This is a genomic window from Bacillus sp. FSL P4-0248 (genome assembly GCF_038593305.1).
GTDB lineage: Bacteria > Bacillota > Bacilli > Bacillales > Bacillaceae > Bacillus > Bacillus safensis.
This window is the reverse complement of the sequence record NZ_CP151983.1, coordinates 3221314-3451999: the sequence shown is the minus strand read 5'-3', so window position 1 is coordinate 3451999 and position 230686 is coordinate 3221314. Positions and strand designations below refer to the sequence as shown.

Annotated in this window: 240 protein-coding genes and 1 pseudogene (1 of these 241 cut by a window edge); 156 read left to right on the top strand and 85 right to left on the bottom strand. The window is 42.4% G+C overall.

What is annotated here, in order from left to right; genetic code table 11:
* Position 1 precedes the first annotated feature (1 nt).
* Positions 2 to 1087, bottom strand: a complete 1086-nt coding sequence (locus NST65_RS17805) for a Rap family tetratricopeptide repeat protein (protein WP_046312813.1) — start codon at positions 1085 to 1087, stop codon at positions 2 to 4.
* A gap of 519 nt (positions 1088 to 1606) precedes the next feature.
* Here NST65_RS17805 and NST65_RS17800 point away from each other — a divergent pair.
* The 3 genes from NST65_RS17800 to NST65_RS17790 all read left to right on the top strand — a co-directional run bounded on the left by NST65_RS17800 (position 1607) and on the right by NST65_RS17790 (position 3811).
* A complete protein-coding gene (locus NST65_RS17800; protein WP_342489192.1) occupies positions 1607 to 2371 on the top strand; it encodes a transporter substrate-binding domain-containing protein in 765 nt (254 codons plus the stop codon).
* A gap of 70 nt (positions 2372 to 2441) precedes the next feature.
* The gene (locus tag NST65_RS17795) at positions 2442 to 3086 is read left to right on the top strand and encodes an amino acid ABC transporter permease (RefSeq protein WP_024423856.1); all 645 of its coding nucleotides are present in this window, start codon (positions 2442 to 2444) and stop codon (positions 3084 to 3086) included.
* Positions 3083 to 3811, top strand: a complete 729-nt coding sequence (locus NST65_RS17790; protein ID WP_034281322.1) for an amino acid ABC transporter ATP-binding protein — start codon at positions 3083 to 3085, stop codon at positions 3809 to 3811. The genes NST65_RS17795 and NST65_RS17790 overlap by 4 nt, the downstream gene beginning before the upstream one ends.
* 85 nt (positions 3812 to 3896) lie before the next feature.
* On the opposite strand, the gene NST65_RS17785 is transcribed toward NST65_RS17790, so the two are convergent.
* Positions 3897 to 4280: a VOC family protein gene (locus tag NST65_RS17785; protein WP_024423854.1), complete on the bottom strand. Its 384-nt coding sequence runs from the start codon at positions 4278 to 4280 to the stop codon at positions 3897 to 3899.
* Between the two features lie 118 nt (positions 4281 to 4398).
* Between NST65_RS17785 and NST65_RS17780 the strand changes: the two genes are divergently transcribed.
* On the top strand, positions 4399 to 5580 hold the full coding sequence (locus NST65_RS17780) for a class I SAM-dependent rRNA methyltransferase (protein WP_342489191.1): 1182 nt from the start codon (positions 4399 to 4401) through the stop codon (positions 5578 to 5580).
* A gap of 35 nt (positions 5581 to 5615) precedes the next feature.
* Here NST65_RS17780 and NST65_RS17775 read toward each other — a convergent pair whose 3' ends face one another.
* A complete protein-coding gene (locus tag NST65_RS17775) occupies positions 5616 to 6296 on the bottom strand; it encodes a CidB/LrgB family autolysis modulator (RefSeq protein ID WP_024423852.1) in 681 nt (226 codons plus the stop codon).
* Entirely contained in the window at positions 6290 to 6673 is a 384-nt protein-coding gene (locus NST65_RS17770; RefSeq protein WP_080701177.1) for a CidA/LrgA family holin-like protein, read from the bottom strand. The genes NST65_RS17775 and NST65_RS17770 overlap by 7 nt, the downstream gene beginning before the upstream one ends.
* A gap of 165 nt (positions 6674 to 6838) precedes the next feature.
* Here NST65_RS17770 and NST65_RS17765 point away from each other — a divergent pair, with 165 nt between their 5' ends.
* From NST65_RS17765 to NST65_RS17750, 4 genes are all read left to right on the top strand, one after another.
* On the top strand, positions 6839 to 7726 hold the full coding sequence (locus NST65_RS17765; RefSeq protein WP_039182411.1) for a LysR family transcriptional regulator: 888 nt from the start codon (positions 6839 to 6841) through the stop codon (positions 7724 to 7726).
* A gap of 17 nt (positions 7727 to 7743) precedes the next feature.
* Positions 7744 to 8568: a hydroxyethylthiazole kinase gene (thiM, locus tag NST65_RS17760; protein ID WP_342489189.1), complete on the top strand. Its 825-nt coding sequence runs from the start codon at positions 7744 to 7746 to the stop codon at positions 8566 to 8568.
* Positions 8555 to 9223: a thiamine phosphate synthase gene (gene thiE, locus NST65_RS17755; protein ID WP_111926937.1), complete on the top strand. Its 669-nt coding sequence runs from the start codon at positions 8555 to 8557 to the stop codon at positions 9221 to 9223. Before thiM ends, thiE begins: the two co-directional genes overlap by 14 nt.
* Before the next feature lie 133 nt (positions 9224 to 9356).
* Positions 9357 to 9731 (top strand): nuclear transport factor 2 family protein, encoded by a 375-nt coding sequence (locus tag NST65_RS17750; RefSeq protein WP_111926935.1) that lies wholly within the window; start codon positions 9357 to 9359, stop codon positions 9729 to 9731.
* Positions 9732 to 9758: 27 nt separating this feature from the next.
* Here the strand turns inward: NST65_RS17750 and NST65_RS17745 are convergent, their stop codons facing one another.
* The 3 genes from NST65_RS17745 to NST65_RS17735 form a co-directional block, all read right to left on the bottom strand.
* A complete protein-coding gene (locus tag NST65_RS17745) occupies positions 9759 to 11300 on the bottom strand; it encodes a cation acetate symporter (RefSeq protein WP_041115397.1) in 1542 nt (513 codons plus the stop codon).
* Positions 11297 to 11611 (bottom strand): DUF485 domain-containing protein, encoded by a 315-nt coding sequence (locus NST65_RS17740; RefSeq protein WP_034281315.1) that lies wholly within the window; start codon positions 11609 to 11611, stop codon positions 11297 to 11299. The genes NST65_RS17745 and NST65_RS17740 overlap by 4 nt, the downstream gene beginning before the upstream one ends.
* A 945-nt stretch (positions 11612 to 12556) precedes the next feature.
* Positions 12557 to 13135, bottom strand: coding sequence for a hypothetical protein (locus NST65_RS17735; protein WP_131631247.1), 579 nt, complete (start codon positions 13133 to 13135; stop codon positions 12557 to 12559).
* 1102 nt (positions 13136 to 14237) lie between these two features.
* Here NST65_RS17735 and NST65_RS17730 point away from each other — a divergent pair.
* Together NST65_RS17730 and NST65_RS17725 are read left to right on the top strand one after the other, a co-directional pair.
* Positions 14238 to 15365 (top strand): Rap family tetratricopeptide repeat protein, encoded by a 1128-nt coding sequence (locus NST65_RS17730; protein ID WP_034281312.1) that lies wholly within the window; start codon positions 14238 to 14240, stop codon positions 15363 to 15365.
* A complete protein-coding gene (locus tag NST65_RS17725) occupies positions 15355 to 15639 on the top strand; it encodes a hypothetical protein (RefSeq protein WP_041115399.1) in 285 nt (94 codons plus the stop codon). Before NST65_RS17730 ends, NST65_RS17725 begins: the two co-directional genes overlap by 11 nt.
* A gap of 251 nt (positions 15640 to 15890) precedes the next feature.
* Here NST65_RS17725 and NST65_RS17720 read toward each other — a convergent pair whose 3' ends face one another.
* From NST65_RS17720 to NST65_RS17710, 3 genes are all read right to left on the bottom strand, one after another.
* Positions 15891 to 16559: a glycosyltransferase family protein gene (locus NST65_RS17720; protein WP_111926933.1), complete on the bottom strand. Its 669-nt coding sequence runs from the start codon at positions 16557 to 16559 to the stop codon at positions 15891 to 15893.
* Positions 16552 to 17241 carry a class I SAM-dependent methyltransferase gene (locus tag NST65_RS17715; protein WP_111926931.1) on the bottom strand — a complete coding sequence of 230 codons (690 nt, stop codon included), beginning with the start codon at positions 17239 to 17241 and terminating at the stop codon, positions 16552 to 16554. Before NST65_RS17715 ends, NST65_RS17720 begins: the two co-directional genes overlap by 8 nt.
* Positions 17242 to 17543: 302 nt before the next feature.
* The gene (locus NST65_RS17710) at positions 17544 to 17684 is read right to left on the bottom strand and encodes an anti-repressor SinI family protein (protein WP_008345506.1); all 141 of its coding nucleotides are present in this window, start codon (positions 17682 to 17684) and stop codon (positions 17544 to 17546) included.
* A gap of 455 nt (positions 17685 to 18139) precedes the next feature.
* Here NST65_RS17710 and NST65_RS17705 point away from each other — a divergent pair, with 455 nt between their 5' ends.
* Positions 18140 to 18523, top strand: a complete 384-nt coding sequence (locus NST65_RS17705) for a GtrA family protein (protein ID WP_012011676.1) — start codon at positions 18140 to 18142, stop codon at positions 18521 to 18523.
* Between the two features lie 26 nt (positions 18524 to 18549).
* Positions 18550 to 18807 carry a hypothetical protein gene (locus NST65_RS17700; protein ID WP_034281308.1) on the top strand — a complete coding sequence of 86 codons (258 nt, stop codon included), beginning with the start codon at positions 18550 to 18552 and terminating at the stop codon, positions 18805 to 18807.
* A 34-nt stretch (positions 18808 to 18841) separates the two neighbouring features.
* Here NST65_RS17700 and NST65_RS17695 read toward each other — a convergent pair whose 3' ends face one another.
* Positions 18842 to 19687, bottom strand: coding sequence for an AraC family transcriptional regulator (locus NST65_RS17695; RefSeq protein ID WP_024423841.1), 846 nt, complete (start codon positions 19685 to 19687; stop codon positions 18842 to 18844).
* A gap of 175 nt (positions 19688 to 19862) precedes the next feature.
* On the opposite strand from NST65_RS17695, the gene NST65_RS17690 reads away from it, so the two are divergent.
* The 8 genes from NST65_RS17690 (at position 19863) to qoxD (ending at position 29143) form a co-directional block, all read left to right on the top strand.
* Positions 19863 to 21050, top strand: a complete 1188-nt coding sequence (locus NST65_RS17690; RefSeq protein ID WP_098677119.1) for a galactokinase — start codon at positions 19863 to 19865, stop codon at positions 21048 to 21050.
* Positions 21050 to 22042 (top strand): UDP-glucose 4-epimerase GalE, encoded by a 993-nt coding sequence (gene galE, locus NST65_RS17685; protein ID WP_111926929.1) that lies wholly within the window; start codon positions 21050 to 21052, stop codon positions 22040 to 22042. The genes NST65_RS17690 and galE overlap by 1 nt, the downstream gene beginning before the upstream one ends.
* Positions 22043 to 22077: 35 nt before the next feature.
* Positions 22078 to 23589: a UDP-glucose--hexose-1-phosphate uridylyltransferase gene (galT, locus tag NST65_RS17680; RefSeq protein ID WP_111926927.1), complete on the top strand. Its 1512-nt coding sequence runs from the start codon at positions 22078 to 22080 to the stop codon at positions 23587 to 23589.
* A 12-nt stretch (positions 23590 to 23601) separates the two neighbouring features.
* On the top strand, positions 23602 to 24684 hold the full coding sequence (locus NST65_RS17675; RefSeq protein ID WP_111926926.1) for an aminopeptidase P family N-terminal domain-containing protein: 1083 nt from the start codon (positions 23602 to 23604) through the stop codon (positions 24682 to 24684).
* A gap of 517 nt (positions 24685 to 25201) precedes the next feature.
* On the top strand, positions 25202 to 26158 hold the full coding sequence (gene qoxA, locus NST65_RS17670) for a cytochrome aa3 quinol oxidase subunit II (RefSeq protein WP_111927023.1): 957 nt from the start codon (positions 25202 to 25204) through the stop codon (positions 26156 to 26158).
* Positions 26159 to 26185: 27 nt separating this feature from the next.
* Positions 26186 to 28144, top strand: a complete 1959-nt coding sequence (gene qoxB, locus NST65_RS17665) for a cytochrome aa3 quinol oxidase subunit I (protein WP_024423835.1) — start codon at positions 26186 to 26188, stop codon at positions 28142 to 28144.
* A complete protein-coding gene (qoxC, locus tag NST65_RS17660; protein ID WP_041115415.1) occupies positions 28144 to 28761 on the top strand; it encodes a cytochrome aa3 quinol oxidase subunit III in 618 nt (205 codons plus the stop codon). Before qoxB ends, qoxC begins: the two co-directional genes overlap by 1 nt.
* Position 28762: 1 nt before the next feature.
* A complete protein-coding gene (qoxD, locus tag NST65_RS17655) occupies positions 28763 to 29143 on the top strand; it encodes a cytochrome aa3 quinol oxidase subunit IV (RefSeq protein ID WP_007497818.1) in 381 nt (126 codons plus the stop codon).
* A 77-nt stretch (positions 29144 to 29220) separates the two neighbouring features.
* On the opposite strand, the gene NST65_RS17650 is transcribed toward qoxD, so the two are convergent.
* A complete protein-coding gene (locus tag NST65_RS17650; RefSeq protein WP_008345491.1) occupies positions 29221 to 29484 on the bottom strand; it encodes a spore morphogenesis/germination protein YwcE in 264 nt (87 codons plus the stop codon).
* 469 nt (positions 29485 to 29953) lie between these two features.
* On the opposite strand from NST65_RS17650, the gene NST65_RS17645 reads away from it, so the two are divergent.
* From NST65_RS17645 to NST65_RS17635, 3 genes are all read left to right on the top strand, one after another.
* A complete protein-coding gene (locus NST65_RS17645) occupies positions 29954 to 31165 on the top strand; it encodes an FtsW/RodA/SpoVE family cell cycle protein (RefSeq protein ID WP_065214921.1) in 1212 nt (403 codons plus the stop codon).
* Between the two features lie 110 nt (positions 31166 to 31275).
* A complete protein-coding gene (gene nfsA / locus NST65_RS17640) occupies positions 31276 to 32025 on the top strand; it encodes an oxygen-insensitive NADPH nitroreductase (protein ID WP_065214920.1) in 750 nt (249 codons plus the stop codon).
* A gap of 56 nt (positions 32026 to 32081) precedes the next feature.
* Positions 32082 to 33083, top strand: coding sequence for an LLM class flavin-dependent oxidoreductase (locus tag NST65_RS17635; RefSeq protein ID WP_081125023.1), 1002 nt, complete (start codon positions 32082 to 32084; stop codon positions 33081 to 33083).
* Between the two features lie 320 nt (positions 33084 to 33403).
* Here NST65_RS17635 and NST65_RS17630 read toward each other — a convergent pair whose 3' ends face one another.
* A complete protein-coding gene (locus NST65_RS17630; RefSeq protein WP_065214918.1) occupies positions 33404 to 35830 on the bottom strand; it encodes a S8 family serine peptidase in 2427 nt (808 codons plus the stop codon).
* Positions 35831 to 36330: 500 nt separating this feature from the next.
* Between NST65_RS17630 and NST65_RS17625 the strand changes: the two genes are divergently transcribed.
* The 6 genes from NST65_RS17625 to NST65_RS17600 all read left to right on the top strand — a co-directional run bounded on the left by NST65_RS17625 (position 36331) and on the right by NST65_RS17600 (position 42289).
* Entirely contained in the window at positions 36331 to 36609 is a 279-nt protein-coding gene (locus NST65_RS17625; protein ID WP_065214917.1) for a hypothetical protein, read from the top strand.
* A gap of 52 nt (positions 36610 to 36661) precedes the next feature.
* Positions 36662 to 37495 (top strand): PRD domain-containing protein, encoded by an 834-nt coding sequence (locus NST65_RS17620; protein WP_034281297.1) that lies wholly within the window; start codon positions 36662 to 36664, stop codon positions 37493 to 37495.
* 255 nt (positions 37496 to 37750) lie between these two features.
* Entirely contained in the window at positions 37751 to 39139 is a 1389-nt protein-coding gene (locus tag NST65_RS17615) for a sucrose-specific PTS transporter subunit IIBC (RefSeq protein WP_111926924.1), read from the top strand.
* A gap of 19 nt (positions 39140 to 39158) precedes the next feature.
* Positions 39159 to 40616, top strand: a complete 1458-nt coding sequence (locus NST65_RS17610; RefSeq protein ID WP_046312845.1) for a sucrose-6-phosphate hydrolase — start codon at positions 39159 to 39161, stop codon at positions 40614 to 40616.
* A gap of 189 nt (positions 40617 to 40805) precedes the next feature.
* Positions 40806 to 41060: a hypothetical protein gene (locus tag NST65_RS17605; protein ID WP_024423823.1), complete on the top strand. Its 255-nt coding sequence runs from the start codon at positions 40806 to 40808 to the stop codon at positions 41058 to 41060.
* Positions 41061 to 41215: 155 nt separating this feature from the next.
* Positions 41216 to 42289 carry a chitobiase/beta-hexosaminidase C-terminal domain-containing protein gene (locus tag NST65_RS17600; RefSeq protein WP_111926922.1) on the top strand — a complete coding sequence of 358 codons (1074 nt, stop codon included), beginning with the start codon at positions 41216 to 41218 and terminating at the stop codon, positions 42287 to 42289.
* A 47-nt stretch (positions 42290 to 42336) separates the two neighbouring features.
* Here NST65_RS17600 and NST65_RS17595 read toward each other — a convergent pair whose 3' ends face one another.
* Complete coding sequence (locus NST65_RS17595) at positions 42337 to 43146, bottom strand: bifunctional hydroxymethylpyrimidine kinase/phosphomethylpyrimidine kinase (RefSeq protein WP_111926920.1); 810 nt, start codon at positions 43144 to 43146, stop codon at positions 42337 to 42339.
* A gap of 125 nt (positions 43147 to 43271) precedes the next feature.
* Positions 43272 to 43586: a general stress protein gene (locus tag NST65_RS17590; RefSeq protein ID WP_046312851.1), complete on the bottom strand. Its 315-nt coding sequence runs from the start codon at positions 43584 to 43586 to the stop codon at positions 43272 to 43274.
* 128 nt (positions 43587 to 43714) lie between these two features.
* Between NST65_RS17590 and NST65_RS17585 the strand changes: the two genes are divergently transcribed.
* Positions 43715 to 44542 carry a glycosyltransferase family 2 protein gene (locus tag NST65_RS17585; protein ID WP_024423819.1) on the top strand — a complete coding sequence of 276 codons (828 nt, stop codon included), beginning with the start codon at positions 43715 to 43717 and terminating at the stop codon, positions 44540 to 44542.
* Entirely contained in the window at positions 44539 to 45219 is a 681-nt protein-coding gene (locus NST65_RS17580) for a uracil-DNA glycosylase (RefSeq protein ID WP_111926918.1), read from the top strand. The genes NST65_RS17585 and NST65_RS17580 overlap by 4 nt, the downstream gene beginning before the upstream one ends.
* 33 nt (positions 45220 to 45252) lie before the next feature.
* Here the strand turns inward: NST65_RS17580 and NST65_RS17575 are convergent, their stop codons facing one another.
* Positions 45253 to 46611 carry an aldehyde dehydrogenase gene (locus tag NST65_RS17575; RefSeq protein ID WP_111926916.1) on the bottom strand — a complete coding sequence of 453 codons (1359 nt, stop codon included), beginning with the start codon at positions 46609 to 46611 and terminating at the stop codon, positions 45253 to 45255.
* 170 nt (positions 46612 to 46781) lie between these two features.
* On the opposite strand from NST65_RS17575, the gene NST65_RS17570 reads away from it, so the two are divergent.
* The 3 genes from NST65_RS17570 (at position 46782) to NST65_RS17560 (ending at position 48897) form a co-directional block, all read left to right on the top strand.
* A complete protein-coding gene (locus NST65_RS17570; RefSeq protein ID WP_034281287.1) occupies positions 46782 to 47114 on the top strand; it encodes a YwdI family protein in 333 nt (110 codons plus the stop codon).
* Between the two features lie 33 nt (positions 47115 to 47147).
* Positions 47148 to 48455 carry a purine/pyrimidine permease gene (locus NST65_RS17565; RefSeq protein WP_041115438.1) on the top strand — a complete coding sequence of 436 codons (1308 nt, stop codon included), beginning with the start codon at positions 47148 to 47150 and terminating at the stop codon, positions 48453 to 48455.
* A gap of 70 nt (positions 48456 to 48525) precedes the next feature.
* Complete coding sequence (locus NST65_RS17560; protein WP_025093833.1) at positions 48526 to 48897, top strand: DUF423 domain-containing protein; 372 nt, start codon at positions 48526 to 48528, stop codon at positions 48895 to 48897.
* 40 nt (positions 48898 to 48937) lie between these two features.
* On the opposite strand, the gene NST65_RS17555 is transcribed toward NST65_RS17560, so the two are convergent.
* The 3 genes from NST65_RS17555 to NST65_RS17545 all read right to left on the bottom strand — a co-directional run bounded on the left by NST65_RS17555 (position 48938) and on the right by NST65_RS17545 (position 51075).
* Complete coding sequence (locus NST65_RS17555) at positions 48938 to 49555, bottom strand: cupin domain-containing protein (protein WP_034281285.1); 618 nt, start codon at positions 49553 to 49555, stop codon at positions 48938 to 48940.
* 130 nt (positions 49556 to 49685) lie between these two features.
* Complete coding sequence (gerQ, locus tag NST65_RS17550; protein ID WP_024426405.1) at positions 49686 to 50216, bottom strand: spore coat protein GerQ; 531 nt, start codon at positions 50214 to 50216, stop codon at positions 49686 to 49688.
* Between the two features lie 193 nt (positions 50217 to 50409).
* The gene (locus NST65_RS17545; protein ID WP_227001751.1) at positions 50410 to 51075 is read right to left on the bottom strand and encodes a hypothetical protein; all 666 of its coding nucleotides are present in this window, start codon (positions 51073 to 51075) and stop codon (positions 50410 to 50412) included.
* Positions 51076 to 51259: 184 nt separating this feature from the next.
* On the opposite strand from NST65_RS17545, the gene NST65_RS17540 reads away from it, so the two are divergent.
* From NST65_RS17540 to NST65_RS17485, 12 genes are all read left to right on the top strand, one after another.
* Complete coding sequence (locus NST65_RS17540; RefSeq protein ID WP_041115894.1) at positions 51260 to 52030, top strand: glycosyltransferase family 2 protein; 771 nt, start codon at positions 51260 to 51262, stop codon at positions 52028 to 52030.
* Between the two features lie 6 nt (positions 52031 to 52036).
* The gene (locus NST65_RS17535) at positions 52037 to 53449 is read left to right on the top strand and encodes a CDP-glycerol glycerophosphotransferase family protein (protein ID WP_111926914.1); all 1413 of its coding nucleotides are present in this window, start codon (positions 52037 to 52039) and stop codon (positions 53447 to 53449) included.
* A gap of 21 nt (positions 53450 to 53470) precedes the next feature.
* On the top strand, positions 53471 to 54649 hold the full coding sequence (locus tag NST65_RS17530; protein WP_041115442.1) for a DegT/DnrJ/EryC1/StrS family aminotransferase: 1179 nt from the start codon (positions 53471 to 53473) through the stop codon (positions 54647 to 54649).
* Positions 54646 to 55521 (top strand): GNAT family N-acetyltransferase, encoded by an 876-nt coding sequence (locus NST65_RS17525; RefSeq protein ID WP_111926912.1) that lies wholly within the window; start codon positions 54646 to 54648, stop codon positions 55519 to 55521. Before NST65_RS17530 ends, NST65_RS17525 begins: the two co-directional genes overlap by 4 nt.
* A gap of 1 nt (position 55522) precedes the next feature.
* Positions 55523 to 56647: an N-acetylneuraminate synthase family protein gene (locus NST65_RS17520; protein WP_111926910.1), complete on the top strand. Its 1125-nt coding sequence runs from the start codon at positions 55523 to 55525 to the stop codon at positions 56645 to 56647.
* Positions 56637 to 57377 carry a glycosyltransferase family protein gene (locus NST65_RS17515; protein ID WP_061110221.1) on the top strand — a complete coding sequence of 247 codons (741 nt, stop codon included), beginning with the start codon at positions 56637 to 56639 and terminating at the stop codon, positions 57375 to 57377. Before NST65_RS17520 ends, NST65_RS17515 begins: the two co-directional genes overlap by 11 nt.
* Positions 57374 to 58402, top strand: coding sequence for a glycosyltransferase (locus tag NST65_RS17510; protein ID WP_264316006.1), 1029 nt, complete (start codon positions 57374 to 57376; stop codon positions 58400 to 58402). Before NST65_RS17515 ends, NST65_RS17510 begins: the two co-directional genes overlap by 4 nt.
* Before the next feature lie 2 nt (positions 58403 to 58404).
* The gene (locus tag NST65_RS17505) at positions 58405 to 59145 is read left to right on the top strand and encodes a sugar phosphate nucleotidyltransferase (RefSeq protein ID WP_024423805.1); all 741 of its coding nucleotides are present in this window, start codon (positions 58405 to 58407) and stop codon (positions 59143 to 59145) included.
* Entirely contained in the window at positions 59142 to 60107 is a 966-nt protein-coding gene (rfbB, locus tag NST65_RS17500) for a dTDP-glucose 4,6-dehydratase (protein WP_254001478.1), read from the top strand. Before NST65_RS17505 ends, rfbB begins: the two co-directional genes overlap by 4 nt.
* A gap of 3 nt (positions 60108 to 60110) precedes the next feature.
* On the top strand, positions 60111 to 60965 hold the full coding sequence (rfbD, locus tag NST65_RS17495) for a dTDP-4-dehydrorhamnose reductase (protein WP_061110217.1): 855 nt from the start codon (positions 60111 to 60113) through the stop codon (positions 60963 to 60965).
* A complete protein-coding gene (locus NST65_RS17490; protein WP_065214906.1) occupies positions 60958 to 61413 on the top strand; it encodes a dTDP-4-dehydrorhamnose 3,5-epimerase family protein in 456 nt (151 codons plus the stop codon). The genes rfbD and NST65_RS17490 overlap by 8 nt, the downstream gene beginning before the upstream one ends.
* A 104-nt stretch (positions 61414 to 61517) precedes the next feature.
* Positions 61518 to 62309 carry an SDR family oxidoreductase gene (locus NST65_RS17485; RefSeq protein ID WP_269199619.1) on the top strand — a complete coding sequence of 264 codons (792 nt, stop codon included), beginning with the start codon at positions 61518 to 61520 and terminating at the stop codon, positions 62307 to 62309.
* A gap of 13 nt (positions 62310 to 62322) precedes the next feature.
* Here the strand turns inward: NST65_RS17485 and NST65_RS17480 are convergent, their stop codons facing one another.
* From NST65_RS17480 to NST65_RS17455, 6 genes are all read right to left on the bottom strand, one after another.
* Entirely contained in the window at positions 62323 to 63516 is a 1194-nt protein-coding gene (locus NST65_RS17480) for a pyridoxal phosphate-dependent aminotransferase (RefSeq protein WP_041115456.1), read from the bottom strand.
* Positions 63517 to 63532: 16 nt separating this feature from the next.
* Positions 63533 to 64954, bottom strand: coding sequence for an ATP-grasp domain-containing protein (locus NST65_RS17475; RefSeq protein ID WP_041115458.1), 1422 nt, complete (start codon positions 64952 to 64954; stop codon positions 63533 to 63535).
* Between the two features lie 15 nt (positions 64955 to 64969).
* Positions 64970 to 65731, bottom strand: a complete 762-nt coding sequence (locus NST65_RS17470; RefSeq protein WP_034281272.1) for a glucose 1-dehydrogenase — start codon at positions 65729 to 65731, stop codon at positions 64970 to 64972.
* The gene (locus NST65_RS17465) at positions 65728 to 66435 is read right to left on the bottom strand and encodes a cupin domain-containing protein (RefSeq protein WP_041115460.1); all 708 of its coding nucleotides are present in this window, start codon (positions 66433 to 66435) and stop codon (positions 65728 to 65730) included. The genes NST65_RS17470 and NST65_RS17465 overlap by 4 nt, the downstream gene beginning before the upstream one ends.
* Before the next feature lies 1 nt (position 66436).
* On the bottom strand, positions 66437 to 67039 hold the full coding sequence (locus NST65_RS17460; protein WP_024423797.1) for a bacilysin biosynthesis protein BacA: 603 nt from the start codon (positions 67037 to 67039) through the stop codon (positions 66437 to 66439).
* A 154-nt stretch (positions 67040 to 67193) separates the two neighbouring features.
* On the bottom strand, positions 67194 to 68426 hold the full coding sequence (locus NST65_RS17455) for an MFS transporter (RefSeq protein ID WP_041115461.1): 1233 nt from the start codon (positions 68424 to 68426) through the stop codon (positions 67194 to 67196).
* Between the two features lie 145 nt (positions 68427 to 68571).
* Here NST65_RS17455 and NST65_RS17450 point away from each other — a divergent pair, with 145 nt between their 5' ends.
* Both NST65_RS17450 and NST65_RS17445 read left to right on the top strand, forming a co-directional pair.
* Positions 68572 to 69051: an Lrp/AsnC family transcriptional regulator gene (locus NST65_RS17450; protein WP_041115465.1), complete on the top strand. Its 480-nt coding sequence runs from the start codon at positions 68572 to 68574 to the stop codon at positions 69049 to 69051.
* Positions 69052 to 69175: 124 nt separating this feature from the next.
* Positions 69176 to 70144, top strand: coding sequence for an alpha/beta hydrolase family protein (locus NST65_RS17445; protein WP_041115467.1), 969 nt, complete (start codon positions 69176 to 69178; stop codon positions 70142 to 70144).
* A gap of 140 nt (positions 70145 to 70284) precedes the next feature.
* Here the strand turns inward: NST65_RS17445 and hemQ are convergent, their stop codons facing one another.
* Positions 70285 to 71055, bottom strand: a complete 771-nt coding sequence (hemQ, locus tag NST65_RS17440; protein WP_034281267.1) for a hydrogen peroxide-dependent heme synthase — start codon at positions 71053 to 71055, stop codon at positions 70285 to 70287.
* A gap of 240 nt (positions 71056 to 71295) precedes the next feature.
* Between hemQ and pta the strand changes: the two genes are divergently transcribed.
* The 17 genes and pseudogenes from pta to NST65_RS17355 all read left to right on the top strand — a co-directional run bounded on the left by pta (position 71296) and on the right by NST65_RS17355 (position 84905).
* The gene (gene pta / locus NST65_RS17435; protein ID WP_024423792.1) at positions 71296 to 72267 is read left to right on the top strand and encodes a phosphate acetyltransferase; all 972 of its coding nucleotides are present in this window, start codon (positions 71296 to 71298) and stop codon (positions 72265 to 72267) included.
* A 130-nt stretch (positions 72268 to 72397) separates the two neighbouring features.
* The gene (locus tag NST65_RS17430; RefSeq protein ID WP_041115469.1) at positions 72398 to 73249 is read left to right on the top strand and encodes a MurR/RpiR family transcriptional regulator; all 852 of its coding nucleotides are present in this window, start codon (positions 72398 to 72400) and stop codon (positions 73247 to 73249) included.
* Between the two features lie 149 nt (positions 73250 to 73398).
* Positions 73399 to 74070, top strand: a complete 672-nt coding sequence (locus NST65_RS17425; RefSeq protein ID WP_111926900.1) for an RraA family protein — start codon at positions 73399 to 73401, stop codon at positions 74068 to 74070.
* Positions 74071 to 74081: 11 nt separating this feature from the next.
* Complete coding sequence (locus NST65_RS17420; RefSeq protein ID WP_111926898.1) at positions 74082 to 74960, top strand: prephenate dehydrogenase/arogenate dehydrogenase family protein; 879 nt, start codon at positions 74082 to 74084, stop codon at positions 74958 to 74960.
* A gap of 43 nt (positions 74961 to 75003) precedes the next feature.
* Positions 75004 to 76338 carry a TRAP transporter large permease subunit gene (locus tag NST65_RS17415; protein WP_041115475.1) on the top strand — a complete coding sequence of 445 codons (1335 nt, stop codon included), beginning with the start codon at positions 75004 to 75006 and terminating at the stop codon, positions 76336 to 76338.
* Between the two features lie 13 nt (positions 76339 to 76351).
* Entirely contained in the window at positions 76352 to 76618 is a 267-nt protein-coding gene (locus tag NST65_RS17410) for a hypothetical protein (RefSeq protein ID WP_041115477.1), read from the top strand.
* 175 nt (positions 76619 to 76793) lie between these two features.
* Complete coding sequence (locus tag NST65_RS17405) at positions 76794 to 77192, top strand: DUF5082 family protein (protein ID WP_034281454.1); 399 nt, start codon at positions 76794 to 76796, stop codon at positions 77190 to 77192.
* 3 nt (positions 77193 to 77195) lie between these two features.
* On the top strand, positions 77196 to 77474 hold the full coding sequence (locus NST65_RS17400) for a YwqI/YxiC family protein (RefSeq protein ID WP_046312888.1): 279 nt from the start codon (positions 77196 to 77198) through the stop codon (positions 77472 to 77474).
* 11 nt (positions 77475 to 77485) lie between these two features.
* Positions 77486 to 79180: a T7SS effector LXG polymorphic toxin gene (locus tag NST65_RS17395; RefSeq protein ID WP_111926896.1), complete on the top strand. Its 1695-nt coding sequence runs from the start codon at positions 77486 to 77488 to the stop codon at positions 79178 to 79180.
* 22 nt (positions 79181 to 79202) lie between these two features.
* On the top strand, positions 79203 to 79535 hold the full coding sequence (locus NST65_RS17390; RefSeq protein ID WP_111926894.1) for a hypothetical protein: 333 nt from the start codon (positions 79203 to 79205) through the stop codon (positions 79533 to 79535).
* Between the two features lie 221 nt (positions 79536 to 79756).
* Positions 79757 to 80029, top strand: a complete 273-nt coding sequence (locus tag NST65_RS17385) for a hypothetical protein (protein ID WP_034281259.1) — start codon at positions 79757 to 79759, stop codon at positions 80027 to 80029.
* A 69-nt stretch (positions 80030 to 80098) separates the two neighbouring features.
* Positions 80099 to 80368, top strand: a complete 270-nt coding sequence (locus NST65_RS17380; RefSeq protein ID WP_111927021.1) for a hypothetical protein — start codon at positions 80099 to 80101, stop codon at positions 80366 to 80368.
* Between the two features lies 1 nt (position 80369).
* Positions 80370 to 80783: an SMI1/KNR4 family protein gene (locus tag NST65_RS17375; RefSeq protein ID WP_258521769.1), complete on the top strand. Its 414-nt coding sequence runs from the start codon at positions 80370 to 80372 to the stop codon at positions 80781 to 80783.
* Between the two features lie 126 nt (positions 80784 to 80909).
* Complete coding sequence (locus NST65_RS17370) at positions 80910 to 81755, top strand: biotin/lipoate A/B protein ligase family protein (protein ID WP_111926892.1); 846 nt, start codon at positions 80910 to 80912, stop codon at positions 81753 to 81755.
* Between the two features lie 40 nt (positions 81756 to 81795).
* Positions 81796 to 82279: pseudogene (locus NST65_RS17365) on the top strand (tetratricopeptide repeat protein).
* Between the two features lie 119 nt (positions 82280 to 82398).
* The gene (locus tag NST65_RS17360; protein WP_111926890.1) at positions 82399 to 84675 is read left to right on the top strand and encodes a glycosyltransferase; all 2277 of its coding nucleotides are present in this window, start codon (positions 82399 to 82401) and stop codon (positions 84673 to 84675) included.
* Positions 84672 to 84905 (top strand): DUF5970 family protein, encoded by a 234-nt coding sequence (locus tag NST65_RS17355; RefSeq protein WP_024426379.1) that lies wholly within the window; start codon positions 84672 to 84674, stop codon positions 84903 to 84905. Before NST65_RS17360 ends, NST65_RS17355 begins: the two co-directional genes overlap by 4 nt.
* A gap of 33 nt (positions 84906 to 84938) precedes the next feature.
* Here NST65_RS17355 and NST65_RS17350 read toward each other — a convergent pair whose 3' ends face one another.
* Positions 84939 to 85748 carry an RsfA family transcriptional regulator gene (locus NST65_RS17350; RefSeq protein ID WP_081124994.1) on the bottom strand — a complete coding sequence of 270 codons (810 nt, stop codon included), beginning with the start codon at positions 85746 to 85748 and terminating at the stop codon, positions 84939 to 84941.
* A gap of 242 nt (positions 85749 to 85990) precedes the next feature.
* Here NST65_RS17350 and NST65_RS17345 point away from each other — a divergent pair, with 242 nt between their 5' ends.
* From NST65_RS17345 to NST65_RS17335, 3 genes are all read left to right on the top strand, one after another.
* Complete coding sequence (locus NST65_RS17345; protein WP_003215259.1) at positions 85991 to 86212, top strand: DUF1450 domain-containing protein; 222 nt, start codon at positions 85991 to 85993, stop codon at positions 86210 to 86212.
* A 170-nt stretch (positions 86213 to 86382) separates the two neighbouring features.
* Entirely contained in the window at positions 86383 to 87684 is a 1302-nt protein-coding gene (locus NST65_RS17340; protein WP_007497716.1) for an HD domain-containing protein, read from the top strand.
* A 30-nt stretch (positions 87685 to 87714) separates the two neighbouring features.
* A complete protein-coding gene (locus tag NST65_RS17335) occupies positions 87715 to 88215 on the top strand; it encodes a YwgA family protein (protein ID WP_024426378.1) in 501 nt (166 codons plus the stop codon).
* 92 nt (positions 88216 to 88307) lie between these two features.
* Here the strand turns inward: NST65_RS17335 and NST65_RS17330 are convergent, their stop codons facing one another.
* Genes NST65_RS17330 through ssuE form a run of 8 tightly spaced genes read right to left on the bottom strand, consistent with a single transcriptional unit; the run spans position 88308 to position 93814 of the window.
* Positions 88308 to 89051: an amino acid ABC transporter ATP-binding protein gene (locus NST65_RS17330; protein WP_111926888.1), complete on the bottom strand. Its 744-nt coding sequence runs from the start codon at positions 89049 to 89051 to the stop codon at positions 88308 to 88310.
* On the bottom strand, positions 89048 to 89758 hold the full coding sequence (locus NST65_RS17325; protein ID WP_041115492.1) for an ABC transporter permease subunit: 711 nt from the start codon (positions 89756 to 89758) through the stop codon (positions 89048 to 89050). Before NST65_RS17325 ends, NST65_RS17330 begins: the two co-directional genes overlap by 4 nt.
* A gap of 16 nt (positions 89759 to 89774) precedes the next feature.
* Positions 89775 to 90617 (bottom strand): transporter substrate-binding domain-containing protein, encoded by an 843-nt coding sequence (locus tag NST65_RS17320; protein WP_024426375.1) that lies wholly within the window; start codon positions 90615 to 90617, stop codon positions 89775 to 89777.
* Positions 90618 to 90634: 17 nt separating this feature from the next.
* Complete coding sequence (locus NST65_RS17315; protein WP_024426374.1) at positions 90635 to 91396, bottom strand: amino acid ABC transporter permease; 762 nt, start codon at positions 91394 to 91396, stop codon at positions 90635 to 90637.
* Positions 91397 to 91409: 13 nt separating this feature from the next.
* Positions 91410 to 91973 (bottom strand): GNAT family N-acetyltransferase, encoded by a 564-nt coding sequence (locus tag NST65_RS17310; protein WP_039182213.1) that lies wholly within the window; start codon positions 91971 to 91973, stop codon positions 91410 to 91412.
* 26 nt (positions 91974 to 91999) lie between these two features.
* Entirely contained in the window at positions 92000 to 92254 is a 255-nt protein-coding gene (locus NST65_RS17305; RefSeq protein ID WP_025093857.1) for a glutaredoxin family protein, read from the bottom strand.
* A complete protein-coding gene (locus NST65_RS17300; protein ID WP_111926886.1) occupies positions 92254 to 93279 on the bottom strand; it encodes an LLM class flavin-dependent oxidoreductase in 1026 nt (341 codons plus the stop codon). Before NST65_RS17300 ends, NST65_RS17305 begins: the two co-directional genes overlap by 1 nt.
* Positions 93263 to 93814, bottom strand: coding sequence for an NADPH-dependent FMN reductase (gene ssuE / locus NST65_RS17295; RefSeq protein ID WP_034621840.1), 552 nt, complete (start codon positions 93812 to 93814; stop codon positions 93263 to 93265). The genes NST65_RS17300 and ssuE overlap by 17 nt, the downstream gene beginning before the upstream one ends.
* A 149-nt stretch (positions 93815 to 93963) precedes the next feature.
* Here ssuE and NST65_RS17290 point away from each other — a divergent pair, with 149 nt between their 5' ends.
* Positions 93964 to 94869 carry a LysR family transcriptional regulator gene (locus NST65_RS17290; protein WP_111926884.1) on the top strand — a complete coding sequence of 302 codons (906 nt, stop codon included), beginning with the start codon at positions 93964 to 93966 and terminating at the stop codon, positions 94867 to 94869.
* Positions 94870 to 94895: 26 nt separating this feature from the next.
* Here NST65_RS17290 and NST65_RS17285 read toward each other — a convergent pair whose 3' ends face one another.
* Complete coding sequence (locus tag NST65_RS17285) at positions 94896 to 96224, bottom strand: LLM class flavin-dependent oxidoreductase (protein WP_111926882.1); 1329 nt, start codon at positions 96222 to 96224, stop codon at positions 94896 to 94898.
* A 372-nt stretch (positions 96225 to 96596) separates the two neighbouring features.
* Between NST65_RS17285 and NST65_RS17280 the strand changes: the two genes are divergently transcribed.
* The gene (locus tag NST65_RS17280; protein ID WP_024423771.1) at positions 96597 to 97409 is read left to right on the top strand and encodes a zinc-dependent metalloprotease; all 813 of its coding nucleotides are present in this window, start codon (positions 96597 to 96599) and stop codon (positions 97407 to 97409) included.
* 50 nt (positions 97410 to 97459) lie between these two features.
* Here NST65_RS17280 and NST65_RS17275 read toward each other — a convergent pair whose 3' ends face one another.
* On the bottom strand, positions 97460 to 97645 hold the full coding sequence (locus NST65_RS17275; protein WP_111926880.1) for a 2-hydroxymuconate tautomerase: 186 nt from the start codon (positions 97643 to 97645) through the stop codon (positions 97460 to 97462).
* Positions 97646 to 97758: 113 nt separating this feature from the next.
* On the opposite strand from NST65_RS17275, the gene NST65_RS17270 reads away from it, so the two are divergent.
* The gene (locus tag NST65_RS17270) at positions 97759 to 98415 is read left to right on the top strand and encodes a site-2 protease family protein (protein WP_258521768.1); all 657 of its coding nucleotides are present in this window, start codon (positions 97759 to 97761) and stop codon (positions 98413 to 98415) included.
* Positions 98416 to 98427: 12 nt separating this feature from the next.
* Positions 98428 to 98946, top strand: coding sequence for a YwhD family protein (locus tag NST65_RS17265; protein ID WP_024423769.1), 519 nt, complete (start codon positions 98428 to 98430; stop codon positions 98944 to 98946).
* Positions 98947 to 99070: 124 nt separating this feature from the next.
* Here NST65_RS17265 and NST65_RS17260 read toward each other — a convergent pair whose 3' ends face one another.
* Positions 99071 to 101140, bottom strand: a complete 2070-nt coding sequence (locus NST65_RS17260; RefSeq protein WP_111926876.1) for a transglycosylase domain-containing protein — start codon at positions 101138 to 101140, stop codon at positions 99071 to 99073.
* A 224-nt stretch (positions 101141 to 101364) separates the two neighbouring features.
* Between NST65_RS17260 and speE the strand changes: the two genes are divergently transcribed.
* From speE to argS, 5 genes are all read left to right on the top strand, one after another.
* On the top strand, positions 101365 to 102195 hold the full coding sequence (gene speE / locus NST65_RS17255) for a spermidine synthase (protein ID WP_025093862.1): 831 nt from the start codon (positions 101365 to 101367) through the stop codon (positions 102193 to 102195).
* A 69-nt stretch (positions 102196 to 102264) separates the two neighbouring features.
* Complete coding sequence (speB, locus tag NST65_RS17250) at positions 102265 to 103137, top strand: agmatinase (protein ID WP_075621567.1); 873 nt, start codon at positions 102265 to 102267, stop codon at positions 103135 to 103137.
* Between the two features lie 75 nt (positions 103138 to 103212).
* A complete protein-coding gene (locus tag NST65_RS17245; RefSeq protein WP_065214893.1) occupies positions 103213 to 103560 on the top strand; it encodes a hypothetical protein in 348 nt (115 codons plus the stop codon).
* A 124-nt stretch (positions 103561 to 103684) separates the two neighbouring features.
* Positions 103685 to 104107, top strand: coding sequence for a DUF1934 family protein (locus tag NST65_RS17240; RefSeq protein ID WP_003215400.1), 423 nt, complete (start codon positions 103685 to 103687; stop codon positions 104105 to 104107).
* The gene (gene argS, locus NST65_RS17235) at positions 104104 to 105777 is read left to right on the top strand and encodes an arginine--tRNA ligase (RefSeq protein WP_034281247.1); all 1674 of its coding nucleotides are present in this window, start codon (positions 104104 to 104106) and stop codon (positions 105775 to 105777) included. Before NST65_RS17240 ends, argS begins: the two co-directional genes overlap by 4 nt.
* A gap of 296 nt (positions 105778 to 106073) precedes the next feature.
* On the opposite strand, the gene NST65_RS17230 is transcribed toward argS, so the two are convergent.
* On the bottom strand, positions 106074 to 107045 hold the full coding sequence (locus NST65_RS17230; protein WP_111926874.1) for a S66 peptidase family protein: 972 nt from the start codon (positions 107043 to 107045) through the stop codon (positions 106074 to 106076).
* A 152-nt stretch (positions 107046 to 107197) separates the two neighbouring features.
* On the opposite strand from NST65_RS17230, the gene cls (NST65_RS17225) reads away from it, so the two are divergent.
* The 3 genes from cls (NST65_RS17225) to NST65_RS17215 all read left to right on the top strand — a co-directional run bounded on the left by cls (NST65_RS17225) (position 107198) and on the right by NST65_RS17215 (position 111592).
* The gene (cls, locus tag NST65_RS17225) at positions 107198 to 108700 is read left to right on the top strand and encodes a cardiolipin synthase (RefSeq protein ID WP_258521760.1); all 1503 of its coding nucleotides are present in this window, start codon (positions 107198 to 107200) and stop codon (positions 108698 to 108700) included.
* 105 nt (positions 108701 to 108805) lie between these two features.
* Positions 108806 to 110521, top strand: a complete 1716-nt coding sequence (locus tag NST65_RS17220; RefSeq protein ID WP_024426361.1) for an ABC transporter ATP-binding protein — start codon at positions 108806 to 108808, stop codon at positions 110519 to 110521.
* A gap of 72 nt (positions 110522 to 110593) precedes the next feature.
* Positions 110594 to 111592 (top strand): S66 peptidase family protein, encoded by a 999-nt coding sequence (locus NST65_RS17215; RefSeq protein ID WP_081124983.1) that lies wholly within the window; start codon positions 110594 to 110596, stop codon positions 111590 to 111592.
* A 230-nt stretch (positions 111593 to 111822) separates the two neighbouring features.
* On the opposite strand, the gene NST65_RS17210 is transcribed toward NST65_RS17215, so the two are convergent.
* The 3 genes from NST65_RS17210 to cls (NST65_RS17200) all read right to left on the bottom strand — a co-directional run bounded on the left by NST65_RS17210 (position 111823) and on the right by cls (NST65_RS17200) (position 114322).
* Positions 111823 to 112077, bottom strand: a complete 255-nt coding sequence (locus NST65_RS17210; protein WP_073207741.1) for a general stress protein — start codon at positions 112075 to 112077, stop codon at positions 111823 to 111825.
* Positions 112078 to 112150: 73 nt separating this feature from the next.
* Positions 112151 to 113113, bottom strand: coding sequence for a UV DNA damage repair endonuclease UvsE (uvsE, locus tag NST65_RS17205; RefSeq protein WP_041115505.1), 963 nt, complete (start codon positions 113111 to 113113; stop codon positions 112151 to 112153).
* 12 nt (positions 113114 to 113125) lie between these two features.
* Positions 113126 to 114322 carry a cardiolipin synthase gene (gene cls / locus NST65_RS17200; RefSeq protein ID WP_111926872.1) on the bottom strand — a complete coding sequence of 399 codons (1197 nt, stop codon included), beginning with the start codon at positions 114320 to 114322 and terminating at the stop codon, positions 113126 to 113128.
* A 143-nt stretch (positions 114323 to 114465) separates the two neighbouring features.
* Here cls (NST65_RS17200) and NST65_RS17195 point away from each other — a divergent pair, with 143 nt between their 5' ends.
* The 8 genes from NST65_RS17195 to pyrG all read left to right on the top strand — a co-directional run bounded on the left by NST65_RS17195 (position 114466) and on the right by pyrG (position 123964).
* Positions 114466 to 116577, top strand: a complete 2112-nt coding sequence (locus tag NST65_RS17195) for a heterodisulfide reductase-related iron-sulfur binding cluster (protein WP_111926870.1) — start codon at positions 114466 to 114468, stop codon at positions 116575 to 116577.
* 103 nt (positions 116578 to 116680) lie between these two features.
* Entirely contained in the window at positions 116681 to 117874 is a 1194-nt protein-coding gene (locus tag NST65_RS17190; protein ID WP_034281240.1) for an acetyl-CoA C-acetyltransferase, read from the top strand.
* Positions 117874 to 118737, top strand: a complete 864-nt coding sequence (locus NST65_RS17185; RefSeq protein WP_111926868.1) for a 3-hydroxybutyryl-CoA dehydrogenase — start codon at positions 117874 to 117876, stop codon at positions 118735 to 118737. The genes NST65_RS17190 and NST65_RS17185 overlap by 1 nt, the downstream gene beginning before the upstream one ends.
* An 11-nt stretch (positions 118738 to 118748) precedes the next feature.
* Positions 118749 to 119861, top strand: a complete 1113-nt coding sequence (locus NST65_RS17180) for an acyl-CoA dehydrogenase family protein (RefSeq protein ID WP_111926866.1) — start codon at positions 118749 to 118751, stop codon at positions 119859 to 119861.
* A gap of 16 nt (positions 119862 to 119877) precedes the next feature.
* The gene (locus tag NST65_RS17175; protein ID WP_046312936.1) at positions 119878 to 121020 is read left to right on the top strand and encodes an acyl-CoA dehydrogenase; all 1143 of its coding nucleotides are present in this window, start codon (positions 119878 to 119880) and stop codon (positions 121018 to 121020) included.
* Between the two features lie 143 nt (positions 121021 to 121163).
* Positions 121164 to 121361 (top strand): hypothetical protein, encoded by a 198-nt coding sequence (locus tag NST65_RS17170; RefSeq protein WP_034281233.1) that lies wholly within the window; start codon positions 121164 to 121166, stop codon positions 121359 to 121361.
* A 216-nt stretch (positions 121362 to 121577) separates the two neighbouring features.
* Positions 121578 to 122117 (top strand): DNA-directed RNA polymerase subunit delta, encoded by a 540-nt coding sequence (rpoE, locus tag NST65_RS17165; RefSeq protein ID WP_034281231.1) that lies wholly within the window; start codon positions 121578 to 121580, stop codon positions 122115 to 122117.
* Positions 122118 to 122356: 239 nt separating this feature from the next.
* Positions 122357 to 123964 carry a CTP synthase (glutamine hydrolyzing) gene (pyrG, locus tag NST65_RS17160; RefSeq protein WP_034281230.1) on the top strand — a complete coding sequence of 536 codons (1608 nt, stop codon included), beginning with the start codon at positions 122357 to 122359 and terminating at the stop codon, positions 123962 to 123964.
* Between the two features lie 40 nt (positions 123965 to 124004).
* Here pyrG and NST65_RS17155 read toward each other — a convergent pair whose 3' ends face one another.
* Positions 124005 to 124535, bottom strand: coding sequence for a DUF2529 domain-containing protein (locus NST65_RS17155; RefSeq protein WP_046312941.1), 531 nt, complete (start codon positions 124533 to 124535; stop codon positions 124005 to 124007).
* A 180-nt stretch (positions 124536 to 124715) separates the two neighbouring features.
* Here NST65_RS17155 and NST65_RS17150 point away from each other — a divergent pair, with 180 nt between their 5' ends.
* The 10 genes from NST65_RS17150 to NST65_RS17105 all read left to right on the top strand — a co-directional run bounded on the left by NST65_RS17150 (position 124716) and on the right by NST65_RS17105 (position 135108).
* On the top strand, positions 124716 to 125090 hold the full coding sequence (locus NST65_RS17150) for a response regulator (protein ID WP_003214681.1): 375 nt from the start codon (positions 124716 to 124718) through the stop codon (positions 125088 to 125090).
* A 178-nt stretch (positions 125091 to 125268) separates the two neighbouring features.
* Positions 125269 to 126126 (top strand): class II fructose-bisphosphate aldolase, encoded by an 858-nt coding sequence (locus tag NST65_RS17145; protein WP_024423748.1) that lies wholly within the window; start codon positions 125269 to 125271, stop codon positions 126124 to 126126.
* Positions 126127 to 126237: 111 nt separating this feature from the next.
* The gene (gene fsa / locus NST65_RS17140; protein ID WP_024426351.1) at positions 126238 to 126876 is read left to right on the top strand and encodes a fructose-6-phosphate aldolase; all 639 of its coding nucleotides are present in this window, start codon (positions 126238 to 126240) and stop codon (positions 126874 to 126876) included.
* A gap of 245 nt (positions 126877 to 127121) precedes the next feature.
* On the top strand, positions 127122 to 128411 hold the full coding sequence (locus NST65_RS17135) for a UDP-N-acetylglucosamine 1-carboxyvinyltransferase (RefSeq protein WP_024423746.1): 1290 nt from the start codon (positions 127122 to 127124) through the stop codon (positions 128409 to 128411).
* A 32-nt stretch (positions 128412 to 128443) separates the two neighbouring features.
* Positions 128444 to 129409 carry a class II fructose-bisphosphatase gene (gene glpX, locus NST65_RS17130; RefSeq protein WP_012011567.1) on the top strand — a complete coding sequence of 322 codons (966 nt, stop codon included), beginning with the start codon at positions 128444 to 128446 and terminating at the stop codon, positions 129407 to 129409.
* Positions 129410 to 129774: 365 nt separating this feature from the next.
* A complete protein-coding gene (gene rho / locus NST65_RS17125) occupies positions 129775 to 131058 on the top strand; it encodes a transcription termination factor Rho (RefSeq protein WP_008354975.1) in 1284 nt (427 codons plus the stop codon).
* Between the two features lie 132 nt (positions 131059 to 131190).
* Positions 131191 to 131391, top strand: coding sequence for a 50S ribosomal protein L31 (gene rpmE, locus NST65_RS17120; RefSeq protein WP_003215407.1), 201 nt, complete (start codon positions 131191 to 131193; stop codon positions 131389 to 131391).
* Positions 131392 to 131478: 87 nt separating this feature from the next.
* The gene (locus tag NST65_RS17115) at positions 131479 to 132081 is read left to right on the top strand and encodes a thymidine kinase (protein WP_024423745.1); all 603 of its coding nucleotides are present in this window, start codon (positions 131479 to 131481) and stop codon (positions 132079 to 132081) included.
* 278 nt (positions 132082 to 132359) lie between these two features.
* Positions 132360 to 134060 carry an oxaloacetate-decarboxylating malate dehydrogenase gene (malS, locus tag NST65_RS17110; protein ID WP_046312945.1) on the top strand — a complete coding sequence of 567 codons (1701 nt, stop codon included), beginning with the start codon at positions 132360 to 132362 and terminating at the stop codon, positions 134058 to 134060.
* 91 nt (positions 134061 to 134151) lie between these two features.
* Positions 134152 to 135108 (top strand): AEC family transporter, encoded by a 957-nt coding sequence (locus NST65_RS17105; protein WP_024423743.1) that lies wholly within the window; start codon positions 134152 to 134154, stop codon positions 135106 to 135108.
* 35 nt (positions 135109 to 135143) lie between these two features.
* Here NST65_RS17105 and racA read toward each other — a convergent pair whose 3' ends face one another.
* Positions 135144 to 135692, bottom strand: coding sequence for a chromosome-anchoring protein RacA (racA, locus tag NST65_RS17100; RefSeq protein ID WP_034281227.1), 549 nt, complete (start codon positions 135690 to 135692; stop codon positions 135144 to 135146).
* Positions 135693 to 135902: 210 nt separating this feature from the next.
* On the opposite strand from racA, the gene prfA reads away from it, so the two are divergent.
* The 21 genes from prfA to NST65_RS16995 all read left to right on the top strand — a co-directional run bounded on the left by prfA (position 135903) and on the right by NST65_RS16995 (position 152850).
* Positions 135903 to 136970 (top strand): peptide chain release factor 1, encoded by a 1068-nt coding sequence (gene prfA, locus NST65_RS17095; protein WP_034281226.1) that lies wholly within the window; start codon positions 135903 to 135905, stop codon positions 136968 to 136970.
* On the top strand, positions 136960 to 137844 hold the full coding sequence (gene prmC, locus NST65_RS17090) for a peptide chain release factor N(5)-glutamine methyltransferase (protein ID WP_111926864.1): 885 nt from the start codon (positions 136960 to 136962) through the stop codon (positions 137842 to 137844). Before prfA ends, prmC begins: the two co-directional genes overlap by 11 nt.
* Before the next feature lie 141 nt (positions 137845 to 137985).
* A complete protein-coding gene (locus NST65_RS17085) occupies positions 137986 to 138465 on the top strand; it encodes a hypothetical protein (protein ID WP_024423739.1) in 480 nt (159 codons plus the stop codon).
* Between the two features lie 119 nt (positions 138466 to 138584).
* Positions 138585 to 139241: a stage II sporulation protein R gene (spoIIR, locus tag NST65_RS17080; RefSeq protein WP_061110190.1), complete on the top strand. Its 657-nt coding sequence runs from the start codon at positions 138585 to 138587 to the stop codon at positions 139239 to 139241.
* A 63-nt stretch (positions 139242 to 139304) separates the two neighbouring features.
* Positions 139305 to 139748, top strand: coding sequence for a general stress acyl- n-acyltransferase (locus NST65_RS17075; RefSeq protein WP_034281223.1), 444 nt, complete (start codon positions 139305 to 139307; stop codon positions 139746 to 139748).
* A 162-nt stretch (positions 139749 to 139910) separates the two neighbouring features.
* Complete coding sequence (locus NST65_RS17070) at positions 139911 to 140963, top strand: L-threonylcarbamoyladenylate synthase (RefSeq protein WP_081279482.1); 1053 nt, start codon at positions 139911 to 139913, stop codon at positions 140961 to 140963.
* Positions 140964 to 141023: 60 nt separating this feature from the next.
* Complete coding sequence (locus NST65_RS17065; protein ID WP_024423735.1) at positions 141024 to 141578, top strand: manganese efflux pump; 555 nt, start codon at positions 141024 to 141026, stop codon at positions 141576 to 141578.
* Positions 141579 to 141641: 63 nt separating this feature from the next.
* Positions 141642 to 142100, top strand: coding sequence for a low molecular weight protein arginine phosphatase (locus NST65_RS17060; protein WP_024423734.1), 459 nt, complete (start codon positions 141642 to 141644; stop codon positions 142098 to 142100).
* A gap of 133 nt (positions 142101 to 142233) precedes the next feature.
* Positions 142234 to 142683 carry a ribose 5-phosphate isomerase B gene (gene rpiB / locus NST65_RS17055; RefSeq protein WP_003214714.1) on the top strand — a complete coding sequence of 150 codons (450 nt, stop codon included), beginning with the start codon at positions 142234 to 142236 and terminating at the stop codon, positions 142681 to 142683.
* 12 nt (positions 142684 to 142695) lie between these two features.
* Positions 142696 to 143235 (top strand): TIGR01440 family protein, encoded by a 540-nt coding sequence (locus NST65_RS17050; protein WP_034281221.1) that lies wholly within the window; start codon positions 142696 to 142698, stop codon positions 143233 to 143235.
* 177 nt (positions 143236 to 143412) lie between these two features.
* Positions 143413 to 144660 (top strand): serine hydroxymethyltransferase, encoded by a 1248-nt coding sequence (gene glyA / locus NST65_RS17045; RefSeq protein ID WP_034281450.1) that lies wholly within the window; start codon positions 143413 to 143415, stop codon positions 144658 to 144660.
* A 146-nt stretch (positions 144661 to 144806) separates the two neighbouring features.
* Positions 144807 to 145436, top strand: a complete 630-nt coding sequence (gene upp, locus NST65_RS17040) for a uracil phosphoribosyltransferase (protein WP_003214553.1) — start codon at positions 144807 to 144809, stop codon at positions 145434 to 145436.
* A gap of 497 nt (positions 145437 to 145933) precedes the next feature.
* Positions 145934 to 146317, top strand: a complete 384-nt coding sequence (locus NST65_RS17035; protein ID WP_024423731.1) for an ATP synthase subunit I — start codon at positions 145934 to 145936, stop codon at positions 146315 to 146317.
* A 7-nt stretch (positions 146318 to 146324) separates the two neighbouring features.
* Entirely contained in the window at positions 146325 to 147059 is a 735-nt protein-coding gene (atpB, locus tag NST65_RS17030) for a F0F1 ATP synthase subunit A (RefSeq protein ID WP_024423730.1), read from the top strand.
* A 48-nt stretch (positions 147060 to 147107) separates the two neighbouring features.
* Complete coding sequence (gene atpE, locus NST65_RS17025) at positions 147108 to 147320, top strand: F0F1 ATP synthase subunit C (protein WP_003214968.1); 213 nt, start codon at positions 147108 to 147110, stop codon at positions 147318 to 147320.
* A gap of 120 nt (positions 147321 to 147440) precedes the next feature.
* Positions 147441 to 147962, top strand: a complete 522-nt coding sequence (atpF, locus tag NST65_RS17020; RefSeq protein WP_111926862.1) for a F0F1 ATP synthase subunit B — start codon at positions 147441 to 147443, stop codon at positions 147960 to 147962.
* Complete coding sequence (locus NST65_RS17015; RefSeq protein WP_024426340.1) at positions 147959 to 148504, top strand: F0F1 ATP synthase subunit delta; 546 nt, start codon at positions 147959 to 147961, stop codon at positions 148502 to 148504. Before atpF ends, NST65_RS17015 begins: the two co-directional genes overlap by 4 nt.
* 16 nt (positions 148505 to 148520) lie before the next feature.
* Positions 148521 to 150029 (top strand): F0F1 ATP synthase subunit alpha, encoded by a 1509-nt coding sequence (gene atpA, locus NST65_RS17010; protein WP_034281219.1) that lies wholly within the window; start codon positions 148521 to 148523, stop codon positions 150027 to 150029.
* Positions 150030 to 150117: 88 nt separating this feature from the next.
* Entirely contained in the window at positions 150118 to 150984 is an 867-nt protein-coding gene (locus NST65_RS17005; protein ID WP_024423727.1) for a F0F1 ATP synthase subunit gamma, read from the top strand.
* A gap of 24 nt (positions 150985 to 151008) precedes the next feature.
* The gene (atpD, locus tag NST65_RS17000) at positions 151009 to 152430 is read left to right on the top strand and encodes a F0F1 ATP synthase subunit beta (RefSeq protein WP_024423726.1); all 1422 of its coding nucleotides are present in this window, start codon (positions 151009 to 151011) and stop codon (positions 152428 to 152430) included.
* 24 nt (positions 152431 to 152454) lie between these two features.
* Positions 152455 to 152850 carry a F0F1 ATP synthase subunit epsilon gene (locus NST65_RS16995; protein WP_003214592.1) on the top strand — a complete coding sequence of 132 codons (396 nt, stop codon included), beginning with the start codon at positions 152455 to 152457 and terminating at the stop codon, positions 152848 to 152850.
* Between the two features lie 42 nt (positions 152851 to 152892).
* On the opposite strand, the gene NST65_RS16990 is transcribed toward NST65_RS16995, so the two are convergent.
* Positions 152893 to 153369 (bottom strand): hypothetical protein, encoded by a 477-nt coding sequence (locus NST65_RS16990; RefSeq protein WP_024426339.1) that lies wholly within the window; start codon positions 153367 to 153369, stop codon positions 152893 to 152895.
* A 170-nt stretch (positions 153370 to 153539) separates the two neighbouring features.
* Between NST65_RS16990 and NST65_RS16985 the strand changes: the two genes are divergently transcribed.
* From NST65_RS16985 to NST65_RS16960, 6 genes are all read left to right on the top strand, one after another.
* Entirely contained in the window at positions 153540 to 153770 is a 231-nt protein-coding gene (locus tag NST65_RS16985; protein ID WP_024423724.1) for a DUF1146 family protein, read from the top strand.
* Positions 153771 to 153899: 129 nt separating this feature from the next.
* Positions 153900 to 154634, top strand: coding sequence for a YwmB family TATA-box binding protein (locus tag NST65_RS16980; RefSeq protein WP_024423723.1), 735 nt, complete (start codon positions 153900 to 153902; stop codon positions 154632 to 154634).
* Positions 154635 to 154666: 32 nt separating this feature from the next.
* Positions 154667 to 155974 (top strand): UDP-N-acetylglucosamine 1-carboxyvinyltransferase, encoded by a 1308-nt coding sequence (murA, locus tag NST65_RS16975; protein ID WP_024423722.1) that lies wholly within the window; start codon positions 154667 to 154669, stop codon positions 155972 to 155974.
* 257 nt (positions 155975 to 156231) lie between these two features.
* The gene (gene spoIID / locus NST65_RS16970) at positions 156232 to 157257 is read left to right on the top strand and encodes a stage II sporulation protein D (RefSeq protein WP_041115518.1); all 1026 of its coding nucleotides are present in this window, start codon (positions 156232 to 156234) and stop codon (positions 157255 to 157257) included.
* A gap of 322 nt (positions 157258 to 157579) precedes the next feature.
* Positions 157580 to 158278 (top strand): VWA domain-containing protein, encoded by a 699-nt coding sequence (locus tag NST65_RS16965; RefSeq protein ID WP_065214878.1) that lies wholly within the window; start codon positions 157580 to 157582, stop codon positions 158276 to 158278.
* An 83-nt stretch (positions 158279 to 158361) separates the two neighbouring features.
* Positions 158362 to 159039: a VWA domain-containing protein gene (locus NST65_RS16960; protein WP_098677172.1), complete on the top strand. Its 678-nt coding sequence runs from the start codon at positions 158362 to 158364 to the stop codon at positions 159037 to 159039.
* Positions 159040 to 159090: 51 nt separating this feature from the next.
* Here the strand turns inward: NST65_RS16960 and NST65_RS16955 are convergent, their stop codons facing one another.
* Positions 159091 to 161439, bottom strand: coding sequence for an FdhF/YdeP family oxidoreductase (locus tag NST65_RS16955; RefSeq protein ID WP_087976055.1), 2349 nt, complete (start codon positions 161437 to 161439; stop codon positions 159091 to 159093).
* Between the two features lie 82 nt (positions 161440 to 161521).
* Complete coding sequence (locus NST65_RS16950; protein ID WP_046312982.1) at positions 161522 to 162787, bottom strand: OFA family MFS transporter; 1266 nt, start codon at positions 162785 to 162787, stop codon at positions 161522 to 161524.
* A gap of 134 nt (positions 162788 to 162921) precedes the next feature.
* Between NST65_RS16950 and fdhD the strand changes: the two genes are divergently transcribed.
* Together fdhD and moaA are read left to right on the top strand one after the other, a co-directional pair.
* A complete protein-coding gene (fdhD, locus tag NST65_RS16945) occupies positions 162922 to 163710 on the top strand; it encodes a formate dehydrogenase accessory sulfurtransferase FdhD (RefSeq protein ID WP_034281213.1) in 789 nt (262 codons plus the stop codon).
* 10 nt (positions 163711 to 163720) lie between these two features.
* Entirely contained in the window at positions 163721 to 164728 is a 1008-nt protein-coding gene (gene moaA, locus NST65_RS16940) for a GTP 3',8-cyclase MoaA (protein ID WP_029707486.1), read from the top strand.
* Positions 164729 to 164982: 254 nt separating this feature from the next.
* On the opposite strand, the gene rpsN is transcribed toward moaA, so the two are convergent.
* From rpsN to NST65_RS16915, 5 genes are all read right to left on the bottom strand, one after another.
* Positions 164983 to 165252 carry a 30S ribosomal protein S14 gene (rpsN, locus tag NST65_RS16935; RefSeq protein ID WP_025093900.1) on the bottom strand — a complete coding sequence of 90 codons (270 nt, stop codon included), beginning with the start codon at positions 165250 to 165252 and terminating at the stop codon, positions 164983 to 164985.
* A gap of 16 nt (positions 165253 to 165268) precedes the next feature.
* The gene (locus NST65_RS16930; protein WP_065214874.1) at positions 165269 to 166465 is read right to left on the bottom strand and encodes a GTP-binding protein; all 1197 of its coding nucleotides are present in this window, start codon (positions 166463 to 166465) and stop codon (positions 165269 to 165271) included.
* Positions 166466 to 166547: 82 nt separating this feature from the next.
* Positions 166548 to 166697, bottom strand: a complete 150-nt coding sequence (gene rpmG / locus NST65_RS16925) for a 50S ribosomal protein L33 (RefSeq protein WP_024423713.1) — start codon at positions 166695 to 166697, stop codon at positions 166548 to 166550.
* A 144-nt stretch (positions 166698 to 166841) separates the two neighbouring features.
* On the bottom strand, positions 166842 to 167264 hold the full coding sequence (locus tag NST65_RS16920; protein ID WP_070326111.1) for a DUF5362 family protein: 423 nt from the start codon (positions 167262 to 167264) through the stop codon (positions 166842 to 166844).
* Between the two features lie 166 nt (positions 167265 to 167430).
* Positions 167431 to 167940 carry a GNAT family N-acetyltransferase gene (locus NST65_RS16915; protein ID WP_029706351.1) on the bottom strand — a complete coding sequence of 170 codons (510 nt, stop codon included), beginning with the start codon at positions 167938 to 167940 and terminating at the stop codon, positions 167431 to 167433.
* Positions 167941 to 168056: 116 nt separating this feature from the next.
* Between NST65_RS16915 and NST65_RS16910 the strand changes: the two genes are divergently transcribed.
* Entirely contained in the window at positions 168057 to 168953 is an 897-nt protein-coding gene (locus NST65_RS16910) for a peptidoglycan DD-metalloendopeptidase family protein (RefSeq protein ID WP_120207862.1), read from the top strand.
* A gap of 84 nt (positions 168954 to 169037) precedes the next feature.
* Here the strand turns inward: NST65_RS16910 and NST65_RS16905 are convergent, their stop codons facing one another.
* From NST65_RS16905 to NST65_RS16885, 5 genes are all read right to left on the bottom strand, one after another.
* Positions 169038 to 169385 carry a P-II family nitrogen regulator gene (locus tag NST65_RS16905; protein WP_034281209.1) on the bottom strand — a complete coding sequence of 116 codons (348 nt, stop codon included), beginning with the start codon at positions 169383 to 169385 and terminating at the stop codon, positions 169038 to 169040.
* An 18-nt stretch (positions 169386 to 169403) separates the two neighbouring features.
* The gene (locus NST65_RS16900; protein WP_034281208.1) at positions 169404 to 170612 is read right to left on the bottom strand and encodes an ammonium transporter; all 1209 of its coding nucleotides are present in this window, start codon (positions 170610 to 170612) and stop codon (positions 169404 to 169406) included.
* Between the two features lie 191 nt (positions 170613 to 170803).
* Positions 170804 to 171544 carry an amino acid ABC transporter ATP-binding protein gene (locus tag NST65_RS16895; RefSeq protein ID WP_046312994.1) on the bottom strand — a complete coding sequence of 247 codons (741 nt, stop codon included), beginning with the start codon at positions 171542 to 171544 and terminating at the stop codon, positions 170804 to 170806.
* 10 nt (positions 171545 to 171554) lie between these two features.
* Entirely contained in the window at positions 171555 to 172232 is a 678-nt protein-coding gene (locus NST65_RS16890) for an amino acid ABC transporter permease (RefSeq protein WP_080652918.1), read from the bottom strand.
* Positions 172233 to 172275: 43 nt separating this feature from the next.
* Positions 172276 to 173124 carry a transporter substrate-binding domain-containing protein gene (locus NST65_RS16885; protein ID WP_342489381.1) on the bottom strand — a complete coding sequence of 283 codons (849 nt, stop codon included), beginning with the start codon at positions 173122 to 173124 and terminating at the stop codon, positions 172276 to 172278.
* A gap of 196 nt (positions 173125 to 173320) precedes the next feature.
* Here NST65_RS16885 and NST65_RS16880 point away from each other — a divergent pair, with 196 nt between their 5' ends.
* Entirely contained in the window at positions 173321 to 174709 is a 1389-nt protein-coding gene (locus tag NST65_RS16880) for an MFS transporter (protein WP_034281204.1), read from the top strand.
* A 38-nt stretch (positions 174710 to 174747) separates the two neighbouring features.
* On the opposite strand, the gene NST65_RS16875 is transcribed toward NST65_RS16880, so the two are convergent.
* The 3 genes from NST65_RS16875 to NST65_RS16865 all read right to left on the bottom strand — a co-directional run bounded on the left by NST65_RS16875 (position 174748) and on the right by NST65_RS16865 (position 177078).
* Entirely contained in the window at positions 174748 to 175347 is a 600-nt protein-coding gene (locus NST65_RS16875) for an undecaprenyl-diphosphatase (protein ID WP_034281202.1), read from the bottom strand.
* A 114-nt stretch (positions 175348 to 175461) separates the two neighbouring features.
* Positions 175462 to 176649 (bottom strand): MFS transporter, encoded by a 1188-nt coding sequence (locus tag NST65_RS16870; RefSeq protein WP_034281200.1) that lies wholly within the window; start codon positions 176647 to 176649, stop codon positions 175462 to 175464.
* Between the two features lie 15 nt (positions 176650 to 176664).
* The gene (locus tag NST65_RS16865; RefSeq protein ID WP_024423697.1) at positions 176665 to 177078 is read right to left on the bottom strand and encodes a MarR family transcriptional regulator; all 414 of its coding nucleotides are present in this window, start codon (positions 177076 to 177078) and stop codon (positions 176665 to 176667) included.
* Between the two features lie 347 nt (positions 177079 to 177425).
* On the opposite strand from NST65_RS16865, the gene spoIIID reads away from it, so the two are divergent.
* The 4 genes from spoIIID to NST65_RS16845 all read left to right on the top strand — a co-directional run bounded on the left by spoIIID (position 177426) and on the right by NST65_RS16845 (position 180703).
* The gene (gene spoIIID / locus NST65_RS16860; protein ID WP_008343327.1) at positions 177426 to 177704 is read left to right on the top strand and encodes a sporulation transcriptional regulator SpoIIID; all 279 of its coding nucleotides are present in this window, start codon (positions 177426 to 177428) and stop codon (positions 177702 to 177704) included.
* 184 nt (positions 177705 to 177888) lie between these two features.
* Positions 177889 to 178890: a cell shape-determining protein Mbl gene (gene mbl / locus NST65_RS16855; protein WP_007497573.1), complete on the top strand. Its 1002-nt coding sequence runs from the start codon at positions 177889 to 177891 to the stop codon at positions 178888 to 178890.
* Positions 178891 to 179014: 124 nt separating this feature from the next.
* Positions 179015 to 179854 carry a flagellar hook-basal body protein gene (locus NST65_RS16850; protein ID WP_034281198.1) on the top strand — a complete coding sequence of 280 codons (840 nt, stop codon included), beginning with the start codon at positions 179015 to 179017 and terminating at the stop codon, positions 179852 to 179854.
* A gap of 30 nt (positions 179855 to 179884) precedes the next feature.
* On the top strand, positions 179885 to 180703 hold the full coding sequence (locus NST65_RS16845; protein ID WP_034281197.1) for a flagellar hook-basal body protein: 819 nt from the start codon (positions 179885 to 179887) through the stop codon (positions 180701 to 180703).
* 14 nt (positions 180704 to 180717) lie between these two features.
* Here NST65_RS16845 and NST65_RS16840 read toward each other — a convergent pair whose 3' ends face one another.
* Positions 180718 to 181773, bottom strand: a complete 1056-nt coding sequence (locus NST65_RS16840) for a tetratricopeptide repeat protein (RefSeq protein ID WP_034281195.1) — start codon at positions 181771 to 181773, stop codon at positions 180718 to 180720.
* Between the two features lie 219 nt (positions 181774 to 181992).
* Between NST65_RS16840 and fabZ the strand changes: the two genes are divergently transcribed.
* Together fabZ and mscL are read left to right on the top strand one after the other, a co-directional pair.
* Entirely contained in the window at positions 181993 to 182427 is a 435-nt protein-coding gene (gene fabZ / locus NST65_RS16835; RefSeq protein ID WP_012011512.1) for a 3-hydroxyacyl-ACP dehydratase FabZ, read from the top strand.
* A gap of 127 nt (positions 182428 to 182554) precedes the next feature.
* On the top strand, positions 182555 to 182950 hold the full coding sequence (gene mscL, locus NST65_RS16830) for a large conductance mechanosensitive channel protein MscL (RefSeq protein WP_111926852.1): 396 nt from the start codon (positions 182555 to 182557) through the stop codon (positions 182948 to 182950).
* Between the two features lie 27 nt (positions 182951 to 182977).
* Here mscL and NST65_RS16825 read toward each other — a convergent pair whose 3' ends face one another.
* Positions 182978 to 183388, bottom strand: coding sequence for a YwpF-like family protein (locus NST65_RS16825; RefSeq protein ID WP_024423692.1), 411 nt, complete (start codon positions 183386 to 183388; stop codon positions 182978 to 182980).
* 117 nt (positions 183389 to 183505) lie between these two features.
* On the opposite strand from NST65_RS16825, the gene NST65_RS16820 reads away from it, so the two are divergent.
* The 3 genes from NST65_RS16820 to NST65_RS16810 all read left to right on the top strand — a co-directional run bounded on the left by NST65_RS16820 (position 183506) and on the right by NST65_RS16810 (position 186071).
* Positions 183506 to 183862, top strand: coding sequence for a hypothetical protein (locus NST65_RS16820; protein ID WP_034281192.1), 357 nt, complete (start codon positions 183506 to 183508; stop codon positions 183860 to 183862).
* Positions 183863 to 184268: 406 nt separating this feature from the next.
* A complete protein-coding gene (locus NST65_RS16815; RefSeq protein ID WP_220092503.1) occupies positions 184269 to 185129 on the top strand; it encodes a Cof-type HAD-IIB family hydrolase in 861 nt (286 codons plus the stop codon).
* A gap of 153 nt (positions 185130 to 185282) precedes the next feature.
* The gene (locus tag NST65_RS16810) at positions 185283 to 186071 is read left to right on the top strand and encodes an STAS domain-containing protein (protein ID WP_034281190.1); all 789 of its coding nucleotides are present in this window, start codon (positions 185283 to 185285) and stop codon (positions 186069 to 186071) included.
* A gap of 68 nt (positions 186072 to 186139) precedes the next feature.
* On the opposite strand, the gene NST65_RS16805 is transcribed toward NST65_RS16810, so the two are convergent.
* On the bottom strand, positions 186140 to 188917 hold the full coding sequence (locus NST65_RS16805; RefSeq protein ID WP_111926848.1) for a DEAD/DEAH box helicase: 2778 nt from the start codon (positions 188915 to 188917) through the stop codon (positions 186140 to 186142).
* Entirely contained in the window at positions 188904 to 190511 is a 1608-nt protein-coding gene (locus NST65_RS16800; protein WP_070326105.1) for an SWIM zinc finger family protein, read from the bottom strand. The genes NST65_RS16805 and NST65_RS16800 overlap by 14 nt, the downstream gene beginning before the upstream one ends.
* A 186-nt stretch (positions 190512 to 190697) precedes the next feature.
* Between NST65_RS16800 and NST65_RS16795 the strand changes: the two genes are divergently transcribed.
* Together NST65_RS16795 and NST65_RS16790 are read left to right on the top strand one after the other, a co-directional pair.
* Positions 190698 to 190841 carry a hypothetical protein gene (locus tag NST65_RS16795; protein WP_003214884.1) on the top strand — a complete coding sequence of 48 codons (144 nt, stop codon included), beginning with the start codon at positions 190698 to 190700 and terminating at the stop codon, positions 190839 to 190841.
* A 116-nt stretch (positions 190842 to 190957) separates the two neighbouring features.
* Positions 190958 to 192277, top strand: coding sequence for a UDP-glucose/GDP-mannose dehydrogenase family protein (locus tag NST65_RS16790; protein WP_061110174.1), 1320 nt, complete (start codon positions 190958 to 190960; stop codon positions 192275 to 192277).
* A 33-nt stretch (positions 192278 to 192310) separates the two neighbouring features.
* Here NST65_RS16790 and NST65_RS16785 read toward each other — a convergent pair whose 3' ends face one another.
* The 5 genes from NST65_RS16785 to alsS all read right to left on the bottom strand — a co-directional run bounded on the left by NST65_RS16785 (position 192311) and on the right by alsS (position 196580).
* A complete protein-coding gene (locus NST65_RS16785; RefSeq protein WP_046313475.1) occupies positions 192311 to 192847 on the bottom strand; it encodes a chromate transporter in 537 nt (178 codons plus the stop codon).
* On the bottom strand, positions 192847 to 193428 hold the full coding sequence (locus tag NST65_RS16780; RefSeq protein WP_080943482.1) for a chromate transporter: 582 nt from the start codon (positions 193426 to 193428) through the stop codon (positions 192847 to 192849). The genes NST65_RS16785 and NST65_RS16780 overlap by 1 nt, the downstream gene beginning before the upstream one ends.
* Positions 193429 to 193444: 16 nt before the next feature.
* Complete coding sequence (locus tag NST65_RS16775) at positions 193445 to 193921, bottom strand: Lrp/AsnC family transcriptional regulator (protein WP_024426311.1); 477 nt, start codon at positions 193919 to 193921, stop codon at positions 193445 to 193447.
* Between the two features lie 152 nt (positions 193922 to 194073).
* Positions 194074 to 194844: an acetolactate decarboxylase gene (gene budA, locus NST65_RS16770; protein WP_046313017.1), complete on the bottom strand. Its 771-nt coding sequence runs from the start codon at positions 194842 to 194844 to the stop codon at positions 194074 to 194076.
* A 35-nt stretch (positions 194845 to 194879) separates the two neighbouring features.
* Positions 194880 to 196580 (bottom strand): acetolactate synthase AlsS, encoded by a 1701-nt coding sequence (alsS, locus tag NST65_RS16765; protein WP_034281184.1) that lies wholly within the window; start codon positions 196578 to 196580, stop codon positions 194880 to 194882.
* A gap of 150 nt (positions 196581 to 196730) precedes the next feature.
* Between alsS and alsR the strand changes: the two genes are divergently transcribed.
* Together alsR and NST65_RS16755 are read left to right on the top strand one after the other, a co-directional pair.
* Positions 196731 to 197618 (top strand): acetoin biosynthesis transcriptional regulator AlsR, encoded by an 888-nt coding sequence (alsR, locus tag NST65_RS16760; protein ID WP_034281183.1) that lies wholly within the window; start codon positions 196731 to 196733, stop codon positions 197616 to 197618.
* A 59-nt stretch (positions 197619 to 197677) separates the two neighbouring features.
* Positions 197678 to 198295: a flavin reductase family protein gene (locus tag NST65_RS16755; RefSeq protein WP_034281182.1), complete on the top strand. Its 618-nt coding sequence runs from the start codon at positions 197678 to 197680 to the stop codon at positions 198293 to 198295.
* Positions 198296 to 198333: 38 nt separating this feature from the next.
* Here NST65_RS16755 and rbsB read toward each other — a convergent pair whose 3' ends face one another.
* The 9 genes from rbsB to NST65_RS16710 form a co-directional block, all read right to left on the bottom strand.
* Positions 198334 to 199251, bottom strand: coding sequence for a ribose ABC transporter substrate-binding protein RbsB (gene rbsB / locus NST65_RS16750; protein ID WP_034281181.1), 918 nt, complete (start codon positions 199249 to 199251; stop codon positions 198334 to 198336).
* Positions 199252 to 199264: 13 nt separating this feature from the next.
* Entirely contained in the window at positions 199265 to 200218 is a 954-nt protein-coding gene (gene rbsC / locus NST65_RS16745) for a ribose ABC transporter permease RbsC (RefSeq protein ID WP_024423678.1), read from the bottom strand.
* 1 nt (position 200219) lies between these two features.
* Entirely contained in the window at positions 200220 to 201701 is a 1482-nt protein-coding gene (locus NST65_RS16740; RefSeq protein ID WP_034281180.1) for a sugar ABC transporter ATP-binding protein, read from the bottom strand.
* Between the two features lie 15 nt (positions 201702 to 201716).
* Positions 201717 to 202109 (bottom strand): D-ribose pyranase, encoded by a 393-nt coding sequence (gene rbsD / locus NST65_RS16735; RefSeq protein ID WP_034281179.1) that lies wholly within the window; start codon positions 202107 to 202109, stop codon positions 201717 to 201719.
* On the bottom strand, positions 202106 to 202984 hold the full coding sequence (gene rbsK, locus NST65_RS16730) for a ribokinase (protein WP_034281178.1): 879 nt from the start codon (positions 202982 to 202984) through the stop codon (positions 202106 to 202108). The genes rbsD and rbsK overlap by 4 nt, the downstream gene beginning before the upstream one ends.
* On the bottom strand, positions 202981 to 203967 hold the full coding sequence (locus NST65_RS16725) for a LacI family DNA-binding transcriptional regulator (protein WP_034281175.1): 987 nt from the start codon (positions 203965 to 203967) through the stop codon (positions 202981 to 202983). The genes rbsK and NST65_RS16725 overlap by 4 nt, the downstream gene beginning before the upstream one ends.
* A 116-nt stretch (positions 203968 to 204083) precedes the next feature.
* Positions 204084 to 205226 carry a Ger(x)C family spore germination protein gene (locus NST65_RS16720; protein WP_034281174.1) on the bottom strand — a complete coding sequence of 381 codons (1143 nt, stop codon included), beginning with the start codon at positions 205224 to 205226 and terminating at the stop codon, positions 204084 to 204086.
* On the bottom strand, positions 205216 to 206313 hold the full coding sequence (locus tag NST65_RS16715) for an endospore germination permease (RefSeq protein ID WP_034281171.1): 1098 nt from the start codon (positions 206311 to 206313) through the stop codon (positions 205216 to 205218). Before NST65_RS16715 ends, NST65_RS16720 begins: the two co-directional genes overlap by 11 nt.
* Positions 206303 to 207784 (bottom strand): spore germination protein, encoded by a 1482-nt coding sequence (locus NST65_RS16710; protein WP_034281169.1) that lies wholly within the window; start codon positions 207782 to 207784, stop codon positions 206303 to 206305. Before NST65_RS16710 ends, NST65_RS16715 begins: the two co-directional genes overlap by 11 nt.
* Positions 207785 to 208530: 746 nt before the next feature.
* On the opposite strand from NST65_RS16710, the gene pgsB reads away from it, so the two are divergent.
* The 5 genes from pgsB to NST65_RS16685 all read left to right on the top strand — a co-directional run bounded on the left by pgsB (position 208531) and on the right by NST65_RS16685 (position 212861).
* Complete coding sequence (pgsB, locus tag NST65_RS16705) at positions 208531 to 209712, top strand: poly-gamma-glutamate synthase PgsB (RefSeq protein ID WP_024423670.1); 1182 nt, start codon at positions 208531 to 208533, stop codon at positions 209710 to 209712.
* Positions 209713 to 209727: 15 nt separating this feature from the next.
* Entirely contained in the window at positions 209728 to 210177 is a 450-nt protein-coding gene (pgsC, locus tag NST65_RS16700; RefSeq protein WP_007497520.1) for a poly-gamma-glutamate biosynthesis protein PgsC, read from the top strand.
* 18 nt (positions 210178 to 210195) lie between these two features.
* Entirely contained in the window at positions 210196 to 211362 is a 1167-nt protein-coding gene (locus tag NST65_RS16695; protein WP_034281166.1) for a CapA family protein, read from the top strand.
* On the top strand, positions 211359 to 211529 hold the full coding sequence (locus tag NST65_RS16690) for a hypothetical protein (protein WP_087976066.1): 171 nt from the start codon (positions 211359 to 211361) through the stop codon (positions 211527 to 211529). Before NST65_RS16695 ends, NST65_RS16690 begins: the two co-directional genes overlap by 4 nt.
* Positions 211530 to 211637: 108 nt before the next feature.
* Entirely contained in the window at positions 211638 to 212861 is a 1224-nt protein-coding gene (locus NST65_RS16685) for a C40 family peptidase (protein ID WP_034281164.1), read from the top strand.
* A gap of 56 nt (positions 212862 to 212917) precedes the next feature.
* On the opposite strand, the gene NST65_RS16680 is transcribed toward NST65_RS16685, so the two are convergent.
* Together NST65_RS16680 and NST65_RS16675 are read right to left on the bottom strand one after the other, a co-directional pair.
* Positions 212918 to 213799, bottom strand: a complete 882-nt coding sequence (locus tag NST65_RS16680) for a Cof-type HAD-IIB family hydrolase (RefSeq protein WP_025093926.1) — start codon at positions 213797 to 213799, stop codon at positions 212918 to 212920.
* Positions 213800 to 213962: 163 nt separating this feature from the next.
* Positions 213963 to 214928 (bottom strand): LCP family protein, encoded by a 966-nt coding sequence (locus NST65_RS16675; protein ID WP_025093927.1) that lies wholly within the window; start codon positions 214926 to 214928, stop codon positions 213963 to 213965.
* A gap of 257 nt (positions 214929 to 215185) precedes the next feature.
* On the opposite strand from NST65_RS16675, the gene NST65_RS16670 reads away from it, so the two are divergent.
* Positions 215186 to 216550, top strand: a complete 1365-nt coding sequence (locus NST65_RS16670; protein WP_108909017.1) for a sugar porter family MFS transporter — start codon at positions 215186 to 215188, stop codon at positions 216548 to 216550.
* Positions 216551 to 216686: 136 nt separating this feature from the next.
* Positions 216687 to 218084 carry a bifunctional glycosyltransferase family 2 protein/class I SAM-dependent methyltransferase gene (locus tag NST65_RS16665; protein ID WP_034281159.1) on the top strand — a complete coding sequence of 466 codons (1398 nt, stop codon included), beginning with the start codon at positions 216687 to 216689 and terminating at the stop codon, positions 218082 to 218084.
* 13 nt (positions 218085 to 218097) lie between these two features.
* Here the strand turns inward: NST65_RS16665 and NST65_RS16660 are convergent, their stop codons facing one another.
* The 5 genes from NST65_RS16660 to kduI all read right to left on the bottom strand — a co-directional run bounded on the left by NST65_RS16660 (position 218098) and on the right by kduI (position 223519).
* Positions 218098 to 219243, bottom strand: a complete 1146-nt coding sequence (locus NST65_RS16660) for a Ger(x)C family spore germination protein (protein ID WP_034281158.1) — start codon at positions 219241 to 219243, stop codon at positions 218098 to 218100.
* The gene (locus NST65_RS16655) at positions 219240 to 220340 is read right to left on the bottom strand and encodes a GerAB/ArcD/ProY family transporter (RefSeq protein ID WP_034281157.1); all 1101 of its coding nucleotides are present in this window, start codon (positions 220338 to 220340) and stop codon (positions 219240 to 219242) included. The genes NST65_RS16660 and NST65_RS16655 overlap by 4 nt, the downstream gene beginning before the upstream one ends.
* Before the next feature lie 3 nt (positions 220341 to 220343).
* Positions 220344 to 221810: a spore germination protein gene (locus NST65_RS16650; protein WP_034281156.1), complete on the bottom strand. Its 1467-nt coding sequence runs from the start codon at positions 221808 to 221810 to the stop codon at positions 220344 to 220346.
* Positions 221811 to 221913: 103 nt separating this feature from the next.
* Positions 221914 to 222684: a 2-dehydro-3-deoxy-D-gluconate 5-dehydrogenase KduD gene (gene kduD / locus NST65_RS16645; RefSeq protein ID WP_034281154.1), complete on the bottom strand. Its 771-nt coding sequence runs from the start codon at positions 222682 to 222684 to the stop codon at positions 221914 to 221916.
* Between the two features lie 7 nt (positions 222685 to 222691).
* Positions 222692 to 223519 carry a 5-dehydro-4-deoxy-D-glucuronate isomerase gene (gene kduI / locus NST65_RS16640; protein WP_034281153.1) on the bottom strand — a complete coding sequence of 276 codons (828 nt, stop codon included), beginning with the start codon at positions 223517 to 223519 and terminating at the stop codon, positions 222692 to 222694.
* 259 nt (positions 223520 to 223778) lie between these two features.
* Between kduI and NST65_RS16635 the strand changes: the two genes are divergently transcribed.
* From NST65_RS16635 to NST65_RS16605, 7 genes are all read left to right on the top strand, one after another.
* Complete coding sequence (locus tag NST65_RS16635) at positions 223779 to 224789, top strand: LacI family DNA-binding transcriptional regulator (protein WP_111926846.1); 1011 nt, start codon at positions 223779 to 223781, stop codon at positions 224787 to 224789.
* A gap of 86 nt (positions 224790 to 224875) precedes the next feature.
* The gene (locus NST65_RS16630) at positions 224876 to 225892 is read left to right on the top strand and encodes a sugar kinase (RefSeq protein ID WP_111926844.1); all 1017 of its coding nucleotides are present in this window, start codon (positions 224876 to 224878) and stop codon (positions 225890 to 225892) included.
* Positions 225864 to 226463 carry a bifunctional 4-hydroxy-2-oxoglutarate aldolase/2-dehydro-3-deoxy-phosphogluconate aldolase gene (locus NST65_RS16625; protein WP_111926842.1) on the top strand — a complete coding sequence of 200 codons (600 nt, stop codon included), beginning with the start codon at positions 225864 to 225866 and terminating at the stop codon, positions 226461 to 226463. Before NST65_RS16630 ends, NST65_RS16625 begins: the two co-directional genes overlap by 29 nt.
* A 121-nt stretch (positions 226464 to 226584) precedes the next feature.
* Positions 226585 to 227040, top strand: a complete 456-nt coding sequence (locus tag NST65_RS16620; RefSeq protein ID WP_024423655.1) for a GNAT family N-acetyltransferase — start codon at positions 226585 to 226587, stop codon at positions 227038 to 227040.
* 69 nt (positions 227041 to 227109) lie between these two features.
* Positions 227110 to 228111, top strand: coding sequence for a sugar-binding protein (locus NST65_RS16615; RefSeq protein WP_111926840.1), 1002 nt, complete (start codon positions 227110 to 227112; stop codon positions 228109 to 228111).
* Positions 228108 to 229550 carry a sensor histidine kinase gene (locus NST65_RS16610; protein ID WP_111926838.1) on the top strand — a complete coding sequence of 481 codons (1443 nt, stop codon included), beginning with the start codon at positions 228108 to 228110 and terminating at the stop codon, positions 229548 to 229550. The genes NST65_RS16615 and NST65_RS16610 overlap by 4 nt, the downstream gene beginning before the upstream one ends.
* A protein-coding gene (locus tag NST65_RS16605; RefSeq protein WP_041115557.1) for a response regulator crosses the window boundary here: on the top strand, positions 229544 to 230686 show its 5' portion. It continues 276 nt past the right edge of the window; 1143 of the gene's 1419 nt are visible here — the first part of the coding sequence; the start codon lies at positions 229544 to 229546; its stop codon lies off the right edge, out of view. Before NST65_RS16610 ends, NST65_RS16605 begins: the two co-directional genes overlap by 7 nt.

Sequence of the window (230686 nt, the reverse complement as noted above, 5' to 3'; positions counted from 1 at the left end):
CTTAACAAGTTTTCAAGGACAACGCCTTGTTTCTAAAATAAGAGGATTCTTCATGAAGCCCAAGATCCGTTAAGTAAGCTGCTGCATCCTGACAAATAGCTTCAAGGTCAACAAGGAAATTCATTGTTTCTAATTGATCGCAATAAGCCTTGATTTGCTCAATCATGTTGTCTGGCTGAATCATAAGTGTTTCTAAAATGGATAATTTAAGTGAAATGTTTCGTTGTTTTAAATTTTCTGCTTTTTGAAGTGAAAGCTGTACATAATAGTGGAACAAACCTGGCTTTTTCAGCTTAAATAGTGCTTTTGTGTAGGCGTACATGGCAAGTAAATAGCCGCCTGGAGAAGAAGTTTCGAATGATTCTATCATTAAAGCCTTTTCTAGGAGCGGCACAGCTTCACTGTATTCATTTCTTAGACTTTTAATAAAGGCTGCATTGCAATAGGCATGTCCAAGTAAATCTGGATCTTCCATCTGTTCTAGTGAATGAATCACTTCTTCGAACAGCGATTCTGCCTCATCATATTTCGACTGATCCGCATAATTCAAAGCAAGCATCATTTGACAGCTGATTGATTTTTTCACATAACATGGATCTGCGTCGTAAATAGATGAAGCCATCTTTAAGTGGTGGATGGAGAGAAGCGTGGACCTAATATTATAGTAAAGACACCCAGTTTTATAGTGAAATTCGGCTTTTTCAATGTCATCGTGCACGAGATCTAATTTATCCTCGGCCAATTTTAAATGGTGAAATGCCGTATCCTGATTGCCTCTGCGCATTTCATACATCCCTTTAAAGAAATAGAAATAATAGCTGAGCATATCATCCGTACGGATGGCATTTTCATCAACAAAAAGACTATGATCTAATGAAGCTGTATCTTCTATTAGATCTTTAAAACGGTACTCTAGCAGTTGATAGTAAAGTAAGACGTCTTGATTTTCTTCCATTCGATCAAACGCTTGAAGAATGTCTTCTTTTAACTGGATGGCACCTTGTATCTCTCTTTTTTTCATCATGACATACCAATCATTGAGCATATTCGCTACATCAACGGACGACAAAACACCTGCTTCTGCCAATTCTTATCCTCCTTTCTTCATCTATCAATATCCGTTCTTCTGAATCAACTTCCCATATTCCAGTATCTTCTTATATTTTAAGCTCTCTCGTGCAGTTTGTAAAACATGTTTTTTGATGTAAATTCAACCAGTAGTGAAAGAAATAGGGAGACATCGCTCTTTTGTATACGCTTACATTTTTTTAGGTAAAAAGAGGGTTTTGGGAAAAATATATTACAATATCAATATAGAGAGGAAGTAAGTTGTTGAGTTTGCTTTCGTATGCAAGGAAGAAACATCATTTATCAAGGCGCCGCCTCGTTTTTTTGTGAGATTATCTCACATCATAATTGTGGATGACTCTTCTTTTAGAATAAAATGAGTTATTCGCAAAAAAGTAAAATTTAAAGAGACTATTGATCTAGAATTGTATGGATCTTTGGTATTGATAAAAAATATCACACACTATAGCTTTAGCGTGGTATAGTATTATTGTTATTGCGAATATTTAGACAAAACTGACAATGGGGGTCGTGTTTTATGAAGAAATCGATGTTATTGATCATGGGACTAATTGTTGTGCTTGTCATGGCAGCCTGTGGATCAAAATCGGACAGTGGTTCGGGAGAAGGCAAAGGCACATATAAAATCGGGATAGATACAACTTATCCGCCATTTGAATTTGAAAAGGGCGGTAAATATGAAGGGATAGACGTTGATTTAATTAATGCAATCGCGAAAGACCAAGGTTTCAAAGTGAAGCTTGAAGCCATGGACTTCTCAGGTATCATTCCAGCGATGCAGGCAGGACAGCTTGATGTTGGAATGGGCGGGATGAGTATTACAGATGAGCGTAAGAAGAAAGTAGATTTCTCAGATCCTTACTTCGACGCTGGACTGACAGTTGTTGTGAAAAAGGACAGCAGCATCAAATCTATTAATGATTTAAAGGGGAAAAAGCTAGCTGTTAAAAACGGGACGACTGGTGCAAAGTTCGCATCTGATAACGCAGATAAATATGGGTATGAAGTCGTTCAATTTAATGACAGCCCATCTATGTTCCAGGAAGTATCAAACGGAAATGCAGATGCCTTAATTGAGGATTATCCTGTCATTACGTATGCGATCGCACAACAAGATTTAAAATTGAAAACAGTTGGAGACCGCTTGAATGGAGCCCAGTATGGTATCTCTGTCATGAAGGGGAAAAACCAAGACCTATTGAAGAAGATCAATAAAGGCCTTGAGAACCTAAAGAAAAACGGTGAATATGACAAAATTATTGATAAATATTTGAAGTCATAACACAAGCGAGGCGCGCTCCGAGCGCGCTTTCTTTATGTGTCAGCCGTATGTGAATTAGGGAGGGAGAAACATGGATACTATTATTAATGCATTTCCGTATTTAATGGATGGTTTGCAAACCACTTTATATATCTTTGTTGTTGCCATCATTTTAGGGTTTATCATCGGTTTAATTGTGGCATTATTCCGTCTGTCACCATTTAAAATCTTAAATTTCATCGCACTCGTCTTTGTGAATGCCATTCGAGGCACACCATTTATCGTACAGCTATTCTTCATTTATTTTGGTTTGAATACACTTGAATTCATTTCGCTTGATCGAGTGCCCGCAGGGATTATTACAGTAGCGATTAATGCAGGGGCTTATTTCTCAGAAATTATTCGTGCAGGGATTCAGTCTATTGATAAAGGACAAACAGAAGCTGCGCGCTCTTTAGGCTTTACAGGGGGGCAAAACATGCGCTTTATCGTCCTACCGCAGGCATTCCGCCGCATGCTCCCAGCGATTACAAACCAGGCCATCATCAGCTTGAAGGATACATCTCTCTTATCTATTATCGGAATTGCCGATATTATGCAGCGAGGACAAGTTCAAGCATCGGCTACATTTGATCCTTTGAATGTCTGGCTCATTGTCGGTGTCATTTATTTCGTGATCATTTATTTACTTTCTCTACTGGCTAGCTACGCAGAAAGGAGATTTGATATCAAATGAGTATGATTACGGTGAAAAACTTAAAGAAATCCTTTGGCGATCACGAAGTGTTAAAGGATATTAATGCAGTCATCGAGGAAAAGGAAGTCGTGTGTGTCATAGGTCCTTCTGGATCAGGGAAAAGCACGTTTCTAAGATGCCTCAATAAATTAGAAGATATCACGGCTGGAGAAGTCGTTGTCCACGGGCACACGATTACAGACCCAAAGGTGAATATCAATAAAGTAAGGCAAGAAGTAGGCATGGTGTTTCAGCACTTTAATTTATTCCCTCATAAAACCGTTTTAGAAAATATTACGATTGCACCGATAAAAGTAAAAGGCATCGAGAAGAAGGCAGCAGTCGAAAAAGCGTTAGACTTGCTTGAAAAAGTCGGCTTAAAAGACAAAGCTCAAAGCTATCCTAACCAATTATCTGGTGGACAAAAGCAGCGTGTAGCCATTGCAAGAGCGTTGGCAATGGATCCGAAAGTACTATTATTCGATGAGCCGACATCAGCTCTTGATCCTGAGGTCGTAGGGGATGTATTAGCTGTAATGAAACAATTAGCTGTCGAAGGTATGACAATGATTGTGGTCACACATGAAATGGGCTTTGCAAGAGAGGTAGGAGACCGTGTCATCTTTATGGATGGCGGCTATATTGTCGAGGAAGACAAACCAGAAGCTCTTTTTGGGAACCCGCAGCATGAGCGTACAAAATCATTTCTTAGTAAAGTGTTATAAAAAAGAGTAAGGGCATGTATATGCCCTTACTCTTTTCTTTATGAATAAATGGGAGAGATTTAGCGGCCCCATTTCCTAGGAAATATTAGCGCTGGAAGAATTCGATCCATTCTTGGTCTGGTCCTCTGAAAAAGAAGTAGCAATATCCATTTGGTAATGTCGTAATTTCTTCATCAATTAATTCAATTTGCAGCTTTTGAATACGATTGAATTCAGCATGAATATTGTCTGTTGTGAAAGCGAGATGATGGACCTTCCCTTCAGATGGCAGGTCACTGCTGTAGCCTTGGATGAGCTCAATTTCCGTTTCGGTTTCATCTTTAAAACCGAGAAAGGCAAGCTCAATCACTCCATTTGTATGAGTGATGCGGTCCTTTAATTTCATGCCCACCACTTTTTCATAAAAATCAATCGACTGATCAATATTCGAAACCATAATACCTGTATGATCTAAGCGTAATGTCGTCAAACGAAGTGCCTCCTCTATGTCATGTTGATAATTTTCTCCTCATCTTATCATAATAGAAGTAACGTATACATTCATATGGTAGGATAGAGAGAGTCAATTTAGGATAAGGATGACACAAATGAAAAAAATCTCATTAAAACAAACATTTGCGGAACAAGTGAAAAAGGGATATCCGCTCATTTCCAAAGATGCAGTATCGCATGTGAACGGTGTACGGGAAGGCGAGCTCATTGAATGGGTGGATGAGCGGGGCACTTTTTTAGGAAAAGGGTATTATGGTGTACAAAATAAAGGTATCGGCTGGGTCCTAACCTTTGATGCGAACGAAAAAATAGATCAAGCTTTTTTTGTCTCTAGGCTTGAGCAGGCAGCGAAAAGCAGAACGCATTTATTTCGTGATGCACAGACGACTGCTTTCCGTGTGTTGAACGGAGAGGGTGATGGAATTGGCGGCGTCACGATTGATTATTATGACGGATTCTACCTCATCCAATGGTATAGCGAAGGAGTCTATACATTAAAGGAATATGTATTGGCTGCACTTGAGCACGTATATCCAGACTATAAAGGCATTTATGAAAAGAAACGATTTGATACATCTGGACAGTATATAGAAGATGATGATTTTGTGAAGGGAGAGAAAGGTGAATTTCCTCTCATCGTGAAAGAAAACGGCATGAACGTGGCGGTTTACTTAAATGATGGCGCGATGACGGGTATCTTCCTTGATCAGCGTCATGTGAGAAAAGCGATCCGAGATTGTTATGCAAAAGGAAAGACTGTGCTCAATACATTTTCTTACACAGGTGCTTTCTCAGTGGCAGCTGCGCTTGGTGGAGCGAGCCGTACGACAAGTGTGGATGTTGCAAACCGCAGCTTGAAAAAAACATCTGAGCAGTTTGAAGTCAATGGTATTGATGTGGACGGGCAGGATATCAAAGTCATGGATGTCTTTAAATATTTTCCGTTTGCAGCGAAAAAAGGCTGGACCTATGATCTCGTCATCTTAGACCCGCCTTCCTTTGCACGAACGAAAAAGCACACATTCAGTGCGGCGAAGGATTATAAGAAGCTATTAAAAGAAGCCATCCAAATTACAGCTGAGAACGGCGTCATTGTGGCATCAACGAATAGCAGTGCATTTGGCATGAAGAAATTTAAAGGGTTTATTGCGCAGGCTTTTAAAGAAGCAGGGCAAACCTATCGGATACTTGAAGAATATACCCTTCCTGAGGATTTCCGTACAACGAAGAATTATCCTGAAGGGAACTATTTAAAGGTTGTCTTCATACAAGCATAAGAAAAAGCCATTTCCCTTATTGGAAATGGCTTTTTTTATAAGGCAAACGACATAAGGATAGGCGCTGCACATAATGTAATAATGGCTGAAATAATCATCGATACACTTGAGATCGTTCCTGAGACGGAGCTCATTTCAAAAGCCTTCGATGTTCCTGCCCCGTGTGCACCCGTTCCAAGTAGGACGCCCATGGCAATGTCATTATCGATGCGGAAGTAACGGATCACCATTGGACCGATAATTGATCCAAACAGTGCGGTTAAAATGACAAACACGGCCGTAACGGACGGCATGCCGCCGATCATCTCTGACACACTCATCGCTACAGGTGTTGTGACCGATCTTGGGACAAGGCTCTCAATAAGGCCTGTGTCCAGATGAAACAACTTGGCGATAAAAGCCGTTGATAAGATCGCAATGACAGAGCCGCAAGCCACATTCAAAATAATTTCCACTGCATGCTTCTTCAGGATATGAAAATACTTATATAAAGGAATGGCAAAAGCAACAGTCGCAGGCTGCAGCATATTCGTGAGCCATTTCCCTCCTTGATTGTAAGCATCGTAAGGAATGTTGACGATTAACAGCAAGACGACAAGGACAAGCGGAGTGACAAGTAACGGTGAGACATAGACCTTCGGATGCCGTTTGTATACCGCTTTTGATCCGAGATATAAAAGAACTGTTAAAATCAGAAATAGTCCGCCAACTAACATAGCTTTTTCCGCTCCTTTCGTTTTGCAATCATTTGCGTCATGATACCAGTTGAGAGCATGACCACAAACGTACTAATTAAGACGACAAGGACAATACTTGTGCCAGATTGAGAAAGCAATTTTCCATAATCAATGACACCAACTGCTGATGGAATAAAGAAAAGCAGCAGTTCTCCGAGCAGCCATACGGCGCCAAGTTCTATCCATTTTAATTGAATGATCTTAAAATGAAGTAATAAGAAAATGACAAGAATGCCTAAGATCGTGCCCGGAATTCTCAAATGCAAAAAGGCCGCCAGCACATTCATGAATTTCGCAAAAATAAACAAGACCATAATCTGAAGGGCAGCAATCAGCGGCGTTTTGAGCAATTTCACTTTCTGTTCACTCCTTTTTCTATATAAATTGTTCAGTGTTTCACAAAAACATGACAACGTTCCAATTGATGAGCTTACTTTAAAGTGTACAGCACGTTCAGTTATAGGTAAAATACATATATCGAATAGTAATTATTCCTTTTGTCTATAGGAAGGATGAAGCATGTGGACATCAGACATTTAACATATTTCTTAGAAGTGGCAAGGTTAAAGAGCTTCACGAAAGCATCGCAGTCTCTTTACGTATCGCAGCCGACCATTTCTAAGATGGTCAAAAACCTGGAGGATGAGCTGGGGGTGCAGTTGTTTTACCGGAATGGCCGGCAGGTTGAAATGACAGATGCTGGCCAAACCATGTATACACAGGCGAGTGAAATTACACAGTCATTTCAGAATTTAACGAGCGAATTAAATGATTTAATGAATGTGAAAAAAGGGCATATTCGAATCGGACTGCCGCCGATGATTGGGTCAAGTTTCTTCCCGAATGTCATGGGGGAATTCCGCCAGCAATATCCAGATGTCACATTTCAATTAGTTGAGCACGGCTCCATTAAAGTAGAGGAAGGGGTCGAGGATGGGTCGCTTGATATTGGTGTCATTGTTCTGCCTGCAAATGATAAAATTTTTCATACGTACACCATTATTAAAGAGAACATGAAGCTCGTGACGCATCCATCCCATCCGATGGCTGGTCGTGAGGAAGTACATTTAGCTGATTTAAGGGAAGAGTCTTTTATTTTCTTTAGAGAAGATTTTGTTCTACACAGCCGGATTTTGAATGAATGTATGAATGCGGGATTTCGGCCAAATGTCATTTATGAAACGTCTCAGTGGGATTTCATTAGTGAAATGGTAGCTGAAAACTTAGGGATTGGACTTCTGCCAGAACGAATCTGCCGTGATCTTGATCCCGAAAAGGTAAAGGTCATTTCCCTAAACCCGTCGATCCCGTGGCATTTAGGTGTCATTTGGCGAAAGGACCGCTATTTGTCGTTTGCGGCAAGAGAATGGTTAAAGCATACGAAATCCTACGTGTGGGATGCAGAGTAAAAGGGAGGACGATACGGATGAAAACAAGCTGCGCGTCTCATTTATTGGAGAAGGTTCGAGAAAAAAATCCACTCGTTCATAATATCACCAATCAAGTTGTGACGAATTTTACAGCGAATGGACTGCTTGCTTTAGGTGCTTCGCCAGTCATGGCAAACGCCAAAGAAGAAGTGGCTGAAATGGCGCAATTAGCGGATGCACTAGTGCTGAATATTGGCACATTAACTAAGGAAACGGTGGAAGCCATGATTCTCGCTGGACAAGCCGCCAATGAAAAAGGTGTACCTGTTTTGTTAGATCCTGTCGGCGTCGGTGCGACAACGTTTCGAACGAATGCTGCTAAACAGCTGTTAGAGAAAGTGAAAATCACCGTTGTCAGAGGAAACGCTGCCGAAGTGGCTCATTTACTTGGAGTGGATGGCTGGGAGTCAAAAGGCGTTGATGCGAAAGCGGCGAATGGAGATGTATCGGCATTAGCCAAACAAGCGTCCATTGCACTTCAGACAATAGTGGTAATCACAGGAAAAGTTGATGTGGTGTCAGATGGAGATGAGGTGCTGTCCATTCATAATGGACATGAATGGCTCACGAAGGTGACGGGAACTGGCTGTTTGCTGACGTCTGTCATCGGAGCATTTTGTGCAGCGGGTGAACAGCCGCTTCATGCGTCGGCAGCCGCATTGCTGTTTTATGGTGTCGCCGCTGAAAGGGCAGCTCTGCACTCAATGGATAAAGGACCGGGAACCTTTCAAATGGAATTGTTAAACGCACTATCACACACAACCGGCGATGATGTGCTGACACTAGGGAAAATAGGGGGAGTTTCACATGACAAAGGCTGATCAACAGCAAATCAAACAGCAATTATCGGTTTATTTTATTTTGGGCACAGCGAATACAACGAGGCAGCCGCTTGATGTTGTGAAAGAGGCAATTCAAGGCGGAATCACCATGTTTCAATTTCGTGAAAAGGGTGAAAAAGCATTGCAGAGTGATGAGAAGAAACAATTGGCTCGTCAAATCCAAGCGCTTTGCCAAGAAGCAAATGTTCCCTTTATTGTGAATGATGATATACAGCTAGCGATTGATCTTGATGCAGATGGCGTTCATGTTGGACAGGAAGACACAAATGCAAAAGACGTCAGACAAAGGATCGGGAATAAAATATTAGGCGTGTCGACGCATAATCTAGATGAAGTGAAACAAGCCATGAAGGACGGAGCAGATTATGTCGGGATGGGCCCAGTCTATCCAACGGAAACGAAAAAGGATACACGCAGTGTCCAGGGTGTGTCTTTGATCACTGAAGTCCGCCGTCATGGCCTTCAAATTCCGATTGTAGGTATCGGAGGGATCACATACGACAACGCAGCACCAGTGATACAAGCTGGGGCAGACGGTATAAGCATCATTAGTGCTATTAGCGAGAGCGCCGATCCTAAAAAAGCAGCAGAAGAGCTGAAATCACTTGTTGCAGCAGAAAAAGCATCTCTTTAATCTGAAGGAGACATGGATTAAATCAATTCATGTCTTTTCTTATGCCGGGTAAATTAGACAGGAGAGAAACAATTGTGTACAATTATATAGTTCGATTATTTTCGAAATGACAGGTAATTAAAGGAGAATGAACATGGAAGTGCTAGATACGTATTTTCGTCGATACGATGAAGCGGGAAAAAGCCAGAAGCAAATGGATGATTTGCTAGCATTGTTTTCTGACGATGTCATGATTGTCTTAAATGGCGCCCAAAAGCCTGGAATCCAAGCGTTCACACAATTTTTGAATACATTTTTCCACGTACATGATGACATTAAGCATATGTGGGATGGGTGGAATAAAAGAGAAGATGGAAAGTATGAAACAAACTGGGCCGTTTGCGGAAAGCTTTCGGATGGCCGTGTCTATACAGCAGAAGGAATTGATATCGCAGAGCTGGACGACCAAGGGAAGATCGTTTATTTAGAAAACGTTCCGAAAAACCCAGAGTTATTCCAGCGCTATTAAAAAGCCGGCTGAGCAGCCGGCTTTTCCTTATGAATCAGTATCCATATGCATGCCTGTATGTGCCTTTACTTGAATTTCCGTAAAGGTGTCTTCATCTGCCTTTTCAGACGAGAATATCGTGCCTAAGTAAGCGGCAAGAAATCCGAGTGGAATCGAGATAATCCCTGGGTTCGACAGCGGGATGAGCGGATCTCCTGTGAAGATGGCTGCTCCCGATGGGTCCCAGACGCTTGGGCTGAGCGAGACGATGATCAGTGCGCTCAGAAGACCTGTTAAGCTTCCTGCGATGGCACCTGTAGAGTTAAATCGTTTCCAAAAAACAGTGAAGATAATCAAAGGTAAATTCGCACTTGCTGCCACTGCGAAGGCAAGAGACACAAGAAAAGCGACGTTTAAGGACTGGGCAAATAATGCGAGAATGATAGAGAGGATCGCCACGCCGATGGAAGCAAAGCGTGCCGCCTTCACCTGCTCCCGCTCACTCGCTTTTCCTTTGCGGATAATCTGACTATAAAAATCATGCGCAAAGGCAGACGCGGCGGATAGGACGAGACCCGTTACCACCGCCAAAATAGTCGCAAAGGCAATAGCGGAAACAAAGGCAAATAACAAATCTCCTCCAAGAGCTTGGGCGAGCAGTGGAGCGGCCATATTTCCTGCTGCATCTGCTGCTGTGATCGCTTCTGTTCCAACAAATGCAGCAGCGCCGAAGCCAAGGAAAACCGTCATTAAATAAAAAATCCCGATGATCCAAGTAGCTGAAAGAACCGATTTTCGCGCAGAAATCGCATCCTTTACTGTATAAAAACGGATCAAAATATGTGGCAAACCGGCTGTCCCAAGCACTAAGGCGAGGTTAAGAGACAAGGTTTCTAAAGGCACATCATATTTATTTCCCGGGTGAAGAAATGCCCCACCGAGCGGGGTCGCTGTTTTCATCTGTTCAAACATCTTCAGCAGACTAAAATCAAACTTTGCAAACACAAGCAGAGAAATAATGAGCGTCCCAAGCATGAGAAGCACAGCCTTTGTGATCTGTACCCAGCTGGTCGCAATCATGCCGCCAAACACGACATAAATGGTCATCAGGACACCCACGATCAGTACCGCAATCCAGTAATCAATGCCAAGAAGCAGTTTGATTAATGCACCTGCCCCAACAAGCTGTGCAATCATATAAAAAGTAGAGACTGTAATGGTATTAAAGGCGGCAACCCCTCGAATGGCAGGGCGTTTAAACCGTGCAGCGATCATATCGGCCATCGTATATTTCCCCAGATTTCTAAGCGGTTCAGCCACAACGTAAAGAACGACAAGGTACGCTACTAGAAAACCAATGCTATAGAAAAAGCCGTCAAACCCGTTTAACGCGATCATGCCAGCAATCCCTAAAAATGATGCAGCGGACATATAGTCTCCAGCAATGGCAAGGCCGTTTTGAAACCCAGTCAGACCTCCGCCTGCTGTGTAAAAATCACTCGCATTGCTTGTTTTTTTCGCAGCAAAATATGTGATGACCAATGTGAGTCCTACGATCGCTACGAACAAAATAAAAGCGGTCATGCTCATTCGTCATCACCTCTTGATTCATTTTTTAAAGCGCTTACATAATTGTCGAACTTAGCTGCTTTTTTCGCATAAAGTCCACATAAAACCCAGGTCATGACAAATTGTGTGAGGGCGAATAACCAAGCCCATGAGATCGCGCCAATTGCCGGCGTGTTCAAAAAGGTGAAGTAGGATGTAGCAACCGGAAGTGAAAAGTAAAAGAGAAAAAAGAAAATCGTCATCGGTACGATAAATCTGCGTTTTTCCTCAAGAAGTTTTCGGAAATCCTCTGAAGCGGCAACCTTCTTATAATGAACTTTTTTGTCTGCCATTGTTTCCTCCTTTGTACGAATTAGGGACAAGGTACTCCAATGCATATGAGACGATCTGGCTGTTTATGACAGTATATCATAAAAAAGGCACCCGAAAAGGGTGCTGAGCCTGATCAAAACATGACTTTATCTTGAGGTATTGTGTTAAGTCGAGAAGGGGCAAAAATTCTATTAGACGAAATAGCATCTTTGGAAGAGTGAAATCTAGAAAGGTGACTGACCGTCTTGTAGATGCAAGACGGCATTTTTTTGGTAATATATGATAAAATTGTTTAGGTAATTAATGGGTTGATCCTGTTGTTGTAGGGGGAAGGCAATGGTTAAGACAATCTCAAGAAATGACCCGTGTTTCTGTGGTAGCGGGAAGAAATATAAAAAGTGTCATAGTGACATTCATCCTGAATCAAGAGCTGCTCGGCTTATCCAGACATACAGAAAGTACGAACGAAAAATAGAAGATTATCAAAAATCAACAGGTAATATTCCTCCATGTCAAAAGGGGTGTTATAACTGCTGCTATGAGGATTTTTCTATAACTGAAATTGAGAAATTGAGTTTGAATTTATTATGCGTGAGTTGAAGACTTGAAGCAAAGATCGAGTAGAAAAAATATATGATACTGTTTTAGATCAGTGTGAAACAATTAAAAATGAACGACCTGACACCTGGAGAAAATTTAGAGGTATATGTCTCGAAAGACGTTGGCACAATACTTGTTGAACAATTGAAATAGCTTTATAAAAAGGGTTGTTTTACGAGGAGAAGAATGAGAGGGCTCACCGATCGTCTGCACGCTGCAACACTTTCTATACGCTTACCACTATTAATGCAGAACCAAAATATTTTCAGGAATTTCAAAAATTTTGTGTTGAAGTCTTATATTAAAAGTAAGCAGGCTCTTACTGGAGCCTGCTTTTTTTATTTATTGTTGCTTAACAGTAATTTTTAAGGTATTTTTACAGTATATGCTAAGTCGACAAACATAATATTTACGCCTACATCAACTTTCTTATATTTGTTTTTAACTGCCCATGCAACCGCACCAGAAGTTCCAGCAGTAATAGCCGCGGCGGCTCCGGCACCCCATGGTCCAGCAGCAGCAATTTTGCTTGTGTACCAACCGATATATCCGGCTGCAAATCCACCTGCTACTATGGCGTTCATGCTTCTAACTTTCGGTCCTAATTTGAGGTGTAGACCTACAAAACCATAAGCCTGCATGTCACCTTTTTTCTCATTCTCTTCAAAGCTAAATTCTTCTGATTTCATAGAAGTCATTAGTTGACTGTCGTGTTCTGAAATTCCCATTTCCATAAGGGTTTCTTTATCAGCTGTAAAATGAGTATTTCCATCCTTATCTAATTCGAAGTAATTAGATAGTTTCTCTGCTAATTCCAATTGTTTTTTATCTACACTGACTGGAGGGGTCTCATTATTACCTTGACTGGCATGACTAATCATTGGAGAAGAGAAACCAAATGTAATAGTAAGCACACATAACATTACTAGAAATTTTTTAAACATACGTACCACTCCTATTTGTTTTTTGGGGTAACGCATACATGATATTTCCTTCTATTGGGGTGGAATACTTAGAGGTTAAGGAGAGTAATAAAATGTATTTATTCTTATTCACTTTGATTTATTGTGTAATCACACACATTTTTAATTTGTCCTATGAGTTTTCTTTTGGGGTGTATTTTATAGGTCTAGGTTTGATCAAAGGACTTTCCAGCGGGGAAATTAAAGACATCTTTAATTTCAAAAAGACAAGGGACGTGTTCAAAGAAAACAGATTTATAGATTCTTTGATGGAATTGTTTTCTTTGATAATAGTGTTTATTAATGCATACATAATTGATTATGAACCATTCTCTCCCTTTGAGTTTGTTTATACTTTTTTCTTGATTGTAATTCTATACAGATTCCTATTTTGGGGAATCATAAGAGAGTCAAAAAAATGGTTGCATAATGAGGCATAGGAGTCATGGACTTATAAGAATCACTCACTTTCTTTGATATATTTTCATGCTACCATTTATTTCTTGATAATTGGTAATGTGATGGAAAGTTTCTTTTTGGGTTGCGGTGACCGCAATATAGGTTCTTTTATTTGGGAGGAGAATTTATGATGACTGTAATACCAGTATTGATGATGTTAATTGGTGCCTCTTATTTTGCTGTTTATATGATAAAACGTAAGAATAATAAAGAAAAAGAGATGGGTTAAAAAGTTGTTTTTGCCGTTGTTTTCTTTTTACTGAGTGTCCCATTCATCAATATGGTCATCACTGGATAATAAAGAACAGGCTAAAGAGCCTGTTTTTTTGTTTCTTAAAAAACATAGCGCCTATTTCAAACCACCAAGAGCGTTCATATTCGTTTCTAAGCACCTTTATTTATGCTCGGGTATTTCCATAGTGTGATGCTTCAAGAACGCTTATATGGGATTTAAATGCGTTAACTGCTGCGATAGCATTTAAAGATTGATATGTCTTGTGTCCTACTTGCTTACAAAGTGTTTGCGTCATGCCGAAAACTTTACATATGAATGGAAAAATAGGATTTTATTAGGAATTATTGTGCTAACATTTATTAAAAATTGGTTTTCTAGGGGGGATTGTAGATGGCGTCTATACCGTCTCCAGTTGTAGCGATCAAGATAAATGAATGGTATAAGCATATAAAAAGATTCAATGTTAAAGAGGCCCAGATGCTAAGGGAAGAGATTAGAAAAGATATAGATGTCATGGAAGAAGATGAACAGGCGGTTCTTTATTTTCAGCTGATGGAGTTCCGTCACCAATTGATGACAGACTATGTGCAGCCTTCTAAAGAACCACTTGAAAAATCTGATTACTTGAAAGCTGTAGAAGGACAAGGAAAGAAGATGTCAGCCATTCTTGAATACTATTTTAATTTTTTTCAAGGAATGTATGAATTCAAAAATGGTGAGTTTATTAGAGCTATTGTGTTCTATAAGCGCGCGGAAAAGCGCCTGGAGCAAGTAGGGGATGAGTTAGAAAGAGCGGAATTTTACTACAAATTATCAGAAGTGTTTTATCACATGAAACAGACACACGTGTCTATGTATTACGTTGGTCTTTCTTATGATACCTATAAGGCACATAAGAGCAATTCACTTTATATGATTCGAGAAATTAATTGTCTAACTGTTATGGCAGGTAATTTCATTGATTTTGAATGCAGAGAAAAGGCGCTTCCTCATTTATTGTCAGCTTTAGAAAGATCTAAGGCAATTTCTAATAAGCCAATGATTGTGAAGTCATTATTTAATATTGGTTGTTGTTATAAAGGATTAGGTGATTTTAATAGGGCACTAGCTTATTTTAATCAGGTTATTCTTGAAGGAGAGCCTATCCATGCTACAGAGTTGCTTTTGGTTTATTATGAATTATCGTTATTTCATTTGAGTCAAAAGGAATTTATTGAGGGAGAAAGATTTTTCAAAAGAGGCTTGGAAGAAGCGAAGAATAGAAAAAATGATCTGTTTTTATCGTTGCTGATGGTATTGGAAAATTTATTTTTAAAAACAGCAAACCTAAGTGAGGTCTTGAGCTCGTTGGAAAAATTAGAGAACGAGAGGGGTTATCCATACATAGAAGACCTAGCGCTCGAAGCGGCTCGGTACTATAATGAGAATGGGCGTATGGATGAATCTGTAAAAATGTACGAAAAAGTGATGTACGCCCGAAAACAAATCCAAAGGGGCGACTGTTCATATGAATTTTAAAACGGTTCTTACTGGTTTTTTGAGTGCTTCAGCATTGCTAGGTGTGATCTCATTATCATCTGTCGATTTTGATGTGAATTCAAGAAATGCTACTTCTCCAGAATCAACTGATCTGACAGTAAGAAATGCTACAGGCAGTAGCGTTACTACTCAAGATTTCCCTCTTATAACTTTATCTCAACATGATAACGATTTTGCTGTGAGGAATGGAACCCGTTCTAGTGTAAATCCGGATATTCGTTTTGGAACACGTGATTCTAGATTATCTACTTGATGAATCAAACAGATCTTTAGGGTCTGTCAGGCTGTCGAGAAAATCTCGACAGCTTTATTTTCTCGGAAAGGTTATCGGTTCTACAAATCAGATCCGAAAGCATGTGCTCCGTGTCCTTTTCTTGAAAGCTGCACAAGATCTTAAAAGCACCAAAAGACCCATTCTCACCTAACATCATGACGTGGAAAATAAAAAAGAATGTAGAAAAACATGAGTTTCTCTACATTCTGGGCACCCGAAAAGGGTGCTTTCTATCGATAATTTGCAAGAAATGTTTGTCTCGCTTTTTCATACGCTTCCGCATCAAAATGATCTCCGCATTTATGAATGCACCAAGGCTCTTCTTGCCTCACAATCCCAACCTCATAGCCCTTCTGAGTGAATTCAAAGGACTGCGAAACATCATAAAAATGAAAGCCATCAAAGAGATCCTCACGCCACTTCACATCATACTGCGTCGCCATGAAAAGACCATCAATGGCCGCAGCTTTGATATAATCTTGCGCTTCGGGCTGCTGACGGCCTCTTTCAAACGAAAGCAGCTGATAGGTGTCGTGACGATATTCAATGACTTTTCCCCTGCAATCAGAACTCTCCCACCAAATTCCATTGTCAGGCACGCTTTCTGCTCCAATCACTCCAACCATGCCAAGTGATGGGTTTTGTAAAAAAAGCGGGATGAGTTCAAGCAGCATATGCTGTTTGACAATCAAGGTATCCTGATGAAGATAAAATTTAAACTGAGCTGGATGAGTGATGGCTTCATTGTATGCAGAGGTCATACTTGATGCCTGTCTGATGGGTAAGACCTCCACATGGTATCCATGAGGGGCCGGAAGTGAAGCGAGCTGCCGGAAGCAAGCTTGAAACATCGATTCATCATTCACACATAAAACAAACAGAATCGTCGGATTACTCATGAAATGGAACCGCCTCGACCACATATTGATAGGCTGTAGCTGCCTCGTGGAAATCAGAACGAATGCCGTGTTTCATGAGTAATTCATGTAGATCATTCAACACGCTTGCATAGGAAGGATGCTGTACGCGAATGGCCTCGAATTCGCGAATGCGAAAACCCGCTGAATGAAAGAGTGCATGTATTTCGTGAAGGGTGAAGAAACGTAAATGTGTTTGATCCATTAACCCTGCATCTGTATAAGTAAATCTGCCGGCTAGTAATTCTAAAACCGTTGAAATGTGGCCGATATTTGGAATAGATGACAGGATGGCACCCTCTTTTTTAAGGAAGGGTTTCACCTTTTTTAAAACGGCCCAAGGGTCCAATAAATGCTCGAGGACGTCTCCGAAAATCATGCAGTCAAATTGTTCATGTTGATAAGGGAGAGCCAGCTGTTCAATATTTCCGCAGAGAACATGATCCAGCTCTTGTTCCGCCTCTTTTGCTGCATCTTCAAATGACTCAATGCCATAAATGGTCCGGCCCTTTTGTTTCAGGACTTTTCCAAGCTTGCCTGTGCCGCATCCGATATCCAACAAAGACGTCCATTCCGCGCGGATACGGCTGACGATGACCGGGTTTACCCCATGATAATACTGATCCTTTTTTTGGTGATAATACGAAAGGGAATCTGAACTCACGCTCTACCCACCTTTCTGCTTTCTCGTTGTTTTCATGCTTAATATATGGGTGGACAGCTTGGTTTTATAACGAGAGAAGGACAATTTTCATGAATAGCGGCTAAAAAGGAATCATATAAAGAACAGGAAACGGACTGTCCTCCTAATATAGAAAGACAGAACCCCATTGAGTGGAAGGGATTGGTATGGAGAGGTGTTCAATTATTGTAGCGTATCGTCATGAAAGGATTTTCAAAAGGTCAATTGACAGGTCAGAACTTATAGCCAAAGCAGTCTGAAAGACAAAGGATAACGGCGTTGATTTACGGTTTGTTTATCATCTTCTGATCACCGTTGGATGTTAAAAAAGCTTGTATTTCTTCGATGCCTAGTCCAATTTTTTTCGCTTCCTGAATCAAATAAACCCACTCTTCGTCAACTCTTCTTTTCACTTGCGTATCCATAATATCCTCCAGTTCAATAAGACATATTCACTGCAACCAATGACTTGAACAAACCGTCTAGTAACTGTACGTGTGGTTGAAAACAGCGCAAAATAAATTTTGTCGAAAAATGATGACATTTAACCTATTTTGTAAAATCTATCACCTACCACGTCCCTAAAAAAATGACTAAAAAACCCATAAATATTGAAATCTTACTTCTAATAATAAACAATTGTAAAGTCAGTTGAAAGATTATAAATTAAAATAATGATAAAGACCTAAAACATTTGACTCATATAAACCAATTGCGTTGACATTTGCCATCGAGTAGAACAAATTTCATCTTTTCAGGACATACATATTGTTCGTTTGGGAAGTTCTTCTCAAGATGGTATTCTAAAAGAAACAGAAACCACCAAGAAGGAATGAAGAAAGACATGTATAGCCTTTTTCAAAAGTATCAAGAAGTTGTCATGTATCTTGTGATGGGTGTGTGTACAACCATTGTCAATATCGTCAGCTTCTATTTATTCGTTGAGATGTTTTCCATGGATTACAAAACAGCTACGGTTGTTTCATGGGTATTTGCTGTTCTCTTTGCTTATATCACCAATAAGAAGTATGTCTTCAAGCAAAAGGCTCGTGACACAAAAAGCCTCATGCGTGAGCTTTCTTCATTTTTTAGTGTCCGTCTCATGTCTCTAGGTGTAGATCTGGGGCTGATGATTTTATTTGTGAGCCAAATGGCGCTCAATGAAACCGTCGCAAAAATTCTCGTCAACTTTGTGATTGTGGTGGTCAATTATGTCGCCAGTAAGTGGTTCGTCTTCAAGAAAACAAAAGAAGATGCGATTTAACACATAAAAAAGATAGGTGATGTGAAATGAGCAGCAGGCCAGACGACTTATATGATGCCATATATCAACAAACAGAAAAGCAGCATGAACAAGTGCTGAGGCTAGTCAAAGAAATGACCGCACATCCAGAAGCGTTTTCGGAACAAGAAAAGGAAAAGATCAACCGAATGGACATTGCGCTTCAAACGGCAACGGACATTTTAGAAAACTTAATGACCCCTGATACGCAAATGACGATTGTTTTAAAACAAGGAAGAATTCATGTTGATCTGTCAAAATCGTAAAAGAAGCAGCCAATGATGAAGCGGCTGCTTTTTATTATGCATCGCTTGTTTCCCGCAGTTGCTTTGGAGACATGCCGATTTTCTTTCGAAAGACTTTATTCAAGTAATTCGCATTTCGGTAGCCGCACTGTATGGCGATTTCTTCAATTGAGTATTTCGTTGTTTTTAATAATGTTTCCGCCTTCTCTAACCGGATATTGGTTAAGTAATGAATAGGTGTGAAGCCAGTGGCCTTTTTGAATTCCCTCGTAAAATGACTTTTGGATAAACGTGCCGCAGCTGCCATATCGTCTGGGCCAATTTCCTCGTGAAAATGATGGCTGGCAAACAAGGCCGCTTGGACGATGGGCTCAGGCCATTTTTCCATTTGTCCCTCAAGCTTTGGCAAATATGAATACAGTTCCATGACAAATTGATAAGCAAGGCTAGACCCCTCAAATGGATTGGTAATCCGTCTTTCACTGGCTTCATCATAAATTTTCTTCAGCAGGCGGATCGGTTTGGAATGAGGATGAAAACGCATGACCTGCTTTCCTTGATCTATAAATTGGTCAAAGCAAAGATCACAGGCTTCCCCATAAAGCGTCAAATAGAGAAATTCCCAATGCTCACTGTCCTCTGGAAAATAATATTGATAGGCACTTGGACTTTTCACAAGAAAGGCCTGCCCTGGCAAGACTTTGAACCGCTTCTGTCCGATTTCAATCATGCCGTGTCCAGACAGTGTGAGCTGAAAGATGCACTTGCCCTGATCCTTCCGCTCCACGCCATTCCAGCTGTATAACGAAGATGATTGAACCTCCCAGCCAACAGACCATATTTGTGCCGGCAATGTAACATCAGAATGGTGAAAACGAAATGCAAATGCTTCCTTCTTCAAATTGGAAAACCTCCTTCACAGCAAAAAACAACCTTTTTCTATTTTGAATCATGTTACACCTCATATCACATCGTACCATTCACAGCAAAAAAAGGGTATTTTTTAACGATTTTTTTACCATTGAACTTACGCAGTTCAGGCAACTAAAATAAGAGTATCAGATGAGAAAAGGGGAATGGATATGATCGATATGTTACGCACGGCATTTCACCAGCAATTTGGGGATAAAGAAGAAGAACTTCGCTATTTTTTTGCCCCGGGAAGAGTGAACTTGATTGGTGAACATACAGATTACAATGGAGGTCATGTATTCCCTTGTGCGCTCACTCTCGGTACATATGCAGCATGTGCAAAGCGGTCAGATGGCCGCGTGAGAATGTATTCCTTGAACTTTGATGGCGATGGTGTGAAAGAATTCGACCTTTTTGAAATCGCTTACTTAGAGTCGGATGGCTGGGCGAATTATCCAAAGGGCGTGTTCCATCAGTTTATTGAAGCAGGGATGAAGATAGAAGAAGGCTTTGACATTGTATACGGCGGCAATATTCCCAATGGCGCAGGCCTGTCTTCCTCTGCCTCGATTGAGCTTGTCACCGCCGTCTGCATCAATGAATGGCATTCATTCGGCGTTTCAAATGCCCGTCTTGCCCTCCTTTCGCAGCGTGCAGAAAATGAATTTATTGGCGTCAATTGCGGCATCATGGATCAGTTTTCAATTGCTCTTGGAAAAGAAGATCACGCCATTTTGCTTAATTGCGATACCCTTGATTTTCAATACAGTCCGTTTCGGCAAGAGGGACTGGCGCTTGTCATTGCCAATACAAACAAAAAGCGGACACTGGCAGACTCCAAATACAATGAACGCCGGTCAGAGTGTCAATCAGCTTTAAACGATTTACGAGAAGAAATCGACCTTGCCCACTTATGTGAGCTCACGGCAGATGAATTTGCCGAACATGCCCATTTGATTCAGGATGAAACATGCCGCAAACGTGCAAGACACGTGGTGACAGAAAACGAGCGGACCATAAAAGCAGTCAAATTTCTGAAAGATGATAAAATGGAAGAAATAGGTGCGCTTATGAAGGCTTCTCATCTCTCTTTAAAGAATGATTATGAAGTGACTGGATTTGAACTAGATACACTGGCAGAAGCCGCTTGGCTCCATCCTGGAACGATAGGCTCTCGTATGACGGGCGCGGGTTTTGGCGGCTGTACGATCAGTATTGTGAAAGAAAAGCAGCTGGCATCATTTATAAAAGAAACGGGTGCGATTTATCAAGAGAAGACAGGCATTCAAGCCTCTTTTTACACAGCTGGAATTGGAGGCGGCGCAAGAGAACTCACGAAGGAGGAAGTGTAATGACAATTTTAGTGTGCGGGGGAGCAGGGTACATTGGCAGCCATGCGGTAGCGGCTCTTTTAGCGAAAGGTGAACAAGTGGTGGTAGTGGATAATTTGCAGACAGGCCACAAAGAAGCCGTTTTGGAGGGAGCTGTTTTAGAAGAGGGAGATTTACGAGATCAAGATTTTTTAAGACAGGTTTTCAAAACGCATCAAATAGAAGCGGTGATGCACTTTGCCGCAGATTCACTTGTCGGCGAGAGTGTAACAGACCCGCTAAAGTACTATGACAACAACGTTGGAGGAGCGACAGCCTTACTTCAGGTGATGAATGAATTTGATGTGAAACACATCGTTTTCTCTTCAACCGCTGCCGCATATGGTGAACCAAAGCGAGTGCCGATCGTTGAAACGGATGAGACGAATCCAACCAATCCTTATGGAGAAACGAAACTAGCCATTGAAAAAATGCTGAAGTGGTCTGAGCAGGCATATGGAATGAAATACGTCGTGCTTCGCTACTTTAATGTAGCTGGCGCTCATACAGAAGGACTTGTCGGAGAGGATCATCAGCCTGAAACACATCTCATTCCGATCATTCTGCAAATGGCTTTAGGAAAACGAGATCAGATCATGATTTACGGTGATGATTATGAGACAGAGGATGGCACGTGTATTAGGGATTACATTCATGTCATGGATTTAGTAGACGCGCACATTTTAGCTGTTGATCGTCTGCGCGCTGGAAAAGGAAGTGCAACATACAACTTAGGGAATGGCACTGGTTTCTCCGTGAAGCAGGTAGTAGATGCTGTTAGAAACGTCACGGGGCATGCGATCCCAGCACAGGTCGCTGACAGACGTGCGGGGGATCCAGCAAAGCTGATTGCTTCTTCTGAAAAAGCGCTGCAAGAATTAGGGTGGACACCTCAATATGCTGACCTTCACACCATCATTCAAAGTGCGTGGGATTGGTTTCAGAAGCATCCAGACGGCTACCAAAGTAAATAACGCATAACAGGCAGGCAAGAGAGGGGACAGAGAGAATGGCGGTTGATATTTTTGAAAAACTGGAACAGCTGATTCAATACGGGATCAATCAAGAGCTGATCACACGACTAGATATCGAGTATACGAGAAATCGGCTGCTTGAGGTGCTTGGGCTGGATGAAGCTGAGCCAAGGACAGTCTCAGGGGAGGCGGAGCTTGAAGACATCTTAATGCCGATGCTGGATTGGGCAGTTGAGACTGGCCTTATCCCTGAGGGGACGGATACGTATCGCGATTTACTAGATGCGAAAATCATGGGATGCTTGGTGGCGCCTCCAAGTGTCATCTACGCAAAGTTTGAAGAGAAGCGCCAGCATGAAGGGCCAGAGCCTGCTACAAGCTGGTTCTATGAAATGCAGCAGCACGCACACTATATTCATACAGGCAGAATCGCCAAAAATGTGCAGTGGTTTACACCAACAGATGATGGCGTGCTGGAGATCACAATCAATCTATCAAAGCCGGAAAAGGACCCAAAAGCAATCGCTGAAGCCAAAAAGCTTAGTCAAAAACAATATCCTCTTTGTCTCCTTTGTAAAGAAAACGTTGGGTTTGGGGGGCGCATCAACCATCCAGCGAGACAGAATCACCGGATCATTCCTGTGACACTCACAGATGAATTTTGGTTTCTACAATTTTCACCTTATGTGTATTACAACGAGCACTGCATTGTGTTCAAAGGCGAACATGAGCCGATGAGCATCACCAAAAAGACCTTTGAACGATTGCTTTCTTTCATATATATATACCCGCACTATTTCATCGGATCGAACGCCGACCTTCCGATTGTCGGGGGTAGTATATTAAGTCATGACCATTTTCAGGGCGGTGCGCATGAATTTCCGATGGCGAAAGCGGAGGTGGAAGAGGTCTTTTCTCTGAATGCCTTTCCGAATGTGAGGGCTGGCATTGTGAAATGGCCGATGTCTGTCATCCGCCTTCGAAGCAGCGACCGGCAGAAGCTTGCAGACGCTGCAGACTTTATCTTAAACGAGTGGAAAATGTATTCAGATGAAGAAGTGGAGCTGCTAGCTCATACAGGAGAGACGCCGCATAATACCATTACACCAATTGCACGCCGCCATGGAGATGACTATGAATTAGATCTAGTGCTGCGCAATAATCGTACAAACAAGCGGCACCCGGATGGAATTTTCCACCCGCACGAAGAAGTCCATCATATTAAAAAAGAGAATATCGGATTAATTGAAGTGATGGGTCTTGCAGTTCTTCCTGGTAGATTAGCAGAGGAATTAAGTCAATTAAAAGAAGCGCTGTTATCCAAAAACCCCCTTGAAGAAATCAAAGCCCGCCCTGCTATCACGAAACACGAAACATGGGCAAAGCGTCTGCTTGAAGAGAATACCTTTACAGAGGACAATACAGAAGCTATTTTACAAAAAGAAGTCGGCATGATTTTTTCTCGTATTCTCTCACAGGCGGGTGTGTTTAAAAGAACCGAGCAAGGGAAAACAGCTTTTAAACGTTTCATTCATACACTCATATAGGCAGGTGATTAGATGATTGAACAAGTAAGAACATTAATGGAAGAAAAACAGCTCGACGGTGTCTTGATTCAAAAGCGTAATAACTTCTCCTGGCTGACAGGAGGGAGAAGAAATCACATCGTGTTAAATACACCAGAGGGCGTGTGCAAGCTGCTTGTGTTAAAAGACGACATCGTCCTCATAGTGAATCAAATGGAAGAAAAGCGGATCATTGAAGAAGAGATGGCGTATATCGATCACCCCTTTCAAGTGGTGACGATGGATTGGTTTGAGGAAGATACGGCACACATTCAAACACTCACAAAAGACAAACGGATCGGGTCAGACATTCAAATGGATGGATTCGAATGGATTGAGCCGGATTTGTCGCAAGTCCGATCCATTCTTTCCGCATCACAGCTCCGCCAATATGAAACGCTTTGTCATGAAACAGCGGTCATTGTAGAGAGTGTTTGTAAAGAAATCGTTCCAGAACAGACGGAGCACGAAATCGCTTCGCTTGCGGCTCAAAAAGCGATCGCGCAGGGAATGACGATTGAAGTGCTGCTTGTAGCAACAGATGACCGGATTCATCAATACCGTCATCCAATTCCGACAGACAAAAAACTTCAAAAGCATGCGCTTGTTGTTCTTTGCGCTGAACGGCATGGACTCGTGGCGAATGTCACAAGGTCTGTTTACTTCGGTCAGCTTCCAAAGGAGCTTGAAGAGAACAAAGATCGGCTTGCACGAATTGACACGGTCATGAATGCTGCCACGCGCCCTGGTAAGACATTGGGAGATGTATTGAAAGCAGGTATTGCTCAGTATGAAAAAGAGGGCTTCCCTGATAGCTGGAAAAAGCTTCATCAAGGGGGAAAGACGGGCTTTGTATCTAGAGAAATCATTGCAGTTCCCTCATCGAAGGAAGAAATTCAGCTGCATCAAGTCTTTACTTGGAATCCTTCATTGCCTGGATTGAAATCAGAGGATACGATGGTCGTAGAGAAAGAGGGGAACCGCTTTTTAACCTATACAGGCAAGTGGACATACATTGATGTTGAGCATGAAGGGGACATCTATAGACGCCCTGACATTTTAGTAAGAGATGAATAATTGCAGAATGCCGGCGCTGAGCCGGTTTTTTGCTGGAAGTCATTTAGCGGGATTCCACATATTCATCATAATTGCCAATTCTTAACGCGCATAGTCAGAGGATCGATACTTTCTTTTCTTGTCAACTTGCGTTAAAATAAGTAAGGTTTTTGTTAAATGTGGGGATACCTATTTTGAAATTGTTTACCTAGATAAAATTTCATTAAGTTAAATTGAAATTTGACCAAACTTTTTTATTGTGGTAAACCTAAATTTGACAAAGTTCTTGATTGTTTGTCCTTTGCCTTCAACTCTCAACTTTTCAAAATCCTAGAAATTTATTGTGTGTGCAATAATATAAATTTATGTCGAATTTATGACATTTTAAAAGAAATCTGTTGAAAAATAAATGAACTTTTGAAAAAAGGGAAGCTAACTCTAACAGATTTTGATAGCATTACAAAGGGAAGAAAAGTTTTCGAAGGCAGATGGCTTTTCACAATTATTCAGCAATTTATACATTATTTAAGGAAGGATGGTGATCTTCTTGTTCAGAGCCATTAAACCTATGCTTTTATTAGCGATGCTCGTGAGTGTTTTTGTATTAGGAGGTTGCAGCAATATCGCTGTTTTAGATCCTAAAGGACCAGTCGCAGCACAACAAAAAGACTTAATCCTTTTATCTATCGGATTCATGCTCTTTATCGTTGGTGCGGTATTTGTAATGTTTACCATCATTTTGGTTAAATACCGTGAGCGTAAGGACGTTGGAAACGCCTCTTATAACCCAGAAATACACGGGAATACGCTTCTAGAAGTTGTCTGGACAGTGATCCCAATATTAATCGTTGCTGCTCTTTCGATTCCAACTGTAAAAACAATTTACTCTTTGGAAGAGGCACCTCAAGCAACAAGCCATAAAGATCCACTTGTCGTTTATGCGACAGCTGTTGATTGGAAATGGATCTTTAGCTATCCAGAGGAAAATATTGAGACAGTGAACTACTTAAACATTCCAAAAGATCAGCCGGTTTTATTCAAAATCACTTCCGCTGATACAATGGCATCACTATGGATTCCTCAGCTAGGCGGGGAGAAGTATGCGATGGCTGGAATGGAAATGGAACAATATCTTCAAGCTGATGAAGTAGGCACATACCAAGGAAGAAACGCCAACTTCACAGGCGAGGGCTTTGCTCAGCAAAAATTCAAAGTCAATGCGATGACGCAGTCTGACTATGATAAATGGGTAAACAAAACGAAGAAAGAAGCACCAAAGTTAACGAAGAAAACGTATGACTACTTGATGCTTCCTGATGCTGCAGATGTGCAGACATTCTCATCAACACATTTATCCTTTGCAAAGCATGGAGAGGATTCTGAATATGCACTCCAAGCACGCAAACGTTTAGGTTATCAAGCAGTTTCTCCGCATTCCAAGACAGATCCTTTCGAGAATGTGAAGAACTATAAAAGAAAACTAGATAATGAATAAACTGACTAAGGAAAGGAGGAGGCCGTTATGCATTTAAAATGGGATGAGTTTTTTGTAACTGGAGACCCATTAATTCTTGGTGCGCAAATTTCTATCGCTCTTACCTCCATTGCCATCGTGTTTGTTTTAACCTACTTTAAAAAGTGGAAATGGCTCTGGAAAGAATGGCTGACATCAGTTGATCATAAAAAGCTTGGAATCATGTATATCCTTGCTGCTGTGATTATGTTCTTCCGCGGTGGGGTAGACGGACTGATGATGCGCGCGCAGCTGGCGCTTCCTAATAATACGTTTTTAGATTCAAACCACTATAATGAAATCTTTACAACGCATGGTACGATCATGATTCTATTCATGGCGATGCCATTTTTAATTGGTTTAATCAACGTCGTTGTTCCTCTTCAAATTGGTGCACGTGACGTTGCATTCCCTTATCTGAACAACCTTAGCTTCTGGACATTCATGGTCGGAGCAATGCTGTTCAACATTTCCTTCGTTATTGGAGGATCACCAAGTGCAGGCTGGACGAGTTACATGCCGCTCGCCGGAAATGATTTCTCACCAGGACCTGGACAGAACTACTACTTGCTCGGGCTCCAAATTGCAGGTATTGGTACACTTATGACAGGTATTAACTTCATGGTGACCATCTTAAAAATGCGTACAAAAGGTATGACACTAATGCGTATGCCAATGTTTACATGGACAACATTGATTACGTCTGTCATCATCGTGTTTGCATTCCCTGTACTAACAGTTGCTTTAGCACTTATGACATTTGATCGTTTATTCGGTTCTGCATTCTTTACACTCGAAGCAGGCGGTATGCCGATGCTTTGGGCGAACCTATTCTGGATTTGGGGACATCCTGAGGTATATATTGTTATCCTGCCGGCTTTCGGTATTTTCTCAGAAATCTTTGCGACGTTCTCAAGAAAGCAGTTGTTTGGTTACAAAGCGATGGTTGTCTCGATTGTGGCAATCTCTGTTCTTAGTTTCCTTGTGTGGGTTCACCACTTCTTTACAATGGGGAACAGTGCAGCGGTTAACTCATTCTTCTCGATTACAACAATGGCGATTTCTGTACCAACAGGTGTGAAAATCTTTAACTGGCTCTTTACGATGTATCGAGGCCGTATCAGCTTTACATCACCAATGCTTTGGGCACTTGGTTTCATCCCGAACTTCGTAATCGGTGGTGTAACTGGGGTTATGCTTGCGATGGCAGCTGCGGATTACCAGTACCATAACACGTACTTCCTTGTATCCCACTTCCACTATGTATTAATCGCAGGTACTGTATTTGCTTGTTTTGCTGGTCTTGTTTTCTGGTATCCAAAAATGTTTGGTTACAAGTTAAACGAAAGAATCGGCAAATGGTTCTTCTGGGTATTCATGATCGGATTTAACATCTGTTTCTTCCCGCAGTACTTCCTAGGACTGCAAGGAATGCCAAGACGTATTTATACGTATGGACCAGAAGATGGCTGGACTGCACTCAACTTTATTTCAACAATTGGTGCATTTATGATGGGTATCGGATTCATCATCCTTTGCTACAACATTTACTACAGCTGGAGACATTCAAAACGTGAAGTGTCTGGAGACAGCTGGGGAGAAGGACGTACACTTGACTGGGCGACATCTTCTGCAATTCCGCCGCATTATAACTTTGCAGCACTTCCAGAAGTGACAACACCAGATGCATTCCATCATTGGAAGCAAAACAATGTGGACGTTCATCCTGAAAAAGAATTCAAGAAAATTCACATGCCGCACAATTCAGGCAGACCGCTGATCATGTCTGCATTCTTTGGACTTGGTGCATTCGGTCTTGTATTTGAATGGTACTGGATTGGCGTTATTGGCTTAATCGGTGTATTCGCAACGATGATTTTACGTTCATTCGAATATGACGATGGCTACTATATTCCTGTTGAAGAAGTCATTGAAACAGAGAAAAAGAATAAGGAGGCGCAGAAGTAATGGGACATAATGATAGCAGCTATGCAAATGCACCGCTTGAATATCGCTCTGAAACCGGACGTTTAAACATCCTTGGTTTCTGGATATTCCTTGGCGCGGAAATCGTGTTATTCTCAACACTTTTTGCGACCTACTTTGTTCTACATGGCAGAACAGCTGGCGGCGTTTTACCAGCTGAGCTGTTTGATATGAAGCTTGTATTGATCATGACATTCCTGCTATTGGTTAGTTCATTTACATGTGGGATTGCTGTTCATGAAATGCGCCGTGGAAGTACAAAAGGGGTTGTCATATGGACGATTCTCACACTGCTTCTAGGTGCAGGCTTCGTTGGATTTGAGCTTTTCGAGTTCTTCCATTATGTACATGAAGGTGCGAGCATCCATACAAGTGCGTATTGGTCTGCATTCTTTGTACTTTTAGGAACTCACGGATTACACGTATCGATCGGTATCTTCTGGATTACCGGGATCTTGTTCCAAATTAAAAAGCGTGGATTAACTCCACAAACAGCAGCGAAGATTTTCATCTCAAGTCTATACTGGCATTTCCTTGATGTTGTATGGATTTTCATCTTCACAGCTGTTTACTTGATCGGATTAGGGGGGCTTTTGTGATATGGCTGGAAAAACACATTCCTCAGCAGAGCACGAACACTTCCCTTGGAAACACGTAGTTGGCTTCATCCTGTCCATTGTGCTGACAATCTTAGCATTCTGGATTGCGATTGGAGCTGAAATTGGCAGTTCCGCAAAACTATGGATTATCTTTGGTTTTGCGTTCATTCAAGCATTCTTGCAGCTGTTCATGTTTATGCACATGACAGAGAGTGAAAACGGAACTGTTCAAGTCGGAAATACTTTGTTTGGTCTGTTCTGTGCGATTATCTTCGTCATCGGATCTGTTTGGATCTTTGCGGCTCACTACAGCCACGGAGAGAACAGTAAAGACGGTTATTCACCGTCTGCGCCAAAGCAGTCTGAGCATTCAGAGAAATAATAAAAAAACCACTCATCTCTTGAAGGTGAGTGGTTTTTATCATGATGGTGATAACGCTTCCAATAGTTGGGCGATATCTATCTGCTGCTGAATCTTTTGCGAATGAATGGAAGTCCGTAGATGAGGAACGCTGCAATGTGAGCCAAAATCACGTTAATGGCAAAGAATGCGATCATGAAGGTATGTCCTGCTGGAGATAAACTGCTTGTCATGTAAAGACCAAAGAAAATCCACATAATCATAATGGGTGGAATAGATGCTAATGCAATCTTTCTGTTTTCCAGCCATAAAAACAGGGGTGTAGCCGTTGCTATACATAGGTACGCAAAGAACATATCCATCGTATCCAACTCCTTTGTAAGTTGATGTTCAAATCAAATGAGAGGTCAGGATGCATTTGTGTCTGTTTTTAGGAGATATTGTGAACATTTTGTCACAAGTATTATACCACAATTGACTTTGAAGTAAACGTAATAATTGGAAAATGGGCCTTATTCCATACAAAATGGTTTTATTCCTCAGTGCAGCTTATCTCATCTGATGTTTACTTGTCATATCGCCACATATGTCATTGAATTTTCCCCTTAAAATCTGTAAAATAAACTTTTTAAAGGACTTGAGATCGATTGAATGAAAAGTGTATAGAGGGATTTTTTCCTATTGTTAGGATGAAAAGTATTTCATTTTTTGAAAATTGAATGGAACCTTTCGGATGTATCTTCCGTCATATTTAAGGTGAGTTGATTTTGTGAAAATTTCAATCTAATATAAATAAGGGCTTTTATGTTTTGTAATAAGGGTGGTTAGTTCATGAACAAGCAGAATACATCTCCTTACTATCAAGGAGATTTGATTTTTATATTTTTAGCCTTCTTTGCCATCAGTGTCATTTCTATATATGCTGCTGGACAGTTTGAACAATATGGTAGTGGTGCATGGACAAGGCAAATTATTTATTATCTCATTGGAGCAATTTGCATTGTAGCCATTAATTATTTTGACCTTGAACAGCTTGAAAAATTAAGTATATACATCTTTCTAGGTGGGATACTTCTTCTAATTATTTTAAAATTGAGCCCTGCTCAGATTGGGGGTAAAGACTTTGCCCCTATAAAAAACGGAGCCAAAAGTTGGTTTATACTTCCGGGGATTGGAACACTTCAGCCTTCAGAGTTCATGAAAATTGGTCTGATTATGATGCTCGCGTCGGTCATTGGAAAGTCTACACCTAGGGGAAAAAGGACATTAGAAGATGATATTATTCTATTATTAAAAATTGCCGGGGTGGCAGCTGTACCAGTTGGACTGATCTTCTTGCAGGATGCAGGGACTGCGGCTGTTTGTATGTTTATTGTTGTGGTGATGGTGTTTTTATCAGGGATCAATTGGAAACTGATCTCTCTCATCGGTTCAGTGGTTGTGCTTTTAGTTGCTTCTGTTTTAGCTGTGATTATCTTATTCCCTGATTTTGCGAAAACAATAGGCATCCAGCAGTACCAGATCAACCGGATTACCGCTTGGCTGCCTGATAGTTCTTCAACAGCCAACCAAGCACAGACGCAGGATGCATCTGGATCTGATAAATATCAAGTAGAGCAGGCGATTATGGCCATTGGTGCAGGGCAGATTTTTGGGAATGGCATTAAAAACTTAAAGGTCTACGTTCCTGAAGCACAAACGGATATGATTTTCTCCATTATAGGTGAAGCCTTTGGCTTTATCGGCTGTGCGTTTGTTGTGATCATGTTCTTCTTCTTGATTTACCGGCTTGTCGTACTGATTGACCGTATCCATCCTTATAGCCGATTTGCGTCATTCTTCTGCGTAGGATATACAGCATTGATTGTAATTCATACGTTCCAGAACATTGGCATGAACATAGGCGTGATGCCTGTAACAGGGATTCCACTCTTATTTATCAGCTTTGGAGGAAGCTCTGTCTTGTCCGTTCTCATTGGATTCGGGATCGCCTATAACGCAAGCGTTCAATTAACGAAATATCAAAGTTATTTATTTAAATAAAACGGGTAAGGGCAGTCTAAGTATAGGCTGTCTTTTTTTATGCGAGTTTTCATTTTTGAAAAGCCCTATGTCTTTGCCTTATGATAGAAGAAGTGAAGGAGGTCTTCGAATTGAACAAAACGATAGAAACCATATTAAATCATCGATCCATCCGTTCGTTTACAGACGAACGTTTGTCAGAAGAAGAGGTGCTGACACTGATTAAAAGTGCACAGGCTGCTTCGACATCAAGCTATGTACAGGCGTATAGTATTATTGGGGTGACAGATCAGGAGAAGAAGGCCAAGCTTGCTGAACTGGCTGGGAATCAGCCTTACGTTGAGAAGAATGGGCATTTCTTTGTCTTCTGTGCAGACTTGAAACGCCATGATCATATTGCAAAAAGAGCAGGGAAGAATCATGAGGAGGCGCTTGAGAATACGGAAGCCTTTCTCATTAGCGTCATCGATGCGGCATTGGCTGCACAAAATGTCAGTGTTGCTGCAGAATCAATGGGACTTGGGATCTGCTATATTGGCGGACTGCGTAATCAGCTGAGAGAAGTCTCTGAAGTGCTTGAAACACCATCTTATGTGCTGCCGTTATTCGGTCTGGCTGTTGGTCATCCAGCTAACCAGTCGTCTCAAAAGGAACGGCTGCCAGTTGAACTCATCTATCATGAAAATTCATATCAGCAAGATGAAGCGCATGTGGATCGTTATTTAAAAGAATACGACGATCGTATTTCCGCATATTATGAAGAACGAACAAATGGCGATAGAAAAGATACTTGGTCTGAGCAGATGCTGAGAGGCTTTAGTCAGCCAAAGCGTGCCTTCCTTGGAGAATTTGTGAAAGAGAAGGGCTTTAATCGAAAATAAATAAGAAATCCCCCTTTCCATTAAGAGAGGGGGATTTCTGTAAGAGGTGCAGCATAATGAAATTAAGTATACTGGATCAATCTCCTTTGATAGGAGGCGCTACGCCTGCTGAAGCACTGAAGCAGACGGTTGAACTGGCGAAGCAGGCGGAGAAGTGGGGCTATCACCGTTTTTGGGTATCAGAGCATCATTTTTCAAACCGGCTTGCAGGATCGAGTCCAGAGGTGCTTCTCGGCCATTTATCAGCCGTTACGTCGCATATACGCATTGGCTCTGGCGGCGTTATGCTCCCCCACTACAGTGCCTATAAAGTAGCAGAGAACTTCAGGGTTCTCGAAGCGCTGGCTCCCGGCAGAATTGATCTTGGGATTGGACGTGCTCCTGGTGGTATGCCCATTTCCTCCATTGCCCTTCATCATGGTGAGCGAAAGCGTCTAGGCGACCAATATCCTGAGCAGGTAGAGGAATTGAAGGTGTATTTACATGATCTAGCGGATGAATTTTACCCGCTGCCTCATTTGACTGCTTCTCCGAAGGTAGAGACCGCGCCAGAAGTATGGATGCTCGGTTCCTCTGGCGGGAGTGCAAGGCTTGCGGCGAAAGCAGGTGCAGGCTACACGTTTGCGCTTTTTATTAATGGTGAAGGCGGAGAAGACTCTGTGGAGCAATATATCAACCGATTTGAACCTTCAGTATTCGGTGATCAGCCGCGTGTCAGTCTGGCAGTCTTTGTTTTATGTGCCGAAACAGAGGAGCAGGCAGAAAAACTGGCTGTCAGCTTAGATTTATCTTTACTTGCCAATGAACAAGGGCTGAATCTTGAAGGCTTTCCTTCATATGAAGAGGCACAGTCGTATTCCTACAGTCCATATGAACAAAAACGAGTGGCTGCTAATCGTCAAAGGATGGTCGTTGGAACGCCAGCATCTGTGAAAGAGCAGCTGACCGCACTCGCGAAGGCTTATCGGACAGATGAATTGATCGCTGTGACCATCACACATCACATGCAAGACCGGCTCACATCGTATCGTTTATTAAAAGAAGCCTTTGATGCATAACGTATGTATATTTATCGCCTGCGGAGCCAGTACAAGGGGAAAAGGAGCATCATGGTGAGGAAGAAGGCGGCTGACACGAGCAGGCTGAGCGGGTAGATACAGGAAGTATAAACAGACAGCTCGCATGCTTGATGAAAAGGACGAGGCTGCTTCGTATGTAAAAAGGTTAGAAAATAAACCAAGGTGATCGTCAGGAAAAAAGCAGTAAAAAAAGAAACGATCCATAGCAATATCAACATGAGTTTCTCTTTCCTCCATATATGATCGAAAAGCCTTGATGAGCTTATCCGCTCATACAAGGCTTTTCTTGTGATTCACATTTATTCAGGGTAAATTTCGAAAGCTTCCTTCGTTTGTACGGTATCTGATTTTCCTTTCAAGCTTGCATACGCAAGCATTGTATACTCACCAGCTTCAAGCTTCTGGCCTTGATTGATTGTGCCATTCCATTTTACGCGGTGTTCTCCTTTATCAACATGTTGATAAACACCAGCTTCACCTAAATACTCTCCATCGGTCGAGTAGACAAGGAATGCAAGGTTCTCAGCACCGCCAGGCAGGTAGCTGCTAATGACATAGCTTCCAGCACGATTGTCCGGCTCTACGGAAACAGAAGTGACGCGCGGATAATCAGGCTCTTTCACAATCAATAAAGTAGGGATTTCTGTGATCTTTCTGCCATTTTCGCGAAGGGTTATGCTGCCTTGGTACGTCCCTTTTTTGGTTTTTCCGTAATTCACCTGTACTGCGGAAGTAAAGGATCCAGTGGAATTCCCTTTGACGGTGATTTTTTTCGTTCCGTTTGTACTAATGCCGCTGCCATTGAATTTGTAATCAATGGTATACGTTTTCGGTGCTTTTGAAAGGTTTTCTACCTTAAATTTCTTCGTTTTGATTTGAACGCCTTTTTCCTTTAAGAAAGTGCCGTAAGAATAGCTCGCATCAGAAACGATAGAAGACGCCTGAAGTGATTCCATGATTCGAACGCTGCCTGTTCCTTGTGTGTTATGAGGGAATGGGCTGCCATTTGCGTCAAACAGTTTTTCTGCTGTATTCATCAGCAATGCTTTGATTTGTTCAGTTGAGTACGATGGTTTTGCTTGTTTAATGATCGCTGCAACTCCTGCCACATGCGGAGATGCCATACTTGTTCCTTGCTTAGATCCATATCCGTAAGGCTGAGAAGGATCATGCGTTGGGATCGTACTCACAATGCTGACGCCAGGTGCTGATAGATCAGGCTTAATCATCCACGTATCCACAACCGGTCCGCGGGATGAGAAGTCAGCGACTTGCTCACTAAGTTCCTTGACAAATTGAATGGAGAAAGCCGTTGTATCGTTTCCAGCCTCAATGGCTTTGATAAGCGCTGTTCCTTCAGCTTTTGACAGCTTAATTGTAGGAAGTGCGAGTCCTGGTACGTCGACTGGGATTTCTCCATCGGTATTGTTATACATCACAACGCCGATTGCACCAGCGGCTTTTGCATTGTCGACTTTATCCACAAAAGCAATGGCACCCCGTTCAATCACAGCCACCTTTCCTTTCACATCGATGTCTTCAAACGCCTTTTCGTCACCGATTCCTGCTTGGACGAGTGTGACTTGTTTTTGGTCAAGCGCTTTTAAATCACTCTCTTGGTAGTAGCCCATGACTTTTGCAGTAGAATAGTTCGGGAATTTCACATTGTAAAGACTGTACGGAAGCTGAGTTGCTCCGACAGAAATGGCCTCTCTTGACGTGCCGGGAGAACCGACTGTCCAGCTGTTCGGACCGCTGTTTCCATTCGAAGTAACAGCGACAACGCCTTCAGACATGGCCCAATCAAGTGCAATGCTCGTTGCATAATCAGGGTTATTGACACTGTTTCCAAGAGAGAGGTTCATGACATCTGCTCCGTCAGTAACAGCCCGGTCGATGCCTGCAAGAACGTTCTCAGTTGTTCCAGATCCACCTGGTCCAAGTACACGGTATGCAAGAAGCGTGGCATCCTTTGCGACCCCTTTAATTTGTCCATTTGCCGCAATCGTTCCTGCAACGTGTGTGCCGTGATCTGTGGATTCGCCTCTAGGATCTCCTTTAGGTGTCTCTTGCGGAGAATAATCATTATCAACAAAATCATAGCCTTTGTATAAACCGAAGTTTCCTTTTAAATCAGGGTGGGTATAGTCTACTCCAGTATCAATGACTGCGACTTTGACCCCTTTTCCAGAATAGCCGGCATCCCATGCTTTTGGTGCACCGATAAATGGAGCGCTTTTATCCATAAGCGGGGAGACATCTTCGTTTGGAAGCTGGATGCTTTCTTTTTTCACTTCATCGGTTTTATATGTAACATCCGGATAAACGGCTTTTACTCCATCCACTGCGAGCAGCTTCGGGATTTCGTTTGCAGGAAGTTTCATAGAGAAACCAGAGAAAACTTTTTCATATTCTTGACGAACACTCGCTTTATCTACCTCTTTGAGTGCTGCGTTCTTTACTTTTGTTCGAGATTTTTTGAGGGAGGCCTTTGTTTGTGATTCGCCTTCTTGCTTGGCTTCAACTAAGGATTTTTCCTTTAATTCAACAATGACAGTGGTTTGTTTTTTCGAGTTGACATTGATTTCACCGAAGATTTCTGCTTTTTCTAGTTCCATCTTTTTGTTAGATGGAGCAGCAGCAGCCTGTTGACCGGTAAAGAATGTGGATAAAATAAAAATAGTGGAGAACAATAGAACAGAAGAACGAGATATTACCTTTTTCATTTATTTTCCCCTTTCTAGCTGTGTTTTTAGGGAGATAGCCTTTCTTTTTGTGGATAAATAGGAAAGATTCACTGCCCGTTATTAAGTATTCAATACGTTGAAAACAATTCCTTTACTAAAATGGTCTTATTTTACATAGTTATAAAGAACTATTTTGTTTATAAAGTCGCACTTATTCACAAATGTCTGTTGATAACTCAATTATTCAGATGCATATATGGAAAATAAAAAATTTACATACACAAAATCTAGTAAGAGGGTGTTGATATGTGGATAAACCCTGTTGATAAGGTGTGCTTATCTTTGGGATAGCGTGTGCATAAAATTTTCATTGAAACATCCAGGCACATGATGATCTTCTGCACTTTTCAACAAAACTTCTGAAAACTAGTTGGTTTTTTCACCCAGATTGTGACAAACCTCTCTTTTTTCTCGGGATATGATAGGAGCAGTTGTTTTGCTAGAGCTGCTAGATTCTAAGAAAAGCGGAGGGATGTTCAGTGAAGAAATTAAAAAGCTGGTTGAGCGTATGGTTTGGTTTTATGATGAATGTGCTTGTGAACCCTGGTGTGATGATGAAACAGCAAGGGTTTCAGGCGGCCGCGGCGAATGCCGGATTCTTTGAAGTAGTGAAAGAGAGAGAGCTGGAGAAACTGGCAGAAGAACATAAGAAGAAACGCAGGATAGAGAAGCGGTTTACTCAAAGTCTGATGATGCTTGAAGAGAAGACGATGCGAGAGGCGCGTGCTGGTCCGCTCTTACCTTTACAGAAAAAGTGAAACAGGGTAAAATCCCACATAAGAAATGTTATCTGCTGGGAGAGGATACCCCTTGAAGATATATAAAATATTGAATAACAACGCAGTGATTGTGAAGGAGGGCGATCAGGAGAAAATTGTGATGGGACCCGGAATTGCTTTTCAGAAGGGGAAAAATGACGTCGTTCCTCTTCAAAAAATAGAGAAAATCTTTGTTGTGCGTGAAGAAAATGAGAAATTCAAACAAATTCTTGCCACATTGCCAGAAGCGCATATTGAGGTGGCAGAGCATATCATCAGTTATGCAGAGGGTAAACTCATGATGCCGCTCAGTGATCACATTCACATATCACTGACTGATCATTTGTCCTTCGCCATTGAACGCCTTCAAAAAGGCATTGTGTTATATAATAAATTGCTTGGTGAGATCAAAGTCTTATATAAGCAGGAATATGAGATTGGAAAGTATGCCATTCGTTATGTAAAGGAGCGGCTTGGGGTTGAACTGCCGGACGATGAGGCAGGATATGTGGCACTTCATATTCATACGGCCAAAATGAATACGGAGTCCATGAAAAAGACCGTGAAATATACAACGATGATCAAAGAAATGATCGAGCATATTGAAAGATATTTTCAGCATTCAATTGATGAGGATAGTATTTCCTATCAGCGGCTTGTGACACATTTGAGGTATGCATTAGGCAGGTTGGAATCAAATGAGGCATTTCAAATCATGGACGAAGACATGCTGATTTTTATCCAAACAAAGTATGATACAGCGTACCGGTGTGCACTTGGACTTGCTGATTTGTTAAAAGATGAATATGGGCTTCATCTCCCTGAATCGGAGATCGGCTACATCACGCTGCATGTCCAGCGTCTGCAGGAAGCCGAATTGGTTTAAAATGATGTGCCTGCATGCAGGCTTTTTTTTATGCACACTACTCTTATTAGTGTATATGGGTCATTGGATTTGAAAAAAGAGGTTGACGCATGTCACAGTCTTATACTATGATGAAAGCGTCATCAAAATTTGATACCGCGGGATTGTGACTGTCAGGCAGGCAAGACCTAAAATTTGCGTAACGAGGGGACGTGTATGTCCTTTACTCGTTGGTGAATTTTAGGTCTTTTTTGCTTTAAAAAAGGAGGAAACTTCATGGATTATCAAAAAACAGCCAAAGAATTAACAAAACTGTTAGGCGGCAAAGAAAATGTCATCAGTGCTACGCATTGTGCAACAAGACTCAGATTGGTGGTGAAAAATGAGGATTTGATTGACAAAGAGGCCATTGAAGAACTTGAAGGTGTAAAAGGGGCTTTCTCAAGTTCAGGACAATTTCAAGTCATTTTTGGAACGGGATCTGTCAACAAAGTATATGAACCATTTGCTCGTGAGACTGGTCTTGAGACTGGCGACGAGAAACAAAAGCCTGTCAGCCATGATGAAGCAGTGAAACAAAAAATGAATCCACTTGCGCGTTTTGCAAAGACGTTATCGAATATTTTTGTACCGATCATTCCAGCAATTGTGGCAAGCGGTTTGTTAATGGGTCTCTTAGGTATGATGAAAGCCTTCAAATGGGCTGATCCAAGCTCTGCGATCTTCCAAATGCTTGATATGTTCTCAAGTGCAGCCTTTATCATTTTGCCGATTTTAATTGGGGTCAGTGCAGCGAAAGAGTTTGGCGGAAATCCGTATTTAGGGGCTGTCATAGGGGGAATTATGATTCACCCGAATCTGCTTAATCCGTGGGGATTGACGGAAGCAAAACCTGAACATATGCATTTATTCAATATTGATATTGCTCTTCTTGGTTACCAAGGGACGGTTATTCCAGTGTTATTGACCGTATATATCATGTGCCTTGTTGAGAAGAATTTAAGAAAAGTCGTTCCGAACAGTATTGATTTACTTGTGACCCCATTTGTGACGGTGATTGTCACTGGATTTGTGACATTTATTGCAGTTGGACCGCTTGGAAGAATGCTTGGTACAGGCATTTCGAATGCACTGACATTTATTTATGACCATGCAGGGTTCTTAGCAGGACTCATTTTCGGCGGTGCTTACTCTTTAATTGTGCTCACAGGGGTTCACCATAGCTTCCATGCGATTGAGGCAGGATTGCTGAATGATATTGGGCGTAACTATTTGCTGCCAATCTGGGCAATGTCCAATGTCGCTCAAGGCGGGGCAGGATTGGCTGTTTTTTTCATAGCCAAGCGTGCAAAAACAAAAGAAATTGCCCTTCCTGCTGCCTTCTCTGCTTTTTTAGGAATTACTGAGCCTGTTATATTCGGTGTAAACCTCCGCTATCGTCAACCATTTATTGCGGCGATGATTGGAGGAGCATTGGGCGGGGCATTTGTAGTTTTCACGAAGGTAGCAGCCAATGCTTATGGTTTAACAGGCATTCCGATGATTGCGATTGCAGCACCATTCGGTGTTCAGAATGTGGTCAATTATGTGATTGGTATGTTAATCGCTGTTGCTGTTTCATTTATTCTCACTATCATTTTTAAAATAAAAGAAGTCGAAAAATAATCAAGGAGTGGTCACAGTCATGACAACTACTGACGCAGCACTTCGTCAAAAGATAGCAGACCGTATTCGAAACTATGAGCATTTGGTCAAAAAGGATGTGTACCGGCAGCATTTTCATTTGATGCCGCCAGTCGGTCTTTTAAATGATCCGAATGGGCTGATTCAGTGGAAAGGAATTTACCACGTCTTTTATCAGTGGCAGCCATTCAAAACGGGGCATGGTGCAAAATTCTGGGGGCATTACACATCGACAGATCTAGTCAATTGGCAGCACGAAGAAGCCGCTCTTGCCCCAAGTGATTGGTTTGATCAAAACGGCTGTTATTCTGGCAGTGCATTTATAGACGATGGACAGATGCATGTGATGTACACTGGAAACGTTCGGGATGAACAAGGGAACCGTGAGACGTATCAATGTTTAGCTGTTTCGGAAGATGGTATTCACTTTCAGAAAAAAGGTGTCGTGGCAACACTGCCGGAAGGGTTCACTGCTCATTTTCGAGATCCAAAGGTATGGAAGCGAAATGGCCAGTGGTACATGGTCCTTGGTGCACAAAGCTTAGACCTGAAGGGACACCTTGTCTTATTTACCTCTGATACGTTAGATAATTGGACGTTTCAAGGCACGATTGCAGGCAGCGGAAAGAATGGTTTAGACAATTTCGGCTATATGTGGGAATGTCCAGACCTGTTTGAATTAGACGGCCGGGATGTATTGATTGTGTCACCGCAAGGGCTAGAGCCGGATGGCTTAAAATATCACAACACACATCAATCAGGCTATTTTGTTGGCACATTGGATGATCATTCCTATCAATATACACACGGAGCGTTTGAGGAGCTGGACCGCGGCTTTGACTTCTATGCGCAGCAAACCTTTCTAGACGAATCAGGCAGACGACTTTTAATCGGGTGGATGGGGGTGCCTGATCAAGGAGAAGAACATCATCCGACCATTTCTTATCAATGGATACACTGCCTCACGATCCCGAGAGAGCTCCGTTTAGATGAGGATGGACATCTGATTCAAAAACCAGTAAGTGAACTTCAATCCATGCGGACCAATGAACAAGAGCATGTTTTTCATATTAAACGTTCTGTTCATTCCATCCCTGTAGAGGATATTACGAGCGCAGAGGTATTCATTGATCAAATTGACACACAAAAAGGGTTTGAATGCTGTATCCGTGCAGCAGCACGCATCATCTATGATAAAGAGGAAGGGAAGCTGACATTAGAGCGGGATCGATTTGAAGATCGATCAAAGGAAGTTCGTGAAGTAGTCATAGAGGAATTACACGACCTTCATATCTTTATCGACTCATCGTCAATTGAGATTTTTGTAAACGGAGGCCGAGAAGTTTTTACTGCACGTTACTTTCCTTCCCCGGGAAATAAATCGATCTCCATCAGTGGCAGAAATGAAACAAAGCTGAAACTGAAGACATGGCATTTACAAAGAGAAGCAGATCAATGATCTGCTTTTTCTAGTGAGATCAGCCTGTATCTTAGAGCCTATAGCGTGTATATACAAGGTTGGCCTAAAGCGGTTTGATGACGTTTTACATATATGATAACAGGTGGAATTATGGTATCATTTTAAAATATATACAGCTGAGGCTGACGTTTATCCAAATGCGGTAGGACAAAAAAAGGGGTTGTTTACTTGAATTCAAAACAGCAGCCGACGACTAGAAAACGCTTGGAGACAATGGCAGATCATGTTGAAGATAAACGTGAAGAATATAAAGAATTGCTCATTCAAGTTCAATCTATTCTCGGTGAACCTTCTTTAGAGCAGGAAGAAGTGAAAGAGAAGCTGTCAGATACGTATAAACAAATGAAAGAATATGCTTTATTTGTTGAATCCATTGAAGCCTTTATTCGAAAAATGGCGAAAGAGTCCGATCAGCAAAAATAGGCGTTCATGTATGGATAAAAGAGTGTACTCGGAAGCGGGTACGCTTTTTTTATTCAATAAGATGATTCAGAAATTTAAATGAAAGCGTTGACATTTGTGTTGTCATGATCAATAATAAATAAAAATTTCATCTGAGCATGTACAGGAGGAACGATATGAACTATACAACCAAGAAATGCCTGATCACCTTTATTATTGTCCTGTTTTCTATGAGTTTTCTTTTTCCTTCCGTTTCTTCTGCCCGAAATCATACGTCATCTGCTGCGTCAACTGCTTCAGTCCCGTCTGGTCAATATTATCGTTCACAAGAGGTAGCTCTGCATTCTCACGTTCAAAAAGCTTCTCTTTATTACACAACAGATGGCAGCCAGCCGACAACTCAAAGTCAGTTATACAAAAAGCCCATTCATATCGAAACTGATACGACTTTAAAAGTAAGCGTTTACAAAAATAGGCATCGACTTGCTACATCTACGTACAATTATCGTTTTGTCACACGAGAGGATATCGCATCATCTTTTTTATCTTTTGAATATCAAGGAATGCCTTATCGGTTGTACATTCCGAAAAATCATAAGAGGGGTAAAGCCTATCCTTTAGTCCTCTTCTTACATGGAGGCGGGGAGAGGGGAACAGACAATCAAAAGCAGTTACTTGCGAATGATGGTGCAGTTTTATGGGCTTCTCCTGAAGTTCAAAAGAAACATCCTTCGTATGTACTTGCACCTCAGGCGCGAAATGCTGTCGATGGAGGCTTTGCATTAACAAGAAATGTGCAAAATGAAATTGATCTGACGAATGTGTTTCAATTTTCACCAGATTTACACAAAGCTTATGGTGTCCTTCAGCATGTGTTAACTTCTTATCAGATTGACCAGAAAAGAATTTATGCGACGGGTTTATCACAAGGTGGATTTGGCACGTACCAGTTGAACATCACATATCCTCGTTTGTTTGCAGCAATGATTCCTATTGCGGGGGGAGCAGATCCACGCAAGGCGGGAATTTTAGCGAGCAAGCCAATATGGGCATTTCATGCAGAGGATGATTCCATTATCCCTATCAGCTATGCGAGAAATACAATTCAAGCTATTCAAAAAGCTGGCGGCCAGCCGCTTTATACGGAGTATGCAACCAAGTATGGATATGACCATGCATCATGGACGCCTGCTTATGAGACGCCAGGCTTAACAGATTGGCTGTTTGCACAGAGACGAAGCTTTCGATAAACAAAAACCGGTTCACCTCCTAACAAGGCGAATCGGTTTTTTCTGTTTTATTTGTCAAAACGATGAGCAGAATGCTTTGTTGGTCCGATGTATTCGTTTAGCTGGAAAGAGCCTTTAATGGCAGCCGTGATGAATTCTTTTGCTGCATAAATGGCTTCTTTCACGTCTGATCCATACGCTAGTTCAGCTGTGACTGCTGCTGAGAATGTGCAGCCTGCGCCGTGTGTGTATTCTGTGTCGATTTTAACTGTTTCAAGGCGTTCGAAGGTTTGTCCATCATAAAGCAAATCGATGGCTTTGTCTTCGCTGAGCTTACCGCCTCCAGTGATAACCACATACTTTGCACCAAGTTCGTGAATGCGTTTTGCTGCTTCTTCCATTTGTTCGATCGTTTTGATCTCGCCGATTCCGCTTAATTGACCTGCTTCGAAAAGATTAGGTGTGATAACGGTTGCCAGTGGCGTGAGCTTTTCACGCAATGCTTCCGCGTGCTCTGGGTAAAGGACTTCGTTCGCACCCTTACAAACCATGACAGGATCAATGACGACATTTTTTAGGTCATATGTTTTGATGGTGTCAGCTGCAAGCTCAATCACGTCGACGGTTGGAAGCATACCCGTTTTCAGCGCATCTACACCAATGCCTTCTACAATGGTAGAGAGCTGCGCGCGAATTGTCGCCGTATCAATTGGAAACACCTGATGATCCCAATGATTATGAGGGTCCATTGCAACGACAACGGTTAAAGCTGTCATCCCGTAGACGTTTTTTTCTTGAAACGTTTTTAAATCTGCTTGGATACCTGCACCGCCGCTTGAATCCGAACCTGCGATGGTGAGTGCTTTATTCATAGACATAGTTGCTGAACCTCCAATGTGATGTGTAACAGTTACTGTTCTATCCCTTATTATAATCAGCTTTTCCATTTATCACAATGAAACGGCATAAAAAAGCGTTCCTCTCATCGGAACGCCTCCCTTTCTTACCTTTTACAAATCACCAATTTCCCTTTTTTCAGTTCATCTAAAAGGGTTAAGGCTAACTCTTGATCGGCCCCAGCTGACATCATTTTGGCCATCAGTTCATCATCCCGGGTACGAATGACATTGGCGACTTGATCCAAAATCCCTTGATCGACCGCAGTCATGCTTTTGGCATCTGTATACTCCGTTACGGTATCAGAGCGTTCTGGGTCGTACGCAAAAACAAAAACAGCGTCTTTTGATGAATCCGATGAATGAATGTGGTCAATGGTCTGTTTTGCTTCTTTACTATTCTCCACCGTGATATATTCCATCATGATCACTCCTTTTCATCAAAAATTCCCATTTTCCCATCAAATCAAACCGCCTTTTATATCATGAGAAGAAAGTCAATTTATGTTTTAATGGAAAAAGACGAATCTATTAAAGGAGTAAGCTGCATATGAAGATTTCCTTATTAATTGTGACACATAACCGGCTCAGCGCACTGTGTGAGCTGCTTGAATCCATTACAAGACAAACCGTACAGCCTTTTGAAATTGTTGTCGTCAATGATGCAGGAGAGCGAGTCGACATCATTCAGGAACTTTACCCTGAGCTTCCGATCCGCTTGATTCATTTAGATGAGAATGTCCAGCATGTAAATGCCAGAAATGTGGGGGTGCGGGAGCTGACAGGAGACGTCATCATGCTGAGTGACGACGATGATTACTTCACACCTTGTCATATCGAACGCATGAGCAAGGCGCTGGAAGATGCCGATTTTGTCTTTTCTGATGCAGAAATTGTATCATTTGAAGAAAAAGGCGCGACCCGTTTCCCGCTGTCGAGGCGTTTGTTTGCTTATACAGCGGATATTGAGGATATGCGTGTCTTTTCTACATATGTTCCTTCGGGCAGTATGTACAAACGCTGTATACACGATGAGATTGGCTATTTTGATCCAGCGATGCATCATTATTGGGACTGGGACTTCTTTTTGCGTGTATCACAGCATGCCCGAGTCAAACGAGTGCCAGCGGCGAGCGTGATCTATGCGTTTTTTGACGGCGGTGGAAATCAGTCTAGTGATCTTGGTGAAACAAGGAAAAACTACTTAGATGATTTAAGTGAAAAGCATGAACTGGGCGATCTGCCGACAGCGAACTTTGCGATATTATTAGAAGAACCAGCGATGAAAAAAAGAGAATCAGAGAGTGAGATTGTGTGGGATGGAAAACCGATGATCTCCAGACTAGCGCAGCAAGTAGAAGGAGGAAAACCACAATGAAGCCATTTTTAAATGATAGCTGGTGGGCTGTGATGAAAAGTGAATTTGAACAGCCGTATTATCAGGAATTACGTGAATGGATGAAGGAAGAATATCGCACGCAGACCGTTTTTCCAAAACCAGATGACGTGTATCGTGCTCTTCATTTAACGTCATATGAAAAGGTCAAAGTGGTGATTTTAGGACAAGACCCTTATCATGGCCCAGGGCAGGCACATGGATTAAGCTTTTCTGTTCAGCCGGGCGTCAAACACCCGCCATCTTTAAGAAATATTTTTCAGGAGCTAAAGGATGATCTTGGCTGTCCTGTTCCAAACCACGGTTCACTTGTCAGCTGGGCAGAGCAGGGTGTGCTGCTCTTAAACACTGTGCTGACCGTGAGAAGGGGCGAGGCGAATTCTCATAAAGGCAAGGGCTGGGAACGAGTCACAGACCGCGTGATTGATGTGCTGAATCAGCGTGAGCAGCCCGTCGTTTTTGTGTTATGGGGAAGACATGCTCAAAACAAGAAAGAACGCATTGATCAAAACAAGCATTACATCATTGAGTCACCTCATCCAAGTCCTTTTTCTGCAAGAAACGGCTTTTTTGGCAGCCGGCCGTTTTCAAAGGTAAACGCGTATTTAAAGCAAATGGGGATTGAAGAAATCAATTGGTGTATCAAGGATATTGAATGAAAATAGGACGAGGGGAGAGCCCCTTCGTCCTGTTTATTTTAAAAATTTGCGGACCAAGTCGAGTCCATTTTTCGCATTTGGATAACGGAAGGAAAAATCGAAGCGATTGGTTTGCCGCAGGACGCTTTTTTCATGCGTAAAAGTAAAGAAGCTTTCCTTCCCGTGATATCGCCCCATGCCGCTTTCGCCGACGCCTCCGAATGGCAGGTAAGGGGTAGCGACATGCATAAGCGTGTCATTGATACATCCTCCGCCAAATGAGAGGTTGTCTAGAATATAGGATTCTGTTTCTTTATTTGTTGTAAATAAGTAAAGCGCAAGCGGCTTCGGCCTTGCTTTGATCATATGAACTGCCTCATGCAGAGAATCAAAGGTCATGACAGGCAGAATCGGTCCGAAAATTTCCTCCTGCATGACAGGATCTTCCCATGTGATGTGGTCTAAAATGGTCGGAGCGATTTTGAGCTCCTGTTCATTGCGCTGTCCACCTGTGACGATCGATCCATTTGAGAGAAATTGTGTAAGCCTGTCAAAGTGACGCTGGCTGACATTTTTTCCAAAGTGCGGATGCGTTTCGGGATGTTCACCATAAAAATCACGGATACAGGCTGTCATTTCTCGCAAAAGTTCCTCTTTGATGGATTCATGAACGAGCAAATAGTCTGGTGCAATGCAGGTTTGCCCTGCATTGGTGAATTTTCCAAAGGTGATCCGCTTCGCTGCTAGCCTGATGTCGGCATCAGGCATGACGATGCTGGGACTTTTTCCGCCAAGCTCAAGTGTGACAGGGGTCAAATGCTTTGCGGCGGCTTCCATGACGACTTTGCCAACTGCCACACTTCCAGTAAAGAAGATATAATCAAAGGGCAGTTTCAGCAGTTCTGTACTGACTTCAACACCGCCCTCTACGACAGCCGCATGGTCTTCTTGAAATACACGTTTGATGATAGTGCTGATCACTTGTGAGACTGCCGGCGTCAGCTCAGACGGCTTTAAAATCACGGCATTTCCCGCAGAAATCGCACCGACTAATGGAGAAAGGGCCAATTGGAAAGGATAGTTCCAAGGAGCAATGATGAGCACAGTTCCATAAGGTTCCTTGATGATCATGCTTTTTGATCCGATATGAGTCAGCGGTGTTTTCACGCGAGTTGGCTTCGCCCATTTGTGAAGGTGTTTGATGGTATGATTGATTTCTTCATACACCATCCCAATCTCTGTTGTATAGGCTTCCTGTTCGGATTTATGTAAATCATGGGCTAAGGCCTGTAATATATCCTTTTCATGCTGTTTGATTGCTGCTTTTAAATCTTGAAGAATGCGGATGCGTTCTTGAACCGCCGGCTTCTGAAAGACTTTTTGTTTCTGAAATAGAGCAGTAAGCTTGTCCATTATTCAATCCCTTCATAGACGATTTTGTTTCTTTTATTATGTGTGAATGAAGATGAGGGGTCAAATAAGAGAGTCGTGAGCGCACTGCTTTGAAAAAATGAACCCATTTGGTTTGTTCATTTGGTAAAATAATGTTGAAAAGAGATTTTTTTAGATTGGAGGGTCTACCCTTGAATATTCATATATCAAGCCTGCTTCAAAAAATGGAGGAAGCGGTTCAAAAAGCAAAACAAAGTGGAAATGATGAAGAGGTGAAACGTCAAGTAGCGGCCATTTCTTCACTATGTGATGTCATTCTCGACGCACCATCAAAGGTGCAAATGCCGCAGTCGCCGGCCATCTCACCACCTCCATCGATACATACACCATCAGCGCCATCTGTGACTACAGATCAAGCCATGCTTGAGAAACTCATGGGCACAAGTGGTGCGAAGAAATTTCAGCAAAATGATGAGGGTCAAAAAGAGAAGGACGGGAACGGCGACTCTATTTTTGATTTTTAATGGTCTTGTCACGACAAAGGGAAGGTGATCGGTTTGAAACTATTTTTGGGCGCCATTCAGTGGATGGCATTTTTTATCGCAGCTTCTATTGCCGTACCAATTGCGATTGCACAAGCATTTGAATTGAACCAAGTGCAATCGGCGGAGCTGATTCAAAGTACTTTCTTTTCACTTGGTCTTGTGGCGATGGTGCAGTGTTTATGCGGCCATATGCTGCCGATCAATGAAAGTCCAGCAGGGCTTTGGTGGGGTGTGTATACCCTTTATGCCGGCATGACAGGTACAATCTTTGCGACGTATCCTGAAACCCTGCAAGCATTACAAGGGGCTTTAATTTTTAGTGCTGTTTTCTTTTTTATTTTTAGTTTATTTAAAATCATCAATTGGCTCGCGTCTTTATTTACGCCAGTCGTCACAGGCATTTACCTGCTGCTGCTTGTTGTGCAGCTAAGTCAGCCAATCATGAAAGGGCTGATGGGCATCGGCTATCGGGGAAATCAGGTGGACGGGCTTGTCTTTTGCTTATCGATCTTGATTATTATCCTCACCTTCATGATCAGCCGCTCAAAATGGCATTACTTGAGGCAGTTTTCTGTGTTATTCGCACTTGCAGGCGGATGGCTGTTATTCGCTCTACTCGGATTGGCGAAGCCGGTTCGAATTCCAGAACAAATCATCGAGTTTCCGAAGCTGTTTCCATTCGGTATGCCGGTCTTTGACAGCGGATTGCTTGTCACGTCCTTTTTTATAACGATTTTACTCATTGTGAACATGCTGGCAAGTATTCGAATTGTGGAAAGCTCAGTGAAGGCATTTGGTGAACTGCGTGAGCGGAAAAGAGCACGCCCTGCTGGTTTTGTCGCAGCATTTGGTCATTTATTAAGCGGGCTGATCGGGGCGATTGCGCCTGTACCTATTTCGGGGGCAGCCGGATTTATCCAGACAACCAAAATTCCTTCGAGAAAGCCATTTTTCATAGGAAGTCTGCTCATTGTACTCATTAGTTTATTCCCGCTGCTCATGAGCTTTTTCTCTGCATTGCCATCACCTGTGGGGCTTGCTGTAAACTTTGTGGTCTTCTCTTCTATGATTGGGATTGCGATGTCGGAGTTTGATCAGTATGAGAAAGAAGAAGTCCCGCGGATTCGCTTTGTTCTTGGGATTGCTGTTTTAGCAGGCGTAGGGGCGATGTTTGTGCCTCAGGGGGCCTTGAAAGGGATGCATCCTGTGCTCATTTCATTATTAAGCAACGGTCTTGTTCTAGGCACCCTCATTGCGATCGTGGTCGACCAAGTCTTGTTGCGAAAGAAAAAGAAATCCGACAATCTCGTGTCAACGTAAAGGGAAAGTTGAATGTCGCCCTTCACCCGCGCTATGATAAACATAATTGACGAGATAAGGAGAATGACGAATGAAACTATTTTTCATTTTAGGTGCTATTAACGCCATGCTTGCTGTTGGACTTGGAGCCTTCGGTGCGCACGGTCTAGAAGGGAAAATCCCTGAAAAATATATAGAAATATGGAATAAAGGTGTTCAATATCAGATGTTCCATGCCATTGGCTTATTTGTTGTCGCTTTTCTTGCAGATAAGCTGTCAGGTGTCTCCTTGGTTCCTGCCGCTGGCTGGGTAATGCTTGCAGGCATCCTTTTCTTCTCAGGAAGCCTTTATGTGCTGGCATTGACGCAGGTGAAGATTTTAGGTGCCATTACTCCTATTGGCGGAGTAGCATTTATCGCCTCTTGGATCATGCTTGTCATTGCAGCAGCAAAAAATTTATAAGCCAATAAACCGATGCTCTCATAGGGGCATCGGTTTTTTCTTAACTCCAGTAAGGGGTATAGTTGGGCGGTGCTTGATAATATGGGACGTAGTGAGATGGAGGGACAGGATGCGTTTGAGACTCATCCTCCCGGTGGCAAAATGGTCCGATAAACACACTTGGTTTCACAGGCTTTATCGCCTGCTTCCACTGTGTTTCGTTCATGCAATAAGTATGGGCCATGATGTGAGAAGGGGTGAGGGTGAGAAGGTCTGAGCCTAGGATCACTTCAGGTGTAGATGCGTTAAAAATGGCTAACAAATGAGTTCTGTCTTGGAGAGCGACTTCATAGTGCCACCAGCCTTGAGGCACGTTTGCCACCTGTCCAGGTGTGATGGTGTAGGTGTGCAGTTTTTTTGTAAATGGATTCAGCATCGATACGGCAGCAGAACCGGCTATACAATAAACAAGCTCTGCGGCATTTTGATGATAATGAGGCTCTACGACTTTGCTTTTACTCAAATATATATCCAGCAGGGACACTTGATCCAACGAGTTTAATTGTTTTTTTCCTAACACATTAATCAGGTTATGCTGATCGAATTTCACAAGGGGGCTTTGATTCAGATCGTATGAAAATTTGACATTTGGTGATGTATAATCCAGCTCAACAGTCATTGATGTCACCTCTAGGCTTTTGATAAAAACTACTAGGCATCTTATGAGCAGCGCCCTAGAGGTGTGACAAAAACCTAGACAAAAGAAAAAAAGCAAGGGCACCTGAGCCTTGCTTTTGCCATGCTTGACGTTATCTCGGAGAATACGTAGACATGGAGTATGGATAGTCGTATTGAATTTCCCCATCAAACGTAATGTAATCAAGATAGATCGTTAATAGTAAGTATCGTGTTCCTGTCTTATTATCACTAATGATAATGTGGTCACGTCCTGCAGCTTCAATGACGCCTCTAAAAATCTTCGAATTCCATTCCTTGCTCGCCTCAAATGTCATATAAATCGTGGCTACCTTGCCGCGGTTCAATCGTAAAATATTTTCAATATAGGACTGCTCAATAGGCAGCTGCCCGGTGACATTCTGCTGATAAACCGGTCCAGAAGGAATTTGATATGGCTGACCGCCGCCCTGCGTTCCTTGGCCTCCTTGTGAAGTGCCGGTAGACGGCATTGGCGAAAACCCCTGCTGCATTTGACCCTGCGTTTGGGGAGGGACTGAATAACCCATCTGCTGCGCAGGATACGGATTTGCTCCATATTGTTGCTGGCGAAAATCTTGACCTTCGAAACCCGAACCTTGCCCAAATTGATTTTTCAATTTCATAACGTTCCTCCTCTTTCCTCATGGTGTTCTAAACAGAAGGCGCTAAAGCACCTGTTGTTTCCATATCATTCTTTCTCTCTTTCACACTATGAGACAGGAGGGGAGAATATGTACATTGAACGAAAAAAAGGAACTGCTATGCAATTCCTCAGCGTGTAGACAATCCCTCGTATTCTATCGGTACTCGTCTTTTTTACATGATCCAGTTTACAGCGTGCTGAATATCAAATAAAAGTGTCGTGATGAGAAAAAACGCGGCGAGCGGTGTGATCACAATGATGAAGGCTTGCCATAATTTGAGCTTCATCACAGCGACAATGCCTAAAATTGCCATTCCAAATATCCACGTCTTTGCATATACATCCGTAAGAGTTAAAAGATCGAGATAATACCATACTTCATAATGCTGATCTAAATATGGTGAGATTTTAACAAACGTATACGGACCGAGCATCCCAACAGTGAAAATCCAAGTAAGTGAAAATAAAGCAGAAGGGAAAAAGACCGTCAGTGTGCAGGCTTTGAGTATATCTCGATATGCCGTTTGACAGTCGAAAAAGAGACGGCCTAACCATTTAATCAGAAGGACACCGAAAAATAGAATCATATTGCCTGCCAAAATACCATATCCCGCTCCTTGTAACAGAATAAAAGGGAATGGAATATGATTGCCCATATACTCGCTAAAATACCCTTCGTAGATCCAGCCCGTACCGGCGATACTTGCAAGGAGCATCATCAGCCAAATGGGAATATTGGAATGTTGATATGAGCGAATAATCGTTTTTGTCGCGACGAAAATTTTAAAAAATCGAAAAAATCCTTTTACTTCCTCTTCTTGGGAGTGATCATTCTTCATAGCTTCCAATGTTCTTTACTCCTTTAATACACACAAATGATTACTTATATTACCAAAAAATTCGCATTTTTCAAAGATAGATCAATAAAAAAATACAATTTTATAAAAAATAGGTCACTCTACAGTCTCTTTAAGAGGAGACACATATGATAAACATAGTTTGAAAGAGACCGAGGTGAAAACTTTGACAAAAGTAACTGTCATTATGACGAGCTACAACAAGGCGGCTTACGTCGGCAGATCGATTGAAGCGGTCCTGCAGCAGACGCTGTCAGACTTTGAACTTTTTATCATGGATGATGGATCAAACGAAAAAACCCTTGCTGCGATTGAACCGTTTCGCAAAGATCCCCGCGTTCACTTTATCCAAAGCGGTGTCAAAACGCTGGAAGAGAGAACAGCGAAAACTCGCTACGCCGTGCTGATTAATCAAGCATTAGAACTGGCAAAGGGCGAGTATATTTCCTATGCCACAGATGACAATGTCTACGCCCCGGACCGTTTAGAGAAGCTCACTCATTATCTAGATGCCCATCCAGGTAAAGAGATTGTCTATTCTAGTTCTAAAGTGATCTATTTAAATAGCAAAAAAGAGCCAGTGAAGGAAACGATTCGGCCGGCGCAAACAGTGCAATGGAATGCCCCCTGTGCCATAGATCATTGCTCGGTCGTACATCGTGCATCCATTTTATCAAAAATTCATGCTGAATTTGGGTCTTACTGGGACGAGAGTCCGCATTTTTATCGGATAGGGGATGCCCGTTTCTTTTTTCGGTTAAATCATTTTTATCCGTTCTATCCCTTTGATGAAATATTAGATACAAATTACATCACAGAACAGTCCATTCATTATCAGCTGGCAGAAGAAGAGAAAAGTGCCTTTATTCAAGCACTTCCCGAGCAGTCTACCTGCTGGGAGCTTCGCAGTATATTAAAACAAAAACATGGGAGGTGACCTGAAGTGTCGCACTATATTCATCATTATTGGCAGGTGTACTTTGAGTATGTGAATCTGATGAAGGATTTGTCCTACAAGCAAATTCCTCTTGGGTTGATCAGTAATTTTTATCAATATATCAGTCCTGAAGTGAGGGAACGCATGGAAGATGAAGCATTCGGTCAAGAACTGACAACCGCTTGTCCATTACCGGAAGAGATTCAGCCATTTTTTGATCAGCATAAACAGCAGATCAAGCGTATCGCTTATCGTCCGGCGAATGGAAAGGTATTGCTTCACTTTGAACACCTGCGTTTTACGGAACAAAATTACACGCGGTTCCATCCAAACCAAACGGTGGTGCTCGCTCGCTGGAAGAAGGCGGATTATTATGGATTACCCGTGATCAGTAAGCCGGAATTAGCCGGAGAGGTTAATAAAGAAGCCCACGCTGAATATATTGAAAAAGCAAATGCTCTCCTTAAACCTTACGCTCACCACCCTGTCTTTGGCAATGTCTTTTTTAGAGAAAAGCTGCGGAAGGACATTGTGCAATTTATTGATGTCATTGACCAAATAGAAATGCTATTTCAAATGCAGCCGATTGCAGCTGTCATTGTTGGAACGACGGAGGATGCTTACAGCCGCGTACTCGCTTTGCAAACAGTGAAACGCCAGCTTACGAGTATCTGTCTTCAGCACGGTGCGCTTATGGGAGACGAAGCCTTTTTACCAATTTTCACGACTTGCCATGGGGTATTTGGAAAATATGAAAAGGACTGGTATGTAGATAAAGGCTGTCAGCCGGAACAGGTGGAAATCACAGGTCATCCGAGGTTTGATTTGGTGAAGGAGCGAACGCCGCTTCAACAGGATCTCATTTTTCGTAAATTGAACTTCAGTCCGGCTAAAAAGACCGTGCTTGTGGCAACGCAGCCGTTTTCTGAAGCCTTTTATGGCGATGTTCTTAAAACGATCGCCAAACGGAAAGACATTCAGCTGATCATGAAGCCGCATCCTTGGGAAATTGCTCGAAATCGATTAAATGACTATGTGTCTATTGAACGAGCGGGAAATCATGTGAAATTGATTAAAAAAGAAATTGACCTGTATGACCTGCTGCCATATGTGGATATCGTGATTACGCTCACATCAACAGTTGGTCTTGAAGCGATGCTTTTTGAAAAGAGTGTGCTGATCGGGAAAACGACAGAAGGCAGAAGATACCCATATTACGAGTCGCTTGGCAGCTATCATATGGAAAACCCTGTTGAACTAGCTGAGAAGGCCATTCGTATTTTGTCGGATGAACAAGAGATGAAACTGGCAAAGCAGCAAGGAGCTCAGTTCATTAAACAACATTATCCGCATGCGCGATCTATCGATGTTCTGCTTTCTCTGCTTAAAACAAAAACTGGTGTGGATTTTCAGAGATGAAGATAGGGGTGTGCAAGCGATATGGGAAAAAAGAGAGCACAATTTCTTCCTTATGCTCTGCCTTTCATTCAGCAGGAAGAAATTGATGAAGTCATTGGAACATTAAAGTCCGGCTGGCTGTCAACTGGACCAAAAGTAAGACAGTTTGAAGAAGAATTTCAGCAGCTGACAGGTGCAAAACATGCGATCGCTGTCAATTCATGTACGGCTGCTTTATTTTTAGCGTTAAAGGCAAGAGGGATTAGGGCTGGGGATGAGGTGATTACAACCCCTCTGACATTCTGCGCAACAGCCAATACGATTATCCATACGGGAGCAGCGCCTGTATTTGTCGATATTGATCCAGCGACACTCAACCTTGATGCAGAGAAACTAGAAGCGGCGATTACACCACACACAAAAGCAATTGTTCCTGTTCACTTTGCCGGTCAATCGTGCGATATGGACCGAATTTTAGCCATTGCCAAAAAGTATGATCTATTTGTACTTGAAGATGCTGCCCACGCTCTTTACACAACGTATCACGGTCAGCCCGTTGGATCCATTGGTGATGCGACCGCTTTTAGCTTTTATGCAACGAAAAACCTAGCGACTGGTGAAGGCGGCATGCTGACAACAAATGATGATGCGCTTGCGGCTCGGATTAGAAGACTAGCGCTCCATGGGATGAGCAAGGGAGCGTGGAATCGTTATGGAGAAAAAGGAACGTGGTATTACGAGGTCGAGGAACCAGGCTATAAAATGAACATGTTTGACGTGCAGGCATCGATAGGGCTTGTTCAACTAAGCCGACTAGATGACATGCAGGCGCGGAGAGAACAGATTGCAAAAGCATACAATCAGGCTTTTCAAAAAGAAGCGGGTCTGATCCTGCCGCCTGTGCATCAAGAAGGAAGACATGCATGGCATTTGTATGTACTGCAAGTGAATCCAAAAGAAGCATTTATCACGCGTGATGAACTGATTGATCAGCTGCAAAAGGAATATAAAATCGGCACGAGTGTTCACTTTATCCCTGTTCACTTGCATCCATACTATCAAGAAACATATCACTATTCACCGGAGGATTTTCCTGAGTCACTTGCATACTACAAGCAGACGCTCTCACTGCCGCTCTATCCAAGTATGACAGATGAAGATGTGCAGGATGTTATCACAGCGGTGTTGTCTATTTTAAAAGAACAGAAGGCATTATCATGAAGGTCGTTCATGCTGTAGATGATCAGGTGCTGGCTGCTTGGCTGGAGAAATACGGTCAACAAGCGGAACAAATGAACGGCTTCAAGCAGTTTGCTCTTGTTAATGGCGCACAGCTAAAGGCAGTCCTGTTATATGAATGGTCAAAATGGGAAAGCGGCATTTTTCATCAGCATATTTTTCATGTGAAGTTTGTCGAAGCGGAGTCAGAGTCTGCTTTTCAAGAATTGATGGAGCGTTTCATTAATTGGATGAGAACAGAAAAATGCGATTTTTTCTTTTTACGTCTTGAAGCGTCTGATCTTGAAAAAAACCGCATCGTCCAAAGGCTGTCACATGTGTACTATGTGGGCGGTCTCACTCGTCTTGAGGCGCCGCCTGTTCAAATGGAGATGCCATCTACAGGTGAAGATGTGGTCATCAGTCTGCCGGATGAAAAGGATTACGATGAGGCGGTGTCACTTGCTCATCAGGCTTTTGTGAAAAGCCGGTATGCACTTGATCCTTTTTTAGATCAGAATGCCGTCCAGCATTTTTTTCAGGAATGGATGAGAAACAATTTACTCGGACGTGCAGATATCAATCTCGCAGCAAAGGTGAACGATGAAGTCATTGGTTTGATTCAAGGGGTGACAAAGGGCGATGAACTGGTACTTGATTTATTGTCCATTAGAGCGGATGCACAAGGAAAAGGGATCGGAAAAAAGCTCGTGATGGCGATGATTAACGCCTCTCATGAGAGAGGGCATCGGTTTATGTCTGCCGGAACTCAGATGCATAACACAACCGCGATTCAGCTGTACGAAAAGCTGGGCTTTAGAACAAAAAATGCCTTCTTGTATTACCATGTGTGGCCGAAAAAAGGAGAGAGGTAAGATGGCGCATTTCTATATCGGAGATCGCAAAGTAGGGGGTGGCGCGCCTGTCTTTATCATTGCAGAGGCAGGCATTAACCATGATGGAAAGCTGGATCAGGCGCTTGCTTTAATTGATGTGGCAAAGGAAGCAGGTGCCGATGCGGTGAAGTTTCAAATGTTTCAAGCTGATCGGATGTATCAAAAGGAACCGGGTTTGTACGAAACAGCCAAAGGGGAAGAGGTGTCTATTTTTTCTTTAGTGGAACAAATGGAGCTGCCGCCAGAATGGCTCCCGGTGTTATTGTCACGTTGCGCGGAAAAAGGGCTGATATTTTTAAGCACAGTGTGTGACGAAGAATCTGCGGATCTATTGAATCAAACCGATCCGCCGGCTTTCAAGTTGGCATCCTATGAAATCAATCATTTGCCTCTTATGCGTCACACGGCATCTTTTCAAAAGCCCATCATATTCTCAACAGCCGGGGCAACCATTTCGGATGTCCATGAAGCATATGAGGCGATTACAAGCGAGCACAATCAGCAGGTCGCTATCATGCATTGCGTAGCAAAGTATCCAGCACCTAGAGCTTACACGAATCTCCGCGTGCTTCAAACCTTAGCTGCGGCATTTCCCGAGGCAGTCATTGGTTTTTCTGATCATAGTGAGCATCCAACTGAAGCGCCTGTGGCCGCTGTGAAGCTTGGGGCAGCAATCATTGAAAAGCACTTTACAGTCGATAAAACGTTACCTGGGGCTGATCATTCCTTTGCTCTTGATCCTGAAGAATTGAAGGAAATGGTTCAGCATATTCGAGCGGCAGAAAAGCAGCGGAATCTAACAGAAGCTGACACTCATTCAGTGCCAGAAGAGCTCCTTGGCAGTTCTTATAAAACGACAACAGCTATTGAAGGCAAGATTCGTGAATTTGCGTATCGAGGCATTTTTACGACAAAAGGCATTGCGAAAGGCGAGACATTGACCGCAGAAAATCTAGCCGTGTTACGTCCAGGACAAAAAAGCCAAGGTCTGCATCCGCGGTATATGGCGATTTTACTTGGCGCAAAGGCTGTCAGAGATATCCCAGCCCATACAGGGGTTTCGTGGAAAGATGTACTCATGCAGGAGACGCCAAATGATCAATGATGTCCTTTTTGTCATACAGGCGAGAATGGGCTCAACAAGGCTGCCAAAAAAGGTGATGAAACCGATCGGCGGTATGGCGCTGATCGACCTGATTGTTGAACGAGTAAAGCAATCAGATCATTACAATCACAAAACGCAGAACCTCATGATCGCCACAACAGTTGAGGCAGAAGATGATCTGCTGGCTCATTATTGTTTATCAAAGGGCTATAAAGTATTTCGTGGCAGTGAGGCGGATGTACTGCAGCGATTTGCGCAGATTGTCCGTCATTTTGAACCACAAACCATTGTGCGTTTAACAGGAGATAACCCATTTATAGATCCAGTCCTTTTGTCGAAAATGCTTGAAAAACATAGACAAGAGAAGGCTGATTACACGTATACGGCTGGAACGCCACTCGGTATTTCCGGGGAAATGATCGACGCACAGATTTTAAGTGAAATCGACAATTTTCCCCTTACGCAGCCAGAGCGTGAGCATGTCACGCTCTATATCAGAAAGCATCCTGAGCAATTTCACCTGCAATTATTCACACCGCCCAAAGAACTTGCATATCCTGCTTATCGATTCACGATTGATACAGAAGAAGATTATGTGTTTGCGACCCGTTTACTAGAGAAAGCTGGCGGCTCCATTGCTGTGCCTACGGCTGAACTCATCACCATTTGCGAACAAGACCCTGATATTGTTCGGCTGAATCAATTTGTGAAACAGAAGGATGCTGAATGAACAAGAAAATCATGATTGTTGTGTATGGTGGGTTTTTAAGAGGGATGGGTCATGTCGTCAGAATGAAACGGCTGGCAAATCAACTGCTTCAAGAAGGAAACGACATATCTTTCTATACAAATGAACAGATCTGTGTAGAAATGCTCTCAGGTCCAGATTGGCACGTTCATTTGGTGCAGGAGTCGAAGGCATTCCTTCAGATGGAGCAGGACATAAAAGAGCTGAATCCAGATCTTCTGCTGATTGATGTACTTGATTGTGACCTCCAATTTCTTCAATTAGTCAAAGCATCCTCCAGCTCTGCCAGGCTGGTCTTATTCGAAGAAAAAAGAGCAGAAGCTTGTCAGCTTGCCGATGCTGTCGTGAACGGCATTTATGGCGGTCTGGACGAAAAGTACATGCAAGTAGATGGGACAGAATATTTTTATGGAACACCTTATTTATTGTTAGATCAAGAGATAAGCCGATTAAAAGACACATATGAGGTTCGAAAAGAATGCAAAAAGGTGGTCATCAGTCTTGGAGGCAGTGACCCGCGTGGATTGTTATTAAAGACTGCATCAGCAATCCTCGAAGCGGACCACTTACACATTTTAGCGGTTACAGGAAAAGCCTCCCGCATTGAAGAACAAATAGAGGCTGAGCATATTCAATTCATTCGTCATACAGATCAATTACCTGCGCGTCTCTCGGAAGCTGATCTGGCAATAGTTGCTGGCGGGATGACATTATACGAGGCAGTTTGTATCGGAGTGCCCAGTATTGTCCTTTCACAAGTCGACCATCAAGCAGTGACAGCGGCTCGTTTTGCACAAAAGGGAGCGTGCCGCCATCTTGGCTTAGGTGAACTTGTGGATGAAAAAGATATACGGTGTGCTGTGGAAAGACTGTCCAGCAGCTACTTTCTCCGCAGGAGCATCCATCTTAATGGACGGACACTCATTGATGGAAAAGGAATTGAACGAGTGAAAAACATTCTTATACACCTCATGAATCATCACCAAAAAGACTATAAGGATGTGTAGATGTGAAGGGAGTTATTTTAGCAGGAGGAAAGGGATCACGACTGGCGCCTTTAACGAAGATTTTCAATAAACATTTATTGCCGGTTGGTCCATATCCAATGATTTATTGGTCATTGTTCAAATTGAAGGAAGCAGGGATTTTAGATGTGATGGTCATATCACAAGAAGAACAAATCCCGTTGTTTCAAAAGCTGCTTGAAAGCGATCAGGAATTGGGGATGAACATCGTATATCAGGTACAGCCTGAAGCGTCTGGGATATCAGACGGCTTATCCTATGCAAAGCCCTTTGTCAAAGGGGAGAAGTTTGTGCTGATGCTTGGTGATAATGTATTTGAGGATTCGCTAAACCCTTTTGTTGAAGCCTTTCAGCGGCAAGATAGAGGAGCCAAGGTTTTGTTGAAAGAAGTGGCAGATCCAAACCGGTTTGGCATTGCAGAAATTGATGCCACGCGCCAACGGATTTTATCAATAGAAGAAAAGCCGGAGTATCCGCGCTCATCTTACTGCGTCACGGGCATCTATTTTTATGATCAAGAAGTCTTTCAATATATTGAGAGAATCTCGCCGTCAGATCGAGGCGAATTAGAGATTACAGACGTGAACAATCTCTATATCTCAAATAGCCAGCTGACCTATGATATGTTAAAAGGGTGGTGGATTGATGCAGGAACACATGAATCTCTCCACGAAGCATCTGCGAAAATGTTTGAAACGATGAAGAAAAAAGAGGGATCCGAATGACGAAGTCTTATTTAATTACAGGTGGAGCGGGTTTTATCGGACTGAATTTTGTGAAGCTGCTGCTTCAGGATACAAATATCAGGCTCACCGTTTTTGATAAATTAACATATGCCAGTCATCCAGACGAGATGGATGAATTATTAAAGTTGTCTCATTTTCGGTTTATTCAGGGGGATATTACCCTTCAGCATGAGCTGGATCAAGCATTTGACGAAGTCTATGATGCAATCATTCATTTTGCGGCAGAATCGCATGTTGATCGCAGCATTGAATCGGCAGAGCCTTTTATTCAAACAAATGTCCTTGGAACGTATCGTATGCTTGAAGCTGTTTTAAATGGAAAGGCGAAAAAGCTCATTCATATTTCAACAGATGAAGTATATGGAGATTTGGAGCCAGATGATCCTGCTTTCACAGAACAAACACCACTCTCACCGAACAATCCTTATTCAGCAAGCAAGGCGAGTTCAGACCTGCTTGTAAAATCCTTTATCCACACTTACCAATTACCCGCGATGATTACACGATGCAGCAACAATTACGGACCGTATCAGCATGAGGAAAAATTAATACCGACCATTATTAGAAAAGCAGTCAATGGAGAGAAAATCCCGATTTATGGAGACGGCCAGCAAATTCGCGATTGGCTGTATGTAGAAGACCATGCGAGAGCTGTGAAGAAGGTGCTCGAAAACGGCACAGCCGGGCAGGTATACAATATTGGCGGCGGCAATGAGAAAACAAATCTTGATTTAACCAAAACGATTCTATCGCAGCTTGGAATCAGTCATGATCAAATTGCGTTTATTCAAGACCGAAAAGGACATGACAGACGGTATGCCATTGATGCAAGTAAGCTAAAAGGCGAGCTCGGCTGGACGCAGGAGACGTCATTTGAAGAAGGTATCGAAAAAACGATCAATTGGTATCGAACCAAATACGATCAGAGCGAAGAAGGGTGACGGATGAAAGTTTTAATCACCGGTGCAGGCGGCCAATTAGGGAAAGAATTGAGCAGACAGCTCAAAGAAAAAGACATGACCGTCATTGCCTTAACGAGGAACATGCTCAATATCACAGACCAGCAGGCAGTTAGACATGCGATGAGACACTATCAGCCTGATATTGTTGTCAGTGCAGCAGCCTATACATCTGTTGATCAATGTGAAACAGAAACCGAAAAGGCGTATCTTGTGAATGGCATTGGCGCCTACTATACAGCCCTGGAAGCAAAGCGCGCAGGCGCTGATGTGTTACATGTCAGTACAGATTATGTGTTTGACGGGCAGGCGCACACCCCTTACCAAATCGATGCACAAGCAGATCCTCAAACCATTTATGGAAAGAGTAAAAAGCTTGGTGAGGAATTGATTCAGCTTGTGTCAGATGAAGTGAAAATCATTCGTACCTCGTGGCTTTATGGACATGAGGGGCATAACTTTGTGAATACCATTCTTCGGCTCGCTGAAACGAAGGATCATTTGCGCATTGTGAACGATCAAATAGGGTCTCCTACTTATACAAAGGATGCAGCTGAGGCCTTGATTCATTTGTTTGATCAGAAGGCAGGCGTGTATCATGTCAGTAATCGAGAAAGCTGTTCCTGGTTTGATTTTGCGTCAGAAATTGTGATGAAAAGCGGACTGTCCGCCACAATTGAGCCGATTTCCACGGAAGAGTACGGCTTCCAAACGCCTCGCCCAGCCTATTCTGTCTTAGACCTTCAAGCGATTGAAGCCACAGGCTGGCAGCCGAGGCATTGGAAGGATGCACTTTACGAATATTTGCAGAAAGAAGGGAGATGGCAACAGCATGATTGATGGTGTTCAAACGAAAAAACTCATGAAACATTGTGATGACCGCGGCTTTTTTGCAGAGCTCATTCGAGATGATGAACCGATGCTGAAACGCTTTGGGCAGGCGTCATGGTCGAAAAGCTTTCCAGGCGTGATCAAAGCCTTTCATTATCATGAAAAACAAGACGACGTTTGGTTCTTCCCTGCAGGTCATGCGCAGGTCGTGTTATATGATTTGCGTGAGGACTCTTCCACAAAGGGGCAAACCGATGTGTATTATATGGGGGAAGACAATCCGATGCTGCTTCTTATCCCAAAGGGTGTCGCGCATGGCTATCGTGTACTAGGTGAGACGCCGCTGCAAATTGTGTATTTCACAACAGAATCGTATGACCCGAATAACCCAGATGAAAAGCGAATCGCCTGGAATGACGAAACGATCGGGTTTAATTGGGAAACGACATTTAAATAGAGAACGGGGGGCCTTTCGCAGGAGAAAGGTCTTTTTTTGTTGAAATACATTCTATATGTGTCATTTTATGTATATGTACTAAGCTGATAAGAAAAGGGATGTGGATGAGTTTGTCTAAAAGAATTGCGTTTGTAACAGGAGCAAGTACAGGGATTGGAAAGGCCATCGCCGTAAAGCTTGCCGCTCAAGACAATGTAAAGATCATCATCAATTCTAGAAATCAATCCTCACTAGAAGAAGCGCAGCAGCACATTGGGCGTATGGCAGAAACAAAGGAGCCGGTGGCTCTTTTCTGTGGGGACATGTCAGATGAAGGAGTGAGGGCTGAGGCTTTTACGAAAATAGAAAAAGAGTTTGGCAGACTGGATGTGTTGATTAATAACATTCCAGGGGGGAAGCCGGATACCTTTGATTCGTGTGACAGCGAGCAGATGATGGCAGTATTTTCTCAAAAAGCCCTTGCGTACATTGATACGATGAAGCGTGCGGCAGCGATGATGAAACGACATGAGTATGGCCGGATCATTCAAATTGTCGGGAACCTATGGAAGGAACCTGGCGACCAAATGTTTACGAACAGTATGATGAATGCAGCGATTATCAATGCTAGTAAAAATGCTGCCACACAGCTTGCACCTTCAGGGATCACAGTGAATTGTTTAAACCCGGGATTTATTGCTACAGATCGGTATGAACAATTTATCGGAAACATGATGCGTAAACAGGCATTATCGCGGGAAGAAGCTGTACAGGCTGTAGCGTCAGGAATTCCAATGAAAAGAGTGGGGTCAGCGAGTGAAATGGCTTCATTGGCCGCTTTTATCGCATCAGAGGAAGCCTCCTATCTTACAGGACAACAAATATCCGTCGATGGTGGTTCGATGAAAAGTATATGACATCAAAAACCCGCTATATGCGGGTTTTTTGATTAAAGCGAATTGGAAGGATGCGAAGCCGGTCGATAAACAGGGCAAGCTGTTCAATTGGAGCAACCATTGAGATGCGGACATGACGCCTACCATGTGCTCCAAACACACCCCCCGGCGTGACAACGACATCAGTATGTTCGAGTAAATAGTCAGCAAATGCATGAGAATGTTCAAAATCATCAGGGATTGGAGCCCATAAATAAAAGGCGCCAGCTGGACGTTCGATGGACCATCCTAGCTGCTTTTCTGCCTGACGGATGAAAAAGTGAATTCGTTCAAGGTAGACCTCTTTTAATGATTGTATGTGACGGTCATCACTTTGCAAGGCGACAGTTGCAGCTTGTTGAAATCCGCCATACATACTGACAAACACATGATCTTGGAAGGCGTTAATGGCTTGGATGATGTCCTCATTACCTACAGCAAAAGCGACTCTCCATCCTGCCATATTAAATGTTTTGGATAGAGAATATAATTCCACTCCTACGCTTTTCCCAAGAGGAGCGTTCAGAAAGCTTACGGGTTTTTGTTCATAATGAAATGAACCATAGGCAAAATCATGAATGACATGCAGTCCGTGAGCTGATGCAAAATCAGCAGTCTCTTCAAAAAATGCATCATTTGCCACAGCACCTGTTGGGTTATTCGGATAATTTAAGAAAAGAACCTTTGCCTTTTTGAGTACCTCCGGATCAATTGAAGAGAGATTCGGCAAATAGCCATTTTTCGATTCAAGTTTGATGCAGTAGGGCTTTGCGTCTGCCATCAAGATCCCAGAATGATATTCTGGGTATCCTGGATCGGGGACGAGGGCAACGTCCCCAGGGTCAAGAAGACACTGACTCATGACATAAAGGCCTGTTTTCCCTCCATTGAAAAGAGCAACCTCTTTCTGTGGGTCTATCTCAGGGCCGAACTCCTTTTTGTAGAAATCTGCAATGGCTTGCTTGAAAAAGTCGAAGCCTCTGAAAGGTGCATATTGCTGAAACTGCAAAGTGCCTGCCGCCTCTTGAAGGGCGCTTACGATATGTGCAGGAGTAGGAAGATCGGGATTTCCCTGACCAAGGTTTATGATGTTCGCTCCGTTTTGTGCTTTTTGCGCAATTTTCTCAAATACGGTTCCAAATTTCTGTTCTGGCAGCCGTTTCATTATGTTAGATGGTAAGATCTCCATCACGTACCCTCTCTTTCTATCCCTTGACTAATTCATCCATTAAATGAAGGGCAGCTTGTTTCTGTAAGTTGCGGATGGATGCTGCAACATCCTGTGAGGATGACCCTTTTAACTCAAGCGACACGATGCCATTAAAGGCTTCAAATAAAGATAGATCGACAAAGGTGCCTTTGGACGGGACAGATTCACTGACGATCACAGTATCTCCAACTAAAGCATCCTGCGGAATATGGATATGATCAATGGTGATGTGTGTGGCCTCTGCCGGTATGTGTCCGCTTTCTTTGAAATGCTGAGGGTATAAATGGCAGTCTGCTATATAATGCGTATGTCCAGAAAGCAGCTCTTTTGGCAGCTCCGCTTTTTTACCATCGACTAATACATCGATCAGCAGCTTTGCCATATCCACCCCAAACACTTTTTTGATATTCGGAATCATATTCCAGCCAGCAAATCTAGCTGCGGATTCGATCAGTCCTGCTTCTCGATTTTTCATGAGCTTGATCTCTGTATGGGTCGCACAGTTTTCAAGGCCCAGCCCTTCATTTGCCTTCTTAGCTGCCTCAATAATGATTTGCTGGGCTTCATTGTCTAGGATCGAGGGAGTAATATGAGCCGTTTCTGTAAAACCGATTTGAGGGGTCTTGTCATGTATGACAAAAGGGATATATTCTCCCTCCACGACTAACCCTTCTACACTGACATAATCAGAATAGCCACCCTCCTGATACCAATCCTCGTAAGCACCCTCTAAATACGTTTCAGCGACAAATGGTGCTTCATATGTCACAGCGTTTGGGACGGGAATCGTTTGCAAGTAGGATTGTACGTTTAAAAAGAGATCATCACTGCCGGCTCTGTCGTGAAAAAGGGTCACGCCAATGGAGCTTGCTAAATATGTAGGCTTTAAAATAAGCGGTGTCCCGATCTGTTCAATAGCTTGCTGGAAATCAGCTAAAGTCGTGACAGGCTGAGTTTTCACCGCTTTGACACCAGCAGCGTTGAATGCAGCTCTCATTTGGCTTTTATCACGTGCCATTTCAGCTGCTTTTACCCCAGCGCCGCGCAGCCCCAGCCGCTCAGCAGCTTTTGCCATTGGTGCAATGAATAATTCATTATTGGTGGTGATGGCATCAGCTTTGAAAAAGGAAGCCACACGGACTAGGTCATCCACCACCTCTTCCTCTGATTTCAGATAATCATCATGTGCCCAGTAAATAGAATCAGGGTGTTCAAAAGAAGGATGTGTCTCAAAATAATCACGATCTTTGATGACGGCAATGGAGTATTTTTCGATTAGTTCAGCGTGACCCTTTGTAATGGCAAAGGGTCTAGGGATATAAGAAACGATATGATAAGATGCCGCCACGCTTTCATAAAACATATGGGGCGGGCATCCTCCTAAGTCAGCAATGACAAGTACGGTTTTTTTACTCAATGAAAGCACTCCTTTTTATCTAGCGGTGTATCCGCCATCTGCTGTGACAACACTTCCAGTCATATAGCTGGATAGATCAGAGGCGAGAAACAGCATCACGCCCGCAATTTCTTCAGGTTTTCCGAGACGAAGCAAGGGATTCACCTTTGCTTTTTCCTTTTTAACAACCTCAAGACTTTCTGAATGATTGTCTAAAAAGGATTTTTCATTTAATGGTGTATCAATGATGCCTGGTGCGATACAATTCACCCTGATTTGATGAGCGGCATAGTCGATCGCCATCGATTTGGTGAGCTGGATGACACCGCCCTTCGTTGCGTTGTATGCAGGAATGTCAGGCCAGCCAACGAGACCTCCGACAGATCCAGTATTAATAATACTTCCGCTTTTCTTTTCAAGCATATGCGGCAATGTATGCTTACTCATAAGAAATACACCAGTCAGGTTGACCTGTAGAATGTGGTTCCAATCCTCCAGTGTCATCTCGTGAATAGGTGAGACAATTTCGATGCCTGCATTGTTAATCAAAACATCAATTGTCCCGAATTGGCTCAGCACGGATTGAACGGTTTTTTGACAGTCAGACTCATTCGTAATATCTGTTTTGAAAAACGCAGCATGTTCATGAGGCAATGATTCAATGAGTTGTTTACCGCTATCTTCATTGATATCAGCCACTGCTACTTTTGCTCCGTGCTCAAGGAAAAGCTTGACGGCGGCAAGCCCAATCCCAGACGCACCTCCTGTAATCAGGACGACTTTTCCGGCAATGTTCATTTCTTCACCTTAGACGCTTTTGGCTTTAAGCGGTTATAGCGCGGAGGGAAGAAGAGATTAATAGACTTTGATGCTTCTGGCTTTGGATTAATGGCGCCGTGATCTTCTTTTGGATCACAGAAGTAGGTCGTGCCAAATTCCATCTTTTCTGTAAAGCCTTCAATCGTCATATCGTACCCACCGCTAATGCAAATCCCGATTTGTTCATTACGGTGCTTATGAAAAGGCATTTCCCCGCCATTTCCCGGAATGTTGGCAATCATAAGCTCCATCCAGTCCTCCACAAAAAAAGTCACTTCCATGCCAGGAAGTAAATCACGCGTTTTGAAAATATCTAAGAAATAAGTAGGAGGAGCCGTATATTCCTCTCCATCTTTCAATCTCTTAATATCAATGGCGATCACTTCTTCATCTGTCAGATTCGATGCGCCGTGAGGAACGAATGGTGGTGCAATATAGGCTGATTCTAATGGGGTGAGCAATTGGGTCGATTGGCCGACCGTCATTTGAAGCTCGCCTTTTAATACGATGCCGATTTGTGCTTCTGGATGCTCGTGAGGTTCGATGATCGTGTGAGGAGGGACGTGTGAAATTAACACTTCCGTATCGCCTCTGACAGTAGAATATTGGATGACACCATTATCCCATTCTCGTTTTTTCGCTTGAGGAAAATATAATTCTTGCACCTTTTGTTCAGTTGTCATGTTACATCTCTCCTTTTCCGAATATAGACCAGCTCATAGGAATGCTTTTAAATGTTCGAATGAAGGTGAGCCCGTATGTAGCTCTTGCCACTTCATTGGTTAAAGCGAAATCAAATTCGCCGTCTCTGACTTTTTGTGCGGCTGTACTTGTAGAATTGACAAGCTCAAATTCAGCATTTTGATGAATAAAATATTGAATCAAATTCACAGGTGCAGGATGAGAAACAATTTTTAAATGGTGAAGCATTTGTTCTTGAAAGGGGAAATCTGGTCTGACAGCCAAACCATACATGGGCGTGTCACATCTGAATATTTGTAAAAGCTGCAGGTCAGGTCTCATGTAGAAGTGTTTAATTCCTTCGTATGCGTGTGGAACGAGAGTGTATTGGAGTGCGTTAGAGAGAGTATGTTCAATGCAAGTTTCGAATGTGTCGTAAAGGGATAGTTTCGTATGAGTGCCGAGTGTAGTGGTGGAATGAGAGATGAAATGTTTTGCTGCATATTCACTGCTTGTCCCCTTAGGGCCTAATGTATTGACTGTAAACATCTTAGGTGAAACGATGGGCTCTTCTTTGAAATGAAAAACATCATTCTTTAAGATCATGTTTACCTTACCATCCAATCTTTTTCAAATTTTTACTAGATTATAAAAAATAAAATTGGTAATTGTCAACAAAATTTATAAAAAATGTATTTTATGATGATATTAAAAATTGATCTAAAAAACTGCACATATCGAGATGTGCAGTGAAATGAGCTCACGTTTCAAATGTGTTTTTATGTTTCTGCTGTAAGGTTTTTTCACGTTTATAGCTGACGAAGCTGATGAGAAAACCAACAAGCGTAATGAGTGCACATACAAGCCCTACTGTATGATAGCCGAAATGGACATAAACAGGTCCCATCAGAGCTGATCCAAGCATTACGGCAAGATTGGAAGCAAGGCTGTAAAAAGCCATCACTTTGCCTCGGTGGGTCTGGGAGCAGTCGCTCAGGACGGTGCTCAAAAGCGTGACAGATAAACTTTGCATGGCACCCCAAATAAATAAAGCAAAAATGAGCAATGTCCATGAGAACGGTGCATAAGGAAGTAAGGCAAGAACAAGCGTAATGCCGCCCAGCACAAAGAAAAGTGAACGTGTTTTGCCAAACCAATCTGCTAATTTCCCAGTAAACATACTCATGGAAAAGCCAACACCATAAGCCATGATTAGAAGTCCAGCTGTTGATTGCCCCCCGGAAAACAGACTTTGCAGGTAAGCCCCTAAAAATGAGTACATGCCATAAAATCCAAGCATGTTACAAAATGTCACGGTCAAATAGGCAGGGACTCGGTCGATTTTCAAAGCCCCCCATAAAGAGCCTGATTTCTCCCTAGTTTGAGGTGCCTTTGGAGCAGCTGTTGTGACTTGTTTTCGAGATTCAAGGATGACGAGCAGCAAGACAACGAGACTCATCATGGCGAAAATCCAAAATGTCCAGCGCCAGTTCAAACTTTGACCGATAAAGGCGCCAATGGGCACACCAAGGACAAGAGAAAGAGACCAACTCGATACAATGAGCCCCATCACTTTGCCGCGATACTCGTATGGAACCCGGTCGCCCACAAGAGCATAGGCTGTTGGCACAAATACACCAGTCGCCAGCCCAGAAATAGCACGGCCTGCAAAAAACACGGCCAAATTTGGGGCAGCAGCACACATCACTGTGCCAACCAAAAAGAAAGACAGCCCAATAATCAAACACAGCTCTCTTGAATACCGGTCCCCTAAAGGAACGAGCAGCGGAGCTCCAACCAGCACAGCTAACCCATAAATGCTGATGGAAAGAGCGAGAATATCAAGAGAGTGCTGAAAGGAGTTTGATAAATCAGGCAGCAGTGGTGAAATTACCAGCTCTTCCGATCCCGCAGCAAAAACGCCAAGTGTGAGTGCGATGGCAAGTGTGATGGGAAATGTTTTAGAAGCCTGGCTGTCTAAAGATTCTTTCATCAAGTGATCCCTCCATACTTGCTTTTTCATTCAATTCCGTTAAAATAAATTCTACCATTATTTAGTTTTATTTTACATTTCATATCATAAGTATTATCATCAAATACTTTTCAAATGGAACGATTTTTGGATAGGAGAGGTACGAATGAAAATCACCGATGTAGATGTGCATATTTTAAATGAATTGAGAGAAGATGCCCGCTTATCCATGAGGGAATTGTCCAAACGAGTGAATTTATCAGCACCTGCGGTAGCAGAAAGAGTGCGTAAATTAGAGGATGCAGGGATTATCGAAGGGTATTCTGTTCAAGTCAATTATAAAAAATTAGGGCTTCTGATTGACTGCCTGCTGGAAGTTACGGTGTTAAATGGGGAGTATCAGCGTTTTGTGGCTTTTATGAATGAGCATCCACGCGCCTTTTTTGCTTATCGAGTGGCAGGTCAGTCTTGTTTTTTCATTAAGCTGTCAGTTTCTTCTCTTGAAGAAATTGAAGCCTTTATTCAAGAAGTATCTGGATTTACAAAAACCGTCTCCCATATTGTCTTGTCAGAGCACTCTTTTTCCCATCCCATTCAGGAACGTGTGAAACCAATAGAAGAGCCAGAAATAACAGTGGTGAAATAAAAAGTCTTTCAGATTGTTGACAAAGGGCTAAAATGATTTTTATTTTAGCCCTTTGTATTCTTTTCAGCTTTTTATGCTGAAATATTCGTATAGTAATAATTTGAGATTAAAGGAGTTAATTCTTTTGAAGCTTTTAAAGGTAATAGATTACGCAGCATTAATGGATATGCACAGAACAAGAAGCAAAGAAAGTCACTATAATCATTTGCCTATTGACGTAGGTAACAGGGATCGTTTTTTTAGTGCTCATCCAATTGATTTACAATTTCACATCGATAACCATACAGCAAACTTAAAAAGTGGAATATTTTCTTTTCATTCAAGCATCAAATCTGGTGTAGATAAGAATGACAAGGTTTCTGGGGAAGTGTTTTTACGAAAAGAGTCAAAGCACAAGCCTAATGTAATCTTTGTACATGGATGGAGAATGGATTCATACGACAGAATCAAGAAGATTTATCACGATAAGATCGTTAAACATTATGATTGGAATATGTATTACTACACGCTGCCTTATCATTTCGATAGGGAACCACAAAATTCAACATATTCTGGTGAACAGATGATTAGCGCCAATATAAGTCGAACCGTGCAATCCTCCCAGCAAGCTATTGTTGAACTTAGAGGGCTGATTAAATGGATCAAGGAAAATGAAGGTGGGGACATAATCGTAGTTGGTATTAGTTTAGGAGGGTGGCTAACAAACTTATTAGCAACAGTCGAGAAAGACGTGAATATTATTGTATCAGTTTTTTATGCGAATAATATTGCGCATTCCATCTGGAACACTCTTCCTGGGAAGTATATACGAAGAGATCTGGAGGAACATGGGACAACGTATGAAGAACTCGACAAAGCTTGGGATATTATGAACCCTAGTAAAGCAAAGCTTCTCGTAGACAAAGAAAATGTACTCTTAATATCAGGAAAATATGACATGTATATCGACATAAACGATGCTGATACTCTGTGGAATAGCTGGGATCAACCTAAAAGGCACGTATACAGTTGTGGGCATGCTGGAATTGTACTATCTAGAAATAAAATAGCAGCCGACACACTTCAATTTATTGAAAGCAGGCTAAAGAAATAAAATGATGTTCATCCTAACTGCATTGTTGTGGGCCATGAGTTTAGTTTTGTTTCTTGCTTATCCTGAAAATGAAGATGTGATCACCTTTCTAAACAAATACATAAAAAAGCTTCGGAGAGATCCGAAGCCTTAAGAGTTTATCATACATGGAAATAAGACGCCAGCTGCTCGTTTGCTAATCGGTTTCCAACAAAGAAGGAACCAAATTCGCCGTAGCGTGCACTGACTTCATCAAAGCGCATTTCATAAACCAATTTTTTAAATTGAAGCACATCATCAGAGAAAAGGGTAACGCCCCACTCATAATCATCAAAACCAACAGAACCTGTAATGATCTGTTTTACTTTCCCAGCATAGCTTCGGCCAATTAAGCCGTGGCTTCTCATAAGAGATTTACGCTCATCCATGGAAAGCATGTACCAGTTGTCATTGCCAGAACGTCTTTTATCCATTGGATAGAAGCACACGTATTGAGAAGAAGGAAGCTCTGGATATAAGCGAGCACGTACATGCGGGTTCTCATAAGGATCTCCGCCATCGCCGCCTCCTGCTAAGTAGTTGCTGAGCTCAACAACTGAAACATAAGAATAAGCTGGAATCGTAAACTCTGCTAGCCGTGTCTTGTTGAATTCGAGTTCAATTTCACCTAGTTCTTCCATTGTCGGACGTAAAATCATGAGCATAATATCTGCTTTTTGGCCGACAATACTATAGATTGTTTGGCTCCCAGCCTTATCATGCTCAGCTGTTTTCCATTTTTCCAATAGACCTGTGAATTCATGAATGATGGCTTGGCGCTCATCACTTGTCAGCAGCTTCCAAGCTGTCCAGTCGATTGTTCTAAAATCATGCAGTGCATACCAGCCATCTAGTGTTTGAGCTGCTTCATTTGTTGTATGTTGTTCGCTCATTTCTTTCACTCCTATTAACAGTTTTCCATCTGTTCCAACTATAACATAGTTTGTCCAAATGGAGATGTGATCAAAACTTGAACGAGGAAAACAGCTTTTATCAAAATTGATTAAATTAGTTTGAAAAATAAGAATTTAATTTGTAAGCGCTATAATGTAAGTTGGTAGTTTGAATTTAGGTAGAAGAAGAGTATGCTTAAAAGAGAACGCTTTTTTTGTAAAATCAAGGAGGGTATTGAAGTGGCAGATATTTTTTCAACAGTTCAGGAAAAGGTTGCAGGTAAAGGAGTTAAGATCGTTTTTCCTGAGGGAATGGACGAACGCATTCTAACAGCCGTTCAAAAATTAGCAGATGGCAAAGTATTGCAGCCAATTGTGGTAGGAAAAAAACAAGAAGTTGAAGCTAAAGCAAAAGAACTAGGTCTTACACTTGATGGTGTTGACGTGTATGATCCTCATACATATGAAGGTTTTGAAGAGCTTGTACAAGCTTTTGTAGAAAGACGTAAAGGCAAAGCAACAGAAGAGCAAGCAAGAAAAGCATTACTAGATGAAAACTACTTCGGTACAATGCTTGTGTATAAAGGTCTTGCAGACGGACTTGTGAGCGGTGCGGCACACTCAACTGCTGATACAGTGCGTCCAGCACTTCAAATCATTAAAACAAAAGAAGGCGTAAAGAAAACATCTGGCGTCTTCATCATGGCTCGCGGCGAAGAGCAGTACGTGTTTGCTGATTGCGCAATCAACATTGCACCAGACAGCCAAGATCTAGCTGAAATTGCGATCGAAAGTGCAAACACAGCAAAAATGTTTGATATCGAGCCACGTGTGGCAATGCTTAGCTTTTCTACAAAAGGCTCAGCAAAATCAGACGAAACAGAAAAAGTATCTGAAGCAGTTCGCATTGCAAAAGAAAAGGCACCTGAGCTTGTACTTGATGGAGAATTCCAATTCGATGCAGCTTTCGTTCCTTCAGTAGCAGCGAAAAAAGCGCCAGATTCCGTCATCAAAGGCGACGCCAGCGTATTTGTTTTCCCTAGCCTTGAAGCTGGAAACATTGGCTACAAAATTGCACAGCGCTTAGGTAACTTTGAAGCTGTAGGTCCTATCCTTCAAGGTTTAAACCAGCCAGTAAACGATCTATCAAGAGGCTGTAATGCCGAAGACGTTTACAACCTTGCGCTTATCACAGCAGCTCAAGCACTATAATGATCTCGAAAAAGGCAGCCAGTACGATAGATTCGTGCTGGCTGTTTTTTTGATGACAAATGTGTACAATATAGGGGAAAAGAAAAAATTTTGATCGTAGATAAAGCCGATAGAATGGGCAGGTGCTATAATGGACGATTTAATACATAAGCTTCAGCATAAGGTCGCGGGATTAACCGAGGCACAAAGGAGAATTGCAGATTATATCGTGCAAAATCCAATGGAGGTTGCGTTTTTAACTGTAGATAAATTGGCCTCAAAAGTAGGGACGAGTACAGCGACCATCATGAGATTCTCTGCTGCTGTAGGGTATTCCGGTTTCTCCGAGCTTCAAAAAGAGCTTCAATCAAATATGAAGCATAAAGCTGCCCCTCAAACGAGACTTGAAGCGAACCTCAAGCATTCAAATAAAAGTAAGCTCCTGCATAATCATGTTGAGCTGCAATTTCAAAATATCCAGTACGCTTTAGACAATATCACGGAAGAAACCTTTCAGCATATTGTTGAAAAAATAGCCAGCTCCCGCCAGGTTCTGTGTACAAGTGTTCGAAGCGGAAGACCTGTCGGCGAGTATCTGTCACTCGGAATCAATCGGCTGTTGGGGAATTGTCAATATATTGATGCAGACAAAAGTGACTGGGTGGATGATCTCGTTCATTTTCAATCTGATGATTTCATTATAGCGGTCAGCTATCCCCGCTATGCAAAGCGTATGAAGGATTTGCTGGAGGCAGCGAAGTCATATGGGGTGGAAGTGCTTTTAATTACAGACAGCTATAGCTCTCCACTAACAAAGTATGCACAATATGTATTGCCATGTTCCTCAGCAAGTGTGAGCTCTCATAACTCTGTCGTATCTGCTATCTTTATCGTAGATTATATTTTAAGTGCCTTAGCCATTAATGATCCTGAAAGAACAAAACCACGTTTAGATCAAATCAATCATATGTTAACGAAAATGAGTTATCACACAACACATTAGTCGTGTGGTGACTCATTTTTTAATTTGATTTTTTTGAAAGCGCTTTACTAAATAAAATCGAGATGGTATGATCGTATCACAAAAGTAATAAATATTACTTTAATTAGATTAAATGTAATGAATATAACTAAAAGGGGATGATGGAAACTATGAGTACTGTTCAATTCGTGTCAAATGATCTAATAGATCGGGCAAGAAAGCTTAACTCGACCTTGCTGTCAGACGTGATGGGATGCACCGGCGCGATGGATCATCAAATCAAACCAGTTGCAAGAGGCATGAATGTAGCAGGTACAGCTTTTACCGTCAGCTTACGGCCAGGCGATAATTTATTTCTTCATCAAGCGATCTACTCTGCGAAAGAAGGAGATGTACTGATTGTTGATGGAAAAGACCATAAGGGCCATGCATATTTAGGGGAATTGATGGCAGGGGCAGCAAAGGCTGTAGGAATAGAAGGAATCGTGATTGACGGGCTTGTTCGCGACAAACTCGCTTTAGAGGAGCTGGCTTTTCCGATCTACAGTAAGGGGTTTATGCCAAATGGACCTTTTAAAGATGGTCCTGGGGAATTGAATCAAACCATCTCGTGCGGCGGTGTCAAAGTAGCACCAGGTGATTTAGTCATTGCAGACGATGATGGAGTCGTCATCGTTCCAAAGGAAAAGGCGGAACACCTGCTGACGCTAGCGGAAGAGAAACAAGCGTATGAAAATCATAGGTTACAAACGATTCAACAGTATATGAACGAAGGAAAGCAAGACATCAGTCTCTTAGCACCGGCATGGCTGGAAGGCAGAATGAAAAAATATAAGGGATAGGGGAATCTGTGATGAAGATAGGCTTTATTGGATATGGAGAAGCGGCATATGAGCTGTCAACAGGATTGAAAACAGAAGGATTAGATCAATTTTATGCGTATGATGTACTATTACAAAATGAGAAATTGGCTGGCGCGTTGAAGGAAAAAGCATCGCAGACAGGAGTTCAATTAACCAGCAGTATTAGCGAAGTCATTGAGAAATCTGATATTGTCATTGCCGCTGTGCCAGCGAATAAAACCTTAGAAGTGGCCCAATCCGTATCGGGAAGTTTGAAAGAGGATCAATTATATGTAGATGTATCGGCATCAACACCAGACATCAAAAAACAAGTGGCAAACGAAATTGAAAAGCAAAAAGCTCTATTCGTAGATGCTGCCATGCTAGGGCCTCTTCCAGTCAACAAACACAAGGTTCCGATCACGGCAAGCGGCAGTGGAACTGACCAATTCATGAAAGTAATGAATGCTTATGGCATGAATATCACAAAAATCAGTGACCAGCCAGGAGATGCTTCGGCTTTGAAGCTGATCAGAAGCGTTTATATGAAGGGGATCGTTGGTCTCATGGTTGAATTTTTGGAAATTTCAAAAAAGTACAATGTGGAACATCAAGTGATTTCTTCACTAAGCGATACAATGGATAGCAAAAGTTTTGAAGAGACCATGAACCGTCTTGTGACAGGGAGTGCACTTCATGCGAAAAGACGAGCGATCGAGCTGCTTGGCTCTATTGACATGCTGAATGAAGCAGAGGTTGATGCCAGTATGTCTCGGGCAGCACAACAGAAGCTAGAGAGATTAGCAGAGTTTCAATTCGTTGAACGGTTTAATGGGAAAAAGCCGGCCAGCTGGGAAGAAGTCATTGACGTGATGCAGCAGGGGAAATAAATTGTAAGCGTTTTATTGAACAAAGGGGAGGCGAAAAAACGATATGGGTTTTATTGCGTTGATTGTATTCATAGCTGTCATCATTATATGGAATGTCGTCGTGAAGCGGAATATGGGAGAAGCCATGCTATTAGGCTTTATTGCAACCACATTATTTGGCGGATTGGATGCATTAAGACTTTTCTGGGATGGATTAAAATTTGCATCCACATATGAGGTGCTCTATGCAGCTGTCGCATTTGTATTCATGGCCTATTTAATCGAAAAGCTGGAATTAATTCATGCACTCTTGCGAATCTTAAATTCAGTTGTAGGAAAACTTCCTGGTGGAGCGGCTTATATGAGTACGTTAGGTTCAGCAGTCTTAGGTGCTCTTTCAGGTTCAAATTCTGCAAACACAGCTGCGACTGGCTCTATCACGGCCTCTTGGATGATGAAATCAGGCTGGAGCCGAACCCATACAGCGACTATTTTAGCGGGGAATGGAGGACTTGGAGCGGCACTGCCACCGAATTCTTCCATGTTTATCATGCTGGGGTTTGCACCAATTGCAGCCCTTGTATCTGAGGGGGATTTATATATTGCGCTTTTAATAGGAGGACTGTATCAAGTCGTATACCGATTTATTTTGGTGTATATTCTGGTGAAAAAGAATAAAATTCAGGCCATGCCGCCAGATGATATTCTTCCTTTTAGGGAAGCTGTGAAACAAGGGTGGAAATCGATCTTTATTTTTTTCGGTGCCTTGATTCCTATCATTATCACAATAGGTCCGCTGGCAAACTACTTAAAAAGTAATCCAAACATCGGACCAGAGGCAATGGATCAAATTTCTTTAATTACGTGGATTCCGATTCTCATGATGTTGATTAGTTTAACAATTGGAAGAAAAAAGGCGTCTGCACTAGATTGGTCGCAGTTTTTCAAGTCGGCCATTCCTAAGTTTACAACGATCGGTGCCTTGATGCTGTTTGCTGTTGCTGCTAGTCAGGTGCTTGCTGAATTAGGATTGGCAGAAGATTTGACGCAAATCACATCAGTACTGACCATTCCGAAATGGCTCATGGTGCTCATTGTGGGTATTCTTGTCACGCTGGTGGCTGGACCATTATCTTCTACAGCCACATTAACAGCTGTTGGACTTGTCTCATTTTCAGCTTTAGTCTCAGTCGGAGTGGATCCAGTTGTGGCTGTTGTCGCCATTCTTGCTTTTTCATCAACAGAAGGCGCTTCCCCGCCGGCATCAGGATCGATTTTCATTGCTTCTGGTCTTGCAGGAGCCAGACCGGAGAAAACGTTTATACCGCTGATTCTCTACTATATGCTGCCGATCGTAGGAATTGGCTGGCTCATCGGAATGGGAATACTTCCAGTATAGAAAGGAGAAACACATGAGAGCATTGATGGAATTTTTATTTAAAGTGCTGCTTGTCCTGTTCTTAACGTCAGGAGCCCTGTTGGTATTCGGTCAAATACTAGGGATTCTTTTGCAAAAGGGAGATATGATTATTGCAAGTACGAACCTATTCAAAAACCCAACACTGGTGTTAAGCGCCTTTTTTAGTCTTGTTGGTTTCTCTCTCCATTATATTCCTGAAAAGAAAGACACCTCATTTAGCGATCATCCATCTGCATCAGCAGGTGAATCGCTCAAATAAGCAATAAAAAGCTGGATTCAGTAAATGAATCCAGCTTTTTTGCGCGCGAGAATTAGGTATTAAAACCCAATACGTACGATTCATTTTTTGGTAAATTCACTTTCAATCATATGCCTCTTGTGCTAGTAAATGGTAACATAACGGAGGACTATTTAAGGAATAGAGGTGTTTGACCATATCTGGAGCAATCATCGGTTATAAAGCAGCCTTGTATTCATTAAAGGCAGATATATCTATCAAAAAAGAACAAATCATCGAACTCAACATGTGCCGAAAAGAAATCAAAGAGGCAAAATGGGCCCTGTCAGATGCCAGCAAAAAAATCACTCATCCAGATCTGACATCACATACATGGTTTGGCCATCTTGCAGATACGTTTAATGACATTCGAGACGAAATGGCTTCCGCCAGTCAGGAAATAAAAGGTGTACAGCTAACCAATCTATTAAATCGAATCAATGAGAAAATCAGTGATTTAACATCGGAGATCCATTCGTTAGAACATGAAATTCATTCGGTTGAAAGAAAAATAGAGAAAGAAAAGCAGAAACAACTGGAAGAAAAAAGAGGGTAGCACATGACGAGAGAAATTAAAATAGATGCCAGTCAGATCAAACGAGTATTACAGCATGCAAAACAATCAGGCGCTCAAATGAATACAGCCCTTCCAACCACCATCAAAGGGAGAAATCAGCTCCTGACGGCAGACACAATAGAAAAGATCAATCATCAGCTGAACGAATTAAGTACATCCTATATAGGCATTCTTCAGAAACAGCTTGTACAAACAGAACAAGCGGTGAACACCATGATTGAAACGGACAAGGCGCTTGCTTTCAGCAGTAAAAGAAAATAAAGGAGAACGCAATGAAAACCCTTGACGCCTTTGTGCTAATAAACGGAATAGATCAAACGCTGAATGCGTTAAAGCAGCAGTCGCAGCAAATCAGCTCCCTAGAAAAACAAATCAATCACATCATCTCACTCGATGGCGCACTAAAGGGAGAGGCGGGACAAGCCATCCGCGCCTTTTATACAGAATGCCATATTCCCTTTCTGCAATTCTTTCAGGTCGTCATTGAGGAATATAGCGCTGCATTAAAAAACACAAAGCAGGCTCTTCACGCATTAGAATCAAATGAGCACGGATTTATCTCACAAGCATTTATCGAACATGATCTTGATCAAGGCTTAAAAAAAGCTGAACGAACAATTTCTGAAATCGTATCAGAGGTAAACCACGCCATTGGCAGAGTTGGTCATATTGTTCATTTACCAAATGTAGATGAATCAGCTTTTCAGCAAAACTATCAAAAGGCATGGCTCGAGACCTCAAAAACCATTGGTCTGCTTCATGCATTTGACCGGGAGCAGACAAGTGCTTTACATGAAACCAAAAGCTCCCTTCAAACAATGAAGCAATACATCGATACCTTAAGTCCCATGTTCACCGGCCCAAAAATCGACATCACGAGCTATCAAAAGGGATCTATTTTCAAAGATGAAAAAGAAGAAAAAGTAAGCAGCACCATCAGTGGATTGAAGGATAAAATAGACAACCCAAAAGACAATCCAATGATGATCATGCTGAAGAAACTGAAAGAGAAACAACACGCGAATGTGGAGACGGTTGTTCGGAATGACACCTATAAAAACATCAGTAAACAAGTGTCAGCAAACGATCCATCGCTTACGACATTGCAAAGGGAAGCCGTGAACGGGAAAAACAAGATTCATAGAGACATCAGGGTCATAAATGGTAGACTATACAACGTAAAAGGCATTAAAAAGTTAAAAGAATTCGACATCGCAGATGAAGTCGTCACGGACCCGTCGGATATTGATTTTATTGGCGGACGATACACCGTTTACGCCAATAAACAAATCATCCGAACGTATATCGCAAACGGCGAAATAAGAATAGAAGAAGTCGACAAAATTCCAGAAAGCCGCAGCCGTGGCAACGCTAAACGCATATTAGACGGTGAAGTCGTCTCAACCACCGAAAATATCATCCTAGAATACAGCGGCATCTACGACGGCTACCGAGCCGTTACTGGCAAAGACCCAGAAACCAGCCAAAACATCAGCAGAACAGACCAAGCCCTATCCGCAGCCTCTATCATCCCAATGACGAAGATAGTGAAGGTTGGGAAATATGTTTTTAGGTTGGATCAAGGGAAGAATGTGATGAGGGTTAAAACACCTACTTACGGTAAACAATCCGTACCAAAAGGACCGTACCGTGAAGTAAATGGTTTCCCTGCAAAAGTAAAATCAGGAGCTCAAGAAAAACATATTCCAGAAACACCAAATTATAAGCAAGAAGTAGCAAATGGAAAAAAGAAAAGCATTTTTTACGGAGATAATAAAAAGGCACAGGAATTGCTGGATAAATATGCAGGGACAGGCAAAGAATTGGGTAAGAATAAAGAAAGGATAGACTTTGGCCAAGCGATAGGAAAATACTATAATATTGATACTGGAAAGTATGAAGAGACTACTAAGGGAATGATACATTATGGGAAAGATGGTGCTCATATCGTACCAGCGAGGCCTTAGTATGGTGAATTGGAGGTAAAAAATGGGTTATGATCCTTTGATTGGAACATTAATAAAGTATGAAAAAAAAGATATAATATTGGAATGGAATAGTGGATTGAAAATCTTAGGAAGACTAGATACAGTTTTTGAAACAGATAACATGTTAGATGAAGAGGATATTAATTTTACGGAATATATTGCTGCCGCTTTCCAAGTAAATGATATTCTATCTCATCCTAATGAAAACAGTGGCAGTGTATACGATTGGTTAATTCAAGAGAAAAGCTCTTTAGTTGAGATATCTCTTTATGATGATCCACCAAATAAGATTTTGGTAGATGGTCAAATAGTATGGGAATTGGCAGATGAGTAACAATTGACAAGCCCTCGGTAAGAGGGCCTTTTTATTATTTATGAGTTAGCGAAATATGCTTCAAGTTGATCGTTGGCAAAACCGGTTTCTGTAGGTTCATAACTGGGGCAGTTTGGGCTGAAATATGATAGCGCATGTGTATCATCAAAGCTCAATAAATATTATTAACAGTAAAGTACCATTGAATGATTTAAATAAAACCTTGAAAATAGGAGCGTTCAATGAACAAAAAACAACAACTAACGAAACAAATCCAAACCGTCATCAACATCCTAGAAAAAGAATATCCACAAGAAATCAATCAAGGTGTTCTCCAATTAATATACAAAAGATATAAAAATGCACAAAGGATCATTCAGAACAATGAAGATCTCCAAAAGATTATGATCATTGGCGGGGTGAGAGCTTATTTGGATAGTTATAATGACTATCTAAACCCCTTTCTAGATGAATTACATAAAGCAGAGAGTTTGCTTAAAGAAATGCTGTCATAGATAGGAAGGTTGTCTGTAGTACTGGAATCAAGTCTTGTATCGGGCAGCAAAACAGAGAAAGGAATGCATATGGAACATAAACAACACAAAAACAAAAAAACATCCAACTGGCTATTAAGTATCAGTGTTCTGATTGTTATAGGAACAGCTTTGCTGAGAGGAGTTTCTTACTCAGATGCTGATTATCGCGGTTTCCCTATTGATTGGCTAGTTCTGCACGGACATCATACTTTTGAATTTCTAGTGTGGGGTTTTATACTTGACGTGGTCATTTTCTATTTTCTTTTAAAAATGCTCCTTCGTTTGTATAAAAGGGTGATGAAAAAATCAGCAACTTAAAATAGAGGAGGCTCTTAAAATGCTCAATTTACCTCAAATCCCACATCTGCACGTGAATAAACCAGCAAGTGACATACATATCAAAGAGGCAGAATCCCAGCTAAACATGCTGCTGCCCCATGTTTATAAGGAACTGCTGAAACAGACAAATGGATGTTCCATTGGCGGTGAGGTGCTTCTATACGGTACGGAGGACATGGCGGAACGCAATGCAACATGGGAGGTTCAGCAATATGCAAGCGGCTATGTGGCAATTGGCGACGATGGCGGCGGGCAAGTATTTCTCATGCGGCTGGCTGAAGAGGAGAAAAAGGTATGGATCGTGGATGCTGGTGTAATGGACCCTCAGCATGCAGAGCTCCTGACCGACAACTTTCTGAAATGGGTGAGTGAGGGCTGTATCATAGAAGCGTAATCGAAAACCAAATCATCCAACTGAAACGCTCTGTGACGCCAAATGTCATAGAGCTTTTTTGCATTCTCCCCCCATTCATCCCATGGTATAATAAACACAGTTTATGAACGAGAGGATATGCAGGAGATGAAAAATGAACCTATTGAGTTACTGACACAGCCAAAATGGCGAATCATCGATCAGTCGAGTCTTGGTCTCTATGTGGACCCGAAGCAATCTTTTGCGATGGATGATACGCTTTGCGCGTCGGTGGGGAAGGGCCTCTCACCAGCGACAGCCCGTTCTTGGGTGCATCACAATACGATTGTGCTTGGGATTCAGGATACAAGACTTCCATTTCTCCAAGATGGCGTAAAGCTGCTTGAGGAAGAGGGATATCGTGTGATTGTGCGCAACTCAGGGGGTCTTGCTGTGGTGCTGGATGAAGGTGTACTGAATGTGTCTTTAATTTTTGCGGAACAAAAGAAGGGCATTGATATTGACCGCGGGTATGATGCGATGGTGGAATTGATCCGCCGGATGCTGTCGATGTATGATGTGGACATTGAAGCCTATGAAATAGTCGGCTCTTATTGTCCAGGCAGCTACGATTTAAGTATCAATGGAAAGAAATTTGCAGGCATTTCTCAGCGTAGATTACGCGGTGGGGTCGCTGTGCAAATTTATTTGTGTGCAGATGGAAGCGGGCGTGAACGTGCCGACTTGATCCGCCGTTTTTATGACGCCGCCTTAAAGGATAAACGGCAAGAAGTGAAGACAGTATTTCCTGATATACAGCCGGATACGATGGCATCCTTATCAGAATTAATTGGTGAACCGATTGATTGTACGCTTCTTATGCGTTTATTACTAGAGGAGCTTCAAAAGCTTAGTGATCAGCTGACAGCATCAGGATTGAACGCAGAAGAACAGCTGGAATTTGAGAAAAACATGACGCGGATGATTGAGCGCAATGAAAAGGTGTTTTCGTAAACATCAGCCTTTTCATCTTGAAAAGAGTAGAGGTGAAGTGATGAAAACAAAGCTTGAGAAAGCCATTGAACTTCGAAAAAGTGGACATCTTCAAGAATCAAATGAAATGCTGTCTCATCTTGTAGAGGAGTATCCAGACGATGCCTCTATTCATTATCAATGTGCCTGGAGTTATGACCTGTTAGGTGAGGAAAGGCAAGCTGTCTTTTTTTATGAAAGGGCGATTGAGTTAGGATTGTCTTCAGAAGAACTAGAAGACGCTTTACTAGGGTTAGGAAGTACATACAGAACTTTAGGAGTATATGAAAAATCAAAACAGATATTCCTAAAAGGGATGGAAACTTATCCGGACAACAAAGCCATTCAAACGTTCTATGCCATACTTTGTATAATTTAAAGGAACATAGCAAAGCAATGGAAATATTACTGAACTGTTTAACTGAAACGACAAAAGATCCTGCTATTTTAAGTTATCGAAAGTGATTGATTTTTATTCAAATCAGTTAGATACATTGTGGAAATAATATATTGATTTGGTTACTTGAATAGATTTGGAGGGGCAATGTGATGAAAGAATCCCCTCCTTTGTTATGGAATTTTATATGTGATAGTCATTTGTGGCGTAAGAAAGAAGGTAAATTTGTTGTCAATATTCACCACGTATTACCCGCTGTTTATGCTTTGTGTTTTGTCTGTGTTGTATGTGATGTATCGTATTCAGCCGCTTGCCTCTACTGTTAAAAAAATCATCATTGTGCTCTGTGTGTTAACAAATGCCGCATATATTTGCTGGCGTCTCTTTTTTACACTGCCGCATGAAGGTACATTTAATATAATAATGGGCATCTTGCTTGTAGCCTGTGAATGTATTGGATTTTTACAGCTGCTTGTGTTTTATACACTTGTTTGGAAGCCTTCAAATCGAAAACAAGTCATGATCAGTGATTTGGACAGACTGCCAACAGTTGATATTTTCATAGCTACATATAATGAACCGATTGAAGTGCTGAAACGCACTGTTGCAGGCTGTTTGAATCTGTCTTATCCAAAAGGCAGCGTCCACATTTATTTATGTGATGATGGCAAGAGGGAGTCTGTGGAGCAGCTTGCATCTGAGTTTGGCGTTCATTATCTGACAAGAACAGATAACAAGTTTGCTAAGGCGGGTAATTTAAACCATGCGATGTCTCAAACGAATGGGGAACTGATTCTCACACTTGATGCTGATATGGTCCCCCTTCCTGCCTTCTTAGAAAAGACAGTGCCTTACTTTCATGATGGAGCGACTGCGTTTGTTCAAGTTCCACAGGCGTTTTATAACGAAGATCCTTTCCAATATAATATGTTCTCGAAGGATCGAATTCCAAATGAACAGGACTTCTTCATGCAAACCCTCCAAGCTGGTAAGGATCGGTTCAATGCGGTGATGTATGTCGGGAGTAATACTGTATTTAGAAGAACGGCCTTAGAGGAAATTGGCGGATTTGCTACTGGAGTGATTACAGAAGACATGGCGACCGGAATGCTTCTCCAAGGGAAGTTCAAATCTGTGTCTGTCGGAGAAGTATTAGCCGTCGGTCTGGCACCTGAAAGCTGGCTTGACTTGTTAAAGCAGAGAGACCGGTGGTCGAGAGGGAACATTCAGTGCGCCCGTAAGTTTAATCCATTGAAGGTTCGCGGCTTAACGCTTATGCAGCGAGTTCTTTATTTAGATGGCATTGTGTATTGGTTTAACGGTTTGTTTAAAATGATTTACATTCTTACACCAATATTGTTTTTATTATTTGGTATTCAAAGTTTCTGGGCCGATTTCCAGTCCATTTTTATGTTTTGGCTGCCGGCGTTCTTTAGTTCGTATTTAGCGTTTAAACTGGTGTCGAATCAAAAACGAAGTATGTTTTGGAGTCATATTTACGAAAGCTCTATGGCATTCCACTTGGCTGGTGTAGCTTTAAGTGAGCTGTTTTTGAAGAAGAGGGTTGAATTCCTTGTCACGCCGAAGGGAATTCAAACGGACAAGAGACATTTCCATTTAAAAACGATGATTCCTCATTTGATCTTCTTGCTGCTCTCATTGCTTGTCCTTGTGAAAATAGGATACGATATGAAGGTAAGTGGGACGATGAATGCTGATCTCACGTTGATTAATATTTTTTGGGTGCTTTATAACGGTGCAGGTCTATTCATGGCACTGATTGTGGCGTTTGATCGTCCGCGTTATCGAAAATCAGAGCGGTTTGTCATAGAAAAAGAGGGGCAGCTCTGTTCTGATCGTCAAGATGAGTCGATTGCTTGTTTTCTACTAGACATGAGTGATTCAGGTGCGCGTCTATCCATTCCATTGGATCAAGCTTCTTCTTTAAATCAAGGACAAATGCAATTGTTCTTTTCAGAGGATCAAAGTGTGGCGTGTGATGTGGTTTGGAGCCATCCAGATGGAGACAAGCTGATGGTTGGTGTTGCTTTTACTGATACAGAAAAATCAGAGTACCTATCATTGATCCGTTTCTTATTCACACGAGAGCATGTATCGATAACGGATCGTGAGAAAAAATCCTATGCTGTTCGGACATTTCTCCGCTTTATAAGAGAAACGGAGAAAGTACCAAGGGCCTTGCGGCGCAAATGGGTGAGAAGACCGTTGCAAGGTGTGGCAGGCACGCTGTCCTATGAGGGCCGGTTAGAAGAGAAGATGCCGGTGAACATACATGATATTAGTTTATCTGGGTGCAAAATCGAGTCTGAAGCTTCAATTGAATTACATGAGAAAGTGCTGATCACCATTGACACAGAATCTCTCACAGATCAGCCGGCGATTGCAGTCTGGACATCACAAAAACGCGGCCGCACAATGGCCGGACTCAAGTTTGTTCAGCCTGAAATCAAGCAGATAGAAGAAAGAGAGGAAGTGGTTTCTTGAAATCCAAAAACGGCGGTTACCTCTATTTACTATGGCTTCCTGTCATCATGGGAGCCGGCTACGGCATTTCGCTTTTAGTGCCATTTCTTCAGCCTGTCCTGACACTTGGCATTGCAGGTCTTTATATTTTTATGTTTGGTGATTTTCAGGTAAGGCAGGTCAGGTATATTTTTATGTTTGTGTTTTTGATCAATGTCCTTTTTAGTGTGATGCTATTTTTGGGCATTTAAAAAAGTGCTTCCCGAGGCGGGGAGCACTTTTTGTTATTCTGCCATTTTTTCGAGGTTGCCGTTCCGGTCCATTTTAAAGGTTGGTGCGGCACTATCGTCCTCTTCAAACAAAACTAGTTTTCTTGCACGGTTCATGATTTTCACGAGTGTTTCATAATCTTCTTGAATCGTGAGCTGATCCTTTTCAAGCTTCTTCACTTCAGCTTCTAGCTGCGAGACTTTATGAGAAAGCTCATTGTTTTCTCGTTTTAAGCGGCTGTTTTCCATACGTAAGGCAGTGGATTGCTGACCATCGCCTTCATAACGGCGTAAGAAATCAATGATATCGTCGATGGTTAATTCTTGATGCTGCCTAAATGGATTTGCTTCCGGTTTTTTCTCTGCGGTATGTGGGGCAGGAGAAGCCTGTGACAATAAATGTGATAAACTAGCTAACTCTTCATTGTAGCTTTGATCCACAAACTGAAGCTGTTCAGCAGTTTCAGCTGCTGGTGCAAATGTTTCTTCCTTTGCTGGCTCTAGTTCCTGTGAGAATTCCTCTTGAGTAACCGTTTCTTCTACTTGCGGCTGATAAAGTAATCGTTTTTTCGCAGGCTGGCCATTGCCAAGTGCGCGCATCCGTTGTTTTCGCTGTTTTTTGGCAAGTGCTAGCGCTTTTTCATATTGATGCCTGACGACAGCATTCCATCTAAATCCGCATGCCGCTGAGGTGCGGTTCAGCTTGTCTCCAACTTCTTCAAACGCATTTAGCTGCGTGCTGCCCTCTCTGACGTGACGTAAGACGGTTTCTGCCAGGAGGAGATCATTTTCCTCTGACCAAGCATCTTGTCTTTGTTTTGACATGTGTTTAAACCCCCATATGATTTGATGGTATTAGATTAGCCAAGTTCAAGAAGGTTTATACAAGTTTGCTAAAAGGATAGTGGAAAATACTAGCTTTTATGTAAGCACGGGATTGGGGCGGCAAAGCGTCTTGCAAGTCCAGGCGCTTCGATGTACAATATTGGGTGGTATATTATTCACGATTGGCTGTCCAACTGTTTCATATAGAATGAAGTATCATCATTGAAAGGAAGCGTAAGACCATGGCTAATGAGTTTCGCGTATGTGACGATTGTGATGCGACGAACCTAAAGACGTTATTGCCTCGACTCAAATCGGTTGACCCTGATGCAAAAATTGAGATCGGCTGTCAATCCTATTGTGGTCCAGGACGAAAAAAGGCTTTTGCGTTTGTGAACAATCGCCCATTATCCGCACCAACAGAAGATGAATTACTTGAAAAGGTTCAAAAAAAAGTCAAATAAATGTCACTGAATGTGTTCAGTCGACCTAAAAAGAGGTCCGTCCCTGTCAGGTCGGGCTTTTTACGTCCAAGCAACTTCTGAGAACACATTCACCAGCAAATTCAAGGATGTTTTCGGGAAAAGTTACCCGATATAATAGAAACACGTCTTAAAAAAAGAGGGACGAAACGATGGCGTATCCAAAAGGGAAATTATCTGAGGAAAAGGTATTTAAAGATCCTGTGCACCGTTATGTTCACGTAAGGGATGCATTAATATGGGATTTAATAGGAACAAGAGAGTTTCAGCGCCTGAGACGAATTAAACAGCTAGGAACTACTTATTTGACGTTTCATGGTGCAGAACACAGCCGATTCAATCATTCACTCGGTGTATACGAGATTGTGAGACGAATTGTGGATGATGTGTTTAAAGGGCGGCCTGAATGGGATGAAGGAGAGCGCGAGCTTGTACTTAGTGCTGCCTTGCTGCATGACCTCGGACATGGTCCATTTTCTCATTCCTTTGAAAAGGTCTTCCACTTAGACCATGAATCGTTTACAAGAGATATTATTTTAGGGCAGACGGAAGTCAATGAAGTGCTCCGCCGGGTGAGTGATGATTTCCCGAAGCATGTGGCTGAAGTCATTGCCAAAACGTATCAAAACAAACAGGTGGTCAGTTTGATCTCAAGTCAAATTGATGCCGACCGAATGGACTATTTGCAGCGTGATGCTTACTATACAGGCGTCAGCTACGGCCACTTTGATATGGAACGTATTTTACGTGTGATGCGCCCGAGAGAAGATCAGATTGTGATGAAGCAGAGCGGGATGCATGCGGTTGAAGATTATATTATGAGCCGCTATCAAATGTACTGGCAAGTCTATTTCCACCCAGTGACACGCAGTGCGGAGGTCATTTTAACGAAAATCCTTCATCGGGCAAAAGAGCTGCATGAAACGGGTTATATTTTTACACATGCCCCCGTTCACTTTTATTCAATCTTTGAGGGGAATGTCACCACAGAGGACTATATTAAGCTGGATGAATCCATTGTCTTATTTTATTTTCAGGCGTGGGAAGATGAAGAAGATCACGTGCTGGCTGATTTGTGCCGCCGTTTTATGAACCGCCGATTGTTCCAATATACAGAGTTTAATCCAAATGAAGAAATGACGAAATATTTCAAGCTGACCGCCTTGTTCAAGGAGGCAGGAATTGATCCTGACTATTATTTAGTGGTCGACTCTTCCTCTGACTTGCCCTATGACTTCTACAGACCAGGCGAGGAAGAAGAGAGGCTGCCAATCCACCTTTTGACGCAAAGCGGTCATATTAAAGAACTGTCGAGACAGTCAGATATTGTTGACGCCATTTCCGGTAAACGAAGAACCGATCATAAACTTTATTTCCCGATGGACTTAATTGTAGATATGTCGGAAAAAGCTGAAGAAAAAAAGGCGATCATGAAGCTGCTTGGTTTGGGATAAGGAAGTACTGAAAAAGGAGATGTCGGGAATTTGTTGAAAGAGCATGCAAAGTTGATGAAGGTATTCTCTGAATCAGGGGAAATCGTTGGACGGAAGAAGCTGCAAAAGATGATTTACATAGCAAAAAAGCTAGATTTGCCTTTTTACGAGAAATACGATTTTCATTTTTATGGCCCCTATTCAGAGGAGTTGACGCTCAGAATTGAAGAGCTGTGCAACCTTGGATTCTTGGACGAAATGAAGGAAAAAAAGGGCGGATACTATCAATATCGCTATTCGCTGACGGACAATGGGAAAGAGTTTCTCGATCAGTGTGAAGTGGACATGCCTGACCTCAAAGCGCTGACGCAGCAGATGAACGAGCAATCATCCCGTTTCCTAGAGCTTGTCTCAACGATTTTATATTTTGATAACCTGCCAGAAGATGAGGTGAAGGAAAAGGTCTTCACCATTAAAAGCAAGCAGCGCTATACGGACGAAGAATTTGAGGCGGCCCTTGCTTATATTGATCAGTTGAAGGAATTGAACTAACGAGAAGAACCAGTGTGTGATGGCTCATGGCTAGAACAGACTGGTTTTTATTTTGCGCAGAAACAAGCCGACCGCATGGATCGACTTGTATTTTATGAATGGTGATAAGAGAATCTCGCTAAAAATTGTTTTGTACGTTCTTCTTTCGTCTGTTCAAAGACTTCTTCCGGCGTACCTGATTCGACAATGACCCCATCCTCCATGAAAATGACCCTGTCGGCAATATCATAGGCAAAGTTCATCTCGTGGGTGACGATGATCATAGTGACACCGGTTTGGGCTACCTGTTTAATGACATCAAGCGTTTCTCCTACAAGTTCGGGATCTAATGCGGAGGTCGGTTCGTCGAACAAAATGACTTCTGGATTCAAAGCCAGTGCCCGTGCAATGCCGACTCGCTGCTGCTGTCCGCCAGATAATTGATGCGGATAGGCATCCTTTTTCTCCAGTAGTCCGACCTTTGTGAGTAATTGGAGAGCTGTGTCATAGGCTTGATCTTTCGGTTGTTTACGGGCAATGACTAATCCTTCCATGACGTTTTCAATTGCTGTTTTATGAAGAAATAGATCGTATTGCTGAAAGACCATGGCGGTTTTTCTGCGAAGTGCGAGAATGTCTTTAGGCCTTGCTTGATTGAACTTGACGGTCGTGTGATCAATGCTGATTTCTCCTTGATCCGCACGCTCAAGAAAATTCAAGCATCGCAGAAAGGTTGATTTCCCAGAACCGCTTGGACCTAAAATGACGACCACTTCGCCTCTTTCTATCGTTAAATCAATTCCTCTCAGAATCTGGTTTTTACCGAACGCTTTATGCACCTGTTTGATATCAATCATGCCAATCGTCTCCTTTTGTTTTTGTGTCCATATTTCTCGTATAAGGCTGTAATGGCTTCGATAGAGGCACACAGTGCCCAGTAAATCAGAGCAACGGCGATGTAGGCTTCAAGATAACGATAGTTCACATTGGCTTTGATTAAAGCGCCGTTTAAAATATCGACCACAGACACCATTGAGACGAGAGAAGAGGCTTTGATTAAGCTGATCAGCATGTTGTTCAAAAGGGGAAGGGCGATGGGAATGACTTGCGGTATAATGACCCTTCGTAAGATCTGTTTGCTGGTAAAACCAACGGATAGAGCAGCATCGAATTGCCCCTTTGGAATAGATGCAAGAGAGCTTCGAAATATTTCAGATAACCCGCTTACGGCATATAAAGTAAGGGCGAAAATGGCAATCCATCGTCTGTCCAAATCACTGAAACGAATCTGAAGAGAAAGAGATGCAGCCAAACGATCCAGCGAATCAGAAAAAAGAAGATAAGATACGAGCAGAATGAGGACAACAGGAATTGCTTTAAAAATAGCCACAAACCATTTGAACAATGGAGACAATACAGGCACCTGATAAAAACGGATAAGGGCAATACCAAATCCAAAGACAGAGCCAAATAATAGCGGGAGAAAGCCTAATAGCAGCGTCGTTGGCAAATAATGAAGTGCGGCTAAAAAGGCCTGCAGCATAAAGGCAACATCAAAATCCACTCAGATCGCTCCTTTCTTATGATGTAGTAAAGTCTCCGCCCAATATTTTCTTAGACAATTCAGCGAGCTTGCCGTTATCGATCAGTTTTTGTAATGCTTGATCAATGTCTTTTTGAAGTTTTGTATTGTTTTTTTGATATAGATAATATGTTTTAGATACGTTTACAGGCTTTCCAGAGGTGACTAGATTGGCATTAAATTGTTTGTTTAATTTGTTGACGTCATACTTTGTGAGCAATGCCGCATCGACTGTGCCATTTTGAAGGTTTTTGACGAGAATTTCATTCCCGCCATCTCCGTAGACAATGTCAATTTTCCGATCATGCTTTTTGTTATATTGCTCTAGAAGATAAGCGAAATTACTTCCTGTAGAGGTGTGCACTTTGTGTCCAGCCAAATCGTCAAGGCTTTGAAAATCATGACCGGATGCTTTATCAACAACCACATAGCTTGTATAATCTGTGTAGCCAACTTTTCCAAATAGATATTTCTTCTGGCGCTCATCATTGATTTCATATTGATGGGCAGCGAGATCTACTTTACCAGCATCTAAAGCGGGCAGAATATTTTTAAATTCGAAGGATTCATATTTAAACTTATATTGTGGAAGCAGCTGATCCACTTCATCTAATACAGCCTTCTCATAGCCTGTTAGTTGACCGTTTTCATCTAAGTAAACGAAAGGCTGATAAGCGTTCCCTGTGCCAACGATGATTTCTTTCGCATCTGGATCATTATTCGCTGCTTCTGCTTTGACTTCATTCGATTGTTCTGTATTTCCGCAGGCAGCAAGCAGCAATGAACCAAGTGTAAGCAGACCGATGATGTAATGTTTTTTGAATCGTTTGTTATTTTTCATGTGAAATCCTCCTCGTTTTACTTCGCACGCTTTTCGACAGTGAAGGCCGTTTCAGGTCTTTTTAAGGAAACGAATGTCGTCTGACGCTGTTTTCTCGTTTTCGGTGTATTGATCCGTTTTTCCAATAGATCAAACGCTTTTTCCAGCAGCATACTTAACATAATAAAAATGACGGCAGCAATAAAATATCCTTCTAATACGCGATAGTATAAAGCCCCTAATGTTTGGACCTTTCCTATAATATCCATCACGCCTAGTGTAAAGGCGAGGGAGGTGTTTTGTAATAAGTTCACAATGGCCACGCCGATATTCGGGAGCGCAATTCTTCCTGCTTGAGGAATGAGCGTTCTTCTATAAATCTGCCATTTCGTCAGCCCAATTGAGGCAGCCGCTTCATATTGAGATGCTGGGACACTTGATAAGGCTGATCGGAATATTTCTGAAAAGTAGGCAGCTGTATTGAGTCCATATGTAATATAAAGAAAGATCAATTTGTTCCACATGGAGATATCAAGGCCAATTGCTGCGAGCACACCTGGCAGACCATAAAAGACAATAAACATTTGAACCAGGATAGGCGTTCCGCGAATAAATGAGACATAGACTGCACTGAGTTGATGCAGGACAGGAATGCGCTCAATTCGAAAATAAGCAAGGATGAATCCAAGAAAGCTGCCAATCAAAGTGGCAAATAAAACAATCAGCAAGGTCGTCGGAAGGGCTGATAATACTTTAGGAAAAAGTGTGACCACATACTCCCATTTGAAAAACTCACCCACGTTGAATCACCTCCTATGTAGAAGTCGTTTCGACTTTTTCTTCTGCGGGTGGTGCCCCTAGAATGGCTGGATCAAAGCGTTCAGGGATAAGCACTTTATACATCAAAACACCTAAATCTCCATTTTCAGCCTCGCGTTCAATATATTTTGTATATCCTTTTCGTTCGTACATCTCTAAAAGCCAAGGGTGTTTCCGGCCAGAAGTGCCTAGTGTATAAGCAGGCGCTTTATATGTCTGCCGGAGCAAGGTGTTTTCTACATAATCGAGCAGCTTATTTCCAATCCCTTGACCGGCTAAATCAGGAGCTGTCGCAAACCACCAGACAAATGGATAGCCTGAGACCGGCTCAGTGCTCTCCCAAGGAAAACGTATGGTGATGGTGGATATGAGCCGTCCGTCTCGTTCTAATACAACGGCAGCGGACTTTGTAATGTTTTCTGTGACCATTTCAAGTGTGGCGTTCGTGGATGGCCAATCGATGCCCATTTCCCCAAGCGGTTTAAATGCACTGGACAGCAATTCTAAAAAAGCTGGCGCATCTTCTTCGGTAGCGATGCGAAAAATATCTCGACTCATGACAAACCTCCATTCAAAATGTAATGTCAGATTAATGCTTTTTTTAAAGTCTCGATATCTGGATTCAGCAATGCTTGATACACGTGGGGATCATGACTGATCTCAACTACAGGCACATAGCGGACACCGTATTTTGCTTCTAAAATGTTTCTGTAATCATCATGTTCTGTGACATCAATCGTTGAAAAAGGGATCTGCTGATCGTTGAAGTAGGATTGAATGTCCTTGCAATAACTGCATCCATTTTTGCTCCATAATATGATTTTTTGATTGTTTGACATTAGACGTTCACCTCTTGATTGATTGGTTTTTGGTTTGTTTGTTCTTGATCAAGTGCTTCTTTTAATAAAGTGATAGACGTGATCCTTTCATCAATATTTACGATCGGCGACAGCACGATGAATTCATTGATATCGTATGATTCGGCTAGCTCAGTCAGCCTGTGATGAACGGTTTCTTTTGTGCCAGCGGTATAGCCGGTTTTTTGTACGTGAATGTTGTACTGTTCCTTCTCCGTTTCTTTCACCAGTTTTTCTGCATCCTCTAACGATGTGACATTCAGCTTTCTTCCATCGGAAAAGGAGACCTTTACTGTTTCCTTTTGTTTGATATGTGAGAGTGCTTGTTCGGGATCATCGGCTACAGAAACGGTGATGGCAAGAAGGAATTGCTGGCGGGAGCCCGCTTTCTGATATGTTTGGAAGGTCTCTCTTGCTTCTTTTAATAAGGCTTCATCTCCATTAATAAAAAAGGCAAAGACAAAGGAGATACCAAGTTTTGCTGCAAATTCAGCGCTCTCTATACTTCCCCCTAAAAGGAATATGTCAGGTGATAAACGAGGGATGGGCTGAGCATTCAATTCATTTGTGTGTTCCGTCAGATAAGTTTTGAGATCCACTAATTTTTGAGAAAAATCCTTCCGTGACGCCTGATAATCTTCCTGAAGAGCTTGTGTCGACAGGTTCAGTCCTCCCGGTGCTTTCCCAACACCTAAATCGACTCTTCCAGGGGCTAATGATGCTAGGACATGAAATGTTTCAGCCACCTTGAACGGACTGTAATGCTGAAGCATGACACCGCCAGACCCAATTCGTATGTTGTTTGTTTTTGCTAAGAGATAGCCGGCAAGAGCTTCAGGGGAAGAACCTGCTACTTGAGGGTTATTGTGATGTTCAGACACCCAAAACCTGTGATAGCCAAGCTGATCCGCTGCTTCAGCCAATCTGACAGTATGCTGAATGCCCGTCTCTGCGTTCTCGTTTTCACCGACAAGGCTTTGATCAAGAATACTAAGGGTGAACGACATTGGCTGTTCCTCCTATCAGACTTTGATATTGAGATAATGCGAGGTTTAACCTGTTTGTGGCATCTGAATCAAGTAAGTAATCACCTGACTCCTGCTTTGTGACCTGTTGATCCACGACATACACGCCAGATTGCACAACCGTTGCACCAAGTTGATGAATAATCGGTTTAAGAGCATATTCAATGACGAGCAGGTGGCCGTAGGTTCCTCCTAAAACAAACGGAAGGACGGGTTTTCCTTGTAACGCTTTCTGTGGAAGTAAATCTAAAAACGTTTTTAAAATACCGGAAAATGACGCTTTGTAGACAGGAGTTAACACAATGACACCGTCACTCTCATTCACAAGTTCAATGGCCTTGACAACCTCTTCGTTTGAAAAGTCCGCACGTATTAGTGCGCTGCTAGGCAGCTGGTGAACTTGAATGATACGTACATCGATTCCATTGATCGTTAAATGCTGCTGAACATGATGCAAAACACCGGTTAATCGAGATTGGACGGAATGTCCGCCTGCTATAATCGTTACTTTCGTCAATTCGTCTCCTCCATTTCACATAATTCCTTCTAAACAACTTGGAATAGTTGATAATATAAATTATAATAAGGCAAACCAATTGAAAAGTATAATTAGTAATCATAAATACACGATTCAGTTATTTAAAATATAGAGAAAAGAGGGGTTTTATGGAGATTCGTGCGATCCGCACCTTTGCTACCATTGTGAAATATGGGAATTTTTTAAAAGCAGCAGAAGCACTGAATTATTCTCAGCCAACCATTACCTTGCACATCAAGCATTTAGAAGAGGAAATTGGAGAGAAGCTTCTAGAGAGAGGGAAGACCTTAAAGTTAACAGCTTCAGGACAGCTTTTTTATGAAAGAGCCAATTCTTTACTCAATGAATATGAGAAACTGACGAAAACGCTTCAAGATTTAGAAGTGGGCATTGCGGGATTCATTCGCATCGGTGTTTCTGAGCCTACTGCCAGTTTAGAATTCCCGGCGCTCCTTGCAGAATTCAAGGAAAGGTTTCCGAATGTAGAATTTTCGGTACAAGTAGCAGATGCGAATACCCTGAGTTCCTTGCTTTCCCATGATGAGATTGATTTTGCGATTTGCGGTGCACCAGAAGCTTCGATGGAAAATAGCTATAAGCCGCTTTTTCAAGATGATATTGTCCTGCTGGTTCCGTCCTCCCATCGATTGGCGGAAAAAGATGTCGTAGAGGTAACTGATTTAGAAAATGAGACTATACTATTCACACCTCACAATTGCCCCATCCGTATCCAAATTGAACAACAAATCGTCGATGTCATTGGGACAAATTACAAGAAATTAGAGATTACTAGCAGCATGTCCCATAAACACTATGTTCAGGCGGGCTTAGGAGTATCTCTGTTTACACGAACGGCTCATTCTTTTACACTCCCCGGTACGAAGGTATTAGAAATAAAGGGCATTCAAGTTTCCCCGCCAGTTGGTCTATTGAGGAAAACAAATGATACGCCTGGAAGAGCTGTGCTCCAGTTTATTGATCTCATTGAAAGTCGATTGCACCAGCACACCAACCATCATAAAAAGAGGGGTTAGCCTTTATGCTAGCCCCTCTTTTAAATTTATTTTACTGTTTGTTTCAGAAACTGATTCTTCTTCATCGGCAGACCTAAGTTTTCGCGAAGGGTATGAGCTGGATAATTTGGGTCGTAATATCCTCTTTCGACTAATATCGGAATGACGTGCTCCGTCCATTCGGATAAACCGCTTGCTAAAATTGGAGCGCCAAAAATAAATCCATCTGCGGCGTCCTCTTCGATCCATTGAATTAATTTGTCAGCTACTTGTTCGTAAGTGCCGAAAAAAGCACTTTTTGGTGTGGTCACTTGTAAAGCGACTTCTCTTAAGGTCAGGTTTTGATCTTTGGCCATTTTCTTAATGGACTCTGTTGTGGATTGGAAGCTGTTTGACCCAGCGTCACCTATATCTGGAAAAGGTTCATCAAGCGGGAATTGACTGAAGTCCAAATGGTCAAAGAATCGGCCGAGATAATGCAGAGCTTCTTCAATAGAGACTAGATGTTTAATGGCTTCATATTTTTCTTCAGCTTCTTCGACTGTTTTTCCTGTAATCGGGTGGATGCCAGGGAATATTTTGATCTCGGATGGTTTTCTTCCAAGCGCTGCCGCTCTATTTTTCACGTCGCGGTAATAGGCTTTTGCCTTTTCAAGTGAATCGGCATTTGTAAATACAGCGTCTGCTTCTTTTGCAGCTAGGTCTTTTCCTGCTTCTGAAGCGCCTGCTTGGAAAATCACGGGCTGCCCTTGTTCAGAGCGCTCAATATTTAAAGGACCTTTGACAGAAAAGTGTTTGCCATGATGGTTTAAGGTGTGCAATTTATCTCGGTCGAAGAAGACACCTGTTGATCGATCTCTTACAAAAGCATCTTCTTCCCATGAGCTCCAAAGCCCGTTCACTACATGTAAATACTCTTCTGCAATTTCATATCGAAGTGAGTGGCTAGGATGCGAACGGATGATGTGATTCTCAGCAGAGCCCTCTAATGGGGAAGTCACAACATTCCAGCCTGCCCGGCCTTTACTTAATTTGTCCAAGGAAGCAAATTGCCTGGCAATGGTAAAGGGCTCACTGTATGAAGTGGATACAGTACCCACAAGTCCAATCTGTTTCGTGACTGTGGCAAGTGCAGATAAGATGGTTAATGGTTCAAATCGGTTTAAGAAATGAGGAATCGAATGTTCATGAATATATAAGCCATCTGCCACAAAGACAAAACGGAAACCCGCTGATTCCGCTTTTTTGGTCATCTCTTGATAATAATCAATGTTAACACTTGCATCTGCTGGCACCGATTCATCCTTCCATGCATTCATGTGACCTCCTGGGCCATGTAACATTAATCCAAATTGTATGTGCTTTTTTCCAGACATGCCGATCGTCCCTTCCGTTTTGAGGTAGCAATGTTTTATGTTCTTCATCATAAGGCAGAACCGCAGAGAAGTATAATTGGTATCAGTAAAGTGTGACTTTATCTTTTCTAATATCATTTTTTGTTTCTTTCAGATGTGACATTAGGTCCATGATATTATTTCTTAAAAACATGAGTGTTTCCTAATAAATGACCCAGACCAAAAGCGCTATTTTTCGATGAAATGTGTGTCAAAATATCCGAAAAATTAGTGAAAATGACGTAATTCGACTTTCTTCCTGTGCATCTAATTCCCTGTTTTTGACTGAATAGAAGGAAAATGGTGAATTTTCAGTGAATATATAACCTTGTGAAAAACAAAGGAGGGATAGGAATGAAAAAGCGTTCAGTCTTTTTGTCATTTTTATTGGTAGGTAGTTTGTTACCGGGGGTAAGTTCAGCTTCAGCACCAGTAGCGAGTGCAGGTCATGGGCATGATCATGGTCATGCGCCGTTCGAAACCCATATTAGTGAGGGGTTGCCAAAAGCAAAGGATTTTAAAGATTTGACGACAGCACCTCCAATTGAACGAGATGTGACAACAAAGGTATTAGATGAGTCTGGTAAGCAGGTAGGCTCAAGAACCTTTAAGGCCAATACAGGAGATTCAATTTCAACAAAGGCAAGCACAGGCAGTCAGAAGGTCACTGTCTATGCGGTTGCTGATGCGCAGTATCGTGCGAAATATAGTGACTGGCAAACACGGATTGTCAGCATCATTGAGCAAGCAGATGTCACGTTTAACCGTGATCATGATGTGGACTTTGTCGTACAAGCAGTAGGATCATGGACGTCTTCGGGTTCAAATGCAGAGCAAATTTTGTCTAACCTTGCGCGCAGCTTTGATGGCAGAGGATATGACTTTGTCACTGGATTTACAGCAAATCCAAACTTTGATGCTGGCGGAATCGCTTATGTCTACAATAGTGCACCAAGCGGAAGTGCATTCGCCGTTAACCTTGATCAAGGAACAGCGAACACTGCAAAAGCGGCTACGCATGAATACGGTCATAACTTTGGCTTACCGCACGACCCGCAAGGAAGCGGCATTGTCTGCCTAATGAATTATGATTATTCCTACACAGTCGATTTCTTCGATGCGGCTCATAAAAATCAAGTGAACCGTAATAAAGCGTGGTACAGATAAGAATGCAGACAAAAGGACAAACACATTGAGTGTTTGTCCTTTTTATATGCTTACAGATCGCTGATGCGCTTTCCTGCTACGGCATAGTGTTCTTTTTTCATTTCTTCAATAATAACAGAGACTTTTTCTGCACCTGCGCCTGTTGTTTCTACAACGGCATTAGTGACTTTCTCCACAAGAGCTCTTTTCTGCTCGTCTGTTCTTCCTTCAAGCATTTGAACGGTGACAATCGGCATGGCGAAAACCTCCTTTTTCCTTTAATGCTACGCTTCCCTTTAGTTTAAGGGACTTCTTATAGTATACTGAATGAAGTAAATCATTGTATAGAAAGAAAGAGGGATTCATGCCTTTGAACCAATTTCTTGTTTATCCATTAGAACTTATTCCATATGTCGCCATTACGCTTGTTGTTGCATTTACGATGCACGAGCTGGCGCATGCATATGTTGCGTACCGATTCGGAGACCCGACGGCTAAGAATCAAGGGAGACTGACGTTAAATCCACTGAAGCATCTCGATATTTTCGGGACGATTTTGATCTTTGTGGCCGGGTTTGGCTGGGCGAGACCTGTACCGGTGAATCGTTACCATTTTAAAAAACCGCGCTTAGCAGGGATTTGTGTCTCCATTGCTGGGCCATTAAGTAACTTGGTGCTGGCGTTTTTGGGCTTTTTTGTGTATGTGCTTCTTCAGAAATTTGGCGGGGAGTGGATTATGCGCTTTGAGCCGGGAGTCGATAATTTCTTTTTAATCTTTATTAACTTAAACGTCATCTTGTTCCTATTTAACTTATTACCACTTCCGCCGCTGGATGGGTATCGGATTATTGAGGACGTCGTCAGCCCCCGTATCCGGGCGAAAATGACGCAATTTGAACAATATGGGATCATTATTTTTCTCATATTCGTGATCACACCGCTGGGACAGTTTGTGTTTGGTCCATTGATCGGAATGCGGGATCAAATCATACACTGGTTTAATCTTATTTTGAAGCCGCTGCTTTAGGAGGTTTAATAAATGGAAGGTAAAAAGAAAAAACCAATTGGTTTTAACATCATTAAAAAAACAGATGCAACCGACGGACATGGAGGCTTTGGGGCAGGTGCACTCAGCCTTGATAATATCTCGCCAGTCATCATTGATGTAGAGGAAAAGGAAGCTGTCATTGATATTGGTGCCATGCATGCAAGAAGTGCCGTCGAAAAAGGAATTAAATTTTTGAAAACAAAAGAAGAGGTGCCGAACGGAAAACCGTATTGGCTTGTATGGGTGACGATTGACCGCAGAGAAGAAGGGCCTTATTATGCAGGTGTGACGGCTTGTGAAATGACCGTTGACCGTTCGATCCGCCGCGGGTATAAGTCACTTCCAGAGCATGTGAATTTAATGGATAAATCGATGAAGCGAAAAATTGTCGTTAGTCATATGGATGACGTATCCAAAAAGGTGCTGGCTGATTTCTTAAAAGGTCATAATCAAGCGCTATGGGACGCATCAACAGATGAATTAAAAGAAGGATTGGCTGTCCCTGAATAATTGTGAAATTTTTGTGAAGATTGGCGGATGGCTACCAATTCTCTCCGGTTTTTGAGTAAACTGGTGTTAAAGCTAGGACATGGAGAATCCCGAGATGCAGATCTCGGGGTTTTTCATGCCTTTTTTAACGTTTCAGCCACTTTTCCCACCATTTCTTTGGCTTTTGATCCTGAACTGGTTCCTGCTCAGAGGCTTTGTCCTCAGCACCATAGCAGACACCTGTCGGCTCCGTTCCTTCTATAAAATAGGTGAATACCTTTGATTCACATCCTGGACCTGCGAGGTCGCCGGTTTTTGGATTAATATATACCCCTTTGACACCGTCTGGCGGCATGAAGGAAGAGGCTGGCTGCTTCGAGAGAGCTGATTCCATAAAGGAAGCCCATATTTTTTTCGCATAGGCCGTTTCTTCGACTGAGTCAATGGTGCGGCCTTTATCATAGCCTGTCCATACACCTGTGACGAGCTGGGGAGAGAAGCCGATCATCCAGCTGTCGGCGCCTGTAGTCCCAGACTTTCCTCCGTATGTTCTTGTAAGGTCCTTTATAATGGTGCGGCCAGTGACACTTGTATAGCCGTTTAATTGATCATTGAACATGCCTGACATCATGTCGGTGGTGACAAATGCAGCTTTTTCATCGAGGGTTTGTTCTCGTTTTTGTTTCTCTTCAAAAAGCACATTACCTTTTGCGTCGGTTACTTTCGTAATAAAGGTTGGTTTGACGCGTTTTCCGCCATTGACCAGCATGGCGTAAGCATTGGTCATTTCAATGGGTTTCACAGGGGACGTGCCCAGGGCAAGAGAGGGTACTTGATCTAGTTTCTCCTTGATTCCAAATGTCTTGCCAGCACGTACAAGCTGTTCCATTCCTAAAAATAGATGGGTCTTTACAGCGTAAATATTATCAGACAGTGCTAAAGCTTGAAGCATTGTAATGCCGTCATTGGCGTAATAGCCGTGATAATTGCTTGGTGAATAAGCGGCATCGCTGCCTTGATCATCCAGTTCAAACACCGTTTCCTCACTGCGCATGACGGTTGCGGGTGTAAACCCGTTTTGCAAGGCAATGTAATAAAGAAGGGGTTTCATGGTTGAACCGGGCTGCCTTTTTGCTTGTGTCACCCGATTGAATGGACTTTTCTCATAATCTCTCCCGCCTATGAGGGCAAGTACATGCCCTGTTTGAGGATGGATGGCGGCAAAGCCGATTTGGATTTCCGATTTGGAATTCATCTCGTTTTTTAGTGTCTTTTCTGCGATTTTCTGTAATTCTGGATTGAGAGTCGTTTGGATATGAAGCCCATAGGTTTCAATCTGTTCCTCAGTTAACCCCAAACTTTGTTTCAACTCTCGAATCACATCGTCATAAAAATACGGGGCTTGCTTTGCTTGCAGCTGCTTCTTTTGCAAAGGGCGATAGGACAGCTTTTCTTTCGCAGCGTCATCGGCTGCTTTTTTCGTAATCATGCCATCCTCGTGCATTTGTCTCAAAATCATATTCTTTCTTGCGCCGGCTTTCTCCTCATTCACATAAGGGGAATAGAGAGAAGGCCCCTTTGGGATACCGGCAAGCAGGGCAGATTCAGCGAGGGTTAAGTTCTTTGCTTTTTTCCCGAAATACAGACGGGACGCTGCTTCCACACCGTACGCTCCGTGACCATAATAAATGGTGTTCAAGTATCCTTCTAAAATCTCATCTTTTGTATAGTTTTGTTCTAAACGAATCGTGTAAAAGGCTTCATTCCACTTCCGTTTCCACGTTTTATCATGATCTAAATAAAGGTTTCGTGCATATTGCTGGGTGATCGTGCTGGCACCTTGCACCTTAGCCATGGCACGAATATCGGCCACCGCAGCACCTGCCATCCGTTTCACATCAAAGCCATGATGCTCATAAAAGGTTTTATCTTCAACAGCGACAACTGCCTGTCTGATATGAGGAGACATCTCCTTTAATGGCACCCAATATCTCTTTTCTCCAAAGCTGGATTCTCCAAGCTTTGAGCCATCGGCTGCATAAATGGTTGTGGATTGGGGAACTTGAACAGAAGGGGCACCTTGCCATTTAGCTATTAATAGAATCGTCAAAAAGACGGTACCTGCAAATAGAAAAGCGAGCAAGCCGATAAAAAAACAGGCTCGAATCGTTTTCACGGTCATGCGGATTTTTTTATTACTCATGATTGTGTCCATGCAAAGCCCCCATTTTGACGGTTTTTTATCAGTATGGAACAAAGAAAACCGTTTTAAACAAGCGATTGCTGGAGCGCTTTAAAAAATGAAGAGAACTCATGCGGTTCTTTACAATTTGATATGAATCCACTATACTTTTTTCTTGGACAATCGATATAGTCAAAGCCCATAAAAGGCGCTAACAATAGATGTTTGTTTATTATTGGATGAGAGGAAGATGAACAATGAGCGAACTTTGGTATACAGAGAAGCAAACGAAGAATTTTGGTATTACATTGAAGGTGAACAAAACCCTTCACACAGAACAAACAGACTTTCAGCATTTAGAAATGGTGGAAACAGAAGAGTTTGGCAATATGCTGTTTTTAGACGGCATGGTGATGACGTCTGAGAAAGATGAGTTTGTATACCACGAAATGGTGGCACATGTTCCTCTTTTCACTCATCCAAACCCGGAAAATGTTCTTGTTGTAGGTGGAGGAGACGGCGGTGTCATTCGTGAGATCCTCAAACACCCAAGTGTGAAAAAAGCGACACTTGTTGATATTGACGGAAAGGTCATCGAATACTCGAAGAAATTCCTTCCTTCTATCGCTGGGAAACTAGACGATCCTCGTGTAGATGTGAAAGTAGGAGACGGTTTTATGCACATTGCTGAAGCTGACAACGAGTATGATGTGATTATGGTTGACTCTACTGAGCCTGTTGGACCAGCTGTGAACCTGTTCTCTAAAGGATTTTACGCAGGAATCGCAAAAGCACTGAAAGAAGACGGTATTTTCGTTGCACAAACGGACAACCCTTGGTTCACACCTGAGCTGATTACAAATGTACAGCGTGATGTAAAAGAAATTTTCCCAATTACAAAGCTTTACACAGCGAATATTCCAACGTATCCAAGCGGTCTTTGGACATTCACCATCGGTTCTAAAAAATATGATCCACTTGCTGTAGAAGACAGCCGTTTCTTTGATATTGAGACGAAATATTACACAAAAGAATTGCACAAAGCGGCATTCGTTCTGCCGAAATTTGTGAGCGACTTAATTAAATAAATCAAGCGAAATGGACATGCGCAAATGACGGTTTGCGCATTTTTTGAAGCGTAAAAGGAGGAATCTTGCATGAGATTCGACGAGGCTTATTCAGGAAAAGTGTTTATTGGAAGTCATCCGACATGGGAAGATGCAAAGGTCATTTTATATGGCATGCCGATGGACTGGACAGTCAGCTACCGCCCAGGTTCACGTTTCGGTCCTAACCGCATTCGTGAAGTATCGATCGGTTTAGAGGAATACAGCCCTTATTTAGATCGTGAGCTGCATGAGGTGCCATTCTTTGATGCGGGTGACATCCCACTTCCTTTTGGGAATGCACAAAAGAGCTTAGATTTAATTGAAGAGTATGTCGACAGCATTTTAGAAAAAGGGAAGTTTCCATTAGGAATGGGCGGCGAGCATCTCGTGTCTTGGCCGGTTTTCCGTGCGATGTATAAGAAATACCCTGATTTGGCCATCATCCATATGGACGCACATACGGATCTTCGTGAGGAATATGAGGGGGAGCCGCTTTCACATTCAACACCGATTCGAAAAGCTGCAGGACTGATTGGAGCTGAAAATGTATTCTCTTTCGGCATCCGTTCTGGAATGAAAGAAGAATTTGAATGGGCAAAAGAAGCGGGTATGCACATTTCTAAATTTGAAGTACTGGAGCCATTGAAGCAAGTATTGCCAAAGCTAAAAGGGCGTCCAGTGTACGTGACGATCGACATTGATGTACTTGATCCAGCTCATGCACCTGGTACAGGAACGGTAGATGCTGGCGGTATTACATCAAAAGAGCTGCTTGCATCCATTCATGCAATTGCAGGATCTGACGTCAAAGTCGTCGGGGCTGACCTTGTCGAGGTAGCACCTGTATACGATCACTCTGACCAAACAGCGAATACAGCGAGTAAGCTTTTACGCGAAATGCTGCTTGGGTTTGTGAAATAATCAGTTGATAGAGGAGCTTGTCATCTCATGTGGACAAGCTCTTTTTTTACATTGGTCAAAAAAAGGAGGCAGCTCATGTTTTCGTCCATATTGATGGTGTTCCTCGCTTTATGTGTGTTAGGGGCAGGCTTTCTTACACTGAAACGAGAGCTCGCAGCTGATCCGCCTGTTTTTGCTTCGAAAAAGGAAGCAAAGGAAGAGATGCTGGGGCTGTTTCACGATCGAGGCTTTTTCTATCTGACGGCCATTGCGTTATTCATGCATGTGGTATTTAAAAAGGATCAAATCGCACCATTTGATTTTTTTCAGGCACTTTTGGCAAGTTCAGGCATACAGGCTCTTTTTTACTTAATGAAAAGAAAAGACTTAGGCGTAAAGGCTGGACTTGTCATATTGGTCAGTTGTATTTTTCTTTTTTTCTAAAGGGATGGCTGAAGATGAAAAACGAAGTTTAATCGCCATGAAGAAGAGAAATGATGGTATGATAGGCGATCGTGAATATGGTATACTATTTTAGTTAAACGGGTCTTAGCAAAGGAAGTGCAAAATGACACAAAACCAAATTTCAATTCATGTAAAGTCAGTGATGAAACCAGAGACGGAGCCGGCTGAAACGATCGAATTCCGCACGACTGGAACGTACCAAGAGAAGAATGACAAAACGTATCTCACTTACCATGAAGAACATGAAATGGGTCAAGTAAAAACCGTTGTGAAAATGAGTGAAAAAGAAATTTTTGTGATGAGATCAGGGGCTATTCAAATGAAGCAGCGCTTTCTCATTGGAGAAACAACCGTCACACATTACACGATGCCATTCGGTACACTTCAGTTAGATGTGCACACACATGGTATTGATCTCGATGTGGACAAGGGGCTGCTGCACATTACGTACGATATGCTGACAGGAGAAGATCAAAAGCATTTACATACATTATCGATTTCGTATAAGGAGGATTTACGTTCATGAATATCGCAGAACAGGTCAAAGATGCGTTAAAAGAAGAAATCATAGCGGCAGTCGTCAAAGCAGGACTTGCCGATGAAAGCCAGGTGCCAGATGTCCTTTTAGAAGTGCCGAAAGACAAAACTCACGGTGATTACTCGACCAACATGGCGATGCAGCTTGCCCGCATTGCGAAAAAAGCACCTCGTCAAATCGCAGAGGACATCGTCAATGCATTTGATAAAGGGAAAGCTTCCATTGAAAAACTGGATATCGCAGGTCCAGGGTTCATTAACTTTTATATGAACAATCAGTATTTAACAAAACTCATTCCAGCTGTTCTTGAGGCAAAAGAAGCTTATGGCGAAACGAATACAGGCGGCGGTCAAAAGGTGCAAGTCGAATTCGTCTCAGCCAACCCAACAGGTGACCTTCACCTTGGACATGCCCGCGGAGCAGCTGTAGGAGATTCCCTTTGCAACATCCTTGATAAAGCAGGGTTCGATGTGAGCCGTGAATACTATATCAACGATGCAGGGAATCAAATCAATAACCTCGCTTTATCTGTAGAAGTACGTTATTTTGAGGCACTCGGTCTTGAAAAAGAAATGCCTGAAGACGGCTACAGAGGAGAAGACATCAAAGGCATCGGACAAAAGCTTGCGGATGAATTTGGTGACCGTTTTGTTCATGAACCGGAAGAAGAGCGTATGAAGTTCTTCCGTGAATACGGCTTGAAATACGAATTAGAGAAATTACGTGTAGACCTTGAGAATTTCCGTGTGCCATTTGATGTATGGTATTCAGAAACCTCTTTATATGAAAATGGAAAAATCGAACCAGCGCTGGAGACACTTCGCGCTAAAGGCTATGTTTTTGAAGAAGATGGCGCAACGTGGCTGCGATCAACTGATTTTGGCGATGACAAGGACCGTGTGCTGATTAAAAAGGACGGCAGCTTCACTTACCTGCTTCCAGACATCGCATATCATAAAGACAAATTGGACAGAGGCTTTGACCAGCTCATTAACATTTGGGGAGCGGACCATCACGGCTATATTCCTCGAATGAAAGCGGCGATTCAAGCACTTGGATATCCAGCTGACAAGCTTGAAGTCGAAATCATTCAGCTTGTTCACCTTTACAAAAACGGTGAAAAGATGAAGATGAGTAAACGTACAGGTAAAGCCGTCACAATGCGTGACTTGATTGAAGAAGTCGGCTTAGATGCGACTCGTTATTTCTTTGCGATGAGAAGTGCTGCGACACATATGGACTTTGACCTAGACTTAGCGATTTCTACGTCTAACGAAAACCCTGTGTACTATGCACAATATGCGCATGCGAGAATTTGCAGCATGCTGCGTCAAGGTGAAGAAAAAGGCTATGAACCGAACCTTGAAAAAGCCGATTTCTCTCACATTCAATCGGAAAAAGAATACGATCTTCTGAAAATCATTGGCAGCTTCCCAGAAGTTGTAGCAGAAGCAGCTGAAAAGCGTATTCCGCACCGCGTGACGAACTATATTTATGACCTTGCATCAGCCCTTCACAGCTTCTACAATGCCGAGAAGGTCATTGACGCAGAAAACGAAACAAAAACAACAGCACGTCTTTCACTCATGAAAGCAACACAAATCACGCTTGCGAATGCATTAAAACTAATTGGTGTATCGGCTCCGGAAAAGATGTAATGAAATAAAAGAAAGCCCCACTCTATTGAATGAGTGGGGCTTTTTGGTATAAAAAACCCGCTATCCTTAAGAGATAGCGGGTTTTGAAAATTATCCAAGCGTATTAATCATGTTAGAAATAGAATCGAATAATTGGCTAAGTACATCAGAAAACATATTTTTGCCTCCTCTCTTTTCTTTTACATCTACTTAACGAAGGGGATGGAGGGTTGGATCACACTTTTTCTAAAAAAATTTCAAAAAAGATGATGGCATAGAAAAAAGCACCGCCTATTCGGGTGCTTTTTGGCCTTTCGTTATGAATGAATGCGGAGCTTCACGTCTCCATTTGTACACGCTAGTTGAACGTTTCCACCAATCGGTAAGGTGAAGACTGGCTGTGTATGTCCGATATCGACATCATAAATCACAGGGATGTGTTTGAGCATTGGGTGCTTATCTAGGATGAATCTTAAATGTTCCTCTGTCATCTTGGATTTTTTCTGAAAGCGTCCGATGATCAGCCCTTTGATTGATTGTGCATGCTGCAAGAGGGAGGTAAGGTCTCTGGCGAACGTTTCAGGGAACACCAACTCATCATCCTCCACAAATAAGATGGCATCCTTTACATTCGGCATAAACGATGTCCCTTGCAGTAAGTTCAGTGTACAAAGATTTCCGCCAAACAAGGTGCCTTCAGCTGTTCCTTCCTGATATATGTTCCATTTCGTCGGATGAAACTGCCTGTTCGCTTGATCGAGATACCACGCGTCATCACTCCATTTTGTCGAAGGAATCACATCAAACGGTTCGCTGCCGTTCATCAAGCAAGCTTGAAACATAGCGGTCTGCTCCTCCTGTCCCTGCTCCATTTGAAAGCTTGAGAAATGGGGGCCAGAATATGTTACCATATCACATTTCGATGTAATGGCGTTTGCAAGTGCAGTGATATCACTATAGCCGCAAAGGACTTTAGGATGCTGTCGGATCAAATCGTAATCAATATAAGGCAAAAGCTCATTGCAGTTGAAGCCTCCGATGGCTGTCAAAATACCATCGACCTCATCATCTTTGAACGCCTCATGCAGATCAGACAAGCGGTGTTCAATAGACGATGATGAATGAAGGTCACATTCAAAGACGTGCTGTCCAAAAGAGACAGTGAACCCTAAAGACTCCAGACGTTTTTTCGCTTGAGAAATTCCTCCTTTTGATAAAATGCTGGCACTTCGGCTTGGGGCAATGACCCGAATATGGCTGCCTTTTTTTAAAGGTGGGGGTGTATGCATAAACAAATCTTCCTTTCCATCACGTATTTCTCCATTATATCGGATCAAATAGCGTTAGTCTGTAAAGGCTAGGAGAAAGGAATGGATCGTGCGTTTCATACAAGCTGTACAAAGGGTATGGAAGAGAAAAAGACAGAATGAGGGCGGAGAATGTGAAAAAGAGAAGACTGGAATTTTTATTTTTATATTTTATGATATTCGGGGCATATGTGGTGTATTGGTGGACTGTGCCGGCGTGGAGCGTTCAGCTGTACGCAGCGATTTATATCGCCATTATTTTATTTAGTATCATCTCACTCATGCTGGAGAATCGTACATCACAGCACACGCTGTTATGGATATATGTGCTGGTTTTTTTCCCGATCATTGGCTATATGTTCTATCTGTTCTCAGGGCAGCTCTATGTAAAGGGTCATTTATTCAAATCAAAGAGAATGTATAACCGCGAGAAATTACGCAGAATCTCTGAGCTTGAGAGTAAGCCGAATGAGTCACGTTTAACCGATAATCAGCGTGCTTTTTTTCATTACACAGAAAAAGCAACAGGCATGCATGTGAACACAAATAGTGATATGGAGATTTTAAAGAATGGGGAGGAGACGTTCCCCAGAATTTTTGAAGAGTTAAAAAAGGCAAAATCGTTCATTCATATTGAATATTACATGTTCAAATCCGATTTCCTCGGCCACCGGATGATGGAGATTTTGATTGAAAAAGTGAAAGAAGGGGTAGAGGTCCGTTTCATATATGATGCGGCAGGCAGCATCCGCTTCTCCCGAAAAGATATTAAACGCTTGAAGCAGGCAGGGGTCAAGGTCGCTCCTTTTCTACCTTTAAAATATGGATTCTTTAATCAAAAATTCAATTTTCGAAATCACCGAAAAATCGTCATTATTGATGGAGAGACAGGGTTTGTCGGCGGGTTAAATGTCGGCAAGGAATACGTAGGACGGGATGAAAAGATCGGCTTTTGGCGTGATACGCATGTCATGTTAAAGGGTGAGGCTGTTCAGACCCTTCACTCCGTTTTTATGCTGGATTGGGAGTATGTATCAGATGAAGTATTAATTGATGATCCGAGGTATCATACGCCGCATTCTGTGACAGGCGAGGATGTCATTCAGGTTGTACCAACTGGACCTGATATGAAAGAAAGTATGAGTGATTTATATGATGCCCTCATTTCTAATGCGAAACAATTTGTCTGGATTGCCACACCTTACTTTGTACCAAACGAATCGATTCGCACTGCGCTCAAAATCGCTGCCACAAGAGGGGTGGATGTGCGGGTGATGGTTCCAGAGATCAATGACGGATTTCTCACACAATACGCCACACGATCTTATTTTTCTGAGCTTCTAAAAGAGGGCATCAAGGTGTATCACTATCAGAAAGGATTCATGCATCAAAAGGTGATGATCGCAGATGGAGAACTCGCCTCTGTCGGTACCGCGAATGTCGATATGAGAAGCTTTCAGCTCAATTTTGAGGTCAATGTCTTTACAGCCGCCAAAAAGCCAATTGAGCAATTGATGGCTCACTATGAGGAAGATATGAAGGAATGTGAGCAAATGGGCCCTGTTCATTTTTATAAAAGAGGCTTAAAAGAGCGTTTGAAGGAATCATTTGCCCGGTTGTTTTCTGGCGTATTATGAGGATTTCCAGCCAAAGAAATCATTTCCTGATCTAGTATTTTGAAGAGGATTCCTCTATAATTGAAAATGATTATCAATTATAGAGGAAATGAGGTTCTTTTACATATGCTAAAACGCTTTTTCGCCTATTACAGGCCCTATCGCGGTCTGTTCTTTTTAGATTTCTTTTGCGCTGTCGCAGTTGGATTGATGGAACTTGGTTTCCCGCTGATCGTGAACTACTTCATTGATACCTTATTACCAACAGGGAACTGGACGGTCATTGCCTGGACCGCACTTGCTCTGTTTATCATTTATGCACTCAGCTCGGTTATGCAATTTATTGTGTCGTACTGGGGGCACATGCTTGGCATCAATATTGAAACAGATATGAGGAAGAAGCTGTTTGATCATTTTCAGCGTCTCTCATTTAAGTTCTTTGATAACAACAAAACGGGTAAGCTTATGTCTCGAATGACAAATGACCTCATGTACATTGGTGAGGTGGCTCATCACGGACCTGAGGATTTGTTTATTGCAATTATGACGATTCTTGGCGCCTTTGCTGTCATGCTGATGATTAACTGGCAGCTTGCTATCTTAACCTTCTTGATCATGCCTGTCATCATTTGGCTTGCCCTTCATTTTAATAAGAAGATGACACAGGCAATTACACAGCTGAACAATGACATTGGAGACTTTCATGCAAGGGTTGAAAACAATATTGGCGGCATTCGTCTTGTTCAAGCTTTTGCCAACGAACATTTCGAGAAAAAGCGTTTTGCTGAAAACAACAACCGCTTTCGGAAAGCGAAGCTTCTTTCATATAAAATCATGTCGGTGAACGGCTCAATCAGTTACATTCTCACACGTCTTGTGACACTGTTTGTCCTTCTGGCAGGGACATGGTTTGTTCTGCAGGGGCAATTAACGGCAGGTGGATTTATCGCATTTGTTCTCATTACAAACGTCTTATTCAGACCGATTGATAAAATCAACACAGTGATTGAAATGTATCCAAAAGGAATTGCGGGCTTTAAAAGCTATGTCGACTTACTTGAAACAGAGCCAGATGTAAAGGACACAGAGGGAGCTCGTGATGTATTCGGACTGAAAGGTGAAATTGAATATCGAAACGTGACATTCGGCTACGATGAGCACAGCCATGTGTTAAAGGACATCGATTTGAAGATCAAACAAGGAGAAACTGTTGCGTTTGTCGGGCCTTCAGGAGCCGGGAAATCGACGATTTGCAGTTTGCTGCCACGTTTTTATGATGTGGATAAAGGGGAGATTACGATTGATGGTGTAAGTACAAAATCGATGACCCTGTCTTCTTTAAGACAGCAGATCGGCATTGTGCAGCAGGATGTCTTTTTATTCTCAGGCACCATTCGAGAAAACATTGCGTACGGCAACCTAGAAGCCAGCGATGCAGAGATTTGGGAGGCTGTACGTCGTGCGCATTTAGAGGAACTCGTCCAGCGTTTCCCAGAAGGATTAAATACAGTCATAGGCGAGCGCGGCGTCAAACTGTCAGGCGGTCAAAAGCAGCGTCTGTCGATTGCGCGGATGTTCCTAAAAAATCCTTCGATTCTTATTTTAGATGAAGCCACATCAGCACTTGATACAGAAACAGAAAAAGCTATACAGGATGCACTGAGCGAACTGGCTGTCGGAAGGACAACACTCGTCATTGCCCACCGCCTGGCAACAATTAAACACGCCGATCGTATCATCGTCGTGACAGAGGAAGGCATCCAAGAACAAGGCCGCCACCAAGACCTTATTCAAATGGGAGGCGTGTACAGCAGACTGCATGAAGCGCAGTTTGGTCATTAAAGAGAAAGCCCTTTTGATAAAGGGCTTTTTTTGTTAGGATAGAAAAAACGTTTGTAGGAAGGATCTGATGGAATGAAGGGGCTTCGGCGATTACAAAAGGGCGATAAGATCGGTATATTTTCACCTTCTAGTCCTGCTTCAGCGACCTCGCCTCTTAGGTATGAGCGGGCGAAGAAGTGGCTTGAGCAAAAAGGATTCATTGTGGTTCCAGGATCATTAACAGGGAAAGAGGATTACTACCGTTCAGGTACAATTCAAGAACGAGCAGATGAGCTGAATGAGCTGATGGCTAGAGAGGACTTGGCGTGCATCATGTCAATGATTGGCGGGACGAATTCAAATAGTTTGCTGCCTTATCTTGATTTTGACCTGCTGAAACAACATCCGAAAATCATGATTGGTTATTCAGATGCGACAGCGATTCTTTTAGCGGCCTACGAAAAAACGGGACTGCCTGTTTTCTACGGACCGGCGCTTGTTCCTTCTTTTGGCGAGTTTGAACCGTTTGTCACTTATACATATCAGTCGTTTGAGGACATCCTGATGTCCCATCAAACCATTCCTTATCAGATTGAAAAACCGCCTTTTTGGACAGATGAACGAATCAATTGGGAAGAAAAGACGGGTGATAAAAAGCAGCGTCCAAATGATTGGCTGTGCGTCATAGAGGGACAAGCAGAAGGCAAATTGATCGGCGGGAACTTGAATGCGATGTACGGCATATGGGGAAGTGAGTTCATGCCAGCCATCCAAAACGGAGACATCCTTCTCATTGAAGATTGTATGAAAACCGCGTCGGTTGTTGAAAAGAACTTCTCTTTATTGAAAGTAAATGGCGTGTTTGAACGGGTTTCTGGGATTCTTTTAGGAAAACATGAGCTGTTTGATGATGAAGGGACGGGCAAAGAGCCTTATGAGATTTTACTTGAGGTACTCGGAGAGACAAAAAGACCACTCATCGCTGATTTTGACTGTGCTCATACGCACCCAATGCTTACGATGCCAATCGGGGCACAAGTGAAAATGGATGCATCCTCCAAACAAGTTTGGTTAACAAAAGAGTGGATATAGCAAAAGAGCAGCCCGCGGCTGCTCTCCCAGCATGTAGACAAACCCTCGCATTCGTTGTCACGCCTGCGTGCCGGTGCTCACGAATGTCAAATTCGCTCCGCGCCGGTACTCGTCCTTCCTAAGACTGCAAAGGTTTTCTATCACGCTGAAAAGAAGACAAAGGGCTAAAATCAAGATCATTTTAGCCCTTTGTCAACCAATCTGAAAGAGCAGCCCGCGGCTGCTCTTCTTTATGAAACCGTCTCTTTTTCAAACGGCTGAAGGAGATCTTGCGCTTTTTTCCCCTCTACGACAATTAAGTAGTCAGATTCTAAATGAGTGAGCCTGAAGGTTTCAAGCTCTACGATGTTCTTAATGCTGCACATTGTCTTTTTAGAATACACATATAAACGATGCTGAGCCTGCTGGCACTTTTCATAAAGAGAAATAAGCTTATGTAAATTCAACGCTTTCGCAGCGATTCGGATTGAATAGATTTGAGACATCTTCATATCCTCCTGTTAATTACTTTCTCACAATAGCTTTGTTACCCCCATTTGCACAAAGGTAAACCTTTCTCTATGTTTTCCACTCAATGGTTCCCCCGCCTGTCCGCCGATTGCCCCTTATCGCTGACAGCTCTTCGACTAGACGGAGCAGAGCTTGATCCTTTAATTTTGCTTCAATCATGAAATCTACATCACGACCATACGGTTTTAATGCTTGAAAAAGCGGTAAGACAAAGTTCATATCTACTCCATCAGCATGACTGCGTATGGCTTTTTCTGATTTAGGTGAAGACAAATGGATTTTGGGCGGAATGCCAGTGTTTGTCCAAGTGTCGAACATTCTTGGCAGGATGTCATCGAGTGCGGCATCATCATCTTTATTTGCCACATGATGATGGTAATCAAAAACAAACGGAATGTCATGCTTTTCACATACACCAAGCGTTTCCAGCGACGTATATGTTTTGTCATCGTTCTCAAGTGTCATTCTCGCCTTGATATGAGCTGGAAGCTGTTTGATATTTTCATCAAAGCGTTGAAGAGCCGATTCTTTATCGCCGTACGCCCCGCCTACATGAATGTTCATGTAGCCTTCCTTATCGAGCTTCATCGCCTCAAGCATTTGATAATGGTACGTCATATCGATGACGGCATTTTCTGTAATCGAAGGTTTTGGGCTGGTAAACAAGGTGAATTGATTGGGGTGAAAGCTGACCCGTAAGCCGTGCCGTTTTACCAGCTTGCCGATCTCAAGAAATTCTTTGTGAAAAGGTGTCATAAAGTCCCAGCGCACCTCTGGATGGGTCGCGAGCGGGACGATCGAGCTTGAAAAACGGTAAAGCGGGATATCATGAGCAATGGCGAAATAAAGCGTTCTTAATGTATTCACGAGATTGGCTTTTGTTGTTCGCAATAAAGCCTCTTTTCTTTCTTCCTTAGCGAGCTTGCTGTATCTTGCAAAGGTCAGCGACTTGGCAGGAGAAGCTTCCCACAAGGTGACGGCATTGGATACATAACCAAATCGATAACGCATAGGTCATCTCCTTTATAAAAAATACGAGAACATGGCGGCAACCCACTCAAGCGGCCGTGTGAAAAGAGGGCGCTTTGACAATGTTTCTTCTGTCAGGATCTCAGATACTTCCATATGCTCCCGAATTTTTTCCTCTACGTGTGCAGTAAAGTCGGGATCATCAATGGCTACATCTACTTCTTCGTTTAAAAACAAGCTTCGTTTATCAAAATTCGCGGTACTGATCATACAGCGGCTGTGATCAATCAATATGGCTTTCGAATGATAAAAACCTTTATAAAAACGATAAACAAGACATCCAGAGGCAATGAGGTCCTTCAAATAATGAAAGCCAGCCTCTTTGACAAGTGGATGATCCGCTTTCATTGGAATGATGATTTCAACTGTGACGCCCCGCTTTCGTGCATCAAGCAGCGCCTTCAGAAGAGGGGAAGATGGAATAAAATAAGGCGTACAGATGATGATTTGTTTCTTCGCCTGCTCAATATCTTGGAGAAATAAAGCTTCTAAAGAAAAGCCAGCAGTCGCGCGTGTTGTGCATTGTAATGTTCCCGGTTCCAATGCAGGGAAAACCTCATATTGCAGCTGATGAATACCAGACGACCGGTACAAATCATTCAGAAATACATGCTGGAGATCTGCGACAACCTGTCCAGTCATCCGCAAATGATAATCCTTCCAAATGCCAAACCGGCCTTTCTTTCCAACATATTCATCGCCTATATTAAATCCGCCAATATAGCCAATTTTCCCATCAATCACCGTGATTTTACGGTGATTTCTCATGTTTAAACGGTAAATCAAAAAAGGAAAACGAGGCTTATTTAAAAAGTAAAATTGAATGCCGCTTCTTTCTAGCATGTCAATCGCCTTTTGATCAAACGGATAGGAGCCTAATCGGTCGGTCAGCAAAAAGACGGAAACGCCTTGCTCCGCTTTGGCTTTCAATGCTTGTAAGACCCTTTGACCAATCTTGTCGTTCTTTACAATAAAGAACATCATATGAATAGAAGAAGAGGCCTGCTTTATATCGGTAATCAGCTGATCGAAAAATGGTTCGCCATCATGATAAAAGGCAGCATCGCCGCTTGTTTGGTCAAAAGACCGTTCAAATGCGTGCGTAGAAAAATATTTCCTTCCCATATAAAGGTCTAACATCACGAGCAAAACGATGGCAATGAGTACGAGTAGGATGATCAATGCGATCATGAAACTTCCTCCTTTTTTGCATATTTCAATAGTGTACCCAAACGTGTAAAAAATATTGACTGAATACTCATTCATTATTTATGATAGAGGTACAACATGGAAACGGAACAAAGAGGGTTTTGGGGAATGAAAGGGGGAGCAAGATGAATAGCCTTTTAATCATCAACTTGATCGCATTTGCGGCGGTGACCGCTTACGCTGTGTATTTGTTTGTTTATCTCATTCGAACACGAGCGGCGTATATTCGTCTTGGTAAAAAAGAAGAGTTTCAACAAGACATGAAGAAACGCTTAGAGCGTGTTTGGGTCAACGTATTTGGGCAAAAGAAGCTGTTAAAGGACAAGAAGAGCGGCATCATTCATGTGCTGTTTTTCTACGGATTTATCCTCGTACAGTTCGGAGCCCTTGATTTTATTCTGAAGGGGCTTATTCCAGACAGCGGGCTTCCTTTAGGTCCGGTGTACGGGGTCTTTACGTTTTTCCAAGAGGTGGTCACACTTCTCATTTTAGTGGCCGTTGTATGGGCTTTCCATAGAAGATACGTGGAAAAGCTTGTCCGTTTAAAACGAGGCTTCAAATCGGGACTAGTGCTTTTATTTATTGGCGGCTTAATGCTGACAGTCTTACTTGGGAACGGCATGAACATCATCTGGCATGGACACTCTCTATCACCAACTGAGCCAATCGCTTCTGGTATTGCCTTCTTGCTGGGCGGAATTTCACCTCTTGCGGCTGCGATTGTTTTTTATGCCGCATGGTGGGTGCATCTTCTTATTTTGCTGACATTCTTAGTATACGTTCCTCAGTCAAAGCACGCCCATCTGATTGCAGGGCCTGTGAACGTATTTGTCAGCAGATTAGACCCGCCAGGCAAGCTGCAAAAAATTGATTTTGAAGATGAGTCACAAGAGACCTTCGGTGTGGGAAAAATTGAAGACTTCCGTCAGTCTCAGCTCATCGATCTTTACGCCTGTGTGGAATGCGGGCGCTGCACGAATATGTGCCCGGCAACAGGGACAGGGAAGATGCTGTCTCCAATGGATTTGATTTTAAGGTTAAGAGATCATTTAACCAATAAAGGGGCCGCCATTACATCAAAAACACCTTGGGTCCCGCAGCTTGCCTTCAAGCAGACAACAGGAAACCAGCTGGCACTGCAGGCGAGAGGAGCAGGTGCGGAAGAGTCGGCTGCCAGCTCGATATATCATCCTTCTCTTATTGGAGAGGTCATTACAGAAGAAGAGATCTGGGCATGTACGACATGCCGAAACTGTGAAGACCAATGCCCTGTCATGAATGAACATGTCGACAAGATTATTGATATGCGCAGATATCTTGTGCTGACCGAAGGAAAAATGGACGCGGATGCACAGCGTGCCATGACAAGCATTGAGCGCCAAGGGAACCCGTGGGGATTGAACCGGAAAGAAAGAGAAAATTGGCGTGAACTGAGAGAAGATGTGCATGTGCCAACAGCGAAAGAGTTGAAAAAAGCAGATCAAAGCTTTGATTATTTATTCTGGGTTGGTTCAATGGGGGCATATGACAATCGAAGCCAAAAGATTGCACTTGCTTTTGCAAAGCTCCTCAATGAAGCGGGAGTATCCTTTGCCATCCTAGGCAATAAAGAGAAAAACTCAGGCGATACGCCAAGAAGACTCGGAAACGAATTTTTATTCCAAGAGCTTGCTGCAAAAAACATTGAAGAATTCCAGAAAAACGGCGTCACAAAGATCGTCACGATTGATCCACACGCCTATAACTTATTTAAAAATGAATACCCAGACTTCGGACTTGAGGCAGAAGTATACCATCATACAGAATTACTGGCAGAGTTAGTGAAAGAAGGGAAAATAACACCTGTACATGAAGTGAACGAAGTGATTACCTTCCACGACTCTTGCTACCTAGGCAGATATAACGAAGTGTACGACCCGCCAAGAGACATTTTAAAAGCCATTCCAGGTGTGACGCTGAAAGAAATGGAACGCAACCGTGAAACTGGTATGTGCTGCGGAGCAGGCGGGGGCTTAATGTGGATGGAAGAAGAGACGGGTACCCGGATTAACACTGCACGAACGGAGCAGGCGTTACAGGTCCAGCCGTCCATCATCAGCTCAGGGTGTCCTTATTGCTTAACGATGCTGGGAGATGGGACGAAGGCGAAGGAAGTAGAGGAACAGGTAGGCACATTTGATGTCGCCGAACTTCTTGAAAAATCAGTGTTTGGTGAGCCTGGAAAGCAAGTGTCGTAAACATGACAGGCCGATGAATAGGATGTTCATCGGCTTATCCATGGCGCTGTTTCATCAGCTGCCTAAATCATATGTAAGCGGTAACAAACGGGGAGGGGCATATATGAGTACGACGGTCATTGTATCTGGAGCAAGAACACCATTTGGGAAACTAGGCGGCGCTCTCAGTGGTTTGACTGCCGCAGAACTAGGCGGTATAGCGATCAAGGCTGCACTGGAAAGAGTTTCGGGTTCTCATGAAATAGATGAAGTCATCATGGGAAGTGTTTTACAAGGAGGGCAAGGACAGATTCCTTCAAGGCAAGCAGCAAGATATGCTGATCTTCCTTGGTCTGTTCCAACACAAACCATCAATAAAGTCTGTGCTTCAGGCATGCGCAGTGTGACCGCAGCAGATCAAATCATTCGAGCCGGAGATGCTGAGGTCATCGCAGCGGGCGGTATGGAATCCATGTCTCACGCTCCTTATCTGCTAAAAAAAGCGCGATGGGGCTACAAAATGGGTGATGGTGCAGTACAAGATGCGATGATTTTAGATGGATTGACCTGTTCGTTTACAGGCGTTCATATGGGTGAGTATGGAAGTGTGGCTGCAAAGGAGCTCGGCATCACGCGCGAAGAGCAGGATCTGTGGGCACTCAGAAGTCATGAACGGGCCATCGAAGCGCAAAAAAACGGCTTTTTTCAACATGAAATCGCCCCCGTCACCGTCAAAACAAAAACGGGAGAACGGCTGATTACAGAAGATGAATCTCCGCGGCGTGATACGTCATATGAACGGCTGTCAAAGCTCATGCCTGTTTTTGATCAGAAGGGTACCATCACTGCTGGAAATGCACCAGGTGTCAATGATGGTGCAAGTGCGCTTCTTTTAATGAAAGACACGTATGCTGCACGGCATGACGTAAAGCCAATGGCAGTCGTTCTCGGTCATGCTCAGGTTGCTGTAGAGGCAAAGGACTTTCCGAAAACACCAGCCTTTGCCATCGAGAAGCTTTTAAAGAAAACAGGAAAGCGCCTAGAGGATATTGATTTGTTTGAAATCAATGAGGCCTTTTCAGCTGTGGCTTTGGCATGTGAAAAAATAACCGGGATCGACCGGCGGAAAATGAATATCAACGGAGGGGCTGTCGCACTCGGTCATCCGATTGGGGCAAGCGGAACACGCGTGATATTGACATTGATTCATGCATTAAGACAAAGAGGCGGAGGTATTGGCATTGCGGCGATTTGCAGCGGAGGCGGTCAAGGAGACGCCATCATGATAAAGGTAGATGAAAAGGGAGGCGTTTATTGATGAGTATAGAAGAGACCGTTATGGTCGTTGGAGCTGGTCAAATGGGATCAGGCATTGCCCAAGTGTTTGCTCAGTCAGGCTATACAGTCCTGCTCCATGATGTATCAGAAAAGCAGATTCATCGAGCGATCTCCTCCATGACCAAACAACTGACGAAGAGGGCAGAAAAAGGAAAGCTGGCACATCAGGCAGTCCGAGATATTACGCAGCGGCTTGCCGTTTCCACAGATTTAAAAGACGTACAGCAGGCTCATTTAGTCATAGAAGCCGCATCAGAACAAATGAGTGTGAAAAAACAAATCTTTGAAACACTTGATCAATTTGCAGAGGCGGAGGCCATATTTGCGTCAAACACGTCTTCCTTGTCGATCACAGAATTAGCAGCTGTGACGAGCAGACCGGAGAAAGTGATTGGCATGCATTTTATGAATCCGGTTCCTGTCATGAAACTGGTTGAAGTCATTCGAGCGCTGCAAACGAGTGATGACACATATCAAGTTGTTTATGAAACAGCGAAGACATTAAACAAAACCCCAATTGAAGTGGAAGACTTCCCAGGGTTTGTATCAAACCGCATATTGATGCCAATGATCAATGAAGCCATTTACACCCTGTATGAAGGCGTAGCAGATGCAGAAAGCATTGATGGCGTGATGACACTTGGGATGAATCATCCAATGGGGCCGCTTCGTCTAGCTGATTTCATCGGACTGGATACATGTTTATTTATTATGAATACCCTTCACGAGGGACTTGGAGACAGCAAATATCGACCTTGTCCTCTTTTGAAAAAATACGTGAATGCAGGCTGGCTGGGCAAAAAGACAAAGAGAGGTTTTTACACATACCACGACCACTCATAGGGGGAGTCAAGATGGATGTTTTGCTTACGGATCAACAGCGTCTCTGGAGAGAACAGACAGCAGAATTTGCACGCCAGCGTATATTCCCTGAAGTAGAAGCCATGGAACAAGGCCGGTTTCCAAACACCCTTTTAAGTGAAATGGGGCGGCAAGGCTATCTAGGGATTCCAATACCAGCTTCGTATCAAGGCTTAGGAGCAGATTTTACAACGTATATCATTGCAATCCATGAATTGTCGAAAGTGAGTGCGACCATCGGTGTCATTGTGTCCGTTCATACATCTGTTGTGACGATGCCTATTTTGACTTTTGGAACGAAGGAACAAAAAGAAACTTATGTCCCGCCGCTTGCATCCGGGAAGAAGCTGGGCGCCTTTTGTCTGACTGAACCAAAGGCTGGATCAGATGCCTCCAGTATTCAGTTAAGAGCAGAGCGGATGGGCGGCGATTATGTATTAAATGGGACGAAAATCTTTATCACAAGCGGCGGAGAAGCAGAACTGTATCTTGTCTTTGCGGTGACCGATCCGGCTTCTGCGAGAAAAAATATATCGGCGTTCATTGTCGAGAAAGATACGCCGGGATTTACGATTGGAAAAGATGAGAAAAAGATGGGACTGCACGGTTCAAAAACAGTCACGCTTCATTTTGATGGCGTGCGGATTCCAAAAGATCAGCTGCTCGGTGCAGAAGGAGAGGGCTTTCAAATTGCCATGTCCAGCTTAAATGCAGGGAGAATCGGAATTGCGGCTCAAAGCCTTGGCATTGCAGAAGCCGCATTAACCGAGGCAGTGGTCTATTTAAAGCAGCATCCAGCAGGTCTTGAAACAACCATTCGGCTGGGCGATTTGGCGGCGAAGCTTGAGGCGGCAAAACTGCTCGTCTATCAAGCGGCTTCTTTCAAAGAGGCAAATCGACCGGTCACAAAGGAAGCATCAATGGCAAAGCTATTTGCGTCAAAAACGGCGGTGGAGATCAGTACAGAAGCGATCCATTTGCTAGGCATGGATGGTTATACGAATCGCTATCAAGCAGAACGTTACTTTCGTGATGCGAAAATTTGTGAAATCTATGAAGGAACAAGTGAAATTCAAAGGCTGGTCATCTGTAAACAGCTAATATGAAACGAGGTGGCTCACGATGCAGTTCCAATTAAGTGATGAACATGAAATGATTCAAAAAATGGTGAGAGACTTTGCGAAAAATGAAGTGGAGCCAACAGCAGCAGAACGAGACGAAACAGAGACATATGATCCATCTATTTTCCGCAAAATGGCGGAGCTCGGTTTAACGGGTATCCCTTGGCCGGAAGACGTGGGCGGAATTGGCAGTGACTATTTAGCCTACGTCATAGCAGTTGAGGAGCTTTCAAGAGTGTGCGCCTCTACAGGCGTCACCCTGTCCGCTCATACATCTCTTGCTTCATGGCCAATCTATACATTTGGAACAAAGGAACAAAAAGAGAAATACTTAAAGCCGCTTGCAAAAGGGCAGAAGATAGGAGCATACGCGCTCACTGAGAGCGGATCTGGTTCAGATGCCGGCGGAATGAAGACAACGGCCGTCAAAGCAGGCAGTGAATATGTCCTGAACGGGGCGAAAATTTTTATTACAAATGGAGGCATTGCAGATTATTATATTGTGTTTGCCGTCACAGACCAAGAAGCTTCGTCTCGAAATACAACTGCTTTTATTGTAGAAAAAGAGACACCTGGTTTTTCCGTTGGCAAAAAGGAAAGCAAACTGGGCATACGTTCATCGCCAACAACTGAAATTCGATTTGAAGATTGCCGAATTCATGAAAGGAACCGGCTCGGTCTAGAAGGAGAAGGGTTCAAAATAGCCATGATGACACTCGATGGCGGCAGAAACGGCATTGCTGCACAGGCGGTTGGGATTGCGCAAGGTGCTCTTGATGCGGCGGTTGATTATGCCAAGGAGCGTAAACAATTTGGCAAACCAATCATTCAGCAGCAAGGGATCGCCTTTAAACTGGCTGATATGGCCACAGCGATTGAAGCATCAAGGCTGCTTACTTACCAGGCGGCATGGCTCGAAACGAAAGGCCTCCCGTATGGAAAGGAATCAGCCATGTCCAAGCTCTTTGCCGGTGATACAGCGATGAAGGTGACGACAGAAGCGGTTCAAATCTTCGGCGGGTACGGCTACACAAAGGATTACCCAGTCGAACGATACATGCGAGATGCGAAAATCACTCAAATTTATGAAGGAACTCAGGAAATCCAGCGCCTGGTCATCTCAAGGAAATTGCTAGATATGTAGAAAACAAGCAAAGACCGCCTGAACGTGAGGCGGTCTGTTTTCGTTCGTCATGCAGTTTTCAAACGTAAGCGTATTGTTAATGTTCATCCATATCATCATGTTATGTTAAAATTAGGGAAAATATCAATATGGAGGTTATGATGATGAACTCAACATTTATGGGCATTTTGGCAATCGTCACGATGGTGATCTGGATCATGGTGTCCGCGGAGCTTTCGAAATCTCCAAAAAAGCAGGAAGAAAAAGAAAACAGCCGGAGAAAACTAATCGTACTCATGTCTGCTGGAATGTTATTCACGATTCCTGTCGTTGTCTCACTCATTCAGAACATCCCATTTTAAAATAGACGAGAAAAAACTGAACGACAAAAAGCATGCCGTACCCACTCTAGGTGCTCCCCGTGAGAAAAATCAAAAATTAACATCAATAAAGGTGGCATAAACTCCCCCAATTTGTTTATAATGAGAGGTATGGTTTGTCGTAAGAATAAGGTATAAATACTTATTATTTCACTGATAAATGGATACATACATGTAATAGAAAGGGAGTGTCTGACCTTGAGTTTGAAAGAATACTCACAGGAACAGCTCAAACAAATGTCTTTAGTTGAACTTGCTTATGAAATTTTCAGAGACAGCAAAACACCAATTACGTTTTCCGAGTTAATAGATGAAATTATCCGTTTGCAAGGAATACAAAAATCCGATCTTGATGATCGACTTGCTCAATTTTATACAGACTTAAATATAGATGGCCGCTTTATTTCGTTAGGTGATCAGAGATGGGGACTTCGCAGCTGGTATCCAGTTGATCAAATCGAAGAAGAAGTTCAGCCAGCTGTGAAAACAAAAGCGAAAAAGAAAAAATCAAAAGCAGCTGTCGTTGAAGACGACTTCGATGAGATCGAAGAGGAAGAAGAAATCGACGAGCTTGAAGAAGACCTTGACCTTGTTGAAGACGACGATGATCTCGACCTAGACGATGATGAAGAAATTGAAGAAGATCTTGAAGACTTCGACGAAGATGACGATGAAGATGATGACGGCTTAACGGAGATTGATGAAGACGATTTAGACGATGATGAGGAAGACAAATAACCCTCTCAAACCGGTCTTCAAAACAGGACAAAACCGTCTTGACTTTCGAGAGCGAACTATGTAGTATGTATTTTGGGCTCTCTAAAAAAGAGTACGTAAAGATACGTTCATTTACGCTCCCTTTCATTTATTTGAAAGGGAGCTTTCTTATTTTTCAAGAGATTTAGGGATACACTCTAAAAAGGATGAAGCTGTGCATGTGTAGACATGCAAGGGTAAAAAAGAGAGGAGCATACGAAATGACAAAGTATATTTTTGTAACAGGAGGAGTTGTTTCCTCACTTGGAAAAGGAATCACGGCTGCATCGTTAGGCCGCCTTCTGAAAAATAGAGGGATGGATGTCACCATTCAAAAATTCGATCCATACATCAACGTAGACCCAGGGACAATGAGTCCATACCAGCACGGTGAAGTTTTTGTCACAGATGATGGTGCTGAAACAGACCTTGACTTAGGTCACTACGAGCGTTTCATTGATATTAACTTAAATAAGTACAGCAACGTCACAACTGGTAAAATCTACTCTACTGTTCTGAAGAAAGAGCGCCGCGGTGACTACTTAGGTGGAACAGTACAGGTCATTCCCCACATTACAAATGAAATCAAAGACCGCGTGTACCGTGCCGGAAAAGAAACGGGTGCAGATGTGGTCATTACAGAAATCGGCGGAACAGTAGGAGATATCGAATCCCTTCCATTCCTTGAAGCCATTCGTCAAATGAAGAGTGACATCGGCCGTGAAAACGTGATGTACATTCATTGTACCCTTGTTCCTTACATCCGTGCAGCAGGTGAATTGAAAACAAAACCAACACAGCATAGTGTGAAAGAACTTCGCAGTCTTGGTATTCAGCCAAATGTCATTGTGGTCAGAACGGAAATGCCATTGGCACAAGATATGAAGGACAAAATTGCGCTATTTTGTGATATTGATACAAAAGCTGTTATCGAATGTCAGGATGCAGACACGCTATACTCCATTCCGCTTGATTTACAAAAACAAGGGCTGGACAAGCTAGTATGTGAACATATGAAACTTGACTGCCAAGATGCGGACATGACGGAGTGGACAGCGCTTGTTGATAAAGTGCAAAACCTTTCGAAACAAGTCACAATTGGTCTTGTAGGGAAGTATGTTGAGCTGCAAGATGCTTATATTTCTGTCGTTGAATCACTTCGTCATGCTGGTTATGCGTTTGATGCAGATGTTCAAATTAAATGGATCAATGCAGAAGAAGTGACAGCAGAGAATATCGCTGATTTCGTACAAGATGTGGACGGCATTATTGTTCCTGGAGGCTTCGGAGACCGCGGAGTAGAAGGGAAAATCATTGCTACACAATATGCCCGTGAAAACAAAGTGCCATTCTTCGGAATCTGCTTAGGAATGCAAGTGGCATCTATCGAATACGCGAGAAACGTATTAGGCCTTGAGGGAGCTCATTCAGCGGAAATTGATCCTGAAACAGCATTCCCAATCATTGACCTTCTTCCAGAACAGAAGGATGTAGATGATCTAGGCGGAACACTTCGTCTCGGTCTATACCCTTGTAAATTAAATGAAGACTCAAAAGCATTTGCTGCATACAATGACGAAGTGGTCTACGAACGCCACCGCCATCGCTACGAGTTTAATAACGAATACAGACAGCAAATGGAAGCAGCAGGCTTTGTCTTCTCTGGTACAAGCCCAGATGGACGTCTTGTTGAAATTATCGAGCTGAAGGATCACCCTTGGTTCCTTGCTTCTCAGTTCCACCCAGAATTCGTTTCAAGACCGACAAGACCACAGCCATTATTTAGAGATTTCGTTGGTGCTTCACTTCAAGCATCTGAATCAAAATAAAACAAAAAACTGCCGGGAATATCACTTCTCGGCAGTTTTTTTATTCATATTCCTCGACGATTTCCTTCACAGTAAACGATAGAGCGTGGTAGACGTATAAGCAGGTCATTAAAGCAGGATAACCAAACCTTGTCCCATCTTCAGCGGGCACAAGCGGTTTCTTGAGCTGGAAATCAATGTGGACATCACAATGCTCTTCAATCGTAGACGGCTCCTTTTGTGCCGGCCCTACACCAACAACGGGCGTACCTTGTTCGTGCAGTTCTTTTGCAAGAGATTGAATTTCTTGATCTTCTGGGTCTGAATAAAATAGCAGCACCCTGTCACTTGGATGAAGTAAGCTGCGCTCCTTTTGATCGAGCGGCAGCACCTTCGCACCGGGAAACGGCTCCTTGCTTTCAGATGCCTCTAGGGCGACAGCAGCCAGTTCATTCTTGCCGTGAAAATAAACGGCATGTCCACTGACAACAGCCTGTGCAAGAAGGCGTGCACCGTCCTCAATCGCTTCAGCCTGTTTTTCTCCAATACGTGAAAAAATACCTGATAACTGGGTCGTAAAAATTTTTAACAAGACTGATTTCCTCCTTCGGTCAGATCATTTTATAATAGAATATAAAGAGAATATTAGGAAAAATGCTCAGAAAATGTCGTAAAGTAAACTATTATAAATAAAGGAAATGTGAAAATCAAACAGAATTATTTAACAACAGCTCTTTTTATGGCGAAAAATGAAAGCAATGGGGTGTAACAGATGAATGAGAAAATTTTAATTGTCGATGATCAGTACGGTATTAGAATATTATTGAATGAAGTGTTTCATAAAGAAGGCTATCAAACCTTCCAAGCTGCCAATGGACTACAGGCATTAGATATTGTGAAAAACCATAGACCGAACCTTGTCCTGCTTGATATGAAAATCCCCGGAATGGATGGTATCGAAATTTTAAAACGGATGAAATTAATTGATGAAGACATCCGTGTCATTATTATGACAGCCTATGGCGAATTAGATATGATCCAAGAATCCAAAGAACTCGGTGCATTGACGCACTTCGCTAAACCTTTTGATATTGATGAAATCCGAGATGCTGTCAAAGAATACCTGCCGCTTGAAACAAATGGCTAGATGGAAATGATTGAATCGAGTCATTCTGTTGCCGATTTGTCGAATAATTGGTATCCTAGAAAGGAAGAAGAAAGCGATCTGACTTTGAAAGTTTACATATGGCGAGAAATTCTGGTCATGCTAGGGTGGAGAGCTTTTTTTAGCAAGCAAATTAGCTACATAGGGAGGATTTTTCATCATGCCTTTAGTTTCAATGACAGAAATGTTGAAAGACGCAAAGGAAAAAGGTTACGCTGTTGGACAGTTTAACTTAAATAACTTAGAATTCACGCAAGCGATTTTACAAGCTGCTGAAGAAGAGAAATCTCCTGTTATCTTAGGAGTATCTGAAGGAGCAGGACGCTACATGGGCGGCTTCAAAACAGTTGTCGCAATGGTTAAAGCGTTAATCGAAGAATATAATGTAACAGTCCCTGTTGCGATTCATTTAGATCACGGTTCAAGCTTTGAATCTTGTGCAAAAGCGATTCATGCAGGATTTACTTCTGTCATGATCGATGCTTCTCACCACCCATTCGATGAGAATGTGGAAACAACTGCGAAAGTCGTTGAACTTGCACATTTCCATGGTGTGTCTGTAGAAGCTGAACTTGGAACTGTTGGTGGGCAAGAAGATGACGTCATCGCTGAAGGCGTTATTTATGCTGATCCAAAAGAGTGCCAAGAGCTTGTAGAACGCACTGGTATCGACTGCCTTGCACCTGCATTAGGTTCAGTACATGGTCCGTACAAAGGTGAACCAAACCTTGGTTTCGCTGAAATGGAAGAAATTGGTAAAACAACTGGTCTTCCACTTGTTCTTCACGGCGGAACAGGTATCCCAACTGCTGACATCAAGCGTGCAATTTCACTTGGTACAGCAAAAATCAATGTCAACACTGAAAACCAAATTGCTTCTGCGAAAGCAGTACGCGAAACACTTGCTGCAAAAACAGAAGAGTATGATCCACGTAAATATCTTGGACCAGCTCGTGACGCAATTAAAGCGACTGTTATCGGCAAAATGCGCGAATTTGGTTCTTCTAACCAAGCATAATTTGATGAGAACCGAAAGCCGCCTGAGTCACAGGCGGTTTTCTCCATATCTTGAGAAAGCGCAATCAAATTTACATTTCAGACAATTTATTGATAGGAGAGTGGCATAGTTATGTTATTTTTCGTAGATACAGCGAATATTGAGGACATCAAAGAGGCGCACGAGCTTGGCATTTTAGCAGGCGTCACAACAAACCCTAGTTTAGTAGCGAAAGAAAAGGACGTATCATTCCACGACCGCCTTCGCGAAATCACTGACGTGGTATCAGGTTCTGTCAGTGCAGAAGTGATTTCCCTAAAAGCAGAGGAAATGATTGAAGAAGGAAAAGAGCTTGCTGCCATCGCACCAAATATTACGGTCAAAATTCCAATGACTACAGATGGCCTTAAAGCTGTCAAAGCATTAACAGACCTTGGAATTAAAACAAACGTCACATTGATTTTTAGTGCAAATCAGGCACTTCTTGCAGCTAGAGCTGGTGCGACGTATGTCTCTCCATTCCTTGGCCGCTTAGATGACATTGGCCAAAATGGTCTTGATCTCATCAGCGAAGTGAAAACTATTTTTGATGTTCATGGATTAGATACACAAATCATTGCTGCATCTATTCGTCATCCGCAGCATGTGACAGAAGCTGCGCTTAGAGGTGCTCATATCGGCACAATGCCGCTGAAAGTCATCAAGCAGCTGACGAAACACCCATTAACGGATGCAGGCATTGAGCAATTTTTAGCAGACTGGAATAAATAAATGTTGTGGCAGGCGGGATCGTCTCTCGTTTGCCATAGTTTCCTTATAAACGCTAAGAAATGTTTTGTGCAAAGAAGAGAACATCACAGCCTCGCAAAGCTTCGATTATTTTTCTTCCGACAAATTTCGTTTAACCTGTATTCTTTCTCTTGATATTGGCTAAATTTTGGACAAGACCTTTTAAAGCGCGACATCCACAAACAGTATAACTCCAACAGTGATCTTCTTTAAGAAGGGAGACAAATATGGAAAAGTTAAACATTGCCGGCGGTGATCCCTTGCGCGGGACCGTACATATTAGTGGTGCGAAAAATAGTGCTGTAGCACTGATTCCTGCCACGATTCTCGCTGATTCTCCAGTAACCATTGAAGGCCTTCCGCATATATCAGATATCGACACATTACGGGATCTGTTAGAAGAAATTGGCGGAAAGGTCACTTTTGAAAAAGGTGAAATGGTTGTTAATCCTGTTTCCATGATTAGTATGCCGCTTCCTAATGGAAAAGTGAAGAAACTGCGTGCATCCTATTATTTAATGGGCGCCATGCTGGGCAGATTTAAGCAGGCTGTCATCGGACTGCCAGGAGGATGCCACTTAGGGCCTAGGCCGATCGATCAGCATATCAAAGGCTTTGAAGCACTTGGAGCCGAGGTGACAAACGAGCAGGGTGCAATTTATTTGCGTGCTGAAAAATTAGTCGGAGCCCGGATTTATCTTGATGTTGTCAGTGTAGGTGCGACGATCAACATCATGCTGGCAGCCGTACTGGCTGAAGGAAAAACCGTGATTGAAAATGCTGCAAAGGAACCCGAAATTATTGATGTAGCGACACTGCTTGCAAGCATGGGGGCTAAAATCAAAGGTGCGGGTACCGATGTCATTCGAATCGAAGGTGTAGAATCTCTTCATGGCTGTAAGCATTCAATCATCCCTGACCGCATCGAAGCAGGAACATTTTTAATAGCTGGTGCAGCGATGGGGGATGAAGTTGTACTTGATAATGTGATCCCAACTCATTTAGAATCAATTACGGCGAAACTTAGAGAAATGGGGTTCACCATTGAAACGAGCAACGATCAGATGCTGATCGTTGGCAGAAACGAAGGACTCAAGCCTGTCGATATCAAAACCCTTGTGTATCCGGGCTTTCCGACTGACCTTCAGCAGCCGATGACGGCGCTGTTAACAAAAGCGAAAGGCACGAGTGTGGTCACAGATACGATCTACTCAGCACGCTTTAAGCACATTGACGAATTGCGCCGAATGGGTGCAAACATGAAGGTCGAAGGTAGATCTGCTATTATTACCGGACAAACGCAGCTCCAAGGAGCAAAGGTCAAAGCAAGTGATCTGCGTGCAGGCGCTTGTCTTGTTGTCGCAGGGTTAATGGCAGACGGTGTGACCGAAATCACAGGGCTTGAACATATAGACAGAGGATATAGTTTGCTTGAGAAGAAGCTTGAAGGCTTGGGTGCAACCATCTGGCGTGAAAAGCTGAATGACCAAGAAATAGAAGAACTTCAAAATTCATAAGGCTTTGACTGTGAGAGGAGATTTGGACAAAAATGGAAAGAAGTTTATCGATGGAACTAGTACGGGTGACAGAAGCAGCTGCATTAAAATCTGCCCGTTGGATGGGAAGAGGATTAAAAGACGAAGCGGATGATGCTGCAACAAGTGCAATGCGTGATGTATTTGACACCATTCCGATGAAGGGGACAGTGGTCATTGGCGAAGGAGAAATGGACGAAGCACCAATGCTTTATATTGGGGAAAAGCTTGGGAACGGATATGGACCTCGCGTGGATGTCGCTGTTGATCCATTAGAAGGAACAAACATTGTGGCAAGCGGCGGCTGGAATGCCTTAGCTGTCATTGCAGTTGCAGATCATGGCAATCTGCTGAATGCACCTGATATGTACATGGATAAGATCGCAGTAGGTCCAGAAGCGGTAGGCTGCATCGACATTGAAGCGCCTGTCATTGATAATCTTCGCGCTGTTGCAAAAGCAAAAAACAAAGATATTGAAGATGTGGTTGCAACGATTTTAAACAGAGATCGACATGAGAAAATTATTGCGGAACTGAGAGAAGCAGGAGCAAGAATTAAACTGATCGACGATGGTGACGTTGCAGGAGCCATTAATACAGCATTTGATCACACAGGTGTTGATATTCTATTTGGTTCAGGTGGAGCGCCTGAGGGTGTCCTTTCTGCTGTTGCGTTAAAGGCACTTGGTGGCGAAATTCATGGTAAGCTTCTTCCTCAAAGTGAAGAAGAACTCAGACGCTGTGAGAAAATGGGGCTGGATGTTGGGAAAGTCCTCAGAATGGAAGATCTCGTAAAAGGAGATGACGCCATTTTTGCAGCGACAGGTGTAACGGACGGCGAATTACTTAAAGGTGTTCAATTCAAAGGCTCTGTTGGAACAACACATAGTGTTGTCATGCGTGCGAAATCAGGTACGGTTCGTTTCGTAGACGGCAGACACAGCTTAAAGAAAAAACCGAATCTTGTCATTCGTCCGTAATCTGAAAGCGGGTATTCATTACCCGCTTTTCATATAGGTGTCAAATGTATATCATTTTCTTTTAAAAGTTGAATATTCTCTGCAAATGAGGTAAAACTAAAGAGTGCTGCGAAATTTTCTGCGAATTTACTTCTTTTAAGCTTCAACAAGTTTAAATACTGCCGCATCATGACGATATACTCATTATCCTTCTCTATGTTGACAAAGCTCTATTTCACATTGTTCCTATCTTTCACGATAAAACGAGTGGGAGCGTTACCATCAGAGCGAGGTCATTCCAACAACAACGGAATTAAAAGCTAATCAAATACAATGGTCATGCATTTGTAAAGAAATACATTGACTAGAAAAGTGTGGTGTCCATATTGAAAGATGTTTCGATTTCATCTTTGGAAAATATGAAATTAAAAGAGCTGTATGAGTTAGCAAAGCGATACAAAATCTCTTATTACAGCAAACTAACAAAAAAAGAATTAATTTTTGCCATCTTAAAGGCGAACGCTGAGCAAGAGGATCTCTTATTTATGGAAGGGGTTCTTGAAATTATTCAGTCTGAGGGATTTGGTTTCTTAAGACCGATTAACTACTCCCCAAGTTCTGAAGACATTTATATTTCAGCTTCACAAATCAGACGCTTTGATTTACGAAATGGAGATAAAGTGTCTGGAAAGGTACGACCTCCAAAAGAAAATGAACGCTACTATGGCCTCCTTCATGTAGAAGCGGTAAATGGGGACGACCCAGAATCAGCAAAGGAACGTGTTCACTTTCCTGCACTCACACCGCTATTTCCTGACCGCCAAATGATTCTTGAAACACAGCCTAACCACCTGTCTACTAGAATTATGGACATGATGGCGCCAGTTGGATTTGGACAGCGTGGTTTAATCGTTGCACCGCCTAAGGCTGGAAAAACCATTTTGCTTAAAGAAATTGCCAACAGCATTTCTGAAAATCACCCAGAGGCAGAGCTGATTGTCCTTTTGATTGACGAACGCCCAGAAGAAGTAACAGATATCGAACGTTCTGTTGCAGGGGATGTTGTTAGTTCAACCTTTGACGAAGTACCGGAAAACCACATTAAAGTAGCAGAGCTTGTCTTAGAGCGTGCTATGCGTCTTGTTGAACATAAGAAAGATGTCATCATCTTAATGGACAGCATCACAAGGCTTGCTCGTGCATACAACCTTGTGATTCCGCCAAGCGGCCGAACGCTTTCAGGCGGTATTGATCCTGCGGCTTTCCATCGTCCAAAACGCTTCTTTGGTGCTGCGCGTAACATTGAAGAAGGCGGAAGCTTGACGATTTTAGCCACTGCACTTGTTGATACAGGATCACGTATGGATGACGTGATTTATGAGGAGTTTAAAGGAACTGGAAACATGGAGCTTCATTTGGACCGTTCTTTGGCCGAAAGAAGAATTTTCCCTGCGATCGACATTCGCCGTTCTGGTACGAGAAAAGAAGAACTGCTTGTGCCAAAAGAGCATCTTGATCGTTTATGGGCGATGAGAAAATCGATGTCAGATACACCTGACTTCGCTGAGAAGTTCATGCGCAAAATGAGAAAAACAAAGACAAACCAAGAATTTTTCGATATTTTAACGCAAGAATGGAAACAAGCCAATATGTCTGCATCAAGAAGATAGCTTCCCTGAAAAAATACATTTGCAATCATAGACTCACACTGTTATAATTTTATCATGTGCGTTTCAGAATTTATTTCTGAGATATTAACTCTGTTTCCGAATTGGATTCAGGGCGGAAGGAGATGACAGTAGATGAAAACAGGAATTCATCCTAACTACAAAAAAGCTACAGTCAAATGCGCTTGTGGAAATGAGTTTGAAACTGGATCAGTAAAAGAAGAGGTACGCATCGAGATTTGCTCTGAGTGCCATCCTTTCTATACAGGCCGTCAAAAATTCGCTTCTGCTGATGGACGTGTTGACCGCTTTAACAAAAAATACGGTCTTAAGTAATAATAGATACAATAAACAGGCAGGAATCCGTTCTTGCCTGTTTTTTTACGTGGATTGATGGAACTTTAAAACGGGGGAGAAGACCTTATGTATGTGATGAAACAAAGCGGTTGGCTTGAAGTCATCTGCGGCAGTATGTTTTCTGGAAAGTCGGAAGAATTGATTCGGAGAGCCAAAAGGGCCACCTTTGCCAAACAAGAAGTAAAAATATTCAAACCAGCAATTGATAACCGATATAGTACAAGCTCAGTTGTGTCACATAACGGTTCATCATTAGATGGGATTGCAGTAGCCTCACCAAAAGACATAATAACGCACATATCAGAAAGAACCGATGTCATTGGCATTGATGAGGTGCAATTTTTTGATGAGACAATCATTGACATTGTCACTCAATTGGCTGACCAAGGCTACCGAGTCATTGTTGCAGGCCTGGATCAAGACTTCAGAGGAGAGCCATTTGGTGTTGTTCCGCATTTAATGGCATGTGCAGAGCTTGTAACAAAACTTCAAGCAGTTTGTTCGGTATGCGGCTCCCCAGCGAGTAGAACACAACGCTTGATCGACGGTAAACCCGCATCCTATGATGATCCTATTATTTTAGTAGGTGCGCAGGAATCATACGAAGCACGATGCAGACATCACCATGAAGTACCAAGACTTGATGTTGGTACAACACTTGACAAATAAAAAATAGCAAATGCCGCTGTGTTTCGTTTTTCGAGATTTTGGCTGAACACCCATCATTTGTACTTAAATAAATTAAATAACACTACGATTAAATTATCTAATTTTCAACGCTTGCGTTTTGTCATAAGCAGGCATAAAATGACTAACTGTAGTGTAAAGCATTTAAATGAAAAGTTCGATTTCTTGTCATAATTTTTTTGATTAAGGATTTTTCTCCTTAATCGTTCTTTGGATTAATAGTTCACTTTATTTATATTTTAGAAAGAGGGTAGTTTTTGATGAACAACGTGAAGAAAACAAAAGAAGGGTACCTCGAAACCACTTTGACAGGTAAAGATGTATTATCGATTCCAACGTTGAATAAAGGCGTTGCTTTCTCTGAAGAAGAAAGACAAGAGCTTGGACTAGAAGGCTTACTACCTCCAACGGTTCTAACTTTAGAACAGCAAGCAGAAAGAGCGTACAAGCAGTTTCTAGCTCAGCCGGATCGTCTTCGTCAAAACGTATACTTAAGTGATTTACAAAACCGTAACGAAGTATTGTTCTACAAGCTTCTAACAGAAAAGCTTCGTGAAATGCTTCCAGTTGTGTACACACCAACTGTTGGTGAAGCGATTCAAGAATACAGCCATGAATACAGAAGACCTCATGGTGTCTATCTTTCAATCGACGATATTGACGGAATCGAGAAAGCATTTGAAAACTTGCACGCAACTGCTGGAGATATTGACCTCATCGTTGCAACTGACTCTGAGAGTATTCTTGGAATTGGTGACTGGGGTGTTGGTGGTATCAATATCGCAATCGGTAAATTAGCTGTTTACACGGCTGCAGCAGGTATTGATCCTAGCCGCGTGATTCCAGTTGTATTAGATGTTGGAACAAACAATGAAAAATTATTGAATGATCCATTATACATCGGGAACCATCACAAACGTGTACAAGGTGAAAAATACGAAGAATTCATTGATGCTTATGTGAAAGCAGCACTTAAATTCTTCCCGAAAGCATTGCTTCACTGGGAAGACCTTGGAAACAAAAATGCGCGTAACATCATGAAAAAATACAACGATAACATCTTAACGTTCAACGATGATATTCAAGGTACTGGTGCCATTACTTTAGCGGGTGTTCTTGCAGCTGTCAAGAAAACTGGTACTCAATTGAAAGATCACCGTGTTGTCATCTTCGGAGCTGGATCAGCTGGTATCGGAATTGCAGATCAAATGCGTGACACAATGGTTCTTGAAGGTCTAACAGAAGAAGAAGCAAACAATGCATTCTGGACATTAGACTACAGAGGATTGCTAACAGATCAATTTGAGGATGAAGTTCTTGATTTCCAAAAACCATACCTTCGTACTTCTGATGAAGTAGAAGGCTGGGCACGCGATGAAAAAGGACAAATCTCATTTGCTGAAACTGTTCGCAGGGTGAAGCCGACGATCCTTATCGGTACATCAGGTCAAGGCGGCGCATTCACTGAAGAAATCATTAAAGAAATGGCAGCTCATACAGAGCGTCCAGTGATCATGCCAATGTCTAACCCAACACCGCTTGCTGAAGCTGTGCCAGAGGATCTATTCAAATGGACTGACGGCCGTGCGCTTGTTGCAACAGGAAGCCCGTTCGAAAACGTTGAGTATAACGGAATTGAACATGAAATCGGACAATCAAACAATGCGTTCGTTTTCCCTGGACTTGGTCTTGGTTCAATCGTAACAGAATCAAAAATCATCACAAAAGGCATGTTCGTTGCTTCTGCGAATGCAATTGCTGAAATGGTTGATCATGAGAAACCAGGTGCTGGTCTTCTTCCAAGTATTGATAAATTGCAAGAAGTGTCAATTCATGTGGCTGTTGAAGTAGCGAAAGCAGCAATTAAAGATGGTGTCGCTAGAAGAACACCTGATAACATCGAACAAGCTGTGAAAGACGCAATGTGGATTCCTGAATATAAAAAAATTGTAAGAGCATAATAAAATGTGTAACGCGGCATTGCTTCGGGTAATTTAAGCAATGCCGCAATAAAAAAAGAAACACGTAAAGGATTTAAGGAGGAAGAGTAAGGTGGACTTTTTAAATATTTTGATCCTCCTAGCACCGATTTTTTTCGTTATCGCGCTGGGTTGGTTCGCAGGGAACTTCGGCAGCTATGACGCTAAATCTGCAAAAGGTGTAAGTACACTTGTTACAAAGTATGCTTTACCAGCGCACTTTATCGCCAGTATTCTGTCAACACCAAAAGATAAATTCTATAGTCAAATTCCATTTTTCGTTGCATTGATTTTCGGAATTGTTGGTTTTTATATCATTATCCTTTTAGTTACAAAATTTGCTTTTAAATATGATTTAACAGATTCTTCTGTTTTCTCATTAAACTCAGCACAACCGACCTTTGCATTTATGGGGATTCCGGTCTTGGGCAGTTTATTTGGGGCTCAAGAAGTCGCAATTCCGATTGCGATTACCGGAATAGTTGTAAATGCATTGCTTGATCCAATTGCTATTATTGTGTCAACTGTCGGTGAAAAAACAAAAGGAAAAGCCAAAGAAGGCGAAAGTTTCCTAAAAATGACGACAAAAGCAATTTTGCACGGTTTATCAGAGCCGCTTGCACTTGCGCCGTTAGCCAGTATCATTCTTGTTCTTTTAGGATTTAAACTTCCTGCAATCGGACATGAAATGTTAGAGGAAATTGGCAGCGTTACATCAGGGGTTGCGCTATTCGCAGTCGGTGTCACTGTTGGTATCCGAAAAATTAAATTAAGCTTGCCAGCCTTCAGTATTGCATTGCTAAAAGTAGCTGTACAACCATTACTTATGTATTTTATTGCCGTTCTTATGGGTCTTTCGGCTGATGAAATTACAAAAGCTGTATTGCTTGTTGCCTTCCCAGGTTCAGCTGTTGCAGCGATGATCGCAACACGATTTGAAAAACAAGAGGCGGAAACTGCATCCGCATTTGTGATCAGTGCCATCATGTCACTCATCACATTACCGATCATTATTGCACTTACCGTATAATATAGTAGAAAGGCTGCCTATCGAGGCAGCCTTTCTTAACGAAATGAATGAAACAGAGGGAAGAGTACACGCTTTTTTTTGATGTCAGGGTGTGCGATTTCCTTTTTTTCTTCTACTTGTGATGGTTGTTTCAAGGCTGCGGTGAGGCGGTCAAATTTAGTGGATAAATCTTCAATTTCTCTGCGGTGCTGAAGCAGCTGATACGATACACCTTCATCTGCTTTTTTAGCCAATTTCCGTTCAAGCTCTTGCAGGCGGTCTTCTGCATCATTGACGTGTAATTGCTGCTGAATAAGCTCTTTCACCTGTTTTTCTAATGCTTCAATCCGTTGTATGGAGACATCAGTTTGGGCAGCAGGTGCTGATTGACGGACGGTTTCCTTATGGATTGGCAGTTGAATGTCTTGGAGGATTACACCTTCACTCATCTGGTGTTTGACCTCTTTGAGCAGCTGTACAATGTCTTCATGAAATTCATAATGTCCAAGTTCATTCCGGGCGACAGGGATGTTGAGCTGTTTGACCCAACGCTGAATCGTCTTTGAAGAAACACCAATTTCCTTTGCAACCTCATTTGTATTCAAACCAAATGCCCTCCCTTTTTTCAATTACAAGTACCATTCTCTTTAAGGAGGACCTGTTCCTTCACGTTAGACAAAACAAGTAACCAATCGCCAAAGATCGTGTTTTCTAGCGAAAAATTGCAGGAAATCAATTGTTTTGGAAATTTTTTTGACTGTCATACCCCGCTATACTATAATTAGACTGTTACGCACAAAACAGAGGTGAAGACCATGTTAGACCGTTTAAAATCAATTGAAGAACGCTATGAAAAGCTAAATGAATATTTAAGTGACCCTGAAGTGGTGAACGACCCTACGAAGCTTCGTGAATATTCAAAGGAGCAATCCGATATTCAAGAAACTGTTGAGGTATATAGACAATATCGTGCGGCATACGACCAGCTGAATGACGCGAAAGCAATGCTGGAAGAGAAGCTGGATGCCGAGATGCGCGACATGGTCAAAGAAGAAATTTCAGAGCTCACAGAGGAAACGGAACGTTTAGAAGACGAGCTGAAAATCTTGCTGATCCCGAAAGATCCGAATGACAACAAAAACGTTATTGTGGAGGTTCGTGGTGCAGCGGGTGGAGAAGAAGCTGCTCTTTTTGCCGGAAACCTTTACCGCATGTACAGTCGTTATGCTGAAATGCAAGGCTGGAAAACGGAAGTGATGGAAGCGAGTGTCACAGGCACAGGCGGTTATAAAGAGATTATCTTTATGATCAGCGGGAAAGGCGCATACTCCAAACTGAAATTTGAAAACGGCGCACACCGCGTGCAGCGTGTTCCGGAAACGGAATCAGGCGGACGAATTCATACATCAACAGCGACAGTTGCTGTATTGCCTGAGGCTGAAGAAGTTGAAATTGATATCCATGAAAAAGACATCCGTGTAGATACTTTCACATCTAGCGGACCTGGCGGACAAAGTGTCAATACGACCATGTCTGCAGTTCGATTAACTCACCTTCCAACAGGTGTGGTTGTATCCTGTCAGGATGAGAAGTCGCAAATCAAAAACAAAGAAAAAGCCATGAAAGTACTGCGTGCGAGAATTTATGATAAATTCCAGCGTGAAGCACAGGCTGAATATGATCAAACGCGTAAATCTGCGGTTGGAACAGGGGATCGTTCAGAGCGTATCCGTACGTACAACTTCCCGCAAAACCGTGTAACAGATCACCGTATCGGGTTGACGATTCAAAAGCTTGATCAAATTTTAGAAGGAAAACTTGACGAGGTCATTGATGCATTAATTATGGAAGACCAAGCAAGAAAGCTTCAAAATGCAAAATAAAGAGCGAACAATTTTTGAAGCCCTTAAATGGGCTTCTTCTTTGTTAACGGAAGCTGGAAGAGACCAAAATGCAGCAGAGCTTCTTTTGATGCATGTACTTGGCTGGAGCAGAAGTGAGCTTCTTGCACGTTTTCATGATTCGCTGCCTGAGGAGCAAGATCACCTGTTCAGCAAATTTGTGACGCAGCACAAGGCTGGTGTTCCTGTTCAGCATTTAACGGGAGTTGAATTCTTTTACGGACGTCCTTTCGAGGTGAACAAGCATGTTCTCATCCCTCGTCCTGAAACGGAAGAAGTTGTTTTGGCGGCGCTCCATTTAGTAGGTGACGTTTTCCCGCCCGATCAGCCGCTCAAAGCAGTTGACGTTGGCACAGGAAGCGGGGCCATTGCGATTACGCTGGCTCTTGAAAAAAAATCACTATCTGTCACAGCGACTGATATCTCGCAAGAAGCACTTGCGGTAGCAAAACGGAATCAACAAGCGCTCGGTGCAGACGTTCATTTTTTACATGGAGATTTACTTGAACCTGTTATAGCTCAAGGCATGAAAGTGGACGTATTTATTTCCAATCCACCCTACATTGCGGCGGAAGAAATGGACAGTTTGTCTGAGGTTGTGACAAAGCATGAGCCGGCGAATGCGCTGACTGACGGACGTGATGGCTTGTGGTTTTATCAGCGTCTCGTTCATGATCTTCCCAGCGTGCTGAGTGATCAGGCAGTTGTTGTCTTTGAAATTGGACATACGCAAGGTCAAGATGTCACAGCGCTTCTTGAGCAGGCATTTCCTAAAGCGGATGTCTGTATCATCAAAGATATTAACGGAAAAGATCGAGCTGTTTGCGCACACATTCAAAACGGAAAGTCCGGCTGAAGAAAGCCGGACTATTTTATTATGTAAAGATGAAACTTATGGTAAAAGAGAAACGTATATATAGAAGAATGAACATTCTGATCATGATTTTTTACATAAATTTGTTTTGAAGGAGCGAATGGTGTGAACAAAAGGTATGCGATGGTGTTGGTCATCGTCAGTGTACTATTGATTGTGAGTGCTTGTGGTAAACCGAGCTTTAAAAAAGAGGCAGCAGCATTTGGAGAAAGCTATAAAAAAGCACAATACACAGTGAATCGAACGGATGACCTATCTGACATGAAAGAGAAGCTGAAGGTTTATTTAACCGAACATGAATATCAAGAATATACACAAGACAGCATGTTCCCGAGCATATTAGAAGCGGCAAAGGATCAAGATTGTCAAATCAAGCTGAAGAAAATTATGTTTACGCCTTCAGATGAAAGCGATGACAGAATTGAATTTAACTATGAAATGGTGATCCAATTTATCGATCAAAAAGGAAAAGTCAAAAAAGAAATCGAGAAAAAAGGAGCCATGACTGTCATCAAAACAGAATCTGGTTTAAAAATCAGTAGAGATTGGGATGGGAGACTATACCCTTCTGACTACCAATCCTCACTCAAAAGTCGTTCTTAATGAGAACGGCTTTTTTGTTTTGACTCATAATCTATTAAAAAAATCATGTTGACTGTTTATGAGATGGGTTTCCTGGACACAATGTTTGTAGCGAAGAGAAAAAGTGGGGGGAACACACAATGTTAAAAAGTAAAACGATGATTTGTCTTTATATGTTTCTATTATTATGCGGTGCTTTTGCAAATCTTGGCAGAGAGGAGACAGCGGCTGCTTCTGCAAATCAGCCTGTTGTCATACCAGATGAAGCGATTCGATTACGCATTTTAGCAAATAGTGATCGTTCAGCGGATCAGGATGTGAAAAGAAGTATTCGTGACGAGGTCAATGCGAGTATGACAGAGTGGGTCAAAGACCTCACATCCATTGAAGAAGCAAGACGTGTCATTCGATCAAAGCTGCCAGAAATCAATCGTATCGCCAAAGCGAAATTGAAGGAACAGCACATAGATCAATCCGTATCGGTCAGTTTTCAAAAAGCTTCATTTCCAACAAAGCTCTATGGAAATTTCGTCTACCCTGCTGGGAAATATGAAGCCATTTTAATTACGCTTGGAGAAGGAGACGGAGCCAACTGGTGGTGTGTGTTATTTCCGCCGCTCTGCTTTATCGATTTTTCAAACGGAGAAGCCATCGCCTCACCAGAAGGGGAGGATGATAAACAAGTGACAGCGCAGCAAACGAAAGAGTCTGTTAATGAAGTGGTGAAAGAAGAGGAAGAAGAGACAGGTGAAGTGAAGTTCTTTTTGTTTGAATGGGTCTCTAGTCTTTTCTCTTAAAAAAGGTATAAATCGGTTTTTGCCTCATAGAGTTGAAGTAAGAGAACAAAAAGAGGTGAAAGCATGTATTATCAATTAAGAATAGCCACAGAACAAGATGTCCCGGCGATCAATGCTTTTCTTGAAAAGGGACAAGCAAAAGGCGGAGTAACGCTTGCGGAGCGAACGGCATTTGTAGTGATGGAAGATGCGGATGGTCAGCTGGCAGGCTGCTTAGGTCTTGAACAGCTCAATGAACAAGAGGGATTGCTGCGGTCTCTTGTCATATCAGATAAGCTCGGTCAGGGACACATTGTCTCTTTGTTCCAAAGTGTTCAAACGCTCGGTGAAAAAATGGGTGTGGATACTTTTTATGTCGTCGCAAACCATTCCTCTTCCCATGATTTTTTGGCATTAATGGGCTTTACGCCTTTAGAGGAAATTCCAGAAAGCATATGGAGCTCAGCACATGCAAAAGAGACATTGGGGAAAGAACAGGCTGTGGTCCTGCAAAAAAAAGGCAGTTAATCACAAAATGATGGACTTATACACATACTTATCCACTACTAAACAAGCGTTATCCACAAATTGTGGACAACGCTTGTTTTATTGATCATCATCTTTTATACTTTCAAAAGGATAATTGAGATATATCAACAGTTTTATCTTTTTTTAAAAGGAGTTTGTATGATGTTAAATACAAAAAGGTGGTCTGTGGATTTAGAAAAGGATTTATCCACATACTATCCACAAATTAAACAGGCGGCCGATCTGCTGCAGCAAAATGAAGTGGTTGCGTTCCCGACAGAGACCGTTTACGGACTCGGGGCAAATGCGAAAGAGACAGAAGCCGTTATGAAAATTTATGAAGCGAAAGGGCGTCCGAGTGATAATCCGTTGATTGTTCACATTGCGGAGGTTCAGCAGCTTCACGAATTTGCACAAATAGAAAGCGAAAAAGCGAAGGCGCTGATGGATGCCTTTTGGCCGGGCGCCTTAACCATCGTTCTTCCGTGTAAGCCGGGCACTTTATCAAAGCAGGTTACAGCAGGTTTATCCACAGTAGGTGTGAGAATGCCTGACCATCCCATTGCGCTTGAGCTGATTCGAGCAGCTGGTCTGCCAATTGCTGCACCAAGTGCCAATCGTTCGGGAAAACCTTCACCAACACAAGCTGACCATGTAGCGAGTGATCTCGAAGGGAGAATCGCTGGGATTGTGGATGGCGGTTCAACTGGAATTGGCGTTGAGTCAACGGTTGTATCCTGTGCCGGTGAGACCCCAGTGATTTTAAGACCAGGCGGAATTACAAAAGAAGCATTAGAAGAGGTCGTGGGGACGGTGAGTGTGGACCCAGGGCTGACAAAAAAGGACGAAGCGCCTGTATCGCCGGGAATGAAATACACACATTATGCACCTGAAGCCCAGATGTATATCTTTCATGGAAGTGATGAAGACATGCAGCGTCACATTCAGAAATACAAAGCTGAAGGTCTAAAAGTCGGAGTGCTGACAACAGAAGAAAAGAAATCGCTGTTTGCTGCAGATGTTGTGTACAGCTGTGGATATAGAGAAAAACCTGAAACGGTTGCTGCAAACCTTTATCGTGTACTGAGACAATTTGATGAAACAGATGTAGACTTGATTATTTCAGAAGCCTTCTCAGAGCAGGGAGTTGGTTCTGCCATTATGAACCGTCTGCAAAAAGCCGCAGGAGGGCGTACACTCCCTTCGTTCCAATAGTTCTAACCTTTCTTGGACAAACATAGGTTAAAGAAGAATGTGTGTCCAAGGGGGATTTACATGAACGAACTAGCTGGCGAATTGCTGACACTCAGCATCATGGCTTTTGCACTTGGGATGGATGCTTTTTCGGTTGGACTTGGTATGGGGATGATTCAGCTGAGGTTCCGCCAGATCATTTATATTGGACTTGTCATTGGGATATTTCATATGTTTATGCCGCTTTTTGGCATGCTGACAGGTCAGCTCTTATCCGGATGGCTCGGTCTACTTGCCACCTATATCGGCGGGGCGCTGCTTTTGGTGCTGGGACTGCAAATGATTGTTGCTTCTATCCGCAAAGAGGATAAGCCCTTTATCGCACCTGTTGGGGCTGGTCTCGTTCTTTTTGCTACAAGTGTAAGCCTAGACAGCTTCTCCGTTGGTTTAAGTCTTGGGATTTACGGTTCCCAGGTGTGGATGACTATATTATTGTTTGGTTTTTTTAGTATGCTCCTCACATGGCTCGGATTATTACTCGGTAAACAGGTTCGGTCATGGGTTGGTTCATATAGCGGCGCGCTTGGCGGAATCATTTTACTAGCCTTTGGTATCAAATTATTATTTCCGCTCTAGCCAATCTCCTTACATAACATGTAGAATGAAATGCTATATAATAGAAGAAAAGGAGGGCGAAAGATGAAAATCTTATTTGTTTGTACGGGAAATACATGCAGAAGTCCAATGGCTCAAGCCCTTTTTGCTTCCATTGCAGATGAAAAAGGTTTAGAGGTCACTGTAAAATCAGCGGGCATTTTTGCCTCCGATGAAGGGAAGGCTTCTCCTCAAGCGATCGAAGCATTATTTGAGAAAAGCATTCCACTAAATCACTCATCATCAAAATTGACAGAGGATCTTCTGCGCGAAGCTCATTACGTCTTCACGATGACGATGCAGCATAAACAGTTGATTGCAGAGCAATATGCGCATGCAAAAGGCAAGGTCTTCACTTTAAAGGAATTTGCGACAGGAACAGAAGGCGATGTATCCGATCCGTTTGGAGGAAGTCTTTCTGTTTATCAGGAAACACGAGATGAACTAGAAGCCTTACTGTATCAGCTTGCTGAGAAGCTGAAAAAAGATCATCATAATAGATAACCTGTAAAACCGTTGCCTCAACGGTTTTTCTGCTATTGTTTGCAAATCACTAGGCAGAGGTTAAAATATAACTGTAAATAAAGAATGAATGTAAGACATAACAGATCAACTCACCCTTAGGAGGAATTGCCCGATGAAAGTAGCCATTGCATCCGATCACGGCGGAACGAATATTCGTGAAGAAATCAAACAACTGATGGATGAATTGAAGATTGAATACATTGATATGGGTTGTGAATGCGGATCAGGTTCTGTAGACTACCCAGATTATGCTTTCCCTGTAGCCAATATGGTGGCAAACGGAGAAGTCGACCGCGGCATTTTAATTTGTGGGACAGGCATCGGCATGAGCATCTCAGCAAATAAAGTAAAAGGAATTCGCTGTGCATTGGCTCATGATACATTTAGTGCGAAAGCAACGAGAGAACATAATGATACGAACGTTCTTGCGATGGGAGAGCGAGTGATTGGGCCAGGATTAGCACGTGAGATTGCGCACATTTGGCTGACGACAGAGTTTACAGCAGGACGCCATGCTGTGCGGATTGGCAAAATTGCTGATTACGAAGAAAAGCACCTATAAGGAGCGCTTAACATGAACATTGGTCAAGATTGGCTTGAAATGTTAAAAGAGTTTCATCAAACAGTTGAATTGCGTGCCGGGCAAATCTTAGTCATTGGCTGCAGTACGTCAGAAGTGGCTGGTGAGCATATTGGTACTGCAGGAAGTGAGCAAATTGCTGCCTCTATCTATCAAGAATTGGATCAGTTAAGACGAGAGACCGGCATTGAGCTCGCCTTTCAATGCTGTGAACATCTAAATCGTGCCCTTGTTGTTGAAGAAGAAGCGGCTTTCCGTTTTAACCTGGAGATCGTAGCTGCAGTACCTGTCCGCAAGGCAGGTGGTTCGATGGCGGCGCATGCGTATCAGCAAATGGAACATCCTGTATTAGTCGAATGCATTGAGGCACATGCTGGAATTGATATCGGCGATACGTTAATTGGGATGCACTTAAAGAGAGTTGCTGTACCTGTCCGCCTCAGTCGTCATCGATTAGGACATGCACATGTGACTTTTGCGAAAACGCGTCCGAAGCTGATTGGCGGAGAACGAGCCGTTTATACAAGATCATAGCTTCGATATATTTCTAATATAATGTTGAATGATGAAGACGCTTTACCACTTGAATATTCGGGTTTTCATAAAAAAGAAGTCGATTTTCCAAAAAAAACTTTTACATTTTACTCAAAAACCGTGTACAATGAGATGGTGAAAACATCGAATGGAAATAGATTGGAGAGGATTTCGCTGATGAAACATTTACCTGAGCAAGACGCACAAGTATTCAAAGCAATTCAACTAGAGCGGAAACGCCAGCAGGACAAAATCGAATTAATTGCATCAGAAAACTTCGTAAGCGAAGCAGTCATGGAAGCACAGGGCTCTGTATTAACTAACAAATACGCTGAGGGCTATCCTGGTAAACGCTACTATGGCGGCTGTGAACATGTAGACGTTGTGGAAGATATCGCACGTGACCGCGCAAAAGAAATTTTTGGCGCTGAGTATGTGAACGTACAGCCTCACTCAGGTGCTCAAGCGAACATGGCCGTATACTTTACAATTCTTGAGCATGGCGATACAGTACTGGGCATGAACTTATCACATGGCGGGCATTTAACACACGGAAGCCCTGTAAACTTTAGTGGTGTACAGTACAACTTTGTAGAATATGGTGTAGATAAAGAAACTCAGCATATCGACTATCAAGATGTACTTGAAAAAGCACGTGAACATAAGCCGAAACTTATCGTTGCGGGTGCAAGTGCATACCCACGTCAAATTGATTTCAAAAAGTTCCGTGAGATTGCTGATGAAGTCGGTGCTTACTTTATGGTCGACATGGCTCACATTGCTGGTCTTGTTGCAGCAGGTCTTCATCCAAATCCAGTTCCTTACGCAGATTTTGTGACAACGACAACTCACAAAACATTACGCGGACCTCGCGGCGGAATGATTCTATGCCGTGAAGAGTTTGGTAAAAAGATCGACAAATCGATTTTCCCTGGTATTCAAGGTGGACCACTGATGCATGTCATCTCTGCAAAAGCTGTTTCTTTCGGTGAAGTATTGAACGGAGATTTCAAAACATATGCACAAAACGTCATTGATAATGCAAAACAACTAGCTGAAACTCTTTTATCTGAAGATATTCAGCTTGTATCTGGCGGAACAGATAACCATCTTGTTCTCATCGACTTGCGTTCTCTTGGCATCACAGGAAAAATTGCAGAAAACGTTCTTGATGAAATCGGTATTACAGTGAACAAAAATGCAATTCCTTATGATCCAGAGAAACCATTTGTCACAAGTGGTGTACGTGTAGGTACAGCAGCAGTAACAAGCCGCGGTTTTGATCAAGAAGCGATGAAAGAAGTCGGTTCCATTATTGCACTTGCGCTAAAGCATCATGAAGATGAAGCGAAATTAGAAGAGGCGAAAAAGCGTGTATCTGATCTTACGGCCCGTTTCCCTCTATATAACGAATTAGATTATTAAAAACAGACCCATTTGCCTATATTTGGCATGTGGGTTTTTTTTGTAGGATTTGCGAATCATATTGAAAGATGATGTCTTTTTATGTAGAATTGTAGGAAGTGTGCAAAGTTCACCGGAAGATGACAGAAAAGGAGTTGTAGCAAGCAATGGCAAAGGTTTATGTATTTGATCACCCGCTTATTCAGCACAAACTTACATATATTCGTGACGTTCATACAGGAACTAAAGAATTTAGAGAGCTAGTGGATGAAGTCGCAACATTAATGGCATTTGAAATCACAAGAGATTTACCGCTTGAAGAGGTAGATGTAGAAACACCTGTACAAGTAGCGAAATCAAACGTGATCTCAGGGAAGAAACTCGGTGTTGTGCCAATTTTAAGAGCAGGTCTTGGAATGGTAGACGGGATTTTGAAACTCATTCCAGCTGCTAAAGTGGGACATGTTGGTTTATACCGTGATCCGAAAACATTAAAGCCTGTTGAATATTATGTGAAGCTTCCATCTGATGTGGAAGAACGTGAATTTATCGTAGTAGACCCAATGCTTGCAACTGGCGGCTCTGCAGTCGAAGCGTTAAACAGCTTGAAAAAACGCGGTGCGAAAAACATTCGCTTTATGTGTCTGATTGCTGCCCCTGAAGGTGTAGAGGAAATGCAAAAGCATCATCCAGATGTTGATATCTACATTGCAGCATTAGATGAGAAACTAAACGAAAAAGGTTACATCATCCCAGGTCTTGGTGATGCTGGTGACCGTATGTACGGAACGAAGTAAGAAAGTCTTAATAAAAGCCCACATGCAAACGTGCATGTGGGCTTTTTGAAATATATGACAAACGGTTGATACCGTTCTTAGAAAAATCAATGTATACTGAACATTGGCTGTTTTTTTCAATGATTGTCACATCTCTCCTAAAGTTTGATGAAATTGTGAACATTTTGTGTGCTCTATCACTATAGAAAAGTTTTTTAACTTTCAACCGATTGACACATCATAGACGCTATTGTATGCTAAACGAGGGTATTATGGTAAGGTTTTCATAGCCTATAGCACTCTACTAATCCTCATTGTGAACCCTTTAATAATCAGGGTTTGTATCAACGAATGAAGCAGCATCCCATAGATCTAAAGATTTCAAGTCTGATTGTGCAATTAGACCGATGGGTGATTGATTTTTTTCGAATAGGACGGCTTATCATAAGCGTCTTCTACGCAGTTTTCATCACCATTTATCACCTTTTTTACAATACTTTTCATCGGGAGTCAGATGAATGAACGATCCAAACGCGATTTTCCGCAGACAGAGTAAATACATGTTCTATCTATTGGCAATTTTTGTGTTTGGCTATGCCATGCCTGGTTTTAAACCACTGTTTCTTGGTTTCATTATCGGCACAATTTTTGCTTTCTTTAATTTATTCCTACTTATACGGAGAATGCACGCTTTTGATCGAGCGGTTAAAAAAGGAAAATCCATTCGTTCAATGGGAAGTACAGCCAGGTGGGCCAACGCGATTCTCGCAGTAGCGATTGCTTGGCGTTACCCTAATGAAGTTCATCTGGCAGGTGTTGTTATAGGATTAATGACAATATATCCTGTCATTATGATAGATTCCTTCATTCAACTTAAACGTTCTACTATGGAAGAGAGGTGAATACTCTTTGGGTCACAGTTCAAAAACTACAGAATTTTTAGGGTTAACGTTCAACTTATCCAATGTTCTCATGATTACGATTGCTAGTATCATCGTTCTTCTCATAGCGGTGCTGACTACTCGTGTTCTGTCTATTCGTCCGACTAAGGCGCAGAACTTCATGGAATGGATCGTTGATTTTGTTCGAAATATCATAGGTAGTTCGATGGACATGAAAACAGGAGCCCCATTTCTAGCGCTTGGCGTTACATTACTCATGTACATATTTGTTTCAAACATGCTTGGACTGCCGTTCTCGATTACGGTCGATCACAACTTGTGGTGGAAATCACCAACTGCTGATCCTGCAATCACAATGACACTAGCAATTATGGTCATGGGACTTACACACTTCTACGGTGTCAAGGCAAAAGGAGTCAAGGAATATACGAAAGACTTCTTCAAGCCAATCCCATATTTAGTGCCGCTGAAAATCATTGAAGAATTTGCAAACACGCTAACACTTGGTTTGCGTCTTTACGGAAATATTTTCGCTGGAGAGATTCTTCTTGGGTTACTTGCAGGACTTGCGACCAATTTCTACACGCAAAACATTGCGCTTGGTATCGTTGGTACATTAGGTGCCATCGTGCCGATGATTGTATGGCAGGCATTCAGTTTGTTTGTCGGAACAATCCAGGCATTTATCTTCACCATGCTGACAATGGTGTACATTTCCCATAAAGTCAGCGACGAACACTAAAAAATTGAGAGTCCAAAAAGGACGTTATTTTAAAGGAGGAGCTTTTTAATGAATTTAATAGCAGCAGCAATTGCAATCGGTTTAGGAGCACTAGGAGCAGGTATTGGTAACGGTCTAATCGTATCTAAAACAGTTGAAGGAATCGCTCGTCAGCCAGAAGCTGGTAGAGAACTAAGAACACTTATGTTCATCGGGGTCGCTTTAGTTGAGGCACTTCCAATTATCGCTGTCGTTATCGCATTCTTGGCATTCTTTGGTTAATATGTGAGAAGCGTTCTAATATGAATTTTAATGGCGAAGATCAGATTAGTTCGAAACTTCGCCATTCCTTTATGTTTTGTTTCTTAACATATTATTTAAAGAAGGGAGTTGCCGTACTAAATGTCTCAGTTACCAGTGGTTTTAGGAGCAGGGGGCTTAAGCTTCAACGCCGGTGATATGTTATTCCAGTTTATCGCTATGCTCATCTTGCTTGCACTTTTAAAGAAATTTGCGCTTAAACCTTTATTAGGTATTATGAAGCAGCGTGAAGATTATATAGGAAATGAAATCTCAAGTGCTGAAGAAAAGCACGTTCAAGCTGAAAAGCTTCTTGAAGAACAACGTGTCTTATTGAAAGAAGCACGCGAAGAATCACATACACTCATCGAAAATGCGAAAAAGATTGGTGAGAAACAAAAAGAAGAGATCATTCAAGCAGCACGTCAAGAATCAGAGCGCTTGAAAGAGTCTGCTAGAACTGAAATCGTGAAAGAAAAAGAACAAGCTGTGGCTGCACTGCGTGAGCAGGTTGCATCACTATCTGTGCTGATTGCATCTAAAGTGATTGAAAAAGAACTTGATGAGCAGGCACAAGAGAAATTGATTCAAGAGTACCTTAAAGAGGCAGGCGAAAGCCGATGAGCGTAACTATTGTCTCTAAGCGTTACGCTTCTGCTCTTTTTGACATCGTTCTTGCTTCTTCGGCAGTAGACGAAACTGAAAAAGAGCTGAATGAGATCAAAAAAGTTCTAAAGGCTGATCAAGAACTCAATGACTTCCTTGTTCATCCAAAGATTACTGCAGACAAAAAGAAACAGTTGATTGCAGAAGCTTTCAAAGGTGTTTCTACTTATGTATTGCACACAATGTATTTACTGATTGACCGCGGACGCACGAATATTTTCTCTGAAATGACGTCGGAGTTTGTGAAACTTGCAAACCGCACGAAACAAATAGACGATGCGGTCGTGTATTCAGTGAAACCGCTGAGCGGTGCTGAAATTCAATCTTTATCTGAAGTATTTGCCAAAAAAGCCGGAGTCACATCACTGCGTGTTGAAAATGTGATTGACAAGGATCTAATAGGCGGAGTGAAAATCCGTATCGGAAACCGCATTTATGACGGCAGTGTCAGCGGAAAGCTTTCCCGCATTGAACGTCAGCTTGCAGGCGAAAATCGTTAGAAGGGGTGAAACCTTAGTGAGTATCAAAGCTGAAGAGATTAGCGCGCTGATAAAGCAGCAAATCCAAAACTATCAATCAGAAATTGAAGTAAAAGATGTCGGTACAGTCATTCAAGTAGGGGACGGTATCGCGCGTGTACATGGCCTTGACAACATTATGGCAGGAGAGCTGGTTGAGTTCTCTAACGGTGTAATGGGTATGGCTCAAAACCTTGAGGAGTCTAACGTAGGTATCGTTATTTTAGGACCTTACAAAGATATCCGCGAAGGTGACGACGTAAAACGTACAGGTCGTATCATGGAGGTTCCAGTAGGTGAAGAGTTAATCGGACGTATTGTGAACCCGCTTGGTCAGCCTGTTGATGGACTAGGTCCAATCTTAACAAGCAAAACACGTCCAATCGAAAGTGAAGCACCGGGCGTTATGGATCGTAAATCTGTACATGAGCCGCTTCAAACAGGAATTAAAGCAATTGATGCCTTGATTCCAATCGGCCGCGGACAGCGTGAATTGATCATTGGTGACCGTCAAACAGGTAAAACATCTGTTGCAATCGATACGATTCTAAACCAAAAAGATCAAGACATGATCTGTATTTATGTAGCGATCGGACAAAAAGAATCAACGGTTCGTGGTGTTGTTGAAACACTTCGTAAGCATGGTGCGCTTGACTACACAATCGTTGTCACAGCTTCTGCATCACAGCCAGCTCCACTTCTTTACCTTGCTCCTTATGCAGGTGTAACGATGGGTGAGGAATTCATGTATAACGGCAAGCACGTACTTGTTGTCTATGATGACCTTTCTAAACAAGCGGCAGCTTACCGTGAGCTTTCATTATTGCTTCGTCGTCCTCCAGGTCGTGAGGCATTCCCTGGTGATGTTTTCTATCTTCACTCTCGTTTATTAGAACGTGCAGCGAAGCTTAGTGACGCAAAGGGTGGCGGTTCTATCACAGCATTGCCTTTCGTAGAAACGCAGGCTGGCGATATCTCTGCATATATCCCAACAAACGTTATTTCAATCACAGATGGACAGATCTTCTTACAATCTGACCTCTTCTTCTCAGGCGTACGTCCAGCAGTAAACGCAGGATTGTCTGTATCCCGTGTAGGTGGTTCTGCACAAATCAAAGCGATGAAAAAGGTAGCAGGTACACTTCGTCTGGATCTTGCTTCTTATCGTGAGCTTGAAGCATTCGCTCAATTTGGATCTGATCTAGACCAAGCCACTCAAGCGAAATTAAACCGTGGTGCAAGAACAGTTGAAGTCTTAAAACAAGACTTGAACAAACCGCTTAAAGTTGAAAAACAAGTAGCGATTCTTTACGCACTAACAAGAGGATACTTAGACGATGTTGCCATTGCTGATGTTAAACGTTTTGAAGCTGAGTTATTCTTGTATATTGAAGAAAACCATAAAGGCTTGTTTGACACAATCTCTCAAACAGGAAATATGCCTGCTGATGAAGAGTGGAAGACAGCAATCGAAGGCTTTAAACGTACGTTTGCACCAAGCAACTAATTAGTAATCTTTCCGAGAGAAAAAGATTCTCTTTTTCTCTCTTTTCACGTAAATGAACACGGATTCCTGAAAAAAGGTGGTGAAATCTTTGGCCTCATTACGCGATATAAAGTCAAGGATCACGTCAACGAAAAAATCGAGTCAGATCACAAAAGCGATGCAAATGGTATCAGCTGCGAAACTGAATCGTGCTGAAAACAATGCGAAGTCTTTTGTTCCTTACATGGAGAAAATCCAGGAAGTGGTTGCTGCAATCGCAACTGGAACAAGTGCTAAGCACCCAATGCTTCTTTCAAGACCTGTCAAGAAAACAGGGTATCTCGTCATTACATCTGATCGAGGGCTTGCAGGACCTTTTAACAGCTCGATTTTGCGTGCCGCTTACCAAACCATTCAATCTCGTCATCAATCCGCTGATGAATATGCGGTGATTGTCATTGGTAAAATCGGACGCGACTTCTTCAAAAAGCGTGGTATTCCAGTTATTTCTGAAGTAACAGGGCTTGGAGACGAAGTAGCGTTTGCTGATATTAAAGAATTAGCAAGCAGTACAGTTCAAATGTTCTCTGATGAAGCGTTTGACGAACTTTATATGTTCTACAACCACTTTGTCAGTGCGATTTCACAAGAAGTAACAGAGAAGAAATTATTGCCGCTAACGGACCTTTCGGCCGCAGCGACACCAAATAAACGTTCCGCATCTTATGAGTTTGAGCCTTCTGAAGAAGAAATTCTTGAAGTTCTCCTTCCTCAATATGCAGAGAGTTTGATTTTCGGTGCGCTTCTTGACAGCAAAGCAAGTGAACATGCTGCAAGAATGACAGCAATGAAGAGTGCAACAGACAACGCAAAAGAATTGATCGACAGCCTGACACTCTCTTACAACCGTGCTCGTCAAGCAGCGATTACACAAGAGATTACAGAAATTGTCGGCGGAGCAGCTGCCTTAGAATAGAAATAATTGTCAGGAGGGAATGCAATGAAAACAGGACGCATCAGTCAGATCATGGGACCAGTCGTAGACGTTCGTTTTGAAGACGGTCACTTGCCTGAGATTTATAATGCGATCAAAGTTTCGCATAAAGCGGAAAGCGAAAGTGAAGTTGATATCGACTTAACTTTAGAAGTAGCACTACATTTAGGTGACGATACAGTGAGAACCATCGCAATGGCATCAACAGACGGTGTGAAGCGCGGTATGGAAGCTGTAGACCTTGGAAAACCAATTTCAGTACCAGTTGGTAACGTAACACTTGGACGTGTATTCAACGTACTGGGAGATAACATTGACTTAGATGAGCCACTTGGTGTGGAAGCTCAAAGAGATCCAATCCACAGACAAGCGCCTTCTTTTGATCAACTTTCTACAGAAGTTGAAATTCTTGAAACAGGTATCAAAGTTGTTGACCTGCTTGCTCCTTACATCAAAGGTGGAAAGATCGGTCTATTCGGTGGAGCTGGTGTAGGTAAAACCGTTCTGATTCAAGAATTGATCAACAACATCGCACAAGAACACGGCGGTATTTCTGTATTCGCTGGTGTTGGAGAGCGTACACGTGAAGGAAACGACCTTTACTACGAAATGAAAGATTCTGGCGTTATCGAAAAAACAGCCATGGTCTTCGGTCAAATGAACGAGCCGCCAGGTGCACGTATGCGTGTTGCCCTAACTGGTTTGACAATGGCAGAGCATTTCCGTGATGAACAAGGTCAAGACGTATTGTTCTTCATCGATAATATCTATCGCTTTACACAAGCAGGTTCTGAAGTATCAGCCCTTCTTGGACGTATGCCTTCAGCGGTAGGTTATCAGCCGACACTAGCAACAGAGATGGGTCAGCTGCAAGAGCGTATCACGTCTACAAACGTAGGATCGGTTACATCGATTCAAGCGATCTATGTACCTGCAGATGACTATACAGATCCAGCTCCTGCAACGACGTTCGCTCACCTTGATGCAACGACAAACCTTGAGCGTAAGCTGACTGAAATGGGTATTTACCCAGCGGTTGATCCTCTTGCTTCAACATCTCGTGCACTTGCACCTGAGATCGTTGGTGAAGAGCATTATGCGATTGCGCGTGAAGTGCAGCAAACATTGCAGCGTTATAAAGAGCTTCAAGATATTATTGCCATTTTAGGTATGGATGAATTATCTGAGGACGATAAGCTTGTGGTACACAGAGCGCGTCGTATTCAATTCTTCCTATCTCAAAACTTCCACGTAGCAGAGCAGTTCACTGGCCAAAAGGGTTCTTATGTGCCATTGAAAGAAACTGTTAAAGGCTTCAAGGAAATCTTGTCTGGTAAATACGATCACCTTCCAGAAGATGCATTCCGCTTAGTTGGACGCATTGAAGAAGTGATTGAAAAAGCCAAAGAGATGGGTGTAGAGGCCTAATCTGGTCCTTAGGAGGGTAAAAGCATGAAGACCGTTCAAGTCAATATCGTTACTCCCGACGGCCCAGTGTATCAAGCGGATGTGGAAATGGTCAGTGTAAGAGCAGAAAGCGGTGAGCTTGGTATTTTAGCTGGCCACGTTCCAATGGTTGCTCCGCTAAAAATCGGTGCAGTTCGCTTAAAACATAGTGGATCAACTGAATTGGTTGCAGTAAGTGGCGGATTTGTTGAAGTCCGCCCTGAACAAGTAACGATTCTTGCTCAGGCCGCTGAAACATCAGATAAAGTTGATGTCGATCGTGCTAAATCAGCGAAGCAGCGTGCTGAAGAGCATTTGAACCACCCGAATGAAAGTGATGTACGCCGGGCGGAACTCGCATTAAAACGGGCGTTAAACCGTTTAAATGTAGCAGGGAAATAAAACAGAAAATCCTTCTTATCACTGTGATAAGAAGGATTTTTTTTAGGATGACATGAGAGATTGATACATCGACACATAAGGATGAGATGCTTGCTTTTCTAGATATAAGTGCTCGCAAAATTGCGTACTGCAATGCCATGTTTTATTATTTCTGCGTAAGCCAAGCGTATATTTGTGCGGAGAATCCATATAAGGCCGCACCACCCAGTCAGCATCTGAATGATGACGGATGACAACCTCTCCTATATACACACTCATCATCGCTTCTAATGCATCTATCGGCATTTTCCACTCAGCGAACAGCTGCTTGGTCAATGCATCAAAGTATAGTGATTCTAACTGATACAAGCTTTCCTCAGAGTAATCCAAAGAAATGTTATGAAAATGACACAATTGTGCTAATTCTTCTAGCTGTGTCTGTCTATAATCAAAGTAGAAAGCAATGGCCTCCCATTCATGATCAAATGAGGGAACCAATTCTCCGTACAAATCAACAAAGTCAGGAAAAGAATCTTTCAATGTGTTCAGCTCCTTCCACACGCAGTATATCATCTCCTTGGCATCAGGATAAGAGGGGATTCACACTAAATGTAGCTCTTTTTTCCAAATGATTCATCTTTCCGATTTTCGAGGATATAATGAAAGGGAGTTTTCCTTTACAGAAATAAATAAAAGGAGGATTCAACTGTATGGAAGACGTAGGACAACAAGCAATCGTGGGCATTGTGATCCACCTATTTTTTATCGCGGTTACATGGTGGGCACTGCTTGCTGTAAATATTGATCCACTCATTAAAAAAGGGAAAATCGTTCAAGCAAGGCTGCTGATGATGCTCATTACCATTGCTATCGCATCTGCAGTCAGCAATTTCTTCCTTGATTACTTAAATTTCTCAAGACAAATTCCTTATATGTTCTAACATAAAAGGTTTGGTCACGGCCTTCTGCGGGAACGTAAAAAGAAGGGTCAAAAGGCTCGCCTTTTGTTGACTTTTCCACGTATGCATTGACCTCCTTGCGGCAACACTTGTAGCAAGGGGGAATGACAAGTGAGAAAGTATTTGAAAGGTTGGCCATTATTTGCGTTTATTCTTTTTTTTGTTCTGATGATTCAAGGTGTTCGTGCGGAAGAATCTTCCCCGCTCGCTCAAATAGCAGAAGGTCTAAAAAACCAGCAAATTGAAGTCGATGGATGGACCCTTCATGCCAAGACAAATGTAGATATTTCATCCGAACAATTTTCAAAAAAAGTGAAACGTTTGAAAGACGAACTACGACAGTATGAGTGGACCGAAAAAAAAGAACAACATGTCACCAAAGTCACAGGAATTTACAAAGATGAAAAAAATGATACAGAATCGAAAATTTTACTCGTGAAGACCGACACAAAATCCAATCAAAAGTCGTATTTATTATATGAGCAAAAAGGTGCTCGCCCACTGAATACCTGGGAGCATACATATGATCAGTTCGTACGTCATGCAAAAAGCATATTACAAGAGAAAATTGTAATTTTTACTTGTCTCGATGGTCATGTAAATGGTATGATGGATGTTGTTTTGCAAAAAAAAGCTGAAATGTTAGCAAATGAATTTCAAGCAAAACCAGTTGAGTATCTCGTTGAGTCTAATTTTGTGTCGCTTTCCGCTTACACAGATAAGTGGGAACAGTTCATTATGACTTCAAATGATAAAATGAATGTTCAAATTGCCATCAGAAGTTCGGAAATGAACGAAAATCATACGATTACGGTTGGCACACCAATCGTAACGACTGAATATTAATATAGAGAATTTGGGACGCGGAGGGGAAGACCTTGGAAAAAATCATCGTCCGCGGCGGTCAAAAGTTAAACGGCACAGTTAAAGTAGAAGGCGCAAAAAATGCCGTTTTACCAGTTATCGCTGCATCTTTGTTAGCAAGTACAGAAAAAAGCGTAATTTGTGATGTACCTACGCTCTCCGATGTATATACAATCAATGAAGTGTTACGTCATTTAGGAGCAGAAGTACATTTTGAAAATAACGAAGTATCAGTTGATGCATCTCATGCACTAGAAACTGAGGCTCCGTTTGAGTATGTCCGTAAAATGCGAGCATCCGTGCTTGTCATGGGACCACTTTTAGCAAGAACAGGTCATGCAAGAGTTGCATTACCTGGAGGCTGTGCGATTGGTTCAAGACCAATTGATCAGCATTTAAAAGGCTTTGAAGCAATGGGAGCTAAAATTCAAGTAGGTAATGGTTTCATCGAGGCTGAAGTAAAAGGCCGTTTAAAAGGTGCAAAAATCTATTTGGATTTCCCAAGTGTAGGGGCAACTGAAAACATCATCATGGCAGCAGCATTAGCTGAAGGAACAACGATTTTAGAAAACGTAGCAAAAGAACCTGAAATTGTTGATTTAGCAAACTACATCAATGCCATGGGCGGTAAGGTTCGCGGTGCTGGTACTGGTACAATCAAAATCGAAGGTGTGGAAACACTTCACGGTGCAAAACACAACATCATCCCTGACAGAATTGAAGCAGGTACTTTCATGGTGGCAGCAGCCATTACAGAAGGAAATGTTCTTGTAAAAGGCGCAGTGCCAGAGCACATGACATCACTTGTGGCAAAAATGGAAGAAATGGGTATTCAGATCATTGAAGAAGAAGAAGGTTTAAGAGTCATTGGACCATCTGAGCTCAAGCCAATCGATCTAAAAACAATGCCGCATCCTGGGTTCCCAACGGATATGCAATCTCAGATGATGGCGCTATTGCTTCGTGCGAACGGAACAAGCATGATCACAGAAACGGTGTTTGAAAACCGCTTTATGCATGCTGAAGAATTCCGCCGCATGAATGGCGATATTAAAATTGAGGGTCGCTCTGTCATTATCAATGGGCCGGTTCAACTTCAAGGTGCTGAAGTGGCAGCGACTGATTTAAGAGCAGGAGCAGCACTTGTACTTGCTGGATTAGTGGCAGAAGGTCATACACGTGTCACTGAGTTGAAGCATATTGACCGTGGTTATGTGAACTTCCACCAAAAGCTTGCAGCAATCGGTGCAGATATTGAAAGAGTAAACGATGAATCAGCAGATGTGACACAAGAACAAGTTGTATCAGATCTGAACGCTTAATCATGAAAGAAATCAGTGTGTCCATTGGGGCATGCTGATTTTTTTTAGAATCATAGAATGCCTCATTTCACGAAGCTTATCATTAGTGTATCCAACCATCTTAAATTTTATTCATACAGACGAACAGTAAAATCCATTCTAAGAACAGGCCCATACCTTCATAAAAGACTTGTCCACTAAATGAAAGAAGCTGTCATATTAGCTTGTCCCTGCCCATAGGATAAAAGAGATTCAATGACAAATGGGGGCAGCCAAATATGAAACCAATGATATGGACAATCGCAGGAATATGCATCATCATTTTAATGATTCCAACATTACTTGTGTTGCCGACGTTCCAAGGGAAGCCGGCGGCCAGCCAGCACGTAGCAGCAGAACCATCAGTTAAAAAAGAAGTGAAGGGTTCAGTCAAATTGAAGCAATCACCCGTCGCTATCCCCGTCTATCGCTCAGCTCATCAGCAGGTAGAAAACATCCCCTTAGAAGAGTATGTGATCGGTGTCGTAGCATCTGAAATGCCAGCTGATTTTGAAATGGAAGCACTCAAGGCACAGGCGCTCGCAGCAAGAACGTATATCGTCAGACAAATGATCAGTGATAAGACTGTCAAATCACCCAAGGGCTCTCTTGTAGATGATACCCAAATGTTCCAAGTTTACAAAAACAAACAGGAACTCAAGAAAATTTGGGGGAAAGCGTACAATTGGAAATTAAAAAAGGTCACGGAAGCTGTCGCCAGCACACAAGGAAAAGTGCTGACTTATGACGAGAAACCAATTGATGCTTCATTCTTTTCAACAAGTAACGGAAAAACGGAAAATGCCGAAGCCTATTGGAAAAACGAAATCCCTTATTTGAAAAGTGTCTCAAGTAAATGGGACGAAAAATCGCCAAAATTTCAAAATAAGAAAACCATCTCGGTCAGTGAATTTCAGCAAAAATTAGGTGTGACGCTCACTCAGCAGGCTCAGGTCGGACAGATTGTAGAACGGACACCAGGAAATCAGGTAGCGAAAGCCGTGATCAACGGTAAAACAATGTCAGGCCGAGACATTCGAGAATCACTAGGCCTTCATTCAGCGGACTTCACATGGGAACGCCAGGGCCAGCAGATTGTCATTACAACAAAAGGATATGGTCATGGTGTAGGCATGAGTCAATATGGTGCGCATTATATGGCGCAGGCAGGCAAAAAAGTAGATGCCATCGTGAAGCATTATTATAAAGGAATTCAAATCGAATCAGCCGATCGTTTTCTCAACACGTATATGGCTAAAAAATAAAGCAAAGGTGCCTCAGAAATGAGGCATTTTTTTGTGTGTTCAAAGAGATTTGAACAGAATGTGTCAAATCGCGACTTAAGACGCAGATCAGGAAATCTTAAACATTTATGTCCTGACAAGAACTGATGGCTGATACAAAGTCCCTCGAAAGACAGAGAAAACGAGAGAATAATGGGTGTGTTAGGTGAAAATATCTAGACATCTGACAGAATTTTAGTGATTTTGATGAAAGAGAAAAAGGGACCGAGTCCTATACCATTCCAAGACAGAATAATTTACGATTAAGATGTTTCAATCAAATACATAAGGAGGAAGGAAAATTATGTTGAAAAAAGTATTCTCACTCGTAACCTTAGCTGTATTGACATTATCTATGTCAATCTCTTCACCAGTATTTGCAGAAGCATCTACAGTCAAAAAACATAATAAAGATGTAAGAGTCACAATCTTGCTTGATGCAAGTGGAAGCATGGCAAGAAAAGTAGAGGGGGAGCGCAAATTTGATCTCGCTAAACAAGAGGTATTTAAATTTGCTCAGTCACTTCCAAAAGACGCTAAAATTCGTATGAGCTTGTTTGGTTCTGAAGGAAACAACAAAAATTCAGGTAAAGCTCAATCATGTGAAGTCATTAGAGGCGTTTACGGCGTACAGCCTTATGAAAAGGACAGCTTCGAAAACTCTTTAAACGGACTTGGGCCAACTGGCTGGACACCGATTGCACGTGCACTTGAAAATGCAAAGCAAGCGGATGAGCAGCTTACTGCAGGAACAAAGCATATTGTGTACTTAATCACTGATGGTGAGGAAACTTGTGGCGGAGATCCAGTAAAAGTAGCAAAAGAATTGCATAACTCAAAAGGATCAACTGTTGTAAATGTGATCGGATTAGACTTTAACGATGGCTATGAAGGTCAATTGAAGCAAGTAGCCAAAGCTGGTAAAGGCCATTACTACCAAGCAAGTACTGGTAAAGAAATGGGTTCTATCTTTTCAGCAGAATCATTAAAACTACACGAATAACTTGCTGAACAAAAGGGAAACGATTGATTCATGCTTTCGTTTCTCTTTTTCTGTACAAAAGTAAAAAAGGGAGGTTTTTATTGATGAAAAAAAACATCGTATTAACCATTTTGGCTAGTCTTGTCCTGCTTCTTTCTTCACCAGCTCATGCTGTAACAAAACAGGAGCCGCCTGCGCATGTGGTGATATTACTCGATTTAAGCGGGAGCATGGCACAATCAGTTGAAGGTGAAAGGAAAATTGAAATCGCCAAACGGTCTATTCAAAGCTTTGCAAGCATTTTATCAGAAGATACACAAGTTCTGCTTCGTGTGTTTGGTCATGAAGGAACCAATAAAAATGCAGGGAAAGCTGTTTCTTGTTCAAGTTCTGAAGCTGTTTACGGATTTGGATCATATGAGCCATCAACCTTTCAGCAAGCACTGAATGTGTATAAGCCAACTGGCTGGACACCACTTGCAAAAGCATTAACGGATACGAAACAAGATTTTGAAGATCACCAAGCTGAAGGGAAAAATATTGTCTATGTTGTCAGTGATGGTGAAGAAACTTGTGGTGGAAGCCCTTCACAAGCAGCAAAGGAATTACATGAAGACGGAATAGATACAATCGTCAATATCATTGGCTTCGATGTGAATGAAAAGGAAGCAAAAAGTCTTAAATCTGTTGCAAAAGCGGGTGGAGGACAATATCAACCGGCTGCAAATGCCGAAGAATTGAACCATATTCTTCAACAGGAAGCGAGCGCTTTTGGTCGGTAGAGAGTGAATGGCAGCTGGGGAAAACAACCCCAGCTGTTTTTAAGTTGACGATTAATTCAAAGTCGTTTCTAATTCATCAATTCGTTTCTCCACATAATGCTGATCCTTTCTTGCATGGAAGGTTTCGGCTTTTTCTAATATGGCAGCCGTATTATACTCGGGAATCTGTGAGTAGCTCTCATACACACCTTTAGGAATTAAAACGTTCCCTTCCGGCCAATAAACTGCGATATTGCCGCGTCTCAACTCTCCGAATTGAGCCACTCCTTGATAGGATCCATATTGATTAAAGAGAACAACTGGATCACCTTCTTGGACGTAAAGCTCTTTTGCATCTTCTTCATTCATTAGGATAGAATGACGTTTTCCACCATTAAAGGCATCCTTTTCACTGTAGATCATGGAGTTGAATTGCTTTCCTCTTCTTGTCGTGATATTGAAATGTCCTTCGGTTTTTCGATATTGAGGCAGCTGGGCAGGAAGAAGATGTCCCTTGCCGTCTGGTGTTGGACACACGCCATCTTCACAAAGCCATGCGCCTCCCCATTGAAAAACGTCTCCCTTGTGACGTAAATGCTGGATGCCATCATAGTTTCGGTTGGCGACCGCAATCTCACGACGAATGTCTTCAGCTGTTTCAAAATGTATCAGCTCGGCATCTTCCGGCCGGACTCTTTTCGCAAGATCAACATAAATGTCCCATTCTGCTCTGGCTTCCTCAATACGAGGTCCTTCAATTTCTGGACTGAAATATACCATGCGTTCCGTACTGGTTGATGTGCCGCCGCCTGGTTGTTCATACCTTGTCATAGCAGGCAGCACAATCACCGCCTCTTCAGCGTCTACCAGCGTAGAGGTATTCAAAATGATATCTTGGTGAACACGGAGTTCAAGTTCAGATAATGCTTTTTCGATCGCTTCCGGATTTGGCATCGTTTCTAAAAAGTTTCCGCCACTCGTAAACAGCATTTTGAGTTTTTGTGGATGGTCTTTTGGGAGAGCCATCTTTTCAAAGGATTGCCCAATGGTGTCACCATGCCATTTAGGAATGTCAAACCCCCATATACGTTCGATTCTTTCAATATTCTCTTCATCAAAATCACTACCTGGCAAAACGAATGGATCAGCGCCCATTTCACCAGAACCTTGGACGCCACTATGCCCCCGGATTGGCATGACACCACAATGTTTCCTGCCGATAAATCCGCGCAGCATCGCAAGGTTGGCAACCTGTGATATATTATCAGTTGCAAAGCGGTGCTGAGTAAGGCCCATACTCCAAATAAAAACGCCTGAATTAGCATTGGCAAGCAGTGTCGCAAATTCCTTCATTCTTTCTTTTGATAAACCTGATGATGCTTCTAGGTCCTCCCACTTCAATTGTGCGACATGCTGCTTTAAATCCTGTATGCCTGTTGTATGTTTTTGAATAAATTCGTGATCAAGAGCCGAATGGGGAGCATGCTGCTCCATGTCAAACCAATGCTTGATGACGCCGTTCATGAACGCAATATCTCCGCCTATATTGACTTGGTAAAAATCATCTGCAATTTTTGTACCGAATAAAGCACTCTCTGGAATAGAAGGAACCCAATACTTTTCCATAGCAGGCTCTTTATACGGATTGATGACGATAATTTTTGTTCCCTTCTTTTTAGCAGCGTACATATATTTAGTGGAAACAGGCTGATTGTTTGCTGCGACAGATCCCCAAAAAATTAATACATCCGTTCCAATCCAATCACTGTAATTACAGCTGGAAGCACCGATGCCAAGGGACCGTTTAAGAGCGGTTTTACTTGGTGAATGGCAAATGCGAGAAGCATTATCAATATGATTCGTCCCTATAAATCGAGCAGCCTTTGCAGCCGTATAATAAACTTCATTTGTAATTCCTCTGGCGGTTAAATAGAAAGCAAGCTGCCGTTTATCAATTGATTGGATTTTAGCTGCGATTTGATCTAGTGCATCATCCCAAGAAATACGTGTAAAGGCATTGTCACCTTTTTTTCGGATCAATGGATAAGGAATCCGCCCAAGCTTGCGAAGAGAAGTGCTGTCCATTTGCTTTAGCTGATGAATATCTTCAAACCATTTTGGATCAATAGCTGGCATTGTGTTAAGACGAAGCACATTTAGTCTTGTGGTGCATATATGAGGTCCTGCGAGCGTTTGATCATACAGTCCTGAGACGCCAAGGGCACAGCCGTCACAAACACCCTGCGTTAAAATACGATACGCGTAGGGAAGGTTATCTTTGTTCTCCCAAGCCACTTTCATCGTATCTCGAATGTGTTTCGGTTTCACTTTGCCAAGCCCCATTGGTACAAAAGACGCCCATAGCTTTGGTGAGGGTTTTTTATTGAGTTTAACAGGCCCCTTATGTTTTGTTTTCCCCATGAGATCATCACCCTCCTAATACTTTGTAAAGCGTTTTCATATCTAAAAATTACCTTTAGATTGTGATTCTGTCAAATTCAAATTAAGATCGGGCTGAGACAGAGGAAGCAGCAGATAGGTTTTTTTCTCTTAGCTGCTGAATATCCTTTCGAATCAGAAGTGATATGATAAAAGCAATGAAAAATAAGCCAGAGAACACCATAAGGCTTTGTGTGTAATTACCTGTTATATCTCGGATGAAGGATGAAAATAGTGGTCCTGCTAATCCCGCAGCGGCCCAAGCAGTCAAAATATAACCATGTATGGCACCAAGCTGCTTTGTACCAAACAAATCCCCAATATAGGCTGGAATTGAAGCAAATCCTCCTCCATAGCACGTATAAATGATCGCCATGACGATTGAAAAGATGAACGGTTCTTTTAAATAGGGGAGTAAAGGAAAAGCAATGAGCTGGATACTGAAAAAAATCGTATACGTATTCGGTCTTCCTATATAATCTGAAAACGATGCCCAGCCAATGCGTCCTAAACCATTAAAAGCACCTAAAATGCCCACAAGAGTAGCTGCAGCACCTGCAGTGAACCCAACACTTTCTTGAGCAAGAGGTGACGCTACTGAAATAATAGCGATTCCGCATGTGATATTAATAAAAAGCATAAGCCACAAATAATAAAAACGTCTTGTTTTGATCGCTTCATTTGCTGTAAGCTGTGATAAATCTTGAGGGATTTTTCTTTTCTTTGTTTTGAATACATCAAATTGTTTGACGTCATCAGGTGTTGGTGGTGATAAATAAAGAGATGAGATCACCATGATGATAAAATAGGAGATTCCAAGAATATAAAAAGTATTTGCGATATTCACTTTTTCAATGAGATATTGAATAATTGGGCTGCAAATAAGAGAAGCAAACCCAAACCCCATAATGGCTAAGCCGGTTGCAAGACCTCTTCGATCCGGAAACCATTTGACTAGAGTTGATACAGGTGCAATATAGCCTACCCCTAAACCTATTCCAGCGAGTACACCATAAAATAAATAGAGGAGAGGCAGTGATGACATGTGGACAGCGAATCCTGACCCAGTCATTCCGATGCCGAAGAAAATAGCTGAGAAGAGCCCCGATGCCCTTGGACCATACCTTTCAACGAAATGTCCCATAAAAGCAGCAGATAAACCTAAAAATAAAATAGCAATACTGAAGGTGAGACTTATTTCTGTTAATGACCACTGAAAGGCTTCATGTAAAGGATTCGTAAAAACACTCCAAGCATAAACAGACCCAATAGATAAATGAATTCCTACAGCACTTGCTGCGATGAGCCAGCGATTTTTCGATTTGTTCATTTTGTTCCCCCCATATAAAGCAGTCAAGAAGTTTGATAAGATAGAAATATGTTACATTTTTATGACTTTTTAAAATAATATCACAATTTGATTGGATCATATAACTAAATTTGCATTGAAAGGAAGATCATACAATGAATCCTTCTGTTAAAAAGAAACGAGTTATACACCAATACAATGAAGGCCAGTTTACCTGCAAAACTGATGAAATTGTAGAAGAATATCCTTTAACTGTGATGGTAAATGGAGAAGAATTTGTGACCCTTGTTTGTTCACCAGAGCACTTGAAAGAATTGGTTATCGGCTTTTTGGCTTCAGAAGGGGTCATTCGATTTGAAAAAGAGATTAAAAGGTTTACAATAGATGAAAGTATGGGTTTTGCCTATGTTGATTTAGTTCACTCAAGTGGATTTGATTCATCAGATTTTACAAAACGAGTGATTGGTTCATGCTGCGGGAAAGGAAGACACTTTTATTTCCTTCAAGATGTGAAGACGGCAAAAACAGCCATTGATCGAATCAGTATTTCTGCTGAAACCTGTATGCATCTCATGAAGTGTTTGCAAGAAGAAAGCCAATTATTTCAACATACTGGCGGAGTGCATAATGCTGGACTGTGTGACACAGAGAAGCTATTCATCACTAGAACTGATATAGGAAGACATAATGCTTTAGATAAAATTTATGGATACTGTTTACTTCAGCGAATTCCACTTAGAGATAAAATCCTTGTTTTTAGCGGCCGGATATCGTCAGAAGTTCTATTGAAGGCAGCAAAACTAGGAGTGTCTATCGTCATTTCAAAATCAGCACCTACTGAGCTGGCGCTTAAAATGGCAGAAGAATTAAATATTACGACAGTTGGATTCGTCAGAGGAAAATCCTTTAACATTTACACGCATCCTCATCGTATTACAGAATAGGAGGCAAAGTATGGTCAGTATTTTAGATAAAAGACATCGACCATTGCGCGATTTAAGAATATCAGTAACTGATCGCTGTAACTTTAGATGTACGTACTGTATGCCTGCTGAAATTTTTGGACCGGATTATCCTTTCTTGAAAAAAGAAGAACTGCTTAGTTTCGAAGAAATTGAACGACTTGCTACCCTTTTTGTAAAGAACTTAGGTGTGGTAAAAATACGCATCACGGGCGGAGAACCGTTAATGCGGAAGGATCTGCCTGTCTTAATAGAAAAGCTCGCAAACATTCCAGGGATTGAAGACATTGCGATGACAACCAACGGAACACTTTTACCTTTATATGCTGATCAGTTGAAGAGAGCTGGTCTCAATAGAGTCACCATTAGTTTAGATTCATTAAATCCCGACCGTTTTAAGCAAATGAACGGAAGGCATATTTCTATCCAAAAAGTGTTTGATGGTATTGAGGCTGCAAAAAAGGCTGGACTTGCTATCAAGATTAATATGGTTGTTCAAAAAGGTGTGAATGATCAGGATGTCTTACCAATGGCAGCTTACTTCAAAAAAGAAGGACACGTTCTCAGATTTATTGAATTTATGGATGTCGGTAATACGAATAAATGGAATCTAGAACATGTCATGACAAAGAAAGAAATAATTGAATTAATTGATTCAACATATCCTATCAAACCAGAACCTCCTCAATATACAGGTGAAGTAGCCAAACGATTTTTTTACAAAGATGGTTCAGGAGAGATAGGTATTATTTCTTCCGTTTCAGATGCTTTTTGTGGAACATGTAACAGAGCAAGGTTGTCTGCAAGGGGGGAATTGTTTACATGTCTGTTTGCTTCATCGGGTTTTGATCTGAAACAGATGATTCGTACGACAAAAGATAATGAAGAATTAACGAACAGGTTAAAGGAATTATGGTCGAATAGACATGACCAATATTCAGCCGAGAGAGAGCAGAAAAAAGATCAGAAAAAGGTTGAGATGTCATACATCGGTGGTTAATGACAACAAAGTATCATGATCATGTATTTTTGAAAAGAAGAAAAAATGTCATAATCGTTGCTGAAAATCCTTTTTTGAAAACAGGCCATTTTATCTTATGAACTCAGTCATTATAAAAAACCAGCAGAATCTCTGCTGGTTTTTAAATTGCTATTTTGCACTTCAAAAAGATTGAGATAAGATTGGAAAATAGATTTTCTCTCATTGTGTGCGGCTTTACTTTTACGAGTGCTGTGATAAGATCAAATCATTCTTTACCAGCTCGACTTTTTCACTCCAGGGATATGACCCTTATAGGCAAGCTCACGAAAAGCAATTCTAGACATTTTGAATTTTCGTAAATAACCTCTGGGACGGCCCGTTAATTCACAGCGGTTTTTTAAGCGGGTAGGGGAAGAGTCTCTAGGTAATTTTCGTAAAGCTTCATAGTCACCTTTTTCTTTTAACTCTTTTCTTAATTCTGCATATTTCAATACAAGCTGCTGTCGTTTTTTTTCTTTAGCAATCTTAGATTTCTTTGCCAATTAAAACCCTCCTGGCCTAATTTTGTATTTTCCATTGAAAGGGGTCCTCAAATGTAGTCCAATCTTGATCAAATTCCTCAGGTGTAAGCAAGCATTGATCAAGAGTACGAATGATTTCTGCTTTAGGTAAATCTACACCGATAAACACAAGTTTTGTATGGCGATCACCAAACTCTGCGTCCCACTCATCTAGAAGCTCTGGTTCCTGATTTAATATCCGTGCTTTTTCTTGTTCAGGCAAAGCAGCAATCCAGTATGCAATTGGTTCAATCGCAACAGATTTCCCAGCTTGTGAAATTAAAATGGTTAAATCATGATGTGTGGCAAGCCAAGTAAAACCTTTCGCACGAACGATCTGCTCAGGCATTTGATCTAACCAAGCATTCAGTCTGCCAGTATGAAAAGGGAGTCTTCTTTCGTAAACAAAAGATGAAATTTGGTATTCCTCTGTTTCCGGTGTATGCTGAACATGTCCTGCGTTGATTTCTTTGATCCACCCAGCAGAAGCACTTGATTTTTCAAAGTCGAATAAACCAGTATTCAAAATGTCATCTGGCTGTACTATACCTTTTGAGGTTCTGATGATAGATGCTTCTGGTTGTAGTTTGTTCAGCACATGCTCAAGTCGATCTAATTCAGAGGGAGATACTAGATCACATTTATTGATAATAAGCACGTCACAAAATTCAATTTGATCAATGAGTAAATCGGAAATTTCTCGCTCGTCGTCATCGGAAACCGCTTCTTTACGATCTAATAAACTCTCTCCTGACTGGAAATCAGTCCAGAAACGATTTGCATCTACTACTGTGACCATCGTATCTAGACGGCAAAAGCGGGTCAAATCTATACCCATTTCTTCATCAATATAAGAAAACGTTTGAGCGACGGGAATTGGTTCACTAATTCCGGTTGATTCAATGACAATATAATCAATATTACCCGCCTTACAAAGGCGTTCTACTTCGATTAACAAGTCTTCTCTCAAAGTGCAGCAAATACAGCCGTTAGATAATTCAACGAGTTTCTCATCTGATCGAGAAAGCTCGCCGCCTTGTTTGACTAGTTCTGCATCAATATTAATTTCGCTCATGTCATTGACGATTACAGCCACTTTTAATCCTTTGCGATTTTGAAGAACATGATTTAATATCGTTGTTTTTCCTGCTCCTAAAAAGCCGCTTAATACTGTAACAGGTATACGCTTATTCATTTGTTTTTGTCCTTTTGAAAACGATCATTTTGTTTTCCGCCTCACTTAAAAAGTAATGATTACGATTTATAATATAAAAAATTTATTTTGTTTCTCTATGAAGGGTATATTTCTTTAATCGAGGAGAATATTTTTTTAACTCCAATCGGTCAGGATTCGTTCTTTTATTTTTTGTTGTGATGTAGTTTCTGTCACCTGTTTCAGTACAGGCCAACGTAATATTCACGCGCATAAGTAATAGGATCCTCCTTTAATTCGTAATAGTTACGATTTGTATTTTAAAATGATCAAGACTGAATGTCAAGCAGAGGAGAATGATCCAAGTCAAATGATAAAAACAAAAGGGGTATCGAATGACTATTGATACCCCTCTCCATTAATAAAAGTCACCGAGTTCTTGTTCGTAATCACCTTCATACTGCTGGACATCATAAGGAATTTCTTGAAGGAAGGCTAACCCGCCTAGTATAAGTATCAAAACGATAGCAATGAATGAAAGAATAACTGCGGCAATACTTGAAATGGCAAACAGTGTTTGCATTTTCATCATCTTAGCGTACTGTTCTAATAATTCTTCGTAAGAAGCATCTGGAGCCTGAATCAAGTGTTCAGCTGCTTTTACAGATTTTTGTACATGAATTCCCATCATAATGAGGAAGACGCCAAGGGCTGCAGGAAGAACAAGCCAAAAACCAATAAGAATAGCCAGACCGCCTGAAATATAGAGAAAGATACTACCAACCTTTCCCCACTTTACGATTGAATGAAGAGATTGAATGATTTTCTCAGTTTGTTGCAATGGTGTTCACTCCTTTATGTATTCACTCTTTATCATACTTGAGTAAGTAGTGCTTTAGGAAGAGTGAATGTTGATTGATTCAATTGTTTCTCTCTTCACTTCACTTTTTTTACAGCTGTTACTTGCATCATAAAAAAAGCGTCTCTTTTTCAGGGAGACGCTCGTTTTATAATTCTTTTCCTAGGATATCTAAATCGTATCTGCTGCCGTCCATTTCTGCGATGCGTGGCAGGTGGCCCCATGTCTCAAAGCCGTGCTTTTTAAATAGTCGAATGCTGGCTTCGTTGTGCCCGAAAATAAAGGCAAGTAACGTTCGAATGCCTAATGAGGGTGCTAAATCAATGGCTTCTTGCAAGAAAAGTGATCCTAAGCCTTTTCCTCGATAGTCTTGGTTTAAATAGATACTCATTTCAACGGTTCCGTTGTATGCAGGCCTTCCGTAAAACGTTTCAAAGCTCAGCCAGCCGTAGATATTTCCATCCTCATCTGTTTTCACATAGAGAGGTCTTTTCTCGGAATGATTCAAAAACCATTGCCGACGGTCCTCGACAGAAACTGGTTCTGTATCAGCGGTCACTTCTCTTGAAGCAATGGTTGAATTGTAGATATCAACGATGGCTTTGAGGTCATCTTCTGTTGCTATGCGGTTGAAAGTTTTCACAATTAAGTCCCCCATCTTTTTTTCATTTATCATACATATTATTGATGCGATTGCGCAAAATAAAAAGAAAAATGATTTCGTGTGTATATATTTTTTGAAAAGTGTTCAGAATGTTGCTGAGGTGATGAAAAATGAGAGAGGAAGAAAAGAAACGTACTTCCAAAATCACAAAAGTTCAGCAATTTTTCCGTAAGCGCTGGGTATTCCCTGCTATTTACTTGGTCAGCGCAGCGGTCGTGTTAACAGCCGTTCTTTGGTATCAAGCTGTATCAAAAGATGTAAAAGACCAACTAACTGATGGAAATCAAACAGGGCAAGAACAGCGCGATGATGCCGTTGAAGTTGGAAAGCCAATTGAAAATGTCGCAATGCCGGTCCAGAATTCTGATAATGTTTCTGTCGTGAAAAAGTTCTATGAAGCAGATGCTGACCAAAAAGAAAAAGAAGCAGCACTTGTAAACTATAATAACACCTATACCTTGAGTAAAGGTATTGATCTTGCAGATAAAGATGGCAAAGTGTTTGATGTCACAGCTGCTCTTAGTGGAACAGTGGTTCAAGCGAAAAAAGATCCAGTCCTCGGTCACGTTGTTGAAATTGAACATGAAGATGGATTATCGACTGTTTATCAATCGTTGTCACAAGTGAGTGTCAAAGAAGGCGATGAAGTCAAGCAGAATGATGTCATTGGTGCTTCTGGTAAAAATCTATATGGTGCTGAAAGCGGCAACCATGTACATTTTGAAATTCGTATGGAAGGTTTAGCGCTTAATCCGCTTAGCTTCATTGACAAGCCTGTTTCTACAATTGAAAAAGCAGCGCAAGAAGTGACGGAACAAGCAAAAGAACCTGCTCAGCCAAAGACTGAGGAAAAAACGAAGGAACCTGCTGCTGAAGATAAAGCCAAAGAGCCAGCTGGAGAAAAATCTGAAGAAAAGTCTGATGAGAAGGGGAAATCCTCTGATCAAGAAAAGTCTTCTGATTCCTCTAAAGACACCAGTCAGTCAGAAGAAACAAAACAATCTTAATGTTTTACAAGGTCCTCTGTGTATATAAATATGCAGAGGTTTTTTCTGCTTAAAAAGATCCTCCGCCACTCGGCGGAGGATACGCTATAGGGCGGCAGGTCCTTCTTCACCTGTCCGAATGTTGATTGTATTCGCTATTTCATATATAAAAATTTTCCCATCCCCTGGTTCGCCTGTCCGAAGTACCTTTTGAGCTGTTTCAACGACCTGTTCGACAGGTACTTTGCTTAGGACGATTTCGATCTTTAATCGTTCGTACACGTTGCTTTCTTTTTTGACGCCGCGGTATAGCTCTGTATGTCCCTTTTGTAAGCCGCAGCCGTGTACATTTGAAAAGGTAATCGAGGTGACACCAATCTTTCCAAGCTCCACCTTTAATGTTTCAAAATTAGCTGGACGTGTGACAATCTCCACTTTATACATTTTGCTCATAGAGACACCCCTTTTTCTTTAATCTTGATAAGCTTTTTCACCGTGCATGGTTAAATCAAGACCCACTGATTCTTCTTCTTCGGTTGCACGAATTTTGAAGAAGACATTGACCACTTTGATGATCACGTATGTCACAACGGCAACAAAAGCGTACGTGGCAACAATCGCGACCACTTGCTTCCAAAGTAAGCTGGGATCTCCGTAAAATAAGCCATTGGCTCCGCCGTCATTGACAGAAGTTGTGGCGAAAAGTCCTGTTGCAATTCCTCCCCAAGTACCGCCAATTCCGTGAAGGCCGAATGCGTCCAGTGCGTCATCATAGCCAAATTTGGCTTTGAGTGAAAAGACCCCCCAGAAACAGACGATCCCGCCAATGATTCCTATTATAATAGAAGCAAACGGTGTAACAAAGCCTGCGGCAGGTGTAATGGCGACAAGACCTGCGATGGCTCCAGAGATCGCGCCGAGCATGGTCGGTTTTTTGTTGATCATCCACTCTACTAACAGCCAGCCGATGATTCCTGCAGCAGCAGCTGTATTGGTGTTAATAAAGGCATACATGGCCACGCTGTCTAATGTAAGAGCACTACCCACGTTAAAACCAAACCATCCAAACCAGATGACAGCTCCGCCAAGAAGGGTGTAGATCAAGTTATGCGGAGAAGAGCTTGCTGCTTCTTTACGCTTCCCGAGCACAATTGCCACGACAAGACCTGCAACACCGGATGAGATGTGAACCACGTTTCCGCCTGCGAAGTCAAGCGCACCCATCTCGCCAATCCAACCGCCGCCCCATACCCAGTGTGCGACTGGAGCGTATACAAATGTGACCCAAAGGAGTGTAAATACAACGACTGCTGAGTAGCGGATCCGTTCAGCAAAGGCCCCTGAGATGATGGCTGTTGTTAAGACGGCAAAGGTCATTTGAAACATCATGAACAATGAATGTGGAATGGTCTCACTATAGGAACCAGGCTCAAAGCCTACGCCTTTCAGGCCCACCCAGTCTAATCCTCCGATCCATGCATTGCCTGGTGCAAAAGCTAAGGAATAACCGAATACGATCCATACGATTGAAACGATCGCTAGTGACGTTAAGCTGTGCATGGTTGTGCTTAACACGTTTTTACTTCTCACGAGTCCTCCGTAGAATAAAGCTAAACCCGGTGTCATTAACCACACGAGTAGTGCGCAGAAGAACATAAATACTGTATCACCCATTTGCATGCTGCATTCCCCCGAATCATTCAGAATTATTGTTTTCTTAATTCTTCATTATAGAGAGAAAAGTCATATATAACATATACGTGTAAGTTTATCTAACATGGTTTTTGGTTAAGTTCAATATAAATGGATGAAAAGTTCGTAAAGAATGAGCAAAAACGTAAGTTAAGCACTAAAAATGAAGGGCGTTTGACCTATAAAATGGAGCTGAGAAACAGTTTTGTACGTTCCTCCCTAGGAGAATCAAACAAATCCGAAGGGACGCCTTCTTCGACGATGCGGCCTTCGTGCATGTAGACGACACGATCGGCAACTTCTTTCGCAAAGCCCATTTCATGTGTGACAATGACCATGGTCATGCCTTCTTTTGCGAGGCTTTTCATCGTTTGCAGCACCTCGCCTACAAGCTCTGGGTCAAGGGCAGACGTAGGTTCGTCAAATAACATGACATCAGGCTTCATGGCGAGAGATCTGGCTATGGCTACACGCTGTTTTTGGCCGCCTGATAGTTTAGAAGGATATACGTTGGCTTTATCCGCAAGTCCGACTTTTTCTAGCAAGGTGCTGGCTTCAGCGATGGCTTGCGCTTTCTTTGTTTTTTTCACCATAACAGGCGCTTCGATGATATTTTCAAGCACAGTTTTGTGCGGGAAAAGATTAAAATGCTGAAACACCATTCCTATTTTTTGTCTCATTTCGTTTAATTGATCTCGCTTTGGATGAACAGGGCTGCCATCAATGATAATATCTCCATCATTTTTTATTTCTAAAAAGTTCATACAGCGGAGCAAGGTGCTTTTTCCAGAACCGCTTGCACCAATTAAGACGACCACATCATTTTCATAAACAGTGAGATCGATATCTTTTAAAACATGAAGCTCTCCAAAGTATTTATTGAGTTTTTCAACACGAATGATTTCCTTTGATTCTGTCATGCTTCTCCTCCTATTGGTCACTAGCTGATAGTTTCTTCTCAAAGGTTTGGACAGCGAATGTTAACAGCAGGACAAGAACTAAGTAATAGACGGCTACAACAAGTAAATACGTCATATTGTCAAAGCTGTTGGAGCCTTGCGTGGTGGCGACGTTAAATAGTTCATTGACACTGATAAAGGCGGCGAGTGATGAGTCTTTTAAGCCGATAATGAACTGGTTGCCAAGAGGGGGAAGAGCACGCCGCATCGCTTGAGGGAGAATGATACGCCTCATTGTTAAAAAACGACCCATACCAAGAGATCGTCCTGCCTCTTTTTGCCCCTGATCGATGGATTGGATGGCGCCTCTGAATATTTCGGCTATATAGGCGCCATTATGAAAGGCGAGCGCAATGGAAGCAGCCCAGAAGTCGGGTATATTCAATTCTGTGAGGCCGAAATATAGGATGAAAATCTGAACAATAAGTGGTGTTCCGCGTACAAGAAAGATATAAGCATTGGCGATATAACCAAAAACGGCTATGCGGGATATTTTCAATAAAGCAAAGAAAAGCCCGATGAACATACCGATGAAGATGCTGATCACCGTCAGCTGTAAGGTGATCAGCATTCCTTCTAAGAAAATACCTCTTGAATCAATGAGTGTCTGAAAAAAGTGTGATAGGGTAGGCAAAACAATCATCTCCATTTGAAGAAAGTGCGCCTATAAAATTGGGCGCACAATCGTGGTTTTAATCTTGTTTGACCGTGATGTCTTCATCAAAGTACTTTTTGCTAATTTGTTTTAATGTTCCGTCTTTTTTTAGTGCGTCAATCGCATCGTTGATCTCTTTTATGAGCTGTTCATTTTCTTTTGAAACAGCAATTGCCTGCTCACTTTGTCCGAGTCTTTCCTGCGCTGTGATTTTTAATTTTTTCTTCATCGCTTCTGCACCTGTGGCGAAATCTGTCACGACTGCATCGTGTTTTCCATTGGCCAGTGCTTCTAAGGCGACGACATCACTATCATAATATTTTGGTTCTTGCCCGCTATGTTCCTTGGCAATATCAGCGTAGGACGACCCTTTGGATACAGCAATTTCTTTGTCTTTTAAGTCATCCGCATGTTGAATGTCTGATCCGGGTCTTGTGAAAATTTGCGGACCAGAATAGTAATAGGGTTTAGAAAAAAGGACGTGTTTTTTTCGTTCCTCATTGATGGTATGACTTGCAACTGCCGCATCAAATTTACCTGCTTTCACGCCTTCGACGATGCCTGCGAATTTATATTTTTTCTGTATAGGTTCGAGACCTAGTTTGTCACTAATCGCAGTGCCTACGTCGATATCAAAGCCGGACATCTGATTTCCATCCATGTAACTAAACGGATGAAATTCACCTGATGCTGCAAAAATAAATTTTCCATCCTCCAAAATTGGCGACCCTTTCGCTGTAGAATTACGTTTATCTCCGTTCCCATTTGTTTCATTTGAACCGCACGAAGACAGAAGTAATACTGCAACCGAGAAAAGGGCTGGGACCCAAAACCGTCTTTTTTTAATAATAAGCTTCTCCTCCTTTTCAGCCGTTCTCCATATCAGGAGAAAGTAGGCTTTTCAATATGTGTAGCATCTTACCATTTGTTCCTCATATTCTCAATTTTATATGTGTTATTCCAACAATCGTCCTTTTTAGAATGTATGTCTTGCTTTTCTAAGAGAGAACTTGAATTGATTAGGGTAAAAAAGGGAAATGAATCTCATAATAACGAAAGGATTGCAAAAAGGAGGTCAGTGTATGAACAAGTGGAGAGACAACCGAAAAGTTTTTTTAACCGCTATTGCCTTTGGAACGATGTTGAATCCACTGAATTCATCAATGATTTCTTTGGCCTTGCATCAAATTCAGCATGAATTCGGTTTGTCGTTTACGACCGTATCTTGGCTTATTTCTTCTTTTTATTTAGCCAGTGCAGTGACGCAGCCGGTGAGCGGCCGGATTGGGGATCATGTCATGAGCCGGAGAACCTTATTTTTATTCGGTCTGGTTCTTGTCGCAGTCTCAGCCATTTGCGCGCCGTTTGCCCCAACGTTTGCGGTGCTGATTGTGATCCGTTTGTTACAGGCGATGGGAAGCAGTGCCATTTATCCTTCTGGGGTCGGACTCATTCGGGATCATATTCAAGAAAGACAGGCTTCGGCGTTAGCGGTATTATCCATTTTTGCTTCAGCGATGACGGCGCTTGGGCCGACGCTTGGCGGATTTTTGATGACCATTGGCGGCTGGCCGGCTATCTTTTTAGTGAATCTGCCTTTTATTTTGATCAGTTTCTTTCTCGGCCTATTTTTGTTTCCGAAGGAGCAGAAGAAGAAAAAGCTCCGCATAGGCGAAACTGTGCGAACACTCGATTTGCCAGGGATGCTTCTTTTTACCGTCTGCATTGTTCTCCTGCTTTCATTTTTATTATCACTGGGTGATGGCATTCAATATGTTCAAGGTATTCTTTGTCTCCTGAGTGCAGGCGCTTTTATCTGGTGGGAGTATCAGGTGGATGAACCGTTTATTCAAATACGGATGTTCAGGGAGAAGCAGCGGCTGTCACTTGTGTATGTGCAATTTATCATTTTAAATATCTTTTTCTATTGTCTCTTTTTTGGTTTGCCGAGTTATTTTCAGGATGAGTTAGGCTGGCGTGTGGAGATGACGGGTCTTTTTATGCTGTGTATGTCAGGGGTGAGTATTATTGTGTCACCGCTGACTGGAAAGTGGGTGGATCGCGGGGATGAACGCCATCCAGTTTTAGCGAGTGCTGTATTGATGCTGGCTGGAGCGTCTGCCATGACTTTCTTTTTTATTCCTGCGCCATTATGGGGGAAAGGATTGGTTCTAGCTCTGCTTGGGCTCAGTTATGGGATTGGGAATGTTGCGCTCCAAGCTGCGATGCTCAAGGCAAGTCCTCAGCACATGATTGGCACGTCCTCTGGACTTTTTCAAACATGCCGCTACCTTGGTTCTATTCTGTCGTCTGCTGTGCTTGGTATGCTGTTTGGGGATGAAATTGCTGGTGCTCACTTTGCGCAGTTAGGCTGGACATTGATCATCATTTCTCTTATTGGCATTGGTGTCAGTCTTTATTTTTCGAGTATGGTTAGAGGGGGAAAGCCAATAAAAAAAGCGGCGCGATAAGTGGAAGAAGAATCTTCATCACGTTATCGCAAGTCCGCTTAAGAGTTGGACAGGTCTGAGCCCTGATCCTTTGTCTTCCTTCTGAAAATTTTCCCTACAATTGTCTCGTAAAATGTCACGATACGATCAATAGGAGAGTCAAAGAACTTCCATAATTTATTCATGATAAAGACAACCACAATCGATACGACCAAGCTGCCTAAAACATCAAATGGATAATGATGGCCGACCCAGATGCGGGAGAATCCTGTAAGTAATCCAAAGACGAGCAAGATGTTGCCAAGCTTTTTATTACGGGATCGAATGGCAAGTGAAAGAGCCAATGCACCTGTTGTATGGTCACTTGGGAAGGAAGCATCTGCTGAGTGCGGGATGAGTGTGTCGACTTTATGCGCCACAAACGGCCGCTCTTCATAATGAAACAATGTAATGGCAAAGTTGACGATAAGTGCTGCAATGCCTGTTACACCGGAAAAGAAGACATGCTTCTTAAATTTGTGATTCCCTAATAACCAGCAAATCAATAAGACAAGGGCGTACACAAGAATGGCCTTTTTCGTAATAAAGATCATGGCCTGATCTAAAAACTCAGAATGGTGAGCCATCCCGTGTATGACTTTAAACAATTCGTAATTCAAAACATCACCTATACTTTCGCTTAATGCTAACTATTTTTCAACAAAGCCTGTATGCTCTATTTGGAATATCCTATATTTTAGCATGTTTCCGGCGAAGTTTAAAATAGTACCCTTTTACTCTGAAAGGGAGACCTTTTGTGCTTTTGCTTCCTGAGGTTTTCGTTCGCTCCAATAAAAAACGCCCATACTCAGTAAGACCACAATACCCGCAATGAGGTACACATTTGAAAAGTCTGTGAAGCTGACAAGGAGTCCAAAGACAAATGAGCCGGCAGCAATACCTGTATCATACAGGGTGAAGAAAGTAGCCGTCGCATATCCCGTACGATGAGCTGGTGAGTGCTGAATCGCAAGTGTTTGTAAACATGGCACGAGCGAACCGTAGCCAAGTCCAATCACAGCGCCTGATAGAAGAAGCATTGTAGCTGAATGTGTCGCTGTCAGCATCCATAAACCAATGGCAAAAAGGGCAATCGAAGGATAGATCACAACGTGAGCTCCAACCCGGTCAAAAAGTCTGCCTGTAAATGGACGTGATCCAAGCATTGCAGCCGCAAATACAATAAAGAAATAACTGCTTGCACCCATCAAATGAAGTGAATTGGCATAAACTGAAATAAATGAAATAATCGGCGAATAACAGAAGGAAATAATAATGCCGACGGCCGCTGTTTTTAATGCGCCTTTTTCAAACAGGTGAGAAAACGTGAATCGGAAGACAATGCTTCCACCGTTTTCAGGCTCTGGCTGTCTAATCAGCATCGTAAAAGCGGCTCCGATGGTCACGATAATGGAAAAGAGAAGAAATAATGAATGAAATCCTATTTTTCCTACTTGATTCAGTGCGATAAACGGACCGATGACAACAGCGAGGTTCATAGACATCACAAAGTATCCGAGTCCTTCCCCGCGTTTATGTTTCGGGATCATATCAGCTGCAATGGCACTGGTGACTGTCGTCAAAATACTAAAAAAGATCCCTTGTACGAAACGCAGCATAAGAAGCGTTTGGAATTGATCAATCGGGATGTATAAATAAGTGAGTAAGGCAAAGGCTGTAGAAGAGAAAATCGCCATCCGTTTTTTGCCGAATTTCTCAATAATGGCTCCAGAAAACGGTCTTGTCACAATAGCAGATAATAAGAAGACCGTCACAAGGAGACCGCCCTGTGATTCTGTTCCATTTAGTTCATCCATTGTGTAAATGGGCAGTAATGTCAAAAGGGCATAAAAAGAGGTAAACGTAAATAAATTCACCAGGACAATCATGATAAAGTCTTTTGTCCATATACGTTCGTTCATGATGTATGTCACTTCCTATTCAGTTGATAATTTGTGTAAAAGTGTATGGAGGAGTTGTTTTTCTTCGTAGGTAAAATCTGAAAGACATTCTTCTTCAAATTGTTCCATCGTGCGTTTGATTTCTTCAAATCGGGCTTTTGCATCATCTGTCATCACGATCAGATTCTCACGTTTGTCTTTTCCTTGTACACGTTTCACCCAGCCGTTTGCTTCTAAACGGGTGACGGTTCTGGTGATGGTCGGTGCTTCGACGTTCAAATATGTCCAGATGTCTTTTTGGGTTTTCGGGCCGAATGTATCCAAACAAAAAAGCACAGTCCACTGGGACATGTACAAGTCATAAGCAGCAAGCGCTTCGTTCGCCTTTTTAGACAGCAGCCGTGCGCCTTGATGTATTTGATGTAAACACTCTCTATTTAACGTATCCATATGCTCACCTTTTTTAAATATTTAGCTAGGTAAATAAATTCACCTTTTCTATTTTACGTGCTGAACTCTTTCTTGTAAAGTGAAAATTTTCGCGCCCCGAAATGATTTTTTGTTTTGCCTTTTCTGATAAATCCCTTGTCCCATCTTCATTTTTAGCATATTCCCTATTCAATGCTAATACACTGTTACAAACCTGACAAAGAGAGTGTTTGAGGTGAGGGATCGTGTTTGGCATTTACTACCTAATGGATGAGAAATTACGACGAACAAGCGCCGCTGAAAATGGATAATCTTCATACGGATCTCATTTCACACTTCTCACATCCATTTTAGGGAGGTCGAGTGGTGTGCACGATTACATCAAAGAGCGAACAATCAAGATAGGAAAGTATATCGTGGAGACAAAGAAAACCGTTCGTGTTATTGCGAAAGAATTTGGAGTCTCTAAAAGTACTGTACACAAGGATCTAACAGAAAGACTGCCAGAAATTAATCCAGATCTGGCTAATGAAGTAAAGGAGATACTGGATTATCATAAATCAATCCGCCACTTGCGAGGAGGAGAAGCCACCAAGTTAAAGTATAAAAAAGAAGAAATTTTAGAAGGCGAACCTGTGAAACAGTAAGCTTAGTTCTTTGTTCATAAACATGATATATATATCTTCCTCATATCGGTAGTTTCTAACCACAAATTTTGTAAAGACTTTTGTAAAGAAATATCTTTTTTTCTGCAAATTATGATAGAATATATAATTAGGGCAGAATGTGGTATTTGCTATGGAAACAGATTTTCAAGGAGGATATATATAGATGTTTGCTAGGGATATTGGAATTGATCTTGGTACTGCCAATGTACTGATTCATGTCAAAGGAAAAGGAATTGTGTTAAATGAACCATCTGTGGTAGCTCTTGACAAAAACAGCGGAAAAGTTTTGGCTGTTGGAGAAGAGGCTAGACGTATGGTTGGACGTACGCCTGGGAATATTGTTGCGATTCGTCCATTAAAAGACGGCGTAATCGCTGATTTTGAAGTAACTGAAGCGATGCTCAAGCATTTTATTAACAAATTAAATGTGAAAGGGCTGTTCTCTAAGCCGCGTATGCTCATCTGCTGCCCGACAAATATTACATCTGTTGAGCAGAAGGCGATCAAAGAAGCTGCTGAAAAAAGCGGTGGTAAGCATGTATTTCTTGAAGAAGAGCCAAAAGTAGCAGCGATTGGTGCTGGTATGGATATTTTTCAGCCAAGTGGAAACATGGTCGTAGATATTGGAGGCGGAACGACAGATATCGCTGTCATCTCAATGGGTGACATTGTAACCGCCTCTTCTATTAAAATGGCTGGAGACAAATTTGATCTGGAAATTCTAAACTACATTAAAAAAGAGTACAAGCTGTTGATCGGTGAGCGCACGGCTGAGGATATTAAGATCCAAGTTGCAACGGTATTCCCAGACGCACGTCACGAAGAGATTTCGATTCGTGGACGAGACATGGTGACAGGATTACCAAGAACGATTACCGTCACAAGCAAAGAAGTAGAAGAAGCATTGCGTGAATCTGTATCTGCGATTGTTCAGGCTGCGAAACAAGTTCTTGAAAGAACACCGCCTGAATTATCAGCTGATATTATCGATCGCGGCGTCATCATTACAGGTGGCGGAGCTCTTCTAAACGGGCTTGATCAATTGCTTGCAGAAGAGCTGAAAGTACCAGTTTTCGTTGCTGAAAATCCAATGGACTGTGTAGCAGTTGGTACTGGCGTGATGCTTGATAATATGGACAAGCTGCCAAAGCGTAAACTCAGCTAATGATTTCCCTCATTCTTTTTAGAAAGAATGGGGGATTTTTATTAAAGAACCCTGCTAATCAGCCGATATATTTCATAGAAGATTGTGTTTAGGTCATGTGAAAGAATTTGAATGAGGTGAGCACGTGTTAAAAGGACTATACACCGCAACATCTGCCATGATCGCTCAAGAGCGGCGGACAGAAATGCTTTCAAATAATATCGCAAATGCGAATACCCCAGGCTATAAAGCGGATGAAGGGGCAATGCGTGCATTTCCAGAAATGCTGCTGAGCCGAATGGAATCAGGACGTTTCCAAACATCCTCAGGCAAAGGCTTTAGCGTTCCACTGCAATCGCCGATTGGTGGAATCAATACTGGGACATATATGCAGGAATTAATCCCTCAATTTACACAGGGAACTTTAAAAACAACAGATCAAACAACAGACATAGCACTAGTTGAAAATAATGTGCCGATCAATCCGGAGACCAATCAGAAATCAGCGCTATTTTATGCCGTCAACACACCAGAAGGCGTTCGTTATACGAAAAGCAGCTCCATTACATTGAACGCACAAAATCAATTGACGATTAATGGCCGTGCTCTTCTTTCCGTGACGGGTCAGCCGATTACGGTTCAGAGTGAGAATTTCAAAGTGAATGCAGATGGTACTGTGTCTGAAAATGGGCAAAATCTTGGTCAAATCGATGTACGTGTTGCGATGGATACAAGAAACCTAGCGCGTGAAGGAAATGATTTATACCGTACAGCTGATAACCAGCCCCTGCCAAGTGCAGTCAATAACGGTCAAATGTCCTATACGTTAAGCCAAGGCGTATCGGAGCTCTCGAACGTGGATGTAACGAAATCATATACAGATATGACAACGGCCTACCGAGCATTTGAAACAAATCAAAAAGTGGTTCAGGCGTATGATAAAAGCTTAGAAAAAGCAGTGAATGAAATTGGCAGAGTGTACTAATCAAGAAATGAAAAAGAAAGGAGGATTCTCATGCTTAGAACGATGATAAACGCAGCTGTATCGATGAATGAAGTGCAAAAGCAGCTTGACATCATCAGCAATAACATCGCGAACAGTGAAACAACAGGGTACCGCGCGAAAAACACCCGTTTCTCAGAGCTGATCAGACAGCAGTTTAATCAGGTAGATGAAAAAAATGAGCAGGTGGCAAACAGTCGTCTGACACCTGCTGGGTTAAGGCTTGGCACGGGGACAATGGTCAATGCGTCCATTAACTCGCTGCAAGGCTCTATTAAAGAAACAGGACGTGATCTTGATGTTGCCTTCGGAGCGCCGTCGCAGTATTTGCAGGTCAACGCCGGCGGTAATATCCGTTATACAAGAGATGGTTCACTTTACTTGCAGCCGGGCAATAATCGTAATCAAGTGCAGCTTGTCACGAGCGAAGGCTATCCGATTCTTGATGAAAACGGAAATGCGATCGTCTTAAATGCAAATTTCCGTGATATTTCAATCGATAAAAATGGGCGGCTTACGGCGATTTCAAGAGACAATCAACCCAATCAGCAAGTGAATCTGGGCGTTGTACAAGTCAATAATTCGTCAGCACTTGTCTCTGAAGGAGATAATTTGTTCTCAGTTGATGGAACCTATCAAGGTGCATTAACAGCACTAAATGGAGCAAACCGAGAGGCGATTCAGCTTCAGCAAGGTGCACTGGAAACATCAAATGTGGACATGTCGAAAGAATTAACAGACCTCATGACAACACAGCGTTCCTATCAGATGAATTCAAGAACAATTACGATGGGCGATCAAATGCTGGGATTAATTAATACAATTCGATAATCAGCAGGCTGGTATCAGCCTCTCATGATAAAAAAGGCGGCTCGCTCAAAGTCGCCCTTTTTTTTATAAAAATCTGAGACATCAGCAAGAAGATCCTCAAGATCAATCCAGGCTTCTTTTCGTTCAAGACATGTGACGAGCGTGGCGATCTGCTCATCTGCCTTTGGCGTTTGGCTGTAGAGAAGAGATAAGATTTGAAACTTCATTCTTAATATATCAAACTGGGAAGCAACAGCTTCTTTCAGACCTTTTTGAATATACTTCATCCCTTCATCGGTTAAATTTTCTTTAAAACAGGAACGCACAGTTTCGTATAGGCACGATACATAGGAGTGTGCTGACTTTCGGTATGCTGGAAGACGAAGCGCTTTTTTGAAGTATTCCAGCGCTTCCTTATGACGGTTTTGTCTTGACTGAATAAAGCCAGCATCATAATAAACGATACCGAGCAGCTCTTGATCATCAATCTTTTTCACGTAATCAATAATTTCAATGAAAATATCTTCCGCTTCCTTATATTTTTTTTGGTCGCTATAGTTAAGAGCGAGCACAATTTTACACCGATAGATGCTATGGATATCACCGTGCTTTGCAAAAATATCCATGGCTTTTTGAACATGACGAATCGATAACAACGAGTAACGGTTGTTATAATAAACACCGCTTGTACGGAAATGGAACTCTGCTTCCTCCAGCTCATCGTTAAGTAATGGCAGTCGTTCCTCAGCCTTTTCGAGATAATGAATCGCATCATTTTGATCACTTTTTAAAGATTCATATAATCCGAGAAAGAAATAAAAATAATATTGCAGTTCTTCGTTCATTTCATCTTTGTGGGGCAGCAGTTCATGTTTGAGTTTTTCTAAGTCCTCTGTCTGATTCATCCAGAGCTGGTGACGGAAAAGCATCAACTGATAATGGAAATAGAGTTCTTGTTTTTTTGATAATTTCCGTTTATATTTTAGCAGTGTTTTTTTAATTTCTTCAGCCTTCGAAAAATGTCGATGCTTTAGCATTGTATACCAGGAATGGAGAAGTTTTTTTACGGATTTATCGCTCATAAAATTCATTTTTACCCTCTTATTCAATCAATGATGTAATATATATTACCATATTTGTGAAAAAACATTGAGTGTAGTGTGGATTATATTTGATGACAATTGGTAATGGTAGATTCTATTTTTTACCATATGCATAAGGCGAATATTGAAAAATGCCAGCATTCATAATATACTTCTATAGGAATCAAATGAAGATCAGCGATATAGAAAAGAAGGAGAGATCAAGATATGCTTGATGCTCAGCAAATTCAAGACATTATTCCACACCGTTATCCATTCTTATTGGTCGACCGTATTTTAGAGGTTGAGGGAGAAAAAAGAGCGGTTGGAATTAAAAATGTCACAGTGAATGAAGAATTTTTTAATGGCCATTTCCCTGGTTACCCAGTCATGCCTGGTGTGCTTATAGTAGAAGCACTCGCACAGGTTTTTGGTGTGATTATGTTAGGCAAGGAAGAAAACAAAGGAAAAATCGGTTTGTTTGCAGGGATTGACGGATGCCGCTTCAAAAGACAGGTCAAGCCTGGAGACCAGCTTCGTTTAGAGGTTGAAGTGACGCGCCTCCGCGGGCCGGTTGCAAAAGGAAAAGCAGTAGCGACGGTAGATGGCGAGGTTGCATGTGAAGCAGAACTGACATTTTCTATTGGTCCTAAAGTATCATGATTTTTCTGGCGGTTCATCAAGCATGAATCGCTTTTTTATTTAGAAACGTTCAGTTAGAACGGATAAGGACTTGCAATTTTGACAAAAAAACGTCATATTAGACAAAAAAAGATGAAGGTGATAAAGGATGCTGAAAGAATTTAGAGAGTTTGCCGTCAAGGGCAATGTCATTGACTTGGCTGTAGGTGTCATCATTGGGGGAGCATTTGGCAAAATTGTCACTTCTCTTGTGAATGATTTAATCATGCCGCTTGTCGGTATTATTATTGGAGGGCATGATTTTAGCGGTTTATCCATTAAAATCGGAGCCGCTCAAATTTTATATGGGAACTTTATTCAAACAGTGGTTGATTTCTTAATTATCTCGTTTTCCATTTTTATCTTTATTCGTTATTTGAATAAGTTAAAACGTAAAAAGGTTGAGGAAAAAGAGGTTGTGGAAACGCCGGATCAAACGGAAGTTTTGCTAACTGAAATTAGAGATTTATTGAAAAATCAAAGCCAGTCTAAAGATGTGCAATAGAAAAAGAGCGGCTGATCCCGCTCTTTTTTATGTGTTTTGTTTAAAAGCATCCAGTAGTTTTTCTCCTGACAGCCCCTCTTTGACGAGGTCTTTTAATACTTCTTCAGTTTCTGTTCTGTAACGATTTGTAATCATTTTACCATCGAGTAACACAGAAATGTTTTCTTCTAAGGCAACGATGTTTTTGACTTGGACAGATAGATGAACAGGGCGGTTGTTTTCTTTAGTGATCGTTACAAGAATCTTCACTTCTGTGTGCTGCTGAAAGAGTACCTCAAACACCTGTCTATGTTTCTTTGGAATGAGTGCCTCGATCATCCAGTGATTTTCACCGTCTTCTTTATTAATGATTAAACCGTCACGAAGGGGAATGCTGGACATTTTATCTTGCTGTGGATCAAGTTCAATTTTTAAATCAATCAGCCTAAAGGTTTTCATATTTATCACCTCACAAGCGTTCATTATTCGTAAGTATTATTATAGCATACAACATCTGTATAAATGAAACCGCTGCCTGCTTAGAACTAGCTGCACATGAGTGAAAGGAGATGTTTTATGGAGTCCTATCAATTGAGAAACATTCATATTGGCGACGACAAGGCAAAGAGTGATATACGTGTTTATTCGTGGGGAGATATTCTTTCATTTTGTGATGTGTATATGGAAGAAGGAGAGTCACTCACGTTTCAATATGTCACCGAGGATCAAATGGACTGTTTTGAGTTTCAGTTGTCGGTTCATGATGGCCGGCTTTGTTTTTATTGGTTTGCGTGGGATGGATCTGATTATATTCACATGCCTTCTAGTAATTGGATTCATTCAGATATTTTTTATCAATTTATGAAAAATAAGTATTTTATCAAACAAAACAAGATGATGTTTTATACGCAAGCGGTAAAAAACAGAAATTAATGAGGATATAGAGAATTTGAAGGCCTATTTTGCTATTTTCCTGTTTTGTCACATACGGCCTTTCTCCGTAGACTAGGGGTAGCTGAAAGGAAAGGAGGCAAGTCCCGAATCAAAAGGTAATGTCTATCATCTGACAGCCCCCCTCTAGCTAAAGCTGATAGATGCTGCCTTGTTCATATGAACACTGCGTAATATAGAACCAATGCTTCTTTGTATAGGTCATGTGTCCCCTTGTGAATCCCCTTTGTGTGTATCCGGTCATATTTGCGTGGCCGGATACCCTTTTATTCACTGTTTAACCGATCAGCTCTTGCAAATAGTGGATACTCATTTCATAATGATGATGGATTTTGTTAACGGTATGTCGGTTGAAAATAAAGACAAAAAGGAGAGAACGATGACAAACATTCAATTAATCGCAACGGATTTAGATGGAACTTTATTGAACAGTGAACACAAAGTGAGTAAGGAAAACGAGCAGGCATTAAAGGAAGCAGCTGCGAATGGAATTGAGGTTGTCGTGTCAACAGGGAGAGCGTATTTTGATGTGAGGTCTATTTTTGACCAGCTTGGTATGAATACATGGGTGATTAGTGCCAATGGAGCTGTGATTCATGATCCAACTGGACAAGTGTACCATTCAGCTGCTTTACAAGAAGAAAAGGCTAAACACATATTGTCATGGCTTGAAGAACGTGATTATTATTATGAAGTCTTTACAAACGAAGCCATTTTCACACCAAATCGTGGCAGAGAGCTTCTTGCGATTGAAATGGACCGTTTAAAAAGTGCAAATCCAGAAACGGATCAAAATGTCTTAAAACAAGCGGCAGAAGTTCAATACAGCCAGTCGGGTTTTTCTTATATTGATACATATAAAGAATTGTTTCGTGAGGATCGAAAGCTTTCATTTTACAATATCTTAGGTTTTTCTTTCTTTCAGGACAGATTGAAAGCTGGATGGGAGATGTTTGGTGATGATTCAGATGTAACATTGGTCAGTTCGGCTGATCATAACTTTGAAATTGGTTCAAAGGACGCGTCTAAAGGGCAGGCATTAACAAGGCTGGCAGAAAGACTAGGTATTCCTTTAAGTAGGGCAGCGGCTGTAGGGGACAGCTTAAATGATGAATCGATGCTTCGAGCTGCTGGTGTTGGGGTTGCAATGGGGAATGCGAGACAGGATATAAAAGAAATCGCTGATCACGTGACGTTATCAAATGATGAACATGGTGTCGCGCATATGATCCGTCACCTTTTGAAATAGATGAATCAGATGTCGTGGTATAAATCACATAGGATGAAGCGCATTCTACAAAAGAGGAATTCAGAACCACTTCTATTTACACATGATGTGGAACATCATATAATTTAATTATGAATATAACCCGCTTGTAAGGAAAATAAGGAGAGTAAACGAATGGCGCTGGAATCTTATAAGTCCGAAAATCTGCATTTAATCAAGGAAGCCTTGGACTATACTCAGGTTGGCCTGACGGTGACGGACCCGTCTTTACCTGATAATCCTTTAATATATGTGAACAAGGGCTTTTTAGATATGACAGGCTATCAAGAAACCGAAGTATTGGGGAGGAATTGTCGTTTCCTTCAGGGAGATGAAACTGAGCAAATCGCTCTCAAACAAATTAGAACAGCCATTGAGAACAAAGAGGCTGTCACGGTTCAGCTGAAAAATTATAAAAAATCTGGACAAATGTTTTGGAACGAGTTAAGTGTCGCTCCTCTTTGGATTGACGAAAAGGAAGGAAAACGTCTTTATTTCGTTGGTCTGCAAAAGGATGTCACGAAAGAGAAGGAACAGCAGGAGCTTCTTGAGCAATCAATTGATGAAGTGCTGAATATTTCGGTCCCAATCGTTCCTGTGAAAGATGGTATCTCTGTGTTACCGATCATTGGTACGTTAACAGCGCCTAGATTTGATAAGATCATTTCAACGGTCTCCACCTATATCTCTCAATCCAAGGATGATTATTTTATTGTCGATCTGTCCGGATTATTAGCAGTGGATTCATTTGTGGCAGATGCGATCTTTAAGCTGAATGATTTGATTTTAATGACGGGTACTGAACTCATTGTGACAGGAATTAAACCGAATCTTGCAATGAAGATGGGAGAAATGAGAGAGGACTTCCGTGAATTAAATACGTATATGAATGTGAAATCTGCATTGAAAAAACTGAACATTTAGCGTACGTTATATGAAATGAAAAAGAGGACTTTTCTCAAGATTAATGAAAAGTCCTCTTTTTGCTGTGATTAAGATGATTGAGCGGCGGCACTTAAGGTAAATAAGTCTTCTAGTTCGTTTGTCGATAGCTCTGTAATCCAGCTCTCGCTTTGGATAATTTGATCATTTAATGTTTGTTTTGTTTCGAGCATTTGATCGATTTTTTCCTCGATTGTGCCCGTTGTGATCATCTTATGGACGTGAACAAAACGTTTTTGTCCAATCCGATAAGCTCGGTCTGTCGCTTGGTTTTCCACAGCAGGATTCCACCATCTATCGTAGTGAATGACATGGTTTGCGGCGGTTAGGTTGAGTCCTGTTCCTCCTGCCTTTAAAGAGAGAATTAAGATATTGAATTCTTTCTTCTGAAAGCGGTCCACCATTTTGTCCCGCTCCTGTTTTGAGAGACTGCCATTTAAAAATTGGACTGGTTCTCCAAACATCTTTTCTGCCAGCTGCTTGATCATGTTGCCCATTTCAATATACTGCGTAAAGATGAGGCAGCTTTCTCCTTGCTCATGTATCGCTTTTAACAGCTCTGCGAGTTTATCCATTTTTAACGAACGTTTCAGCAGTTTCACATCTGTTCCACGCTCTTTTAAATAGAGCGCAGGGTGATCACAAATCTGTTTGAGTCTGCCAAGCATACTTAAAATAATGGCTTTTCGCTGCATCCCTGTTAATGATGCCATATGTTCAAAGGTATCTTTCACGAGCTGTTCATATAAAGACGCCTGCTCAGCGGAGAGCGGAATGAATTCTTTTTCTTCGAGTTTCTCAGGCAGGTTCAGGGCAACCTCTTCATCTTGTTTTGTTCGTCTTAATAAAAATGGTTTGATCAGCTGCTGGAGCTGTTCAATCCTTTTTTCTTCACGGTCTTTTTCAATCGGAAGGACGAACTTTTTATGGAAGCTGGTCAGGCTGCCGAGATATCCTTTGTTGACGAAGTCGAATATGGACCAAAGCTCTGTCAAACGGTTTTCCATTGGTGTCCCGCTGAGGGCAATGTGATGCTGTCCTTTGAGCTGCCTAATCGCTCTCGATTGTTTCGTATGGGCGTTCTTGATGTTTTGGGCTTCGTCTAAGCAAATGGTATTCCACTTTGCTGCCGTTAACTCATCACGATCAGAATGTGAGAGTCCATAGGACGTCAGAACAATATCTGTTGACTCGTATGCTTTTGTGAAGTCCTCTCCCTGTGGACGCGATGGCCCATAATGGAGGGCAACCTTCAAATGTGGTGCGAATGTTTCAAGCTCTCGCTGCCAGTTTCCTAAAACAGAGGTCGGCGCAATGATGAGAGATGGAGCGGCATTTTGCTCCTGCTCCTTCAAATACGTGAAATACGCGATCATTTGAATCGTTTTTCCAAGTCCCATATCATCTGCTAAACAAGCTCCAAATCCATGAGATCTTAAAAATAAAAGCCAATTCACGCCATGCTGCTGATACGGACGCAGTGTGCCTTTGAAGGACTCACTCATTTCGTATGAAGGCAGCTCGTGCGTATCATTTAATTGGTGGACAAGCCCTCTTAATTGCGATGAAAGTTCAAATTGAATATGGGCAAATGCTGAACTGTCTAGAAGCTCTGGAATCGATTCAGAGGAAGCTTCTTGATCTGCCAGTTCGCGTGACAAAATATCAGACATGTGAAGTCCTTCATTTTCGGCACGCTCCATCCACTTTTTCATTTGCTGAATGAAGGTCGGGTCTATTTTGATCCATTGTCCTCGAATGTTGACAAGGCGTCGTTTGCTTTGGACAAGCTCGTTGAACTCATCTTCTGTCAGTTCAATCCCGTTTGTAGCGAAGCGCCAATTAAAGTCCATTAATGCGTCCATTCCGACATGCGATTCGCCTCGCGGTGTAGAAGAAATCCTTGCTTTTAACATCATCGTGCTGTCTTTGACAATTTGCCACCATGATGGGAGCAGAATCTCAATGCCCATATTGACAAGTGTTTCACTTGCTTCAGATAGGAAGAGCCACGCTTCTTCTTCTGACATGAGTGTGGTGCCAGATGTGAAAGAAAGCCAAGGGACGATTTGACTGAATCGTTCCAGCTCTCTTGAAATTTTATCTTGATATGGATGCCAAGACCTTTTCAATGAACGAATGCCTTCAAAAAAGTGAAGGTCACTGTTTTTCTTGTCCCGCAAAAACAATTCGATTTTCCAATCATCTCCGTCAAAATCCGGCTCGTTTAAGCGCAAGCCGACAGTGAACGGCGTCTCGTCATCAATCCAGCCAATCGTCTCCAAGAAATCCTGCTCATCTAGAAAATGTCCTTGGAAGGATGAGAGCGCAGGCGATTGTGCGGTCATGCGGTTCCATTTGTGCTGCAAGGCATCATCATATTGAATGTAATCCTGTACAGCAAAGGAGAACCAATCAGCCGTATAGCCATCTAATAGGCCTTCTTTATCTTTAAACCGAAGTTCGCCTTTTGTCCAAGCCTCATAATCGGGAACGAAATCTTCGTCCTCAATGAATTCGTAAATGGTGGAGGCAGTCTTCATCAGTGGTTCCGTTTCATCCGTTAATGTCACATGACTAAACGTATTAAATGAATTTTTTCCCAGCAATTCAACGGTCATCCAAGGGCTTAACAGGAAGGCAGGTGTGCCGATAAAGCTGACATCTTCTAAGAATGTTCCGTAGAAAGAAGATTCGTGCCATTGGAAAAGCTGCCTCTTCATTTCATTAAGCGGAACAGGGTGTCCGTCCTCTGCTTGCGCTGAAATGGTGAAAGAGAAATCTTCAGTTTGTTCTGCATGAATGACAATTTGTTTATGGCGTGTCATCAATCAATTTTCCTTTCTTCATTTCCTCTTGGAACGCACGCAGCCGTTTTGTTGAATCTTGCAGCTGCTTTACATACCTTTCCCAGATCGCGGTTTTTTTCGTTTTATGATAAAGCGTGCGCAGTTTCTTCAGCATTTTTACAGACTCTCGATAAGCACTTCGATTCTTTTGATCGAGGAGCAGTGAGATTTCACGGTGGTACGATGGAATGAGGGCTTCCGGCTCCTCTTTTGCAATCTGTTTGATCAAATCCTTCTCCAGTTCACTAATGGAGAAACCAACAAGGCTGTGAATCTCAATCCATTCCGCATAACGCTGCTGTGCATACAAGAGCTGACTGTATTCTGTAAACGCATAGGGCATACAGATTTGTAGGTAGCGTTCATATAAATGATGATCCTTCGTCTGCTTAAAGTATGCATCTAAATAAAAGAAGAAATCACTGACGGCTCCCCGCAGTTCTCTATAGGAAAGGTCGAGCTGGCAATATTCCTCTAATATATAGGTGATTTCATGATACCAGAGCTTGAGCCGCTTCCAGTCCTTTCGGTTTGTGAGATCCTTCAGCCAATTAAGCACATTTGGCAGCATATCCGCATTGAGCAGCTGTAATTGCTGAAAGAGGCTTTCGTCTTCTTTCAGTAAATAATCCATGTGCATCAGGCCGATGGTACGTTCAACCGTTTGTTCTTTCTTCTGGGCGTTCTTGAGTAATTCTGTTTCTTTTTTGACCCATTTCCCTCTATTTAATATGGTGCCCCAAATCTCCATAAAGACCGCTACTCGTTCATGCTGGAAAGGTCCATTGATTTGAAGAAGTGTGCGAACGGCAGTTGGTGTGTTTTCAAGAAACGGATCGAGGGAAAAGGAAAGGGCGTATGTCTTCAAATGATCCACTGAATCGAAAATGGTGTTCATGAGCTGTTCTACATATGGATTCATGGAATAAAAGTCCTTTTCGGCATCAAGCCGGCCGAGGTCGATGAGTTCATGAAGCCTCAGCCATACATCGATCGACGTATGAATCGCATACAAGCTCTTGAATTCAGGTGAAGCAGGTGCGTGTTTTTTTAGGATCGATAAATAGCCGTAATACAAATGCTGCGGTGTTTGCTGATGCTTCGGTGTCCGTTTCAGCCAGAGGTTAAATTCCTCTTGGAAAAAAGTCAGCCAGCTTTGGAGTGATTGTTCGTCTGGGCGCTTCACTTGGAAGTGCTGGCGAATCAGTTCTTTGCTGCGCTGTAATTCATCTTTTTCTGACCAATTTTCTGTAAATCCGGTCACACTCTCTACTTGAGCGTATAGCGAAAAGAAGACAGCAAGAATGTGTTTGCAAAGTCCATCTGCTGGACATGAGCAGCTGCTTCTCACAGGAAACAGCACATGAAGGTGGACCTTTGCTGCCACGACGTCATGTACATAAGCTGACCATTCGGTATCAGACTCTTGCTTGAGCCGATATACGCTGTCCTGTCTATAAGTAATCAATGCTTTTTTGATGAGTTGTTTGTTCTCATCTGTTGCAGGAAGAAGTTCTTTGATCTGTTCGGCAGTTTGTTTGATTTCTTCTTCGTTGATGTTGTGCTGAAGCATTTGATCCGCTCCTAACCAAGTAAAAGATTCCAATTCTTTTATTATAGCTCAATGGGGATTCATAAAAAAGTTTTTCATGAAAATGGTCATAAATTTCAAAAGCTGTCGAATGATGTAATAGAGTATTGCATAAACCAACCTTACAGCATATAATAATGAAATTAGTGGAATCGAAAGGATACAGACATGGATAATAAGGGTTTAAATCAAGAAGAATTTTTAAAGATTTTGATGTACGCTCATGATATTGGTGAAAATTCAAATGATGTCACAACAAAAGAAATGCTTGAAAATCTGATTGCTCATATTCGAAATGGTCTTGTTTCATAAAAGTGACCCCCTGCTAGTGATGGCAGGGGGTTTTTGTATGCTTTTAAGAATGGAATGAAAGCTCCCGGCATACGATGTCATTACAAGCATAAGGAGTATGGGGAGCTGATGGTGTCATGAATATTGCGATTGCAGGCTGTGGGTATGTGGGGCTTGTGACAGGTGTGTGTTTAGCGGAGGCAGGACATGATGTCGCGTGTATTGATATTGACCGCCGAAAGGTCATGCAGCTGAAACAAGGAAATCCCCCAATGTATGAGCCAGGGTTAAAAGAGCTATTGAAACGCAATCTTGAGCAGGGACGAATTCATTTTCACATAAATGGAGCGGAAGTCTACCCGCGGGCAGATGTGTTAATGATTGCAGTCGGCACCCCGCAGCAGGCAGATGGCCAAGCTGATTTACAGTATGTGTTTCAGGCTGCAAAAGAGATGGGGATAAAAGCAAAGTCAGGGGCGATCCTTGTGGTGAAAAGTACGGTGCCTGTTGGAACGGGTGATCAAATCGATCAGTTGATCCATCAAGAATTAGGACGGAAGGAGCCGCTAGCGATTGCATCTAACCCAGAATTTTTACGGGAAGGCTCTGCCATTTCAGATACATTGAGGGCGGACCGGCTTGTGATTGGAGCTGAAACAAAAGTCGTATTAGATCAGCTGGAGGAGATGTATGCTGATTTCCACCTTCCAATGGTCAAAACAGACCGTAAAAGTGCTGAAATGATCAAGTATGCATCAAATGCATTTCTTGCGACAAAAATCAGCTTTATGAATGAGATTGCCTCCATTTGTGAAAAAACAGGGGCTGATGTTGAATGGGTGGCGCAGGGAATGGGGCTTGATCAGCGGATCGGTTCGTCCTTTCTCAGAGCGGGCATTGGCTACGGTGGTTCTTGTTTTCCAAAGGATACAAATGCACTTGTCCAAATTGCAGGGCATGTGTCCCATGATTTTGAGCTGCTAAAGGCTGTCATCAAAGTAAATAATGAGCAGCGGGCAGGTTTTATCCGAAATATTCAGGATCGGCTGGGTGCCGCTCTTGAAGGAAAGCGAATTGCGCTTCTTGGTCTGTCCTTTAAACCGAATACAGACGATATGAGGGAGGCACCATCTATTCCGATCGCTCATGAGCTCCATCAATTAGGTGCGGAGCTTGTGGCATATGATCCTGTTGCTGCCAGGCATGCAGCTCGCGAGCTGCCGGATCAAGTCTTATTTGCTCAAACGATTGAAGAAGCGATCAAGGATGCTGATGCGGTCTGTCTATTAACAGAGTGGGCGGATATTCAGTCGTTTCCACTTGCTTCCTATAAGAAATGGATGAAGCGGCCGCTTATTTTCGATGGACGAAACTGTCATACACTTGAAGCGGCAGAACAAGCTGGGGTCGAGTATCATTCGATTGGGCGCAGATCAGTTTCTCCAATTTATATGTGAAAGAAAACCGATAACAGTGAATGTTATCGGTTTTTATGAATGCGGCAGAATGAATCCGCCATATAAGAAAGCAGCCACAATCAGAAAGGCAGGGTGCAGCTTGAATTTGGTCATGAAGAAAAAGGAGATCGCGGCAATGGCGAGCGATTGCGTCCAGCCGATGGCTTTCACTGCATCTCCGCCGATTTCCCATGTTAATAAAAGCATCATCATCGCAATGACGGGCTGAACGGATAAGGTCATGCCTTTTACGACGGGAGATTGACGAAAACGGTCAATCAGCTTGAGCAATAAAATTAGCCCAACAGCAGACGGCAGTACAGTGGCAAGCAGTGCCACGATAAAGCCTGGCCAGCCCATGACGTCATAACCGACATATGCTGCAATCTTCGTAGCGATTGGCCCCGGCAGTGCATTGGCTAAAGCCAGCATATTGGAGAATCCTTCGTTCGTCATCCAATGAAAATGATTGACGATTTCTTCATAATTGAGCGGGATTGATGCAGGACCACCGCCATATCCTAATAGATTGGATAAAAAGAATGCCCAGAATAAAAAGAGAATCAGGATCATGAAGACACTCCTTTCTCTTTATTTGGCCGATTCCAATGATTTTTCAGTTTAAAATGAAAAGCGCCATAAAATAAAAAGATCATCACGATGATTCCTGGATGAATGGACAGCACTTGCAGTCCAATAAAGGCAAGAAGGAATAGAGCGATCCCGAAGATCATGCCGAATCCTTTCAGCGTTTTTTGTCCAAACTCATATGCCATGATACCGAGCAGAACGGCAATGACAGGGGTCACAGCACCAATCATATTTTGAATGATTTGTGAGGAGCTTAAGACGCTGACAAGCGTGACAAGGGCTACCATGGCGAGACAAGTTGGTAAAATATGAGCAGCTGTGGCGACAATTGCGCCGGATACGCCCTTTAATCGATAGCCGAGGTATGCTGACATTTTTGTTGCGATCGGGCCTGGTAATGCATTGGCGATGGCGAGTGTTTCTCCGAATTCGTCATCGTTGATCCATTGATATTTCACCACCGCTTCATGGCGAATAAGCGGTATGACGGAAGGGCCTCCGCCAAAACCGAGAATACCGGTGCGCACCATAGCGATGATGAGTTCGATATATGATTGCAAGTGGTTCAACTCCTGTCTACAATTTCATGCCCATGCGGCTTTTGTATCGTTTAATGAGCATTTGGCAGTCCACACTGACAACGCCTTCTAACGGGTATAGCTTTTTTGTCAGGAATGTCTCCATTTCCTGTTCATGTTGAAAAATGCCATGCATATGCAGCTTGCTTGGTCCTGTCATGTGATAAAGACTTGTGACAGCTGTTTCCTTTTCAAGCTGAAGGGCAACCGCTTCTAAAAATTTCGGCTCTACCTCTACATTAAAGAAGACAGAGACATGAATGCCGACCTTCGCGGGGTTAATTACAGCGGTGAATCGTTCAATGACTCCTGCTTCAATGAGCTGCTGAATGCGGGCTTGTACGGCAACACGTGACAGACCGACTTGTTTACCGAGATCTGTATAAGACATGCGCCCGTCCTCGTGTAATAGGGATAAAATTTGTTTATCTCTTTCGTCTAATGTTAGGTTCGGAATGCTATAGTCTTTTGACACCGTATAACCACCTTTCTTCTGTTGATATTCTATCATATTTTATTACGAATAGACTGGATAATTTCTATTTTGCTATCGAAACGAAAACATCACGTGCAAGAAATCATCTTTGTGCATAAAAAAACACCCCGGAATCAACGGGGTGTCTTCATTTATTGATCTGGGCTGCTTTCTGCACTGGCAATTTGCTGTGCAAGATCAGCTCGATCAATGTCTGCTTGGAAGAATTCCTGCGTATTTGGCAGGTGTAAATTCATATGGCGTTTTTGAGAAATGCGGATGGTGACTTGATCAACGGTGTAATCAAATACGTGTCCGCCAACACTTCGATCTTCATCAATAAAATGAAGATGATATCCACTCACCGCAATGCCGTGTGCGTACTGCGGTGTACGGAAGCCTGCGATCGTACCTTGAATATCCTCAAAGTCGAAAATAGGCTGAGACTTGACTGCTTCTACCATCGGAACGTAAGGTTTTTCCTGTTTTTCAACCGTACGTGTTTGAACCTTTTTGAATGATCCATCAATGCGGACCGCATAAAAGATATTCTTACTTGGTAAAATGCGGTCGATTTCTTCTTCAAGTTCTTTGGACGTCATAGGTGCATCAATTCGATGAACGATATCTGTTTCAAAGAATGCTAGAGAGCAGAATGGTGAATAATCTTGAGCAGTGACCGGTGTCGCTGTTCCATCCGAGCGCAGCCGGTAGAATGCGCCGTCAAAGCCGATCAGTTCTCCATCTAATTGATTGAATGTACCGATGCCAAAATCACCGTGTTCAGGAATATGTGCGAGGGAGAAATCTCCATCATATACGGCTTCCAGCAGGGAGGTCATTGTCGATACTTGATAGACCTCTTGCTGTTTGTCATGCTGTCTTGTGTCATTCTGTTGATTCATTGGGTGCATCATACCCATAACCGTTCACTCCTTTAATGTAATGTATCGAAGTCTTATCTGACGTTCATTGCATGTTTTTTGCGAAAGACTTCTGGCCATTTTTGACTGGCGAGGTCAGGGTTGTCTTGATAGTCAATCGGAATATCAATAATCACGGGTCCTTCTATGTTTATACCCTTTTGAAGGACGGTTGAAAGCTCCTCAGGTGAGTTGACCCTTAGTCCAGTCGCTCCAAAGCTTTCCGCATATTTCACTAAATCGATCTGCCCGAATTCAACGCAGGATGTGCGGTCATATTTCATTTCCTGCTGGAACGCGACCATGTCGTATGTGCTGTCGTTCCAAACAAGGTGAACGAGGTTTGTTTTCTTCCGGACTGCTGTTTCTAACTCCATTGCGGAGAAGAGAAAACCGCCATCACCTGAGACCGAGATAATCTTTTCATCTGGATTCATGATAGAAGCCGCAATTGCCCATGGTAATGCGACGCCTAATGTTTGCATGCCGTTACTCACCAGGAATGAGTTCGGTTCATAGACGCGGAAGTGACGGGACATCCAAATCGCGTGAGATCCGATATCACACGTGACCTTCGTGTCATCAGGAATCAGACGTCTCAATGTATGAATGACATCCAGTGGATGAGATCGATGACTTTCTCTTTCTGGTGTCTTTTCGATGTCGCTTAATAGCTCCTGTAATTCAGTGACTAATTCTATGTTCTCTTTGCTTAAAGAAAGGGGAACACTGTCATGCGCGAGATGTTTGACGGTTTCAGAAATATTGCCTACAAGCTCAAGCGCTGGCTCATAAAAATGGTCAATATCTGCCTGCATGTCATCAACATGGATGATCTGACGCTGCTGCGGCTGAAGATTCCAATGCTTCGGATCATATTCAATTGGATCAAAGCCAATGGTCAAAAGGACATCTGCATGTTCAATGAGAAAATCACCCGGCTGATTACGGAATAAGCCGATTCTGCCTACATATTGAGACTCGAGCTCTCTTGAGAGAACGCCGGCTCCTTGATACGTTTCAACAAATGGGATACCAAGTGTTTTTAATAATGCTCTTGTGGCATGTGCAGCAGATGGACGACTAGCTTTCATTCCCACAATCGCAATAGGTAAGTGTGCATTTTGAATTTTGGCGATAGCCGAACTGATGAGAGCATCTGGTGCAGGACCTAATTCTGGAGAAGGGTGAGCAGACACTGGTGTTTGTGTGGTGTGTTCTGTCACGACATCTTGTGGAAAGCTGATAAATGCTGCTCCAGCCTGCCCTTTTTGTGCCGCGCGAAAAGCATTTGTTAATGCTTCTGGTATATTGTTTACGTCTTGTACTTCAACGCTATATTTTGTGACTGGTTTGAATAATGCCGCATTGTCGAGTGATTGATGTGTTCGTTTCAGACGATCTGCACGAATGACGTTTCCAGCGATTGCGACAACAGGATCACCTTCTGTATTGGCTGTTAATAGACCTGTTGCTAAATTAGATGCACCAGGACCTGATGTGACGAGACAAACACCTGGTTTGCCAGTTAAACGTCCGACAGCGGCTGCCATAAAGGCTGCATTTTGTTCGTGTCTGCATAGGACAAGCTCTGGACCTCTGTCTTTTAATACATCAAATACAGCGTCAATTTTTGCACCTGGAATCGCAAAAACATGGGTCACACCTTGAGCAATCAGCGTATCAACAATCAACTCTGCTCCTCGTCTTGTTAGGGGTTGTGCTTGAGATTTCATTTACCCCGCACTCCTTTCGGCAAGTAAAATTTTTTATGAAAATATATTTTCATGATATGATTTACTATACATTTCATAAAATAAATTTTCCAATATATGTTTAACGTGGTTTTGATATGTTTCACGAATAAGTGTGTGAGGAGTGAAAGGATGGAACTGAGACATTTGCAGTATTTTGTCACAGTAGCGGAGGAGCTGCATTTTGGCAGAGCAGCCGCGCGGTTGAATATGACACAGCCTCCACTTAGTCAGCAAATTAAGCAGTTTGAGGAAGAATTGGGTTTTCCTTTATTTCACCGGTCGAAGCGGGTGGTGGAGCTAACAGCAGCTGGAAAGGTCTTTTTACAGGAGGTTCGGGGAGTGCTGCAGCAGCTTGATAAAGCCGTTGATCATGCACGTCATACAGCAAGAGGAGAGCTGGGGAAAATCATCATAGGCTTTGTTGGAACTGCGACATATGATATTCTGCCGCCCGTTGTACGTGAATTTAGGGAGCTGTATCCCTCTGTCAGTATTGAGCTGCAGCAGCTTTCCGTTCCGCAGCAGCTAGAGGCACTTTTAAATGGTGAGATTGATATCGGTTTTTTACACCCTACATCGCCGCATGAAGAGCTAGTCAGTCGTTTGATGAAGCAGAGTGAATGTATTTTTGCGATTCCAAAAAATCATCGATTGGCTAAAAAAGAGACGGTCACAATTGAAGATATCCGTCATGAACCGATTATTTCTTTATCACAGGAATCATGGCCGTCCCTTTATCAGCACTTTATCCTGCTATGTGAAAAGTACGGGTTTTCTCCAAATATCGTGCAGGAAGCAGCGGAATATCAAATGATCATTGGCCTTGTCACAGCAGGGATCGGTATTGCAGTGATTCCACAATCAGCCCGGCGTTTATTTAATCTGGATGTTGTATATCGCTCCATTGAGGATGAACAGCTTCTAGCGGAATGGACGATTTCCTATAGGCGTGAAAATCATAATCCTGCTTTATTTCATTTGGTCCACCATATCCTGCATCGCACCGAGCTGGAATAAGAGGTATAGAGAAAGGGGTATGGTATGATGTCGTTACATTAAAAGGAGGCGTACCTGAATTGATTACATTGCTACTGGATCAGCTGTCACGAAAAGAGGCATATAAATTATTATCTGGATCTATCGTTCCAAGACCGATTGCATTTATTACAAGTCTATCTAAAGAAAATGTCGTCAATGCCGCACCATTTAGTTTCTTTAATGTCATCAGCGGACACCCGCCGCTCATTGCGGTTTCTATCGGACGACGTGATGGTCAGATGAAAGATACTGCGCAGCATATCATCGATAAGAAAGAGTTTGTCGTTCATGTGAGTGATGAAGACATGATAGAAGATATTAATGAAACAGCTGCTACTCTGCCTAGGGAAGAGAGTGAGCTGGATCGCACCGGACTTCACCAAGTAGAGAGTCATGTCATTTCGGTGCCGGGGATCAAGGAAGCACGCATTCGTTTTGAATGTCAGCTGGAAAAACATCTGACATTTCAAAATGATGAAGGGGAGATCACAGTTGATCATATCATTGGCCGGGTTGTATGTGCACATTTAGATGAGGCTGTTTATGATGCAGAAAAAGGCTATGTTTCTACTAATGAACTGAAACCAGTCGCTCGCCTAGCAGGTAATGATTATGCCCATTTAGGCACGTCATTTGTGCTGAAAAGACCACAGTAATAGAAAAATACCCCCGAGGGATATCGGGGGTTTTCTGTTTATTTCTTCTGTTCTAGTTTGAGTGGAGCTGCGATGTTCTTTTGTACTTTTTTCCCTTTTAATACGTCGTTTGCAGCACCGACTGCCAGTTGACCGATCAGCTCTGGCTGCTGCGCAACCGTTGCAGAGAGCTTTCCTGCTTTGATCGAGCTGAGTGCATCTTCGTTGCCGTCAAAGCCAACGACAAGAATGTCTTTCCCAGAGCTTTGAATCGCTTCTAGTGCGCCGAGAGCCATTTCATCATTGTGGGCAAAAACGGCTTTGATGTCAGGGTTTCCTTGAAGAAGGTTTTCCATGACATTCAGTCCTTTTGTCCGGTCGAAGTCAGCAGCTTGTTTTGCAGTCACTTTTAGATCTTTATCCGCTATTTGATGGAATCCTTTTCCACGCTCACGTGTAGCGGAAGCGCCTGGTACGCCTTCTAATTCAGCGACTTTTGCTCCTTTGCCAACCTTGTCAATGATAAATTTAGCTGCCATTTCACCGCCTTTGACGTTATCTGAGGCGACAAGTGCTTCTACCTTTCCACTTTCGGCTGAGCGGTCTAATGTGATGACAGGTATATCTGAAGCGTTTGCTGATTCGACAGCGGTTGATATGGCAGATGAATCCGCTGGGTTGATGAGCAATGCGTCGACTCCTTGCTGAATTAAATCTTCTACATCACTTGTTTGTTTAGCAGAATCATTTTGTGCATCTGCAATCACGACTTCAATGCCAAGCTTTTTTGCTTCTTTTGTCACACCGTTTTTCAGAGAAACGAAGAATGGGTTATTTAATGTCGAGATCGACAGACCGATTTTGATGTCTTTTTTCTTGCCATCCTTAGATGACTTGGCCCACTCCGGCGGTTCAAGCGAGCAGGCAGAAAGCAGAAACAAAGAGAGAGTCAGGATGAGAATAAGATATTTTTTCATAGCAGCTGCCTCCTTAAGCAGATTTCTTTCTGTCTAGCAGGACTGCAATCAAGATGACAATCCCTTTCACAACAGATTGATAGAATGATGAAACACCAAGTAAGTTCATACCATTGTTCAGGACACCGATAATGAGCACCCCGATGAGTGTGCCGACAATTCGTCCTCTTCCGCCGGACAGGCTTGTCCCGCCAAGTACGACGGCAGCAATGGCATCAAGCTCATAGGACGTACCAGCTGTTGGCTGCGCTGAATTTAGGCGAGATGTTAAGATCGCACCTGCTAAGGCAGACATGAAGCCTGCTAATGAATAGATCATAATTTTCACGCGCGGTACTTTGATTCCTGAGATGAGAGCCGCTTTTTCATTCCCGCCGATGGCATATGTTCTTCTGCCGAAAGGTGTTTTATGAAGCAGTACCCAAAGTACGATAAAGGTGAGAAGCATCGTGATCGCTGGAACAGGAATGCCTAAGAAATATCCGCGGCCGAATAACTGAAAGGCATAGTTAGAGCCAAGCCCAGTAATCGGGTTTCCGTCTGTATAAACGAGTGTCAAACCTCTGAAAATCGTCATCGTGGCAAGCGTTGCGATAAAAGGAGCCATTTTTCCTTTTGTAATTAAAAGACCGTTGATCATCCCAAGAACGGCACCGATGATACAGCCGACAATAATGGCTAAAATCGGGTCCATGCCAGAAACGATAAAGCCGGCAGTCAGGGCACTGGACAGTGCAAGAATGGCACCGACAGATAAATCAATGCCTCCAGTTAAAATAACAAATGTCATCCCAAAGGCAATGAGGGCATTAATGGAGATTTGTCTCAGTAAGTTTAAGATGTTTAATGGCTCTAAAAAGGCCGGGTTTAAAATAGAAACAATGGCGACAAGGATGATGAGTCCTAAGAATGGCCCAAGCTTTTGCATGATGTGATCAAATCGTCCATTTGAAGTAAGTGGTTTCATGTTACTTCCCTCCTGTAGCTAGTGTCATAATTCGTTCCTGTGTTGCTTCTGTTTTTTCTAATTCTCCGCTGATGGTTCCTTCATGAATGACGAGCACTCGATCGCTCATCCCGAGTATCTCTGGGAGTTCAGAGGAGACCATTAAAATGGCAACGCCTCGATCGGTCAATTCATTCATTAACTGATAGATTTCTCGTTTCGCTCCGACGTCGACACCTCGTGTCGGTTCATCTAAAATCAACACCTTTGGCTGTATGCCGATCCATTTGGCGATGACGACTTTTTGCTGATTTCCACCAGACAGGCTTCGGGCAGAGATGTCAGAGGAAGCCGTTTTAATCGTCAGTCTTTTAATGAGCAGGTCGACAAAATCCTGTTCAGTTTTCTTATCAATCAATCCCTTTGGAGAGAAGCTTTTTAAGTTTGGCAGACCGATGTTTTCTCGGATGGATGCATCAAGCATCAATCCTTCATCCTTGCGATCCTCTGTGATAAAGCCGATGCCGAGCTTGACGGCATCACTTGGTTTTTTAATAACAGCCTTTTTCCCATGAACCCAGATTTCTCCTTGGTCAAGAGGATCAAGGCCAAACAGTGACCGCATCATTTCGGTCCGGCCAGCACCCATTAAGCCTGCAACACCAACGATTTCTCCAGCTTTAACTGAGAAGCTGATATCTTGAAATTGTCCTTTTCTCGTTGCTTGTTTCACCTCAAGGACAATGTCTCCTGTTGAAGGCGTTCGCTCAGGATATCGATCTGTCAATTCACGGCCGACCATTTTCTTGACGACTTCATGGAAATTCGTTTCAGGTATGGCTTTCGTATCGACCGTTTTCCCATCACGCATGATCGTAATCCGGTCACAGATTGCAAAGATTTCCTCCATACGGTGAGAAATATAGACAATGGAAACGCCTTCTTTTTTGAGAGATTCAATGACCTGGAAGAGCTTCTCGATTTCCCGTTCCGTAAGAGCTGCTGTCGGCTCATCCATGATGATGACCTTTGCATCGGTCATTAATGCTTTTGCAATCTCAATCATCTGTTTTTGTCCAACAGAACAGCTGCCTGCCTCTTGTTCAAGTGAGAGATTCACAGACAAACGGTCCAGCTGCGTTTGGGCGAGAGTCTTCATTTTCTTAGTATCTAGCAGTCCGAGTTTCGTATAGATTTCTTTCCCGATGAATAGATTCTCCAAGACGGTCATATCCGGCCATATGTTGAGCTCCTGATGAATGAAGGCGATGCCGTGCTGTTCCGCTTCCTTCGGATTTTTGAAAGCGGTCTCTTTTCCGTCGATTTGTATCGTTCCTTGATCTAAAGAATAAAGACCTGTAAGCAGATTCATTAAAGTTGATTTTCCCGCACCATTTTCACCCATGAGTGCGTGGACTTCACCTGTGACGAGGTCAAAGGAGACCCCGGAGAGAACGGTGTTTTTTCCAAAAGCCTTATGGATGTTATGCATCTCTATGTTCATATCTGGCTCCTCCTTTTAAAAGATGACACCGGCATGAAGAATGCAGTTTGCGTATGGGGTGGCTTCACCCGTTCGAATGACTGCTTTTGCCTGTTTGGTCATGTCTTTGAACGTCTCGTGGTCTACTTCATGTAACGATTTTGAGAGCGCTTTCTTAAGAAATAAATGATCTCGTTCATTGGCTTCTTTGATTTCACTAGCTACAGTGATGTTTTCAACGGCCATTTCCTGAAGAAGGAGGGAGGTGACCTCCTGAAAGGATGGTGTGCCGATTGATAACGCCAGGTCGATTTTGACTGGACCTTCTGGGATAGGGAGACCACAGTCTGCTATGACGATTGTATCTGTGTGGCCAAGGTCAGCAAGCACCTTGGCGATATGGCTGTTTAGGATGCCGTTTTTTTTCATTTCTTTTTCTCCAATTCTTCTCTTGTTGGCATGCCGCCTTGTGCGCCAAACTTTGTGACGGACATTGAAGCTGCAAGGTTGGCAAAGGCAAGTGCGTCATAAAGGGATTTGCCTTCTGTTAGAGCGACAGCCAAGGCTCCGTTAAAGGTATCGCCAGCTCCTGTTGTATCGACTGCTTCGACAGGAACGCCTGGAACCAACACGTCTTTCATTCCATCAAAATATCGAACCCCATTTTTTCCTTCTGTGATCAATAATTTGTTAGGGTATTGACGCAAGGCATCACTGGTTGGCAGACCATCAAACATCAGAACAGCTTCATGTTCATTCGGTGTAATGTAAGCAGCCTGCTCTAAAACCTGCTGCGATACTTTGCGGGCTGGTGCAGGGTTTAAAATGACAGGGATTTCTTTTTCACTGCAAATGGCGCAGACCGCTTCGACCGTTTCTTCAGGTATTTCCTGCTGGATGAGAACCATCCCGATATTATCAATTGTAGAAAAGGCCTCTCTTACATAGTCAGGAGTGACCTCATTATTTGCCCCTTTGACCACAACAATGCTGTTATCACCTTCTGCTAAAATGATATGAGCTGTGCCGCTCTCCATTTCAGTAACCGGTTTCATATATGAGGTGCGGACACCTTGTGTTTCTAAATTGCTGAGAATATCCTGACCATAAGCGTCATCACCAACTCGGCCGACCATGTATACATCTGCACCGAGTCTGGCGCTTGCGACTGCCTGATTGGCACCTTTCCCGCCTGGGACCGTTTTAAACGATTTGCCTAAAACCGTTTCACCGGCATTTGGCCGTTTATCTGATGTGACGACTAAATCCATTGAACAGCTTCCTACTACAACAATATGACTCATTGTGAATCCACCTTTCTTGTGGTCTCTCGTTCAATAAAAGAGACGGGCATTTGAATAACTGGTTCATCTATCGGTTGTTTCTGAATCGCTTTGATTAACAGCTGTGCCGCTTCTTTTCCCATCTCATAGGCGGGCTGCCTTATGGTCGATAAGGAAGGGAAGAGCAGCTCACTTTGCGGGATATCATCAAATCCAATGATTTGAACGTCTCCTGGAATGGCTTTTCCGATCCGAAACGCTTCATGGATGACCGCTGTTGCGACGATGTCATTGCTGGCAATGATCCCATCTGTTTCAGGGTACAGCTGGAAAAGGGCCTTGGCGCTTTTTCGGGCTTCTTGAAAGGAAAATGAAGCATTAGACATCACATGAAAGTCGACGCCTGTTTCCGTGAGAACATCGAGTGCGCCTTTGAATCGCTGCCGCGCTGTTTGCAGATGGGCAGGTCCTTTTAACAGTGTGATCTGCCGGCTGCCGCGTCTGATTAATTCCATTGCCGCCATTTTCCCGCCAGCTGCAGCATCTGCAAAAACAGAAGGCGCATGTGGGACCGTTCGATCTAAAAACACAACAGGTAGATCATCATCATTGTATATATCTGATTCAGGTTCATTTGTGACCGCGATGACACCGACTACTTGATTTTGTTTAAAGGTTTGTAAGTAAGCCATTTCCTTCTCTCGATCTTCATCACTGTTCCCGAATAATAACCGAAAACCGTGCGCATGAATCTCATCCTCAACGCCTCTAGCAAGCTGAGGAAAGAAGGGATTTGTGATATCAGGCAAGATTAAGCCGATTAAGCGTGATTCTCTTTTAAAAAGGGATCTAGCCACTTCATTGGGAAAGTAGTTCAACTCCTGCATCGCTTGTGTCACGCGGATTTTCGTATCTGAATGAACATATCCAGTATCATTGAGCACGCGTGAAACAGTGGCAACAGACACTTGTGCAGCTTTTGCAACATCTTTAATTGTAGCCAATGGAGAGCCTCCCTTCATGAATGTGTAACCGTTTACACACATAGATTATCATGAAAGCATCGAAATGACAATCTAAAAAAATAAAAAAAGAAAAGAAAGATGGCTTCTTCCTTTTCTTAACTAATGATACCTGTTTGTGTAATGTTCACTTTCACTTTTGGAATGATTTTCACCTTCGGATAATCGGTGACCCAGTTCATTTTCATATATTCATCATAGTGTCTGACCCGATATTTTCTGCCAAGGCTGAGGACGTCAGAATTCGCCTCTTGCAGGGCTGCAATGACTTTTTCGGCATCTTTTGTAAAAATAGCTGACAGCCTTTTATTTAACATTTCGATTTTCTTGTCTGTATCTAAATTGTCTTTCGGATATTCAAGAACAGAGGTGGTGAATTCATAGTCAAGAGAGAAGGTTACGTTTCGATGATCAGGATTGACGATTTTTATGTCTCTCTTTGAATCCGTTACTTGAATGGTGATGTAATTGTTCTCCTTTGATTTCATATCACTTCTTACTTTTTTCGTGAAGTTTGCATAACTGCCCATTTTTCCATCCATAATGGTGAGCAGAATGGCATCCTGTGCATACAGTTCACCTTTCTTTTTCTCATTATCAAATAAGGCAACCCCTCTCACACTCGTTAACTTTTTTGACTTATCGTAGTAGAGTAACGGCAGTGTGAAATCCTCGCCGGTTTGCAGCATTTTGGACCGGATATTTTGAATGTTCTTAGGTGCAACTTGAGAGGAGCGTGATGCGGAAGTGATCAGGTTGTTTAAATAGTCGCTCACAATGAGTTTTTCCTTGAGCAGAGAATTGATTAAGTCCACACAGCTCCCCCCTTGCACCACTGCCAAATTTGCGAGCAAAGGGCTTTTGGGATCGCGATAAAACATATCTAAGTAAGGAAGCAGCCGGTTTTGGGCAAATTCATCACCGATCAGCAGCACCCTCATTTTCGACATATCAATTTTTTGGTCTACACTCCGGCTAAAGTTGCTTCTTGCTTTTCTTAAAGTAGGCGCATCGGTTGTGAGAACAGTGGTTAAATAGCTGCCAGAATTCCCTTGCTGCATACTTTGAGACTGCTGCACCTTTCGATAGGTAATCGAATATCTCGCATTGTCATCCTCTCCTTGATCAACAGCTGAAGTTAATACGAGAGAGATGTCTTTTAATAGGTTTTGATCCCAGCAGCCAGGCATGAAAATGAGGGAAACACACATAAGCAGTGTCAACATGTACCTATGATGCATGTGATTTCACCTTCTTTTTGCGGTGTTTGATAAAGATGATAATGGCCATCATGATCGGAAGTGTGTAAATAAATGAATATTGTGCAACGGTGGTAAAGTCATTAAAGCGCTGAATTCTAAAGTTATCAGTTGAAAGAAAACAGCTTGCAGCATAAATCAAAATGGCAAAATAGTAGACATATTTTTTGTGATTTTTTTTCTTCAGCATACTGGACACACCATTTGCACAAAAGTACAGATAATTACTCAGTGTGGCTAAAATGACAAAGACCCAAAAGCTCAGAAAAATTAAATCCGTGCGCTCAATGACACCGAATGTAATGGTTTTTAATAGATACAAAACAGGATTCGGGATCACATCAAGCTCAGCTGGGCTGAAAAACATAAAACAAATTAATGTAATAAATAGGTAGTAAAGCGTCGTGCATATATTTGAAATGGTCATCACTTTATATCGTTCCTTAATGGTGCCCTTCATCAGTGGAGAGATGATCAAAATCATCTCAAATCCATTCATTGACAGCACCACGTCCTTCAATCCAAGCTGAAATTGAGAAATATCTGTTTGGAAAAAAGGCAGGAGGTAATCAATATTGGTTCCTTTCAATGCATAGAACATCAATAGAGAGAGCATGAGCAAAAAGGGAGTTAAAATAAAGTTTAACCTGACAATGGCTGTAATTTGCTCTTTTGCGATATAGATAATGCATATCATCAGTAATAGGTTAATCACCCAGTTTGGTGTGAGCGGGAGCACCCATATGCCAAGAATCCTTGTGAATATAGAAAGGACTACGATGCAAACCGAGGCAAAGTATAATGTATAGAGTACGACCAAGGCGCGTCCAATCCATTTTCCAAAGACGTCAATCAGCGCTTGGAAAAATGACGTTTCTGGATACTTGTAGATGATATAAAGAAAAATGGTATTGATAATCTGGATAAAAAAACACGCGACAATTATCGCCATCCAGCCATCGTGTCCCATGTCTTTCATCAGCAAATGGGGGAGCGCTAAAATTCCAACACCAATTTGAGACTGGATGATAAAAAAAACAGCTTGAGGTGGAGATATTTTATTTTTCATTTTTCTTTGTCCACCCTCTCAGTTGTTCAATTTGTTTGTCTTTTTGCGGATTTAAATAAACAGGGCGGTTTTTGTACATCCACATTGGGAGTCGAACTACCGTATCTTTTAAGTCCTGCCAGTTAAATGGAGCAACAGGTGATAAATATGGCACCCCTAGTGATTCTAGGCGGCATAAATTCATGAGAATAATGGCGAGCCCAAATGAAATGCCAATAAATCCAAACATCGATGCCATAAACATGAGCGGGAAACGGAGCATCCTGATGGTGGACGTCATTTCAAACGACGGAAGTACAAATGAAGCGACAGCCGTCACAGCGACTACAATGACTTGGACATTCGAAATAAGTCCTGCTTGTACAACCGCATCCCCAATAACCAAACCTCCTACGATGCCAATGGTCTGCCCGATTGGTTTAGGCAGACGCACCCCAGCTTCACGTATAAGTTCAATTGTGATCTCCATCAGTATGGCCTCTATCAATGGAGGAAAGGGAATGCCAATAATAGAGTTCTTCATCGTAATGGCTAGTTCATCTGGGACAACCTCATAATGAAACGCAATAACAGCAATATAAAAAGATGGCAATATGACTGCGATGATGCAGGCAAGATAACGAAGAATACGAATAAACGTAGCAGGAATCCAGCGGCTGTTATAATCATCTGGCGACTGAAAAAAACTAAAGAACGTGATAGGCAGAATGATGGCCATTGGACTGCCATCCATGAGTACGACTATTCTGCCTTCAAGAATCGCAGATCTTACCTTGTCCGGACGTTCTGTATCAATCAGCTGCGGGAAAATAGAATATGAATCTTCCTCAATTGCCTCAACGATAGAGCCAGGACTTATCAGTGTGTCTACTTTAATAGAAGAAATCCGTCTGTTGACTTCTTCGACCTTTTCTTGATTGGCAATATCAGATATATAAACCGTTGCAAGCTTTGTTTCCGATTTTGTACCGACCTTATGATATTGAATGGCGAGCTTCCGATCATTTAAATGCGAACGCAGTAAGTAGATATTGGTATCAAGGCTTTCAACAAACCCGTCATGTGCACCCGCGATAATACTTTCAGAAGAAGGTTCAGAAATAGAGCGAAGCGGCGGCTGTCCGACAGCAAACAGCTTGATTTGCGAGGAGTTTTCATCAAGAAAGGCAATACTTCCCGCAATAATACTGTCTGTGATCAGTGTCAAGTCGCCTGTTTCAAGTGTGCTAAGAGATTTTATATAATTCTGCTTTCCAGGAGAGCCTAACAAGTTACCGATAATGAAATCATTTAGTTTTCCTTCATCTATTCTTGTTTTAATAAAAAACAGTGCAGATTTCGTTTCATTAACCATCAACTCTCGGTACTCAAAGTCGCCGCTTTGCTGAAATGTTTTTTTTAGGATACGGATTTTTTCCTCGAAGCTGCCTGATAAAAAATGCAGGCGTGTCTGCTCATTGGTGTTTGGCATCTTTAGCCTCCTCTCACAGATTTTTTACCCATAGTGTAAGCGGAGAAGCGAATTTTATTCGTCTCCTTTGGGGAAAGCCTGACATAAGCTGACAACTTTCAACTAAATTCACATTAAAAATGTTAAGAAATGATGAATCTTGATAAAAACAAATGAATAATGTTTCATTGTTTAGGTCATAAGATGCGAATCTCGTAAAGAGAAGGTACACCAAAATGATCAAATATTTACATCTTATCCCAATTTTTCGTGACCTAAAAATAAGCAGATGACTTGATTTTTTTAGAGGTGACCTTTGTCATAGGTCAACACACAGCGATCTGACCAATGAGAATGACTTTCTAACCTGTTCATTCAAAAATATAAAACATTCCAAAACACGCACTATTCATTTAAAGCGCTGATATGACTGTTGTTATAGAGAAGAGCGGGCTTTAAAACATTGATTCAAAATACATCTTAATAATTGTCAAAAAATTTAGGGAGAAAAGGACAAAAGATTTTCGGATCATTGATGGTAACGCTTTCTCATGAATTCAGCGGAAATTCAGACTGATTTTTGTCCGCCTTTTGGCCTTTTCATTTAAAGGATGGGTAGGCAAAAAAGCCTTCTGATTAGAGGAATTTGGCATACGAGGAAGTGAAAGATTATGTTACATAATACCGATTGTGATTTTATGCTGAACAGATATACTGTTGATTGAATTTACATATCACACTCATAAAAAAAGGAGATGTAGATAGCGATGTGGTTAATCGTTATAGCCTGTGTCATCATGTTAGGGATTGGCTTTATTGAAAAGAAGCGTCATCAGAAAAATATCGATGCCCTGCCGGTGCGCGTCAATATTAATGGTATTCGCGGAAAGTCTACCGTCACAAGATTGACAACCGGTATCTTAATGGAGGCAGGTTATAAAACTGTCGGTAAAACAACGGGAACGGATGCAAGAATGATTTATTGGGATACGCCAGAGGAGAAACCGATTAAAAGGAAACCGCAAGGACCGAATATCGGAGAGCAGAAAGAAGTTATGAGAGAAACAGTTGAAAGAGGAGCAAATGCTATCGTCAGTGAATGTATGGCGGTAAATCCAGATTACCAAATTATCTTTCAGGAAGAGCTGCTTCAAGCAAACATTGGCGTGATCGTAAACGTTCTTGAAGACCATATGGACGTCATGGGGCCGACACTTGATGAAATAGCAGAAGCCTTTACAGCGACAATTCCTTACAATGGACACTTGGTTATTACGGATAGTGAATATACGGATTTCTTTAAAGAGATTGCGAAAAAACGCAACACAGAAGTCATTGTTGCAGATAATTCCAAGATTTCCGATGAGTTTTTAAGGAAATTTGAGTACATGGTTTTCCCAGATAATGCTTCACTGGCACTTGGTGTTGCCCAAGCATTAGGGATTGATGAAGATACGGCATTCAGAGGAATGTTAAATGCGCCGCCTGATCCAGGAGCGATGAGAATTCTTCCATTAATGGACGCGAAAACGCCTGGACACTTTGTAAATGGATTTGCGGCAAATGACGCAGCATCTACATTGAACATTTGGAAGCGTGTGAAAGAAATTGGATATCCAACAGATGAACCGATTATTATTATGAACTGCCGTGCGGATCGGGTAGATAGAACGATCCAGTTTGCGGAGGATGTACTTCCATATATTGAAGCAAGTGATCTTGTCTTAATTGGTGAAACAACAGATCCAATTGTGAAGGCATATGAGGAAGGGAAAATTCCGGCTGACCACTTACACAACCTTGAATATCAATCTACAGAAGAAATTATGAATATGCTTGAGAAAAAGCTTCATAATCGAGTGGTTTATGGAGTCGGCAATATCCATGGTGCCGCTGAACCGTTAATCGAAAAAATTCAAGAATACAAAATTAAGCAGCTTGTCAGCTAGGAGGAAATATAGAAAATGTTCGGATCAGATCTTTATATCTCGTTAATTTTAGGTGTTCTACTTAGTTTAATCTTTGCAGAAAAAACAGGAATCGTACCAGCTGGACTTGTTGTTCCGGGTTATCTGGCGCTTGTATTTAACCAGCCAGTCTTCATTTTAGTCGTCTTATCTGTCAGCTTGCTTACGTACGTCATCGTTCGCTTTGGTCTATCAAAATTTATGATTTTATACGGACGCAGAAAGTTTGCTGCGATGCTGATTACAGGGATTGCTTTGAAACTGATATTTGATTTCTTCTATCCAGTGGTCCCATTTGAAATAGCAGAATTCCGCGGAATTGGAATCATCGTTCCTGGATTGATTGCGAATACGATTCAAAAGCAAGGTCTTACAATTACCCTTGGAAGCACGTTACTTCTAAGTGGTGCAACATTTGCCATCATGTATGTTTACTATCTATTTTAAGATAAGGTGTGTCCAATGATGAATAAAAAATTGAGCTTTCAGGAAAAGCTGCTGAAAATCACAAAGAATCAAAAGAAAAAGACGAATAAACATGTACTGATTGCTTTACCGATCGTTATTGCTTGTACATTTCTATTTACGTTTATCGGGCAAGCACAAGTGCCAACTGTACAAAAGAATCCAGAAAACATCCTGACCGCTTCGTTTGTCGGTGACATTATGTTTGGAAGAAACGTAGAGAAAGTAACAGACCGTTATGGAAAAGAGCATCTCTTTCGTTATGCCAAGCCATATTTTGATGTGTCAGATTATGTGACAGGCAACTTTGAGCATCCAGTCGCTTCAGATAAGGAGCAGGCAGCCCAAAAGAATATTCATTTAAAAACAGATGAAGATTCTGTCCAAGCGTTGAAGGATTTAAATTTCTCTGTCTTAAACTTTGCGAATAACCATGCGGCAGACTATGGTGAAAAAGGGCTGAACAACACGATCAATGCCTTTGAACAAGATGGCATGGATTATACAGGTGCAGGCCGTAACCTCCAAGATGCAAAGCAGAACATTTCGTACAAAGAAGTAAATGGTGTCAAAATTGCTACACTTGGTTTTACAGATGTATATGGGAAAGATTTCAAAGCAACGAATCGCCAGGCGGGTATTCTGCCAGCCGATCCATCTATCTTTATTCCGATGATTTCGCAGGCTGCTGAAAAGGCAGATCTCGTCGTTGTTCATGCTCACTGGGGACAGGAGTACAACAATGAAGTAAACGACAGACAAAGAGAATTGGCAAGAGCGATGTCTAAGGCCGGAGCTGATATCATTATCGGTGCTCACCCGCACGTCCTTGAACCAATGGAAGTCTATAACGGAACAGCGATTTTCTATAGCCTAGGCAACTTTATTTTTGATCAAGGCTGGTCAAGAACACGTGATTCTGCACTTGTTCAGTATCATCTGAATGAAAATGGAAAAGCGACATTTGAAGTTGTCCCAATGTACATCAAAGAAGCAACACCTGCACCAGTAAAAGCAGGATCTCTAGAATCAAAAGCCATTATCCGTATGCTGACCAATGGAACGAATGCGGATTGGAAAGAAAAAGACGGACACATTTTCTTTGAAGTAGATCACGCTGATAAAGTTAAAAACTTAAAAGAAAACGGAGGGAAAGAGAAGAAATGAAATTCCTAAAAGCAAGCTGGCCGTTTGTTGCGTTAATTTTAGTCTTTGTCTTTATGTCTGCTTTTAAATTTAGTGACAGTCTGACAGATCACGAAAAACAAAAGATTTCGGTTGAAATGCAGAAAATTGAACAGCAAAAGCAGTCAAAAGCGGAAGCAGGTAAATAACCTAAAAAGGATAAAGGGCACGCACATCGCGTGCTCTTTTTTTGTCGAAATACGGTGTAAAATGAAAGGTGTCATGTCGAAACTATAGAAGAAAGGAGGGAAAGGATCATGAAATGGAAAGGAATGTTAATTGGAGGGTGTGCGCTTGTAGGGCTGATGTTCATGTCTCAAACAGCGGTTTCTGCTCAAACACCATCTCTTTTGGAGCAAGCGGAAAAGCTGATTGGCTCACCTTATCATAAAGGAGGAACCGATCCAAAAACGGGCTTTGATGCATCTGGGTTTATTCAATATGTGTACAAGACATCCGAAACATTTGATTTGCCGCGGAAGGTCATCGACCAATATCAGATTGGAAAAAAGGTATCATGGGATAAAGCGCAGCCCGGTGACCTTGTGTATTTCCGAAGCCTTGAAGAAACAAAGGATATCCCAACACATGTGGCGTTGTACGCTGGGAACAATCAGGTTATCCACATCACGCTTAGTCAAGGTGTGGTGAAAACAGATGTCAGCAAAAGCAAATATTGGACTGATCGATTTTATGCGGTCAAACGACTGCCTGGCACACAAGAAATTTCTGATGACCCTCTTGTGAAAGATGCGATGACCTACTTGGGAATTCCTTATGTGTTTGGAGGAGCAGATCCAAAGACTGGTTTCGACTGCTCAGGATTTTTACAGTATTTATTTGAAAAATCACTTGGAATCTATTTACCTCGAAGTGCTGAACAGCAGTGGATCGTTGGAGAAAAAGTGGCATTAGACGATATCCGCCCTGGGGATTTTGTTTTTTTTAGTAACACATATAAGCCCGGAATTTCTCATGTAGGTATGTATATTGGAGGCGACCGCTTTATTCATGCGAGCCGTTCTGAAAGTGTGACAATTTCTTATTTGTCTGAATCGTATTGGCGCGAAAAATGGACAGGTGCGAAACGATTAACAGATCTGGAGCTTGCGAAAGAGGACCCTATCGTATCAAAAGCCGCTACGTATATTGGTGAAGTCCCTTATGTCAAAGGCGGTACGAACCCAAAGGAAGGGTTTGATACAGCAGGGTTCACGCAGTACGTGTATCAAGAAGTGCTTGGCATTGAGCTGCCCCGCTATGCATCAGGTCAAATCAAAGCAGGTACACCTGTGAAACGTTCTGAGCTTCAGCCGGGAGATCTTGTCTTCTTCAGCGGAACATCATTGATGCCGGCGATATATGCAGGATCAAATCAAGTCATTCATGTGACTGTCTCAAACGGTGTTGTCTTAACCAATATGAAAACAAGTACGTACTGGAAGGACAAATACGAAACGGCAGTTAGAATCAAAAAATAAAGAAAAAGCCCGATCAATACTTGTATCGGACTTCTGCACTTCTCTCTAGGCGCTGATCAGACAAGCGTCTTTTTTTCATGGAATTGATTTTGTAAAAGAAGATCAATAAAATAAGCGACACCATCTTCATGATTTCCTTTTGTGATGAAGGTGCTCTTTTCTTTAATGACATCTACCGCATTTCCCATTGCAATGCGGTGGCCTGCTTCTTCAAACATAGAAAGATCGTTTGGGCTGTCACCAATTGCATAAATATGTGAGCGGTCTACACCATAATGGGCTGCGAGCTTTTTCAGGGCATGTCCTTTTCCAGACTCTTTTGGCAGCACCTCAATAATATGTTTACCAGACGAGGTCAATGAAAGCTCGGGCATGTCTGCCAGAAGATTTCGTGCTTCGTTCAGTTTGTTCATATCAAACGAGAAGCAGAGTAATTTATAGGTCGGTTCGTTCGACTCAAAAATCTCACGGATATCATCCACTGGTTTGATGCCAAATTGTTTAAATTGCGTCATGGCTCCTTCCCATAGATCAGCGAGATCCTCATTTGGGTTTGCGCTTTTGATCAGATCAAATTCTGCTTTCAGCTTCTCTTTTCCATCAAAAGGAGAGAGGAGAGCATCATCTGTATAGACTTCAAAGTAAATGTTTCGTTCCACTAATGCCTTTGCAGCCCGCTTGCCCGCTTCTTGGTCCAATGTGATACGGCTGAAGAGCTCGTATCCTTCTGTATGGACAGTCCCGCCGTTTGCCGCAATAATGGGGATGTCCAAATCGCCAAGCAGCTCCTTTACATCAAAAGTTGCCCGCCCTGTACAGATGGTCACAATATATCCAGCTTCCTTTGCACGAATCAATGCCTCACGGTTTTGTGCGGATATTTCACTTTTTGTATTTAAGAGTGTACCGTCTAAATCAATTGCAATCATTTTTTTCATCGCTGTCAAATCCTCCTTCATTCATGCAATAGCCTCTTCAAAGTATGTACGATTTCCTTCATTCTCATAAAAAAGGAAGGTTGATTCCTCTCTATCAAGGCTAAACAAAAATGAGTGAATGATCAAGGAAATAAGAAAAAGCGCCCCATAGGGACGCTTTTATTTATGATAATTCAAGCTGCTTCTTCAATTCAGTTTTCACTTCGTTCAGCTGGTTTTGATCCAATTGGAAATAATAAACACCGTTGGGCTGGTAATCAGATCCTTTAAGCTGAATGGTATCGACCGATTTCAATGATGTCAGAAGCGGGAAAAGACCGACTAACTCCTTCATTGAAAGGGTGGTTGACACATTATCTCCGAGTGTATCAATGATATTGTCGTATGACGGAATAGATGTTAATGATTTTGATTTATCAAAAATGGCTTTTAACACTTCCATTTGACGCTGTCCACGCATTAAATCACTATCTGCTTTTCTTGTTCTCACATATGCGAGCGCTTGATCACCATCTAGTGTATGAGTTCCAGTTTGAAGCACAACCTTGCCTTTTGTATCCTTTTTAATCTGTTTCACAAGATACTCATCCTTGATGTTAATAGGAACACCGTTTAATTCGTTGACGATTTCTTTAAACGCTACGAAATTACTTTGAATGACAAAATCGACCGGAATATCTAGTAAATCTTCAACTGTGCTCACTGTTAAATCTGCACCGCCAAATGCGTGTGCGTGAGTAATTTTATCAAAACCGTGGCCTGGAATATTAACGTATGAGTCCCTAGGAATGCTTAATAATTTAACGGTTTTATTTGTGCGGTTAATGGTTGCCAAAACCATTGCGTCACTTCGTGCTTGTTTCACTGTTTCGCCCGGTCTGCTGTCAATTCCAAGCAGCAAGACAGAAAAACTGTCTTTTCCTGGATCGAATGCTTCAATTCGTTTCACAGATTGTGCGCCGCGATCAAGAGATACTTGAGCCTTTTTAGCAGCATTGGTTATTTTATAGTAGGCATAGCCTGTGACTGAAGCCGTTGTCAGTAAAAGAATACTAATGATAAAAAGAGTGACTTTCACCCATGGTTTTAAACGCTTTTTTCCTTTGCGTTTACTTCGTGATTGATCCATATATGTTAAACCCTCGCTATGATTTTATAGTAAAGATGTCCTTCTTTCTGCTTACAAACTAAAACAAATATACCTTAAAACGGGATATAGTGCGACATTTTTTTCACTAACGCTTAATTGACGTTTCCTTCTCGTAAAAAGTTTCAAAGATACACAAATGAAATATATTTGTCATAAAACATCGAAATGTTTGAAATGACAGGAAGTGAGGAAAATGACTTTTCATAGAGTACAGAGACAAAAGTGGGGTTATGTATATGAAAAATCGGAATGGATGGCTTTATTTCTTCGGCGCCCTTGGCGGTGCTTTATATGGCTATGATACAGGTGTCATCTCTGGCGCCATCTTATTTATGAAAGAAGATTTAGGTTTAAATGCGTTTACAGAGGGGCTTGTCGTCAGCTCGATTTTAATCGGGGCGATGCTTGGTTCCTCTCTTTCTGGAAAGCTGACAGACCAATTTGGGCGGAAAAAAGCCATCATCGCCGCAGCTATTTTGTTTATTATCGGTGGATTTGGTACAGCTCTTGCCCCGAATACGGAAGTGATGATCTTATTCCGAATTGTACTAGGGCTCGCTGTCGGGTGCTCGACAACGATTGTTCCATTATATTTATCTGAACTTGCGCCAAAGGAATCACGAGGGGCACTGTCCTCTTTAAACCAGCTCATGATCACATTTGGTATTCTTCTTGCCTATATTGTGAACTACGCTTTAGCGGATGCAGAGGCATGGCGCTTGATGCTTGGAATTGCGGTTGTTCCTTCTGTTCTTTTATTATTCGGGATTTTGTTTATGCCGGAAAGTCCCCGCTGGCTGTTTGTCCACGGACAGGCTGACCGTGCGAAGGAGATATTATCTAAACTCAGAAAAAGTAAGCAAGAAGTGGCAGAAGAAATTTCAGATATTCAAAAGGCGGAAAGTGAAGAGAAAGGCGGTTTTAAGGAATTATTTGAGCCATGGGTACGCCCAGCATTGATTGCTGGTGTCGGCCTTGCCTTTCTGCAGCAGTTTATCGGTACAAATACGATCATTTACTATGCACCAAAAACATTCACAAGTGTTGGCTTTGGGAATTCAGCAGCGATTTTAGGAACTGTCGGAATTGGTGCAGTGAATGTCATCATGACGTTTGTTGCCATTAAAATCATTGACCGTGTAGGGCGTAAAGCGCTGCTCCTATTTGGGAATGCAGGAATGGTCCTTAGTTTAATTGTCCTGTCAGTCGTCAACCGATTTTTTGAAGGATCAACAGCAGCAGGATGGACAACCGTTATTTGTTTGGGTCTCTTTATCGTCATCTTTGCTGTCAGCTGGGGTCCTGTCGTTTGGGTGATGCTCCCAGAGCTGTTCCCAGTACATGTCAGGGGAATCGGTACAGGTGTCTCGACCTTCCTTCTTCATACAGGAAATTTAATCATCTCGCTGACATTCCCAGCTTTATTAAGCGCGATTGGCATCAGTAATCTCTTCCTCATTTATGCGTTCATTGGCGTAGTCGCCTTCTTATTTGTAAAATACTTGGTGACCGAAACGAAGGGGAAAAGTCTTGAAGAAATTGAAGAAGATTTAAAAAAGAGAAATCGTGCCGTCACAAGTGGCGAAGGAAAAACGGTATGAACGATGGCCAGCTGCCGTGTGCAGCTGGTTTTTCTATGTTAAACAAACGTTTAATCAAGAAAGGACATTCCCTCATCTTCTGAACGTGCTGCCTATCACATACATATGGAACAGGCGGGTGAAAGGTGGAAATGAGATGAAAGGGAAAACAAGCATTGTCATGCTGACGTACAACGAACTGCATTTAACGAAAACATGTATCGAGAGCATTAAACAGCATACGAACAGCGACCAATATGAACTCATCGTCGTCGATAATGCGTCAACTGATGGCACGAAGGAATATGTAAGAGAGCTGGATGATGTGATTTTCATTGATAATGAAGAGAATAAAGGTTTTGCAAAGGGATGTAATCAAGGGGCAAAAAAAGCTTCAGGAGACAGCATTCTCTTTTTAAATAATGACACGATCGTGACGGAAAATTGGCTCCCTCCATTAAAAGAGGCGCTATTCGCTTCAGAACAGATTGGGATGGTGGGGCCCGTCTCTAATTATGTAAGCGGCCCTCAGATGGTCCAGCCATCGTATACAGATGTGAAGGAGCTCCCAGCCTTTGCTAAGGAGTATACGTCTAAGAGAAAAGGTCAGAGAACTTATGTGCACCGGCTTGTAGGGTTTTGCTTGCTCGTGAAAAGAAAGCTGATCGAGGATGTGGGATTATTTGATGAGCGGTTCGTATATGGATCATTTGAGGATGACGATCTATGTTTGCGTTCATTACTAAAAGGATATCAGCTGCAAATTGTGCATGATTCCTTTGTGCATCATCATGGTCATGCTACCTTCAATGCCAATCAAGAAACGAACATCTCTACACTGTTTACTGAGAATAGACTTCGATTTTTAGATAAGTGGGGCATAGATCTAAATTTGATCACTCCTCATCCGTATTTTGCGGAATTACTCCCTGAGGACGCTGCTCGCGTGCTGGATGTTGGGTGCGGAGCTGGCGCAACTGGGCTTGAACTGATGAATCGGCAGTCTGTACACATGTACGGGGTAGAGGCAGATACATTAAAAGCAGCGGTCGCAAGGGCGTATTATGAAGAAGTCTTCGAGGCAAATGCAGATGAATACCCATGGTCAGAAAAAGAGGCCTTTTTTGATGCGGTCATTTTTTCGTATGTTTTAGAGCATGTGTCAGATCCTTGGCACATCATTGAGCAAGCGCACGCCTCTTTAAAGCCAGGCGGCGTCATCATTTGCTGCCTGCCTAACATGATGCATGCAGAGGTGCTTCTTCCTTTGATGACAGGTGATTTTACTTATCAAGATGTAGGAATCTTAGACCGAACCCATATGCGGTTCTTCACACCAAACACCATGCGTGCGCTTTTCCCAGACCAATTATTTGAACGCGTGATCGAGCAGCGGATTAATGTGCAGATTGATCAAAACGTCCAATTGTTTTTTGACGAAGTGGCAAGAATAGGAGCATCACTTGGCTTTCAAACAAAAGCGTTGTCTGATCAAGTGACTTTGTATCAGCTTCTCATTGTCGTACGTAAAAAAGGCGGCTCTCTTTTGGGATAACCGCCTTTTTGTATTACCATTTGAAGCTTTTCGTTGCACCTTCTGCACCAAAGTTCAAGATGCTCACTTTGATGTCATACGTTATGTCTGCTTCTTGAAATAGTTTGTCCCATTCATCTCGATGCTGATCCCAATATTCAGGATACTTAATACGAAACTGCCGGCTAAAAAAAATAGGATCAACACCTACTTCATGTTGCATATGACTGACCGTTTTTTGTATGCGCTCTTTAATTTTATGAGAAAAAATCTTCTCAAATCGTTTAATGTACTGTTCATCGTATGAGTTTTCCGGGGGATATTGATCCTCTGACAATTTTCCATTTGTTTGTACACTAACGTTAAATGAAACCTTTCCGTCTTTCAGGTAGGGTTCAATTTTGGTTTTGGCTTTCTTAATTTCATACGTAATTGGAAAGCCTTTATAGGTGGCAGGTACAACGCCGCCTGCGATACGGTCCATCACCCAGTTTAAATATTGTACATCCTGTGCAGAGATGAAACCAATCAGCTTTCTTGTTTTTCCGTGAATGATACCTGCCCCATCATAAATAAGTTCACCGTCTACCGCATCTACACTTTGTACAAGGAAGCTAATGCCCATCTGAAAATAATCAGATGCCCGGCCAATACGTGTTGGCAGTGCGATCTTCCCGTTAAAGCTTCGGTTTTTGGATGTTTCGAAGATATGTTCAACCGGAACCTTTTGCTGTGATTTCAATTTTTGATTGATGACTTTTGACGCATCACCTCGTGACACGAGGAGATAGCTGCTGCGCCGAACCTCATCATCTCGAATAAAATGATTGAGTGTTCCTTGAATATCGTGATGCTCCGCCTGGGTTTTGCCGAACAAGAAGATTTTCAGGTGATCACTATAGATCGGCGGGTCCTTCAAGGCGACATTACTGACAGCCTCCAGCACATTTTTTCCCTTCGAGACGACATTCACATAGCCGGGAGAATCGGCTTCTTGTGTTCCGCCTGTTTTCGGTACAAGGTTTTGATAGGTCAGCTTAACTCCATTCTCATCTTGTTCATCAATGCCAACACCGCGTACAAACGATAGTTTTTCAATATCCTTTAAGTCCCAGCAGCCTGCTGATAGAAGGAAAAGAAAGCAGGATAAAAAGAATAAAAGTACACGTCTTCCTCTCATGCAGAACGACCTCCCCATTTTTTGCGTATCATCAGCAGGGCAGCTGTAATAAAAGGAATGGCTAAAACCGCGAACAATGCGTAGCCAAGTAAAGTAGAGTAGTAAAAGACTTCATTGATATTTCTTGGAAAAAGTGAGAGTGCTGATGTAATTAAAAATAACAGCCATAGCAGTCTCGTTATATTGGTCGTTTTAAAAACGGTGAAGCAGCCTTTAATCGCAAATTGGAAAAAGCCCAGCATACAAATGAACTGCTGGCAGGTCCAGATCGTCAGTAAGAAAATATCAAATCGTTCGATAAACACCCCTTCAAGTTCAAGCGCTTGAATGAGGGAAACCGTTGGCCAGGTGAGAGATTTCGTTTCACCCACGGTCATGGAGCCAATCACTATAAAGAGGGTGAGGGAATATACAAGAGAAGTAATTCCAACCCCGATCGCAGCCGCCCATTTTGCCTTAGACCATTTGTCTTTATAAATGAGCGGTACGACAAACAAAATTACTTCAAACCCTGTAAATTGAATAAAGGTTTGAGAGAACAGGTTACTAAAATCTTTAAAACCATGCGCCATCACAGGGCGCAAATAATCAAAATCAAATATTTTTAAACAAAACAGCATAAGCGCTATGTAAATGACCATGGTGATCGGATAAATATAGGTCACCATTTTGACAACTGGAAAGATACCGCTTTTCAAATGATAGATCGCCACAAGTAGAAAAATCATGACAATCACTGCCATGGGAGTCGATTGCAGCAGGAAAAACTGGACCACTTCGCCGAGAACACGTGCCTCAAAGCCGACAATTCCTAGTAAATAGGCGACCAGCATTAAATTAAAGATCGTGCCGAAAAATGCCCCTGCTCCTTTTGTATTTGACTCAAAAATGGTGTCTGGTGCATTCTTTTCAGCAATCCAGCCCAACAAAAAAGCAACGAAAGCAAAGATGACTCCCTGTATTAATACAATGATCCAGCCATCAGGGACTCCTGAATTGGCAGAACTGCGAGGAATGGTTAAAATTCCAGCGCCTATCATTGTAGAGCTGCACAGAATGGTGACTTGTAACAATGATAGCTTTTCAGGTCTGTACATCGTTTAATCTCCTTGTCTTTTGAGATTTTTTATTTTTGCTGTTTTTGGTCTGGATTTAAATAGCCCGATTGGTAAACGAACGTACGTATCCTTTAAATCTGAAAACGGTGAAGAAAGCACTGGTGTGAAATAGTCAAAACCAAAAGTCTTTAACTGCATCAGGTGGCAAAGTACAAATAAATAACACATGATTAAGCCGTATAACCCAAACAATGCTGAACTAAAAATGGCCATAAACCGCAAAATACGCAGTGGGAAACTAAAGTCATATGACGGTGCTGTGAAGTCAGCCAGTGCGGTCAGCGACACAATAATCACCATTAAGGCGCTGACGATATTGGCTTGGACAGCCGCCTGACCAATAATAACGCCGCCAATGAGTCCAATTGTCTGTCCGATGGCTCTTGGAAGCCGGAGTCCAGCTTCCCGCAGCAGCTCTATCGTAAAAGACATGAGAATGGCTTCGACAACAGGAGGGAAGGGAACATTCTGCCGGCTGCCTGCGATGGTGAGTGCCATTCTTGTCGGTAATAAACCGGGATGATAAGAGACAAGTGCAATGTAAAGGCCGGGTAAAAAAATCGTGAGCAGCACGGCAATATAACGAAGTAAACGTAAAAGAGTCGCGCTTGTCCACCTCTGATAATAATCCTCCGGAGATTGCATCAAAGCTGTAAGTGTCATAGGTAAAATGAGGGCAAAAGGAGTGCCATCGAGCAAAATCGAGACTTTGCCTTCAAGCACAGATGCAATCACCCGGTCAGGACGTTCTGTGTTTTGTATTTGTGGAAAAATGGAGATGTGACTGTCCTCAATCAGCTGTTCAATATAGCCGGTTTCAGGGATATCATCCATTTTGATTTCGGTCATGCGTGATAGCACATCTTCTACTAGTTTAGGATCAGCAATATCACGAACATACACAAGAGCAGCGGATTTTTTATTTCGAGTACCTATACTCACCTTTTGAATTACAAGGTGAGGGTCGTTTGCCCGCTCACGGAGTAAAGCCGTGTTTTTTTCAAGATTCTCAATAAATCCGATCCGCGGTCCTCTTACAAGAACTTCAGATTGCGGCTCTTCTACTTCTCTAAATTGAAAAAGATTCGTATGGAGCGCAAGCGCTTGAGCCGCTCCATCTACAAATAAAATAGCCCTGCCGCTATATAACTGCTCGATGGCAAGGTTCATATCATCCAGCACATCACTTTGAATGCCAAAGAACGTTTTTGAAAGGGAGGAAAGTGTAGCAGAACCAACCTCGGTGATGTCGAGTTCCTTTTGCATAGGTGAAATGATTTGCTTAGAAAGCATCTCAAATTCTGTGAGTCCTTCAACGTACACGAGACATGCAGAAATAGTGGAAGGACCAAATGAAAAAGAGTGGAACACGATATCATCACTTCTTCCGGCAAAGCTTTTGACACGCTTAATGACGGACGCTATATCTTGTTCAATACGACTTTTCATAATACCTCACCCTCATCACATGTTTTTTATAGAGTGACTCGGAAGGTGGAGAATTATGCAAATAGAAAAAAGAGAATCCCCTAATAGGAATTCTCTCGTATATTTATCTTGCAAGCCAGCCGCCATCAACAGCTAAAATGTGGCCGTTCATATAATCAGAAGCTGGTGAGCTAAGGAAAACAGCCGCACCGGCTAGATCCTCAGGCTTTCCCCAGCGCCCGGCTGGAATTCGTTTCAGAATCTCTTCATTTCGATTTTCGTCGTCACGAATGGCTTGTGTGTTATTGGTCGCAATATACCCAGGCGCAATCGCATTCACTTGAATATGCTGGCTCGCCCATTCGTTGGCAAAAGCTTTCGTCAGCCCTGCGACAGCATGCTTACTTGCTGTATAAGCAGGGACAAAGACGCCGCCTTGAAACGATAGAAGGGAGGCGATATTGACGATTTTCCCTTGCCCGTTTTTCAGCATCTGCTGTCCAACCTTTTGCGTGAGGAAAAAGAGACTGTTGATATTCACATCCATGACTGTATGCCAATCTTCCTCTGAATAGTGAGCCGCCTGCTCTCTTTTGATCGTTCCAGCATTATTGATTAAAATATCAATCGTATGCTTCTTTAATATGGCGTCGACAGCCTGCTTTGCAGACTGAGGGTTAGAAAAGTCAACCTGAACCGCATGAAATGATCGGCCTGCCTGTTCGACAAACGCCTTTGTTTCTTCAAGTGGTGTATGGTGATATGTGCCGATGATATCTGCTCCTGATTTGGCAAGCGCCACGGCAATGCCTTGTCCAATACCGGTTCCAGGGCCTGTCACAAGGGCTGTTTTTCCTTCAAGGGAAAAGAGGGACGCTGCATATGAAGTTGTCATCACTTCGTTACCTCAGCTGATCCATTGGGACAAAGTCCATATCTTTGAATGTATAGTTTTCTCCCGCCATTGCCCAAATAAATGAGTAATTCGCTGTACCTGAGCCTGAATGAATGGACCAGGCAGGTGAAATGACTGCTTCTTCATTTGCCACAACAAGATGTCTTGTCTCAGATGGCTCTCCCATAAAATGAAAGACCCGCGCATCCTCTTCGATATCAAGATATAAGTACACTTCCATCCGGCGATCATGAATGTGAGCGGGCATCGTGTTCCATGTGTTATTGGTTTCAAGCTGAGTGATGCCCATCATGAGCTGACAGCTTTGGATGCCGTCTGCATGGATGACTTGATACAGGTTTCGTACGTTGGAAGCAGCTGCTTCCCCTAAGTGGTTTGGTGTTAATTCAGCGATAGCTGCTTTTTGCGTAGGATACGCCCTGTGAGCCGTGGCTGATACTAAATAGAACTTGGCCTGCTCGCCTGATGAACTAGCGAACTGTACATCTTCGTGACCAAGACCAATATATAAGAAATCTTTATGCTCCAGCACAAAGGCCTCACCATCAACAGTGACCGTTCCTTGTCCGCCGACATTTACAATCCCGATTTCTCGTCTTTCAAGAAAATACTCCGTCCGTAAAAAGTCTCCGGCATCTAGTGTGATCGGCTCTGCTACCGGCATGGCTCCACCAATCACCACGCGGTCCTCATGCGAGTAATAGAGCTTTAATTCACCACTGACAAACAGTGTAGGAATATGAAAATGACGACGAAGTTCCTCTGTTGTAAAACGTTTGACCTGCTCAGGATGTACAGCATAACGATTTTCCATTTGGATAAGCCTCCCTTTCCATCTGAAACAAATATTGATATTTATTCGGTATCGGTTTCAAGGAAAATTCTAGAGGAAAAAGAGAGCGCCGTCAACCGTTAATTTGAAATCGCTTTCTTTTTCTCTGGTTAGACAAATTTTTGCCATCATCATGCAAAAAAATCTTCTGAAATGCATTCAATTATGATATGCTTTTTTTAAGTTTATTTGAAATCGGTTTCGAACCAAATGAGAAGATCAATTGTGGGAGTTTTTTTGAATGAAAGAGAAAAAGCAAACGAAAGTCACCATTAATGAAGTTGCAGCTTATGCAGGGGTCTCAAAATCAACTGTATCCAGATATATCAATGGCAGAACAAATGAAATTTCTTCAGAAAAGGTAAAAAAAATCAAGAAAGCCATTGAGGAACTCCATTATCGTCCGAGTCAGCTTGCTCAAGGATTGAAAGTCAGAAAAAGCAAGGTCATTGGGTTTATTGTAGCCGACATTACGAATCCATTCTCTGTGGCAACACTTCGCGGGGTCGAAGAGATTTGTGATGAATATGGATACAGCATTATGGTGTGCAACACAGATAATCGTCCAGAAAAAGAACGGGAAATGCTCCTAAAGCTGAATGCACATTATATTGAAGGGCTCATCATCAATACGACAGGACAGAACAATGACATTCTGGAGGATTTTCAGAGAAATGGTGTGCCGATTGTTCTTGTGGACCGGAAGCTGCCTGAACTGAAAGTCGACACAGTGACCACGAATAACCGTGATATCACCATCCGGCTGCTTCAACAAATGTATGAGAAAGGCTATGATCATATCGCTTTCTTTACTGAGCCTGTCGATGGAATCAGTCCTCGTGAAGAACGAAAGGAAGCATATGAACAGACAGCTTTGAGTAAACAGAAGAAGCCGATCATTGCAGAGATTGATTTAAAGCAAAAGGAACAAATGCGCGAAGAGATTGTCCGTTTTTTACAATCAAACGAACAGAAAAAAGCGATTTTAGCCGGTAATGGATTACTCATGCTGAAGCTGATTAGTGAACTTGTAGAGCTTGGGGTGAAGATTCCTAAAGAGATAGGCATTGCAGGGTTTGATGATACAGAATGGTATAAGCTGATTGGACCTGGAATCACAACGGTTGCCCAGCCATCTCATGAAATGGGGAAAGCAGCCATGCAAAAAATCAAGACACGGCTAGAAGGGGATGAAAGTGCGCCCCAAACCATTCAGCTTGATGGAGAAATCATTGTGAGGAAATCTTTATAAACGATAGGCAGAGAAGAGTATACATACGTGCATGCTCTCTCTTTTTCAACTGATTTGAAACCGGTACCGAGGAAGGGGAGAAATGAGTGAAAGCATTGGATGCGGTCACATTTGGGGAATCAATGGCGATGTTTTATGCAGAGGAAGCCGGAGAGCTTCATCAAGTGCATACATTCCAAAAGGCGCTTGCTGGTGCAGAGAGTAACGTGGCTGTCGGCTTGGCGAGGCTGGGCTTTCATGTGGGATGGATGAGCAAAGTTGGAGCAGATTCACTTGGCACATTTATTTTAGAAGAGCTTCAAAAAGAGGGAGTCGATACAAGTGCAGTACTCCGTTCAAATGATGGGTCTCAAACGGGAATCTTACTTAAATCAAAAGTGATGGATGGAGATCCTGACGTCACGTATTATCGGAAAGGCTCTGCTGCGAGCACAATGAGTCCAAGCGACTTTCCAGCCGCCTATTTCAAACAGGCAGGCCATCTTCATATGACTGGTATTCCGCCTGCCCTATCCAGTGGAATGAGAGCGTTTTCTTTTCGTGTCCTTCAAGAAATGAAAGAAGCGGGCAAAACCATTTCATTTGATCCAAATCTTCGGCTTCAGCTGTGGGAAGAGGAGGAAGATATGATTCATACGGTGAATCATATCGCTTCGCAAGTGGATTGGTTTTTTCCAGGGCTTGCAGAAGGGCAAAGGCTCACGGGGTGTCACGAGCCAGAAGAGATTGCAGATGTTTATTTGCAAAAAGGTGTCAAGCTAGTGGTCATTAAGCTAGGGGCAGAAGGTGCCTTTTATAAAAGTGCAGCCGGTCAGGGGATTGTGAATGGATTTTATGTGCAGGATGTCGTAGACACAGTTGGAGCTGGTGATGGATTTGCAGTGGGGGTCATCAGCGGCTTGCTTGACGGCTTATCAGATGAAAAATCTGTGACAAGAGGCAATGCGGTCGGTGCACTTGCAGTGATGTCACCTGGCGATAAGGACGGACTGCCTACCAGGGAGGAGCTTCAGGCTTTTATGAAAGAAGCCAAGCGATATCAAAGGCGGGAGTACATGAAAGGGGATGAGAGATATGGGAAAGCCAGCAAGTTTGAGCGTTAAAAAGCAGCTAGCGTCTTGTAAATTGATCGCAGTGGTGAGAGCGGGTAGTGAAGCAGAAGGCATTGAAATGATTGATCGTTTAAAGAAAAAAGGAGTCCGTGCCATTGAAGTGACGTATACCACGCCAAATGCTGAACGCATCATCGCATCCTTCCAAGAGGAGAAGGACATCATTGTAGGAGCGGGAACAATTACGACGCTGGAGCAGGCACAATCAGCCATTGAGGCAGGCTCACAGTTTATCGTTAGTCCAGGATATCTTCCTATGATTGGTGAACATCTCTCATTTTACGACACACTCTATGTACCAGGTGTCCTCACCCCAAGTGAAATCATGCAGGCGAAAGCAGATGGCTACTGCTTGCTCAAGCTATTTCCAAGCGGCTCCTTCGGTTTATCCTATATGAAAAACCTGCAAGGTCCATTTCCAGAGATTGAATTTATCCCTACGGGCGGCATTCATCCAGCTGATGTTCCAAAGTGGCTCAAAGCAGGTGCGGTGGCTGTCGGTGTCGGAAGTCAGCTTGAAAGCAGTACAGCAGAGGAATTACAAGCAGTTCTTTCTTCATAAATACTTGTCAAACGAACAAACAACTGGCTCGTTGATGCCGGTTGTTTGTTCGTTTATCTGACATAACAGAAGGTAAACATTCAACTCTTCACGTACAATGTTCGTGAAGGAGTGATTGAAAATGTACATTCTACAAGATGAACTTACAGATGGACGAATTGACCAGCTGATCACCGCACATATAGAAGAGATGAAGGAGCATTCGCCGCCAGAAAGCATTCATGCCCTTCCATTAACTGATTTAAAAAAACAGGATGTCACCGTGTGGAGTGTGCGAGATGGAGAGGAGCTTCTTGGCTGCGGAGCGTTAAAGGAACTGTCAAGTGAACATGGGGAAATCAAATCGATGAGAACCGCAGCCCTCCATATGCGAAAAGGTGTAGCGAGGTATATGCTGAATCATCTTCTCCAAGAGGCAAAACGGCGCGGGTATACACGTGTCAGCTTAGAGACAGGGGCAATGGCTTTCTTTGAACCAGCAAGAAAACTATATGAGAGCGCTGGATTTCAGTATTGTCCGCCTTTTGGTACATATCAAGAAGATCCAAACAGTTTATTTATGACAAAGGAATTATAGAGGTTGAGAGAGTATGCTTATAAGCAGCTCTTTTTTTTATGCGGAAATAGTGGGAAGGAGGAGGACACGGTGAGATTATCTAAGTGGATTGGAATGGGCGCATTTTTCACATTTTGTGTGGTATCTGTCATCTTCTTAACGTTATTAGGTCAAGATTTATTTAAAATTGAAAGCGTTTCCGAAAAAGCGGAGTCAACGTATCAATACCATTTTGTCCTTGTACCGGAGGAACTTGATAACGAATATTGGCAGCTTGTACAAAAGGGAGCTGCGGATGCGGCAGACGTTCATCACGTGTATCTAGAATATTTGGGCCCAAAACAGGCGGATGTAGACGATCATCTGAAAACCATTGATATGGCGATCGCTGGGCATGTTGATGGCATTATGACGCAGGGACTTGATGCGAAGAAATACAAACCGCTTTTTCAGAAGGCGAGGGAAAAAGGCATTGATGTTGTCACCGTCGATACAGATGCAGAGGGGAGCAAGCGTCAAGTGTATGTAGGGACGGACAATTACTATTCAGGCTTTATCGCAGGACAGGCACTCATCGCAGATACAAAAGGTGAACAGTATGTAGGAATTGTCACAGGCAGGCTGGATGCCATTCATCAAAAGCTGCGCGTCAAGGGCTTTCGAGATGCCGTCTCTGCTGAAAAACGCATTCATATTGCTGGAATAGAAGAATCAGCCATTACGAAGTCAGGTGCCTCAGGTGCCGCTTATAAACTATTAAACGATCATGCAAAGCTCACTTCATTTTATGGCACAAGTGCATTAGATGGTGCAGGCATCATCCAAGCAATTGCACAGTATCGATCATCCACTGATTTTTATGTGCTTGCATTTGACACATTGCCTGATACGATTCAGGCGCTTGATGATGGGACAATTGATGCCGTCGTCGTGCAGCATCCTTATGAAATGGGCTATCAAGCGGTTGAATCGCTTGTTCGTTTGCAGAAAGGTGAAAAAGAAGAACCGCTCCAGTACACGGGAACGAGTGTGATCCGGCGCGGGGATCTGCCTCTTCAGCAAACAGACAGAAAGCAGGGGATGCAGCCATGAGAAAGATTCGAAGTAAGCTGTTATTAGCATTTTTAATCCTTGTGCTTCTTGGCAACGTAGCCGCTTTTTTTGTCTACTGGAGCAGTTCAAAAATCACATCAGAATATAGCCGGAGCTTCCGTTCTTTTCTCCTGCTCAATGATATATCAACAGAGGCGAAAACGATGTATGAAAAGGTCAATGCCTATGCCATTGAAAAGGATCAGAAGTTTGCCAAAGAATATCTTACGTCAAAACAGAAAATGAAATCATACGATCAAGCGCTGCGAAAGGATGCCGGTCTTCATGCGGCAATTCCTTCTATTGAAAAATATCAATATATGATGCGGACGCTCATCAATGAAAGTGATGCGACCATGACACATGTGAAAGCAGGGAAAATCGAAGAATATGCTGCAAGTGTGAAGGAAGTGAGAACCGTCTCCTCCTATATACAAGAGCAGACGATGACCCTGCTTGATGATGAATTATCTGAGTATCAGATACTCTATCAATCTCTTCAAAAAAGGCATCAAACCTATGGTCTCTTTACCTTATGCCTGTTTACGTTATCAATCGGGGTCGCCTTATGGATGGCGTATATGATTGCTGGCGGGATCTCAAGACCCATCGTTCATCTGTCCCGAAGTGTAAAAGAAGTATCAGAAGGAAATTTTGATGGAGCGAATTTGCATGTTACCACAAAGGATGAAATCTCTGTTTTAAATGAAGCCTTTCAGCGAATGCGGCAAGAGATGAAAATGATGATTGAAGAGATCAAACAAAAGGCAGCATTAGATCAAAAAATCAAAGACATGAAGCTAAAAACGCTGCAAAACCAAATGAACCCGCATTTTTTATTTAACACATTAAACATCGTTTCACGGATGGCTTACTTAGAATCAGCAGAAGCCACATCGAGGTTGATTCAATCCGTTTCCACGCTGATGCGGTATTCGCTGTCTGCTCTTAGTACATCCGTTACATTGGAACAAGAAGTGAAAGTGGTGAAAGAATATTTTCATATACAAGAAACGAGATTTGCCGATCGTATTACGTGCAAAACGTCCATCGATGAATCATGTTTATCTGTGCATATCCCAAGTCTTACCTTACAGCCGCTTGTCGAAAATGCCTTCATTCATGGCGTTGAACCAAAGGAGGAAGAGGGACTTGTTGAGCTCTCGATCTATCAAGAAGGCGGCTATGTGATGATTCAGATTCAGGACAATGGGATGGGCATCAATGAACAGGAGAAAAGAAGATTGCTGTCAGAAAAAGAAGAGGAAGATCCGAACATACTGAGTAAAGGCCACTCGACAGGAATCGGTCTTCGAAATGTAATGTCAAGACTGCACTTGTTTTACGGGGTGCAAGATGCCCTTCAAATTGATTCAAAGCCAAACGAAGGCACCACCATACAATTGGCTATTCCGATAAAGGAGGGACCGGCATGCTGAACGTGCTGATTGTCGATGATGAAAAAATAGAACGGCTAGCGATGCGGAAGTTCTTAACCGAATGGCTTCCAGAGTGTCATATAGCAGGAGAAGCGGAAAATGGAAAGAAGGCGGTTGAATTCGTGCAGTCTGAGCCCATTCATCTTGTGCTCATGGATATTCAGATGCCTGGCATGGATGGACTGACAGCGATCAAACAGATCAAAGCAAGCAGTCCTCATACAAAATTCATTATGCTGACAGCCTACGATACATTCGATTACGCCAAGCAAGCGATGCAGGAAGGGGTGAAACAATACCTCGTCAAACCAGCTGACAAGGATGAAACCATCGCAGCCATTCGATTTGTAGCAGCAGAGATTCAGCAGGAGGCGTCTCTACGGCAGGAGGCAGCGGCCGATCAGCAGTCAAAGTGGCTTGAAGCGCATGTCATGAACGGTCAATCTTATACCGAAATGGAGTTTCAACAATTATTTTCCGAATATGAAGCAGGTCTTATCATTGCTGTGCAGCGGACAGAAGGAGATCAGCTGTTGATCGATTTACAGAAATCTGCACGATTTCATACGGTGCCGATTCAGATGGGGGGAGAACTGTTTACATGTCTCATTTATAGTCAGCAGGGACCAGGTCAGCTAAAGGCAGAGGTGCTGCAAGCCATTCGAGCTGCCATGACAAACGGTCAGCCTTCACCTGTCGTTGGCATAGGGCATCCAGTCTCAAACCCGCTTCATCTTCAGAAAAGTGCAGCAGAGGCGAAGCTTTCCTATTATCAGCGAAAAAAGAGTGGCGGCGTTGTTCGTTATGGCTTTTACCAAACAGAAGTGAAGCCCCGCCCATTGATTCATCTGCCGGAGCTTGCAGACAGCATGATGCAGGCGCTCGAGGAAGGGAGAAGAGAGGATGCGCTGGCTTTATTTGATGCCTTTGAATTAGAGGGGGCGGCGATTTCGCAGGTAAAAGAACTGCTGATTCTCTTCAAATCACGCCTCCGTACAGATCTATCGATATTGACAATCAGCACCGCAGCTGAATGCCGCCAGTGCTGTGAACACCTATTTGACGTGTATGAAGCGAGAACACAGACCATCAATGACATCGAGCGGGCAAAACGTTACATCAAAACGCATTATTGT

What these genes read in the sequence shown, in the direction of transcription:
- NST65_RS17800 (WP_342489192.1), top strand. Translation starts at nt 1,607, where the DNA reads ATGAAGAAATCGATGTTATTGATCATGGGACTAATTGTTGTGCTTGTC.
- NST65_RS17795 (WP_024423856.1), top strand. Translation starts at nt 2,442, where the DNA reads ATGGATACTATTATTAATGCATTTCCGTATTTAATGGATGGTTTGCAA.
- NST65_RS17790 (WP_034281322.1), top strand. Translation starts at nt 3,083, where the DNA reads ATGAGTATGATTACGGTGAAAAACTTAAAGAAATCCTTTGGCGATCAC.
- NST65_RS17780 (WP_342489191.1), top strand. Translation starts at nt 4,399, where the DNA reads ATGAAAAAAATCTCATTAAAACAAACATTTGCGGAACAAGTGAAAAAG.
- NST65_RS17775 (WP_024423852.1), bottom strand. Translation starts at nt 6,296, where the DNA reads ATGTTAGTTGGCGGACTATTTCTGATTTTAACAGTTCTTTTATATCTC.
- thiM (WP_342489189.1), top strand. Translation starts at nt 7,744, where the DNA reads ATGAAAACAAGCTGCGCGTCTCATTTATTGGAGAAGGTTCGAGAAAAA.
- thiE (WP_111926937.1), top strand. Translation starts at nt 8,555, where the DNA reads ATGACAAAGGCTGATCAACAGCAAATCAAACAGCAATTATCGGTTTAT.
- NST65_RS17750 (WP_111926935.1), top strand. Translation starts at nt 9,357, where the DNA reads ATGGAAGTGCTAGATACGTATTTTCGTCGATACGATGAAGCGGGAAAA.
- NST65_RS17745 (WP_041115397.1), bottom strand. Translation starts at nt 11,300, where the DNA reads ATGAGCATGACCGCTTTTATTTTGTTCGTAGCGATCGTAGGACTCACA.
- NST65_RS17740 (WP_034281315.1), bottom strand. Translation starts at nt 11,611, where the DNA reads ATGGCAGACAAAAAAGTTCATTATAAGAAGGTTGCCGCTTCAGAGGAT.
- NST65_RS17735 (WP_131631247.1), bottom strand. Translation starts at nt 13,135, where the DNA reads ATGTTTAAAAAATTTCTAGTAATGTTATGTGTGCTTACTATTACATTT.
- NST65_RS17730 (WP_034281312.1), top strand. Translation starts at nt 14,238, where the DNA reads ATGGCGTCTATACCGTCTCCAGTTGTAGCGATCAAGATAAATGAATGG.
- NST65_RS17725 (WP_041115399.1), top strand. Translation starts at nt 15,355, where the DNA reads ATGAATTTTAAAACGGTTCTTACTGGTTTTTTGAGTGCTTCAGCATTG.
- NST65_RS17720 (WP_111926933.1), bottom strand. Translation starts at nt 16,559, where the DNA reads ATGAGTAATCCGACGATTCTGTTTGTTTTATGTGTGAATGATGAATCG.
- NST65_RS17710 (WP_008345506.1), bottom strand. Translation starts at nt 17,684, where the DNA reads ATGGATACGCAAGTGAAAAGAAGAGTTGACGAAGAGTGGGTTTATTTG.
- NST65_RS17705 (WP_012011676.1), top strand. Translation starts at nt 18,140, where the DNA reads ATGTATCTTGTGATGGGTGTGTGTACAACCATTGTCAATATCGTCAGC.
- NST65_RS17700 (WP_034281308.1), top strand. Translation starts at nt 18,550, where the DNA reads ATGAGCAGCAGGCCAGACGACTTATATGATGCCATATATCAACAAACA.
- NST65_RS17690 (WP_098677119.1), top strand. Translation starts at nt 19,863, where the DNA reads ATGGATATGATCGATATGTTACGCACGGCATTTCACCAGCAATTTGGG.
- galE (WP_111926929.1), top strand. Translation starts at nt 21,050, where the DNA reads ATGACAATTTTAGTGTGCGGGGGAGCAGGGTACATTGGCAGCCATGCG.
- galT (WP_111926927.1), top strand. Translation starts at nt 22,078, where the DNA reads ATGGCGGTTGATATTTTTGAAAAACTGGAACAGCTGATTCAATACGGG.
- NST65_RS17675 (WP_111926926.1), top strand. Translation starts at nt 23,602, where the DNA reads ATGATTGAACAAGTAAGAACATTAATGGAAGAAAAACAGCTCGACGGT.
- qoxB (WP_024423835.1), top strand. Translation starts at nt 26,186, where the DNA reads ATGCATTTAAAATGGGATGAGTTTTTTGTAACTGGAGACCCATTAATT.
- qoxC (WP_041115415.1), top strand. Translation starts at nt 28,144, where the DNA reads ATGGGACATAATGATAGCAGCTATGCAAATGCACCGCTTGAATATCGC.
- qoxD (WP_007497818.1), top strand. Translation starts at nt 28,763, where the DNA reads ATGGCTGGAAAAACACATTCCTCAGCAGAGCACGAACACTTCCCTTGG.
- NST65_RS17650 (WP_008345491.1), bottom strand. Translation starts at nt 29,484, where the DNA reads ATGGATATGTTCTTTGCGTACCTATGTATAGCAACGGCTACACCCCTG.
- NST65_RS17645 (WP_065214921.1), top strand. Translation starts at nt 29,954, where the DNA reads ATGAACAAGCAGAATACATCTCCTTACTATCAAGGAGATTTGATTTTT.
- NST65_RS17635 (WP_081125023.1), top strand. Translation starts at nt 32,082, where the DNA reads ATGAAATTAAGTATACTGGATCAATCTCCTTTGATAGGAGGCGCTACG.
- NST65_RS17630 (WP_065214918.1), bottom strand. Translation starts at nt 35,830, where the DNA reads ATGAAAAAGGTAATATCTCGTTCTTCTGTTCTATTGTTCTCCACTATT.
- NST65_RS17615 (WP_111926924.1), top strand. Translation starts at nt 37,751, where the DNA reads ATGGATTATCAAAAAACAGCCAAAGAATTAACAAAACTGTTAGGCGGC.
- NST65_RS17610 (WP_046312845.1), top strand. Translation starts at nt 39,159, where the DNA reads ATGACAACTACTGACGCAGCACTTCGTCAAAAGATAGCAGACCGTATT.
- NST65_RS17600 (WP_111926922.1), top strand. Translation starts at nt 41,216, where the DNA reads ATGAACTATACAACCAAGAAATGCCTGATCACCTTTATTATTGTCCTG.
- NST65_RS17595 (WP_111926920.1), bottom strand. Translation starts at nt 43,146, where the DNA reads ATGTCTATGAATAAAGCACTCACCATCGCAGGTTCGGATTCAAGCGGC.
- NST65_RS17590 (WP_046312851.1), bottom strand. Translation starts at nt 43,586, where the DNA reads ATGGAATATATCACGGTGGAGAATAGTAAAGAAGCAAAACAGACCATT.
- NST65_RS17585 (WP_024423819.1), top strand. Translation starts at nt 43,715, where the DNA reads ATGAAGATTTCCTTATTAATTGTGACACATAACCGGCTCAGCGCACTG.
- NST65_RS17580 (WP_111926918.1), top strand. Translation starts at nt 44,539, where the DNA reads ATGAAGCCATTTTTAAATGATAGCTGGTGGGCTGTGATGAAAAGTGAA.
- NST65_RS17575 (WP_111926916.1), bottom strand. Translation starts at nt 46,611, where the DNA reads ATGGACAAGCTTACTGCTCTATTTCAGAAACAAAAAGTCTTTCAGAAG.
- NST65_RS17560 (WP_025093833.1), top strand. Translation starts at nt 48,526, where the DNA reads ATGAAACTATTTTTCATTTTAGGTGCTATTAACGCCATGCTTGCTGTT.
- NST65_RS17555 (WP_034281285.1), bottom strand. Translation starts at nt 49,555, where the DNA reads ATGACTGTTGAGCTGGATTATACATCACCAAATGTCAAATTTTCATAC.
- gerQ (WP_024426405.1), bottom strand. Translation starts at nt 50,216, where the DNA reads ATGAAATTGAAAAATCAATTTGGGCAAGGTTCGGGTTTCGAAGGTCAA.
- NST65_RS17545 (WP_227001751.1), bottom strand. Translation starts at nt 51,075, where the DNA reads ATGAAGAATGATCACTCCCAAGAAGAGGAAGTAAAAGGATTTTTTCGA.
- NST65_RS17530 (WP_041115442.1), top strand. Translation starts at nt 53,471, where the DNA reads ATGGGAAAAAAGAGAGCACAATTTCTTCCTTATGCTCTGCCTTTCATT.
- NST65_RS17525 (WP_111926912.1), top strand. Translation starts at nt 54,646, where the DNA reads ATGAAGGTCGTTCATGCTGTAGATGATCAGGTGCTGGCTGCTTGGCTG.
- NST65_RS17520 (WP_111926910.1), top strand. Translation starts at nt 55,523, where the DNA reads ATGGCGCATTTCTATATCGGAGATCGCAAAGTAGGGGGTGGCGCGCCT.
- NST65_RS17515 (WP_061110221.1), top strand. Translation starts at nt 56,637, where the DNA reads ATGATCAATGATGTCCTTTTTGTCATACAGGCGAGAATGGGCTCAACA.
- NST65_RS17510 (WP_264316006.1), top strand. Translation starts at nt 57,374, where the DNA reads ATGAACAAGAAAATCATGATTGTTGTGTATGGTGGGTTTTTAAGAGGG.
- rfbB (WP_254001478.1), top strand. Translation starts at nt 59,142, where the DNA reads ATGACGAAGTCTTATTTAATTACAGGTGGAGCGGGTTTTATCGGACTG.
- rfbD (WP_061110217.1), top strand. Translation starts at nt 60,111, where the DNA reads ATGAAAGTTTTAATCACCGGTGCAGGCGGCCAATTAGGGAAAGAATTG.
- NST65_RS17490 (WP_065214906.1), top strand. Translation starts at nt 60,958, where the DNA reads ATGATTGATGGTGTTCAAACGAAAAAACTCATGAAACATTGTGATGAC.
- NST65_RS17485 (WP_269199619.1), top strand. Translation starts at nt 61,518, where the DNA reads ATGAGTTTGTCTAAAAGAATTGCGTTTGTAACAGGAGCAAGTACAGGG.
- NST65_RS17480 (WP_041115456.1), bottom strand. Translation starts at nt 63,516, where the DNA reads ATGGAGATCTTACCATCTAACATAATGAAACGGCTGCCAGAACAGAAA.
- NST65_RS17470 (WP_034281272.1), bottom strand. Translation starts at nt 65,731, where the DNA reads ATGAACATTGCCGGAAAAGTCGTCCTGATTACAGGAGGTGCGTCTGGG.
- NST65_RS17465 (WP_041115460.1), bottom strand. Translation starts at nt 66,435, where the DNA reads ATGACAACTGAACAAAAGGTGCAAGAATTATATTTTCCTCAAGCGAAA.
- NST65_RS17460 (WP_024423797.1), bottom strand. Translation starts at nt 67,039, where the DNA reads ATGATCTTAAAGAATGATGTTTTTCATTTCAAAGAAGAGCCCATCGTT.
- NST65_RS17455 (WP_041115461.1), bottom strand. Translation starts at nt 68,426, where the DNA reads ATGAAAGAATCTTTAGACAGCCAGGCTTCTAAAACATTTCCCATCACA.
- NST65_RS17450 (WP_041115465.1), top strand. Translation starts at nt 68,572, where the DNA reads ATGAAAATCACCGATGTAGATGTGCATATTTTAAATGAATTGAGAGAA.
- hemQ (WP_034281267.1), bottom strand. Translation starts at nt 71,055, where the DNA reads ATGAGCGAACAACATACAACAAATGAAGCAGCTCAAACACTAGATGGC.
- NST65_RS17430 (WP_041115469.1), top strand. Translation starts at nt 72,398, where the DNA reads ATGGACGATTTAATACATAAGCTTCAGCATAAGGTCGCGGGATTAACC.
- NST65_RS17425 (WP_111926900.1), top strand. Translation starts at nt 73,399, where the DNA reads ATGAGTACTGTTCAATTCGTGTCAAATGATCTAATAGATCGGGCAAGA.
- NST65_RS17420 (WP_111926898.1), top strand. Translation starts at nt 74,082, where the DNA reads ATGAAGATAGGCTTTATTGGATATGGAGAAGCGGCATATGAGCTGTCA.
- NST65_RS17415 (WP_041115475.1), top strand. Translation starts at nt 75,004, where the DNA reads ATGGGTTTTATTGCGTTGATTGTATTCATAGCTGTCATCATTATATGG.
- NST65_RS17410 (WP_041115477.1), top strand. Translation starts at nt 76,352, where the DNA reads ATGAGAGCATTGATGGAATTTTTATTTAAAGTGCTGCTTGTCCTGTTC.
- NST65_RS17400 (WP_046312888.1), top strand. Translation starts at nt 77,196, where the DNA reads ATGACGAGAGAAATTAAAATAGATGCCAGTCAGATCAAACGAGTATTA.
- NST65_RS17395 (WP_111926896.1), top strand. Translation starts at nt 77,486, where the DNA reads ATGAAAACCCTTGACGCCTTTGTGCTAATAAACGGAATAGATCAAACG.
- NST65_RS17390 (WP_111926894.1), top strand. Translation starts at nt 79,203, where the DNA reads ATGGGTTATGATCCTTTGATTGGAACATTAATAAAGTATGAAAAAAAA.
- NST65_RS17385 (WP_034281259.1), top strand. Translation starts at nt 79,757, where the DNA reads ATGAACAAAAAACAACAACTAACGAAACAAATCCAAACCGTCATCAAC.
- NST65_RS17380 (WP_111927021.1), top strand. Translation starts at nt 80,099, where the DNA reads ATGGAACATAAACAACACAAAAACAAAAAAACATCCAACTGGCTATTA.
- NST65_RS17370 (WP_111926892.1), top strand. Translation starts at nt 80,910, where the DNA reads ATGAAAAATGAACCTATTGAGTTACTGACACAGCCAAAATGGCGAATC.
- NST65_RS17350 (WP_081124994.1), bottom strand. Translation starts at nt 85,748, where the DNA reads ATGTCAAAACAAAGACAAGATGCTTGGTCAGAGGAAAATGATCTCCTC.
- NST65_RS17345 (WP_003215259.1), top strand. Translation starts at nt 85,991, where the DNA reads ATGGCTAATGAGTTTCGCGTATGTGACGATTGTGATGCGACGAACCTA.
- NST65_RS17340 (WP_007497716.1), top strand. Translation starts at nt 86,383, where the DNA reads ATGGCGTATCCAAAAGGGAAATTATCTGAGGAAAAGGTATTTAAAGAT.
- NST65_RS17330 (WP_111926888.1), bottom strand. Translation starts at nt 89,051, where the DNA reads ATGATTGATATCAAACAGGTGCATAAAGCGTTCGGTAAAAACCAGATT.
- NST65_RS17320 (WP_024426375.1), bottom strand. Translation starts at nt 90,617, where the DNA reads ATGAAAAATAACAAACGATTCAAAAAACATTACATCATCGGTCTGCTT.
- NST65_RS17310 (WP_039182213.1), bottom strand. Translation starts at nt 91,973, where the DNA reads ATGAGTCGAGATATTTTTCGCATCGCTACCGAAGAAGATGCGCCAGCT.
- NST65_RS17305 (WP_025093857.1), bottom strand. Translation starts at nt 92,254, where the DNA reads ATGTCAAACAATCAAAAAATCATATTATGGAGCAAAAATGGATGCAGT.
- NST65_RS17300 (WP_111926886.1), bottom strand. Translation starts at nt 93,279, where the DNA reads ATGTCGTTCACCCTTAGTATTCTTGATCAAAGCCTTGTCGGTGAAAAC.
- NST65_RS17290 (WP_111926884.1), top strand. Translation starts at nt 93,964, where the DNA reads ATGGAGATTCGTGCGATCCGCACCTTTGCTACCATTGTGAAATATGGG.
- NST65_RS17285 (WP_111926882.1), bottom strand. Translation starts at nt 96,224, where the DNA reads ATGTCTGGAAAAAAGCACATACAATTTGGATTAATGTTACATGGCCCA.
- NST65_RS17280 (WP_024423771.1), top strand. Translation starts at nt 96,597, where the DNA reads ATGAAAAAGCGTTCAGTCTTTTTGTCATTTTTATTGGTAGGTAGTTTG.
- NST65_RS17275 (WP_111926880.1), bottom strand. Translation starts at nt 97,645, where the DNA reads ATGCCGATTGTCACCGTTCAAATGCTTGAAGGAAGAACAGACGAGCAG.
- NST65_RS17265 (WP_024423769.1), top strand. Translation starts at nt 98,428, where the DNA reads ATGGAAGGTAAAAAGAAAAAACCAATTGGTTTTAACATCATTAAAAAA.
- NST65_RS17260 (WP_111926876.1), bottom strand. Translation starts at nt 101,140, where the DNA reads ATGGACACAATCATGAGTAATAAAAAAATCCGCATGACCGTGAAAACG.
- speE (WP_025093862.1), top strand. Translation starts at nt 101,365, where the DNA reads ATGAGCGAACTTTGGTATACAGAGAAGCAAACGAAGAATTTTGGTATT.
- speB (WP_075621567.1), top strand. Translation starts at nt 102,265, where the DNA reads ATGAGATTCGACGAGGCTTATTCAGGAAAAGTGTTTATTGGAAGTCAT.
- NST65_RS17245 (WP_065214893.1), top strand. Translation starts at nt 103,213, where the DNA reads ATGTTTTCGTCCATATTGATGGTGTTCCTCGCTTTATGTGTGTTAGGG.
- NST65_RS17240 (WP_003215400.1), top strand. Translation starts at nt 103,685, where the DNA reads ATGACACAAAACCAAATTTCAATTCATGTAAAGTCAGTGATGAAACCA.
- argS (WP_034281247.1), top strand. Translation starts at nt 104,104, where the DNA reads ATGAATATCGCAGAACAGGTCAAAGATGCGTTAAAAGAAGAAATCATA.
- NST65_RS17230 (WP_111926874.1), bottom strand. Translation starts at nt 107,045, where the DNA reads ATGCATACACCCCCACCTTTAAAAAAAGGCAGCCATATTCGGGTCATT.
- NST65_RS17220 (WP_024426361.1), top strand. Translation starts at nt 108,806, where the DNA reads ATGCTAAAACGCTTTTTCGCCTATTACAGGCCCTATCGCGGTCTGTTC.
- NST65_RS17215 (WP_081124983.1), top strand. Translation starts at nt 110,594, where the DNA reads ATGAAGGGGCTTCGGCGATTACAAAAGGGCGATAAGATCGGTATATTT.
- NST65_RS17210 (WP_073207741.1), bottom strand. Translation starts at nt 112,077, where the DNA reads ATGTCTCAAATCTATTCAATCCGAATCGCTGCGAAAGCGTTGAATTTA.
- uvsE (WP_041115505.1), bottom strand. Translation starts at nt 113,113, where the DNA reads ATGCGTTATCGATTTGGTTATGTATCCAATGCCGTCACCTTGTGGGAA.
- cls (WP_111926872.1), bottom strand. Translation starts at nt 114,322, where the DNA reads ATGATCGCATTGATCATCCTACTCGTACTCATTGCCATCGTTTTGCTC.
- NST65_RS17195 (WP_111926870.1), top strand. Translation starts at nt 114,466, where the DNA reads ATGAATAGCCTTTTAATCATCAACTTGATCGCATTTGCGGCGGTGACC.
- NST65_RS17190 (WP_034281240.1), top strand. Translation starts at nt 116,681, where the DNA reads ATGAGTACGACGGTCATTGTATCTGGAGCAAGAACACCATTTGGGAAA.
- NST65_RS17185 (WP_111926868.1), top strand. Translation starts at nt 117,874, where the DNA reads ATGAGTATAGAAGAGACCGTTATGGTCGTTGGAGCTGGTCAAATGGGA.
- NST65_RS17180 (WP_111926866.1), top strand. Translation starts at nt 118,749, where the DNA reads ATGGATGTTTTGCTTACGGATCAACAGCGTCTCTGGAGAGAACAGACA.
- NST65_RS17175 (WP_046312936.1), top strand. Translation starts at nt 119,878, where the DNA reads ATGCAGTTCCAATTAAGTGATGAACATGAAATGATTCAAAAAATGGTG.
- NST65_RS17170 (WP_034281233.1), top strand. Translation starts at nt 121,164, where the DNA reads ATGAACTCAACATTTATGGGCATTTTGGCAATCGTCACGATGGTGATC.
- pyrG (WP_034281230.1), top strand. Translation starts at nt 122,357, where the DNA reads ATGACAAAGTATATTTTTGTAACAGGAGGAGTTGTTTCCTCACTTGGA.
- NST65_RS17150 (WP_003214681.1), top strand. Translation starts at nt 124,716, where the DNA reads ATGAATGAGAAAATTTTAATTGTCGATGATCAGTACGGTATTAGAATA.
- NST65_RS17145 (WP_024423748.1), top strand. Translation starts at nt 125,269, where the DNA reads ATGCCTTTAGTTTCAATGACAGAAATGTTGAAAGACGCAAAGGAAAAA.
- fsa (WP_024426351.1), top strand. Translation starts at nt 126,238, where the DNA reads ATGTTATTTTTCGTAGATACAGCGAATATTGAGGACATCAAAGAGGCG.
- NST65_RS17135 (WP_024423746.1), top strand. Translation starts at nt 127,122, where the DNA reads ATGGAAAAGTTAAACATTGCCGGCGGTGATCCCTTGCGCGGGACCGTA.
- glpX (WP_012011567.1), top strand. Translation starts at nt 128,444, where the DNA reads ATGGAAAGAAGTTTATCGATGGAACTAGTACGGGTGACAGAAGCAGCT.
- rpmE (WP_003215407.1), top strand. Translation starts at nt 131,191, where the DNA reads ATGAAAACAGGAATTCATCCTAACTACAAAAAAGCTACAGTCAAATGC.
- NST65_RS17115 (WP_024423745.1), top strand. Translation starts at nt 131,479, where the DNA reads ATGTATGTGATGAAACAAAGCGGTTGGCTTGAAGTCATCTGCGGCAGT.
- malS (WP_046312945.1), top strand. Translation starts at nt 132,360, where the DNA reads ATGAACAACGTGAAGAAAACAAAAGAAGGGTACCTCGAAACCACTTTG.
- prfA (WP_034281226.1), top strand. Translation starts at nt 135,903, where the DNA reads ATGTTAGACCGTTTAAAATCAATTGAAGAACGCTATGAAAAGCTAAAT.
- prmC (WP_111926864.1), top strand. Translation starts at nt 136,960, where the DNA reads ATGCAAAATAAAGAGCGAACAATTTTTGAAGCCCTTAAATGGGCTTCT.
- NST65_RS17085 (WP_024423739.1), top strand. Translation starts at nt 137,986, where the DNA reads ATGGTGTTGGTCATCGTCAGTGTACTATTGATTGTGAGTGCTTGTGGT.
- spoIIR (WP_061110190.1), top strand. Translation starts at nt 138,585, where the DNA reads ATGTTAAAAAGTAAAACGATGATTTGTCTTTATATGTTTCTATTATTA.
- NST65_RS17075 (WP_034281223.1), top strand. Translation starts at nt 139,305, where the DNA reads ATGTATTATCAATTAAGAATAGCCACAGAACAAGATGTCCCGGCGATC.
- NST65_RS17070 (WP_081279482.1), top strand. Translation starts at nt 139,911, where the DNA reads ATGTTAAATACAAAAAGGTGGTCTGTGGATTTAGAAAAGGATTTATCC.
- NST65_RS17065 (WP_024423735.1), top strand. Translation starts at nt 141,024, where the DNA reads ATGAACGAACTAGCTGGCGAATTGCTGACACTCAGCATCATGGCTTTT.
- NST65_RS17060 (WP_024423734.1), top strand. Translation starts at nt 141,642, where the DNA reads ATGAAAATCTTATTTGTTTGTACGGGAAATACATGCAGAAGTCCAATG.
- rpiB (WP_003214714.1), top strand. Translation starts at nt 142,234, where the DNA reads ATGAAAGTAGCCATTGCATCCGATCACGGCGGAACGAATATTCGTGAA.
- NST65_RS17050 (WP_034281221.1), top strand. Translation starts at nt 142,696, where the DNA reads ATGAACATTGGTCAAGATTGGCTTGAAATGTTAAAAGAGTTTCATCAA.
- glyA (WP_034281450.1), top strand. Translation starts at nt 143,413, where the DNA reads ATGAAACATTTACCTGAGCAAGACGCACAAGTATTCAAAGCAATTCAA.
- upp (WP_003214553.1), top strand. Translation starts at nt 144,807, where the DNA reads ATGGCAAAGGTTTATGTATTTGATCACCCGCTTATTCAGCACAAACTT.
- NST65_RS17035 (WP_024423731.1), top strand. Translation starts at nt 145,934, where the DNA reads ATGAACGATCCAAACGCGATTTTCCGCAGACAGAGTAAATACATGTTC.
- atpE (WP_003214968.1), top strand. Translation starts at nt 147,108, where the DNA reads ATGAATTTAATAGCAGCAGCAATTGCAATCGGTTTAGGAGCACTAGGA.
- atpF (WP_111926862.1), top strand. Translation starts at nt 147,441, where the DNA reads ATGTCTCAGTTACCAGTGGTTTTAGGAGCAGGGGGCTTAAGCTTCAAC.
- NST65_RS17015 (WP_024426340.1), top strand. Translation starts at nt 147,959, where the DNA reads ATGAGCGTAACTATTGTCTCTAAGCGTTACGCTTCTGCTCTTTTTGAC.
- atpD (WP_024423726.1), top strand. Translation starts at nt 151,009, where the DNA reads ATGAAAACAGGACGCATCAGTCAGATCATGGGACCAGTCGTAGACGTT.
- NST65_RS16995 (WP_003214592.1), top strand. Translation starts at nt 152,455, where the DNA reads ATGAAGACCGTTCAAGTCAATATCGTTACTCCCGACGGCCCAGTGTAT.
- NST65_RS16985 (WP_024423724.1), top strand. Translation starts at nt 153,540, where the DNA reads ATGGAAGACGTAGGACAACAAGCAATCGTGGGCATTGTGATCCACCTA.
- spoIID (WP_041115518.1), top strand. Translation starts at nt 156,232, where the DNA reads ATGAAACCAATGATATGGACAATCGCAGGAATATGCATCATCATTTTA.
- NST65_RS16965 (WP_065214878.1), top strand. Translation starts at nt 157,580, where the DNA reads ATGTTGAAAAAAGTATTCTCACTCGTAACCTTAGCTGTATTGACATTA.
- NST65_RS16960 (WP_098677172.1), top strand. Translation starts at nt 158,362, where the DNA reads ATGAAAAAAAACATCGTATTAACCATTTTGGCTAGTCTTGTCCTGCTT.
- NST65_RS16955 (WP_087976055.1), bottom strand. Translation starts at nt 161,439, where the DNA reads ATGGGGAAAACAAAACATAAGGGGCCTGTTAAACTCAATAAAAAACCC.
- NST65_RS16950 (WP_046312982.1), bottom strand. Translation starts at nt 162,787, where the DNA reads ATGAACAAATCGAAAAATCGCTGGCTCATCGCAGCAAGTGCTGTAGGA.
- fdhD (WP_034281213.1), top strand. Translation starts at nt 162,922, where the DNA reads ATGAATCCTTCTGTTAAAAAGAAACGAGTTATACACCAATACAATGAA.
- moaA (WP_029707486.1), top strand. Translation starts at nt 163,721, where the DNA reads ATGGTCAGTATTTTAGATAAAAGACATCGACCATTGCGCGATTTAAGA.
- NST65_RS16930 (WP_065214874.1), bottom strand. Translation starts at nt 166,465, where the DNA reads ATGAATAAGCGTATACCTGTTACAGTATTAAGCGGCTTTTTAGGAGCA.
- rpmG (WP_024423713.1), bottom strand. Translation starts at nt 166,697, where the DNA reads ATGCGCGTGAATATTACGTTGGCCTGTACTGAAACAGGTGACAGAAAC.
- NST65_RS16915 (WP_029706351.1), bottom strand. Translation starts at nt 167,940, where the DNA reads ATGGGGGACTTAATTGTGAAAACTTTCAACCGCATAGCAACAGAAGAT.
- NST65_RS16910 (WP_120207862.1), top strand. Translation starts at nt 168,057, where the DNA reads ATGAGAGAGGAAGAAAAGAAACGTACTTCCAAAATCACAAAAGTTCAG.
- NST65_RS16905 (WP_034281209.1), bottom strand. Translation starts at nt 169,385, where the DNA reads ATGAGCAAAATGTATAAAGTGGAGATTGTCACACGTCCAGCTAATTTT.
- NST65_RS16900 (WP_034281208.1), bottom strand. Translation starts at nt 170,612, where the DNA reads ATGCAAATGGGTGATACAGTATTTATGTTCTTCTGCGCACTACTCGTG.
- NST65_RS16895 (WP_046312994.1), bottom strand. Translation starts at nt 171,544, where the DNA reads ATGACAGAATCAAAGGAAATCATTCGTGTTGAAAAACTCAATAAATAC.
- NST65_RS16890 (WP_080652918.1), bottom strand. Translation starts at nt 172,232, where the DNA reads ATGGAGATGATTGTTTTGCCTACCCTATCACACTTTTTTCAGACACTC.
- NST65_RS16880 (WP_034281204.1), top strand. Translation starts at nt 173,321, where the DNA reads ATGAACAAGTGGAGAGACAACCGAAAAGTTTTTTTAACCGCTATTGCC.
- NST65_RS16870 (WP_034281200.1), bottom strand. Translation starts at nt 176,649, where the DNA reads ATGAACGAACGTATATGGACAAAAGACTTTATCATGATTGTCCTGGTG.
- NST65_RS16865 (WP_024423697.1), bottom strand. Translation starts at nt 177,078, where the DNA reads ATGGATACGTTAAATAGAGAGTGTTTACATCAAATACATCAAGGCGCA.
- mbl (WP_007497573.1), top strand. Translation starts at nt 177,889, where the DNA reads ATGTTTGCTAGGGATATTGGAATTGATCTTGGTACTGCCAATGTACTG.
- NST65_RS16845 (WP_034281197.1), top strand. Translation starts at nt 179,885, where the DNA reads ATGCTTAGAACGATGATAAACGCAGCTGTATCGATGAATGAAGTGCAA.
- NST65_RS16840 (WP_034281195.1), bottom strand. Translation starts at nt 181,773, where the DNA reads ATGAATTTTATGAGCGATAAATCCGTAAAAAAACTTCTCCATTCCTGG.
- fabZ (WP_012011512.1), top strand. Translation starts at nt 181,993, where the DNA reads ATGCTTGATGCTCAGCAAATTCAAGACATTATTCCACACCGTTATCCA.
- mscL (WP_111926852.1), top strand. Translation starts at nt 182,555, where the DNA reads ATGCTGAAAGAATTTAGAGAGTTTGCCGTCAAGGGCAATGTCATTGAC.
- NST65_RS16825 (WP_024423692.1), bottom strand. Translation starts at nt 183,388, where the DNA reads ATGAAAACCTTTAGGCTGATTGATTTAAAAATTGAACTTGATCCACAG.
- NST65_RS16820 (WP_034281192.1), top strand. Translation starts at nt 183,506, where the DNA reads ATGGAGTCCTATCAATTGAGAAACATTCATATTGGCGACGACAAGGCA.
- NST65_RS16810 (WP_034281190.1), top strand. Translation starts at nt 185,283, where the DNA reads ATGGCGCTGGAATCTTATAAGTCCGAAAATCTGCATTTAATCAAGGAA.
- NST65_RS16805 (WP_111926848.1), bottom strand. Translation starts at nt 188,917, where the DNA reads ATGACACGCCATAAACAAATTGTCATTCATGCAGAACAAACTGAAGAT.
- NST65_RS16800 (WP_070326105.1), bottom strand. Translation starts at nt 190,511, where the DNA reads ATGCTTCAGCACAACATCAACGAAGAAGAAATCAAACAAACTGCCGAA.
- NST65_RS16795 (WP_003214884.1), top strand. Translation starts at nt 190,698, where the DNA reads ATGGATAATAAGGGTTTAAATCAAGAAGAATTTTTAAAGATTTTGATG.
- NST65_RS16790 (WP_061110174.1), top strand. Translation starts at nt 190,958, where the DNA reads ATGAATATTGCGATTGCAGGCTGTGGGTATGTGGGGCTTGTGACAGGT.
- budA (WP_046313017.1), bottom strand. Translation starts at nt 194,844, where the DNA reads ATGGGTATGATGCACCCAATGAATCAACAGAATGACACAAGACAGCAT.
- alsS (WP_034281184.1), bottom strand. Translation starts at nt 196,580, where the DNA reads ATGAAATCTCAAGCACAACCCCTAACAAGACGAGGAGCAGAGTTGATT.
- alsR (WP_034281183.1), top strand. Translation starts at nt 196,731, where the DNA reads ATGGAACTGAGACATTTGCAGTATTTTGTCACAGTAGCGGAGGAGCTG.
- rbsB (WP_034281181.1), bottom strand. Translation starts at nt 199,251, where the DNA reads ATGAAAAAATATCTTATTCTCATCCTGACTCTCTCTTTGTTTCTGCTT.
- rbsC (WP_024423678.1), bottom strand. Translation starts at nt 200,218, where the DNA reads ATGAAACCACTTACTTCAAATGGACGATTTGATCACATCATGCAAAAG.
- NST65_RS16740 (WP_034281180.1), bottom strand. Translation starts at nt 201,701, where the DNA reads ATGAACATAGAGATGCATAACATCCATAAGGCTTTTGGAAAAAACACC.
- rbsD (WP_034281179.1), bottom strand. Translation starts at nt 202,109, where the DNA reads ATGAAAAAAAACGGCATCCTAAACAGCCATATCGCCAAGGTGCTTGCT.
- rbsK (WP_034281178.1), bottom strand. Translation starts at nt 202,984, where the DNA reads ATGAGTCATATTGTTGTAGTAGGAAGCTGTTCAATGGATTTAGTCGTC.
- NST65_RS16720 (WP_034281174.1), bottom strand. Translation starts at nt 205,226, where the DNA reads ATGCATCATAGGTACATGTTGACACTGCTTATGTGTGTTTCCCTCATT.
- NST65_RS16715 (WP_034281171.1), bottom strand. Translation starts at nt 206,313, where the DNA reads ATGAAAAATAAAATATCTCCACCTCAAGCTGTTTTTTTTATCATCCAG.
- NST65_RS16710 (WP_034281169.1), bottom strand. Translation starts at nt 207,784, where the DNA reads ATGCCAAACACCAATGAGCAGACACGCCTGCATTTTTTATCAGGCAGC.
- pgsB (WP_024423670.1), top strand. Translation starts at nt 208,531, where the DNA reads ATGTGGTTAATCGTTATAGCCTGTGTCATCATGTTAGGGATTGGCTTT.
- pgsC (WP_007497520.1), top strand. Translation starts at nt 209,728, where the DNA reads ATGTTCGGATCAGATCTTTATATCTCGTTAATTTTAGGTGTTCTACTT.
- NST65_RS16695 (WP_034281166.1), top strand. Translation starts at nt 210,196, where the DNA reads ATGAATAAAAAATTGAGCTTTCAGGAAAAGCTGCTGAAAATCACAAAG.
- NST65_RS16690 (WP_087976066.1), top strand. Translation starts at nt 211,359, where the DNA reads ATGAAATTCCTAAAAGCAAGCTGGCCGTTTGTTGCGTTAATTTTAGTC.
- NST65_RS16685 (WP_034281164.1), top strand. Translation starts at nt 211,638, where the DNA reads ATGAAATGGAAAGGAATGTTAATTGGAGGGTGTGCGCTTGTAGGGCTG.
- NST65_RS16680 (WP_025093926.1), bottom strand. Translation starts at nt 213,799, where the DNA reads ATGAAAAAAATGATTGCAATTGATTTAGACGGTACACTCTTAAATACA.
- NST65_RS16675 (WP_025093927.1), bottom strand. Translation starts at nt 214,928, where the DNA reads ATGGATCAATCACGAAGTAAACGCAAAGGAAAAAAGCGTTTAAAACCA.
- NST65_RS16670 (WP_108909017.1), top strand. Translation starts at nt 215,186, where the DNA reads ATGAAAAATCGGAATGGATGGCTTTATTTCTTCGGCGCCCTTGGCGGT.
- NST65_RS16665 (WP_034281159.1), top strand. Translation starts at nt 216,687, where the DNA reads ATGAAAGGGAAAACAAGCATTGTCATGCTGACGTACAACGAACTGCAT.
- NST65_RS16660 (WP_034281158.1), bottom strand. Translation starts at nt 219,243, where the DNA reads ATGAGAGGAAGACGTGTACTTTTATTCTTTTTATCCTGCTTTCTTTTC.
- NST65_RS16655 (WP_034281157.1), bottom strand. Translation starts at nt 220,340, where the DNA reads ATGTACAGACCTGAAAAGCTATCATTGTTACAAGTCACCATTCTGTGC.
- NST65_RS16650 (WP_034281156.1), bottom strand. Translation starts at nt 221,810, where the DNA reads ATGAAAAGTCGTATTGAACAAGATATAGCGTCCGTCATTAAGCGTGTC.
- kduD (WP_034281154.1), bottom strand. Translation starts at nt 222,684, where the DNA reads ATGACAACTTCATATGCAGCGTCCCTCTTTTCCCTTGAAGGAAAAACA.
- kduI (WP_034281153.1), bottom strand. Translation starts at nt 223,519, where the DNA reads ATGGAAAATCGTTATGCTGTACATCCTGAGCAGGTCAAACGTTTTACA.
- NST65_RS16635 (WP_111926846.1), top strand. Translation starts at nt 223,779, where the DNA reads ATGAAAGAGAAAAAGCAAACGAAAGTCACCATTAATGAAGTTGCAGCT.
- NST65_RS16625 (WP_111926842.1), top strand. Translation starts at nt 225,864, where the DNA reads ATGGGAAAGCCAGCAAGTTTGAGCGTTAAAAAGCAGCTAGCGTCTTGT.
- NST65_RS16620 (WP_024423655.1), top strand. Translation starts at nt 226,585, where the DNA reads ATGTACATTCTACAAGATGAACTTACAGATGGACGAATTGACCAGCTG.
- NST65_RS16610 (WP_111926838.1), top strand. Translation starts at nt 228,108, where the DNA reads ATGAGAAAGATTCGAAGTAAGCTGTTATTAGCATTTTTAATCCTTGTG.